Origin of the sequence: Streptomyces sp. R35 (genome assembly GCF_041053035.1) — a bacterium.
In the GTDB taxonomy this organism is placed as follows: Bacteria; Actinomycetota; Actinomycetes; order Streptomycetales; family Streptomycetaceae; genus Streptomyces; species Streptomyces lutosisoli.
Genome location: NZ_CP163440.1, coordinates 10676802 through 10903580, shown reverse-complemented (window position 1 = coordinate 10903580; position 226779 = coordinate 10676802). Strand labels below are relative to the sequence as shown.

Genomic DNA, 226779 nt, shown 5'->3' with positions numbered 1-226779 from the left:
GCTGCTGAGTTCAATTCCGCTCATGCGCGCCGCCATACCCGCAACGGCGGCACCGGCACCGGTCCGCACCCCCAAAACCCCCGTTCGGCCTAGCCCACCCGGGCCGCCCCCGGAAGCAGGGGTGAAGATGGCAGTGTGCCGACAAGGATCCTGATCGAGGGCCGCCCTGGCGCGGGCAAGACGACCGCCCTCCGTCGGCTGGCCGCACTGCTCCCCACCCACGCGGCCACCGGCTTCACCACGGAGGAGATCCGGCAATCCGGCGCCCGCGTCGGTTTCGCCCTGGAGACCCTGGCAGGCCGGCGGGAGGTGCTCGCCCATGTCGACCTGCCCGGTCCGCCACGGGTAGGGAAATACGGCGTCGATCTGGGCGTCTTGGAACGACTGGCGCTGCCGTCGCTTCGGCCGGCAGCAACCGAGGAGGCAACAGGGCGGCTGGTGCTCATCGACGAGCTGGGGCGGATGGAACTGGCGTGCACGGCGTTCCGGCACGCGGTCGACGCGCTGTTCGTCGCAGAGGTCGACGTCGTCGCCACGGTCCACACACACCGCGATCCGTTCACCGACGCCCTCAAACGGCGCGCCGACATCGAGGTCGTCCAGCTCACTCCGGCAAACCGGGACGTCCTGCCGGGGAAGCTCGCGGACCGGCTGCAGCAACCCCGGACGCACGGAAGGCCTCCCTCTCCCGGATGAGAGACCGGCGTCCGACCTGCTGAAAGCGGAGTCGGGGCGACAGGATGTGAAGTCGCCCGGTCGGTGCGACCGGCAGCGCCCATAGCCAAGGGTCAATGCCTGCCCACCGAGTACGCGGCCGGCATCGCCTTCACCACCTGATTCCTCGTCAGCCCCTCCCCGGCCGCCCTGCTGTGCCGCCCGGCACCCCCGGAGGGCATAGGGGCCGTGAAACGGCTGCTCAGCCAAGGGCGTGGGGTCCTGGACGCCATCCTCCTGATTCGACGCGGACGCGCAGACCGCCCGGGCGTAGGCTTCGCTCAGCATGGACGCGACGGGGGCGGAGCACATGACGGCTGAGTCAACACAGAGGTGGGGGTCGACCCTCGATTCGGTCGTGGTGTACGCGCAGGGCGCGGTCTGCCGACGCCTGGCCCGGGGCAGCGTGTCGCCTGACGGCCGGGTGCGGGTGACGGGACTGCCCCGCTCGCTGGACCCGGGCTCGCTGCGGGCCCAGGTCCTGGGCGCCTCCGGGGTGCGAGTCACCGAGGCCCGGGTGGAAGTCGAGGCCGCGCCGCTCGACACCAGCACGCCCGACGAGTTGCGGCGCGAGGTCGAGCGGCTGAGCGACGAGTACGCGGCGGCGCAGGGACGCCGGGACCGACAGCTGAGCCTGATCGAGGAGGTCAGGGCTCTCCACCCGGTCCCACCCGCCCGCAGGCGCGAGGACCCGCACCGCCGCACCCCGGTCGACGCGTGGCTGGAGCTCGCCGACTTCGTCGACGAGCGGCTGGCGGGACTGCACAACCGCCTCGTCGAGCTGGAGGAGGCACTGCGCAACGCCGAGCACGAGCTCACCGTCGCCGCCGACAGGCTCGCCCGCGCCTCCACCGACGCGCCGTCAGCGCACGTGGAGACCACGGTCTGTGCGGTCCTGACCCTCGACGGCACCGGTGATGCGGAGGTGGAGCTGGAGCTGGAATACGGGGTGCCGGGCGCCGTCTGGGTGCCGGCCTACCGTCTCACTCACCGTCACGGCGACGGCAGCGGCCGTCTGGTGCTGCGCGCCTCGGTCGCCCAGCGGACCGGCGAGGACTGGACCGGCGTGCGCATCGCTCTGGCCACCGCCGATCTCCGGCGCCGCACCGACCTGCCGAGGCTCCGCTCGATCCGGATCGGACGCAGTCAGACCGCCCCCGCGCCTTCTGGCTGGCGCGAGCCCCCGGCCGGGCTCGTCGACCTGTTCTCCGGTTACGACGCGGCAGGCCCCGGCCCAGCCACGACCGCCGCACCCGCGGCTGTCGGTGCCGGCTCCACGCCCACGGGTGCCGCGGGCGGCTCCGCGTCCGGTCCCGTTCCACCGCCGCCTCCCCCGCCGCCGCAGAGCTACGGCGGTCCGCCGGCCGCAGTCCCGGTGCCCGGCGGCGCAGACGGCGCGCCCCCGGAAGTCTTCGGCGGCGGGATGCCCGCCCTCCCGCAGCCGGCCGGATCGCGACCGGGCGACAGGCCGCGTACCGGCCGCAGGCCCTCCCTCGCTGGTGCCCCCGCAGCCATGGCGCCCGCGGCTCCTGGCCAGGCTGCGCCGCCACCCCCTCCGGCACCGGTAGCCGGTCCGCCGCAGCCGAGCGGTGCCGAGCTCGACTATGCCGCCCTTGTTCTGTGCGGCCCCGACGAGCAGGGCGGTCGCAGAGGCCGGCTGTTTCCCGACTCCCCCTTCGACCCGGTGGCGGCCGAGTACCGTCGCCGCGCCGAAGCGGTGGCCGCTCTGCCGCTGCCCGGACAGGCCGTACGGCCCCGCGAGTCGGCGGGTTCCTTCGACCACCGCTTCGATGCCACCGCCCGCGCCGACATTCCGTCAGACGGCACCTGGCACACCGTCACCGTCGGCGAGATCCCGGTCGGCCTGCGTACCGAGTACCTCTGCGTGCCGTCCGTCGAGCAGACCGTGTACGCGACGTTGGTGCTCTCCAACGCCACCGACCAGGCACTGCTGGCCGGCCCGGTGGAGGTCACCGTCGACGACGACTTCCTGCTGACCGCCGCACTGCCCACGCTTGCCCCCGGCGGTGTCCGCCGGGTGGGCCTAGGGCCGGCCGAGGGCATCCGGGTCACCCGCCGTGCGAATCTGCACGAGTCGACCTCGGGCCTGCGCAACAACACCACCGTGCTCGACCACCGCGTCCACGTGGAGCTGGCCAACCGGCTCGCGAGGCCCGTCACCGTGGAAGTCCGCGAGCGGGTGCCGGTCACCTCCGAACCGGACGTCCGGATCGAGGAACGGGCCGACTGGACGGCACCCCAGGAAGGCACGGGGCCCGATCGACATGCGCCGGGCACCCGCGTCTGGCGACTGGCCCTGCCCGCAGGCGCCACTGCTGCCCTCGACGGCGGCTACGAGATCCGCATCCCGACCGGCAAGGCCCTGGTCGGCGGCAACCGCAGGAGCTGACACACGCCATGTCCACGGCCCCGAAGCCGATCGCTCTCCCCGTCACCGCCGTCACGTGCCTCGAGGATCGCGCCCACATCGAGCGCACCGTCATGCTCGACCTGGAGGCCGGGGTCCAGCGGCTGCGTCTCGGGCCGGTCAGTGCGCTGGCCGTCGACCGGACCCTCCATGCCGAGCTGACCGCCGATCACCCCGCGACCGTGCTCGACGTGCGGATCGTCCGCAGCTGGACGCCGCGCGGGCCGCTGCCGTCCACCGACGACGACTCCGCCCTGCGCCACCGCGTACACACCCTCGAAGAGGAGCAGCTGGCCCTGGGGCAGCGACGCGACCGGCTGCATGCCCGCCTTGACCTGCTCAGCCGCCTCGCCGCCGATCTGCTGCGGGAGATCGGCGGAGGCGCCGGCTCCGGAGAGACGGAACGGCCCCGCTGGGCCCGCGAACTGGACAGGGTGGACGACGAGCGCGACGCGCACGGCGAGCAACTCCGCACCGTGGAGGCCCGGCTGGCTGCCCTCGCTGTCGAACTCGGGGAAGCCCAGCGGGCCATGTATCTCTCCGAGGAGGAGCCCGCCGCGCTGGTCGGCCATATCGAGTTGACCGTGGAGGCTGCGGTAGCCGGGCCGGTCGGGCTGCGCCTGAGCCACCTCACCCCATGTGCACTGTGGCGGCCCGCCTACCGGGCCGTGCTCGACGGGGACTCCCTGACGCTGGAGACCGACGCGATGGTCTGGCAGCGCACCGGTGAGGACTGGTCGGACGTACGGCTGACATTGTCGACGGCCCGCTCGGCGCTGGCCACCGATCCGCCACAGCTGGGCGAGGACCGGCTGACGCTCAAGGACCGATCCGCAGCGGAGCGCCGCACGGTCGACGTCGAACTGCGCGAGGAGGAGATCGGGGCCCTCGGCCCGGCCCCGGTGCTCGGCCTGCCAGGGGTGGACGACGGCGGCGAGGCGCGGGTGTTGAGATCTCCCGCGCCGGTCTCGGTGCCTGGTGACGGCCGCGCCCACCGAGTGCCGCTCTCCGCGTTCACCACGGCCGCGCGCAGTGAGTACGCCTGCTCACCGGAGTTGTCCCCCCTGGTCACCCAGGTGGTGCGGTTCGACAACCTGTCCGGCCACGCGCTGCTCGCCGGGCCCGTGGACCTGGTCCGCGGCAGCGGCTTCAGCGGCTGCGGCACGCTGGACTTCACTGCCCCCGGCGCCCCCGTCGAGCTGGCCTTCGGCAGCTGCGACGACTACAGAGTGGTCCGGCATGCCAAGGAGTCCCGCGACTCCGCCGGTATCACCCAGCGGACCGTGGTCACCCGCACGGTCCGACTGCACCTGTCCCGGTTCTCCGCCCCCGGGGAGCACAGCGAGCGGGTGGTCGTCCTTCGGGAGCGGATCCCGGTCTCCGAAGTCTCGGCGGTGGAGATACGCCTGCACAAGGATTCGTGCTCCCCGGCGCCCGACGTGGTCGACGCCGAGGGCATCGCCCGCTGGGACATCACCCTCCCACCCGGCAGCCGCCGCACGGTCACCCTGGTCTACGAGCTGTCGGCGAGTACCAAAGTCACCGGGCTCTGAGCACGGCGGGCCGCTGCACGCCTGCTGATGCAGGCCTGATCTGGGCTCCCGCCCCCCGCCGGGGGCCATCTCGCACACCCGAAGGACATGAGGGCCGGTCACCACTGGCGGCGGTACGCGGCCTGTCGGCCGGTCGCGACCGGCCGCTGCGAGGGTGGGCCTCCCGCCTGCCGACAGCACGTACGCCGTCGCGGTAGTGGCACAGGCCGGCCGTCGTGAAGGGTTCGCCGAGCTCGGCGGCGTAGTGCATGGAGAGTGCCTGCCGCGCCTCGTCGAGGACGGGGGTGGGGCAGCGGTTCGCCGGCATGGTAGAAGGCGAGCAGGCGCGGGACGTCCACGACCCGCTCGCACATCTGCCGCCGCTCGGCCTTCCCGGGAACGTCCGTGGCCAGCTGTTCGAACAGGGCGTCGGCGCCGCTCAGCCAGCCCGGCAGGAGGTCGATCCAGGCGCCGTCGCCCAGCGCGGTTCTACGGAGCCCGTCCCGTGGGAGTAGAAACACGTCGTCGCCCTGATCGGACAGAGAGCCCTGGAGCTGGTGCGTCGCCATGACTACAGGCCAGCCGCATTCGGACGCGTGCGCCATTAGGAACGTATCCCGGACCTCTGCCGCCCCTGGGCACCGGCCGGCACCGGTGGGTACCGCGGTACGGCCCGGCCCCCTGGGGGTCCACCCCGGCAGGCGCCGGCCATCCCGCGCGCCAGGATCCGCGGATCGATGCGCGCTACATACCCCCGCTTCCCGCCAGCCCTTGTTCCCGTCCACCGGCACACGGCGCCCATATCGTCTAAATTAGGGCAAGTGGGGTTGCGGCTGTCTGTGGTCACGCCGGACTTGCGGGACCGCGTCCGAAACGGCTGCACGTGCACCGAGAGAGCGTGGCCCGGTCCGGCCGGGCCACGGGGACGGATAGCCATGACCGACGGCCAGCGGGGTCCCGAGGACCACGGTCCGGACCCCCTCGGAGACTTCCTCTCGCACTTTCTCGGGACCGGACAGGCTGGAGAGCCACCCGACCCGCGGCGCATCGACTTCAGTCGTCTGTTGAGCGGTCCCGCACGGCAACTCGTTTCCGTCGCAGCGTCCTATGCCGCCCAGCACGGGAGTACCGACCTCGACACGGAACACCTCTTGCGGGCCGCGCTCTCCACCGAGCCGACTCGTCGTATGGTCACGCGAGCGGGCGCCGATCCCGACGCGCTCGCCGCCGAAATCGACCGGCAGGTCGGGGAGGGGCCGCCACGCCAGTTCATCGCCGTCACCCCGGCGGTCAAGCGCGCTCTGCTCGACGCACATGAAATCGCGCGCTCCACCGGCGCCTCCTACATCGGCCCGGAACACGTGTTGGTGGCACTCGCCGCCAACCGCGACTCCGCAGCGGGGCAGATGCTCAACGCCGCGCACTTCTCGCCGCCCGCCGGCGCCCGGGACGGCCTCGCGCCCGCGCCCGGGAGCGCCGGCCAGCGTACCGGCCCCGGCGAGCGGAACACCCCCAACCTGGACAAGTTCGGGCGCGACCTCACCGACCTGGCTGGGGAGGGCCGTATCGACCCGGTCATCGGCCGCGACGAGGAGATCGAACAGACCATTGAGGTACTCGCCCGCCGAAGCAAGAACAATCCCGTCATGATCGGCGAAGCCGGAGTGGGCAAGACCGCCATCGTCGAGGGACTGGCCCAGCGCATCGCGGACGGCGACGTGCCGGACATCCTGCTGGGTCGGCGTGTCGTCCAGCTCGACCTCTCAGGAGTCGTCGCCGGTACCCGCTTCCGTGGGGATTTCGAGGAACGGCTCACCGGCCTCATCGACGAAATTCGCGCCCACTCGGACGAGCTGATCATCTTCATTGACGAACTTCATACCGTCGTCGGTGCGGGCGGCGGCTCCGAGGGCGGACCGATGGACGCGAGCAATATGCTCAAGCCCGCTCTGGCCCGCGGCGAACTCCATGTCGTGGGGGCCAGCACGCTCGAGGAGTACCGCCGCTACATCGAGAAGGACGCCGCGCTCGCCCGCCGGTTCCAGCCGGTTCTGATCCCCGAGCCCAGTCCGGCGGACGCCGTCGAGATCCTGCGGGGTCTCCAGGACCGCTACGAAGCCCATCACCAGGTCCGCTACACCGACGAGGCACTGCTCGCCGCCGTCGAGCTGTCCGACCGCTATCTCACCGACCGCTACCTGCCCGACAAAGCGATCGACCTCATGGACCAGGCCGGCGCACGGGTCCGGCTGCGCTCCTCCACCCGCGGCACAAACGTCCGCGCCCTGGAACGCGAAGTGGAGCAGCTCACCCGGGACAAGGACCAGGCCGTCGCCACCGAGCAGTACGAGCGGGCGACCGAGCTGCGCGACCGACTCGCCGACCTCGAGCAGCGGATCGCCGAGGGGAACCACGCACAGCAGCCCCGCAGCCATGTCGCCGAGGTCACCGTCGAAGACATAGCCGACATCGTGTCCCGTCAGACCGGAATTCCCGTCAGCAGCCTCACCCAGGAGGAGCGGGACCGGCTGCTGGGCCTGGAGGAACATCTGCACAAGCGCGTCATCGGCCAGGACGAAGCGGTGACCGCCGTCGCCGACGCCGTCATGCGGTCGCGGGCCGGTCTGGCCGACCCCAGCCGCCCGATCGGGAGCTTCCTCTTCCTCGGCCCCACCGGCGTCGGCAAGACCGAACTCGCCCGCGCGCTCTCGGAGGCGCTCTTCGGGAGCGAGGACCGGATGATCCGTCTCGACATGAGCGAGTACCAGGAACGGCACACCGTCAGCCGCCTGGTCGGCGCTCCCCCCGGCTACGTCGGCTTCGAGGAGGCCGGGCAGTTCACCGAAGCGGTGCGAAGGAACCCGTACTCGCTGCTGCTCCTGGACGAGATCGAGAAGGCGCACCCCGACGTCTTCAACATCCTGCTGCAGGTACTCGACGACGGACGGCTCACCGACTCCCAGGGCCGCACGATCGATTTCAAGAACACCGTCATCGTCATGACCAGCAACCTCGGTTCGCAGGCCATCACCGGTCGCGGCGGCGCGATGGGCTTCGGTGCCGGCGACGCGGACGCCGACGAGCAGGCCCGCCGCGAGCGGGTGCTGCGCCCCCTGCGCGAACACTTCCGGCCGGAGTTCCTCAATCGCATCGACGAGATCGTGATCTTCCGCCAACTCGCCGACCAGCAGCTACGGCAGATCACCAACATGCTGCTTGACGACTCCAGGCGCCGGCTCCGCGCCCAGGACGTCACCGTCGATGTCACCCTGGCTGCTGTCGAATGGCTCGCCCAACGCGGCTACCAGCCCGAATACGGCGCCCGCCCGTTGCGCCGTACGATCCAGCGCGAGGTCGACAACCGGCTCTCCCGCATGCTGCTCGACGGCAACCTGCAGCCACACAGCCGCCTCCGGATCGACGTCGCCGACGGTGAGCTGACCATCCACAAGGAGGAAGAAGCACGGGGCCCCGCGAGCTGACCGCGAGCGGCGCGTCCCGGAGAGCTCCCCCTGACCCACACATCGGGCCATGTTCCGCGCCAGCTCTTCCTGATCGATGCTGACGTGATCGTGGTGGGGGCGGGGATCGCCTGCTGGGCCCGCACCTGGGGCCAGGAGGTGGTGCTCAACGCCAACACCATCGAGACGACCGCGGAACAGTACAACTCGCTGATCGTCGAGAAGACCCTGGTCGACCGCTCCCAGGCCGACCCCCGCTTCCTCCAGTTCTTCCCTTCCAGCGAGCTGACCGCCTCCTGGGCCAACCCGGGGACGTCGCCCACGTTCACCCACAAGGCGATCGCACACTCGTGATCACCATGATCACGGTGTGAGCTACCCCTACGCGGTGCGGTCACCCAGGATGTTCAGGACCCGGTCGTTCGTCGCCGGGGTCAGCGCGGACGAGGATGCCGGTGTTCGTGAACACGTACAGGAGGCTGTCGTGAAGGGAGTTGAGGGTGTTGAGGTAGCTGTCGGTGCGCGGCAGATGAAGTTCGCCTGACTGTCGGGCAGTGCGTACCGGCCTGGGGTTCCGAGGGCGGCGAGCAGCCGCCCTCGCTCCGCGAAGACCCCGTTCACGTGCTCCAGCTGTTCCCTCAGCCCGTCCCGAAGCCAATGCCAGGAAGCTGGGATGGGTGACGAGGTTGTACAGATCGCCGCGGCTTGCGCCACGGTGTCGGCACCGTTGATATCGCCGCGTCCAGGCCGGGGCTAAGGCCCGGCAATGCGTGTGGTGAGGTCTTCGTCCGTGATGGGGCGGAGCACACGGCAAGGGGTTCCGACCGCGACGGTCATGGGGGGAATACTGCGGCTGACGACGCTGCCGGCGCCGATGACCGATCCATATCCGATACGGACGCCTGGGAGGACGACCACGTTGCTGCCGATCCACACCTTGTCCTCGATCACGATCGGTTCCGAGAACCGCCCGTAGTCCACGCGTCGCGAGGGGTGCACCGGGTGTCCCGTCGTGGTCAGTGTCACGCTGGGTGCGATCATGACACCGTTGCCTATGCGGATGTCCACGTCATCGACGAACGTGAGATTCACGTTTCCGAAGAAGTCGTCACCGATATAGACGTTGCTTCCGAACCCGGCGTGAAACGGCGGCAACAGCACCGTGCGTTCTCCGACTGATCCGAAGATCGCAACGAGCAGCGATCGACGCTTTTCCGTTTCGCTCGGTGGTGTGTGGTTGTACTCGAAGATCTGCTCGGTGCGGCGTTGAGGAGCCTGGAAGGCTGCTTCCGACTCGGTATAGACAAGCCCCTTACCGATCCGGGCCAGGACTTCCTCCTCATGACCTTGCGGCACAGCAGACCCCTCCGTCATCAAACCCCTCAAGCACAGGCCCGACGCGCCCCCATCCACCGGGCACAGCCAGAGCCTACGTGCACCGCAAAGACACCATGAGCCCTTTTCCGACCTCTGGTTGTCGTCTACATGTGCATCGTCTCCGGCACCGCTCCCCCACCACACCCATGCCGGGGGCACTTGGGCGGTGGTGCCGGCACGCAGGTCAGGCGCATGCCGTCGGCGCCGGTGAACCGCAGTTGGGCGCCGAGTGCGGACGAGCACCCGCATGCCCATCGGGCCAGCCAGCCACTCGACGTGTGCGGCCCGGTTCGAGGGCGGAGGTCGTCCCGAAGCATGATGTGAACGTTCGCGCTGTTCCCCAGGGGCAAGTTCACGCAATTCCGCAGGTTCTGGCCTCGCGAGGGCATTACGTTGGCCAACGTGAACTTGCTGGGGTGGAGCTATCGGTATGTGGGACCGCCTGGTCTGCGGGCCCTTGTTCGGCCGGAGGCTGAGGGCCGAAGCATCCACTCGGCGGCGGACTTCGACGACTGGGCATCGAATCTGGCAGCGGTGGAGCTGGCCGAGCCTTTCACGTTCGTCATCGACTCGGCGGGCGTGTTGCGGCTGGCGCCGCGCCGGAGCGAGCACGTGGTGTGTGCTGGCGGTGGTCCCGTTCTGGGTGCCGGGGAGATGAACTTTCGCAAGGAGTCCGGGCAGTGGGTCGTCGGTGAGGTGAGTAACCAGTCGACCGGATACTGCCCGGACATCAGCTCGTGGCCGGCCGTCGCGAAAGCTCTGGACGCAGCCGGGATCGATCACCCTTCCGGCTTCACCCACGAGGTGGTGTTCCGGCGCTGTCTCACCTGCAGTCAGCTGAACATCGTTCGGGAGGAGGACTTCGTCTGCGTCTTCTGTGACGAGGAACTGCCGCGGGAATGGAACGTGGAAGGGCCCGGACGTTAGCGGACCGGTGGCTCTACGGGGCCCGGCCCCTGGCCCGACCAGTAATGAGGACAACACATGGGTCTGGAACAGGACTTGTGGAGCGCCCGGCGCTCGGAAACAGACACGCCGCGTGCGGGAAGCGGTCCAGGGAAACGGACTCGTCGACGAGACCAGAACCGCACCCCGGATCGACTTCACCGTCCACCCCGCTCAGAAGGGCCGATCGGCGGCGATCCCGTCGATCGGCAGGAGTGCGCCGTCCAGCAGGACGTACGCCTTCGTCGAAGCCGCCCGCGTCACCTCGGCCAGGGTGGGAGCAAGCGAGGCCAGGAGATCGATGGTTTCGGTGGTGTAGCGGTAGGCGGTGGTGGTGCCGATGCCGAACCCGGCCGCGAGCTGGGCGTAGGGGTGGCCGTTGCGGAGGTATGCGAGAGCGAGCAGGGCGGGCGTGAACCCGTCTACCAGGGGCTTCACCACGTTGTCAGGCCAACGACCAAGCCTGCACCGCAGGTTGGAAAAGGTCAGTGTGGCGGTTGCTCGCATCTTCCGAACCCGTTGTCTCCCGGTGGAGTGCGCCGGACTGCGGCCGGAGTGCCGAGCGGCAGCAGATGTCGGCGCGCTGCCGATGGCCGGTGGTCTCTGGTAGGTCGTAGCCGCCGTGGTGGCCGCCGATGGGAACCGGACCGCCGCAGTTGTCGTTTTTGAGGCAAAGGCTCTTTCTGTGCAAGCGCCGGTGCTGCGTTCAGATCTGAGACCGGCCGGCGTGGAAACAGGGGAAGACAAGGTGAGTCGGGCCTTGGCGGCGTCCCCACAGCGGATTGCTGCCGGGAGACAGGCGGTGGGAACCGATGTGCAAGACAAGTACTGCCGCCGGTCCCGGCGGTGCCGCGGCTGCGGACTCCCAAGGGCGACAGCCGCCGGAAGTCGTGAAGGGGCCTGGCTGGGTGAGTGCACCGGGCAGTACCGGTGTCCCAAATGCGCCGATCAGTGTGCGCGGGCACAGCCGGTGCTGCCTTCACACGGCAGCACCGGCTGTGAGTTTGGATGCGCAAGCGGACCTTCAGCCGAAGATCTGGTTCAGCAGCCAGGCGGTCAGACTGCGGACGGCGCCGCTTACGACCGCTCCCAGCGCGGCTGTCGCCAGGGCCATCTGTTCACTGCGGGTCGGACGGATGCGGGACATGACGATCTCTCCCCTCCACAGGGCCAATGGTGCGGTGGCGTCGGCCGACACGAACGATCCTCAAAGCAATGGCAGGTGGGTCGCCCCGAACCAGGACGAGACAGGAATCCGCCCCTGTCCGCCCTGGTCAGCGCTGCCGCGACATGGGCTGGCCCGGGACAATCACGGACGGCGCACGAAGCTGGGGCGACGTAAATGACTGCAGCGCAGAAAGCGCGGGAGGCATTCGCCGACCAGCTGAAGGAGGTGCTCCGGGATGCCGGAAACCCCTCCTACACGGCCCTGGAACGGCACAGCGACAGCAAACTGAGTACCAGTCGGATCGGCGCCGTGCTGAACGCCGAGTTCATAAAGCCGGTCACATGGGAGTTCGTCGACACCTTCCTGACCGCCTGCCAGCTGTTCGCCAAGAGCAACGGCGTTGCCCCAGCCAGGGCGCTGTATGACCGGGAGCTCTGGAAAAGGCGTCATACGATCCTGACCGGCGTGCTGGAACTCCTCGAAAACGAACAAGGGTCGGCGGAGTCTGCGGCTTTCACCGTCGAGCCGTTCCCTCGCCGCAGCGGTCAGGCGTTACCCGTGTGGCGGGACCAGCCCAGCCAACTGCTGGCGGCCCAGCACCAGGTAGTGCCCTTTACGGGACGTGAAGGCGATCTGGCCCGGCTGGAAGAGTGGCGGGACGGCGACGGGCCGGTGGCCGCCGTGACCCTGCTGCATGGCCCGGGCGGTCGGGGTAAGACCCGCCTGGCCGCCCGCCTGGCCGACAGCGCGGGAAGCCGCTGGAAGGTCTGGCAGGCCGTACGCAGGAGCACGAGCCCGATGGGTGCCACCGCGCCGGTGCTTCCCGCGCTCGGCAACCGAAATCTACTGGTGATCGACTACGCGGAACGCTGGCCCCGGCAGGATCTGCAAACGCTGCTGCAGAGGCTGGCAGCCCGCCCTGGTGACAGGCTGCGTGTCCTGCTGGTTGCCCGCTCCGCGGGCACCTGGTGGACCAGTTGGCAGCACGACCTGCGCAAGTTGAACTGGCTGACCGGCACGGTCGAGTTGCCTCCCCTGTCCGGCCGGCGCACGGATGCGCGGGAGGAAGCTTTTACCGCCGCCCGGGACTGCTTCGCCGCCGCGCTGGGACTGTCTGGCCCCGAGACTGTTGGGCGCCCGCCCAACCTTGCGGATGACGCCTTCGGCCTCACCCTGACCATCCATATGGCCGCCCTGGTCGCCGTCGACGCCCGCCTGCATGGCACCACAGCTCCCAGCGACCCGGTGAGCCTGTCGCAGTACCTGCTGGAGCGCGAGTACGACTACTGGGCCAAACTCCACGAGGAAAGCCCCGACGTCGCCATCAGGCCGGAGATCATGGCCCAGGCCGTCTACACCGCGACCCTGACCCGCGCCCTGAACTACGACACCGCCTTGGAAGCCCTCACCTACGCCAGAGTCGACACTCCAGCCAACCTCACCACCGGACGTGTCCTGAGCGATCACGCCGTGTGCTATCCACCGCCCACCCCGAACACCTACCTGGAACCGCTGTACCCCGACCGGCTCGGCGAAGACTTCCTCGCCTTGGCCACCCCTGGTTACCCGCCCCGCCCGCACCTGTCCACCGGGTGGGCCGAAGGGACCCCTGCTCACCTCCTCGGCGCCGCCACACCCGACCCCGCCCCGCCTCGGCCCTGGACCCGCGACACCCTCACCATCCTGATCAATACCGCAGAACGCTGGCCCCACATCGCCAAGACCCAGCTCTACCCCCTGCTCAAAAAGCACCCCGAACTCGCCTTGTACGCGGGCAGCACCGCCCTTGCCACTCTGGCAGGCTTCGATACGGTCGACCTCACCGTCCTGGAAGCCGTAGAAGCCCGCTTCCCCGACGAACGGCACACTGACCTCGACGTCGGCATCGCCGCCATCACTCACCGTCTGGCCCGTCACCGCCTGGCCACCATCCACGACCCCGTCATTCGCGCCCTCATCCAAAACCAGCTCGAGGTACGCCAGGCCGACGCCGGACTTCACCGCGAAGCCCTCGCCACAAACCAGGAAGCCCTTCAAGCCTGGCGCGACCTCGCGCGCACCAACCCCGCACACCAATTCCGCGTCGCCGGCACGCTGCACAACCTCGGAATCCGGCTGTTGGCGTTGGGGCGGCGGGAGGACGCCGTGACCGCCACTGAGGAGGCGGTCAGGATCCGACGTCAGCTGGCGAAGGACAACCCGGCCGCCCACGCCCGCGACCTCGGCGACTCGTTGAACGCGCTCGGCGAGGTTCTGGCGGCGGTGGGGCGGCGGCAAAGCGCCCTGGCTGCGACCGAGGAGGCGATCGCCGTCTACCGATCGCTGGCGGAGAACAACGCCGCTCACCAATTCCGCATCGCCGGCACGCTGCACAACCTCGGAATCCGGCTATCGGCGGTGGGGCGGCGGGAGGACGCCGTGACCGCCGCCGAGGAGGCGCTCAGGATCCGACGCCGGCTGGCGACGGACAACCCAGCCGCTCACGCCCCCGACCTCGCCGCCTCGCTGGCTTCGTAGGTGACGGTTGACGCCACCTGTAGGTCAGTTCTGACTCCACCCGGTGCCTGGGGGACCCGATTTTGTAGATGAGAAATGACTCCACCTGGCGGGCCCGCTGCGACGGATTGAGCCCGTGCCGGGGCAGAGCCTGTTTCTGAACTCTGGGACTCGCGAGCGCATCCCGTCCGCAGGTGATGCGTTGGACAAGCCATGGGATGAAATCAGCGGGGTCGGCTGAGGTGCGGGCGCGTGTGCGGCTGTCGGCGAGGTTGACCACAGCGGGCGGCGGTCCGGAACGGCGTGGTGGGGCTGAGCCGGTCGCGGCGCGAACAATGCACCGAAGGCGACGGTCCGGCCGCTGGGCAGTGCAGCCGGATCCCCCCTCGGGTGTCCGGGCTGTGCAGCACAATGAGTCGCATGACAAGACTTCGCATCGCGCTCGCCAACCTCGAAATTCCCCAGAATCCAGAAGACTCCGTGGTGCGAGCCGAGCGCGCGGTCAGAGCCGCTGCTGCTGCCGACGCGCGTATCGTGTGCTTCCCGGAAGCGTACGTGCCGGGCTACCCATGGCCGCCGCAATCGCGTAAGGCCGTGAGCGCCGACTTCTTAGAAGCTGCGCACGAGCGCATCGCCCAGGCCGCGCGGGAGAGCCACATCTATGTGGTGCTCGGTACAGAGCGGTATGTTTCCGACAAGCCACGTCTGACCGCGCTCGTACTTCGACCCGACGGCGATCGAGCGGGTTATCAGGACAAGGTGCAGCTCGACCCTGCAGAAGATTCCACATACGAGGCGGGCAGCGATCGCCGAATATTCGAAGTCGACGGCTTCCGCTTCGGCATCGTGATTTGCCACGAGGGCTTTCGCTATCCGGAGACGGTACGCTGGGCCGTTTGCAACGGCGCCCAGTTGGTGTTCCACCCGCACTATAGCGAAGCAGAGCCCGGCGCGTTTCAGCCAACTGAGTTCGCCGACCCGAGAAACTCCTTCCACGAGAAGGCATTTCTATGTCGCGCCGCCGAGAACAATTGCTACGTCGCCGCCGTCAACTGCGCGAGCCCGGGATCGCCCACGACATCCGCCGTAGTGCGGCCGGACGGCATGCTGCTTAGCCATCAGCCTTACGGAAAGCCCGGGTTGTTGGTCTGCGACATCGATCCCGCCGAAGCCACGCCACTGCTCGCGCAACGCCTGAAAACTTGCTCTTGAGTTGTCGAGCAGTGTTCGAGTCGTTCGGCCTTGCTGTTTGACTGGGGTCAGTGCCGCACAGCACAGATACGGACACCTCGATGACGGGGGCCTCCGAGGCAGCTGACCCAGCCTGACGGGGAACGACCTACAAAGCGCCGAGACGTCCCTGATCAGAGGCACTCGTGAACACCCGGGCGGGCGCGTCAACGCCTCGGCCGGGCAAAGGGCGCCGACGTGCCCGGCCCCGTAGGACGGCGCCGTCTTCGTCAGCCCGCGTCGACAGCGCCGGCCCGGGCGGCCTGCTGTTCGGCGCGGGCGCGGGTGGCGGCCAGGCGGTAGGAGTCGGTGCCGGTTTCGATGATGTTGCCGCCGAACGTCAATCGGTCCACTATGGCCGCGCAGAGCCTTGGATCCGTGAAGGTTTTAGTCCAGCCTCCGAAGGATTCATTGGAGGCGATCGCCACAGAATTCTTTTCCTCACGCTCCGTCAATACCTGGAACAGCAGCTCCGCCCCGCGACGGTCAAGCTCCATATAGCCGAGTTCATCAATGCACAAAAGATCGACGCGGCCGTAGCGGGCGATGGTCTTGGCCAGCAGCTTCTCGTCCGCGGCCTCCACGAGCTCGTTGACGAGCTTGGTGGCCAGCACGTACTTCACCCGGTACTCGTGCATCGCCGCCTCGGTGCCCAGCGCGATGAGCAGGTGCGACTTGCCGGTTCCGCTGTCGCCGATCAAACACAGCGGCAAGCCCTTCTTGACCCAGTCGCACTTGGCGAGGGTGTGGATGGCCGCCGGATCGATAACCGGGTTGGCGTCGAAGTCGAACTGCCGGATCGACTTCTCGCGCGGAAAACCGGCCGCCTTGATCCGGCGCTCCGAGCGGCGACGGGCCCGGTCATCGCATTCCGACAGCAGCAGTTCGGCCAGGAACCCGCGATAGGTCATCTGGTCGCGGGCGGCGGCTTCGGCCAGCTCGGGGTACTGGGTGCGGATGGTGGGCAGCCGGAGCATCCGGCACGCCTGGTCCACGGCGGTGTCGGCGGCCTGTTCGGTCAGTCCGCGGTTGCGCTTGGCGGTCACGGTGCCTCTTCCTGGTATGCCTGGCCGTCGGCGGGACGCCGACGGAATCGCAGCAGCTGGTCGTAGGCGGCCACCGACGGCAGCGGCCTGGGGTCGGGCGGCAGCGCGGCCAGGCGCCGCTCGGTCAGCGAGGTCACCGTCGCCCCGCCGTCCACCCGGCGCGGCGGAATCTCCTGGTCGTCGGCCGACTGTTCGGCGCCTTGGTCGGCCTCGCCCCACTTGCGGGCCTCCAGGGCGACCGCGTCGGCGGTCAGCGCGCCGGCCCGCAGCGCGGTCGCGATCCCGGCCACCACATGCTCGTGGACCATGTGCCGGTGCAGCAGCAGGACGGAGATGAGCGCCCGGGTGCCCTCCGCGTCGCCGTGGGCGGTGCAGGCCGCCTGCCACCAGGCGTCGTGGACCGGGGTGAACTTGCCCGCCGACCGCGCCTGGTCCAGCGCGGTCGCCCCCGGCAGCGCGCCAGGCTTGCGGACCAGCGCCTCGAGGTAGTGGTCCAGCTCCAGCCGGGCACCGCCCTTGGCGATCAGCCGCTCGTGGCGGGCGACTTCCCTGTGCGCGTCGTAGACCACCAGCTCGGAGGCGTGCAGCATGACCCGCACCATCCGGCCGATCAGCCGCACCGGCACCGAGTAGTGGTTGGTGCGCACGCTGACCTGGCTGTAACGGTTCACCCGCAGCGAGGACACCAGCCCGGTCTCGAACGTCTCCTCCGGCAGCGCCACCAGCAGCGGGCACTCGACGGCGAACATCTCACCGATGGTCAGCGCCCGCTGCATGATCCGGCGGGCGTCGTCCTCCTCGTCCCAACGCTCCACCATCGCGTTCAGCTCCGCCAGCGAGGCGACCTTCGGCACCGGGACCAGGTGGTTCCTGCGGAACCAGCCGATCTGCCCCTCGACACCACCCTTCTCATGAGCGCCCTCGATGCCGGGATTGCAGTAGAAGCTATTGATCGAGAAATGGGACCGGAACGCCGTCCAGCGGTCACTTTCCACCCGGCCCCGGGTGCGGCCCAAAACCTGGCTGACCGCGGCCCGCAGATTGTCGTAGCGGACCTTGCCGCGCGGCACGCCGCCCAGCACTTCCAGCGCGTGGACGTGGCCTTCCAGAAACGCTTCTTGCCCGCACGAAGCGAAGATTTTGTGCACGGCTTTCCCGCTGAACGACAGCCGCAGCGAGAACAGGAACACCTTGGTAGGCACGCCGTTCAGGTGGATCCACACGTCCCCGAAGTCGACCTCCGCCTCGTCGCCGGGGCGGTGGGTCTGCGGCACGAACGCCTGCGGTGGGCCGCGGCCCTCCTCGACGCGGATCTCCGGGCGCCGCTGGAAGATGTAAGCGCGGACCATTGAATACGTCACGCCCTGCGCGTCGTGCTCGTCGATCAGCCGGTCGAAGATCCGCTTGACGGTGTGCCGCTGCTTGCGCGGCGCGTCCAGATCCACCCGCAGGATCTCATCGATCGTCGCCTTGAACGGATCCAGGCGCGAGATCCGGGGCGGAAGCTGCTTGCGCGGCACCGGCCACACCGACTCAAGCGCCATCGCAACGGTCCTGCGGCCCACCCCGTACTTGGCCGACAAAGCCCTGCTGGACAGCCCTTCGACCCGAGCGTCATGGCGGATCGCCGCGTACAACTCGACCTTCGAAAGGGGCACTTGAGCCACCCAGGGCTAGCTGATGCACTCCGATACTCCCACCGCAAGGCCCCCAGTGGAGTCAAAACTCGCCGACACCAACTGTCCGCCGACAGCACTGGAGTCGGAACCCACCAACATCTGGCCTCAACTCTCACCTACAAAGCCACCGCCTCGCTGAACAACCTCAGCAAGTTCCTGGCGGATGTCGGGGAGTGGCAGAAGGCCCTGACATCCGCCGAGGACGCAGTCGCCGCCTTCCGTCCGCTGGCGGAGGACAACCCAGCCGCGCACGAACCTGACCTGGCCAGCTCGCTGAACACCTGGGCCATGGTGCGCTGTGAAGCACAGCAGGATCTATCCGCGGCGCTACGAGCGACAGGTGAAGCCATTGAAATCTACCGCAGGCTCGTGGTGGATCTCCCGGAGCAGTTTATTTTCCCACTTCGCCTTGTGCTGGGAGTGCAGATGATTCTGCTCCTGGGACTCGGGCGTGCGCGAGAGGCTGAGGACATCCGGATCTGGCTCGCTGAGACCGATGCCATTGATACGTACGCCCGCGGCATGCGGGAGCCAGAACGCCGCGGACTGAGGCGCTGGATGCGACGGCGGAGCCGAAAGGACTGATCGTGCCGGCCCCGGTCTGCCGCCAGCACCCGCCCCGAGGACGGTCGATGCGCTACTGCCCCGGTGACCAACCCGCGCAGAGGGTGAAGCTTTTCTCCGGTCTGTTGGTGTTCGCGACCGATTTCGACGAGCCCGATCTGGCTACCACAAGGCACAGAGCTCGTAACAGGATCTTGCTGAGTGGCCCTGGTCGGGCGTGATCGGTCTGATTTTCGGTCGTTCGTGAGGTGTGGGTACTCGACCGTGGACCGTGGACGACGACTTGTGGGTGCTGATCGAGCCATTGCTGCCGCCCTGGCCGCAGAAGGGGCCCGGGCCGTGCCCGGTCGCGGACCGGCTGTGCCTGCAGGGCATCCTGTACGTCCTCTACAACGACATTGCCTGGCAACTCCTTCCTCCGGAGCTGGGGTTCGGCTCCGGGCAGACCTGCTGGCGGCGCCAGGGCCGCTGGCAGCAGACCGGCGTCTTCGACCAGCTTCACCGGGTACTGCTTGCCGAACTGCACGCGGCCGGCGAACTCAACTGGTCACGGACGTGCGTGGACGGTTCTCACGTCCGCGCAAAAAAAGGGGGCGCCCATACCGGGCCGCACTCCGCACGCGCAGGATCCTGCCGGTCATCTCCCGCAAGGACGCCCCGAACATCAAGGGCATGGGCAAACTCCGCTACGTCGTCGAGCAGACCTTCGCCCTGCTCCACCACTTCAAACGCCTCCCCGTCCGTTGGGAACGCAGACCCGAACTCCACGACGCCTTCATCTCGTTGGCCTGCAGCCTCATGAGCAGTGGGAAACCACTGTGGCGCCGGACCGGCATGCCCGAAACCGGCGGGCGCCCCAGGGGCGAGGCATGAGAAGGTGCGGTTCGATCCGGCAGAGGGGGAAGTATGGGGCTGATCTACGGCTACGACATCTATCTGCGTCCCCGGAACGTCGCCAGGGCGTTGGCCAATCTGGCCGAGCTGGCCCCACCGACCCATGCTGTGCCGCCGCTTGAGATCACGCTTCCCGGCGGTGAGCGGCTCGTCCTCCCGTTCACGTCCCACTTCACGAGCGAGCCGGTCGACTGCTCCACGAGCAGCACACTCGTGCTCGACACGTCCCTCATGTTCGACGTCGATGACGCGCTGCGCGAGTACGCGAGGACGGACGGCCCTGAGCCCGGGGCGGACGGGCGCATCCAGATCGGATACATCTACGCGACGATCCGGTTCGAATCCTTCCTGCACCCTGGCTACACGTCGGTGGAATGCTGGGCAGCGACGTCGAGGATGAGCCGCTTGTTCGCGCGGTCGCCCAACATCAGGAAGGTATTCACCGACCTCGCCGCCGCCAGCGGCGGAGTGTGCTGCCTGTTCGACACCGGCGACGGCGGCCCCGAGCAGGTGTGCTGGCTCAACGGTGAAACCACCCAGGAGATGGTCTCCGGTCCCCGCTTTCCAGATCGGCGAGCACTTGTGGCGACTTGGTCCGCCCCCGAGAGGTGAGCACCGGTGCCCCATCTCCGAGGTCACAAAATCGTGTTACGAGTTCATAGGTATCCCGGCCGGCTTCCCCTCGTGAATGCCGACGGCGGCCTGGAAATCCACCCATCAGGGACGTCCCTCAAGGAGAGCTGGGCTCAAGGCAGTGCCCGGTAGCTGATGACTCGTCCCGAGATCTTCGGCGAGGACCGTCGCACCACGCTCAAGCAGCCGCTGGCCCGCTGACAGCTACGCCGTCGGCCTGCTCGGCGACCTCGACGCCGTACGAGCCGGTGTGACCCTGCCTGACAGCTCGGGTGTGGCCGAAGACCGAGTCACCGACCTGAAACTGACCAAGAGCGTCAGACGGCAGACCGGCCGGCATCGCGCTGCTGCGCAAGCGCGTCATCCTCGTCGCCCACTCCCACCGAGCGCCTCAGCACCGGACCGACGACGGCCTATGGCCGATCACCAGCTACGAAATCTTGTACGAGCCAAGAGCTACACCCTTCTCAGCTTCGACCTGGCGGTCCGTGGCGCCGAGAGCGATGACTGCGAGTTGCCGGGCGCGGGCGAGGCGCCGGCGGTGCGCAGCTCGTCTCGCGCTACCCAGTACGGCCAGGCAGGGCCGCGGCAGGTCTCCTCCTGCCATCGGTCCAGCCATGCCAGGCTCACACGGAGGGCTTCGCGGTGGCCGCCGACGGCAATGCCGCTCCGGGCGGCGAGGGCCAGCAGCGCGAGCACACCGCCGAAGCCATGCCTTGCCGCTGTGGGCGTGCCCGCCGGGATAACGGTCGTCGGGGCGACCGGCGGGTCCGGTTGACGTCCACCAGCCCGGCAGGGCTCACCTTCGTGGGCAGCCGGTTCGGTGAGGCGTTCGCAGTGGTCGAGGATGGCGCGCACCACCGCACCGGTGGGTTCGTAGCGCAGGAAATAGGCGCCATAGCCCGCCACGCCACGGATTGTGTCGAACCCGGCGAGTTCCGGCAGGTGCCCAGCGGCGGTGCGCGGCTGCGACGCGGCGGTGGACGTCTGCGGCCATGTGCCGGTCCAGGGTGTCCCGGGCGCGCAGATAGGGGCCGGGCAGGTGGTCGGCGGCGGCGTCCGCCACCTTGGGCGCGAGAGGCGGCACCAGCCGTCACCGGGACCGGTCGGCCCCCGGCTTCCAGGCCTTCCGGCGCTCCGAACCCGAGAGCCGCAGGGCGCCGCCGGGCGGGGCCGACGCCGGGGTGCGGCACTGCGGGACGGCCTCGGACCTCATGTGGTCCACGTCGGCCGGTCCTCGGCCCCGGGAACGGCCCGGGAGCCCGCCGGGCCGGGGCATCGAGTGAGTCACATGATGGTCAGTCCGTCTCGTATTCCGGTCGATGATCCGATGGCGGGCGCACACTGGATGCAGATGGCCATGTGTCGTGAGCCGAACATGGAGGTGGACCATGAGCACCCTCGAAGAACACATCGACGTCGGAGTTCCGATCGACACGGTCTGGGAGAGTCTCCACCGGGTGGAGGACTATCCGCGCTTTGTGGAAGGAGTGCGTGAGGGCCGCACGGAGAAGGACGGCCGAGCGCATCTGGACGTCGAGACCGGCGGCCGGGTCCGGGAGCTCGAGGCCGAGGTCTCCGACCGCAAGGGGGAAGGCGTGATGGAGTGGCGTACCACGGGCGCCCCCGAGCTGGTGGGTTCCTTCTCGCTGCAGCCGATCAACGAGAACCGCACCCGCGTCCAGGCACGGCTCGAGTACGACCCCAGCACGGTCAGGGAGACACTCGGCGGGCCGAAGGGATTCGCCCAGGCGACCGCGATCGAACGGCTCGTCCGCAGCGATCTGGAGCATTTCAGGGAGTGCGTGGAGCAAGGACGGTGAGCAGGAGAAAAGGCGGGCGCTGTCAGGCAGTCGATGACGGCAGCCTCCGGTAGGAGCCGCCGCGGCGCAGCGAGCTGGGGTGCTGCAGCTCGTGCTCGCGGCGGTGTGTCGACGGAATGCTCTCCCGCGGAGCAGCGACATCAGGCGGGCGGTACGCCGGTCAGGTCTCGATCACAGCATCGCAGTCCGGGCAGACCACAGATGCGTACCCCGCGGGGTACCAGGGCGCCCCGAGGCGCTCGGAAGGCTTCCAGTCGGCCGTCTCCATGGCGAAGGTGTCCTTGCCGCAGAGGGTCCGCGGTCCCGCGGCGGCGGGTGCCCCTGGGGTGGAGGGCGCCGCGTGCACCCTGCGTACGGGCCGTTCCGCACCAGCCGGCATCCCCGGGGCAGAGCTCGTGGCCATCGGCCTGTCGAGCTCGTACACGACGACGATCCCGCTCATTCCTCCGAACTCGCTCACTCCTCCACAGTAGGCGGCCGCGCGGCCGCCGCGCCCGCAACCTCGAGCCGGGTGGTCATCCAGCCCCGTCCACCTGGCTGCCCCCGTATGCCGGCTACCAGGATTCATTCGCAGTGCTCCGGCCTTCAGGCCGGGGGTGAAGAGAATCTGATGGTGGCGACGCGGAGCGTCGCGGATTCTGGTCCGGCGGAGCCGGATGCCACGTGTTCACCACCGTGGCATCTCACCACCGGTGCCAAAGTGACCCTTCGATCTCGGCGACGGCGACCTGCTCTGTTGCCGCCCTCCTGGAACCCGTACTGACCGGCAGGCCCGCGCAGCCGCATCAAGCGGCAGTCGTTGGGAGCGATCCCGATGGACCCGCGCTGCATTGCCGTGGCCGAGGCCCTGCTGCCGGCGCCGCGCCTGACTGGGTTCCGCGGGGTCTGGCCAGTGTGAGGGACCCTCGCAGAATTTCACGCGTCTCGACGATCAAGTTTCGCCGTGCACGGCTCACATCCGCACAAGACGGCTCTGGTGGTGCCAGTCAGGTGCGGGGTGCGGGTGCTGTGCTCTCACTTGACATAGTTGACCCCGCCAAAGTGGCAGGGAAGGAAGGGTCATGGACGAGGAACCGGAGCGCTACCGGGTCGAGTTCGCGAGTGGTAGTGCCGCCTCGGTGGAGAATCGGCGCTCCTTCCGCGACCGCGAGCGCAACGACATAGAACCCGACCTGCCCGGCTGGCCCCCTGGACAGGCCTTCGCGGTGCGGGGGTTCTTCGGCAAGCTCGGCCGACACGTCCGTACTTTCATCACCGGGCTCCTGATGTTGCCGCTGTACATCATCGCCAGCGCCCTCGGCAGTCCCGCGTCGCCCGACAAGCGGGGGAGGCTGGAGGAGCGTGAGAACGAAGTCGACGACTTCCCCGTCATGTGGGCGGGCGTGGGCGAGACGGCTCGTACGCTGCCCTGGCAGCTCGATCCCTCCCGGCGGTCCTGGCGCATGGTGACCGAGATCGAACTGGTCGAGTCTGATGGGCTCGTGCGCATTACGTCGTACGAGGACACGGCGCGGGGCAGCTGGTTCGTCTCCTGGGGCGGTGGCGAGAAGGTTCCGGGATCCGAAGCCGTCCTCTGGTCGTTGCCGCGGAAGGAAATCGCCGGCGCGGAGATCAAGCGTTTCAGCATGGCCGAGTCCGACTTCAAGATCTCCTTCCGGGATGGGTCGTGGGCCCGGCTGACGACGACTTCCTCGGACGGTGCGCGGAGGATCGTGGCTCTCCTTTGTTCAGCCTGACCAGCTGCACAGCGCCGATACCGGGCGTTGCCGTGACCAAAGGAGGCGCTGGTGACACCGCCGGTCCCCGAGTACTTCACCCGGCAGATCCACGAGCGCGCGGCCGGGCCAACGGGCGGCTCGTTGGCGGGTGATGGTGAAACCTGCCAGGTCAGCCGGTGACGGGCCATGCGCGCAGCAGGGCGGCGATCCTCGCGGCCGTGCAGGTGGGGTCGCGCAGTATCTCGCGCAGGCCGAGCGCGTCCTCGCGCGTGGGTTTGACCGGGATCCCGGAGGCTTCCAGGTACATCACGCCCGTCGCCGCGGCAACGGCCATGTTGGACCGCTCCAGCCAGCGGCAGCGGCCGAGGACGTGCATCAAGGCTGCAGCACGGGCGTAGGGACCGTCGTAGACGGGCTCATCCAGCAGTTCAGCCTTGTGGCAGGCGACCGCGGCCACCGGCACGCCGTAGTCGTCCGGGGACGGGTCTGCCGAGCCTGCGATCTCCGCGACCTGCAGGATCCAGGGGACGTCGATGTGCAGTTCCATTACGCGGCGTGTGCCCCCGGCGCGTTCCGGTCGGCGTCCTCGGCCTCGTCGAAGAGCTGCTGGTGCTCGTCCAGGAAGCGGCGCGCGGCGTCCAGGCCGCGCCGGCGCAGGCCGTCGGCGTCCTCGCGGACGAGACGGGCGATGTAGTCGCCCAGGTCCAGGCCGCGGTCCTTGGCCCGGGCCTGTGCGAGCTTCTTGACCTCGGGGTCGACGCGCACGCCTAGCTGAGTCTTCGCCATATCGGCATGGTAACAGCTGTTACCAGCCGTGCGGCCTGGTGGTCTCCCTGGCGTCTCCGGTGGTGCGCCCACCGTCGACATCGACGGTCGGGCAGCGGGTGTGGAGAACGGCTGCGTGTCGGCCGTCGGAGGGCCCGAGGGCGGGTCGGATGCACCGGCCCGCCCACTCCCGCCGGCCTTCCTTCTGAGTCGCCCGTGGTCAGGGGAGCTTGATCAGGGTGTAGTCGTCGCAGTAGCCGGCCGCCGAGCCGGAGTTCTTGTAGCAGTACACGGCGGCCGAGGTGGTGGAGGCGCCCGTGGTGAAGAAGATGGGCTGCTGGGCGTAGGAGGTCGTCGAGGCCCGCAGATAGGTCTCGGTGCCGCCGAAGCTCTTCACGCCGACCGCGACCTCCTCACCGGCGGTGCCCACCTTGGCCCAGGCGGCCAGCAGGTAACTGCCGCCGGAGGTGAGGCCACTGACCGTCTGGATGCCGCCGCTGGCGCTGGCTCCGGTCTGCAGGGCGTACGTGCCGGTGCGGGCGTTAGACGCGACCACACTCGACGCCGTGCCGGTGCTCTGGATCCACGGGGTCAGGGTGCCGGTCTCGAAGCCGGGGTTGGTGACCGCGTTGGTGGCGGAGGAGAGGGGCTCGACCGCGAGGTCGTCGCAGTAGCCCGCGCCGCTGCCGCCGGCGTTCTTCCAGCAGTAGACGGTGGCGGTGGTGCTGGAGGAGCCGGTGGTGAACTGGACCGCGGCCTGGGAGTACGACGTGGTGGCGATGTTGGTGTACGTTTCCGTGCCGCCGAAGCCCTTGACGCCGATGGCGAGGGTCTCACCGGCGGTGGCCACCTTGCCCCAGCCGGTCAGCAGGTAGGTGGTCGACGGGCTCAGGCCGGTCAGCGCCTGGTTGGAACCGCTGCCGCTCGCCGCGGTGGTCAGGGCGTCGCTGCCGGTGTGCGCGTTGGCGGCGGTCACGGACGACGCGCTGCCGCTCGCCTGGGTCCAGGGGGACAACGCCCCCGTCTCGAAGCCCGCGTTGGTCAGCAGGTTGCCGCCGGTGCCGTTGTAGGCGCCGATGTTGGGGGCGGCCGTCGCGGAGACGGCGTTGCCGAAGGCGTCGTAGCCGCCGTTGGAACTGATCACGGTCCCGGCCCGGATCACCGGGGAGGACGGGTGCACCTGGTAGGCGTTCTTGCCGGTGTACGAGGACGAGGTGTTGGCGTTGCCCGCGTTGCGGAACTCGGGGTCCGCGGTCACCTTCGCGGCGTCGGTGGGCTCGCGGGACGGGTGGTTGCCGTAGAAGAGGTTGTTGGAGTAGGTCGAAGTGCCGGTGGTGGTGAAGTAGTTGCCGGAGCCGTAGTTGAAGACCGCGTTGTTCTGGAAGGACAGGGCGCCGCTGATGGACGTGCCGGAACGGGAGTACAGGATCGGGGTGCTCAGGCCGTCCCGGACCGAGAAGGTGTTGTTGTAGAACAGCGGGATCGCGGATGAACTGCCGCTCTGGTTCGGGACTCCGCCCACGAAGTGCAGGACTCCGCCGCCGTGGGTCTGGGTGCCGGAGGCCGGGCAGCCGGAGTTGCTGCCGTCGTTCTCGCTGATGTTGTAGCGGACCACCGTTCCGTCGCTGGGCACGGTCGAGGTGGGTTCGTTGGCGATGGTGAAGGGCGGCATCACCAGCAGGAAGCCGCCGAGGTTCTGGTGGCTGTAGTTGTACTGGAACGTGGTGTTGTGGTTGCCCCAGTCGACGTCGAACCCGGTGCCGTCGGCGCCGTTGATGTGGCAGTAGACCTCGTTGTTCTGGACCACGGTGTTGCTGCTGCCGGACATCCAGATGCCGGCCGAGGCTCCGTTGCAGTACTGGCCGGACGGCGGGCAGGTCGCCTTCGCGCCGCCGTAGCCCGCCTTGTTGCCGTCGATGAGGGCGCCGTCGTTCTTCACGACGAGAATGTCGTCGGCGCCGTCGTAGGTCATCGTGTTGCCCCGGATGACGGTGCCCGTGGTCAGGCCGGTGCCCTGGCCGTCGGCGTCGGGGGTCACGGCCACCGCGATGCGGTCGACGTGGTCGAAGGTGTTGTTCTCGACCACGACGTCGTCCCAGGTGGAGACCGGGGTGGTGTGGTCGGTCTGGACGCCCACGCCCGCGTTGGTGGAGTACCAACCACCGCCGTAGCCGGTGATGTTGTGGATGTACATGTCGTGCACGCGTATGTGGTGCAGGATGCCGCCGGAGCTGTTCTCGGCCAGGACGCCCGAGCGGTAGGCGGGTGAGGAGGCGCTGTCGACGAGTTCCAGGCCGCCGATGTCCCAGTACTGCTGGTTGAGCAGGTGGATGACCGCGCCCGTGGCGCCGGCCGCGTCGATGATCGGCTTGGCGCCGGAGCCGTAGGAGCTCATCGAGATGTTGCTGCCCGAGGCTCCCGAGCCGCCCGGGGAGAGCTGGCCGGTGCAGGTGGTGCCGGTGGCGAAGAGGATGCTGTCGCCGGCGGCGAAGGTGGTGCTGTTGACGCTGCTGACCGAGTTCCAGGGGCTGGACTGGGTGCCGGTGCCGTTGGTCGTGGCGGAGCAGTTCACGTAGTAGGAGGTACCGGCGGCCAGGGCGGCTGGGGCCGGGAGGAGGAGGACGCCCGCCAGGGTGGCGAGCAGGGTGAGGATCCGGGATGCCCGGCGGTCCGGGCGGTCCGTTCTGCGACGCTTCATTGCGGCGCTCCTTGGTGGGTGAGGTGTCCTCCGCGCTGCGGGGCGCGACGCGGGTCTTCCAGCACCGGGCGGGCCGGCCGAAGCTGTTTACGCCCGGGGTCTGTGGCGGGGCCGTCGCGGTGGTCCGACGAGCGGCCGCCCTACCGCGACGGCAGTGATGTCGGGAGGGGCGTTTCGAGGACGGAGGCGTGTCGCATGCCCTGCGGCAGCGCCAGGGAAGCGGGCTCCCAGTCCACGCCGTCCTTGCTGCGGGCCGCCCCGTACCGACCTTCGAGGTAGTGGTCGAAGATCATGACCATCTCGTCTCCGCGGTGGAAGATCGACGGTCCTTCCACCACCGAGGGCGTGACCGGTCCGGCGGAGTCGGTGTACGGACCGCCGGGGGTCTTGAAGGTGGTCAGGTGGATGTCCTTGTGAGCGGTGGCGAGGTCATTGGTGCCGCGTTCGTCCTTGTAGGCCATGAGGAAGCCGCCGCCGTCCAGCTCCCGCACAGTGGCGTCGATGACCGAGTGACCGGGGTCGAAGAAGAGACCGGGGGCCGAGAACGTGCTGAAGTCCCCGGTGGTGCAGTGCCAGATGCGGTGGTTCTGGCCGACGTGCTCGAAGTCGCGGCCCTCGGCCGTGCCCCCGGCCTCGACGACGGAGGACCAGATGAGGTGGTACAGCCCGGTCCCGCGGTCGAGGAAGAACTCCGGCGCCCAGGCGTTGAGGGCGCCCTCCACGTCGGCCATGGCGGGGAGGAGTTCCTGAGCCGACCACGTGACAAGGTCGGCCGAGGTGGCATGGACGATGCGGGGGCTCGTCCAGCCGTCGGTGGCCAGCAGATGGAACAGGCCGTCGGGGCCCACCCCGATGAATGGATCCCGCAGTCTGCCGGTGCCGACCGTGCCTCGCAGCACGGGCCGGCCGCCGTTCACCGTCGCGAACTCCTCGCCGTCGTGGCTGTAGGCCAGGTGGAGCGCTTCGTCGGCGTCGGTGAAGTATGAGACCACGTACATCGGTGGTGGGGTCCTTCCGGGACATCGGGGCAGGGGGCGCCCCTGGACGGTGAGGTCGTCGTGTGGCTTGGAGCCCGCGGATCGACAGGCAGGTCTGGACGGCCGGGGAACGGGTGCGGTCGGCAGGCCGGGTGCGGGGACGCCGGACCGTGAGCGGGACCGCTCTGCTCAAGGGCTGGTCCTGTGGATCGCCCGCGAGTGGTTGGGCCGGGTGGCCGCCCTGGCAGGCGCGTTCTGTTGCCACCGAGTGCGGCGGACCGACGGGGCGGGCTCCCGGTCCGGTCGTCCGTGGGGAGAACGCAGGGCACAGGGCACAGGCACCACGGTGCTGGGTCCGATCCCGGCACAGCCCGGTTCCGGGCCGACGTCGCCCGGACTCGGAGCGGGTTGGCCGTTCATCCGGCTCCGGAGCCGACACCAGGGCACCGACGTGCAGCGCAAGAGCGTCCCGGCCTGCGGCACCGGCTCTGGGCCGCGCCTCGGGGCAGGGCTCCGGACGGGCGCCGGTCCGGGGCGGTGGCCGGCCCGAGGACCGCCATGGCCCGGTTGCGTCCCGGCCGGGGGGCGAGGGACTTGGCCGTGCCCGGGTTCCTCACTTGACCGCCCCGGCGGACATGCCGGCGACCACCTGGCGCTGGAAGAAGACGAAGATGATCAGCAGCGGTACGACACCGAGCAGGGCGGCCGGGAACAGCGTGGTCGGCTGCACCGTGTGCGGGTCGATGAAGGAGTACGCGTTCACCATGACGGTCCGCTTGCCCGGGTCCTGCAGGAAGACCAGGGGAACCAGCAGGTCGTTCCAGATCTGCAGGGAGATGAACGTCAGGAGCGTGCTGGTGACCGGTCGCAGCAGCGGCAGGATGATGGTGAAGAACGTACGGAAGGCGCCGCAGCCGTCGAGTGCCGCAGCCTCCTCCAGATCCGCCGGGATCGAGCGGATGAAGCTGGTGTAGAAGAACACGGCGACCGGGAGGTTCAGGGCCGTGTAGATGAGGACGACTCCCGCATAGCTGTCCAGCAGGTTCAGGTCGCGCATCAGCAGGTACAGCGGCGCGACCACGACGAACACGGGGACGGACGTGCCCAGGATGAACAGCCGGTACACCGCGGTGGACCAGTGCTGGGTGATCCGGGCCAGCGGATAGGCGGCGAGGGAGCCGATCACCGTGACGGCCACGCACGAAAGGCCGGTGATGAGCAGCGTGTTGAGTGTGCTGGACCCGTAGTGGATCTGGCTGAAGGCGTCGGAGAAGTTCTTCAGGGTCAGCGAGTGCGGGACGCCCAGCGGGGAGCGGGCCACGTCCGCCGCGGTGCGCAGCGAGGTGACGACCGTGAACAGGAACGGCAGGACGAACAGCAGCGTGCCCAGGCACAGCAGGACGGTGCCCAGGCCGGTGGTCAGCCGGCGCAGCGGGGTGCGGGACGTCCCGGATGTCGTACGACTGCCGGGGAGGCGGGTGGCGGGCCGGGTCCCGGAGACGGACGGGACGTCCGGCGCGGTGGTGTCTGAAGTCATGGTGGCGATCCGTCAGCTTCCGTCGGATTTCAGATGCGTCGCTCGCGGAGCCGGAGCAGGGAGGAGGTGGCGCTGGACAGGACGACCACGGTCACGAGAAGGACGACCGACAGCGCGACGCCGTAGGCGAACTTCCCGCCGCCGAAGACGTTCCGGTAGACCAGCAGGGTCAGCGTGTCCGTGGCTCCGGCGGGGCCTCCGTTGGTCAGGACGAGGGGGAACTCGAAGACCTTCAGCGAACCGATGAGGCTGAGCGTCACATTGACCGTGAGCGCCGGGGCCAGCAGCGGCCATTCGATGCTGACGAAGCGCCGCCAGCCGCTCGCGCCGTCCAGCGCGGCCGCCTCCAGCAGTTCGGTCGGCATGCTCATGTAGCTGGCGAGGAAGATCGCGCAGGAGTAGCCGGTGAACATCCAGATGTTGACGGCGGCCACCGAGTACAGGGCGGTCGAAGTGTCGCCCAGCCAGACATGGTTGAGGCTGTGCAGGCCGACCAGGTCGAGCAGCGCGTTGATGCCGCCGGTCGGGGCGAACAGGTACGACCAGATGAAGGCCGCCATCACCGGTGAGATCAGCGTCGGCGTCAGCAGCACGACGCTGAGCACCTTGCGGACCCCGGGGCGGCGGAACAGCATGCCCGCGAAGAGCAGCCCGAGGCCGTTCTGTACGACCACGACGACCGCCGCGTAGAGCACGGTGTGCCACAGGGCGTCGGTGACGGCCGGGTCGTCGGCCATGGCACGGTACTGCTGGGTGCCGACGAAGTTCGCGATCGGGCCGCCGAGGCTGTCGGTCATGCTCAGATAGACGCCTCTGGCCAGCGGATACAGCATGAACACGCCGTACACGACGATCGCCGGAAGCAGGAAGGCGGCCATGGTGGCGCGCCGTCGGTGGAACACGGGATCCTCCTCTTGCCCGGAAGGGCCGTGGTGGGGCGGGGCGTGAGCCGTCGACCGCGCCCGCACCACGGCTGACCGGGGGTGGCCGGGTTACTTGGCGTTCGCCGCGGTCTGGATGTCCTTGAGGGTCTGCGCGGCGGACGCGTTGCCCAGCAGATAGGCCTGGATCTTGGAGCCGGTCGTGGTCTCGGCGGCCGTGCCGTACCAGGAGTTGGACGGGAGGATCCGGTAACGGCCGTCCTTGAACGCCGTGGTGAAGGCCGTCGTCTCGGTGCTCTCCGGCGTCGTGCCGTCCGAGAACGGTGACTCCGCGTGCTCGGCTTCGAGGTACTTGGCGAGGTTCTCGCTCTGCGACCAGAACTTGAGGTACTCGCGCGCCGCGTCACCCTGCTGGGACTGGGAGTTGACGGCCCACATGGTGCCGGAGAAGAGCATCCCGTTGGGCTTGGTTCTCGCGGCACCGCCCGGCCAGGGCGCGAAGGAGACCGGGAAGCCGGCCTTCTTGACGTTGGAGACCTGCCACGCGCCCTGGTACCAGAAGGCGCTCTTGCCCGCGCTGAAGTCCTGCGGGCCCTGCGCCCACTCGTCGATGCCGAGTTGGTTCTTCCAGTTGACGTAACCCTTGTCCTCCAGGGTCTTCAACTGCTCCAGCGACCCCTTCCAGTCCGGGTCGAAGGACGTCTTGCCGTCCAGGAAGCCGGCGTCCCACGTCTTGTTCTTCTGGTAGACGAGGGTCGATCCGGCGGCCTGGAACACCGAGCTGCCGGTCCAGGCGCTCTTGTCGGGGAGCGCGATGGGGGTGATGCCGGCCTTCTTGACCTTGGCGAGGTCGGCGAGGAACGTCGGCCAGTCGGCGGGTACTTCGGTGATGCCCGCCTTCTTCAGCAGATCCATGTTGGCGTACAGGCCGATGCCGATCAGTTCCATCGGCATCGCGAGGGTCTTGCCGCCGGACTGCGCGAAGGGCTTCGCCTCCGAGGCTATTTTGCTCGCCCACGACTCCCCGGACAGGTCGGCGAGGTAGCCGGAGGCGCCCCACTTCTTCATCTTGTCCGCGTCGACCATGATGACGTCGCCGGCCTTGCCGCCCAGCAGCTCCGGCTGAAGCTTCTGCGTATAGGTGGGGTCCGCGGTGGTGTACTCGAAGTCGACCTTGATCTTCGGGTGAGCCTTCTCGAACGCCTTGTTGATCTCCGCGACGTTGGCGGGCTCCGCACCGCCGCCCTTCCACGCCTGCACATGGAGGGTCACCGTGCCGTCGCTGGAGGCACCGGACGACCCGCCGCCACACGCGGCCAGCGACATCGCCATGGCGATGACCGTGGTGGCGACCGCGAGACGTCTCCCAGAACGCTTCATTGCACACCTCACTCGTCGGTACGGACCGACTTGTCATGTCTCAAGGGGTTTTGGATCGATCAGCCTGCACCGTGTGGGCACAGCACTGATACGTGTGGAAAAGGGCCGGTCGACCCGAGTTGCGGCGAACGTTACGTGCCGATGGCCGGGACTGTAACGCAAAACTTAGGCGACATCTATACGTAACTTTCCGTGGCCGACTCACCCGTTGAGCTTGCCGCGCCCCAGCCCGCACGCCTCCCCTGCTGGTAGGGCCAGAGCCTGGCTCCCGGCGGAGGGCATCATTGACTCCCCCTCGCGTTATCGTTAAAGTTTCCCTAGGTATGCAAGCGAGTGGAACGGCCCCTCGCCCGGTGATTCGACGAGCGGCCTTAAGCTGGACCGAGGCCGACAGGCAGAAGGAGTTCGGGTGGCACGGCGCGTGACCATCGCACAGGTGGCCGAGGAGGCCGGCGTCTCCGCGATGACCGTGTCCAATGTCATCAACGGCAAGCCGGGAGCCTCCGAGGAGACCCGACGCCGTGTCATGGAAGTGGCCGGGAAACTCGGCTACCGGCCGAACGTCTCGGCCCGCAACCTCAAAGCCGGCCGCAGCGGCCTCATCGGCCTCATCGCCCTGGACCTGACCAGTCAGTACGGCCTGGAGATCCTTCGCGGAGTCGCCGACGAACTGGCCAGCGCCGAACAGGAGCTGCTCGTCAACGCCTCGTACCACGACGCGGTGCGGGAGAAGGACCGGATCGAGTTCCTGGCACGCGGCCTCGTCGACGGCGTACTCCTGATCGCACCCGTCCTGGAGGACGAGACGATCGAGCTGCTGCGCCGCCAGAAACTCCCCTGTGTCATCATCGATCCCCGACGCCTGGACGTACCGCTGCCCCGGCTGAGCGTGGACAACTACCACGGGATGCGCCAGGGCACGCAGCACCTGATCGACCTGGGACACACCCGGATCGCCTACCTCCGCGGCGAGGAGGACCTCGAAAGCACCTCGATCCGCTTTCAGGGCTTCGAGGACGCGATGCGGCTCGCCGGACTGAAAGTCGACGAGCAACTGGTCGCCACGTGCGACTTCTCCTACGCCAGCGGTTTCCGCACCGCCACCCGGCTGATCACCGAACACCGCCCTACGGCCATCGTCGCCGGAGCCGATCTGATGGCACTCGGCGCCGTCGACGCCGCTCGGGCGTGCGGCCTCAACGTACCCACCGACTTCTCGGTCGTCGGCTTCGACGACCTTCCGCAGGCGGCGCAGAGTTTTCCCGGCCTGACCACTGTGCGCCAGCCGCTGCACGACATGGGCCAGAAGGCGGCCCGCGCGCTGCTGTCCGTCATCGAAGGACAGCAGCTACTCATGGAGCACATGGAGGTCGGCACCGAACTCGTGGTGCGCAACTCGACCGCCGCGCCACCCGGCGGCGGAGCGGCGTGACCTACGCGATGCCACAGCAGCCCTCACGGCAGACCACGGGCCGGCGCTACGCGAAGACCGGCGGTGCACTACATCGGTCCGGCACCTGATCTCCGCGCCCCAGAACCCGATCCCCGCAGACAAGGGCGGGACTACTACCGCAGTCGCGATCCGGCGGACAACCCCATCGCCACCGGAGGCAACGGCGTTCACGCCCGCCCTGACACGCAGTTCCGCACTCGGCCCCGACCGGGGTCGTTCACCGGGTCCGGTGATCAGGCTGTGGCCTTGGTGAGCCGCTGACCCCACCGGATCGACTCGAGACTCCTGCTTGCGGGAGACCCGGCCAACAGGCCTGTCGCGGCCCGGAGAGCCGATACGCTGGAAGGCAGCCATGAACCGGGGGCGGGGCTGGGGGCGGGGGCATGGATCCGCGAATGCAGTTGTCGGTGGGCGGATACGTCTGCGAGCGCGAGCTCGGCCGGGGCGGGCAAGGTGTGGTGTGGCTCGCCCGGGACCGGACGGGGCGGCAGGTCGTGGTGAAATTCCTGCTGCCGGGCAAGGAGTACGACGAGGTCGCGCTCGCCCGCGTACGCCGGGAGTTCGGCGCGGCGAGCCGAGTCGGTGAGCTGGCCACGGCGCGGGTCCTCGACGCCGATCTGTCCGGGCGAAACCCGTACATCGTCAGTGAGTTCGTCCCGGGGCCCACGATCCACCAGCATGTGGCCGCCAACGGCCCGCTGCCCTCCGGGCGGCTCCAGTCCCTGGCGCTTGCCGTCGCGCACGCGTTGGCGCAGGTGCACCGGGTGAGTGTCGTGCACCGGGACATCAAACCGTCCAACATCCTGCTCTCCCCGGACGGACCGCGGATCATCGACTTCGGAATCGCCCGCGACGACCGGTTACTCGAGTCGGCGCTCACTACACCGGGCAGTGTGCTCGGCTCGCCCGCGTACATGTCGCCCGAGCAGGTCAAGTCGCTCCGGGTCACCAGCGCCTCCGATGTGTTCTCGCTCGGTGGCACGCTGTACTTCGCCGCCACGGGGCGGCATCCCTTCGACGGGGAGAGCGACTACGAAGTGCTCGTCGCCGTGTGCGAGCGCGACGCGGATCTCGCGGCGGTGCCGGAGCCGGTCCGTTCGATCATCGCCGACTGTCTGCGCAAGGACCCGGCGGAACGCCCCACGGCTGCCCAGCTCGTGACTCGGCTCGCGGGGGCGGCGGAGGCGACGGAGGGCGGGCAGACAGAGTCGGGTACGCCACCGCAACCGCAATCGCCACCGCCCGGACGCGGGAGCGGCGGCGCCGGCCCCGGCACGAGCGCCAAGCAGCTGCGGCTGTGGGGGTTGGCGGCGGGTAGCGCCGCGGCGGCAGTGCTGCTTGCCATCGTGCTCAGCACCACCTCGGGGGGATCACCGACGGAGGGCGGCCCGCAGGCCCACGGCTCGTCCTCCGCGTCTTCGTCCGCGTCGTCCGGGAGATCCGCCGGCTCCCAACCCCGCTCGTACACCGATGATTTGACCGACTCGGGCGACTGGTCGTACAAGGACCCGGCCCTGGGGAAGATCACCCACGAGGGCGGGACCATGCTGGTGGATCCCAGGACCGAGCTGGAGGTGTGGCCACAAGCGCCCTTCGAGCCGTCCTCGTTCGCGGTACGGCTGAGCACCCAGACGGCCTGGTACGGGGGCGAGGGCGGGGTCGGGCTGTGGTGCAACGGCTCGGGGGACTACCAAAAGGGTTCCCGCTGGGCGACCTACCTGACCACCGGTCAGGAGGCCCTGATCGTACGCGAGTTCCGGTTCAAGGGAACTTTCCAGCACGACCGCGTCGTCGAGGTCGACCTCGCGGACGTGGGCCTGAAGGTGGAGAGTCAGCAGCAGGTCGACATGTCGATGACCTGTTCCTCGGCCGGCGAGGGCCGAATCAAGGTGGAGCTCGCCCTCAACGGCACCCGGGTCGCCTCGTACACCGGCACCGCCTTCGACGAGCGGGGCTGCGGTGTGGCCGCCTTCCACTACAGCGCGACCGACCCGCAGGGCACGGCCTTCCACGCGGGTTTCGAGCGCTTCACCGCGTCCGAGCCGTCGGCGCGCTGACGGCGCGAGCCGCTCACCCGGACGGATCCTCAGCTGTTCTTCAACCTCCGGGCCGGGAGCGCTCCATGAGCGTGTCGGGCCGTTGACGGGGTTCTTGGCGCCGGGTGGCCATCCGGGACCGGCGCCGCGGAGTTGGGGAACACGGGCCGGGCAGAGCAGGTGAGCGCGGATGTCCATGAACCCCCGGCGGACCCGGGCCGGGGTGAGCCCTGCGGGTTCGGCCGGTTTCTCCCAGGACCGGCGGAGGTCGGCGGCCAGCGGCCGGGCGAGCCCCCTGCCACCAGCGGTCCACATCCGCCGCGATGGCTCCGGTCTTCGAGGACCACAGCCAGACCGGTGGCACCTCCCGCTCCTTGGAGAGGTCCTCGACCTTCAGCCGGACCCCAGTGCCCTCGACGACGGGGAGTTCACCGTCGTGCTCCAGCCAGGCCGGGCGGTGGGTCAGCCTCGGGTGGGCCCGGTCCCACGTCTGGGCTTCGGCCTTGCCGTAGTTGGCGGTGTCGGTGGCCATTGTCATGAAGGATTCGGGCCGCGTCTCGGGCTTGCCGAAGCGACACTGCGGCCCGTGCTTGGGCGGGCGCCCGCCCTTCGGGTCGTAGAGGCGGGGCGGCTTCGGCAGGCGCATCACCCCGTCGCCGCGGATCCGGCCGACCAGTTCGACGGGCAGATCCCGCAACACCCAGGCCAGGCGGGTGACCTCGTAGCCGGCGTCCCTGACGATCGCGATGTCCGGGTCGCCGGGCTGCCACTGGCCGACCGCGACGAGCCGCTCCACCACGGCCCTCAACAGGCGGAAGCGGGACGCTTCCGCGAACGCTTCCAGGCGGACATCATCAGACAGCAGACTCGCCATCACGGCCTTCGTCTCGGTCACGTGCACCCTGGTCGGAGCACATGATCAGACGGAGGTAGCCCGCATGTCCGGCGAATCCCACGCGAGCAAAACCCGTTCGAGACGCCGTTCGAGATCGTGGCACCATCTACGGCATGACGACGAACCGAAAGGTCCATGCCGCGTAGACGGCCAGGACACGTCCGGGCCGGCCTCCCCCGCCTGCACCGGACACCACGTGCAAGACCAGTCATCGACGGCCTGTCCTCGTGTGCACTGTCCGAGATCATCCGCCTTGAGCGCACTCGCAACTATCTGCAGCCAGGCGACGTCAGTGCGGCAGTGCGCCTGTGGAAGGACTACGTCCACCAGCCCGAGCGCGATCTGTGGCACGACTACGAGTGGGGCAACGTACACTGGTACTGCTGCGGCAACCCCCTCGAAGCCCGCGCTCTCCTCGACACCGTGATGCAGGCCATATCGCCTCGAAGCGCCCGCGAACTCCGTAAGATCATCAGTCGGTTTGACGCCATCTGGAACCTACCTGCTCCGCCTTACGACGCGGACAGAAGATGAAGCACAAGCTCAGAGCCCCGCGGCACGACAACCTTCGGACCCCTTGGTCCCTGATGGGGCGGCGCCACGCTGGACGTGCGGCGTGCAAGCGCCCGTAGTGCGCCGCCCCCATGGAACATCGAGACCGGTCCAGGTCGCCGCGGGAGCCCAGTTCGTCGAGGACGAGGCGGTGGGGCTTCGCCCACACCCTGGCCTTCGTCCATTCGGCACAGCGGCGGTGAGGGGTCGCGCCGGACGACCCGAACGATGCGGCAGGCAGCTGCTGCCAGGTACAGCCGGACGCCGCCACGAACACGATGGCGGCCAGCACTTCACGGTCACCGGACATCAGCCGCTCAACGATCCGCACCACAGCCAACAGCCCACCGAGACAGCCAAATGAGGGGGCTTCTCAGACGTCTGGGCGGGCGCCGCGTGTAGCGCCCGCCGATGCGGCCACCACGCACAGCACCGCGATCCACTGCGACCAGTGCAGCGACTCCTGGAGCACGATGAGACCGATGAGGGCCGCCATCGCTGGTTCGAGGCTCATCAGGATGCCGAACACGCGCGGTGGGATCTTGCGTAGTGCTTCCAGGTCCAGCGAGTACGGGATCACCGACGACATCAGTGCCACGCCGAGCCCCGCAATCAGAACCCAGGGCTTAATCAGCGCTGTTCCGCTGTCGGCCACGCCGAATGGCACAGCCACCAGTGCCGCGACGGCCATTCCGAGAGCCAGACCATTGCCTTCCGTGGTGTGGCGGCCCAGCGCCGCGCCGACCAGGATGTACAGGCCCCAACACGTTCCTGCGGCGAGGGCGAACAGAAGACCGACAAGGTTGAGGTCGCCGCGTCCCTCCATCAGCAAGACCACACCGCCTGCCGCGAGCACCGCCCAGAAAGCGTCCGGCCATCGTCTCGACCCGGCCAGGGCCACCGCCAGCGGCCCGAGGAACTCGACGGTTACCGCGATCCCCAACGGGAGCCGGGCCAGCGCCAGGTAGAAGCACAGATTCATCAAGCCGAGAATCACGCCGTAGCTGAGCACGACTGTCCACGTGCGACGATTCATGCGCAATGACGGCCGCCACAACAGCATCAGCACCGCCGCCGCGAAGGACAGTCGCAACGCGACTGTCCCGAAGCTGCCCACCGCGCTGAACAGATGCTTGGCCAATGCCGAGCCCACCTGAACGCTGACGATACCGACCAGTACCAGTGCCGTTGGCGGGATCGCGCCGAAGGCACGTCCGGCCAGCGCGGTCAGGGAGAAGCGGGGGGACGGGTCGCGTTTGGTCCTGTCGACGTTCGTGGTGGCCACGCGTGGACTATCGACGATCGGGTGCCGCGCGTCACGTGATTTTCCAAGACCAGGCCTTTGTCGGACACGCCCTGGTTCAGGTAACTGGCGGAGGGCGGTTACTCCCGACGCGCGCTAATCCTCGCTGGATGGTGCAGGGTCACCAAAGGCCCGCAGCCCCAAGTCGGATGCCGTCGCGGCAAGCCAGACAATCTCACGGTCGTCGGCCACCAGGGCACTTCTTGCCGTCTCGCACCAGTCTTCCTGATCAAGGAGTGCCAGGTAGCCATCCCGATAGGTCTGCCACCGACGGATGGGGGCGACTGAGCCCTCGTCTCCACTCTCGCCGAGATTCCTCGCGAGCAGGGCAGCGATGTAGTACCGGCTGGGGGAAGGCCCCAGTTGCTCAAGGTGACGCAGGTGTGCAGCCAGTACTTCCTCGGCGTGCGGATAGCGCGCGAGCGTCATGCCCATGCCCTGGCAGTAGGTGAGCACATGGACGAGTCTGCCTGCGTGGTCCACGGTCTCGGCATCCACAGCCGATCCGGTGAGGGCCTCATGGAGGCCCGCCGCCTCGGCTACTTTGCCGGCGAAATATCCGTTGAGGAAGTCCCCGTCAACGGCTCTCCGCAGCAGCCAGTGCTGAACGTCCGGATCACCGTCGCCCAGCCGGCAGAGCGCCTCGACCACATATACGCGCCCCCAGCCGGCCACTCGATCCGCCAGCCATAGGAGTGGCCCCGCTCCATCTGGCAGCCGCTCGATTGCGTTCGCCGCGAGTGGGCCGAAGGTGCAGGAGAGGAGCCCAATGGTCTGGACGTACGGAATATCGTGGACAGCGCCCACCGCGGAGAGCAGGGCCAGACCTACGACGACGTCGTCCGTGTCGGTTCCGTACCTGACGAGCCAGCGCCCGGCCTCCCTGGCCCGTGCTCCTGCTCGCAAGGCAGCTTCTGTGATGCGTGCGTTGGGATGAATGGGCACGTGGACGTCTTGGAAACGGCCGGCCAGTTGACTGGGCACGGACCGTGGGTCGGTGAAGTGCTCATCAAGGACCGCCGCGACCTCGGCCCCGACCTGCTCACGATCACGTGGACAGCCTGGTTGCGGACTACGGCGGCGGCGCTCCTCGTCGGGGTACGGCTCGCCGTCACGTGGCAGTGGGACGTCGGGAGTCAGCTCATGAAGCCGGAGGGCGTGCTCGAACAGCGGGGTCCTGGTTCCGGAAAGCTCAGTCCCGGGCATCTCGGTCACCGGCGGACGGAGGACTCGATTCTCTTGATCATGTCCCTGAGCATGCCATCACGTCACTCACCACGACAAGGCTCTATCGCTGGGCATCCTGTTGCGTCCAATGCAACCATCAGGCGCCACAGACACCGTAAGCGGCGGAGCCGAAAATCGACTCCAGCGCCCTGACCAGCTAGGTCACTTCAAGCAGTGCGGGTAGGTGGGGTGGCGCCGTGGCGGGCGGCGATGTACTGCTCGGGCATGCCACTGGCGACCGGGCCGGGCCTGAAGAGGCTGATGTCGCCGCTGACGTCGCCGACATTGCGCGGCTGCAGACGGGACAGGAGGTCTTGCTGGCCCGGTGACTCAAGTGGGAACAAACCCAGGATCCGTGCGCCCTGGAAGACCTTGAAAGCGAAGTGGTCATCCAGCGCGACCTGTTGGGGGTCGTCGAGGTCGATGTGCCGACCGGTGGCGCGTTCGATCTTCGTGACGGCGTGGGCCATCGCGGACGGCATCCGTACGCCGAGCACGTCGAGCTTGATCGGTCCCAGATCCTCGACCCCCTTCCTCGACACCTGGACCACGGGGTAGCCGCAGGGGGTGAGCCCGGGCGGTGGCGGGGGTCACCTCCACCGAGCCCGACCACCGCAACTCACCCCCGGGGCCGGGCTGGACCGGGCTGTGCGGTGACCGGCCGTGGGCCCGGCCGTAATTCGATTGACCTGGCCACGCGTCAACGCTGCACTGTGGCGGGACACCACGAGTCGTGGTGCCGGTATAGCAAGGAGGCAGCGGCAGCAATGGAGATCCGTCCCACGACCGAGCAGGATCGCGACGTCTTCGTCGACACTGTCCATGCCGCGTTCGGGCGCTTCCCGGAAACCCCGACCGAGGGCGGCGGCGGGGTCTTTTGGGCGGCGTACGAAATGGACCGCAGCCTGCTCGCCATGACGGCGGACGGGCAGCCCGTCGGCACCGCCGCTGCGTACTCCTTCGAGCTCACCCTGCCCGGCGAGATCCTGGCTCCGGCCCCCGGGGTGACCGCCGTCGGCGTCCTGCCGTCGCACCGACGCCAGGGCGTACTCAGCGCGATGATGCGGCATCAGCTCACCGATCTGCGGGCCCGAGGGGAGTTCCTCTCCGTACTGCTGGCCTCTGAAGCCACGATCTACGGCAGGTTCGGCTACGGACCGGCGACCTACACGGCGCGGCTGACGGTGCCGCGCCACCAGGCCACCCTCGCCCTCCCCCGGGCGCGCGGAACGGCCGACGCCCCAGCGACCGGCTCGGACACCGGCTCGGTCGAACTGCTGCGGCGCGCCGAGTGCGGCGAGATCCTGGAAGAGGTCTACGACCGGTACCGCCGCGCGCAGCCCGGCGCGCTGTCCCGGCCGCACCGCTGGTGGGCCTTGGGTGCGGGGCAGCCCCCGATCTCTCCGGCGCCGCGCTACGTCGCCGTCCACCGGGACGCCGACGGCGTCCCGGACGGGTACGCCAGCTACTCGATCGGCGAGTCCGACACCCTGACGGTCGACGAGACCATCGCCACCGACGACGCCGTCTCCACGGCCCTGGCCCGGTTCGTACTCGGACACGACCTGGTCACTCAGGTCGTGTTCAAGCACTTCCCGCCCGAGCACCCGCTGCGCTGGCAGCTTGCGGACTTTCGCGCCGGCCAGATGAGCAACGACACCGACTGGCTCTGGGTGCGGCTCCTCGACGTCCCGCGCGCGCTGACCGCGCGCGGCTGGTTCATGGACGGTGAACTCGTCCTCGACGTCGACGACCCGTTCCTCGGCGAGCACGACCGCTACCTGCTGACCGTCCAGGACGGCAAGGCCGACTGCGTACCGACGGACCGGGAGCCCGACCTGTCCCTGGACGTCCGCGACCTGGGCTCGGTCTACCTCGGCGGCACCGCCCCGAGCACGCTCGTGCGTGCCGGACACATCCGGGCCCACCGCCCGGGCGCGGCCACCCTCGCCGACGCCCTCTTCCGCGCCGAACGCTCCCCGCACTGCCTGCACTGGTTCTGACCGCGCACCCGCCGACCTTGCACAAGTCTCGTCAGGGGTGAGTCTGCGGACCTTCACCGGCTCTGCCACTGCGCCTCCACGGGCCCGACGGGACGTGTCCCCTGTCCAATCGGGCGCTGAAGAGGCCGGGAAGCCAACGCTCAGGCCGCCGCGACTGCTTCGATCTCCAGCAGCCAGGCTTCGTCGTAGATGCCCGTGATGATGACGGTCAGAGCGGGACTGTGGTCGCCGAGGATTTCATGGCGGATCCGGGCGTTGGCCTCCCGGTAGCGTCGGTCGGAAAGGAAGACGGTGACCTTCGCCAGATTGCGCACGCTCATGTCTGCTGCTGCCAGCACGGACAGTACGTTATGCCAGGCCAGCCGACACTGGTCGTCGAAGTCATCCGGGACGCGTCCGTCGTTGTCCTCCGGGACCTGGCCGCTGATGAACACCAGCCTCGCGACATCGGTGACCAACGCGCCTTGGCCATAGGACCGCGGCTGCGGATCCAGTGTGGTGATCTGCACGGCAGGCACGATAGGCGGTTCGGCTGCATGGGGCGACCGGTTTCCATGCCGCCGCGGGCGGTCGGCCAACCTGTCGGTGATGCACCGGCCCGAGGTTCCCCGTGCCGCCCCGGACCCCGGCTTCGACGGCCGCCCGGTGTATCGCTTCCCGCTGGAGAAACACCGGCTCGGCACCAGCCACCAGCTACAGCAGCGGCGACAGCGCCGGATGGATCAGGCAAACGCCCTCGGGAGGACCTGCAGGCCCGTCGCCGATCTCATCCACGGCCCCTGCCCGGCCATCGTGCTCGGAGCGGGCTCGCAGGACCCGTGCCCCGAAACGCGCCGACTGCACCGCATCATGGCCGCCGACATCTACGGCAGCGAGCTGTGTATCGCCCTGACTCACCGCGGCGTCACCTGGGGCGCGTTGGTGCTGCTGCGTGAGCGGGGATCCAGGCCGTTCTCTCCGGCGGAGATCGTGCGTGCCGCCGAACTGGCGCAGCCGCTCGCCTCGGCCGTGACGCGGTACGTGACGGACAAGCCGCTGCGCCCCGGCAGGCGCGGTTCCCATCTGCCGTCGTTGTCGTCGGTGAGAACGACGAGATCGCGGGGGCGACTTCGGCGGGACGCGACGCGCTGCGCGGGATCCCGCCCGGCGTTTACCCCGCCCGTGACCAGGAGCTGTTCAGCTTCATCTGGCACATCACCTACACCGTTCGGCGCACGGGCCTGCCTGCGATCACGCGGGCCCCCACTCCGCTGGGATGGTTCTCGCTGCAGGCGCAACTGCTCGACGGCGCGATGGCGGGCGCTGTCGTGGTCACCCTCCAGCCCGCCCCGGCCACTGAGCTGTTGCCCGCGCTCGCCCAGTGGTACGGCATCTCCGCCAGGGAACGGACGGTCATCGAGGAGGCTCTGCAGGGGCAGGCCGCCAAACAGATCGCCCGTCGGCTCAGCTTGTCACCGCACACGGTGAACGACCACTTCAAGGCGGTCTACCGCAGGACCGGCGTGACCAGCCAGGAGGAGCTCATCGCCTGCTTGTTCTGACACGGGGGCTGAGTTCGTGACAGCGGTTCCAGCCGCGCCCACTGCTCAACGGTCAGGTCGCGCCGCCTCGTCACCGTCACCGTCACCGTCACCGTCACCGTCAGGATGGCCACGAGGTCTCCGGCGTTCAGGTCCTTCTTGGCCGATGAACCCTCTCCCGGAGACCTCACCTACTTCACGATCACGACACGCCCGTCACACCGGACTTCGCGGCAGACCCCAGTCCCTGGTGCCGAGGCGTGACCGATGAGCATCAGAGTGGGGCGAGGCGGGCCTTGAGCAGACAGAACTCATTGCCTTCGGGGTCGGCCAGGACGTGCCACTGCTCCTCCCCTGTCTGGCCGATGTCGGCCGGGCGAGCACCGAGCTTGAGAAGGCGTTCGAGCTCGGCGTCCTGATCGCGGTCGGTGGCGTTGACGTCGATGTGCAGCCGGGATTTCCCCTTCTCCGGCTCATCCCTGCGACTGAGGAAGAGCGTCGGCTGCAGACCGCCGAACCCTTCGCGCGGCCCGATCTCCATCGAGCCGTCGTCCTCGCGACCGAGCACGACGAAGTCCAGGACCTCGCACCAGAACCGCGCCAGCGCCTCAGGGTCGCGGCAACCGAGCACGAGCTCACTGATACGACATGCCATTGACGAAACCTACTCTCAGCCTGGGGACTGCAGGGGAGGCCACAAGCGAACCTCATGGCGCCCAGCAGCGAAAACAATCCCGCGACCGTACCGGACGAGGCGAGCATGGGCGAAGTGATTTCAGGGCTGCCTCTGTCCGGGCAGCCGGGCAGCCGGGCAAGGCCATTGGCCAAGCAGTCGGGAAGCCGACTTTGCGACACGACCTAAGCGTGTTGGTCAAAGGAGGCTCCGTCAGGCGACCCGGAAGAGCGTGCCCCCGGGCGGTCACGGGGTCTGGAGCTGCTGGTGCTGGATTGCGAGGTCTCGGCCCCACCCCCGAATCGGTGATGCCGCACCTGTGGCACGTGCTGATGTGGCAGTTGAAGAACGACCGCTGGGCGGAGGCCACTGCCACGCCCCCGGCCGCCCCCGCCGAGATCAAGCAATCCACTCCCAGGGCGCCAAAGCGCTCCCGCTTCTCCCGCATCTCCCGCCGCTCACCGCGGATGCATCCGACGCTCCGAGTGCATCCGCCATCCCCAGCGACTCTTCCGATACGTCGGACACATGACCACCACCCCAACCCCCTCATGCACCCGCACCGAACTGCCCCCGGCGTTCCGCCTCTTCTGGGCCGCCGACGCGGTGTCGCTCGTGGGCGACGCCCTGCGCGGCATCACCGTCATCCTCTGGCTGTACTCCGCCTCCGGCGGTTCCGCGCGGGCCGTGTCCGTCGGCGTCCTGAGCGAACACCTCCCGGCCCTGCTGGCCGCTCCCGCCAGGGGGTGCTCGCCGACCGCTACGACCGCAAGAAGATCATCGTCAGCAGCTGCGCCGTCCGCGCGGCGGGCTGCTGCCCCAACTCGTGCCCCGTGAACAGCTCGTACGCGCCAACAGCATCATGACCACGACCACCCAAGTCTCGTACGTCGTCGGACCGTTCATCGGCGCCGCACTCTTCGAGCGGCACGGTCCGGCCGTCGCTGTCACCGTGGACGCGGCCAGCTTCCTCTTGTCGGCACTGCTGCAGGGGCAGCTCTCCCTTCCGCGTACGGGACAGAAGTCGGCGCTGCGCGCAGCCGATGGCTCCCCGGACGGCATCCGGGCCGGACTGCGCGCCCTGTTCAACCACCACGAGCCCGCCCTCTCCCTCGGCTGCTACCTGTGTGTGGCTCTGCAGGCAGGCATCAACAACACCGTGCTCGTCGCCTTTCTCCACACCGCACTACGCCGCCCCTCGTCCGACATCGCCCTCTTCAGCCTCGCCAACGGCATCGCCCAAATCCTCATCGCGGGCCTGCTGATCGGCCTCGCCAAGAGACTCGCCCCGGCCTCAGCGGTGTCCTGGTCGGCCGGTGTGGCCATGGCCGGCGGGCTGCTGCTCGCCACGTCCAGCGGCCTCGGCACCGCGCTGGCCGGTGTCGTGATCGTCGCGCTCGCGACGGCGCCCCTCGGCATCGGCTTCACCACCCTGCGGCAGACCAGGGTCCCCGAGTCGGTGCAGGGTCGGGCCACCGGCATCATCGGCACACTCACCGGCGCCGTCTTCCTGCTTGCCTCCCTGACGGGCGCCTGGCTGGCCGACGCGACCAGCCCGCGCACCAGCCTCGCGTGCGCGGCGGGAGCGCTGACTCTGGGCGCCCTGCTTGGCGCCCTCACTGCCCCGGTGCGGGCCATCCGCTAGGGGCGCATTGCCCCATCGCTCGCACCTTCGGCTCCCCCGGCTTCGATGTCGCCCTGATCTCCCGGAACCGCGCCAAGCTCGACGATCTCGTCGTCGGCAAGCTGACCACGGAGCGCATCACCGCCGCCGCAATCCCCGCGGACGTGCTGAACCGTGACGCGCTCACCCAGGCCCTCAAGGATGTCGCCACGCAGTCCGGCTGGATCGACGTCCTGGAGTACTCCCCGGTGGGGACCTTCGGCGTCACCACTCTGACCGCTCCAGCCGAGACCGAACCGTCCCATGTGGAGTTCGAGATCCGTACGGGGCCATGGCCGCCACGAAGGCGGTGCTGCCGGCGATGCGCGAGACCGCCGCCGGCACCCCGCTCTACGCAACTGGGCGTTCAACCTGCACAACGAGCTGGCCGGTACCGGCGTCCAAGCCGCCCACGTCGGCATCGGCGTGTCGATCGGTACCGGAGCTTGTTGTAGACCTCCAGGCGGTAGGCGGACTCCACGTCCAGGTCGATCTCCGGCAGCAAGGTCCGCCACTCGGGGAGGTTCTGTTCTGTTCTTGAAGCCTGGCAGCTCAGCGAACAAGTAATCGGTTGCCTGTTGGCATGGCGGTGGATGCAATGTCCGGCATGATCACCCAGGTGCGCCCGCCACGGCGAGATGAGATGTACGCGTACCGCCGGGCCTTGCCACTCTGCGATCCGGGCAAACGGCAACCGAATCGTCACGCGGGAGACGCCCACGCATGAATACGCCACCATCGCCACCTGGAGCGGAGCGGACTGACGGATCATCCGTCCAGATCGGCGCTCTCGTTCCGCTGACTCGGCCTGGCTGGGTCGAGGCCGGCCGACACTTGCTCGCCGGACTCGAGCTGGCCGTTCGCGAAGTCAATGACGCCGGCGGGATCGTCGGGAGGCCACTCGAGCTGGTGGTCCGAGACACCGCGGCTGATCCGCAGAAGGCCGCGGCGGCCGTAGATGAATTGGCTCGCCTGGGCGTGGCTGCCTTGGCAGGGGAGTATCACAGCGTCGTCGCTCGCGCCGCTGCCGCCAGGGCCGACGCCCTCGGCCTGCCGTTCCTCTGCTCGTCAGCGGTTCTCGACGCGCTCACCGAACAGCCAACGGAATGGGTCGCGCGCCTCGCCCCGGCACAGTCCCACGGCTGGCAGATCTACGCAGACTTCCTCCTCGGCGCGGGCCACAGTCGAATCGCCGTAGCAACCCAGCCGAGTGTCTACTGGGCATCTGGGGCCCGCATTCTGCGGGACTACCTCGCTCCACGCGGCGGCACCGTCACCGAACTCGACATGAGCGCGCTCACCCCCACGGCCGTGTGCGACGAACTCGTCGACCACCGCGCGACAGCTCTCCTTCTTCTGGTCGGCCACCCGGAGCCGGCAGTGTCGATCGTCAAGTCTGTCCGCCGCGACCCGCGCCTCGCCGAGATCATGATTGGTGCTCCGGCCGGGCAACCGGAGTTCGCCGAGTGGGCGACGTTGCTGGGCGACGGCAGCGCCGGGATCCCGTTCTTGCGCTACCTGCCCGAGCGCCTCACCCCACTCGGTGCACAAGTCGAGACGGCCCTCCGCGAACGGCTGGCCGAAGCCCCCTCCTTCGTCGCCTTCGAGGGCTACGACACGGTCGCCGTCCTCGCCGATGTGCTGCGTTCTCACGGCGCGGACCGGGCGCGTACTGCCGAATCCTGGCCGCGCGTTGCGGTCGAAGGCACCCGCGGGCAGATCCAGTTCTCCCGTACGCCAGGCATCAGCGTTTGGCAATGGGCTTGGCCGCCAGTCCAAGTCGTTGATCGAGATCCGGCGGAACCTGATCGCTTTCGGATCCTTCACGCCAGCTGAGAGAGCACGGAGATCTAAACTGTCCAGATCTGTCAGAACTTAAGGCTAGCTACCTGTCTGCCTGTCTACGGTTAGTCCGACGGGTCCTCAACGACGACTCTCTGCCTCTGCGGAGCCGCATCGTTGCCGCACTCGTTCTCGTCTATGCCCAGCCTGCCAACCGCATCGTTCGCCTCACCATCGACGACATCACCGACGACGGCACCACTATCTCCGTCTGCCTGGGAGATCCACTGTCTCCCCTCCCGGAGCCCATCGCCGAACTGATGCGGGCCTACGTCCACTCCCGCCAGCGCCTGCCCTACGCCAGCAAACGAAGCGCCCGGTGGCTCTTCCCCGGTCGCCAGCCCGGGCGGTCACCTAAGCAGGCGGAACCTGGAGCCGATACGTCCCTGGCGACCATGAAAGGCGCCGGTGACTGACAATGCCGGGATGACCCGACCCAGAATCCGTGTCGCCGCATACGTTATCCGGCATCACGCCGTCCCCGAAGTTCTGGTGTTCGACCACATCGGTATGCCGGAGGCCGGCACCCAAGTCCCTGCGGGAGGAGTCAAATCAGGCGAAGAACTGGAGGAAGCGGTCCTTCGAGAGGTCGCAGAGGAGACCGGTCTGCTGACAGCCACGGTGGTCCGGCAGATCGCTGCGGAGGACAAGCCCCATCCCGACACAGGTCAGCCACGACGAACCAGCTTCTACTTCCTCCATGCTCCAGCAGACACCCCCGATGCGTGGGACCACCACGTCAACGGCGAAGGAGACGACGCCGACCTCACCTTCGCCTGCCGGTTCCTCCCCCTTCCCCTGAAGCAACCATTGGCCGACGATCAAGACACATGGCTGGGCCACATCGATCCGCGCTGGACCACCGTGACCGTCGACAGTCAGTGATCAGTAGCCGGGCTCATCCGCCACCACTGCAGTGTCGTCGCGGTCAACGGCCCCAGCTACCTGCTCAAGAACCGCCTCAAGGCCATCGAATGCGACTCCAAGGTCGCCTGAACGAGAAACGCGGCCGAGTTCTCAACGGGCGGGAAGCCCGGCCCGGTTCCGCCAGTAGTCCGGATCGCGCGGGTCTGCAAGCCAGTCCACCAGCCGGTCGGCGCCTGCCTGAAACGCCTGACTCAGCGATGTCTCACCGCCGATGACCACATACAGAGCATCGGCGTCATGAGTCGCGTGGTCGACGTCACACCAACAGGCCACGTTCACCGCCGCGCTGACCGACAGCTCTCCCTGGTCCGTCCACGAGACATCGAGCAGGAACTCAAGTTGATCGCCGGGTCCAGCAGGCCCGACGATGTCCGCGAGCAAGATCACCGCGGCGCCTGGCCCCGGGCCGGGGAACGCGGCGTGATGTGATGCCCACAGCCATGCCGGCTCAGGCTCTCCTACGCGTGCCTCATCAATCGCGCGAGCCGCACGCCGCAGGACCTCTACCTCACTGGCCGAGAGCTGCGGGAAAAGCGCGGACAGCGGGACAGCATCCAAGGGGCCACTAGCCATGACCATGAACCCGATCATCCGGTCCTCGGGCAGGAGCCACAAGAAGCCCGAGCCTTCGGCCGGCCATTCAACCCGTCGCCAAGCCGGGCACGTTCACTCGTACCGTGCTGGCCCATCCCCTCCCGGAGTACGCGGACAGCAGACCCTGGCGGCCGCCGTCGACGTGGCCGCCCAGGGACCATCCCCGCGTGCGCGGGGATGGTCCCGCCAGCGAGTTGGTCTGCGTACGCAGGTATCTGTCGGCGACACGTGAAATCGTGGTTGCGGATCACTTTTGGGGCTGGCTCGGCTGCCAGCGGCCACTTGAATCTCCGCAGAATCAGCCAACTCTGATGTCCCATTCAATAACGAACGTGAGGGCTGATCGGAGTACCGGTTACCCTCGGCGTCCAGCCACCCGGTCTACGCGCCCCCACCTTCGCCAATGCGTTGAAGCAGGTCGAGCAGGGTCGCGCGGTCAGCTGGGGAGAGCGCGGAGTAGCACGCGGCGAGGACCTCGTCGGCGATCTGATGCCCTGCTTTGAGGACCCGTTCACCGGCGGGGGTCAGATAGTGCTCGATGCGTCGTCCGTTGCCCGGCCTGCGCTCGATGAGGCCCTGGGCCGCACAGCGGCCGGCGAGCGTTCCGAATGCTTGCTCGCTCTGGAACGTCGCCGCAGCCAGTGCGCGGGCCGACGCCCCGGGTGAGCGGCTGATCGCACGGAGGGCATCCCACTGGGCCAGCGTCGTGCCGGCGGTTGCGAGCCGACTGTCGAGGGCGCGGTGCTGCTGGTACTGGGCGTACTTGACGGCTCTTCCAAGGGCTTGCAGTTCATCGGGCATGGATCCAGTCTAGATGACGACTAAGCTAGCTTATATAAACATCCTTAGTTATGGTGGGGGCATGTTCACAGACCACACGGTTGCGCAGTACCCAGACCTGTCCCTCAACCTGTCCGAGGCCGGCACCGGCAGGCCCGCCCTGATCCTGCACGGCGGCGGAGGGCCTGCCACCGTCGCCGGGCTCGCAGGCCATCTCGCCAAGACCATGCACACCATCACGCCCATACACCCCGGCTGGGAGGGCACCCCCCGCCCGGCATGGCTGACCGGCATCGACGATCTCGCGCTCGCCTACCTGCATTTCCTCCAAGACCTCGGACTACGCGATGTGCTCGTCGTCGGCTCCTCGCTCGGCGGCTGGACCGCCGCCGAGATGGCCGTGCGCGACACCGCGGGAATCATCACGGGACTCGTCCTGATCGACGCTGTCGGAGTGCACGTCGAGGCCGAACCGATCACCGACTTCTTCGCCCTCGACGCCCACGGCGTAGCCGAGTACGCCTGGCACGACTCGGCCCGCTTCTACCGTGACCCCGCCGGTATACCCGCCGATCAACTCGCCATTCAGCAGGGCAACATGGCCACCATGCGCGTCCTCGCGGGCGACCCCTCCATGCATGACCCCAAACTGCTCCGCCGGCTGCGGCGTATCGACCTCCCCGCTCTCCTGCTCTGGGGAGAGAGCGATCGCATCGTCACCCCCGCCTACGGCGCGGCATACGCCGACGCCTTCGGCAACGGTCGGCTCCAGGTCATCCCTGAAGCAGGCCACCTGCCGCAGATAGAACAACCGGAAGCCACCTTCGCCCACATCGACACCTACCTTGGCCACCTGAGCGCCAACTCCATCAACTCGAAGTGACCGTTGGCGGCGGTCGATCCGACCGGCCAGCGCCTGATCGCGAGTCATCACCGCGCGCTGGCATTCGTACAGGCCAGGTCGCGGCGCCAGGGCCTCCAGCACCCACGACGAAGGGCCGCGCGCCCGCTACGCCGGCTGCGCCCCCTTCCGCCGTGGCGCCGAAGCAGTCACCATGCGCGACCTGGCCGGCGAACTGCACCAAAGACGGCACGAACCGCCGCGTCATCGTGCTGGGCGACTTCAACGACGACTGGCAAGTCGCCACCACCCAGATCCCGTACGGCCCGCCCGGCTCACTTGCCGACATCCGCGACAACCTGATCGCCCGCATCGCCGAGGCCGAACGTGAAGGCCGGCTCGGCGAGGTCGAAGGGCTGCGGGTCAGCCTCGCTGAGGCAGAAGAGAAGATCGCCCAGCTCGATGCACGCCAGGGGTGCAGGTCATCGAAGAAGTTCCTCGGAGTCCCCTCGTTCGACCAAATCGGAGATCGAACGGGCGGTGAGCCCTGACCATGAGTCGACGCCTGGAGTCTGACGGCGCCCCGTCCGGCAGGTTGGATGCCGTCATGCGTTCGGCCAGGCAGCCCCTGCCTAGGCTTTGCGGGCGAGCAGTTGAATCTCCTGGAACTGGCGTCGGTCGGTGGGCTGAGGCTCGCGAACCATCCGCGCCACCTCGGCCAACCCGGACTCGCGCAGCATCGCGGCGAGGTGATCAGGCGACCACCGATAGGCCGGCGCGACAGCGTGATCGAAGACCTGCGTCGGGTGAGACGGATCATCGCTTGCCGAAAAGCCGACCAGAAGGTGGCCGCCAGGTGCCAGCACACGGTGGAACTCCCCCATGATGGCGGGGAGTTCTTGCGGCGGAGTGTGGATGATGGACCAGCGTGAGAGTGCGCCGTCCAGCACGCCGTCAGCGATGTTCAGCGTGGCCATCGAGCCCACGTCGAACCGTAGGCCGGGATAGGCCTGTCGAGCCAACTTGATCATCGCAGGAGAGGCATCAACACCAAACGCCGCCAGCCCCAACTCGCCCAGGTAAGCGGTGATATGGCCAGGGCCACACCCCAGGTCCGCAACCGGACGGTCCCCACTCGCACGTACGACCTCGGCGAAGGCACTCAAGATCGCGCGGTCCAGGGGCCTGTCACGCAGCTCGTCGCGGAACAGCTGCGCATAGGTGGGGGCAGCAGCGTCGTAGGCCTCGCGGGTGGCACTGAGGGCATCGTGTTCGACCATGCTCGCGACAGTAGTTCCTGGCGCTGAGACGAGCCGACAGAATCACGAGCCCGCTAGTTCACAGAAGCGTGTGTCAGATGGCCCCAACTCCGGCCCGATCCCGGCCAGATGCCCCGGCCAGAGGAGATCCACGACGACCTCCTCGACCGTCTGAAGGATGCAAAGGACCAGGGGTGGCTCGGCAAGGTCGCCGCCATCGAGACGAGCGTGGCCGCCGCCGAAGACAAGCTCTCATCGATGCGTGAGATGACCGACCTGCACACCACCACCAGCCTCGGCATGCCCGGCTTCCCGCCCCCCATCCGTCGGCCGACGCACATCCGGCAGCTGACACACGTAGGCGAGGCCAAACCACCCAGGCACGGGCCGAGCAGCCGCCACAGCCTGGCTGGCGTCAGCCGCCGCATCTTCGCCGCCCGGCTCAGGATGCCGGCGCGGTTGCGGGTTCTTGGCCTGGGATGGTCGGCGGTTCTGCAATGCCGATGAAGTTCCCGCCCATGGGCCGGATGCCGACCGACCACCCCAGCGCTGTGAGGTCGTCCGTGAGGGTCTGAGCATCATGAAATACCTTCACGATGCGGTACTGGCTGCCGTCATCGAGCCGGCGCAGCGCCGCCGGGGCCGGCTGGTTCGCGAGGACCTCCTCGTATGCGGCTGCGGCGGGGCCGTCGTCGATGAAGATCGCTTTGCCGCCTGGCACGAGTGCGCCGGCGACGGTGTTCCAGAAGTCGGGCAACCGCGTCGGCGGGACATGGGAGAGCCAGAAGGCGAAGAACACGGTGTCGTAGCGTCGTGGCGGCTGCCACTCGAACAGGTCGGCCTCAAGGAACTGGACGGAGAGGGATGCGGTGCGCGCCCGAGCGAGGGCCACCACTTCGGTTGCCGCGTCGACGGCCGTCACCGAATCCGCCCGCGCGGCGAGCAGAGGGGTCCACTGGCCCGTTCCGCAGGCCAACTCCAGCACATCCCCGGCAATCGGGAGGTCATCGACGACAGCCAGCAACCTCTGCAGGTCTTCGTACTCTGCATAGGGCCGGTCGTATTCGGCCGCACCGGCCCTGTAGTAGGCCATCTGTTCCGCCAGGAGAGCATCGTCGCCCATGCAGGTTCCTCTCATCCGGGGTCGGTCAGAGACAAGCGCTCAGGTCGCCGGCTTGGTCGCCACCGACAGCGTCTGCCTTCACCTTCGGGCAAGGTCAAGAGTCATGAGGGCCGGGGACCGCCCTCGCCGACTGACCCCGCACCCGCCGTCGCCAGAAGGACCACGCCAAGGGACAGCGAGTGGTGCCAGCTGACGTTCCTGCGGCCAGCCCGGCAAACGCTCGGTTACTGACGCCGCTGGCCAAGGACACAGAACTCGTCACCTTCGGGGTCTGCCAGTACAACCCACGATTGGTCACCCTGACCAATATCAACACGCTGTGCGCGCCATGAGCCACCAGCCTAGCCACCTCGGCGTCCTGGTCATCCCTGTTCCCCTTCCAAGGTCATCCGCCGAGCTCAGAAACCATCCGCTTTCCGAACGTGATTGCTTGATTCGGGCTGCGTGGACATGAACTCTGCTCGGCCGCGGGAGAGATGGGGTCGTTCGACTGCTCGCATCGTGCTTGTGGAGGTGACCGGTGCCGCCGGTGCCGCCGGTGCTCGGTCCGTTGGAGGCTCGGGAGAAGCAGGCCCGGGAATAGGTAGCACGGTTGCGGGAGGGGGCCGAGCGGGTGCAGGCCGCGCTCGCCGTGGCGGAGAGGGTGCTGACGGCAGCGGGCGAAGGCTTCGCGGGGGCGGTCGGGGGTGCCGGTCCTGGGCTGGTGCTGGGGGTGGGATCGGGGGCGGGGGCGGGTGACTGACACCGGGGTCGGCGAGCGGCTTGTCCGAGGGCGGTGCGAGGATGGCGGTGTGTTCCGGGAGGCGACCGGGGCGCGAGGACGTGGGCAGGTTTCGAGCGGTCGGAGGCGGCATGGCCAAGGAATTCCAGGTGACTTACGACTGCGCCGATCCGGGCGCGCAGGCGGCGTTCTGGGCTCAGGCGCTGGGCTACCGCATCCAGCCGCCGCCCGAGGGCTTCGCCGACTGGACGGCTGCGCTGACGGCGTGGGGCGTGCCGCCTGAGCACCACAACGACCGGTCGGCCATCACGGATCCGGACGGCAAGGGGCCGCGGGTGTTCTTCCAGAAGGTCCCGGAGGGAAAGACGGCGAAGAACCGCTTGCACCTGGATGTGCGCGCAGCACCCGGCCTGACCGGGGACGAGCGGATGGCCACGCTGGAGGAGGAGGCCACCAGGCTGGAGGGGTTGGGAGCGAAGCGGCTGTACCGGCTCGAGCCCAATGGCCTGGACGAGGGGATCATCGTGATGACCGACCCGGAGGGAAACGAATTCTGCCTGGATTGAGGGCAGGGTGCCGGCTTCAAGAAGGCTTGCGCTTGCCGGTCGGCGGGCTCGATCAGTCGAACTGGGTCCTGGATCGGGTGATCGCTGCGGTGTCAGCGCATGAAGGAGGGGCCTCCCGGTAGCTCGGAGTTGCGAAGCTCAAGAGCACCGAGGAGGCCCCGTTGTCGCCGTGTTGCGTGACCACGCCCGTCGCGTCCAACTCCCGCGTGTCGCAGTGCGATTGCCTCGCTCACCGGTTCGGTGACGCGGGCGATCATCCGGACCGGGCCCGGTGTTACACCTCCGACAAGACCGAGGCCGAATGGCAGGAAGTCCGACGGTCGCTGCGCGTTCCCTCGTGGCTTCGGGGCGGGGCGGCCGGCCAAAGGCTACTGCCACACCACGCGATGCTCGATGCGGTCCGTCATGCCGTCGACAACGGCGTGAAGTGGGCCAACCTACCCGCGGACTTCCCGCCGTTTCGGCGGGTGCATGCCTTCGCCCGGCGCTGGCAGCAGGAAGGGTTGCTCGTCGAGCTGCACGACCGGCTGCGCGAGCGGGTGCGGATGCGGGTGAAGGAAGGGCGCGCGGTGGATCCGACAGCCGCGATTGTGGACTCGCAGTCGGTGCGGGTCGCGGCGAACGTTCCGCGCTCGACGTCGGGTTGGGACGGCGGGAAGAAGGTGGCCGGCCACAAAAAGGCACCTGGTGGTGGACTGTCTCGGCCTGTCTCGGCCTGTCTTGGCCGTGGCTGTGACCGCGGCGGGCGTGCAGGACCGCGACGCCACGGTGCCGGCGCTGGCGAGGCTGCGCGAGCAGTACTTCTCCATCAGGCTCGTCCGGGCGGACCGGCACCTATGTCGGGAGACTGGTCCAACACGCCGCTCCAGTCGGCGCCCGTCCGGAACAATCCAACACCGCATACCCCGAATGCCGAGATCAAGGTGGCGAGGGCGGTGAGAGTTTTCCGGTGACGTGGAGCGCGTCGGCTCCCTCGTCGAGGGCGGGTTGGTGTCCGTTTCCCGGTGAGGTGGGGGCAGAGCTGCCGGTCGGGGGGTTTCGGGCGGCTACTGCTTCCTGGTGAAGCTGCCGGTGTCGACCTCATTGAGGTCTTCTCGGCAACGTGATAGTTGCGGTGTGTGACGGGTGCCGGTGCCCGCTCTCGGCCTAGTTCTGCGGTGCCAGGGTGCGTAGGACGTCGAACTCGTTGCCCTCGGGGTCTGCCATGACCACCCAGTTTCGGTCTGAGCCCTGGCCCACATCCGTCTTGGTGGCGCCGAGGCCGAGCAATCTGGTCACTTCGTCCTCGGTGCTGCCGTCGATCGGGCTGACGTCGAGGTGAAGCCGGTTCTTCACGGTCTTACCCTCGGGCACCTGAATGAACAGCAGGGTGGGCGGCATCTGGCGGGCCCGAACATCCTCGACGGTCGGCACCCAGGAGCCGATCTCGACTTTGCCCTCGCTCCGGTCGATCACCTTGAAGTCCAGGACCTCGCACCAGAAGGCCGCGAGCCTCTCCGGATCGTGACAGTCAACGGCCAACTCGGTGAACCTACTTGTCATGACTCTCCCAGATAGTGCCGACGGGGCTCAGAGTATGCCGCCCGTCCGACGCTGCGTCGCGGTTCAAGCTATGAGCAGGCGGAGGCCGAGATCTGCCGCGTCGAGGTCGGCGAGGTCGCTGTTGCGCTCGACCCACCGGCCGGAGTCGAGGTCGTCGCTGAGGCTTCGCACCGCCCGCTGCTCGGCCTCCGGCCCGACCCTCGTCCACACCGACATCGCACGGCGCACGTGATCCTCCAGATACGCCCCCGGTCGGCGCCAGTACGCCTCGAACAGGCCGTCAGCGCAGTCCCACGGGATGGGCACCGGCTCAGCGCGGGCGCCGATCGCGTCGGCCATCCCAGCAAGCGAGGGAAATTCTGCAAGGACGGCGGCGAATTCGGGCAGGTAGTCGCGGGTAAGCCAGAACCGGTCCTGCCATCCGGGCTCGTCGGTGTCGAAGGTGAGCACCACGACGCGGCGGGCCACGCGCCGCATCTCGCGCAGCCCCGCTATCGGGTCCCCCCAGTGGTGAACGGTGGAGACGGCCATCGCGACGTCGAAGGAGTGGTCCTCGAACGGCAGGCTCTCCGCGGCGGCGGCCACGCACGGCGCCGAGCCGGGAGGCCGCTGCCCCCGCATGACCGCCGATGGCTCCACCGCTGTCACGTGGCGATCAGCAGGCTCGTAGGAGCCGGTGCCGGCCCCGACGTTCAGCACCGTCCGCGCGTCCCCGAGCGCGTCCCAGATCTGCGCGGCGATCCGCGGCTCGGTACGCCGTGTCGCGGTGTAGGCACCGCCGATCGCGTCGTACAGGCGTGCACCGAGCATCTCCAGTTGCTCCTCCGGTGTCACCTTCAGTCCCTTCGCCCGTGCCCCAAGTTCCCTGTCGATGGCCGCCACCATGGCGTCAGCGCGATCACGCCGCTCCAGCAGCAGGCCGCGCAGTCGGCGCAGATGCGCGACCGCGTCGGTGGACGGGTCGCCGACCAGTTCCGCAACCTCCCGCAGCCCGAAGCCCAACCGCCGATAGGCCAGCACCTCCCGCAGCCGCTCCACGTCGCCCGCCGAATAGGCCCGGTACCCGGCCCCGGTCCGCGCCGACGGCCGAACGAGCCTGATCTCGTCATAGTGATGCAGCGTGCGGACGCTCACGCCTGCCAGCTCGGCCACGCGTCCCACGGTCCAGTGATCCTCCACGGCACTGACTATGCAGCCTGACGTCACGTGAGGGTCAAGAGCCTCACTCACGGCAGCAAGAGCCGAACGCGAAGCAGCGGTCCGAGGCGACTCGTGCAAGCCAGAACGATGGTCTGGTTGAGAGAAGCAGGGATGTTGGTGCACACAGGAAGTGCCACATGCGCGGGCGCAGTTGCCGTTGGAGAGTTTGCGGCGTTCGAAGTGGCCGAGGAAGGCGTCCCATTCGTCCGAGGTGGGCATGCGGTATTCCTCGCTGGCGCGCAGCGCCCGGCGGCGGACGATGAACGCGCGGTGGGCTTCGATGGCGTCGGTGATGAAGAAGTGGCTTGTGTCGGCAGAGGCTTGTGCGGGTGACCCCGTGCGGCGATTGAGCAGGCGTGTAGCTGCGGACCGCTTTCGCGACGCAGGCAGCCGGAGGTGTTGCATTCCGATCCCGTCGACGTGATGTGGATCACTTTCCGGGTGCTTCGGGTCAGGCATGCGCGATCGTGATCGGAATGGACGCTTGTTTCCTTGGCATCGCTGAGCTGGTCGAAGCCCCGTCCGTGGCGGTCGTGGTCGACGTCATGCGTGCTTTCACCGTGGCTGCCTGGGCCTTTGCCCAGGGGGCGGAAAAGATCGTTCTTGCTGAGTCGCTGGACGAAGCCCTGGCGCTCAAGGCCCGCCACCCGGATTGGGTGGCGCTCAAGGACGGTCCGCCCGCGCCCGGGTTCGACATGGTCAACTCGCCGGGCCTGCTGCGGTCTGTTGACCTTGGCGGACGGACCGTTGTGCAGAAGACCACGGCAGGGACGGTTGGCGCCCTCGCGGTCAAGGAGGCGCCGCTGGTGCTGTGCGCCAGCTTCGTGGTGGCGGAGGCAACGGCTCAGCTTTTGCGGACGCGCAAGAGTGACAGCGTCACGTTCGTGGTCACTGGCGACGATGGGCAGGCCGATGAAGATCTGGCGTGTGCTCAATACATCGCTCGGAGGGCCACGGAGGCTGGGGCGGATGCTGCTGAGTTCGTCCGCCGCGCTGCCGAGTCGCGCGCCGCCGCCGAGTTGGCGGAGGGTGTGCGCCAAGGAGTCCATCCTGATGACGTGGCACTCTGTCTTGAGGTCGACCGGTTCCCCTTTGCCATGGCGGCGGCCTTGGAAGGTTCGCTCATGGTCCTCCGTCCGTGCGCCACGCTTTCGCTGACCGACGATGCCCCGATCTGATCGCTGATACTCGTCGAGCAGGTAGCGGCGGTGGGCCAGGGAAGCCTCGCAGAACCGGGTGTCGATCTGTTCCGGGCCGGACACTCCCGAGCCACGAGACCTTGTCGCAGAGCAGAGCCAGGCGTGAGGAGCCGCACCTCTCCACCCGGCCCTGCGCAAGCACGATCAGAGACGTCAGGTGCTCGCCCCTTGCCGTACTACTGCTCTGAGGGATCTTCACGTGAGGCGGATCGGCTGCGGAGTGTGACGAGGGCCAGCAGGGCGGAGAACAGTGCGGCCGAACCGCAGACCACGAAGCCGATCGAGTAGCCGTGGCCGAGGGCGTCCATGGCGAGTGGGTGCAGGTCGGCCAGTTTCGGTGACGCCTCCGAGGCGCCGTTCACCGCGAGGGGGCCGCCCTCTTCCAGTACGGCCGTGCCCGCGCCCTTCAGTGCTTGCGGGAGGGCGGAGCCGTGCAGGGAGTCGGAGAAGCTGCTTGCCGCACGGCTCAGGGCCACCGCGCCGATGACGGCGGGGCCGAGGGTGAAGCCGAAGTCGCGCAGCAGGTTGGTGGTGGCGCTCGCCATGCCGGCCAGGTGCACCGGCACGGTGTTGACTGCCGTTGCCGTGATCGAGGAGACGGTGATCGCGAAGCCCAGGCCGACCAGGCCGAGCGGCACGATCAGCGAGGTGAAGGCGGTGTCGGTGATCGGCAGTGTGGCCGCCAGGTAGTCGCCCGCCGCGATCAGCAACAGTCCGCCGCCCAGCAACAGTCCCGGTGCCACCGTCCGCAGCAGCCGCTCCGTCAGCGGCAGCATCGCGAGCGTGATGCCGTTGAGCAGGACGAATGCCAGGCCCGTCCGCATCGGTGCCTGATCCTGCACCGGGCCCAGGCGGATGCTGACGGAGTAGGCGGTGCCCAGGAAGGCGAACATGCCGACCACGGCCACGATCGAGGCGACCGCGAAGGCGCGGTTGCGGAACAGGTCCAGACGCAGCAGTGGGGACTTGGCGCGTTTCTCGGCCAGGACGAACGCGGCGAGGAAGAGCGCGGCCAGCACGAAGGCGATGACGATCGAGGGCGAGGCCCAGCCGTCCGTCGGGCCCTGGATGATGGCGTAGAGCAGGGAGAAGAGGCCCAGGCCGATGGTCAGTTGCCCTGCGATGTCGAGTGAACGACCCTCGGGGGCACTGGAGTTGACGGCGAACCGGGCACTGATGGCGGCGCTCGCCGCGGCGACGGCGGTGACGACGACGAAGGACCAGCGCCACGAGCCGTAGGTGGCAGTGACACCGCCGAGCAGCGGGGCGAGGAACCCGCCGGTGGACAGCAGGGCCGCCCACATCGCGATGACCCGGGCCCGCTGTGCGGGCGAGGTGGTGCCGGCGGCCAGGATGGCCAGCGAGGTCGGGAAAAGGGCAGCCGCGCCCAGGCCGGCCAGGGCCTGTCCGGCCCACAGTTGGTGGACGCCGGAGGCGGTGGCGCTGACCAACTCGCCCACGGCCAGCAGCGATGCACCGCCGACCAGCAGCCGCTTGCGGCCGAAGAGGTCGCCGAGCAGGCCGAAGGTCAGCTCCAGTACGGCGACCGGGAGCAGGAAGGCGTCGGAGATCCAGGTGAGCTGCGAGCCGACCGGGTGCAGGTCGGACTGGAACAGCCCGTTGAGGGTGGCCGGTATGGCCAGGCCGATCTGGGCGAGGCAGACGGCGAGGAGACCGGCGACCAAAGTGCCGGTGGTCAGGCCGGGGCCGGTGGCGGTGACGGTTTTGGCGGAGGGTTCGGTCGTCGTTGACACGGAGGGCTCCTGAGGGGCGGGTAGCTCGGGGTACGGAGGGGACGCTTCGCGATCAGCGGGTGCCCGTCAGGCGACTGGGCCGGTAGTCGGTGAAGGCGGCGCCGTCGAGGCCCGACTCGTCGGCGCCGTGCTGGAGTTCGCCCGCGGTGGCGGCGTCGTCCCAGTGCCCGGTGTCCAGCCGGTGCTCCACGGCGTGCAAGGCGGCGACCACTTCGGCGGTGGTGAAGTTGCAGTGGCTCTGGCGGGCGACGTAGGCCTGGCGCAGCAGCGCGGAGTCACCGGCTCTGCGCACCCGCTGGGCGAGGGCCGATTCCTGCTCGACGGGCACCAGTTGGTCGGCGGTGGTGTGGATGTCCAGCAGCGGCACGGCCAGGCCCTGTCCGGCGGTGGAGGTCCGCTTCAGATGAGCCACGGCGGCCGGGTCGGCTGTGATGTCCGCACCGTGGGTGAGCTGGTTCAGGTCGGCGCGGAGGTTGAGCCCGGCGTCGCGGTAGAGGGCTGCGACCTGCTTGGCGTGGGCGGACTTGTGCAGGAGCCCTGCGTAGTCGACGCCCTTGTTCCAGGAGGTGTTGCCGCCGGCGGACTGCTCCACCGACCAGCGCGCCGGGACGATGAAGCTGAGCAGGCCCTGGGCGAGCCAGGCGTACTGCTGCTGCTCCTGGCCCGCGAAGTCGTCGCGCGCGGGCGGCTGCTGGCCGGGAGCCCAGTCGGCCAGGTTGAGGTAGGCGGCGGCCAGGGCGATCCGGGCGCGTCCCGCCGGGGTCTGCTGCGCCGCCTCGACGGCCTTCGTGAGGCGGTCGGCGAGCGCGGTCGCATCGGCCTGGCTTTCCAGGTTCACCAGGGCGTCGGCGTCGGCCGGGTCGAAGAACGTGGCCAGGGTGTACTCGGCGTCCAGTTGGTAGTTGTCCAGGTCGACACCGCCCGCGACCAGGCCGCACAGGCCGAGCGCACCGTCGATGCGTCCCGCGCCGTCCCGGGCTATCTGGGCGTTGATCAGGCCGCCCATGGACTGGCCCACCGAGATGACCCGGGTCGGGGTGCCGATCTGCTGGCGGAAGGCGGTGAGTGCGGCGAACTGGTCCCGCTCGGCCGAGTCGAGCGCCCACATCGAACCGTGCGGGTCGTAGGAGGAGCCGACGAGGGCGTAGCCGGCGTCCAGCAGTGCCTGGTGCGCCGCGGCCGACGGGGCGTCGGCGGCGGTGGTCGGTCCGAAGCCGTGGCTGAACAGCAGCAGGGTGCCGTTCCACTGCTCGGGTTTGTCCGCGATCCAGGCGGCGCCGTCGGACAGAGCGCCGGAGTAGTGCTCGGCGGTGGTGGCGTGGGCGCCTGTCGCGGGCCCGAGCAGGGCAGTCGCGAGGGCGGTCGCGCAGACGGCTGCGAGGGTCGAAAGACGGGGTCGGGGCATGGCGGCGGCTCCGCGGGTCGAGTGGGGACCGAGTGGAGGAGCTAGCTGGAGGAGCTAGCTGGAAGAGCGCTGCGAATGTAGGGCTCTTTTTTCATTGCCGTCAATAGACTGACCAATAATGAGCCAGGCGGGTCCGCATGCGGATGTGCGGGGCCCGGGAGCGGCGGTCAGTCCAGCGTCAGGGTGTCCAACAGGCGTGCGGCCGCGCGCGCCGCCGGGCGTTCCCAGCGGCTGGCCAGGCCGCGGAAGACGGTCTCCGCCTGGGCGGCGGGCCAGTCCGCCGGCAGGTGTTCTGCGGGCAGATGCGGGTCCCTTCGCACCAGGTCCAGCCAGTCGGTGTGCAGCAGGAGCTGACCTGCGAGTTCGTCGCCGGAGGCCGCGGCGGGCAGCGGGTCGGTGCGGTCCCAGCGCTCCAGGAACGCCCGGTACCGTGCACCGATGGCCGGCACGTCGAACGCCTGCTCCAGCACCTCACGGACGTCGGTCGGCGACTCCACCTCGGCCCGGAACACCCTCAGATACGCCTCCAGGCCGAGACCCGCCACCATCGCGCGGACGTCGACGCGCGCCGGGGCCACCCACAAGCCGTTCTGCAGCGGACCGAAGCCCGCCCAGATCAGGCGGGAACGCAGATCGTGCCGTTCACGGCTCCACGCCTCGGGCAGCGAGAAGCCCACCATCGTCCAGCGGCCGTCCCAGTCCCGGTTGACCGCGCCGGTGCGCCAGATGCGGTCCCTGCCGTCGGTCAGCACCTGCACGGCGTGCGGCGTCAGCCCGAAGTAGGTCTTCCGGCCCTGGCGGCGACGCTCCAGCAGACCTCGCTTGACCATCCGGTTCAGCGTGGTCCGCACCGCGTCCTCAGTGCTGCCCACCCGCCCGAGAGCGGCGATCACGCTGCCCGACGACACGGCGATGGGCCGCCCCAGCACGTGAGCGCCGAAGAAGGTCAGCATCAGGGACTGGGTGCGCGGCTCGGGACCGCTCTCGGCGGTGGCTCCGGCTGCGACATCGACACTGGTCACCGCCACAGCGTAGGCCCGGAGCGGGCGCACGCTGTCTCAACCCCAGAAAGCGTGTCATTTCCGTGACGGAAATCGATGAATAGACCAAGATTGCTGGTCTGGGCACGAGGCGGAGGGCGAGAGGAAGAGCCCCATTCCGGCAGAGCGTCACTCGACGCGCGCACGTCCTCCTTCGAGAAGGCCGAGATCCCCCCACTTCTTCGCGCTGGGGAAGTCGTCCTCCGTCAACGACTGGAGGAGACGGCGAGGGCGACCCAAGAGGTCGGCACAGTAGCCGGCAGCAGCGCTTGGGCATCGGCATCGCCGCGCCCGTAGGGTTGCCACGGCCACCGCCTGATAGCCGTGGCACTCGCTCCCCCGCGTCCCGACGCCCGGGATGCGAGTCCATCCCCACGACGGCGAGATCGTCGCCGCAACGGTCACGGTCGGCCCAAGCACGCCCCCCGTCTGGATCGAGGTCGGCCTCGGCGCCGACACCGACCTCGACGCCGTACGCCCCTTCCGCCGCACCGACACCGCCGCAGCCGGTGGGGGCGGGCCGCGGTCAGGGCAGGATCTTGATCGCGCTGCCCCAGTTGGTGCCGAGCGCCTGCTGCATGGCCATGTGCAGGAACTGGAGTGCCTCCAACTCGCGGGCGCGCCGGAGCGGGCCGGCGTCGAGCGGCCGCAGGCCACCGGAGGTGACCAGGTCGGACACTTTCTTCTTCGCCATCTCGTCGTCGCCGGCGATGAACACGTCCAACGGCGCGCCGCCGACCTCACCCGCGACGAGCAAGCCGGCGAAGGTGGTGTTGAACGCCTTGACGACGGTGACGCCGTCAGCGGCGGCGGCAGCGATCTCCTCGGCGGCCGAAGTGCCGGGCGGGGTCGCCAGCGAGTCGAACGTGGCGAAGTCGACGGGGTTGGAGATGTCGACGACGACCTTGCCGGCGAGCTCGTCGCCCCGGGCGGCGACGACATCCCTGCCCGCCGGATACGGCAGCGCGAGGACGACGATGTCGGCACCGTCGACGCCGTCCGCGGCCTCCACGTCGGCGCCAGGGACCCGTTCGCGCAGCACGTCGACGAGCGCCTCGGTTTTGGTCGCGTCATTGCCGACGAGTCGGACACCATGCCCGCCGGTGAGCGCGCGGGTCGCGATACCGCCGGCCATGCTGCCGGGACCGATGAGGGTGATCTGCATGTCAGGGCTCCTTCGGGGACGGCCGCTCAGGCGTGTAGCCCGATGCGGAGGCGCGGCCGCAGCAAACGAAATATCTGCTTCCTCAGATAACCCTGCGTCATGTGCGATCGCCGCGCCTACAAGGTCAGCCAAACAGAGCGCAGACGTTGAAGCATCTTTACGGTGCGCTCAGGACAGCGGTTCTCCGTGCGCCCCCGCCGCGCGGAGCAATCGTCAAGACCTGTGGACGGGAGCCGCACCGACCCAGCGGTGATAGGCGTCTACGTCGACGTTGCTGCCGCACACGATGGTGACTACGTGCCGGCCGGCGAAGCGGTCACGGTCTTCGAGGATCGCCGCGATGCCGAGCGCGGCCGACGGTTCGACGACGAGGCCGGCGTGGTCGAGGAGCATCCGCATACCGGCGATGATCGACGCCTCCTGGACCAGCACGGCGTCGTCAGCGACCAGGAGGAGGTCGTCCAGGACCGCCGGGATGGGACACCGGCCGGCGACGCCGTCAGCGATGGTGTCGGTCGAATCCGTGGTGACGACGCGCCGCCTGCGCCACGAGTGGGTCATCGCCGGTGCGCCCAGCGGCTGAACGCAGATCACCTCGGCTTCGGGCGCCAAGGCCTTCACCACATGACCCACACCGGTGGCCAGCGCCCCGCCGCCGAGAGCGATCAGAACGGCGTCGAACGACGGCACGGTGTCCACCAGTTCCAGGCCGATGGTCGCCGCGCCCTCGCAGGTCTCGATGTCCAGGCTGTCTTCGACCAGCCGGATGCCGTCGTACCGCGCTATGGCCGCCGCCCGCTCGCGAGCCATCTCGTGGTCGCCGTCAACCAGCTCCAGCCTGGCGTCCAATGCGCGGATGCGATCAAGCTTGGCCACCGTCGCAAAGCGGGATGCCACCACGGTCACGTCGAGCCCCCGGCCACGACCGGACCAAGCGAGGGCCTGGCCAAGATTGCCCGCGCTGGCGCACACCACGGCTCGCGAGTCATGCTCGGCGAGCAGGCTCGCGACGACCTCGGTGCCGCGGGCCTTGAAGCTGCGGACCGGGTTCGCCGTTTCGAGCTTGATGCTCACCGTGCACCCGAGGTCGGGCTCCAGCGCCTCGCAGCGGTACAGCGGAGTGTCGAGAAACATCGGGTCGATGACCCGGCGAGCCGCCCGAATCCGAGCAGTGTCGAGGCGCGTCTCCAGCACGACACGGCAGCCTAGTGCCGCCGGCGCTGTTGCATCGAGTAATTGTCAATTCTGCGGGTCGGTCGAGGTTGATCAGGCTGCGTGAGCCTCGGGGCGTTCGACGAAGTGGCCGCATTCGAAGCGGGCTCCGGCGCGGACGAGGTCGACGAGGTCAGTGTCGTCCGTCCGCGCGCCCTGGCAGGGACCGACCGCTACGCCCCCGACCTGACCCAGCTCGCCGGTGAACTCCTGCTCAAGAGACCGGAGTTCGCCCGTCTGCGGAAGCGCTACGACGCCAGAGGCCACAGCCACGGCCGCAAGACCTCCACCATCCCGAGGTCGGCGACCTCGCCCCTCGACTCCCAGCCGACGCCGCGCGAACCCTCCCCCGACTCGGACGACGCCACGTCGTCCTCCTCCTGCCCCTGGCTCCGACTGCGGGCAGGCAGCGTTCTGGTCAGGACTGAGTGCGCCTCAGGACTGTGTGCGCCGTTCTTGTTCGACCTTGGCACCTGAATGCCCGGCGGCCTGCGGGGCGGTCAGGTCGAGCAGGAGCATGGCGTCGTGGTCCGGCGTGCCGGGATCGGCGGTGTAGACGCCGAGGCGTTGGCCCGGGGTGTCGTCGAGGTGCATGCTCTGCCCGCTGATGGTGAGGGTGCCGACCTCGGGGTGGTGGAAGGTCTTCCGAGTCTTCTTGCGCCCGACGACGTCGTAGCGCTCCCACAACTTGGCGAACTCCGGGCTCTTGAGCAGGAGTTCACCCACGAGGCTGGTGAGGTCGGGGGCGTCCGGGTCGAGGCCGGCCTGGGCGCGCAGCCGGGCGACGCAGCCGCGAACCTGATACTCCCAGTCGTCACGGAAGAGCGTGCGCGCGGCGGGGTGGAGGAAGAGGTAGCGGGCCAGGTTGCGCTGCGTGGCGGGCCAGTCGGCGAGGCCCGCGTACAGGGCGAGGCCGCCGGGGTTCCAGGCGAGCAGGTCCATGCTGCGGCTGATGATGTAGGCGGGGCTCGGCCGTAGCGTCTCCAGGACCAGCTTCAGGTGCGGGCGCACGGTCCGGCTGGGCGGCGGCGGGGGCTCGGGGGCGTACCGTGCGGCCTGGGTGGCCAGCTCGCGCAGGTGCCGGTGCTCGGCGTCGTCGAGACGCAGGGCACGCGCCAGGGCATCGAGGACAGAGGGGCTGGGGCGGGTCTCCTTACCACGCTCCAGACGGACGTAGTAGTCGATGCTGATGCCGGCGAGCGTGGCCAGCTCCTCGCGGCGCAGACCGGGGGTTCGGCGCAGGCCGGTGCCCACAGTGAGGCCGACCTGGTCGGGGCGGGTCTGGGTGCGGCGCGCGTACAGGAACCTGCCCAGCTCCATGCCGCCGCTACTGCTGGTGCTCTGCTCGGATGCCATTTCGACAGTGTCACACCGCGCTGACCTGCATGACAGGCGCGTGGGGGGCACTGTCATGCCCCCCGAACACCACACCCCGGCACAGCCCGGCCTGCCACCGGGCCTGAAAGAGCGACAGGCTCGGTGTCTGTCAGCATCCTGTCCTTCCAGCACTGGAGATCGTCCCGTGTCCGTGTCCGCCTCGCCCACACCCCTCCACGCAGGAACGGCCGGACTGCCGCCGCAGAGCCGGCCGGGTGGGCGTATGGCGCTGGCCGCCGTACTGCTCGGCTTCTTCACGATCATGGTCGACGCGATGATCGTGAACGTGGCCCTGCCCTCGATCGGGCGCGGTTTCGGCAGCGGGATGACCGGGCTGCAGCGGGTGGTCGACGGCTACACGCTCGCCTTCGCCGCGTTCCTCCTGTCCGCCGGCGCGATCAGTGACCGTATCGGGGCGCGCCAGGCGTTCGCCGTCGGCCTGGGCCTGTTCGTGGCAGCATCCGCGGTGTGCGGGACAGCCCCGAACCTGGGCGTTCTGGTGGCGGCGCGACTGGTGCAGGGAGCCGGCGCCGCGATGGTCGTACCGTCCTCCCTCTCCTTGCTGCGGGAGGTCTTCCCCGACCCGGCGGCCCGCGCGAAGGCGATCGCCCTGTGGGGCGTGAGCGGTTCCGTCGGCGCCGCCGCCGGACCCGTGGCCGGTGGGCTGCTCACCGTCGTCGACTGGCGGATGATCTTCTTCGTCGATGTGCCCGTCGGCGCGGTGGCCCTGCTGCTCCTCAGGCGCGCCCAGCCCTCTCCCCGGCAGCAGGCGCCCTTCGACTGGACCGGCCAGGTGGCCGCGGTCTCCGCCCTGGGCGGGCTGACGTACGCGGTCATCGAGGCCGGTGCGGACGGGTTCGGCGCCGCGCGGGTCCTGGCCGCCTTCGCCGTGGCGGTCGTCGCGGCCGTCGTCTACGTCGTCGCACAGGCCCGTGGACGGCACCCGATGACACCGCTGCCGCTGCTGCGCTCCCGCACGATGTCCCTGTCGGCCGCCATCGGGTTCGCCCTGAACGTGGGCTTCTACGGGATGATCTTCCTGCTCGGGCTGTACCTCCAGCAGGTGCACGGGCTGACCGCGCTCGCCACCGGTGTCGCGTTCCTGCCGATGACCGTACTCACGTCCTTCATGGGCCCGGTCGCCGCCCGCATGTCGACGCGGTTCGGTGCGCGGATGCCGGTGATCAGCGGACAGCTGCTGATGGCCACGGGGCTGCTGGCGATGGTGACCGTGCCCGCCGCCGCGCCGGTATGGCTGTCGGTGGTGCTGATGGTGCCGGTCGGTGCCGGCGGCGCGATGGCCGTGACCGCGCTGGTGGCGCTCCTGCTGGAGAACGTGCCCGCCGAGCGGGCCGGTGTCGCCAGTGGTGTGCTGAACGCGGCGCGCCAGCTCGGCGGCGCCCTGGCCGTCGCCGCCTTCGGCGCACTCGTCGCCGACCGGGCCGGGTTCGTCTCCGGCCTGCACACCAGTCTACTGATCGCCGCGGCGACCGTGGCAGTGAGCGTCGTGGCCGCCGTGCTGCTCCGACCCGCCCGGAAGGCGTGATGACCACGGCGACACGGCCCGGACTCTGAACGACCACCTGCCCCAATCCGCTCCTCCCGTGCAAAAGGAAAATCCCATGCAGACCGTCACCCTCAACAACGGCGTAGAGATGCCGATCCTCGGCTTCGGCGTCTTCCAGATCGCCCCGGAGCAGACCGAGCAGGCCGTCACCGATGCCCTGGCCGCCGGCTACCGGCTCCTCGACACCGCCGCCGCCTATGGCAATGAGGAGGCCGTCGGCCGTGCCATCAAGGCCAGCGGCATCCCGCGCGAGGAACTGTTCGTCACCACCAAGCTGTGGGTGCAGGACACCGGCGAGGAGAACACCCGGCGCGCCTTCGACACATCGCTGCGCAAGCTCGGCCTGGACTACCTCGACCTGTATCTCATCCACCAGCCCTACGGTGACGTCCACGGCTCCTGGCGTGCCATGGAGGGCCTGAACCGCGAAGGCCGGGCCAAGGCGATCGGCGTCTCCAACTTCTACGCCGACCGGCTCGTCGACCTCATCGACCGCAACGAGATCACGCCCGCGGTCAACCAGATCGAGACCCACCCGTTCTTCCAGCGCACCGCCGACCAGGAGCTGATGCGCGAGCGCGGCGTGCAGATCATGTCGTGGGGCGGGTTCGCCGAGGGCAAGAACAACCTCTTCACGCACCCGGTGCTCAGCGGTATCGCAGACCAGCACGGCAGGTCCGTGGCGCAGGTCGTCCTTCGCTGGCTCATCCAGCGTGAAGTCGTCGCCATCCCCAAGTCGGTCCGCGCCGACCGGATGAAGGAGAACATCGACGTCTTCGACTTCGAGCTCACCGACGACCAGATGACGTCCATCGCCACCCTGGACACCGGCGGCTCGCTGTTCTTCGACCACCGCGACCCGGCCGCCGTCAGCCGGATCGGCAACCTCCGCATCCACGACTGACCCGGCAGGCGCGACAGCGAGGGCTTCACGGTGTCCCAGAAGCAGAACATCACCGACGTACTCAGGGTCGGCGCGACCGGCAGCATCGGACGTCTCGCAACCTCCCCCCAGGCGCTCGACGGCGCCCGGCCGTGGTGGGCGTAGATGACCTCGATCTACGCCACCTGCGATGACATCCCGGGCAACTCCCCCTGGAAGCGCCGCTCCGAGCGGCTACTGCCTGCCGGCGGACTGCCGTACACGATCTTCCGGCCCGGCTGGTGCGACCACACAGGCCCCACCCGGCGGCACCTCGTCCTGGAACAGGGCGGCACGGTCGACGGCGGGATCGCCCCTTCGCGGAACCGACGTATGACAGCGAGCGAACTCGCCGCCGGGGAACCGAAACCCTCCACGCTGGGGCGACGCACACTCCTCCGTGGCGTACTTCTGGGAGGAGTCACCGTCATGACCGGTATCCAGATCGCCGGCTGTTCCACGTCCTCGCCGAGCGGGGCAGCGCGGGAGTCCGCCAAGCGACCTGCCTCGGCGGCCTCGGCCGGGAAGCGGGTTCTGCTGGCCTACTTCTCCCGGCCGGGCGAGAACTACTCCTACGGCGGGCGCACGAAACTCAAGATCGGGAACACCGAAGTCCTCGCCGGAATGATCAGTGACCGCATCGAGTGCGACGTACACCGCATCGAAGCCGTCGACCCCTACCCCGACGACTACGACGAGACGGTCGCACGCAATGTCCGCGAACAGAATGCCGAAGCACGGCCTGCCATCGCCAACCTCCCGTCCTCGATGGAGCGTTACGACACCGTGCTGCTCGGCAACCCCATCTGGAACGTCCGAGCACCCATGATCATGACGACCTTCGCGGAGACGTTCGACTTCCGTGGCAAGACGGTCTTCCCGTTCACCACATACGCCATGAGCGGACTGGGCACGACCGAACGTGACTACAGGGCGTCCTGCCCGGGCGCGACCATCGGCGAAGGGCTCGCGGTACGTGGCGAGGAGGTCCGGGACGCCGGTGCCGACGTCCAATCGTGGCTACGACACATCGGCGTCCTCCCGGGCTGAACCAACCCCTCACCCCTTGACGGCCCCGGTCAGCATGTCCTTGGCGAAGTGCGGCTGCGGGAACGGGAAGACCAGCGTGATGGGCAGAAGGGTGCGGTGACAAGCGCGCCATGAAGCTCCCCCACCTTCGGGTCAGAGCCAGCACGTCTTGCGCACCCTCGCCACATGGGCCGACGGCCACGCCGACACGATCTGGACAGCCCACACTCGCTACGCCGAGCTGACGAAGGTCTGAAACACAGGCGTGCGCCGCCGAAGCGTGCGTCCGCAGTACCAGATGGCACCGCGGACGCCTCGCCCGTCCTCTCAGCAGCCGCCCCTCACCGGAGCTTGGCGGTGATGCCGTATCGACCGGACGTCAACCGGCAGACGTAGACACCATCGGCGTAACCGATGAAGCTCACGCCCTCCGCTCCTGCCAGTGGAGTTCGTCCTTCGCGGACAGAATCGGCCGACGCCGCCGGAAGTCGCAGTACCGCCTCGCTGTTCGGGGGCACCGCCACGTCGTACACCAGGTGACGGCCGCTGTCTTCCAGCTTCCACTCGCTGCTGATCAGGCCGTACGGCGACTCGTACGAGCCCGACACCTGCGTGATCCTGCCCGTCGGGTCGATGTGGGGCTGGAGCAGGAAGCGCTTGAAACCGGGGCTGTCCGGGTCGCGGGCGATGCCGACCATGTATGCGTACATCCACTCCATGATCGCGCCGTAGGCGTAGTGGTTGAAGGAGTTCATGCTGACCGGGCCGAAGCCCGCGTCCTTGGAGTAGGAGTTCCAGCGCTCCCAGACGGTGGTGGCGCCGTTCTTCACGGAGAAGAGCCAGGACGGCAGTGCGTTCTGGTGCAGCAGCTTGTACGCGAGGTCGGCGCGGCCCTCGTCGGTGAGGACGGGAGCGAGGAGGTTGACGCCGAGGAAGCCGACGGACAGCGTGTTCTCGGCGTACTTGACCCGGCTGCTGTTCGGGTGCGCCGCCTTGTAGGCGGCGTCATTGCCGATGTTGTCCGCCAACAGCCCGACGAGCGTACGGCGTTGGGCCTCCGTCTCGTAGAAGCCGAGCTTGAGGACCCACAGCAGCGCTGTCTGGCTGTTGTCCTCCGTCTTCTGGTTGGGGTCGGAGCCCGGTTCGATCGGGGAGGCGTCGCCCAGGCTGGACTTGACCGTGACCGTGCCGCCCTCGGTGCTCAGGTACTTGGTGAGGAACGCCTGCTTGATGCGTCCGAAGAGCCTGTCGTACGTCTCTCCCTCCGTCGGCCGGCCGATCGCGCGGGCCAACTGCGCCATCAGCCGCGCGACATAGCCGTAGTAGACGTCGCTCATGAGCTGGGCGCTGGTCTTCTGCGGCGCCAGCCAGTCGCCGGTGAGGGATCCCTGTCCGGCGTAGGTGTCGCCGGTCTGCTGCTGGATCCAGTCCAGGTAGCGGGTCAGCGCGGGCCAGCTGCGCTCGACGACGGTCGCGTCGCCGGTCATCTGCCATATGGTCCAGGGCAGGATGACGCCGCAGTCCGCCCAACCGCTACCGCCGCCCGGGAAGTTGTAGCGTCCGCCGGGGGCGACCCCGGTGAACTGGGCTTTGTCCTCGCCGTAGATGGTCTGGGAGTCGACGACCGTGTCCTGGAAGTGGCTGAGGAAGGCGGCGGCGTCCGCGTTGTAGAGGCCGGTCGTGGAGAAGACCTGGGTGTCGCCGGTCCAGCCGAGGCGTTCGTCGCGTTGCGGGCAGTCGGTGGGGACCCAGAGGTAGTTGCCGCGCTGGCCCCACCGTATGTTGCTCGCCAGCTGGTTGATGTCGGGGTCGTTGGTGGTGACGGTGCCGGTCTCGTGGATCGCGGAAGTGGCGACCTTTCCGGTCAGGCCGGTGATCGTGACGGTGTCTGTCGCGGTGACGGACACATAGCGGAAGCCGTAGAAGGTCAGGGAGTCCTGGTGGGTCTCGCCCTGCCGGTCGCCCTTCAGGATGTATGTGCTGGTGGCCTTGGCGCTGCGGAGGTTGGCCCGGTAGACGGAGCCCTCGGGGCCGTCCGCGCCGGCGCTGTCGTCGTTGAGCATCTCGCCGAATCTGAACTCGACTTGGGCCCCGGCCGGTCCGCGCAGGCTGTAGCGGGCCACGCCGACCATGTTCTGGCCGAGGTCGAAGACGGCGGTCTCGCCACTGCCGATCGTGACCGAGGCGGCGGCGCTTTCGCGGGGTCCGTCACCGTCCGGGCCGGGTCCACGACGATGCGTCCCCTGCCGTTCGGGCTGCCGTCCTGGCCGGTCACCCCGGTGGCGACGGTGATCGACTGCGGCCGGCGGTCCCAGCGGTGCATGAAGCGCGCGGTCTCGCCCGGGTAGGCGAGGAGCTGCACGTCCGGGTACTTGTCCTGGAAGGCGACCCGTGCCACGTCCGACCAGGCGGAGTCGTCGAACCCGGGCGCCGTCCAGCCCGGCAGCTCCTTCCGGGCGTCGTAGGTCTGGCCGTCGTAGATGTCGTCGGCCCGGTAAGGGCCGGTGTCCGTGGCCTTCCAGCCGCCGTCCGCACTGGTGACGACCGTCTGCGACGTGCCGTCGGTGTACCGGATCAGCAGCTTGGCCTTCACCGCCAGGGCGTTGCCGTCCTTGGAGTAGTACGGGCTGCCGTCGGAGATGCGGGCGTTGTACCAGCCGTTGCCCAGGACGACGGCGAGGGTGACGGCCGGCTGCGATGTCACGAGGTCCGTGATGTCGTAGGTCAGGTAGTTGATCCGCGCGTCGTAGTTGGTCCAGCCCGGCGGCAGCAGTTCGGTCGTGGCGCCGCCGTCCTGCGGGACGGTGACATGGCGTCCGTTGACGTAGGCGTCGTACACGCCGAGGGCCGAGACGTACAGCCGTGCCTCGCGGACCTGGGGCCCGCTCTTCAGGGCTGTTTGCTTGCGCAGCATCGGTGCGCCGGCCGAGGCGGGGGCCTTCCCCTTCATCCCGATCCACTGCGCGCCGTCCCAACCGGTGGCGCCGTCGGTGCTCATGAGGCCGGTCTCGAAGAAGGCCGCGGGGGCGGTACCCACCGTACGGCCGTCCGCGTCCCACACGCTGACGGTCCAGTGATAGCGGGTCGAGGGCCGGAGGGCCTTGCCCGCGTAGCGGACGGCCACCGAGTCGCGCGAGGTGACACGGCCGCTGTTCCAGACGTCGGCACGGGCGCCGGTCAGCTTGTCCGGAGAACTCGCGACGAGGATCTGATACGCGCCCTGGCCCCGCCCACGGGCGGCGGACCGCATGCGCCACCCCAGGCGCGGCCGGGCGACGTCCACGCCCAGGGGATCGGTGCGGTGCTCCACGGTCAGCCCTGATACCGCGTCCTCCTCCGCACCATGCGACGGTTGCGCCACCGCGCTCGTTCCGCCTCCCAAGGCACCATCCCCTAGAGCCACGGCGCCGACCGTCGCGGCGAGCACGGTACGGCGGCGGAACCCCGTTCTGTCCCCGTGGGGAGGGATTCCCTGCTCGTCATCGCGGTCGGTGCCATCTGCACTGTGTGCTTCATCGTTCACACCAGCTTCCTTTCGCTTTCCCGTCATCGGTCAAGAGCCGGCTCGGGCATGGACTTGTCCGCTGAAGATCTCCTGGAGCCGGAGATCTACGGCGTCTCGCGGGTGGTGAACGTGTGCCTCCCCGAGGCCACGACGTAGGTGGCACGGTCGCCCTGCACACCCTGGAACACCGCGCCGTCTCCGGCCACTTGGGCTGCGTGTCCGTCGCTGGGAACCCGGACCTCTGCCGTGGTGTCGGGCGGGATCTCGACGTCGAGCCGGAACTTGCCGTCCTCACGGGTCCACCGCGTGGACACCAGCCCGTGCGGGGTGCGGTAGCTGCCCTCGACATGGGTGAGTCCGCCGACCGGACGAGGGTCGATCACCAGCTCGCGATAGCCGGCCTTGCCTCGCGGCTGACGGATGCCGGCCAGGCCGCTGTGGAACCACTCCTCGATCTGGAGCAGGATCATGTGGTTCTTGGAGTTGCCCATGTCCCACTGCTCGGGAACGGTCGTCAGGCCGTCGGGATTGGCTGTCGTGGGCGCCATCAGGTAGCCGTAGCTGGGACGGGTGTCCTCCTGGAGGACGTCCCAGAGGATGTCGTCGCGGCCGCCCTCGTGCAGAGCCCTGACGATCGGCGCGAGGCCTATGGTGCCGCCGCTGAGATGCGGTCCGCCGCCGAACGGCTGGTGGGCGCGGACGAGTTCGACCAGTGCGTCGAGCACCTTCCCGCGTTCGCCGTCCGGTACGAGTCCCTCGTCCAGCGCGAGCGCCTGCGCGGCCTGGGTCGCCCCGGTACTGCCCAGCTCGCCTTCGGCGGTGTAGCGGCCAAGGCTTGCGTTGTAGAAGGCGTCGTTGAAGGCGTCCTTGATGTTGGAAGCCAGGTTGCGGTACTCGGAGGCGTCGGCATCGCGGCCGATGAGTGCCGCCATCCGGGCCATGCGGTCGGCGATCTGGTAGTAGCCCCAGGTTCCCGTGATGCGGCCCGAGGTGTTCTCGCTGGCGATCCAGTCGGCCAGCGCGGCGTTCACGATGTAGGCGTCCGCGCCTGTGCCGACCTTCCTGGTCCTGATGTAGTTCAGGAAGGCCTGCATCTGCGGGTAGTAGCGGCTCATCGTCTGCGTGTCGCCGTACGTCTCGTACGCCAGCCACGGCACCAGGACGATGCCGTCACCCCAGTTGATCTCGTCGCCGAACCGGCCGGTGTACCCCCAGTCGTAGACCGGGGCCTTGAGCGCCACGTTGCCGATGTTGTCGCCGGCCCTGGACTGGCCCTCCGCCAAGTGCCGTTGCATGGTGCGCAGGTAGGCCGAGTATCCGAAGGTGCGGTGCAGGGAGCCGAAGGGCTGTACGTAGTCGGCGGGGTAGGGGAGCTTCTCGCGACCAGGACAGTCCGTGAAGGTGGACATGGTGTTGCTCATGATCGAGTAACGGGACATGCGGTGAATCCGGTTGATCCGGTCGTCGGAGGTCCGCACGGAGCCGGCGTCCGGAACGTCCGCGTGGATCTGCAGGCCGGTGACCGTGTCCAGGGTCGGTACGTAGCCCTCGGGCAGGCCGGTCACCTGGAGCCACTGCATGCCGAAGTAGTGGAACTGCGGGTGCCAGCTCTCGCCGTGCTCGTCGCCGTACGTCGTGTAGGCGGCGAACACGTTGGTACCGCGGGCTGCACCGCCGCCCATGATGGACGCCTGGTTGACGGTGCCGTCGGCGTTGAGCGACTCGGCGGGATACAGCTTGACCGTGGTTCCGGCCGGGAGCGGGCCGTCGAGCCTGAGCAGCGGCCAGCCGGCGAAGTTCTGCCCGAAGTCGAAGACCCACACGCCGGGTTGGGGCTGTGTGACGCCGACCGGGCGGAGCCTGTCGGCGACCTTGACCGGTTCGGCCACGCGCCAGACCAGTTCGGTGGTCAGGTTGGGCGGTGGGGCGATTCCGGCGTCGGTCCAGCCCATGGCCGTGCCGCCGCGCCGCTTCGCCGACGCGCCGAGGTCCGCGCCGGGGGCGGTCCAGGCGGGCTGCTCGCGGCGGGCGTCGTAGTCGGAGCCGGAGTACCAGTTGGCCGTGGTGGTCGGGCCGAGGGCCGTCTTCCACGAGCCGTCGCTGACGACGGTCTGGACCGTCCCGTCGGCCTTGGTGAGTTCCAGGCGGGCGATCAGACGTGGCGTGACGGCGGCGCCCGCGCTCGGGTCGGTGCTCGCAAGGGAGTTGCCGGAGGCGGTGACGGTGGCCCCGCTCTCGTGCCCTGAGGTGAGACCGGGCTGGAAGCTGATTTCGGTGCTGCCGATCGCGGTGATGGTGCGCGACTCCAGGCGTGCGCCGCCGTCGCCGGTGTCGATGTTGACGGTGCCGCCGACGTGGTAGTTGGCCACACTGCTCACGTTGATGGTGGTGGCGCCTTGGGCGGCGGGCGCGAGAAGGGTGCCGCTGCCCTTGAACTGGCTCTGCCACCAGCTGTACGGGGCGGTGCGGCCGGTGGTGGGATTCGTGATGGAGCGGGTCACCAACGCCGTGCCGTGGCCCAGTTCGACGCCCAGGGTGTTGTCGCCATGGCGGATGAGGCCAGTGACGTCGTAGACCCGGTACTCGGTGGAGAGTTGGTAATTGGAATAGCCCGGGGCGAGCACCTCGCTGGTGACGGGCCTGTCGTTCAGCCGGGCCACGTGCAGTCCGACGCCGGAGAGGTACAGCCTCGCTCTGACGACCTTTCCCGCTGTCCGGAAGGCGCGGGCGAACACGGGCAGCGGCTGGTCGACGGTGCGGCCCGGGTACTCGATCCACCGGGCTTCGCCCCAGTCGGAGCGCTTGAGAAGCCCCGTCTCCCATGCGGCGCAGCGGCTCCACGGTGTCGCCGTGCCGTCGGTGCTCCACACACGAACCCGCCAGACGACCCGGTCGCGCGAGGCCGGCGCGGGACCGCGCCACGCGACGTCGGTCTGGGCCGAGGAGCTGACCTTGCCGCTGTCCCACAGCAGTGGGCCCGTGTCGAGATCCTCTTCGGAGCGCGCCGCGTGCACCTGGTAGGCGGACTGTGTCCATCCCGCGCCGACGCCCGTCACCCGCCAGCTCAGTCGCGGGGCGGGGTCGTCGACGCCGAGCGGAGCGTCCTCGCGGCCGTCGACGGCGAGACCGGTGACCCTCGTCCCCCGACCGTCACCCTCCTCGTCGGCGTAGGCGGCCTGCGCGGGGAGCCAAGGGACCGCGGGCAGGGCCAGCCCGGCCGCAGTGACGGCCATGGTGCCGACCACTTGTCTACGGCTCAGGGGTCCGTTGGGGATAGTAGGCATGCCAAACCTCCGATGGTGCGATGCAGCTTCTGGTTGCTTTGTCGGAAAGGGATTCCGCGGGATACGGCACGTGACCATTTGAACGTTTCAATCACGCGCCGGAAGACGCCGTCGGCCACCGCGGGCGGCCGACGGCGCGATGGTCAGCTCCCGGCCGCGTAGTCGGCGTCCATGTCCTTGAGAAGCTTGTCGGGCGTGGACTGACCGCTGAAGATCTCCTGGAGCCCGCTGAGCATGGTCTGCTGGACCTTCGCATTGGGCCACAGCTGGTCCATGAACGGCACCGTGCGGTCCGCCTTGATGAAGGTGGAGAGTTCCGTCAGGGACGGGTCGACCGCGAAGCCCGTGTCCGGGAGTGAGGGAAGACCACCCTGCTTCTTGACGAACAGGTTCATGCCCTCGGGCGACATCACGAAGTTCACGAACTTGAGGGCCAGGTCCTTGTTCTTGGCCTTCGCGTTGACTCCGTAGCCGGCGCCCGCCGCAGCCGGTATGAGGGTCTCGGACGGGCCGTCGGTCGCCGGCAACGCCTTGAAGGTGAACGTGCCCTTCGGGTTCTTCCCCTTCAGGAGGGCGATCACCCAGTTGCCCTGGACGATGCCGAGCGTCTTGCCGGTGGCGGCGAGACCTTGGCTGGCTTCGTAGTTGGTGCCCAGCGGGTTCTTCTGGAAGCAGCCGGTCCTCTCCATCGTCCGGTACTTGTCCAGGGCGGTGGTCCACGGGGACTTCGCGAAGGTGGCCTGCCCGGCCTGCATCTTCTTGTCGAAGTCGCGGTCGGGGCCGTAGACGGTCGTGGCGACCAGCGCGTACTGGACGAGCTGGGTCACCCAGTTGTCCTGGTTCCCCAGCGCGAAGGCGGGGGTCCCCTTGGCCTTCGCGGCCCGGCAGAAGGCCAGCAGCTTCGTCCAGGTGTCCGGCGGAGTGAGCCCGGCCTTCGCCATGGCCTGCTGGTTGTAGACCGCGCCGATGCCGTTCTGCCCGAAGACCGCGTTGTAGGTCTTCCCCTTGTACTGGGCGACGCTCTTCATGGCGTCCGGCAGCTTGGCGGCCCACGGCTGATCCGAGAGATCGCGCAAGTAGCCCGGTTTGGCCAGTACGTAGGTGGCAGCCGGGTTGCCGTTGCCCGGCCAGACCGACATCACGTCGGGTGCGGTGCCCGAGGACAACTGGGTCCGGATCTGCTGCTGGTACTGGTCGGCGCCGCTGGTGGTGTAGCGGACCTTGACGCCAGGGTTGGCCTTCTCGAACGCCTTGACGACGTCCGCGATCGAGCCCTGGTCCACGGAAGCCAAGGTCAAGGTCTTGGAACCACCACCGCCAGAGCCTGCCGTGGTGCCGCCACTACAGGCGGCCAGCACGGCGCCGGCCGTCAACGCGGCGATCAGGACCGGCAGTTTACGTGTCTTCATTTTGTCCCCCTCGGGGAAGATCCACCGGACATCGGTGACGGGTGGGCGTCGCGTCTCATCCGCGCAGCCCTCCCGCGAAGCCGTTGATGATGCTGCGCTGCAGCGCGAAGTAGACGAGCAGGACGGGCAGGATGCTGATCACCAGCGCGGCGAAGATGAGGTTCCAGTCGGTGACGTACTGACCGACGAAGCCGGCGATCGCGACGGGCATGGTCTGCTGAGCGCTGCCGCTGAGGTACAGCAGCGGGGTGAAGAAGTCGTTCCAGACGGCGACGGCGTTGAGCACCAGGGCCGTCACCGTGACCGGTTTGAGCATCGGCAGGACCACGTACCTGAAGCCCTGCAGATATGTGCAGCCGTCGATCAGGGCCGCGTCCTCGAAGTCGCGGGGCAGTGCGCGCAGGAAGCCGACGTAGAGGAAGACGGTGAACGGCACCTGCAGACCGGAGTAGAAGAGGATCAACGCCCACGGGGTACCGAGCAGCCCCATGTCGCGCATGGTCTGGTACAGCGGCAGCGAGGCGAGCTGGAAGGGCAGTACGAGGCCCAGGAGGAAGGTCAGGTACGTACCCCGGGACCAGCGGGCCGTGACTCGGGCCAGCGGGTACGCCGCCAGCGACGAGACGGCCAGCACGATGACGACGCTGCAGACCGTCACCATCACGCTGTTGGCCAACGCCCCGCCCAGCGCGCCCTGCTGCCAGGCCTGCGTGAAGTTGTGCAGGGTCGGCGAGGTGGTCGGGCTGATCGGCGACGACGTGTCCGACGCCGGCCGCAGGGCCAGGTTGACCAGGACGTACACCGGGAAGCCCACGACCAGGGCGATGGCGATCATCGCCAGTTCCAGGGCGAGGGTGCGTCGCCGGTATCGGTTCACGACGCGGCCCTCTCGTTGCGGGACAGTACGAGGTACTGGCTCGTGGAGGCGACAGCGACGATGATCGTGAGGACCACCGCGAGGGCGATGCTGTAGCCGAACTCGCCGAGCGTGAAGGCGTCCTTGTAGATCAGCGTCGACAGGGTGTCGGTGGCGTGCCCCGGGCCGCCGCCCGTCAACGCGTAGACCTGGTCGAAGAGTTTGATCCCGCCGATGATCGACAGCATCAGATTGATGGTGAGGGCCGGGCCCAGCAGCGGCCTGGTGACCGACCAGAAGCGCCGTACGGGGCCGGCCCCGTCGATGGCCGCAGCCTCATGGACCTCCTTGGGCACCGACTGGAGCCCGGCCAGGAAGATGACCATCGAGTAGCCCGCGAACTGCCAGACGATCACTCCGACCACCGCCCACAGAGCGAGTCGCGGACTGCCCAGCCAGTCCTGCCGCAAGCCGTCGAGACCGACCGCGCCCAGCAGGCTGTTGACCGCGCCGTCGGGGCCCAGCAGGTTGCGCCAGAGGTAAGCGGTGACGATCGGGGTGATCACGGCCGGAGCGAACAGAAGGACCCTGAGCACGTTTCGGGACTTGATGGCCGAGTTGACCCCGAGGGCCAGCAGCAGCCCCAGCGCGTTCTGGACGACCGTGATCGAGACCGCGATCAGCAGCGTGTGCCCGATCGCCTGCGTCGCGTCGGGATCGCGGAGCATGTCGGAGAAGTTGGCCAGGCCCACGAAGGAGAAGTGGGGATCCAGGCCGTCCCAGTCGGTGAAGGCGTAGTAGACACCGCGCACGCTCGGCACCAGGACGACGAAGGCGAACAGCAGCAGGGCGGGCAGTGCGAACCACCAGGGCGGGGCGGGGCGCGCCCTCCGGACGCGTGGAACCGGTTCCGCGTCCGGAGGCCGGTCGTGGTCCGGAAGTTGCTCGTTCGGGGCGAGGGTCACCGACGCACCTCCTGTGTTGAAACGTTTCAAATCGATTGCCGGGCCGAGGCTGCGGTCAGCGGTACGTAGGGAGAAGCGACTGTCTCTTCTTCGTCGCGGATGATTGGTCCGACGCCGGGTCAGTTGGCCGTAGCGCCTGTGGGTAACGTTGCCCACAAGGTGTGGCCAGACCTTAGAGAGCCTCCCGCGTGACGTCAAGATGCCGCGCACGCTGCGCGCTTGTTACGAGAGAGACACCAAGCAGCCGCGCCGAGGGACTTACTGGGGCGAAGATCCTCTCCGTACACTCGGCGGCAACGTTTCCCAAAGGGAAAGGAACCGGATGAAGCCGCCGGCACCGCGTCGCCGCGTCACCATCGTCGATGTCGCACGCCACGCCCAGGTGTCCACGACCGCGGTGTCCAAGGTGCTGCGCAACGCGTACGGGGCCAGCCCCGAGATGCGGGCGAAGGTGCGCCGCGCGATCGACGAGCTCGGCTACCGGCCGCACGCGGGCGCCAGAGGCCTGCGCGGGCAGACCTACACCATCGGCGTGATGCTGCCCGACATCCGCAACCCCTTCTTCCCCGAGGTCCTCGACGGCATCACCCATGCGTTGGAGGACACGGAGTACCAAGTGCTCCTGGGACCCGGCTGCAACGGCGAGAAGGCGGAGGCCCGAGTCACCGAGGCGATGATCGACCGCGGGATGGACGGCCTGATCCTGGTCGCACCCGTGTCCTCGCGCACCCACCTCGAACACGTGGCATCCGCCGTACCGACCGTCGTCGTGGGCCGGCACGGGTCCTCTCCCGGGTACGACACGGTGGTGAACGACGACATCGAAGGTGCCTCCTTGATCGTCGGCCACCTCGCCGGTCTCGGGCATCGGCGGATCGCCCACATCGAGCACCACGAAACCGACCCGACGCGCCTCGCCGAGATGCCCAACGCCCGGCGCGCCGACGGATACAGGCAGGCCATGCGCGCCCACGGCCTGGCGGAGTGGATCGACGTCGTCTCCACCAGCTACACCCAGGAAGGCGGCTATCGGGGCGCCAAGGAACTGCTGGAACGCCCTCAGCGTCCGACAGCCGTATTCGCCGGAGCGGACGTCGTGGCGATGGGTGCGCTGGAGGCAGTCGCCGAAGCGGGGCTTTCCGTCCCCGACGACGTCTCGGTGGCCGGCTATGACAACACCACGTTCGCCGCGTTCGGCCTGATCTCGCTGACCAGCGTCGACCAGGCAGGGCACGAGATCGGCAGAAACGCCGCCCGTCTCGTCCTGGAACGGATCGCCGACCGGCACACCCCCTCGGTCCAGGTGAGCCTGGCCCCCACGCTGGTGCCGCGTCGGACCACGGCCCGGCCACCGGAGTAGGCCGCTCGACACCCCCGCCTCCCAGGCCCAGTGCCCTCCCCCACCGCCTCCCGATCCACCGGCCGAGACGAGGAGACGAGGACGCTCGACGAGCCGTACAGGGCCGCCCTCGCGGAAGGCGGGAAGCTCGTCGTCCACGCCGGCGGTGACACCCCGACCCAGCGGGACGGCACCAAGGCAGCCTTCAAGGTGGGTTCGTATGCGCCGCGCACTTCGCTCGACCTGGTCGACATGGTCGTCCCGGAGCGGTACTCGGCGAGCGACAACAGAGCCACAGCCGTCCGGAGCCCGCCCGCAGAGAGCTTCCCGACCTCACCCCGCAGCTCCGGGCGGCCCATATCCGCTGTCATCCCCGCAGCCCCAGGCATGATCGGTACGGTGATACCCGGGGCAACGAAAGAGGCGGCGAGGCTGTGAGCGAGCACGCGGGGATCAAGACCGCGAAGGAGGCTGCGGACCACGAGCTGATCCTCGCCTTCGGGCGGCTGCAAGGGGCCGCCAACCGGCTGGAGTACATCCTCGGGCGGGCGCTCGAGGAGGAGTGCGGGATCAGCCATCTGATGTTCGAGGTACTGCTGATCCTCGGGCGGGCGGGCGTGCCGGGCCTTTCCATGCGAGCCATCGCCCAGGAACAGGTCCTGACCACGGGCGGCGCCACCAGACTGGTGGACCGCATGGAGGCGGCGGGGCTCGTGGTGCGGACGGAAGCCCCCGACGACCGGCGCGCGAAGCTGGTGCGGCTCACTCCGCTGGGCGAGGAGACGACAGTCCGCGCTTCGCAGGCCCATGTGGAGAACCTCAAGCGATACTTCCAGGAGCCGCTCCCCTCCGAGGACCGCGAGCGGTTCGCGGAGGACCTGCGCATCCTCAGCCACACGGCTCGGGACGTGTTGCCCCGACTGCCCTGACCTGCGCCGAGGGCTCAGCACCGGTTTCACGAGATCGGCCGCACAGGTGTGGTGTGGTTCACAAGCAGAGGGAAATATCTGACACGTCAGTTACTGTTTCATCAGGTAATTCGCCTGCATCCGGTGGGCGTCACACCCCTGTCGAGGTCGTCGATGAAGCTGGTCTACGTTTTCGATGCCTACTGCGGTTGGTCGCACGGCTTCTCCGGAACGTTGCGCGAGGTCGTCTCCCGCCACCCCGAACTGCCGGTGAACGTCGTCTCCGGCGGCCTCTTCACCGGAGAACGCCGGGTGCCGATGACGAGGTTCGGCCACATCCAGGAGGCCAACGACGCGATCAGCCGGCTGACCGGTGCCCGTTTCGGAGAGAGCTACCGGCGGCTCGCCGTCGAAGGCTCGTTCGTGATGGACTCCGAGGCCGCCGCCCGCGGCGTCGCCGCCCTGCGACAGACCGCCCCCTCCCGCGCGGTGGAACTCGCCGTGGCACTGCAGCACGCCTTCTACGTCGACGGGCTCGACCTGTCCGCCTCGGCCACCTATCGGCAGGTCGCCAGGGAGGCAGGCCTGGACGCCGACGCCGTGGTGGCCGCGTTCGAAGCACCGCAGGCTCAGAAGGCGGCAGAGGCCGACTTCCGCCGCACCTCCGAGCTGGGCGTCACCTCCTTCCCCACCCTGATCGCCGTCGACGGCTCACGCACCGTCGCCCTTGCCCGCGGCCACGCCACCGCCGACGAGGTGGACCACCGCCTCGCTGCCGTCGGCGTCGACCACACGTCCTGACTCTCTCTCCCCCCGTAGTCCACCCTCCCAGGAGCACTCATGAGCACGCTCTCCTTCAAGGTCCTCGACCTCGACTTCCCTGCCGGTATCAAGAACAAGACCGCCACCCTCGTCACCGGTGAGAGCGAGGCGCTGCTCGTCGACGCCGGTTTCACCCGGGCCGACGGCCACCGGCTGGCCGCCGAGGTACTCGACTCCGGCAAGACGCTGACCACGGTCCTCATCAGCCACGGTGACCCCGACTTCTACTTCGGCGCCGAAGTCCTCGCCAACGCCTTCCCCGACGCCAGGTTCCTCGCCACCGAGCACGTCATCGAGCACATCCAGCACTCGTACGAGGACAAGCTCAAGGCATGGGAGGCGCTCGGGGCGAACCTGCCCACCCGCCTGGTCGACCTCGAGCCGCTGACCGGCGACATCACCTTCGAGGGCCACCGCTTCGAACTTCGGGGCGGGGGCGAGGAGTTGCCCGACCGCCACTACCTGTGGCAGGCCGAGCACCGCGCGATCGTAGGCGGCGTTCTGCTGTTCCAGAAGGAGCATGTCTGGGTCGCCGACACCGCCAAGGCCGAACAGCGCGCCGCCTGGATCGACCTGCTGGACGAGATGGCCGCTCTCGACCCACAGCTGGTCGTCCCCGGCCACCGCCTCCCGGACACCCCGGCCGACGCCTCCGCCATCACGGCGACGCGGGACTACCTGACCGCCTTCGAAGAGGAACTCGGCAAGGCCACCGACGGAACCGCGCTGACCGAGGCACTGGTCCGCCGCTACCCCGACCACGGCATGCTGATCGCCGCACAGATCGGTGCGAAGGTCGCCAAGGGCGAAATGACCTGGGGCTGACGACCATGACCGCACCGAGCACCGACTTCGCACACTCCGACGCCCCGGCCGACGTCGTCCGCCGGCAGTACCTGGCCTCGGCGGCAGGCGACCTGGAGGCCCTGCGCGCCACGTTGGCCCCCGACGTGGAGTGGACCGAGATGGCCGGCTTTCCCCTGGCCGGTACGTACCGCACCCCCGCGGGTGTCACCTCCAACGTCATGGAGAAGCTCGCGCAGGACTGGGACGAGTGGACCGCGCACGACGACACATACGTGGTCGACGGCGAGAACGTCGTCGTCCTCGCCCGCTACACCGCCGCCAACAAGGCGACCGGAAAGCGACTCGCCGTCCGCGTCGCCCACCACTTCGCCGTGCGCGGAGGAAGGATCGTCCGCTTCGAGCAGTTCGTGGATACCGCACTCGTCCGTGAGGCCATGACGAACTGAGCGCGGCTCTGGCGGCGGAGCCCTTGAAGGCCGTGACCGCGGTTTGGTTGTTGTGCTGCTCCGGCTGGGTTGGGGCGGTAGACAGGTGGGATGACTCGGGGTGATCTCACGGACGACGAGAAGGTCGCCGCCGAGCATCCCACCATCCGCGAGACCTTGGTCGACGGCGGCTACCGCCAGCACTCGTCGAACACGCCGCCACCCTCGGCTTCGACGTGCCCATCGTCCGCCGCAACCCCACCACCAGGGGGTTCACCGTCCTGCCACGTCGCTGGACCATAGAACGCACCCTGGGCCGGCCGGGAGCTCCTCCAGCGGCTGCACTTGGCGGCGGCTTCCTCCTTCGATCGGACCGATCGGACCGATCGGGCCGTCGGGCCCCGCTGCTCACCGCCGAGTGGCGTGCCGGTGGAAATTCCCTACCGTGGTGGCCGGGAAGGGCGCAGACTCGTCTCGTGGCTGACATGGGGTCGTTCCGGGAGGCGGTCATCGCGTGGGCGGCCGGTGGCCCCGGTGACCCCGCGCACGAGCTGGCCGCGCGGCTGTCCGTCCGGGCAGCTGTCCTGCTCGAAGGGCCGAGCGACGTCGCAGCGGTCAGCGCGCTGGCCGCGAGCCGCGGCCGGAACCTGGCGGACGAAGGAGTCTGCGTCCTGCCGATGGGCGGTGCGATGAGCGTCGGACGCTTCGCCCGCCTCCTCGGGCCACCCGGCCTGGGCCTCCGCCTCACCGGGCTGTGCGACGAGGCGGAGCATCGCTACTACGCCCGCGCCTTGGAGCAGGCAGGTGCAGCACAGCAAGGGTTCTTCGTCTGCGCGGCGGATCTGGAGGACGAACTCATTCGCGCACTGGGCGTGACACGGGTGGAGGAGCTCGTCCGGGCAGAGGGCGATCTGCGCGCCCTGCAGACCTTCCTGCGCCAGCCCGCGCAGCAGGGCCGCACCTCGCAGCAGCAGTTGCGGCGCTTCCTCGGCACGAAGAAGGGGCGCAAGATCCGCTACGGCCGCGTTCTCGTCGAGGCCCTCCACCCCGACCGCGTACCCGCCCCACTCGACGGCTTGCTCACCAGCCTCTGACCGCTGGGCGACGTCAACCTCGGCAGAAGACCTCGGGCGAGCGCGGGGATCTTCTTGAACACGCGGGGCAGCCGGGAGGCGTGTGAGGCGGCGTACAGGTCGTCCCGATTGGATAGCCGGCTGGAGCAGATGAAGGTGCAGGCAATGCCTGCGGAACACCACCGATGCCGGCGACCTCCGACCACGGCCAGAACCCGCCCGTGATCCGACCTGCACCATGGGGCAGCGGCGGAGAGCCAGTGCGGCCCTCCGGCAGTGGCGTGGCCGGCGCGAAGCCCCTGCGCCCGCAAGGCGAGGCGGCAGCACTCCAGTTCGCATCCGCCAGCTGATTCCCTCCGAAACGGCCCACATGGCCCCCTGCCCGACGGAACCGGCGCGGCGGACCGGGCAGGCCGGTTCGGAGGGCAGCGGGACGCCGCTCCCGTCGAGCTGCGCCGCCGTGCGGTGCGGATGGCCGGTGAGGTGCGGCCCGAGTACGTCACCGAGTGGGCCGCGATGAAGGCGGTCGCTGTGAAAGTCGGGGTCGACCGTTTGCTCGCGTGCGGTCGTGCGGAGCGCGAGGTGGACGGAGAGTGTGTGGCCGACACCGGCGTCGCTGACGGCGCTCAGCAATTTCGGCCGTGGCCGCAGTTTCGTGAACGATCTTGGAGCGCGAGGTCGAACCGATGCTGTGGACTCACTGCAGAGCCGCGCGGGCCAGCCCACTGAGGTCGAGCAGCCCGTGAAGGCGCTCGGTGGACACGCTCGGGTTGGCTGCCGCCCCTTCTGCCGTCTCGGGGCTCTCCAGAAGTGTCCGGGTCAGATCGGGAGGCAGGAGGGGGTTGGCGGCGGCGGCGCGGCGTACACGTGCCTCGGGGTCGGTGAGCAGGTGGATGGGCGGCTGGGCCAGTGTGGTGTCGGCGGCGGCCAGTGCGCGCACGTCGGGATCCTCGTGGTCGAGGAAGCGTTGCAGTCCGGTGCGGGGCAGACGAGGCAGCGTCAGCAGATACGGGCGCCGGCGGGGAGCGGTGAGGAAGGCGTCGAGGACGATGTCGGGCGGCGCGAGCGGGTGGTTGTAGGCGAGCAGATGCCGCACATGCGGGTCGGGGTCGCCGGCCAGGCGCTTCACCAGTTCCTCCGGGAGGCTGGGCCAGGTTGCGGCGACTCGGCGGAGCAGGGGATGCACGGAGACGGCGCACGCTTCGTACCAGCTCGTGTCCGGCTCTGCGAGCATCTCGGCGACCGGCCCGATCTCCTCGGCAGTGCGGCCGACTATCCCGTCAATGGCACCGCGTTGCGCCCAGGTGCGCGGCAGCGGCTGCAGCAGTGCCCGCGTGCGCACCGCGCCGTGGGGATCAGCGGCCAGTTCCGCGAGCAGTGAAGGATCGAGGTCGGCCCTGCTGGCTACGCGTGCGCGCACGCTGGGATCGGGATGGCGCGCAAGACGCGCGACGGCGTCGGCGGGTGTGTGACGGTTGCGCGCCAGACTCAGCAGGTCGCGTCCGGCGGCGAGGCACGCCTCGACCACAGCGCGGGAGACGGCGTATTCGCCGAGCAGGAGACCCCGGTGGTGGCAGTCAGGTTCAGGCAGCTCGGCCTCCATGCTTGCGGCATCCAGGACCCGGCTTTTCAGTCGCGCGGCGTCGCGCACTCCGGGGTCGGGGTCGGCCAGCAGGGCATCGCGTTGACCGGGGGTGAGCCAGAGCCACAACCTGGCCGCGCGGACCCGCAGTTCGGGGTTCGCGTGATCCGCCATCTTGCGCTGGAAGGAAGGCGGTATCTGCCCTGAGAACTCCAGTTCCTGTCTGATCTCGTCCGCGGTGAGGATCCGGTCGTGACCGATGTCGCCCTGCGCGGTCAGCAGGGTTTCCAGGACATCTTCGGGAAGCGCTTCAACCCTGCCCAGCCGCGGGTAGGGGCCTGAGGCGAGAGCACCGCGCACGCGAGGGTCGGGGTCGTTGACCAGCCGACCGCGCTGCACGGGACCAACATGGTGATTGCGGGCGAGTCCTCGGCGGACGGCCCGCTCCGGATGTGCGATCACCGCGTCGACGACGTCCGCGGGAAGATCGCGCTCCTCGCAAAGGACCTTCCAGGCTGCGCACGCAGCCGGATCCAACAGGCGTAGCAGGACCTCGGACGGCGCGGCTGGGTTGGCCGCGACGCCCCGCAACCACAGTTCCGCAAAGGGGGAGGGCATCGGGACATCGTGCCAGCGATCACCGGACCAAGTCGACACTCCCAGCGGCCGCCGCCGACCTCCGGAAACTCATGGGAGCGCATGGCAGGCCTGGCGACCGTCAGGTCGCCAGGCCCTGGTGACCGGTGACGTCAACCGGTGAGCCGGCCGGTCACTGGCTTCTCCGCAGTGAGACGACGTCGGGATGAGAGGGGACGGCCGGTCGGGCGGCTTCCAGGGTGGCCGGCAACCCGGAGTGCAGCGTGGGCGGCCGGCCCGCTACTGGCTCAGTTCAAGGGAAATGTGCGGGGCCAACGCGCGGAGGAAGTCGGGCGCGTCGAAGATCTCGCCGGCGGAGGCGACACCGACCGTCCTGGTCCGTCCCGTGAGGATGCGCTCAACTGCTTCCACCGCGAGCGGTGCGGTGACGGCGTAGATGTCCCGGCCCCTCGCCACTGCGCGCCGTTCAGTACCGCCGGAGCGCACGACGACGTCGACGAGGAAGGTCTGCTCGGACCGCCCACGCTCGTCGACCGCACTCGGCGCCGGTGTGTCCGGGGCCGACAGGTCCTTGGCCGCCTCGACGGTCATGTAGCTGCGCACCTCGGGGACGGCGAGGTGGCTGGGCACGGTGACCACGTCAGCCATCGAGAACTCCCCGATGACGGCCCGCGGGCCCATCGGGTCGGGGAACGGCCACGTGAGGGCCGGCGGGGCGTCCTGGACGTACTCCAACTGCCCCTTCGTATAACGGATGCGCCGACCACCCCGCCGCTCCCGGGAGACCGCGCCTGCCTCGCGCGTCCCGGCGGTGGGGTGCCAACTGCTGAGCCCGTACGCGACATGCACCTCGTCGGCCGCCGTCCAGTCGCCCATCGCCGCGGTGGCCAACAGGTCACCGAGGCCGCCGTAGAAGGCCATCGCGGGGACGACCACCGCTCCCGCGGCGCGAGCTCGGTCCGCAAAGAGCGCGAACGTGTCGACGTTGGCCTCTATCTCGGCTGCCACATCCACATACGGGATTCCGGCGCGCAGTGCCGCCTCGATCACGGGAGCGGCGGTCGTGGCGAAGGGCCCAGCACAGTTGATCACAGCCGCCGCGCCGGCCAATGCGTCGTCGAGTGAAGCCGGATCGTCGACCGACGCCGGGCGGACGTCCAAACCGGGCTCGGATGCCGCGAGTTCCTTCAGCTTGTCGGCGTCCCGGCCGGAAAGAACCGGGACGAACCCGCGCTCCCGCAGCTGCGCCACCACGAAACGTCCGGTGTGCCCGTACGCGCCGAACACCGCCACTGCCTGCCCCGACCCCATGAGTTCTCCTCCGTGCTCAAATGATCCGCCGCGATCCGTCACGGACATCCTGGCAAGGGCGAGCATCCCACACTAGTGTCCGGAACGACATGACCCATACAATTCCGGACATGGACACAGTCGCGCTGGCCGTCACCGACGGCATGCTGCACTTTGAACTGGCCCTGGCCTACGAGGTCTTCGGCCCCGCCCCGGCCGCCGTGACGGGCCCCTGGTACGACATCGCCCTCTGCGGGCCGGACCCCGTACGGGTCGGCCGCTTCCGGCTGGAGCCCGACCACGGCCTCGACCAGCTCTCGCGCGCCGACACCGTGATCGTCCCGGGCTGGGCCGACGTCGACCAGGACCCACCCGCCGACCTGGTCGACGCGGTGCGCGCGGCCCACGATGCCGGCGCACGCGTGGCCTCCCTCTGCACCGGCGCGTTCGTACTGGCCGCCGCCGGCCTGCTGGACGGGAAACGCGCGACCACGCACTGGGCGCACACCCAAGTCCTCGCCGCCCGCTACCCCCAGGTGACGGTGGACCCGGACGTCCTCTACGTGGACAACGGCAGCGTGCTCACCTCCGCAGGCAAAGCCGCCGCCATGGACCTGTGCCTGCACCTGGTCCGTCTCGACCACGGCTCGTCGATCGCCAACACCCTTGCCCGCCGCCTGGTCGTGCCGCCGCACCGGGACGGCGGCCAAGCCCAGTTCGTCACCACCCCGGTGCCCGCCCCGGACAACCACCCGCTCGCCGAACTGTTCCCGTGGGTGATCGAACGGCTGGACCGTCCGCTGACCGTGGAGGACCTGGCCCGCCAGGCGCGGATGAGCTCGCGTCACCTGGGCCGCCACTTCAGATCGGTGACCGGCACCACCCCACTGCAATGGCTGCTGACCCAGCGGATCCGCCACGCCCAGGAGTTGCTGGAGACCACCGACGACAGCGTCGACACCATCGCGGCGGCCACCGGCATGGGCACCGCCACGACGTTGCGCCGGCACTTCAACCGCACAGTCGGCGTGCCGCCGGACAGCTACCGCCGCACCTTCCGCTTGCGGACCCGCCCGGCCTGAACGACAGCGGGCAACCCCGTCCGTTCCCCTGGGCCATGAGCAGCAGCACTGCGGCGGCACGCTCCGCCGCTACCGGTTCGGCGCCGAGGCCGCGGGCGCGGGCGGCAGCCGCCCCAGAGGACCTCTCAAAGGTCGCGTACCGCGCGTCCCATCCTCGTCAGTGCTTCACGCAGGACGGCCGGTGTCGTCGCGAAGTTGAGGCGTACGCATCCCTCGCCGCCGGAGCCGAAGACATGCCCGGAGCTGAGGGCGACCCTGGCTTCGTCGAGGAACAACCTCGCGGGTCCGGACAGTTCGCTCACCACGCCGGGGCCACCTGTGCCGTAGTCGCTGTGCAGTCCCAGCCAGGTGCAGTCCAGCCAGGCCAGATAGGTTCCCTGGGGCCGGTGATACCGCACGTCAGGGAGGTGTTCTTCGAGCAACTGCCCCAGCAGACGCCGGTTGGCGTCGAGCCCGAGCAGTAGTGCGTCGAGCCAGTCCCCGCCCTCGCGGAACGCCGTGGTGTGAGCGATGACCCCGAGGTGGCTGGGGCCGTGGCTGACTTCTTCCGGCAGGAGCCGGAGTTCGTCGGCGGCTTCGCGGCCCGCGATGGCCAGGGCGGCCTTCAGGCCGGCGAGGTTCCACGCCTTGGACGCGGAGGTCAGCGCGAACGCGTTCTCGGCCCCGGGAACGCTGAGGAAGGGGGTGAAGGTGGCCCCCGGCAGCACCAGCGGGGCGTGGATCTCGTCGGACACCACCCGCACGCCGTGCTTGCGGGCGAGGGCCGCGATGGCCTCCAGTTCCTGTCGGGTGTGGACGACGCCGGTCGGGTTGTGCGGGTTGCTCATCAGGAACGCGGCGCGGCGGCCCTGACATCGGGCCCGCACGAAGGCGTCCTCCAGAGCGTCCAGGTCGACGCGTAGGTCCGGACCGAGGCGTGCCTCGATGACCTCGCGGGCATCGTGGGCGACGAACGCGTAGAAGGGCGGGTACACCGGGGAGCACACGACCACCGCGTCACCGGGACCGGTGATCAGCCGGAGCACTTCGACGATGCCCATCATCACGTCGGGCACGATCGCCGTGTGCTCGACGCGCAGCCCGTCCCACTTCCAACGCTCCACAGCGAACGCGGCGAGGGCCTCGGCGTAGCCGCTCCCGTACGCGTATCCGGTGTCGCCGAGGTCGGTCGCGGTGCGCAATGCCTCGGCAATGGGCGGAGCCAGCGGCACATCCATCTCCGCCACCCAGAGCGGAAGTACGTCCTCGGGGTGGGCGCGCCACTTCATGCTGGTGCGCTGTCGCAACTGTTCCAGAGACAGTTGGACGAGAGGATCCGTCCGGCCGACTTCGGCGACATCGGGGGCCGCTCTCTTCGTGGCGTCTGCCATTCCGCGCTCCAATCCCCGGGCCCGCCGGGTCTGTAGGTGGGTCACTGCGACTCTGGTCAGCATCCCGGCGGCGCCGACTGCCGCACAGAAGACGTCCGGGGTCGCACCGCTGCCCCGTGCCTGCTCCAGAGCCTCCTACGTCCCTACCCCCCTACCCCAGGCCCGCATGGCGGATGACGGCGTCGGACCGCAGAAGATCGGGTGTCGGCGCCTTCTGTCAGCTGGCTAGAAGTGGCCGGCGCGCATGTGCTGCGTGAGGTTCTCGAGGATCTCGCGCAGCCACGGGCTGCGGACGGCCGGCAGTCGGACCAGGGTGTGCTGGAACGCTCCCGAGTCAGCCCGGAAGCGGTGACGCGGGCGCGGCGCGGGCAGGTCGTCGCGGAGGACGCCGTCGGGCATGCCGCCCGACGCGGGGACGGTCAGGTACGGCTCGGGGAGGACCAACCACAGCCACACCCCGAACGGCAGTGGCACCGAGTATGCCGAGGCGGCCGGGTTGGCCGGGGTCCAGGTCTCCCCCGTCTGCGGATGGTCCGGCACGAGGAGGATGTCGGCGTCCGCGTCGTGGGCGGGCCGTCCCGGTCCGGCCAGAACGGCGCGCCGCGCCGGCGGACCCGCGGGCAGCAGGGCGTCGAGGGCGCGTTGGAACACTTCCTCGATCAGGCCGCCCGGGACGGTCACCGGCCGGCCTTCCGAAGCCGCCAGCAGGTGGGCGAGCGCCCGGCCGACCGCCGCCTCCCATTGCGGACTCCACGACCACCAGCGGTTCGACCCCACCCGCGATCCCCACGTGGCGATCGGCTCGAACGGTGGCGTGCCCTTCCCCCCTGCCATCAACTCCGCCCAGGAAAGCGGTGCGGCGTCGGTGTCGTCGACGGGGCGGCGACGCACGGCGTTTGGGGCAAGCCACACCGCCTGCCAGAGCGAACAGTCGTCGATCCTGCTCGCCACGGGCAGGCCGCACGCCTCGCAGGCCATGTTGGGGCCGTCGGCCCCGTCGAGGCCACAGCAGTAACCGCCGCCCTTCTCCGGGATCAGCAGGGTGCCGCGTGTATCTCCGGGTGCGATGACGATCGCACCGGGCGCGCCGTCGGACAGGGCGTGGACCGGTGCGTAGATGCCGCGAGCCGCCGCCTCGTCCGGGTCGATCTCCTCCCATGTCCGCCACGGCGGCCCCCAGGGCTCCGGGTCCACGGCGAACGTGCCCGACTCCATGAGCACCGGGAGCTGAATCCCGTTCCCATACTTCTGATGGGCGTGGACCGGCAGGGCGACCTGGGACAGCGGGGCGGTCAGCCTGGCGCCGCACCCCGCACACACGAAAACGAACAAATGTCCTCCACTGGGGAAACAGGGGCATCGTCGCAGCTCGGCGGCGGCCGGCCAACGTGTTTTCCGTCCGCTGCGGGGCTGGAGCGCCGCCACGGCGTGGAGCGTGATGACCGCCGTGGACACCGAGATACTCGTAGACGTCTGGCAGCGGCTTCTCACCGACCCTCGCAAGTCGTGGGTCCTGTTCGAGCAGTCGGAGATCGCTGTCGGGCTGTTCGGACGTTCCAAGCGCCATCGGGACGGCACCGAACTTCACGTCGTCCACGTTGAGGACAAGCGAGGCTCAGCAGACCGAGCGTGAGTGTCTGCGCACAGCACAAGCACCGGGGCGACCCGGTTCGAGACGCCGTTCGACGCCCCGGGTCAAGAACAAGCGCAGGTCGGTGCCGGGCAAGGACGCCGTCGCCTCGCCGTCGCTGTCAGTGGCTGTCAGTACCGTTGGCCGCTGGTGAGCAGACGGGCAAGTGTGGGGCGGTAGTGAAAGATTTCGCGGGCGAGTTCGAGACTCATCTCACGGTGGTGGGCACCTCCATGGCCGGTGATGAGGGCCGCATACGCCGCTGGGCGGAGCGCCACCGTGTGAAGTACACGCGGATCGTGCTCGACCGGGGCGCGACCCCTGACCAGCCGATGCTGACGGTGCGCGGCCACGGTGTCCTGTCGGCACAGCGGGAGGCCGCGCTGACATGGATCGAGCGGCTGGGTGCCGAGGGGTTCGGCGTCGCCCGTGTGAAGATCGAGGCAGCACCGTGGAACGAGGACGTGCCGCGGACGGCCGCCGAGGCCCAGGAACTCCCTCCCGGCTGCTACTTCGAGCACCACGTCAAGCTCGCCCTCCCCGACGAGACCGAGATGACGGCGGTGCGCGCACTCGCCGAGCGGCACACCGCCCATGTGTCGCGCAACGCCCGCCGCGGTCTGGGCGGGCGCGGTCACGAACGCTTCGTCACCCAGCGCTGCCGTGGCGTCGGCCGCACCGAGGCCCGCCGCCGTCTCGACGCCCTCCTCGATGCCCTCGCGGCGGCGGGATTCAAGGCCGTCGAGGTCGAGGAAGAGTTCGTCGTGCACGACGACCACCTGGCCCTGGACAGCGGGTGGATCGACGAGAAGACGGACGTCCGGTGAACTGGTCCGTGGACGGCGAACGATGGCGCATCGCGCACCGGGCTGTGCTCGATCATCTGCTCGGCCTCGTCGTCGGGTCCCCGTTGGGTGACGCCCTGGTGCTGCGGGGCAGCATGGTGATGCCGGCGTGGGTGGGGGCAGACGCGCGGGAGCCGGCGGACCTCGACTGGATCATTCCCCGGCCCCTACTGGTCCCGGTCGATCCCGAGCACCCGTATCCGTACGTGGAGGACGTGGAGGTCGTACAGCAGTGGCCGGAGGCGGCCGACGGCGCCGACCGGTACGAGATCTGGAAGTTCGAGGAGTTCGACGCCGGGGGCCTTCGGCCCGTGGTACCGCCGGAAGGGCTGCGCTGGATCATCGAAGCGGAGCCGGAGGACTGCCCGCCACATGAAGCTTTGCTCGGCCTTGTGCGTGAGCGGCCGGTGGCCGCGCCGGGGGTGGTGCTCGACGCGGACGCCGCCAGGAACGACGGCACCTGGACCTACTCGGAGTACGACACCCCGGGCATACGCCTGATCGTCCCCTGGGAAGCGGAAGGCCTCCCGCCCGGCGAGGCGCGGCTGGACTTCGCCCGCGACGAGTGGCTCCCCGAGCCCCCCGTCCTGACGGCGATACCCCGTGGTGACGGCACCGGGCCGACCGTCGTACGCACCGCGGGCCGCGAACTGTCGCTCGCGTGGAAGCTGCTGTGGCTGCACGCCGATTGCGCCACGGAGGGCCGGGCGCAGGCCAAGGACCTCTACGACGCCGTACTCCTCGCGGAGGCGGAAGCCACGAAGCTCTCCCCACGGCTGCTGCGCAAGGTGTTCCGCCACGAGCCGGGCAACACGGCGGCCGCAGACGCCCTGCGCCTGGACTCGGTGGCGCTGTGGTCCGTGGACTGGGAGGACTTCCGGGCGGACCACCCACAGGTGCGGGGTACGGCCGAGGAGTGGCTGGAGCGCCTGAGCCGGGCGCTGGAACCGGTGTTGGGGCGGTAGAGACCATGGAACGGCTGTTGGCGCTGAGCGGTTGATCTCGCCGCTAGGGGGTGTCCGGCGGACAGTCGCTAGGGCCGGAGCACGATCTTGCCGTGGGCGTGCCCCCGTTCCAGTTCGTGGAACGCGTCTCGCACCCGCTCCAGCGGGTAGGTACGGGCGATCGGCACCTCCAGCTCCCCGCGCGCGGCAAGCCGGGCCAGCTCGCCGAGCACGACCGCGCACGCCGCCGCGCCCTCTCCGTAGGTGCGGGCACCGACCCTGGCCGCGGCCTGCCAATCGCGGATCGTGTTGATCCGCTCGGGCCGCACGCCCAACTCCACTGCCAGCTCCACGTAGCCGTCGCCGAACGTGTCGATGAACGCGTCGACGTTCCCGCCGGAAGCCTGCCGGATCCGTTCGGCCACGCCCTCGCCGTACTCGACCGGGACGACACCGCGATCCTTCAACCAGGCGTGGTTCCGCTCGCTCGCCAGCCCGATCACCGTGGCGCCGCGCCGCCGCGCGAGCTGCACGGCAAGGGACCCGACGCCGCCCGCCGCACCGGACACGACGACCGTGTCGGCCGGTCCGGGGTCCACCGCGAACACGGTGGCGTATGCGGTCGTGCCGGCCACGTACAACGACCCGGCCACGTCCCAGGACAGCCCTTCCGGACGCGAGGTCAGCTGTACGTCGTCGGCCACGACGAACTCCGCATGGCTCGCCCTGCTGTGAGTGAAGCCCAGGACTTCATCGCCCACCGCGAAGCCGCGTACCTCCGGGCCGGCCTCCACCACGACGCCGGCCAGATCGCTGCCCTGCCCGGAGGGGAACGTCGCCGGCCAGCGTCCGTGCCGCGCGCCCTTTCGGATCATTGCCTCGCCGGGCTGGATCCCGGCCGCGCGGACCTCGACCAGCACCTGTCCGGGGCCGGGCGTCGGCCGTTCCACCTCCTCCACCCGCAGCACATCGATCCCGCCGTACTCGTGGAACCGCACCGCCTGCATCGCGTGATCACCGCTCTTCCTCGTTCGGACAAGCCTTGGACGGCCACGCCCCGAATGGCCACACATCGAACGTGGCATCGCAGTCAACGGCTCAGGAACAGAGCTTTCTTCCCAGGATCAACGGTCCGAGGATGCGGAAACGAACGGTGGTGTCACAACCGGTGCGGACTGCGGCCGTGCTCGGGGTTGCTCCGGTGTCGTAAGGCGGCTCGTCGCGAGGGTGGAGCCGAGGCCCCTTGCGCGTTGTGGTCGTGTCCCTTCAGCAACCCCCTTCACAGGAAGCTCACATGTCATGCGAGGATGCGGCTCCCGGTAGCGAGTACCGGCGTAGAGGGGAACATCATTGAGATCAAGGAAACTGAGCCGTAAGCGGCGACGCGCGACCATAGTCGCGGCGGCGGCAGCCTCGGTTGTCGCCGGCGCGGCGCTGCTGCCCAACTGGACTGCGGGGGCGGCGAGTGTCGCCGGCGACGTCACGGTGGATCCGTCGACCAGGGCCACCTTCCAGCAGCTGGCGGACGCGGTCTTCACCGACCGTACGGACACGTTGGTGGACAACGGAAAGACCAGGCAGAACACGTCACTTGCGTCGCGGTTCTCGGGCGACGTGCGGCTGTCCTCCGCGCTGTCGCGCGAGGAGAACTCCGCGTTGTCGCAGCTACAGGGCCGCAGGTCCCGCCTGGCGTCGCTCGGCGAGAAGTACAGCTCGGCCAACACGAGCGTCGCGCTGGACCGTACGCGGGTGAAGGGCCGTCACGCCACAGTCGACGTCACCGAGACCACGACGCTGACGTACGAGAAGGCCCGGGGCAACGAGCCGAAGACCACCGGCTTCCAGGCGCACCACAAGCTGACGTTCAAGGCCGACCGCAAGGGCGACTGGCAGTTGACCGGGATCCGCGACACCGACGCCGGCGTCGCGGTCAATCAGGTCGCCGCCACCACGTTCGTCGCCGCGCCGAACACCGCTGACGACAACAACCCGCCCGCGGCGGCCCGTTCGGCCACCACATGGCCCGCGCAGGCCAAGCCGAAGAACTTCTCCGCCACCGGCTACGACTACAAGGCCATGGCGGCGTACGCGGCGAAGTACTGGAAGAACTACAACCCGGCCTACCCGGATTTCAACGGGCATGGTGCGGGCGGCGACTGCACGAACTTCGTCAGCCAGTCCCTGAAGGCGGGCGGCTGGAAGCATGTGCCCGGCTACACGTACGACTTCCACAAGTGGTTCGGCAACTCTGATATCCAGTCGGACTCGTTCGTCGGTGTCAACGAGTTCTCGTGGTTCGCCCTGTCCTCCAAGCGGGTCGCCGGCCTCGCCAACGTCTACCAGCTGGACGTGGGTGACGTGCTGCAAATGGACTTCAACAAGGACGGGTCCAAGGACCACACCATGATCGTCACCTACCGCAGTCCGCAGGGCGTGCCGTACGTGACGTACCACTCCACCAACACCTACAACAGGTCGGTGGCGAGCATCGTCGCGTCGTACCCGAACGCGGCGTACTACGCCTACCGCACCTGAGCGGTCTCCTTGTGGGGCGGGAACCGGCCCGACGGCAGGAACACACCGCAGGCACGGCACCCGTGAGAAAAAGCCAGCCCCGCCCCCGGTACACCGGGGGCGGGGCTGTGTGGAGCGCTGGGCAGGCCTTGCACCTGCATTTCCCCGCAGGAAGCGGGACGTCTTTCCTTGGACCACCAACGCCGGACTCACCGCCGCGTGTTCCGGCGGGAAGCTCAAGATCAATCATAGCGCAGCCGCCACCGGGCATGCAGCACGATCCTAGGCACAGGCACAGGCACGGGCCGCAGAGCGCAGGCACCGGACCGGGGCGCCGGGCAGCACGGGCCTGCACCGGCGGTCCGGGCGGACGTGACGCATCCTCAAAGAGCCGTCCCGGCATGCCCTGCCAGCGCCATCGGGCAGAGCATGCCGGCGGCCCAGCCCCAGCCCGGCCATAGCCGGGCTGGGGTGGCACAAGTCAGTCCCAGTGGATGTCGCTCAGGTCGGCCAGGGGTGCCCGGTCGGCTGCGACTTCGGGGACGAGTAGCTGGTCGCCCTTGTGGAGAGCGGCCGGGAAGCGGATGTGGGCGCGTTCCTCGATTTCGTCGAGGCCGACCTGGAAGACGCGGAACTCGTCGAGGTCCAGGGCTTCGAGCTGGTCAAGGTTCTGCGTGAGCAGGAACGCTTTGGTCTTCAGCTCGCCCTGCTCGACGAAGGTGATGACCTTCCAGAACTCCCGGGGAATCTTCACACCCCGGTAGGTGTGATCGTCGTCCTGGAAGACGGGCCCGCCGAAGACACTGACCCTGAGGTCGTCGACCTCGACGTCGGCGAAGACGGCGTCCTCCAACTGACCCCACAGTCCGTTCTTGGCGCTCTGGTTGAAGTCGTCCATCTGCGGGGTGATGTTGGGGTAGAAGAACGAGTCGGTGTTGGCCTTCTTGGCTTCCGGCAGGCTGCCCCACAGCAGATCGGCGCGGCGTGCGATGTGGCCGCGGTCGAGCCGGTTGCCCTCATACAGCTCGTTGCCCACCTGCGTGTCCGCGGCGAGCCGCGGGTCCTTGGTGAAAGGGATACCGGACCGGCTGAGCTTCTTGAGGCTGCCGCCGTCGATGTTCCACGCCACCCAGAACGGGAAACGCCGCTTCTTGCTGAGAGTCAGCGAGAAATGCGTGTAGGGGATGACCTCCTTGCCATCCAGCCGCACCGCGTCATTGCTGATGTCCGCGGTGAGCTGCGGGACGTCTATCTGCGCGCCGAGGAACTCCGCGTCGTAGCCCTGCAGCGGCTGCACCTCCTCGGCAGAGGGCGGCTGCAGGCTGATCTCGAGTTTCTCGAAGACCGAGCTGGCCAGGCAGGCCAGCGCGTGCTCGTCGGGATCGCCTGTGCTCTCCCCGCCGAAGTGAACCCCCGCGATGACCTTGCTCGGCTTGCCGTTCTGCTTGAACAGCCACACCGCGCCCGAGTCGCCGCCGCTGCTGATCTCGCCGTCCGTCGGCGGATGGTCGTCGTCGGGGCCTATCTCGAAACAGCCGATGGTCTTCTCGCCGACATCGCCCTCATAGTCGATCTTGACCAGGGTGTCGATACGGCGGACCACACCGTGGGTGACCCCGGTGGTCCGTCCGCTCTTGATCACCTTGTCGCCGAGATCCGGATCGCCCAACTCTTGTGGCGCCACACCGAGTTCGCAGATCTTCTGCTCGAAGGTCCGTCCCTCGTCGATGCTCGCGACCGCGCAGTCACCGGCCGGGCCCAGGTGAGACCTCTTCAGCGCGCCGAGGTGGTTGCGGTCGATCCGGTTGTCGTCGAAACGGCCGGGCTGCACGACCTCCTCGCCCAGCCTGCCGTCCGGGCCCTGCAGCACATGCCAGTTGCTCAGCACATACGGAGTGCCGTCGGCCCTGTCGAAGACAATGCAGCCGACCGTCCCGGCCGTGACCGTCACACCGCCCACGCTCGCCCCGGGAAACACCGGGTTCAGACGGGTCTTGCGCTCAGGCTTCTCAACCTCGGCCACCCTGCGGAAATGCGCCTTGTAACTGCGCTCGATGACATCGGTGGGCACCTGGACACCGTCCACCATGACGGTCTCGGGTATACGGGCCGTACCCAGCGCCTCCAGCGCCTCCGGCTCGGCCTTGCTCTTCACCGTGAACTGCAGCACGACCTGCTTGCCCCGCGTGCCATTCTTCACTTTGTGCCCGATGCCTACCGACGACACATTCGGATCCTTCAGCAGATCCGGCCCTCGCGAACGGATGTACTGCCGAAGCGAAGAAATCAGCTTGTCCTGCGCCAGAGCCGACTTCCCGGATGACGACGCCGCCTTCTTACCGGTGCTCGTGACCATTGACGAGGATGTCCCTTCACGAAGAGGAAAAGAGGACGGCACAGACCACACGCACCGCCCCCCAGCGACCCCCCCAGCGACAACAGGCGCGGCAGCCACCCGGATGACCACCAGCCCACACCCAGCGAAACGCATAGATGCGTCATATGCCGCAAGATAATGACCCACTCGGGTGAACACACGCACAGGACCGTCACGCCACGCCTCGGACAACCACGCACGGGACGTCACACCACACCCCGGACACCCACCACCGGAACCGACCGCGACACCGCCACAACCAGCCACCCCTCCCCACCCCGGCCCCGGCCCGCCCCGCTGCTGACGGCCGGAGCCGTCGCACAGCGGCCCTCGCACCCCCCACATACAGGCGATCAGCACCCGCCACGCCCCCGACCGACCGGGACCAACCTGGTCAGGGATGGTGCGCGAAACGGCAGAACCGGCCGGCACGCAACTCCGCAGCCGGCCACGACAACCACCGCAGCCGCCGGCGTCCCCAACTCCCGCCGCACTACCAGGGCATTCGGGGGCGTGTTACTGTCGCGCGATGTCCAAGACCGACATTGACTTGGTGACCGCCGAGTTCTTCGGCGCCTTCGACAACCGGGGCGGCAAGACACCCGACGTGACACGAATCCGCCGGCTCGTGCTTCCCTCCGGCATCATCGTCAAAACCGGCCCGGAATTCACCGTGTACACCCTGGACGAGTTCATCGAACCCCGCCAACAGCTCCTGACCGACGGCCGGCTGATCGAGTTCTCCGAATGGGAGACCGCCGAACGCACCGAGATCGCAGGCGACATCGCCTCACGATTCAGTGACTACCAAAAATCCGGAACCATGGACGGCAAACCGTTCAAAGGCGGCGGAACCAAAACCATCCAATTGGTCCGCACCCCCGAAGGCTGGCGCATCACAGCGCTCTCCTGGCATGACCAGCCCTGACCACCCCCGGCCTCCACGCCATCCGGCCCCAGCCATGCCGGCCCGAGCTGACGCAGCGCGCCAAACCGGACCCCGACATCCCCGGCCCGGCCCAGAACACCGAGCACCCCAGCACCAGACTCTTGCAGCCAAGCGCCAGCTGCCGTCGCCGTCCACGTGGCGTGTCCTTGGTTCATGACGGCCGCCCGCCGAACTGCCAGTCGTGGACCTCGATGTCGGCATACCGGTCCGAGGTCAGGACGGCGCGCGCCGTATCCGGGTCCGCGGCCCGGACCAGCACCGCCGTACCCAGCCAAGTGGCGCCGTCGTCGGACAGCAGTGGCCCGTACGCGATCAGCTCGTCACGGTCGGGCGGCACGACGAGGTCGACGGCCTGCCCCGAGCCGAGGCCGAGCACCAGATACCGGTTGCCACCCATCCGGCCTCCAGGGAAATCCCACATGGTGCGCCCCAGCATGTTGCGCCACCGCCGCAGCAGCACGTCCCGGTACACGCCGGCCTGATAGTTGGGCTCGTCGAAGGCGAACGCGCGGGCGGCAGCGGGATCCGGCAGATCGACGATGTGCACACTGCCGGTCGGCGTTTCGCCATCGCCGCCGAACGTAGGGCCGCGAGCAATCATCTCCGCCGCGTACCCGTCCATGTACGACCAGTGCTCTTCCAGCGGTTTGTCGCGCAACGCGACCGAGCCGGGCCTATCGCGGTGGTAGCAGAGGAACTCCATGCCCACGGACTCTCCCCAACACGGCAGCACCTCAACGGGATTTGGCAACGCTGGACCCATGCTGCTGACACGGAAGCGTTCCATCAGGCCGCTCAGCCGTCCCGAAGAGCGCGGCCACAACGCACCGGCGCCCTCAGCCACAGCAGAGATAGGTGGCCGTGCTCAGCGACAGTTGGCCACCCGTCGTCGCGAAATCGTCGCCGCAGAGTCAGAACCCAACATCTTCATGGGCCTTCTAGGGACGGACGTATCGATGGTTAAGCCGGAACCGAACTGATGCAGCACATGTCTCTCGCACCATGACTTCTGACGAGCAGCAAACGCACGCGCGCTCCACCGGGCTCACCTCGCCGTCCGCTGTGACTGTGGATCCGCCGAAGGTCAACGACTACAACAGCTTCGCCGAGGCGTACACGGCCGAAAGTGAATCCAACCTCATCAATGGCTACTACCAGCGGCCCGCGATGCTGGCCCTCGCCGGAGACGTGGCCGGCCGGCGGATCCTCGACGCCGGCTGCGGCTCCGGGCCCCTGTTCGCGGCGCTGCGCGACCGTGGCGCCATCGTGAGCGGCTTCGACGCGAGTGCCGGGATGCTGGAGCTGGCCCGGCGGCGGCTCGGCGACGGTGCGGATCTGCAGGTGGCCGACCTGGGCAGCCCGCTTCCCTACCCTGACGACACGTTCGACGATGTCGTCGCGGCCCTGGTGCTGCACTACCTGGAGGACTGGGGGCCGGCGCTGGCCGAGCTACGACGCATACTCAAGCCCGGCGGTCGGCTGATCGCGTCCGTCGACCATCCCTTTGCCATCAACCTCATGCACCGCCAGGCCGGCCGCGAGGCCGAGTACAACTATTTCAACACCACCAACTGGACCGAAGAGTGGACCATGGGCGGCCAGACCGCCCTGATGAGCCTCTGGCACAGGCCGCTGCACGCGATGATCGAAGCCTTCACCGCGGCAGGCTTCCGGCTAACAGTTATCAGCGAGCCAGAGCCTGATCCAGCCGCCCGCGAGCTGTTCCCCGAAGCCATCGCGGCCACGCCGCGCTTCCTGTGCTTCCTGTTCTTCGTCCTGCAAGTCGACTAGTAGAAGGCCGTTGAAGATCTTGCTGGGGGCTTGCCTGCGGCGGGGCCACAAGGGCGGGCGCCCGCCAGGCTTCGACGCCGATGCGTACAAGCAGCCCATCACCGTCGAGCGCTGCATCACCCGACCCAAGCAGTGGCGGCGGCCTGGCTATACAGTGCGACAAAATCGGCATCGCTTACCAGGCCGCACTCCACCTCGCGGCCATCGTCATCTGGGCACGACGCTGACCAAAGAGATAGAACCTTGCCATGCCAAGCTTCGAGATCACACCGATAGGCATAGTCCGGAACAACCGGACGGACGTCCAGCACACGGACAACTGGGGTGCCGTCCGCAGCACGATCACCGTCGACGAGCGCTTCGGCGAGGCGTGCCTCCAGGGTCTGGAGGGCTTCTCCCACGTGGAGATCCTCTTCATCTTCGACCAGTTCCCGGAACACGACGACTACCGCGAACCCCGCCCCTACCGCGGCCGCTCCGACCTCCCGCCCGTCGGCGTCTTCGCCGGCCGCGGCCCCCGCAGACCGAACCGCATCGGGGTAACGAGCTGCGCCATCGAATCCGTCCACGGCCGCGAACTGACGGTGGTGGGCCTCGACGCGGTCTCGGGCACCCCGGTCATTGACCTGAAGCCGACGATGGCGGAGTTCCGCGCGGTGAACATCAAGCAGCCGGAATGGGTCAGCCGCCTGATGTCGGAGTACTTCCAGCCGTGAGCGGTCCCCCGTCAACCCGCCCGCGGCTCACCGCCTCCCCCTATGGTTTCTAGTCGCCGTCGTCGCTGCTCCGGTTCAGGCTCCGGCGCCGATTCTTCTCGGAGCTACGCAGCAGTTCCCCCGCGGTGAGCGTCACGGTCGCCACAACGCGGACCCAGCGGGGCCCGCCGCGCCCAGCCCACACCACACATACGCACCCGCCGACGGCGAGCGCCAGGACGCCGAGCAGCACCAGAACGGTCATGTTCCCCACCCCTGATTCGTACGGTCCCATTGATCATCTCAGGCTCGGAAGGGGTGCCCCAAGGGATGTCCTGCCGAATCCCTGCCGTCGGCCGCAGATCAGCGCCCATGGAACGTTGGCGTGGCGGCGGGAGGGGGTGAGGACGGCTTGGACGTGTCGTTTGCCCTCACGGCGTTTCCGGTAGGCGGCGAGGACCGAGGTTGCTTCATGGATCAGCAAGAGGTTCTGGCACAGGTTTTGCGGGACGTCGCGAAGTGCCACGAGACGGGCGATAGGAATGCGGTTGGTGACGTGATCGAGTAGGCCCAAACCGTGCGATCGAAGCGCAGGGTACCGTCACGGACATGCCCGATGATCACCCTGCCTGCCGATGTGTCATCTGCCATGACTATGGCGATCGAGACGAGGCCGACCGCATGGACCTGCGGACAGTCGGCCAGGTCCAGGAGCACGGCTGGAGCGTCGTGATGGTGCCGGCGGACGACGAGGGGCCCGGCTTCGCTTACACGATCGGGCTTTGGCATACACACGGGGTGCCCGAGCTGGCGATGTTCGGGCTGGACATCCAGACGATGCACATCATGCTCAACTCCCTTGGCCATCAGGCGGCAGCCGGGGCTGTACTGGAGAACGGGCGTACATGTCACGACGTCATCGAGGGGCGGCCGGTTGTCCTGAAGTCGGCCGATCTCCGCTGGTACCGGGAGTTCTTCGGGCGCGCGATCTCCTTCTACCGACGCCCCCCGTTCCCGGTCCTGCAGGTGGTGTGGCCCGACGCAAAGGGGCGCTTCCTCTGGCAGCCAGGGGCCGACGAGCACTATCTGCAGTCCCAGCCCCAGTTGTGGCTGAAGCCCACCGAGCACCCTGACGGGGTATGGGCCACACTCGCGACCGGCTGAAGGCCGCTGAGACTCGGCGGACGGCAGTTCAGACGAGCAGGACTCGGTTGCGACGAAGATCATGCGGCCGCGATCACCCGTCGGGTGTCACGTCCACGGTGACCTGCACGGTCGCGGAGAACCGGTGGTGACGGCTGGACGCTGCCGTTCCCGCACGGCACCCCGCCGAGCTCGGCCCCGGAGCAGTGCGCCCACCCGCTCCCCCGCCACCTTCAAAAGGCGTGCAGGCCACGTCACTTGCAGCCGGAGAACGTCTCCACCCGCACGCGGTCAGCCCTTAACGCACCGGCCGTGCCGGGGATACGCCGAGCTCAGGGGCTGTGCAACCTGCTTAGCGCTCCTTGACGGCGTGCAGCATTGTGATGCCGAGCCACGGGCCGCCGTACCAGTACCCGGGGCCGAGTCCGCGCAGCGTGCCCTGGCCGATGTGCGCGGCGTACCTGCTGGCCATGTTCCAGAAGTCGGCGACGAGCAACTGCCCGCCCGGGCGCAGCACCCGCATGGCCTCGTCCACCGCGCGGTATCGCCCCTCGGCCGACGGGATGTTGTGGATCGCCAGCGCGCTCGTCACGACGTCGAAGGAGCCGTCCGCAAACGGCAACGCGGTCATGTCGGCCGTATGCACTTCCACCCGGTCGGCGACCCCTGCCGCGGCGGCGTTGGCGAGCGTGACTTCGGGCCGGTTGCCGCTCTGGTCCTTTCCGGACCACAGGTCCACGCCCACGGCATGCCCCGTCGGCAGTCGCCTGGCCGCCTCGATCAGCACCGCGCCGCGACCGCAGCCCAGGTCCAGCAGCTGCTCGTTGCCCTTCAAGTCGGCCTGGTCCAGCTCCCGCCTCCAGATGCGCAGCTTGCCGTGCAGTGTGGTGTGCAGGTAAATGCCGGCGTGGGCAAGCAGTACCGTCCCGGCAGTCACCATCGCCTTCCGTCCCGGCCGCCACCGGCCGGCGGCCAGGCAGCAGGCAGTCCCGGCGGCGCCGAGTACCGCCGGGAACGCTGGAGCGTCGACGCCGTATCGCGGCCGCTGAAGGCGCGGCAGTGGGGAGTCATCCCGATTCTTGGACATACGCGCACTGTCACAAGCTCAACTGCCGGGCGTCTTGGAGAAATGTTCCCCCGTGACCAGCGCCACCGGCCTCGCGCCGGCCAGGTGCAGACCGCCGTATCAAGCCTTGGACAGGTATTCGGGGGCGGCCCACGCGACGTCGTCGACCGCAAGCCACGGCGCGACCGCAACGCCCGTGGGCGTCACACCGGCGAAGGCCTTGACATCCCGATGGAGGTGGGACTGGTCGACGTAGCCGATCTCCGCCGCCACCTGTGCGGCGCTGTGACCCGCGGCGAGACGGTGGGCCGCGTGGTCGAAACGGACAAGCTGGGCGGCGCGCTTGGGGCTGAGACCGATCTGGGCCCGGAACCGGGACCACAGCCGCTTACGGCTCCAGCCGACCTCGGCTGCCAGCCGCTCGACCCGAACCCCTCCCAGACTCGTCACCATCTGTCCCCACACGAAGGCGACTTCAGGCTCGACCGCGCGGCCTGCCTCGTGTCGTCGAACGAGCGCGGCCTCCGCGATCGCGAACCGGTCGTCCCATGACCCGGCAGCGCGCAGTTGCTCTTGGGTCCGCGCGGCATCGCGGCCCCAGAGGTCATCGAGGGAGACCACCATCCCGCCCAACTCCGAAGAGACGCCCAGCACCGCGTGCGCGACCACCGGCGACAGCCGCACCTGGAGGCACTCGATGTCACGCCCGCGCCCTCGAACGCCGCTCGCCGCGAGTCCGACGACGACACTGCCGTTCTGCCGGCCGCTGCTGTTGTCGTCGACGGCAATCGGGCCATCGCTCAGGTCGACGGCCACCGTGACAGCCGGGTACGGGACAACGTCCAGGTCGAAGAGTTCCCTGGTACGAGCGCCGAACCCGGCCATGCTGACCCCCGGCAGCCGACCGGGCCTCGACGGGGTGGCGATGTCCCACACCGCCGCAAAGTCATGAGCCGACTCAGCGCATCGCATGTCGCCAGGCTAAGCGACATTCATCCAAGACACGACGTCCGAGTCGCGACGACGCTGACGGCCTCCGTAAGTACCCCGGACCGGACCGGAAAGGACCACTCGTGACGCGCTCTCCGATTGACCCGTTCACATCGGCCGTCGAACTCGCTGCGGCCATACGCCGAAAGGAGGTGAGCCCGGTCGAGGTGGCCGATTGCTATCTCGAGCGGATGGACGAGCTCGACCCCCAGCTGAACGCCTTCTGTCACCGGGCCGACGACGACGTCCGCAAAGCCGCGTCTGTCGCGGCCGATGTAGTGGCGCGGACCCCGTCGGCCGAAGACCTCCCCCCGTTCCATGGCGTCCCGCTGCCGGTCAAGGACCTCCTTGACGTGGTGGGATGGCCCACCACCCATGGGTCCGCCGGCGCCAGGCAGGAGCCGGCCGCAGCATCGGATCCGGTCGTGCAACGGTTCGTGGACGCGGGATTCGTCCTGCTCGGCAAGACCACCACCTCCGAATTCGGCGCCCTGCCCTTCACCGAGAGCGAGGCCCTGGGCATCTCGCGCAGCCCGTGGGACCCGGATCGCACGCCGGGCGGGTCGTCGAGCGGAGCGGGCGCTGCCGTCGCCGCCGGGATGGCGCCCATCGCCCACGCCGAAGACGGCGGCGGGTCGATCCGCATCCCCGCGTCGTGCAACGGCCTCGTCGGGCTCAAACCCACCCGCGGCCTGGTCACCAACGGGACCGTCAGCGTGGAAGGTCTCGGCACCAGCGGCGTGCTCACCCGCACGGTGGCAGACACCGCGGCCGCCCTCGACGTGCTTGCGCGCCATGATCCGGGCGCATGGTGGTCACCCCCGACCCCGCACAGGTCCTTTGCCGCCGCGATGAAGACGGACATGCCGACCGGGCTGCGGATCGGTGCGCTCCACGACTCTCCGATCGACGGGATACGCGTGCACCCGGCGTGTACCGAAGCCGTCACCGTCACTCTTCGGACGCTCGAATCGGCCGGTCACCATGTCGTCGACACGCGTCTTCCGCTCCCCTCGACCGACGAGTTGGTGGCGGCGTTCACGACCATCTGGAACGTCGGCGGCAGCGGGATCGCGCTCGCGGACCCCGACCGCGTCGAGCCCCACAATCGTGCCCTGCGCGCCGCGGCACGATCGATCGACTCGTGGTCCTACGCAGAAGGGGTGCAAAAGACCGAACAGTTGTCGCGGCGCATCGTCGAAGGCTTCCTCGCCGGCTTCGACCTCCTCGTCACGCCCACGATGGCATGCCTCCCGCCGCTCGTCGGTGCCTGGCGGGCAGGCTCCGACGACGATCCCCTGAGGCCACTGCTGAACAGCTACCCGATGGGGGTGTTCACGTCAGTCTTCAACGTGACAGGCCAACCGGCCATCTCCATCCCCATCCACCACGACGCCGGCACCGGCCTGCCCGTCGGCATCCAGATCGTCGCCGCACCGTGGCGGGAAGACCTCCTCCTCCAGGTGGCTCGCACCCTCGAACTCGCACATCCCTGGACCGATCGCCGCCCGCCCGTCAGGTGAGGACGGCGGCTCTTCCCTAGCGGAGTCCGTATCGTCGGGCGTACATCCGCGTGTTGCCAGTCCGGCACGGCCCGAGGCGAAGGTGGTTCCGGCTCGCGCGAGGCAGCCCTGCGTCGACGCTGCCCGCACTGATCGGCGTACTTGTGTACGGCATCGCCCTCATGTACGGCATCGCTCTCACGCCTGCCCGGCCAGATATGCAGGAGGTAGTCCTCCAGCGGCCTGGCAGGCGGGTTAGGTGTCAGCGGCAGAGAACAGCACCCCCTCACTCGGGCTCGCGATGGGCGCCGGACTCCGACATCTCGGCGATCAGCGGACCGAACGCCTTCACCAGCCGGGTCCTGTGCGGGAGTTGTCCGGCCACTTGCTGACAGACCCGCACATCACCGACAGACCGGCCAGGCTTTCCGTGTCACCGGTGACTCGCCCGCACCCGGAACTCGTCTTCCGCAGCACGGTCCCCTGCTGGACAGGATCGACGAGGACGGAACCAACCAACGGTGTCCGCAACGGAAGGGGTGCTCGAAGCGAGGTGGGGAAACGGCCTCGACGGCATGCGGAACACCGGGTACAGCCGAACCGCTATCTGGCCCCCGGAGTGGGGGACTTCCCCGATTTCCTGGCCCCGCCGCAGGCAGCTCCGGACCTGATAGCGGCAGCTCCGGCTGATCCCTCCAGCCGGGCGAAGGCGAGGATGTCGGGGACCGCTTGGCGCAGGCTCGCGAAGTGACGGTGCACGCCGGCCACCGCAACCGCGGCGTTGACCCCCCACACCGTCATGCCGGCCCGCAGTCCTGCCTCGACTCCGGACGGGGCATCCTCAATGACCAGGCAGTTCTCGGGCCGGGCACCGAGCTGCTCGGCGGCCAACAGGTAGGGCACGGGCGAGGGCTTGCCTTCCGCCACTGCGGCGGCGTCCACAAGGACGCGCGGGACCGGCAGACCCGTCCGAGCAAATCGCCCCCGCACCCGGTGCTCATAGTTCGAGGTCACCAGCGCCCACGCCTCCAGCGGCAGGGTGCTCAGCAGCTCCGACGCACCGTCGAAGGCCGCATAGACGCCGGACCGGACGTCGTCGTCCTCCAGTTCGTGCAGCGCTGCCAGGCACTCCTTTGGATCCTGGTCCGGGGCCACCTTCGCGAAGGTCTCCATCGGCCGCGTCCGCAGCGCCACCCGATAGACCTCATCTGCGTCCAGTCCGTATCGCCCCGCCCATGTTGCCCAGACCCGGCGTTGGTTGTCCACGGCGTCGATCAACGTGCCGTCGACATCGAAGAGGACGTACTTCCTGGGGCCGGGCTGCTCAAGCTCACTGGTCACGCCATGATCATGCCAGGAGATCCTGGAGATCACTTACGGGACGGGCCGGACATCCCTTAGCGGAAGCCTCGCCAAGCCCTCCGGAAAATGGACCAGCGCCCGCCGCAGTCCCGGTCTCGTGATGTCGCACCACGACGGTCAGCCGTGGCCGCGGCCGTGGCCCCCGCTCCCCCGTCAACTGCGGACCCGGCATGGTCCTCGGACCGAGGCGTTGTCAGTGGTGGCGTGCAGGATGGCGGGCATGACAACACCTGCTGCAGTGATCGTGGATGCCGCCGCCTACGCGCGGGCGGTCGAGGACGCGGTGAAGGCGTCCGCCGCCTACTACACGGGCGGCACGTCGGCGTTGGACGACGACGCCTACGACCGGCTGGTGCGCGGCATCGCGGCGTGGGAGGCCCAGCATCCCGGGCAGGTGCTGCCCGATTCGCCGACCGGAAAGGTCGCCGGCGGTGCCGTGGAGGGGGATGTCCCGCACACGGTGGCGATGCTGAGCCTGGACAACGTGTTCTCGCCCGAGGAGTTCACCGCGTGGAGTGCGTCGCTGGCCCGGCGGATCGGTCACGACGTGGAGCGGTTCAGCGTCGAGCCGAAGCTGGACGGCCTCGCGATCGCCGCCCGCTACAGCCACGGCCGCCTCACCAGACTGATCACCCGCGGCGACGGGACGGCCGGGGAGGACGTCTCCCACGCGATCGGCACCATCGAGGGTCTGCCGAATGAGCTGGCCGAGCCGGTCACGGTGGAGGTGCGCGGCGAAGTCCTCATGACCACAGCCCAGTTCGAGCACGCCAACGAGGTACGTACCGCGCACGGCGGGCAGCCGTTCGCGAACCCGCGCAACGCCGCGGCGGGCACACTGCGCGCCAAGGACCGCGCCTACACCGTACCCATGACGTTCTTCGGCTACGGCCTGCTCCCGCTGGCCGACACCGAGGCCGGGCCGGCCGGGCGGCTGGGAGAGGCCGCGCACAGCGACCTCATGATCCAGGCCGCCGCGTACGGGGTGAACACCACCGCAACCACCGCCGTGCCCGGCATCACCGCCGACACCGCGGAGCGGGTTCTGGCCCGGGTGAAGGAGATTGCCGCGCTGCGTGCGGACTTGCCGTTCGGGATCGACGGGATCGTCATCAAGGCCGACCTGGCCGCCGACCAGCAGACCGCCGGATCCGGTTCGCGTGCCCCGCGCTGGGCGATCGCCTACAAGCTGCCCGCGGTGGAGAAGATCACCCGGCTGCTGGAGGTGGAGTGGAACGTGGGCCGCACCGGCATCATCGCCCCGCGGGGCGTGCTGGAACCCGTCGAGATAGACGGCTCCACCATCACCTACGCCACCCTGCACAATCCGGCCGACATCACCCGCCGCGACCTGCGTCTGGGCGACCATGTCATGGTCCACCGGGCCGGCGACGTCATCCCCCGCATCGAAGCCCCCGTCGCCCACCTGCGCACTGGCGACGAGCAGCCCATCGTCTTCCCCGAGGTGTGCCCTCGGTGCGGCTCCGGCATCGACACCAGCGAGCAGCGCTGGCGCTGCGAGAACGGTCGCAACTGCCACCTGGTCGCCGCCCTCTCCTACGCCTGCGGCCGCAACCAGCTCGACATCGAAGGCCTCGGCCACACCCGCGTCGTCCAGCTCGTCGAAGCGGGCCTGGCCGCCGACCTGGCCGACCTGTTCACCCTCACCCGCGACCAGCTCCTGAGCCTGGAACGGATGGGCGAGACCAGCACCGACAACCTCCTCGCCGCGATCGCCGCGGCCAAGGGGCAGCCGCTGTCGCGGGTGCTGTGCGCGCTCGGTGTGCGCGGCACCGGCCGCTCCATGTCCCGCCGCATCGCCCGGTACTTCGCCACCATGGACCACATCCGCGCCGCTGACGCAGAAACGATGCAGCAGGTCGAGGGCATCGGCACCGAGAAGGCGCCGTCCATCGTCGCCGAACTCGCCGAACTCGCCCCGCTCATCGACAAACTCGCCGCGGCCGGGGTCAACATGACCGAGCCCGGCGCCACCCCGCCCTCCCCTGCCACCGGTGACGCCGACAGCGATTCGGAGAGCATGGAGTCGACGGGAGGGCCGCTGGCCGGGATGACGGTCGTCGTCACCGGCGCGATGACCGGGGCGCTGGAGAAGCTCAGCCGCAACCAGATGAACGAACTCATCGAACGCGCCGGCGGCCGCTCCTCCTCCAGCGTCTCGAAGAAGACCACCCTGGTCGTCGCCGGCGAAGGCGCGGGCTCCAAGCGCGCCAAGGCCGAAACCCTCGGCATCCGCCTGGCCACCCCCGACGCATTCGCCACCCTCATCGCCGACTACCTCGACTGACCCCGATCCACGAGGGCGGGGGTGCCGCAGTTCACGGGACGCTCGGTGCCAAGGGCGGTACAGGCAGGGGTGGTTGACCGTACATCCGTATGCGGCTGCGGAAGGGACTGTACCCCCGGACCGACACGCTCTGTGCGCACATGCCCTTGCCCAGCAGACGTGGCTGGCGGTGGGGTAGATGGCCACGTCCCATCCACATCGCACCGACACTCCCCCTCCCCCCGACCAGCCAGGGGGCTCCGCGTTGTCGCCCTGCAGCCTCCTTCTCCGCCGAACGGCCGGCCCTATGAGCGAACGTGACGGTGACGGGCTCGTTCGGGCAGCGGCCGAGAGTCTCGGCCGGCAGGGCTTCCTCGCTGGGGTACACGGCCAGGTGGCAGGGGGCCTGTCGGCCACCCAGTCGGTGACGTACTGGCAGCGGTAGCCCTCGTACGGGGGCAGCACCGCTGGACGAACTCGGCGGCCCCGGCCGGCGTGTCGAGGAAGGCGACGAAGTCCCGTACGCCGCCCGGGAACTGGAACCGCAGCGGCCGGGACCCGCCCGGGGGACGTTCGTCGGTCAGAGAGATACTCAGGCCCTGGTTCAGGAAGGCCAGTTGCCTGAAGTGCTCCGCCAGCACGGCGAACGAGCACTCCGCCGTCCCGAAGATGTCGGTGTCGGGCCAGAAGGCGATGGTGGTCCCGCTTCCGGTCGCCGGTCCTACGGCGGTGGGCGGGGTGAGCGCGACGCCGCGCGCGTACTCCTGGACCCAGCGCACCCCTTCACGGCACACCTCGGCCGTCAGGCGGCTCGACAGGGCGTTGGTGACGCAGGGCCCCGTGCCGAAGAGGCTCATTTCCGCGGCCTGGCGGCCGCCAGGCCCGGCCCCGGCGTGCATGCGGGTCAGCAGGGCTTCGAGGCCGGGACCGCCGGTGTCCCCGGCGGTGGCCTCGACGGGTACACCCGGCCCGTCGTCGGCGACACGCAGACCGCCGTCGGGCGTGAGGGCGACGTCAACGGAGCTGGCGCGGCCGGCCAGGACCTCGTTCACCGCCCGGCAGGCGACCTCGAACACCAGCTGATGCAGGCCGCGTTCGCCGGTCGAGCCGACGTACATCCCCGGCCGCTTCCGAATGGCTTCCCACCCCTCCAGCACCTTGATGTGGCTGGCGTCGTACCTGATGGCTTCCTCACTCACGAAGTCCCCCTCCGATGCTGTCCGGCAGAGGTCCCCCACCCTAGGCGGATCCCTGGAAAACACCAGGTCAGAGCCGATTCGACGAGGGCAGGGTCAGGCGGGTCAGCGGCTACCCGGAGGCGGTCGACCCAACGGTCGCGAACCGTGGCGAGAGTGCGGCCGGGGGCCTGCCGAGGCCGCGTACGACCCCATTGCAGGCGGCCCTGGGGCCACCAATTTCGGTGCGTCGCCCGCCCGCCTGGAACGCCGCGTCCGCCTGCTTCACCGCCGCACTTTTCTCAGAATGCCCCGTGCTCGGCGGTGAAGGTGCCCTCGGCGCGGGCCTGGTGCAGGGCCTCGGAGCGGTCCAATGCCCGGGACTTGCGCAGCAGCACCTCCAGGTAGCGGTCCAGGACCAGGTGTTCCAGGACCAGGTGTTCCAGACCGCAGTCGGCGAGCCGGGCATGGCGGGCAATCTCACATCTGTTGTCGAACGCGACGAGCATGTCGCCGGTCAGGTGGACAGTGACCTTGCGTTCGATGAAGCGGACTTCTGCTGCCCGCAGGAGCGGGAGATCCGATGGACCGCCCGGCCCGAGTAAGCCAGGCGGAAGGCCAACAGACAGCATCTCAGCCGCTGTCCGGCCAGGTCGGCCCAGACCTTTCCGAAGTCGACCTCGGCATCCGAGCCGGGAGCATTAATGCGGATCAGCCCCCGCCATCGCGAAGGCGCTCGGCTACCACGACAAGACCGCCACCCGGCTGGTCACGGCAGCGGGCGGAACCTGGAGCCGACACGCCCCGGTGTGACCTCGGACGAACCTAGTCCGGCTGGAGATCCGCTGATCATCCCTCCCACCACGGCTCCAGTCCCTCCACGACGACGAATTCGTGGAAGTCCATGTTGCCGATCTCCAAGTTGCACGCCATCGACCCGACCTCGCGGCACGGAAGGACGGCGGACTGCCCCGGGGTGTCGTACAGGTCGACGACGGTCAGCGGTCGGCTGGGCTCGGCAAAGGTCCTGGCATCGGCGAGCGCGACCAGCGTGGTGTGTTCCTCGGGCGGGACCAGCGCGGGGACCTGGCCCGGCTGGAGGCCCTCGAAGGCCCGGTCGTCGACGACCAGCGCCCCCAACGGGTAGTGCTCCACGTCGATTTCATCCGGGTCCAGGTCCGAGCCGACCCAGCCGTCTTCGTCGGCCCCGCCCAGCTCGTCGAGCAGAGCGCGCCAGCCCCCCTCGTCGTCGAAGGAGGTTCGGACCAGCAGGGCCGCGCCGGTGGAGGGCAGTGCCGGGAAGGACCGACGCGACGGCACCGTCGGCGCGGGGAAGGCCGGTCGGCCACCGTCCCCCTGGTACATGCCGCACCTGTCCATGTCGCGCACCAGGTCGTCGAACGCGAGCGTGCCGCCCAGCAGAGCGTCCAGGATCTCGCCGAGGCGGGTTGGCGGGACCCGGACACCGCGCCCGGGCATCGCCGCCAGGTCCACCAGCAACGGCCCATCCCCGCCGTACACCACAGGGATGTCCGCCAAGACGGCGACCGGCGGCACGAGGCCGCCGCCCGGGACAAGCGCCGGTACGTTACCGCCGTGCAGGTAGTCCCATCCGGGGCCTTCGACCAGATGGAGCCGCACCCCGCTGCCCCCGATCTCGTCGAGCAGCCCGCCCCACAGAGCCTTGCCGTCCTCGTAGCACGTGCAGACCAACAGCACTTCACCAGGCGCAGGTTGGGGAAGCTCGGGAAAGGACATGACTCTCCTTCGAAAGGACCGGCGCGAACACCCTGTCGGCCGAACCGGCTCCGCGATCCCGCGGCGCGTCAGCCGGCCGTCGCACATTGGGGCCGTGCACCCGGCGGGGCACGGTCCCGCAGCGAGTACACCGCACCGGCAACACACCACAACACACCTGAGTGTTGAGCACGTTGGCACACCGCTCGGCCGCCTCCACCACCACGCCCGACAGTTGCGGCAACAGTCACCTCAAATCCCCTGAACCGAACCGCACACCCGAAGGATGCCCAGCCCAAGCCGACACCGTCACAAGACCAGCGCCAGATCCATTGGCGTGTACGCCGACACTCGTTCGCGTGAGTGGCTCGTCAGCGGGGCCAACTCTCACGCTCAGCGGCAGTTGGCCAGTTGGCCAGGGCATCAGCATTCCGGGTCATGGCACCGGCGTAGACGTAACTCTCGAAGATCGCTTGCGGCGTGCGGGGCACGGAGGGCTCCCTGGACACGGACACGGAAGACCACATCATCACAGCGATGCTCACGGGAACGTGGTTTCCGTGAACGATCACGTTCCGCCGGTTCGGCCCCGGAGAAAGTCCAGAGCGGGCAGCAGCCGCTGTTCCTCCAGCAACTCGAAGGCATGATGCCGTCCGGTGGAGATCATGGCGCCGGGTCAGTTCTGTCCGTTCTCGATCCACGGACGGAGTTTCTCCGGATTGCGGACCGCCCAGATGTGAGTGATACGGCCGCCAGTGAGGCTGAACGCTGCCACGGTCACGGTGACGCCGGCATGCTGGGCGACCAGGCCGGGCCGGCCGTTGACCGTCCGCTCCAGGAGCGTCAGCCCAGGGGCCTTGCCGGCGATGTGGATCAGGTACTGGGCGATGCGTTCGCTGCCCTCGACCGGGCGGAGGACGGTGCCGACCAGGCCGCCGCCGTCGGCGGTCATCGTGGCGTCGGGGTCGAGGAGGTCGACGAGGGCCTCGATGTCGCTGGCCTCCCACGCCTCCTTGAAATGCCGCACCAGACCGGCCTGCCCTGCCGTCGGAACCGCCGGAGCCTGTGCGGCCCGAATACGTCGACGGGCCGAGGAGGCCAGTTGCCTGCAGGCCGCGGGTGTCCGGCCGACGATCTCGGCGACCTCGGCGAAGGGGTACCGGAAGACGTCGTGCAGGATGAACGCCACGCGTTCGGCCGGCGTCATCGACTCCAGTACGACGAGGAAGGCCATGTTCACCGACTCGTCCAGGGTGACCTGGTCGGCGGGGTCGTCGGACTCGGCCCTGCCGCCGCCCGCCCGCCCGCTGAACCACTCCGTACGGTCGGGCAGCGGCTCCGGTATCCATGCGCCGACGTAGCGCTCGCGCCGGGCCCGCGCCGAGCCGAGCATGTCCAGGCAGATCCGGCCGGCCACCGTCGTCAGCCAGGCGCCGGGCGACTCGATGGCCTCCTGCTGTTGCCGCGACATCGCGTACCAGCGGGCGTAGGCCTCCTGCACGGCATCCTCGGCCTCGACCAGCGAACCGAGCAGCCGGTAGGCGAGATTGATCAGCTGGCGCCGCTCGCCGACGATCACGCTCAGCCCCGGCTCGGACCGGTCATGCCCTGACTCCGACGGGGTGCTCATCGCCGCGACTGCTCCCTGGTTCTTCGCATCGGTTCTTCGCATCGGTTCTTCGCATCGGTTCTTCTCGTCCGCTTCCGCTTCCGCTCTCGGCACTTCGGCGAAACACGGCACCGGACTGCGAGGGCGGCGCTTCGCCTCACATTTCGCGGGCCCACGTCGTCGGACCACCGAGACACTACTGATCCACCGCCGCGAGGCAGAAGAGGGGACCACGTCATGGCCACACAGACGACGGCAGTACGGGGCAGAGTCACGTTCCTGCAGGTCGCGATCGCCCTGCAGACTCTGGCCATCTTCTTCCAGGCGGTCACCGCCGGACTGGTGCTCTCCTCGTCCCACGGCGAGGTACTGCACAGCGCCGGAGCGCGCGTGATGTACGGCGCATCGATGCTGTACGTGCTCGCCGCGATCCTGGCGTGGCGACCGGGCGGCGGGGCGCCCCGCCCCATCCTGTACGCGTCCGGCTTCCTCGTACTCGCATCGGTGCAGGTGGTGCTGGGCATCGCGCACATACCGTCGCTCCATGTCCCCCTGGGCGTCCTGATGTTCGGCCTGAGCGTGCTGGCGCTGGGCCAGGTGCTCTCCACCCGCTTGTCGCACCGCTCCGGCACCCGGTAGATCGATCGAGGAAGGCCAGGCAGCGGCAATGACCGACCGCCGTCAGCTCAAAAAGGGCTAAGAGGGTGTCTCACGTGGCAAGTTTCGCGAGCTTCTTGTAGCAGGTCAGGGCGGCGGCCAGGCCGAGGAAGGCGAGGAAGTGCGAGCCCTTTCGTTCGTATCGGACGGTGAGGCGGCGGTAGCCGAAGAGCCAAGCGATCGACCGTTCGATCTTCCAGCGGTGCCGACCGAGGCGTTCGCCGGACTCGATGCCGGGCCGCGCGATGCGCGCGACGAGCCCGCGCTCGCGCAGCCAGGCCAGGTGTTCGGCGGAGAAGTACGCCTTGTCCGCGCGGAGTTTGACGGGTCGGCGCCGCCGTGGTCCCCGGCGGGACCGGACGGCGGGGTATGCCGCGGATGAGCGGCTTGAGGGCGAGGCTGTCGTGCATGTTCGCGCCGGACACGGCGACGGCGAGCGGGATGCCCTGGGCATCGGACAGCACGTGCAGCTTGCTGCCCTTCTTGCCGCGATCGACCGGGTTCGGCCCCGTCAGCGATCCCCCTTTTGGCGCGAACGGAGGCCGCGTCGACGATCGCCGAGGTCCAGTCCACCTCGCCCCGGGCCCCGAGTTCGTCCAGCACCGCCCGGTGCAGCCGACGCCACAGGCCGGCCTCGGTCCATACCGTGAGGCGGCGATGCGCGGTGCTCCGCCTTCCGCGACCAGTAAGCAGGGCACGCCCCATCTCCCGTCATCGCGAAGGGAGTAGAGGGAGTTGGAGTGCGCTTCAACGACACCAGGCCGGCACCACGCCCGCCGCTTCGGCACCCGATTCCGAAGCTTTGACTGTCCCGTTCACAGTGCTGACCGCTCCGCATGCTTGCATGCTGGAAACGGGAGTTCGCCCGCGATCTGGGAAGGGGACGTTCGTGAGGATCGGGTCCGTGAATCGGCCTGAACGTGTTGCTGTCATCGGAGTGGGCATCCTCGGAGCCAGCGTGGGCTGGAACCTGTCCCGGCATGGCGCCAAGGTGGTCTTCATCGACGCAGGCCAGCCGGGCGAAGGCGTCACCAACTGGTCTTTCTCGTGGGTCAACGCCAGCAACAAGACCGCGCGCAAGTCCTACTTCGACCTGAACGTCGCGGGCATGGCAGCGTACCGAGAGCTTGCCAGGACCATCGGGTCAGACTCATGGTGGTATCCCAACGGCCACCTGCGTTGGGCAGACGATCCCGCAGCGGAGTCGAAGCTCCTGAAAACAGCCGGACTGCTGGAAAGCTGGGACTACCGGGTCGAGTTGTGCACGGGGACAGAGGTGCGCCGCCGCCTCGAACCCGCTCTCACGATGCCCGGCGAGGTTCCAGTCCTGTTCTACCCCGACGAAGCCTGGGTGCACGGACGTCATCTCGTCGGCCGCCTGGTCGGCCAGGCCGTTGCATCCGGCGCCGAGCACCGGTCCGGCACCGCTGTCTGTGACATCGGCACCGGTGCCGACGGGAGCATCCGGAGTGTTGCTCTGTCCGATGGGAGCTGTCTCGACGTCGATATCGTCGTGAACGCAGCAGGCCCCAGCGCGTCCCACGTCGCCGGGCTCATCGCACGGCACTTGCCGATGCGCCGGGAACCCGGCGCCGTCACCCGGATCGGCTGTGCTCAGGTCCCGGTTCACCGGGCCATGCACGCGCCCCACATCGAGATCCGTCCTGACGGAGACGCTTCGGTGGTCCTCCACAGCCGCGAGATCGACACACTCATCGACACAGGCGAAGAGCCGGCGGAACTCGCACGGCTGCTCCACGAATCGGCGCGGCACGTCGTTCCCGAGCTCGGCAACTCCCGCATCACGCAGACACGGGTGGCCAACCGGCCCATCCCAGCCGACGGATTCCCCTCGGTGGGAGCGGTGCCGTCTGTGCCGGGCTACTACGAGGCCGTTTCCCACAGCGGCATCACGCTCGGGCCGGTAATCGGCCGGCTGCTTGCTTCGGAGATCCTCAGCGGGAAGAGAGATGAGCTGCTCGCGGACTTCCGCCCGGAGCGCTTCCCCCCGTGACAGCCCGGGCAAGGGCCACCAGCCGCTACGACGAGACCCACAGCCAGCCGTCCTTCCTGTCCGTGAGGCTCCGTCGCCCGTGATGGAGCAGTATTCGCGCACCTGAGTGACATCGAAACTCGCCGACATTCACGGGCACACAGGCCCTCGGGTGGCATCCGAACTCATCGACAAACGACGTTCATTGAGGGGCTCTGGTCCACTTCCTGTGGATGCATACGCAAGGTGACTGTTGATCTCCGTGTGATGGAGGGTGAGTTCGCCCGAAAATCGCCCGGCTGGTTGGTGGCGTGGTCGACAGTCCTTCGCCGTGAACGAAGTGCTGCCGGAGTTGAACGAGCTGCTGTTTTCCTCGGTCGAGGGCGTGTTGGTGGAGTCGGTCGAGGTGACCGACGCGGTCGTGCGAGTCGGGGCCCGTACGACCGCAGGGAAGGCGGCCTGTCCGGGATGTGGATGTCGGTCAGGGCGAATACACGGCTCCTACCTGCGATTCCCTCGTGATCTGCCGACGGCGGGCAAGTTCGTGGTGGTGTCGTTGCGGGTGCGGCGGTTCGTCTGCGAGGAAGAATCCTGCGAGCGCAAGACCTTCGCTGAGCAAGTACCGGGCCTCACTCGCAGGTTCGGGCGACGGACCGAGCGGCTACGGTCGACGCTGGTGTCGGTCGGTCTTGCGCTCGCGGGCCGAGCCGGCGCCCGGATGACGGACGCCTTCAGGGTTTCGGTCAGCCGGAACACCCTGCTGAGGCTGATCGCCTCGCTTCCGGACCCCGCCACCGCAGCACCCCGTGTGGTCGGCGTGGACGAGTACGCCCAGCGCAAGGGCCGTGTCTACGGAACCGTGCTCGTCGACGTCGAGACACGTCGACCGGTCGACCTTCTTCCGGACCGGGAGGCGGACACGCTCGCGGCCTGGCTCGCCGAGCGGCCCGGCATCGAGATCGTCTGCCGTGACCGGGCTCCCTTCTTTGCCGAGGGCGCGACCCGCGGAGCCCCGCAGGCTCTCCAGGTCGCCGACCGGTGGCATCTCTGGCACAACCTGGGCGAAGCCGCCGAGAAGTGCGTCTACCGGCACCGCAGCTGCTTACGTCCCGCGCCGGAACAGCCGGAGGAACCCCAGGAGGAACCAGAGCCAACCACGTCATCGCCCTGGCCGACAGGGCACCGGTTCGCCGAGCGCACCCGCACCAAGCACGCCACCATCCACGCTCTCCTCGCCGCCGGCCACAGTAAGCGGTCCGTCGCCCGGCAGCTCGGGATGACCCTCAACACGATCCTGCGCTTCTCCCGCGCCACCAGCCCGGAGGAGATGTTCACCGGTCAGTGGCAAAACCGTGCGACCAGGCTCGATGCCTACAAGCCCTACCTCGATCAGCGCTGGCAGGAAGGCTGCACCAACGCCTGGAAACTATGGGAGGAGATCAAGGAACAGGGCTATCCCCGCGGCTACGCCAGCGTCCGCGACTACGTCAGCAGGACGCTTCGCGGCAAGCCCCAACCGGTCGGCCCCCGCCCGCCGTCGGCCCGCGCCGTCACGCGCTGGATCCTCACCCACCCCGACGCCCTGCCCGAAGTCGACCGCCTCCAGCTCAAAGCCGTCCTGGCCAACTGCCCCGAACTGACAGCACTCTCCGAGCACGTGCGTTCCTTCGGCCACATGGTCGCCCACCTCCAAGGCGACCAGTTGCCGACCTGGATCGAAGCGGCCACCTCCACTACCGAACTGCCCAGCCTCCGGCACTTCGCCCAGCACCTCGAACGCGACCTCGACGCCGTCATCGCCGGCCTCACACTCCCCTGGAACTCAGGCGTCGTCGAAGGCCACGTCAACCGGATCAAGATGCTCAAGCGTCAGATGTTCGGCCGCGCTGGTTTCGAACTCCTCCGCAAGCGAGTTCTCCTCGCTCCGTAATTTGATTGCTGGACCTGGCCCGGACTCTACGATCGAGGAGTGACGATCGAGTACGAGTGGCGGGGCGACTTCGACAACACCGCCCTCAACGCGCTGCATGCTGGCGGCTTCGGCCACCCGGTCACTCAGACTGCCTGGCGAGAACGACTTGAACGCCACAGCCTCGGCTGGGTCTGCGCTTGGGAAGACGGCTCGCTGATCGGCTTCGTCAACGTGGTCTGGGACGGCGGAGTTCACGCCTTCGTCCTGGACACGGTGGTCGCCCAGCATCGCAAGCGGAGCGGTGTTGGAGGCGCGCTGGTCGCAGCTGCTGCTCACGAAGCTCGTGCCGCGAAGTGCGAGTGGCTCCACGTTGACTTCGAGGAGCACCTTCGTTCGTTCTACTTCGATGCCTGCGGCTTCAAGGAGACGACAGCCGGACTGATCGCCCTGTAGCAGGGTGGACCAGGCTCTGGGCCAGGATGCACAGGGTCAGAAGCAGTATCAGCAAGCCCTCGCCAGACCCCTGACCCAATCTCAGACGTCACCGGGAGTAACTGCACCACAGGAAGTGGACCAGAGCCCATTGAGGGCCACACAGCCAGATCGTCATACTACGATCACTAAGTGTGAGCAGCGAGAGAAGAGCTCAGGCGGCCCGCCAGAAAAGACTTGCCGCGGTGCGCGCTCGACTGCAACGGGTGGCAGAGACGGGCGACTTGTCGCTGGCGGTAGAACCGAAGGCACTCACTGAGGCGCGACGGCTTGGCGCAACGTTCCGGCACGATGAGCAAGACCTCGAAGCTTGCCATGTGCTCGGCTGGCTGTACTGGTTCCGGTACCAGGCGCTGCCCGAAGGCGAAGATCAGGCGGACTTGAGCATCGCAGTGGGGATGCTCGCACCGTGTTTCATGGCCGGTGCCGATGATCTGCCCGAACCGTTGATGCCGCTACTGGCCGAAGCCGCGGTGCCCGTCGCCGTAGACCTCCGCCGGCAGATAGCGACATCCACTGACCCGGACCTGATCTCCACAACCGTCTATTTGTGGCAGCGGATTCTGGACGTCACCCCCGCCGACCACCCTGACCGTGCGGTCAATATGTTCAATCTGGGAGGAGTGCTGCGGGCGAGATTTGAGCGCACTGGGCAGTTGGCAGATATGAGTGCGGCGATCGAGGCGTTCCGGGCTGCGGCCGAGGCCACCCCTATGGACAACCCGCGCTGGGTGGCATCCATCTTCCTCGGGGGCGTGTTGCACGTCTCGCGCTTTGAGCGCACTGGGGATACCTCGGTCTTGGATACAGCGATCGACATGTTCCGGACGGCGGCCGAAGCCGCCCCGGGTTGCGTCCATGGAGATGGTGTACGGGTTCGACCTGATCCGGGGGTTTGCTCCGGCATCGGGATGGTGCCCGCATAGATGAACGGCCACCGGCTGATCTTCGAAGTGTCGAAGCCTCGAAGGAGATCAGCACGATGACCGCACCGGACAGTCTGCCCCTGCACGCCCTCGCCGAAGACAACCTCGCTTCGGCGAGTCCCGATCTGTTGCGCGCGATGGTCAAGACGTTCGCCGACGCACTCATGTCCGCGGAGGCCGACGCCCTCTGCAATGCCGAATACGGGCAGGTCAGCGACGAACGAGTCAACCACCGCAACGGATATCGCCCGCGCGAGTGGGACACGAGGGCAGGCACCGTCGAACTGGCCATCCCCAAGCTCAGGTCCGGGAGTTACTTCCCGCACTGGCTGCTGGAGAGGCGCCGCCGGGCCGAGCAGGCCCTCATCTCGGTGGTCGCCACCGCCTACCTGCTCGGCGTCTCCACCCGCAGAGTCGAGAAGCTCGCCGAGTCTCTCGGCGTCACCCAACTGTCGAAGTCCCAGGTCTCTGCGATGGCCAAGCACCTGGACGAACAGGTCGCCGCATTCCGCAACCGGCCCCTGGACCAGGGCCCGTACACGTTCGTCTGGGTCGACGCACTGACCCAGAAGGTCCGCGAAGGCGGCCGCATCATCAACGTCCATGCGCTGATTGCGGTCGGCGTGAATGCCGATGGACACAGGGAGATTCTCGGCATCGACGTCGCCACCGCCGAGGACGGCGCCGGCTGGCTCGCTTTCCTGCGCTCGCTGATCGCCCGCGGCCTGTCCGGCGTCCAACTCGTCATCTCCGACGCCCACACCGGCCTCGTTGCAGCGATCGGCGCGGTCCTGCCCGGCGCTTCGTGGCAGCGCTGCCGCACGCACTACGCCCGCAACCTGCTCAGCCAGGTCCCCAAGTCCGCCCAGCCGTGGGTGGCCACGCTGCTGCGGACTGTCTTCGAACAACCCGACACCGACGCCGTCCAGGCCCAGATGCGGCACGTGCTGGACGCCCTGGAGGCCAAGTTTCCCAAGGCCGCAGCCCACTTGGACACCGCACAGCACGAGCTGCTGGCGTTCACCGCGTTTCCGCGCGAGAGCTGGCGGCAGATCTGGTCGAACAATCCGCAAGAACGCCTGAACAAGGAGATCAGGCGTCGCACCGACGTGGTCGGCATCTTCCCCGACCGTGCTGCCCTGATCCGCCTGGTCGGCGCGGTGCTGGCCGAGCAGAACGACGAATGGACCGAGGCCCGCCGCTACATGGGACTCGATCTGCTGGCCAAGGCCCGCCTCCGCCCGATCGAGTCAGAAACCGACGAGACCGCCCCGCCCACCGAACTCACCGCATAGCCTCAAAACGAGATCACCGAGTGGCCGTTAATACACCACTCCCGCGGACGTGACCCCGCCCCGGCAAACAGCCGCGACCACGCAGGCATGCTGGCCTACTTGGGAAACGCACTGCGGGTCCGGTTCGACAGCACGGGATCCATAGCGGACTTGAATGCGGCGATCAGCGCTCTCCGGGCCGCGGTCAAGGGCACGCCCGGCAACGACCCTCACCGAGCGGGGCACTTGGACTTTCTGGGGCGGGCCCTTCTGGTCCGGTTTCAACGCACCGGGACCCAGGCAGACTTGGACGCGGCCATCACGGTCGGCCGGGAGGCCGTCACCGCCACCCCCGCAGGTCACCCCGACCGGGCGTCGCATCTGAACGACTTGGGGAACACGCTCCAGGTCCGATTCCAGAGGACGGGGTCGGCAGCGGATCTGGACGCGGCGGTCGGTATGTTCCGGGAGGCGGTTGATGCGACTCCCGCCGACCTCCCTTACCGGGCCATCTATCTGACCAGTCTGGGGAACGCGCTGAAGGCCACATATGAGCGCACACAGCATGCGGTGGATTTGGATGCGGCAATCGACAGTCTCCGGGCCGCGGTCGAGCTCGTCCCCGCCGACCACCACGACCGGCTGAAATATCTGCACAACCTGGGCCGTGCCTTGGAGGCTCGGTTCGCGCATACGGGGGAAGAGGCGGACCGCGGCGCAGCCGTATCCGTGTATGTGAGGGCGTGGGAGTCCGACTCGGCGACGCCGTCGAATCGCATCTCGGCGGCTGGGGCGGTGGCTGCCCTGCTCGCAGAGCCCGATCCTGGGCGGGCGGCAGGTCTCCTGGAGGCCGCAGTGCGGCTGCTACCCGAGGTGGCCCCGCGCCAACTGGACCGCGACGACCAACAGTTTGAGCTCGGCGGGTACGCAGGCCTGGCCGGTGACGCCGCCGCGCTGGCCCTGGCCGATCCCCGAAGGAGCGAAAGGGAACGCGCGGCCCGGGCGTTGAGCCTGCTGGAGACGGGCCGAGCGGTCCTGTTGAGCCAGGCTCTGGACACCCGCAGCGACCTCACCGACCTCCAGCAGCAACACCCCTCGTTGGCTGCGCGGTTTGTCGAGCTACGCAACCGGCTCGACCACCCTGCGGAGGCCAACGCTCCTACTGGCCTGTCGAACGGGAGCGTCGACACCTTGCTAAGCGGTCAGGACCGCATCGGACAGGACCGGCTCCGGCTGGCTCGCGAGTTTGCCGCCACCTTGAACGAAATCCGAGCCGACGAGGAATTCAGCTCGTTCGGGCTCCCGCCCAGCACCGACGAACTCCTCACACAGACAGACCAGGGCCCCGTAGTGGTGTTCAACGTCAGTCCCTACCACAGCGACGCCCTGCTGCTCACCTCGGATGGCATCAACGCCGTCCCGCTGCCCGAACTAAGACACGCCGCCCTGATCGACCGTATCAACGCTTTCCATCAAGCCCTGCACTCCGCGGCGGCCTCAGGTACAAGCGCAGTTCAACGACGCGAGGCCCAAGCCACGCTGACCCAGATCCTCCAATGGCTGTGGGACGTGGCCACCGGACCGGTATTGACCGTGCTGGGTCACCATCACTCGCACCCGGGGAGCGGCACCTGGCCCCGGGTGTGGTGGGCACCGGGCGGCCTGCTGGGCCTTCTGCCTGTCCACGCCGCCGGCTACCACGCCGACCCGGCCGACGACCCGGAACGGCGCACCGTCCTGGACCGGGTCGTCTCGTCCTACACCCCCACCGTGCGTGCCCTGCGCTACTCCCGCCAACAGGCGACCTCCGCACCCCCGGAGTCGGCCCGGGCACTCGTCGTGGCAATGCCCACCACGCCTCACCTCGCCCACCACGGCCGCCTGCGTTACGTACCCGCCGAAGTCAGCATGCTGCACAAGCACCTGCCCGAGGTGGTGCTGCTGCGCGAACCCGACCCGGACAGCGATCCCGCAGAGCCCTCGGTGCCTCTTCCGACCAAGTCCAACGTCCTGGCGCAGCTGCCTGGCTGCCCCATCGCACACTTCGCTTGCCACGGCGCCAGCCACCCCGCCGACCCGTCAAAGAGCCTGCTGCTGCTCCACGATCACGACAACGATCCATTCACTGTCGCGAGCCTCGCTCCGATCCGTCTCGGCCGGGCGCAGCTGGCTTATCTGTCAGCCTGCCGCACCGCAACCATCGAGGCGACCAGGTTGCTCGACGAGTCCATTCACCTGGCCTCGGCCTTCCAGCTTGCCGGCTTCCCTCATGTCATCGGGACCTTGTGGGAAATCAATGACCAGATCGCCGCCACCGTCGCCGACGCCTTCTACGCCCATCTCAAGAACGACCAGGGCATCCTCGACACCGGGCGGGCCGCCTACGCTCTGCATCACGCCATTCGGGCTGTCCGAGACGGCCTCGGCCTACCCGACGGCCTCAACAGGATCCGCACCCCGTCCCTATGGGCGGCTTACCTTCACGCCGGCGCCTGACCACCCCCGCCAGGCCACCGCATCGCCGCCGGCACCGCACCCTCACATCAACAACTCCGCACCCAGAACCTTCTTCGGGCGGCTGCTGCGAGAGGGGGCAGGAAAAGCACATGCTCGGCGCCGGCCCCTGTTGCTAGCATCGGCCTCATGATCACGCTTTCGCCTCAGCACCGGATGATGCCCCGCCAACGGGGCTGCTGAGCACGGACGCGTACCGAATCCGAGGCCCCGGGACGGGGCCTCGACGTGTTGTGCGGACCGGGCCTCGGTACCCGGTTGGAGGACCGATGAGCGCACCACGTCACTACATCACCACGACCATCCCATACGTCAACGCGCGCCCGCACCTGGGCTTCGCCCTGGAGCTCGTTCAGGCAGACACGCTGGCCCGCCACCGGCGCCACCGAGGCGATCACGTCCGGCTGCTCAGCGGAACCGACGACAACTCCCTGAAGAACGTCCTGGCCGCCGAAGCCGAGGGTGTCGACGTGCAGTCGCTGGTCGACCGCAACGCGAATGCGTTCGCTGCCCTGCGCGGCCCGCTGGCTCTGTCGCTCGACGACTTCATACGCACCAGCAGCGACCCCCGCCACCGCGTCGGGGTGGAACGGCTGTGGCGCCAGTGCGCCGCGGCGGGCGACCTGTACCGCAAGGAGTACGAGGGCCTGTACTGCGTCGGCTGTGAGCAGTTCTACACCCTGGACGAACTGGTCGACGGGCGGTGCGCCGAGCACGGCACCGAGCCTCAGCACGTGGCGGAGGAGAACTGGTTCTTCCGGCTGTCCCGCTACGCCGACCGGCTTCACGAGCTGATCTCGGACGGCAGCCTGCGCATCGAGCCTGCGGCCCGCCGCAACGAGGTCCTCGCCCTGATCGCCGGCGGCCTGCACGACTTCTCCATCTCCCGCTCCCACAGCCGCGCCCGGGGCTGGGGCATCCCCGTGCCCGACGACCCCAGCCAGGTCGTCTATGTGTGGTGGGACGCGCTGGGCAATTACGTGACCAGCCTCGGCTACGGCAGTGGCGACGTCGCGTACGACGAGTGGTGGGTGGCCAGCGAGCGCCGCGTCCACCTGGTCGGTAAGGGAGTGGTGCGCTTCCACGCCGTGTACTGGCCGGCCATGCTGCTGTCGGCCGGACTGCCGCTGCCCACCGACATCCTGGTACACGACTACCTCACCGTCGGCGGCCGCAAGATCAGTAAGTCCGGCGGGACCACCTTCGACCCGGTCTCCCTGGCCGCGGTCTATGGCACCGACGCGGTGCGCTGGTGGCTGCTGCGCGACGTTCCTCGGGTCGGGGACGCCGACTTCACCCCGGACCGGCTGATCGCGCGTGCCGACGCGGACTTCGCCGGAGGGCTCGGCAACCTGGTCCACCGCATCGTGACGATGGTCCACCGCTACCGAAGCGGTGCGGTTCCCTCTCCCGATGCCGGTCAGCCTGCTGTGGCGGCGCTGGTGGACGTGTGCCAGAAGGCTCCCGGCCTGATCGATGCCGCTCTGGCCGACTTCGACTTCCGCAGGGCCATCAGTGCGGCCTGGGGCATTGTGGAGGAGGCCAACCGCTGTATCGACACCGCGCGGCCCTGGGAGTTGGCCCGAGCGGAGCGGCAGGGCGAGGACGTGGCAACCAGTCAACTCGACGCGGTGCTCGCCACGCTGGTCACCGCGTGCCGCGTCCTCGCCGACGAACTACGGCCCTTCATCCCCGATGCCGCCGCACGGATCGCACAGCAGGTGACGCCGGTCGACGGGAGTCTGCCGACCGCCCACCCGCTCTTCCCCCGCCTCCAGGAACACACGCAGCACGCGTGACACCTGCACCAGTTCCGCCGACTGGCTACGCATCCGTCCTGCTTCAGGGGCTGCCCCGAAAGGGGCGTCCGCTGCTGCGGCCGGCGGTAAGGCCGGGCCAGACGGCGGAACATGAGGGCGGGCAAGGCCAGTAAGGTCGAACATCCACCCGCAGGGGAGGTCACCTATGACGGCCCAAACCGTGGTCCGGCGGGGTATGCGCCTGGGTGCGTGGATCGGGGCATGGCCCGCGGGAATCATCGGCTCTGGGTGTCTTGTGGGTGCGTTCGTCTTCATGGTCGGGAGCCAATGGGGAACCGCGCGGGCTCTGGTCACTGTGGGCGCCCTCGCCGTACTCGGCAGCATGGCGGTAGGCCTCGTGCTGGGCACCGCCACCGGGTTCATGCTGGCGATCGTGCCCCGTCGGCTGCTCACACGCCCGTTGCTGCGGGGGCTGCTCGCGGCGCTCACCGCGGGCCTGCCGCTTGTGGTGCTGTCCGTCGCTTTCCTGGTCGGAGACGGCTACTCCCTTGCGAGCTACCCTCCTTCGGTTCACCTCCTCATGTGGTCCGTGTCGCTGGCGGTTGCTCTGGTGGTGGCCGCGCGCAGTGGAGACATCGCCGACTGCAGCACCGGGGCCTCCCGGGCGAACCACCGCTGACCAATTTCGGATCGATAAGGGTCAGCGCCGCAGGCGAGGACGAGTCGTCCAGCACCTGCAGTAGCTGGGCTGTCGCGATTACCAGCGGCGGGACCAACTCACCCCCGGCTTGCGCCAGTTCCTCGATGTCGGGGATTCCGTGTATCGCGGGCGTATCGAAAATCGCATACGCCACCGCAACGACCCTCCGTCTCCAATGGGGGCATGAACCACAACGCATCCCTGCCTGCATCGCCCCGCCGCACGCGCAGGATCGTGTTCCTCAGCCTGGCGATCCTCTGCATGGCGAGCGCCGCTTTCGTCCCGCGGCGGATGCTCATGATGTCCGCTCCGAGGTGCATGGCCGGGCGGTGGCACGGCTGCTTCGATACGTTCAACGGTGTGGTGCTCATGACGTTGGTCGCGCTGCCGTTGGCCGCGCTGGTGGTGTGGGCTCTGGCGCTCCGTCGGCGTGCCGCCGGCGTCACGTGGGCGTGGCGGATGTCGCTGGCCGAGGTGGGCATGGTCCACGGGACGGTGCCGTTCCTATGGCTGACCATGATGCCGGGTGCCGGGGCCGGCATCGTCCCCGCCCGGGTGAGCCTGGTACCGCTGCGGGACCTGGTCACGATGGGGCCGCTCGGGATCGTCGGCAACCTGCTGGTCTTCGCGTCGCTGGGGTTCTTCGCCCCGATGCGGTTCGCGGCGCTGGCGTCCGTGCCGCGGATCCTGGCCCTCGGGACGGGCTGCTCGGTCCTGGTCGAAACCGCACAGTACGTCCTGCAGCTGGACCGGGTGTCCTCCGTGGACGACGTACTGGTCAACGCCGCCGGTGCCGTGCTGGCCGCGCTGGCGTCGCGCCGCTGGTGGCGCACTACGGCGGAGGCGCCGTCGGACCAGCCTCGCCCCGCGCCGGCACCGGCAGGCTGAGTCGCGTGTCCCGTGTGCACACGTCTTTGCATACGTCGGCGATAAGTTGTGCCGCTTAGGCTTCTGACATGCGCGTACTGATCGTGGAGGACGAGCCCTACCTGGCCGAAGCCGTCCGTGACGGTCTGCGGCTGGAGGCGATCGCCGCCGACATCGCCGGCGACGGCGAGTCCGCCCTGGAACTGCTCAGCGTCAACTCCTACGACCTCGCGGTCCTCGACCGCGACATCCCCGGCCCCTCCGGCGACGAGATCGCCCGGCGCATCGTCGCCTCCGGCAGCGGCGTCCCGATCCTCATGCTCACCGCTGCCGACCGGATCGACGACAAGGCTTCCGGGTTCGAACTCGGCGCCGACGACTACCTCACCAAACCGTTCGACCTTCGAGAGCTCGTCATGCGGCTGAGGGCACTCGACCGCAGACGCGCGTACGCCCGGCCCCCGGTCCGCGAGATCGCGGGCCTGCGACTGGACCCCTTCCGCCGGGAGGTCTTCCGCGACGGACGCTACGTCGCGCTCACCCGCAAACAGTTCGCCGTGCTGGAAGTCCTCGTCGCCGCCGAGGGCGGTGTCGTCAGCGCCGAAGAGCTGCTGGAACGGGCCTGGGACGAGAATGCCGACCCGCTCACCAACGCCGTGCGCATCACCGTCTCCGCCCTGCGCAAACGGCTCGGCGAACCAAGGCTCATCGCCACGGTGCCCGGCGTCGGCTACCGGATCGACACCGGTACGGACACCATCGCCCCCGGCAGGGACACCACCGACCCCGGCAGTACGCATGCATAGACGCCCAGGGCTCAGCGCCCGACTGAAACTCGCCCTCAGCTACGCCGGGTTCCTTGCCGTTGCCGGCGCTCTCCTGCTGGCCGTCGTGTGGGTGTTCCTGCTGCGCTACGTACCCGACAACCCCCAAGGCCTTCTCGGGATCTCGCCCAACCGCTACCTCCTTGTGCACACCTTCGCCCCCGCCGCGGCCGTGGCGATGGTCTTCCTGCTCGTGTTCGGCCTCGTCGGGGGATGGATCCTCGCCGGCCGGATGCTCGCACCACTCACACAGATCACGGATGCGGCACGGATGGCCGGGAACGGGTCGCTGTCCCACCGGATCCGCATGAAGGGCCGCCAGGACGAATTCCGTGAACTCTCCGACGCGTTCGACTCGATGCTCGAACAACTCGAGTCCCACGTCGCCGAGCAGCAGAGGTTCGCCGCGAACGCCTCCCACGAACTGCGCACCCCGCTAGCGATCTCGCGGACGCTCCTCGACGTCGCCCGCAAGGACCCCACGCGGGACCGGGCCGAACTCATCGAACGCCTGCACGCTGTCAATACCCGGGCGATCGACCTCACCGAGGCCCTCCTGCTGCTCAGCCGCGGCGACCGCGGAAACTTCACCCGCGAGAGCGTCGACCTCTCCCTCATCGCCGAAGAAGCCGCCGAAACGCTGCTTCCCCTCGCCGAACAGCGCCGGATCACGCTCGACGTCACGGGCGGGGCGGCCCAGACCAGCGGCTCCGCGGAGCTCCTGCTGCGGATGGTGACGAACCTCGTCCAGAACGCGATCGTCCACAACCTCCCCGCCGACAAGAACGGCGGCACCGTGACGGTCCACACCGAGGCGCACGGCGACACAAGCGTGCTGCGGGTCGAGAACACGGGCCGTCGGCTCCCACCGGAACTGGTACCGACCCTCACCGAACCCTTCCAGCGCGGAACGGAACGCGTACGCACCGACGAGCACGCCGGCGTCGGCCTCGGCCTGGCCATCGTGCACAGCATCGTCCGCGCCCACGACGGGACCCTCGACCTCGTCCCCCGCCCCGCCGGCGGTCTCGTCGTCACGGTCCGGCTTCCCGGCACGCCGTAGGCATCGTCCCCGAGCGGGGCCCCCTAGATCGTTGACTGGAAGTTCGGTGCAGGCCAGGGCGACCCCTGGCAGCGATTGGTCAGCGGAGCTTCGAGAGGCTTGTGGGTTCGTTCCGCAGTTACGGAACACTCAACGATCTCGTCCATGGTCGGCGGTCGGGCACCGCGTCGAGCACGCCCTGTCCCGACGGAACAACGGGAAGATCCTGCGGGACTGCCGGCCCAAGGACATCGGCGTCCACCAGGCCACGCTCGGCATCGTCCGACTTCACAACCTCGCCCTCACGGGACAACTCTCGCCCGCATCAGCGCCCCGCCGCAGCGCCGCCAGGTGTTCCGGAGCGTAGACCAGCTCACCGGCGGTGTGAGTGCCGGTGCCGTAGGTGTGGTGGTCGGTCATGGTGCCCCAGAACCTGTCCCGCGGCTGGGCAGGCTCGACGAGCTTGAGGACCATCGCAACGGGGTCCTTCCGCGTGCACAGCGCATTGATCGTTTATCGGCGGCAGGCTGTCCCGGGCCGGGACGACCCACTTCGGCGGATCTGCTGCCCCGCATGGAGCCCGGCGCCGAGTACCGGGCCGTCGCCCCGGGCGGCGGTGGGCCGGACCTATGACCGCCCGGTCCGGCTCACTGCGGTTATGCGGTCCTCGTGTCATCCACTCGCTCGCCCTCCGCCTGGGACGGCTCGGTCCTGGGGACGTCCGGGTGCTGCTCCATGGCCGAACGCTCGGCCGGTTCGTCGCGCTCTCCCTCAGCCTGGGAGGGTGTGTGCGAATACAGCCCCTCGTCGAAATCCGAGGCTCCGGTCTTCATTGTGGGCCTCCCTTGGTCGCTCACCTCCCATGTTCCACCCTCGACCGCAGCAAGGGCGAGGGCAGCCGGCGACGAAAACGACCTTTGAGGCTGCGCGACGCGTGAGTCGCCAGGCAGACGGCAGGGCCGCCTGACGCCTGCCCGCCGTCCCGGCAACCGTGCGATGCAAGGGGAGCAAGGACGCAACGGCGAACAGGGTGAACAGGCCGACCAGAGTGATGGGCAACAGACGCCGCAGCCTCGCAGGATCATCCTGCAGCCAGTGCCGGTTGCCCCACCAGTCCGCGCAGACGTCCATCACCAGCACGGCATTTGCCAGCCAGCCCCCTTCGCTCCGCACGAGTGCCACCAGCACTGCAAGCAGCAGACCGAGGATCGCCAAGCTGACGAAGAACACGTGCAGGGGGGCCTGAGAATCCGATCAAGTGCACCGCGAGAACTTTCACGCCGACGCTGTCCCAAAGCCGATGGCGACGCCTGCTTGACGTCCTCCCCATCGACTCCGGGCCGGCGACACCGGCTCGTCGAGTTACGGGATCTCCTGCTCGGACCAGATGACCTTTCCTCCAGCCGTGTACCGAGCACCCCAACGGTGGGAGAGCTGGGCCACCAGGAAGAGGCCGCGGCCGCCTTCGTCCATGCTCCGGGCATGCCTCAGCCGAGGTGCGGTGCTGCTGGCGTCGGCGACCTCGCAGGTCAACCGGGCGTCGCGAAGCAGTCGTAGCCGTATAGGCGGTGCGGCGTAGCGAATCGCGTTCGTGACCAGCTCGCTCACGATGAGCTCGGTCGTCATGGCCAGTTCCCCAAGACCCCAGGCTTCCACCTGGCGAGTCGCCTGGGCTCGGAGTTCACCGACGGCGGCCGGGACCAACGGCACGTCCCACGAGACGACGTGGTCGGCGCCCAGGGCGTGCGTGCGGGTCAGGAGCAGGGCGATGTCGTCGGGTTGAGGCGTGGGCACCAGCTGCTGCACCGCTGACGTACACAGTGTTCCGAGGTCGGATTCGGACTGGGACAGCACGTCGCCCAGCCGGGACATGCCCAGCTCCATGTCGTAATCGGTTCCCTGGATGAGACCGTCGGTGTAGAGACCGAACAGGCTGTTCTCGGCGAGCTCGATCTCGGTGGCTTCGAACGCCATCCCTCCCAGCCCGAGCGGAGGTCCGGCGGGGGGCTCCGGGAAGTGGACGTGCCCGTCGGGGTCGACGACGACAGGGGGCGGATGTCCGGCCCGGGCCATCGTGCAACGCCTCGTGACCGGATCGTAGACGGCGTACAGGCAGGTTGCTCCGAGGAAGGTGGCCGTACTCTTGCCGGCCGCCTCGCCACCGGCCTCCTCCTCGCTCAGCCGAAGCACGAGGTCGTCGAGGTGAGCCAGCAATTCGTCGGGAGGCATCTCCATGTCGGCGAGGGTCTGGACCGCCGTACGCAGTCGGCCCATGGTCGCCGCCGCGGTGATGCCGTGGCCGACCACATCACCGACGACGAGGCCCACCCGGGCGCCGGACAGAGGGATCACGTCGAACCAGTCGCCGCCGACCCCGCCTGTCGCGTCCGCCGGCAGATAGGAGGAAGCCACCTCCAGTGCTGTTCCGCCTGTCAGGGCCTGGGGCAGCAGACTTCGCTGAAGGGTGACTGCTGCCGTGTGTTCCCGGGTGTAGCGGCGAGCGTTGTCGACGCACAGCGCTGCTCGCGCCACGAGCTCGCGGGCCAACAGGACATCGTCCGGCTGAAACGAGATGGGATTGAGCGACCGTGCGAACGTAGTGAGGCCGAGGGCGGTGTTGCGCGCCCGCATCGGCACGGAGATGAGGGAGTGCATTCCGAACTCGCGGATGCTTGCCACCCTGGCGGGCTGTTCCGCAACCCACAGGACGTCGTCCGGGTCGAGGACCGGGATGAGGATCGGTTCGCCGTTGATGAGCAGGTCCACGCCGTGCGGCGGAGGAAGGAAGTACACCCTGTCCCCGATCCGTGCCACTGCCTCTGGGCAGCCCTTTCGCACTGAGCTCAATCCGGCGCGGCGCATCACCGGCTTGGCGGGCGCCGGTCCCGCGTCGGTCAGCCACGTTCCGTGTCCCTCGGTGCTGAGGACAGCCTCCAGGAGATCAACGATGACGAAGTCCGCGAAGCGGGGAACAGCGAAGTCGGCGAGCTCCTGAGCAGTCCGCATCACATCGAGCGACCTGCCGATGCTGGCCCCGGCTTCGTTGACCAGTGTCAGGAGCTGGCGGGCGTTCCACCGCTCGGTGACGTCCTGGACCATGTAGCAGACCCCGGTGATGGAGTTGGCGGCGTCCACCAGGGGGAAGAAGGAAGTGGAGTAGGCGTGTTGGCGGTGCGGATCGGCCCAACTCCATCCCGCGTACTCGTAGTCGGTCACCGGGACTCCGGTCTCCACGACCTTGTGCATCAGTCCCTCGATGGTGTCCGCCCGCAGCCCTGGCAACAGCTCGCTCAGACGACGCCCCAGCCGCTGCTCGCGGGGCACTCCGCCGAAGCGTTCCAGGGTGTCGTTCAGCCATACGTAGCGCAGCTGCAGGTCCATGACCGCCATGCCGACCGGCGAGCGAGTCAGGAAGCCGTCGAGGACGGACTGGCCCACGGTCCATTGTGGCCTCAGCTCCCGTGCCGAGATCAGAAAACACTCGTCTCCGCCGAGGCGGAAGGACGCGGACACCCGCAGGTCGACTTCGATACGGTCGCCGTCGCGGTGCCGTACGGGGATGAGACCGCTCCACCCCATTCCGGCGCGGCAGCGTTCCGCGACGCCGGCCACGCGTGCCGGATCCCCGGGCATCGCCAGCAGACCGGCGGCGGAGCTGCCCACCACCTCGGGCGCGGGGTAGCCAAGAAGTGCTTCGGCGCCCCTTGTCCAGCCGACCACGATGCCGTCTGCGGACACCACCGCTGCCGCGTCGGTGGACGCGTCGAGGAAGTCGCCCGGTCCTGCGGGCGTGGGCGCATCGAAGCCTTTTCGCACAGAATCCATCGATCCCATCCTCTACACGACCATGTTCCTGCTTGTCCGGCCGATGTGCACGGCCCCGGCGGGCTGCGGGTGACCGGCTGGCCTTGGCCGATGCCCGCACACGTCCGCGCATACGCATCCGCATGCACTCAAGGGACCCTCGACCGGCCCGAGACAAACCAGGCAGAGCCCGAGCCGTAGCGGATCACAGGCGAAGGGCCCTCACCGGCGAGCAGCAGCGGTTCGGCCACGCGGGAGTCGCCGGGCAGCGTCGCGCCCACTTACGTCAGCTTGGACATGCCAGCGCGCTGCCGTTACGCAAGGCAAGAGGCAGCATGGAAGCACGGGTATTCAGAACCCGAGCGTGCGGCTTTGCCGACGGAGGCCGGCATGACCTGCCGGCTGGTGGAGGAGGATCTGGGATGACAGCCGAATCCTTCCCGTCCAGCGCTGACGAGTCGGGCAACGAGCCGCCCCGGCGGATCGGTCTGCTGGATGTGCTGAGCGTTGCCGCGGTGGTCCTGGACACCAGGGGGCGCATCGTGTTCTGGACCCCGCAGGCCGAGGAGCTCTTCGGCTACACCGCGGAAGAGGCCCTGGGCGAGTACGCAGCGCGACTGTTCATACACCCGGAGCACCTGCAGGCCGTCCAGAGTCTGTTCGCGGAGGTGATGGCGACCGGCCGGAGCTGGGCCGGCGCCTTCCCCATCCGGCACAAGGACGGCAGCACCCGCCTGATGGAGTTCCGCAACATGCGGCTGCTGGACGATCTCGGGGATGTCTACGCCCTCGGCATCGCGGCCGACCACAACCTGCTCCAGCGCGTCGAGACCGACCTGGCCCTGTCCGAGCGGCTGATCAACCAATCCCCGATCGGCCTCGCCCTCATGGACCCCAACCTGCGCTATCTCCTGGTCAATCCCGCACTGGAGCGCATCGACGGCATACCCGCCGAAGACCACATCGGCCGCCACCTGAGAGAGACCCTGCCCTTCACTGACGTCGACACCATCGAGTCCGCCCTGCGCCAGGTACTCACCACCGGCACCCCCCTGCTCGACCAGTACCACGTGGGCCGCCCCCCGGCCGACCCCGACCACGACCACGCCTGGTCCCTCTCCTTCTACCGGCTGGAGGACCCGGGCGGACGAGTCCTGGGCGCCGCCACCTCGGTCGTCGACGTCACCGAACGGCACCGCGCAGCCATCGAGGCCGACCGGGCCCGGCGCCGCCTGGCCCTCATCGCCGACGCCTCCACCCGCGTCGGTACCACACTGGAAGTGGAGCAGACCGCCCACGAACTGGCCGAGATCGCCACCCCCGAACTCGCCGACGTGGTCGCCGTGGACATTCTCGACTCCGCCCTCGCTTGCCGCCGCTCGCGCAAACCTGACAACGGCCCGGAACTCTTCCGTGCGATCGCCCTCAAAGCGGCCCATCCCACCGTGGCCCTGAACGCCGCCGACGCTCCCGGTGACCTCGCCGCCTACGACGGCGACCGCCTGGTCACCCTGTGCGTCCACACCGGCCGACCGGTCCTGGTACGCCACGTCGGCGACCACGACCTGCGGCGCATCGCCCGCGATGACGAGGCCACCACGCTCCTGGCCCGCGCCGGCGTCCACTCCTATCTCGCCGTGCCGCTCATCGCCCACGGCGAGGTGCTCGGCGCCCTCGACCTCAAGCGCACCCGCAACCCGATCCCGTTCGACGACGACGATGTCGTCCTGGCCACTGAGCTCGCCAGCCGCGCCGCCGTGGCCATCGACAACGCCCGCTGGTTCCAGAGCGTGCGCAACACCGCCCTCACCCTCCAGCGCAGCCTGCTGCCCGACCACCCGCCGCACCAGACAGGCCTGGAACTCGCCTCCCGCTACCAGCCTGCCCAGGCCACCAGCGAGGTCGGCGGCGACTGGTACGACGTCATCCCGCTGACCGACGACAAGACCGCGCTGGTCGTCGGCGACGTCATGGGCAACGGCATCGACGCCGCCGCCACCATGGGCCGGCTGCGCACCGCCACCTGCGCGTACGCAGACCTCGACCTAGCCCCGGACGCAGTGCTCCAGCACCTCGACAAGATCACCTGCGACCTGGAGCACTACATCGTCACCTGCCTCTACGCCGTGTACGACCCCCGCACAAGGCAGTGCCGCATCGCCAACGCAGGACACATGCCACCCGCCCTGGCCCGCCCCGGCCAGGCCCCCGCACTGCTCGACCTGCCCGCCGGAGCCCCGCTCGGCGTCGGCGGCATCACCTTCGAGACCACGACGCTGGACCTCGGCCCCGGCGACCTGCTGGTCCTCTACACCGACGGCCTTGTCGAGACGCGGCAACACCCCATCGACGACCGCCTGAACGTGCTCCTCAGCTTCCTCGACGAACCCCAACGGCCACTCGAAGAAACCTGCGACCTCCTGCTGTACGGCCTGCGCCACCCCGACGACCACGACGACGTCGCCCTCCTCGTGGCCCGGACCCTCTAGGTCCCCCTCCCCTGCTGCGCATGGAACCGCCACGTTCTGCACAACGCCGCCAACACGCCTCAGGCCTAGGCCCGTTCACCGCTCGTGGCTCCACCGATTCGAGCACCTCCAGCCTGGCTGACGACACGTCAATCCAGTCTGTTCCGTGCCGCGCCCCGTGGCCGCCGTACGGAGTGACGGCGCCCCCGACAGTGATCTGTCCTCCGCTGTCGGGGAGTTCCTCACCGCGCATCTGTCCGGGACTGCTACCCGGCGCCGGGGTGAAGCTGTCGCCGTCTCTCCCACCCGCCGCACCACGCTCTTCCTACAGCAACTGGACGCCGTCGACAGGCGGATGTCACTGCAGGCGGCCGGCGAGCGTGAGGGCGAGCGGGCCGGTAGGGAGTATGAACTCGCCGTCGGCCGCTGCGCTCATGACGTCGGCCCTCGCGTGTCAGGCGCCGGTCTCAACGAAAGCAGCGCTGATGCCCGATGGGCTGGGTCCTCGTGCCGTTCCCGCCGCCACGCGAGGTGCCCTCATGGCCTGGCCCCTTCCACGTTGGCCCATACGAATGATTCACCGGCGCCGCCGGGTGAACGATGAGACTTGCGCCCCGCGCCGACGGCAGCCGGCCGCTCGCGACCATTAGCGTCGCCTCTTGTGTCGATGAGTCATGCCTTTGTGAACCTGAAACCCGGAGTGGGAAAAACGACCAGCGCGGTCTGGTTGGCTCACGCGCTTCACGAATCGGGCTTCTCACCGCTGCTCGTGGACAGCGACCCCGCGTCCTCCGCGCTGCGTTGGAGCGAGCTGGCAGGTGGCTTCCCGTTTCCTGTGATCGCCCTCCCGGTGGGCGACGTGCACCGGCGCGTCAACGACTTCCTCGGCAACAGACAGGCCGTCGTGTTCGACGCCCCGCAGCTGGAGGACCACGCCCACATCGCCCGGAGCATCATGCGGTACGCGAGCGAGTGGATCGTGCCGGTGACCCCGGCCCCCATCGAGCTGGATCGCATGGCACCCATCGGGCGCGAGATGGGCGACGTGCAGTCCCTGCGTGCCCAGCCGGCCCGCGCCGCTGTCCTGCTGAACCGCACAAATCGCCCCGAGGCCACGCGCACCGGTCCCGATTCCGACGCCCGCGACGCTCTCACCGAGCGAGGCTTCGACGTGTTGTCCACCCATATCCCACGGCTCGACTTGTACTCCCAGTCGTTCGGCAGCCCGGTCGAGGTCAAAGGCTCGGCGTACATGGACCTCGCAGACGAACTCATCAAGCGTCAGGACACGATGTGAATCAGCGCAAGGACACCTACCGAGCCGCGTTGCAGCGCGAACCGGACGTCGCCGCACCCCGCCACACCAAGGTCACTCAGCTGCACACCCGATACGTCCGAGTGACCATCGAGCTCGACCCCGCCTGGCCACGCGACCTCACCCGGTGGGTGAGACCACCTGTGTCCGCGCTCCTCCGCGCCGCCGCCGCTGCACTGCGCCCCTGAGAGGACACAAACAGCCCGGCTCAACGCCGCCGTACAGCGCACCGGACATGACCCGCACCAAGAGCACGGTCACCTCCGGCGGGTCCGCGAGCAGCACCGTCGGCCTCTCGGGGACTACTCCCGGAGCAGCAAGATCCTGCACCTGCATACGGGGCTCGCAGGAATCGGACTCCCGGATGGTGATTTCGTGGTGGGCAGAAGTCAGTCCTCGGGGCAGCACGAAAACCGTTGGGGCAGCGTTCCTCCGGGCAGCCTCAGGGGCGTCGCGGGGATTTCTTGGTCCACGACGTCCGTACTCGCCGAACGACCGCATCCATGGGCTCGATCATCCGGCATGACACCGCGTCGGAGCCATGAAGTCATGCCGGGCAGGGCGCGCACCGGCAGGCCCAACTCGCCTCGGATCCTGCTGTCACCGCGAGGTTAGGCTGCTCCCATTCGTTCGAGGAGAGCACATGCCCGACAGGCCACACGCGGATGAGGCCCTTGGCCTTCTGCGTGGAGGGCTGGAGGCCAGGCGATCGCCGATCAGTGAGTCGACCGCCCAGGACGTCTGGCTGGGCTTTCTGCGCTTCGGGCGTCAGCGTTTCGACACGGCACTCACGCCTGAGTCGGACGGGTTGCTGTTTCAGTACGGCACGTACGCCTTCGGCGGACCGCCCATGTTCACCCTCGACTTCACCCGGCAGTTCGACATCAACGATGACGACGCCGAGCACGACCACTACCTACAAGTCCACTGTGAGCTCACCTACCCGCCAGACCCGGCCCTTCACGAACTCGGCAGCTTCAACTCCTGGTTCTTCCATGACGCCGGTGAGGACCTCGATCAATGGGCGGAGAGTCTGGGCTGCCGCGTAGAACGTCTCCGTGGCCGTAAGCCCGCCGCCATCCGCCTCTACGAAGAGCCGGTTTAGGCCGACAAGGCAACACACCGGTGCCGGCATCGTCCGCATCCGAGGTCTCGGGCACTGATGGTCATCCTGGTCGACGACATCACCCACCGGAGACAAGCTCGGCCAGGTGGTGCAGCGAGTTGGTGAGATGTTCAGGGCCGAACGGCGGGAACTGGATGCCGCGCTCGCGGATGAACTGTGGCACCGCCGACCAGTCGTAGGTGAGCGTGACCTCAGTCTCGGACGGACCGAGCGGCGCAAGGTCGTAGCGCCAGATCCAGCCGCCGAACTCCAGGTGACCGTCGCCCTTCTCCTGTCCCGTCAGCCAGCCGATGGCGCGCGGCGGGTCGAGTACCTGGACCTTGTTGACCACCTGGTAGTCACCGTTGGGATGGTTGGCGTGATACATGTCCATCCGGAAAATCTGCCCCACCTCGGTCAGCGGCGCCCTGTCGACAGATTCCTGAACCCAGCCGGTGCCATCGATCGCGGAATGGGCCGTCGGGTCCGCCAGCACCGCAAACACCTTCTCGGCGGGCGCGGCGACCGTCAGGGTGGCGCTCACGTTCTCCTGGTCCACGGTGTGCACGCTCCTTGTCATCTCGTCTCGGGCCTCCCGCAGGCGCGGAGGGGGACGTTCCCAACATGCAGACGACGTGGCGAGGCGGAACTCATCGGTCGTGTGGGCGGAACCCGCACCCGTGCCACCCATGGTGGGGTTGTAGGGGTCAAGTTTTGAGGGCTGGAGAGGGCCACGGGGTTCTCGGCCGCGCCCACGAAGGCTCGAATCCATTCCTGTGGGGGACGAGGGCTGCTACCGGAACCAGCCCTCGTCGGCCCACTCAGGAAAGGCGCTGACGCCGCGCACCGAGCGCGCTGGGCGCCGCGTTGCCGATCACACGCGTATGTCAGCCGCCCAATGCCACCGAGACCACGGCTTTCGCCTCCTCCTGTACCTGGCGGAGGTGATCGGTTCCGAGGAAGGACTCGGCGTAGATCTTGTAGACGTCCTCGGTGCCCGACGGGCGGGCCGCGAACCAGGCGTTGGCGGTGGTCACCTTGATGCCGCCGATGGGCGCGCCGTTGCCGGGAGCCTCGGTGAGGACCGCGGTGACCGCTTCTCCGGCAAGGGTGTCCGTGGTGACCTGTGCGGGCGAGAGCTTCGCGAGGAGGGCTTTCTCCTCGCGGGAGGCCGGGGCGTCGATGCGCTCGTACGCGGGCTCACCGAAACGAGCGGTCAGCGTGGCGTAGTGCTCCGACGGTGTCTTCCCGGTCACCGCGGTGATCTCGGAGGCGAGCAGGGCCAGGATGATGCCGTCCTTGTCGGTGGTCCACACCGAGCCGTCGCGGCGCAGGAACGACGCGCCGGCCGACTCCTCGCCACCGAAACCGAGTGAGCCGCTGACCAGCCCGTCCACGAACCACTTGAATCCCACGGGCACTTCGACCAGTCGACGGCCCAGGTCGGCGGCGACCCGGTCGATCATCCCGGACGACACGAGCGTCTTGCCGATCCCCGTGTCCGCGGGCCACTGCTCACGGTGGGAGTACAGGTAGGAGATGGCGGCGGCGAGGTAGTGGTTGGGGTTCATGAGCCCGGCGTCCGGTGTGACGATCCCGTGGCGGTCGGCGTCGGCGTCGTTGCCCGTGGCGATCCGGAAGCGGTCGCGCTGCTCGATGAGCGAGGCCATGGCATAGGGCGACGAGCAGTCCATACGGATCTTGCCGTCCCAGTCCAGCGTCATGAATCGCCAGGTGGGGTCGGTGAGTGGGTTGACCACGGTCAGGTCGAGCGCGTGCTGTTCGGCGATGCGTCCCCAGTAGGCGACCGAGGCCCCGCCCAGAGGGTCCGCGCCGATGCGTACGCCTGCCGCGCGGATCGCGTCCAGGTCCAGCACGTGCGGCAGGTCGGCCACGTAGGTGCCGAGGAAGTCGTAGCGGCCGGTGCCGGGGGCGGTCAGCGCCCTGGCGTAGGGAATGCGCCGTACGTCCTTGAGTCCGGCCGCGATGAGTTCGTTGGCCCGGTCCTGGATCCAGGACGTCGCCTCGGAGCCTGCCGGGCCGCCGTTCGGCGGGTTGTACTTGAAGCCACCGTCGGCGGGCGGGTTGTGGGACGGGGTGACCACGACCCCGTCCGCGAGGCCCGAGGACCGTCCGCGGTTGTGGGCGAGAATGGCGTGCGAGACCGCCGGAGTGGGCGTGTAGCCGTCCGCGCTGTCGAGAAGCACCGACACCTCGTTGGCCGCGAACACCTCCAGGGCAGTGACCTTCGCGGGCTCCGACAGCGCATGGGTGTCGGCACCCAGGAAGAGGGGGCCGTCGATGCCCTGGCTGTCGCGGTACTCGCAGATGGCCTGGCTCGTCGCAGCGATGTGATCCTCGTTGAACGCGGTCGCCAGTGACGACCCGCGGTGTCCGGACGTGCCGAAGGCGACGCGCTGGCCGGGCTCTGCCGGGTCGGGGTGGAGCGCGTAGTACGCGGTGACCAACCGGGCGACGTCGACGAGATCCTCGGGGCCTGCCGGACTGCCCGCTCGCTCGTGCTGCATGTGCCCGCACCTCCACATCGGTTTTTCTTCGTTTGTGGTCTCATCTTTCCTCAGCGAACGCCGCGGCCGTGTGCGGGAAGGATGACTCCAGGTGGCCGGGAGGCGCTCTCGGCACAATCGAACCCTCCGCGGGACAGCCGCGGAGACTGCTGTGTGACGACTGGAGCAACTCACTGCGCTCCGTCCTGCCGCCGTCGGCCGTCGTCGGCCGCACGCGGCGGCGTGGCCGATGGATTCCCGAGGTGTTCCAGGACTTCCACCAGCTCTTGGCAGGCCAGTTCCACGGAGCGTCTTGTATTGCGCTGCTCAGTGATCACGGCGGAGAGGAGCAGCGCGGTCAGGGCCATGGATCCGTTGAAGGCCTGGAGTTTCATCATCAGCTCGACGTCACTCAACCGTGCGAACGGGCCGACCCCGTCCGTGGCCGCGACGGTGGCCATGACGGAGGCGAAGAGGGCGCACAGCAGGCTGCCCGCAAGCTGGAAACGCAGTGCCGCCCAGATCAGCAGCGGATAGACGAGGAACAGCAGACTGATCGGACTGTGCGTGGCCAGCGGCACGAGGAAGCAGGCCACCAGAGTTATCGCCGTCGCCTCCTTCCATCGCGACAGGTGCAGAGGCCGGCGTGCCCCGTACAGCAGGAGAAGCACGGGGGTGACGATCAGGACACCCATCGCGTCGCCCACCCACCAGCCCAACCAGACCGTCGAGAAGCCGTCCGCGGCGAGCTTGCCCGTGAGGACCAGGAGGCCGACGCCAACGGTCGCGCTGATCAGCATGCTGGCCAGGGCACCCAGGAACACCAGTGCGACGCCATCGCGCAAGCGGTCGAGCTCCATACGGAACCCCACCTTGCGCAGCATGAGATACGCGCAGACCGGGGCGACGGTATTACCCGCAACGATGCCGATCGCGGAGGGCTCGAACGAGGTGAGGGACAGGATGACGAGGAGGGCACCGAGTGCGATCCCGGGCCAGCAACGGATTCCGAAGATCAACAAGCTGGCCACCGCCACGCCCGTGGGCGGCCAGATGGGCGTGAACACCGCGCCCTCGACAACGAGCTGCCGCAGGAGTCCCAGCCGCCCTGCCGCGTAATAGCAGGCCGCGACCGCCAGCGTCTGGAGAGCGACGACGACCGGTCGGCGCAGCTCAGGTGTAGCCACCACAGCAGCCATCAGACACCTACGCCACCACGTCGGCGAGGCGAGAGTGGCGCCCGGCCTACGGTTGACGGCCGGCCGCGTCGTGGCCGACCACCAGTACGGCCGCGTCGTCCTCGTGTCCCACGCGCTCGGCACCCTTGATCACCGCGGCGGCGAGCGAGCTTGCCGACATACCCGCCACGGCGGCGATGCCCGCGAGCCGTACCACCTGGTCGAGCCCCTCGTCGACGCTCACCGAAGGCCCCTCCACCACACCGTCGGTCAGCAGGACGAACACTCCGCCCGTGGTGAGCCGGTACCGGGTGACCGGGTACTCCATGCCCACCTGGATGCCGAGCGGCGGCCCTCCTTCGTCCTCGGCGATGCCGGATTTTCCGTCCGCCGTCGCCCATACGCAAGGGATGTGTCCGGCCCGCGCGCTCTCCAGCACTCCGGTGGACGGGTCGAGCCGCATGAACGTGCAGGTGGCGAAGAGGCCGGCGCCGATCGACAGCAGGAGGTCGTTCGTCCGGGCGAGGAGTTCTCCCGGCTCGCTCGTGACGGAGGCGAGCGCGCGCAGGCCGACCCGGACCTGCCCCATGAACGCGGCCGCCTCGATGTTGTGCCCCTGAACGTCGCCGATGGAGAGACCGATGCGTTCATCGGGCAGCTTGAAGGCGTCGTACCAGTCTCCGCCCACATTGAGGCCGTAGCAGGCCGGCGCGTACTGGACGGCCACGTCGAACCCGGGTGCGGTCGGCATGTCTCCCGGGAGCATGCCGCGTTGCAGCTCGATGGCCAGCTCGACCTGTGAGCGCTGGAACTCCGCGCGTTCACGCGCCTGAGCGGTCAGCCACCCGAGTCTGGCCAGCAGCTCGTCACCGTCGCCCGTTGGGCGCTTGCGGGACATCGACCACCCCGGGAGGAAAGCTGCACTATCAAGGCAAAAATGCTGATTGCCTCTCTATCGGATGATAACGACATAGGCGGCGAGTGACCCGACATCGGTGTGTCCCGGCCCGGGCGGCGGGCTGTCTGTCAGTCAGTCCGTCCGTCCGTCCGTCCGTAACAGGGTGCGGGCGGTCAGCCGTGGGGTGCTCACATAGGCCGAGCACCGCTCGTCCGCGCTTACGTGCACCGGTCTCAGACATCTCGCAGAAAGGTGGCGAGCGGGTGGGCTGTGGCGTCGTTCGTGGGCCGTGACAGGTGTACCGCTGTGTGGAAGTAGCCGGCGGTCTCCTTTCCGCAAGGATCCTCGCCGAGGGCGGTCACCGCGTTAATGGCGTGCCGCTGCTCGTGCGCGCTCGTGAAGCGGCGTTGCGGGTACGTCGGGGCAGCCGCCTTCTCGGTGATCAGACCGTAGGGCTTCAGCCCGTCGGCGATGGGCTGGTAGGAGCCCGTACGCAGCACGAACGCCGCGACCCACACCTGTCGGTGGGCGGCGGCAAGGAGCGGCTGGAAGGTGCGGGGGGACAGGAAGCTGGCTCCGCCCGTGATGGTGATCAGCCGTGTGGGCTGCGCGGCGCGCCGGAAGGCAGCGGTGGGAGGAGCCACTTCCAGGTTCTCGGCGAAGCCTTCGTCCAGCAGACCGACGGCGAGCGCGTAGTCGATGGCGTTCGCAGCGATGTCGAGTCCGATCACTCTGACCGCGTCGGAACACCGATGTGCTGCGTAGTAGGCCCGGTCCCACTCGATCAGCTCAGCCGTGGTGAGCGCTGCTGCCTGCGGGGACGTGTAGTGGGCATACAGGTCTTCCAGCGTCAGATCGTGGTTGAGGAGGGCCGCGTTGATGCCGTACGAGCAGCAGATGTCCAGCACTGTGACCGGGTCGGTGGCGCGGACGGTTCGCGCGCGGGCGGCGGCCATGCGCCGGAACACCCCCTGGGCGTGCCGAGGCGTCTGGTAGTCCCAGTGGCCCAGGACGCGGAAGAAGTCTCTGGGGTCCGGCTGGTCGTAGATCTCGTCGAACGAAGTCATTCCCTCCTGGCTGGAGGCGGCCCGCTCCTCGGATTTCGCGATCCTCAGGTTGCTCTCGCCGGTGCTCCCCGTATGAGTCATCGCATGTGTTCCCTCTCGATCGATCTGGACGGCGCCTTGTACATCGTCAAGCAGTAGTGCTTGACCCGCAGGTGAGGAAGGGGGCGTCGGCGAAACCAGCCATGCCGTGCACGGTCACTTCTTGAGAGCTCGAAGAGGTCCCCAGAGCCCTGACCGGCATGGCCCCGGCCCGGCCCCGGCTGGGGGGTGGAGCGAGTTGGCCCGTATGCCCGCCGCGGCTTGACTTCGAGCGTTCTCCAAGTCCTAGCGTCGCGGTCATGAGTGCTTCAACGCGGCCGACGACCACGGTCGGCGAGTGCGAGGGGGCCATTCGTGGGACTGGGGTAGCCGATGAAGGTGCTGGTGACCGGCGGGACGAGCGGACTGGGGCTCGCGATGGCCTCCGCCCTGGCCACGGTGGGAGCGACGGTCGCGCTGACCGGCCGATCCGGCCGGCGCGCGAGCTCGGTCGCCGCCGAACTGCCGGGGGTGGTCGGCATCGAGATGGACGTGCGAGACGAGTCATCAGTGGCCAGGGCCGTCGACCAGGCGTGGTCGCGGCTCGGCGGCATCGACATGCTGGTGAACAACGCCGGGATCGGCATGCGCACCGTCAACCCTCGTTTCATGACGCACCCGCAGGGCTTCTGGGAGGTGCCGGTCGACGGCTTCCGTGCGGTGATCGAGACCAATCTGACCGGCTACTTCCTGGTGGCCCGCGAGGTCACGCCGCGCATGCTGGCTGCCGGCGGCGGCCGCATCGTCAATGTCTCGGTGAGTGATTCGACCATGCACCGGGCCGGGTTCGTCCCCTACGGGCCGTCGCGTGCCGGCAGCGAGTCGCTGTCCCGGATCATGGCCGCCGACCTGCGCGACACGGGCGTCACTGTCAACCTGCTTCTGCCCGGGGGCCCGACCGTAACGGGGATGCTCCCCCTCGACACCGTGCCCGAGGGCCGGGAGTTCCTGGAGCCCACGGTGATGGGCCCGCCCATCGTCTGGCTGGCGTCCGACGACGCGGTCGGCGTGCATGACGAGCGCATCGTCGCCGTTGAATTCGAGGGCTGGCTGCGTGACAGGAACGGCAGACAGTGAAGCGTCCTGTGCCCAAGACCTCGTAGATGGGGGCGCCGTCCGGGCGAGCCGTACGGTTCGGCCTGAGCGCGGCGAGGGTGTTGCCGGCTCCCGAACCCTCACGGCCGACAGTCAGGCTTCCGATCACTTGACTTGGGCGGCGATAGCCTGCGCGCAGTCCAGGGACTCCGTGTGCGTGGTGTCCACCTCCAGGTCGTAGACCACGCCCCGGTGAACCATCTCCGCCTGCGATGCGGCCATTCCCTGGCCCCGATCCCCGCGGGCGATCTCGCGGCCTGCGGCGACCGTACTCTCGCACCTGACGCCAACCCACAGCACGTCCAGTCCGCCCAAAGCCTTCTGCCACCGCTCCTGGGACGTGGCTCCGCCGAGGAAGACGTCATCGACGATGACCCGGGCCCCTGCACGGGCCATCGCGGCAACCCCCTCCATCCATGCTGCTTCCAGCGCCCGGAACTCCGAACCGACATTCACACCGCCATCCGCGGCGAATTCGATTCCTGCGTCCGATGTCTGCATGGAAGCGGGCATCGCCTCAATCAGCGAGTCGACCCCGGCGGCAAGCCACGGATCCCGCAGTACCGCCTGCAGACACCGGACGATCCCGGACTTGCCGGAGCTGGAGCCGCCGTTCAACACGATCACCTGAGTCGTCATCAGGCCACGCTAGAGGCAACCGCCACGGCGTTCGAAGCGATTTTCGGCAAGCCCGCCCTGCTGCGACACCCCGGCGCACCCTCCGCCCTGACGCCTTAGAGGGCGCGCTCGCCGAGCGGTGGCCGGTTCTTCGTAGTGCTTGAGGGCGGGTTGTCCGGCTCCAGGTCTCGTGGTCCGCTGCGGGGCCGGCGCTCCTCGCAGCCGTCGAGCAGCAGGGTCTTCCCGTCCGTCACATTCTCCCGTCGAGGTTCGTCAGTGAAGTGACGAAGCAACACGACCCCCTAGACGGACAGGACAACACCGATGCTGACAAACATCATGTACGTGACGCTGCATGTCACCGATCAAGACCGCGCGCTGACGTTCTATACGGATCAGCTCGGCCTGGAGAAGCGCGTCGACTATCCGGGTCCTGAAGGACGCTTCCTGACTGTGGGCGTCCCTGGCAGTTCACTCGAGATCATCCTCTGGCCGCGCGCTGCTGCCTCGGGGCAGCCGGCCGAGGTGCAACCGGGCGCCGGGCTTGGTGCGGTCTTCCTCGAATCGGACGATCTGAGGAAGGACTTCACGGTGCTTCGCGACCGCGGTGTGACATTCGACCGGTCCGAACCGGAGGACTACGCGTTCGGCGTCCGCATCGAGGCAGTGGATCCGGACGGCAACCAGATCTCGCTGCGCCAGCGCAGCCGGGCAAGCAAGTAGCGATGGCTGACCGTCCGTAGGTCCCGCGTGGCCGGCGCCGCACGGCGCCGGCCACGCCACGATCCGGGGCCCCGTTCGTGGGGCGCGCGTGGGTGTTCATGTGGCCCGGAGGGTGTTCCACGAGGCTTCGCCGGATTTTAGGGAATCGTCAGTGCATGGGCGACCCAACCGATCCCCACCGCGACGACTCAAGTCCACGCCCCACCAAGGCTCTTCAGCCGTATCCCTGAGGGCATCGGCGGCGGCCTCTCTCTGCTGCCGCTCCCGCGCACTCCGCTCCGTGCCCTGAGCTCGGATCCACGTACCCCGTCAAACGGCTGACCCTGGAGCGGGCGCCGGTCCAGCAACAGTGGCCGGTCAGCCCTGTCAGTGCCCACTGCCATGGTGATCAGCAGCAACGACAAGACGGGGGCATTACATGGTTGAGCGGGCCGCGCGGCGGATCGTAGAGGAGCTCGTCGCGAGGGCGCCGGCAGGCTGGACGCGGGCGATACTGACCAGCACGGCGGGCCGGGGCGGAGTCTCGGTGGCCGGCGGCTACACCGTCCCCGGCACACCCCTGTGGCGCAGCCCGGTGCCCAGTCCCTTCACGGAACTGGGCGAGCTGGCGGAGGCGTTGAGGAAGGTCCGGGGCTGGGAGCGGACCAGCCTGGAGATCGAGTGCAAGCCGTCCGGCGAGTACGGACTGGTCGCGACCACGGACGCGATCACCAGCCTGCGCGGACGGGACGGCGGTTTCCAGGCCGTCCTGGACGCCGGCTACCGGCTCCCCCAGCCCGGTTGTGAGCAGGAGGGAGGTACGGCCGCCCCGGAGGGCGATCCTGAGCCGGCGGTGGCGCGGTTCCGGGAGTACATGCGCCGGCGCGCCGCAATCCTGGGGCGGCCCGAGCAACTGCCGCCGCCCGCGTCCGCCGCGGCACTCGACGAGGCCGAACGGCGCATCGGTCGGCCCCTGCCCGCCGACCTGCGGGCGCTGTACATGATCGCCGACGGCGACGGCATCGACTACGAACAGCGGTACCTGTTCGGGCGCCACGCCTGGCTGGCGCTGGAGGACATGGTCGCCATCCACACCGCCCAGCGCGAACCGGCGTGGTACGGCTGGGAGTTGGCCTGGAACTCGATCGTCTTCGACCCCGACCCGCCCGGCACCGTCCGGCGCTGCGGCGGACACCCTGCCTGGCTGCCTTTCGCCACCGGCGAGGACGGCAACTATCTGGCGGTGGACCTGTCCCCTGCCCGGAACGGCCGCCCCGGGCAGGTCATCTGCATCGGCCGCGACTACGACGACGGTCCGGCCCACGTCGCCGACTCCGTGACCTCACTGCTCGGCCACTACCTGGAGTTGCTGGAGCAGGGAGCCCACGAGGAGCACGGCGACCACATCTCCCTGCTGGAGCCCGCCCGCAGCTTTGGCCCCCACAGGATCATCGGCGAGATCCCCGACGAGATCCCGCCCACCCTTCAGGCCATCCACATCAACGACGCCGTCGGCCTCGTCGATCTCACCCCCACTCATCGCCGGACCGAACCTGCGACTACTGCACCTCAACCGCTGTGCCACCGCCGACCTGGCTCCGATTCGCACACTGCCCGTCGAGTCGCTGCGCGTGACGCTGGACGGCGGTGACCTCACCCCGCTCGAAGGCCACCGCGATCTCACCTCTCTGGACCTGGGGACCACCGGCCCTATCGACATCGCCCCGCTGCGCACCGTCCCGAACCTGCGCGGCCTGGACCTCTCCCGGGCCGACGTCCGCGACGTGACCGTCCTCGCCGACCTGCCCGACCTGCGCTACCTGTCCCTCACCTCACGGCAGTGGACCGTCCTGCTGGACGAGGGCAAGGCGCCGCTCACCCTCGCCGCCGCCCGACTGGCCGACGACGACGCCCCGCTCGACGAGGCCCTGGCCTGGTCGGCCCGCCTCGGCCTCGACACCAGGGACGCGCTCCGCACGACCGGCACCCTCGAATCCGACGGCAGGTGATTCCGGCATGTGACCGGCGTCAGCACGCGGATGACCGCCGCCGACACCGAGAACGTGCGTCGCCTGTTCATCTCCGATCCGAGTTGGCTGCCCGAAGCGGACGTACATGCACGGCCAGTCCTGGGGCGGAAACGTCGCGGCGAAGGTCGTGGGACTCTACGGCAGAAGGAACGGCCCCTACGACGGAGCGCTGCTCACCAACGGAGTCCTGGCCGGCGGCTCACGCGGCTACGACTACCGCGTCGACCTGCGGGTGGTCTACGCCTCCCCTGTCGCCCGCACGCCAGGGCGGACTCGACTGGCGGGTAAGCGTGCGATCGGGTGCTCGTGGTGGAGGCTGATAGTCAGGGGCGGTTCCGGCCCCACGTCTGCAGGGCGTAGGGCCGCCCCTTCTCCTCCCCCGTGATCAGCGGCACGTCGAGCAGGTGGAAGCCCGCCTTGGTGGCCACGGCGACGCTGGCGGCGTTCTCGGCTTCCAGTTCCAGGATCACCTCCCGCGCGCCCAGTTGCTCGAAGGCGTACGCGGCCATCACCCGCACCGCCCGAGCCGCCAGCCCCTGGCCGCGGTGCGCCGGGCCGACCGCGTAGCCGAGCTCCGTGCCCTCGGGGGCACGCCGCAGCATCACCTCGCCGAGCGGTGCGCCGCCGTCGACGGTGATGGCGAGCAGGATGGTCGTGCCCTCCGCCCGCAGCTGCCGGTCCCGGTCCAGCCGTGCGCGGGCGGCCGCGTCGTCGAAGGGGGAGACGATCGGCGTCCAGTACGCGATGTCGGGATGGTCGAACAGCTCCGGCATCGCGGCCAGGTCCGCCTCCGTCCAGTCGCGGAGGACGAGACCCTCCCCCGAGAGCTCGATCCGCTCGGGAAAGGACGATGTGGTGCTGCTCATGGTGGGGGACCTCCCTGGCTTGTTCAGGACGAGGCAGGATAACCGGGGGCAGGCAAAGGCTCACCAGTACCTCAATTGGCGGGGAGTTATCCGGCCGCGAAGGTCACCGAGAGCGATCTGTGCGGCGGGCGTACTGCGGGCGTACTGGGGGGGCTGACCTTCAGTGGTGGCCTGGGACATGATGATGGTCATGACGTTGTCGACGGCGTTTACGAAACTGTTCGGTGTGCGGCATCCGATCGCGCTGGCGCCGATGGGCGGTTCGGCCGGTGGTGAACTGGCGGCGGCCGTGTCACGCGGCGGCGGGCTCGGGTTGCTGGGCTCCGGGAACGGGGACGCGGACTGGCTGGCCCGTGAGGTGCCCATCGTGGCGAAGGGCACCACGGGCCCCTGGGGTGTCGGCTTGTGGACCTGGGCGATCGACGTCGGCGCGGTCGAGCGGGTACTGGAGCACGGCCCCAGGGCGGTGATGTTGTCCTTCGGGGACCCGAGCCCTTTCGCCGAGCGCATCCGCCGGGCGGGCGCGGCACTGATCCTTCAGGTCACCGACTTGGAGGAGGCCAGGCAGGCGGTGGACCTGGGCGCCGACTTCATCGTGGCGCAAGGCACGGAGAGCGGTGGACACGGCTCCCGGCGCGGACGGTCCACCTTGCCGTTCGTGCCGTTGGTGGTGGACCTGGCGGCACCTGTGCCGGTGCTGGCGGTCGGCGGTATCGCCGACGGCCGCGGCGTGGCCGCGGCCCTGGCCCTGGGTGCGGCGGGGGCGGTCATCGGCACCCGCTTCCAGGCCACGGCCGAAGCCGTGGTCCACCCGTCGATCACCACCGCGATCGTCGAGGGACGCGGGCAGGACACGGAGCGCAACCGTGTCCTCGACATCGCCCGCGGCTCCCAGTGGCCCTCGCGGTACACCGCTCGCACCCTGGGCCATCGCTACCTTGACCAATGGCGGGGCCGGGAAGCGGAACTCGCCGCGGATCCCCAGGCGCAACGGGCCTACCAGGACGACGTGGCACGAGGAGAGGTTCCCCCGCTGCCCGTATGGGCCGGCGAGGCGGTCGACCTCATCACCGACCTCCCGCATGCAGCGGACCTCGTCGCCACCCTGGGCGCGCAGGCCGAGGACGCCCTGACCCGAGCCGGGAGGCACTGACCGAGCGCGCCCGCCAGACGCGGCCCCGACCGGTGCACACCGGCCACGGGCAACCGGCGTAGAAGTACCTGCCGGTGCTCGCTCGTGGTCACCGCCACAACCGGCCGTGCGTGGGGAATCTGGGACGCCGCCGCGGCGACGAAGCGGTTCACGCACCCGCTGCGCAGACCGTGTCTGGACGGCGTGGGCCCGAGCGCCGCGATCCTCGACTACGGCTACGGCTACGGCTACGGCTACGGCTACGGCTACGGCTACGGCTACGGACGAACCCTCGAAGAGCTGGAACAGCAGGGCTTCGACAATCTCTCCGGCGTCGATACATCGCCAGGAATGAACACCCGGGCCCGCAGCCTGCACCCCGCGATGCGCTTCGCGGTGCTGGACCTACCGCCGACACCGGCCTGGGCGGACGCGAGCATCGACGTGGTCCTGCTCTTCGCGGTGCTGACCTGCATACCCAGCAACGAAGCCCAGCGGCGCCTGATCGGCGAGCTGTACCGTGAATCGGCGGAGCTACAGATCCTGGCCCGCAAGGCGGCCTCAAGTCACCAGACTCCTCCCCGCCGAAAATGAGATGCGTGTGCCAACCGGCGCTGCCAGGCTGCGCCGGTGAATCATGAACAGATGTCCAAGGTCGCCCACGCCGACCACCCGATAAAGTCGCCCGTCGACGACGACTCCGTACGCCGGCTGCTCGAACGCGGCCTGCCGCCCGGCAGCAAGCGTGTACTCGACCTTGGTTGCGGCAGCGGGGAATGGCTTCTGCGCGCGCTCGCCACAGACCCTCAGCTGTACGCCGAAGGCGTCGACGTCTCCGAGGACTCCCTGGAGGACGCCCGCCATGCCGCGATCCGCCTCGGCGTCGAGGAGCGCCTCGTACTCCACCACCAGGAAGCCGAAAGCTTCTCCTCCCCGCACCCGTTCGACCTGGTGCTCAGCGTCGGTGCCACGCACGCCTTCGGCGGCCTGCTGCCCACTCTCGCAGCGGCACGCACTCATCTGGCGCCCGGGGGACGCGTACTGATCGGTGAGGGCTTCTGGGACCGCGAGCCCTCCCCCGAAGCCATCGAGATGCTCGGGGACTTCACCGACCTGGCGACCACGGTGGACCGTGTCGTCGCCGACGGGTGGACTCCTGTCCACGGCCATGTCAGCACACGCGGCGAACTGGACGACTACGAGTGGGCCTGCTGGGGCTCGCTCGCCGCATGGGCCCTGGATCACCCTGCCGACCCGGACAGCTCCCAGGTACTTGAGACAGCGACCACCCGGCGCTCGGAATGGCTACGCGTCTACCGTGACACCTGGGGCTTCGTCAGCCTGATCCTGCGTCAAACATCCCACTGACACGGGGACAGGCCTGTCCCCCGGCTCCCCTGTCACCACCCAGGGAGAGCGATGGGAGCGGCTTCGGGGTTCGATGACGAGCCGCTCGATGAGGTCTGCGCGGAGTGTGAACTGCTAGGTAGTTTCGTTTGGATCAGATGGTCGTTGGTCCGGGTGTGCCGTTGGCTGATGCGCAGTGCGCGCGGATTGAGCCGTTGCTCCCGGGCCGGACGCCGAAGCGGGGTGGCCGCTGGCGGGACCATCGTGAGGTGATCGACGCGATCGCCTTCAAGTTTCAGACTGGTACCCAGTGGGTTCATTTGCCGGAGAAGTATGGCAACTGGCGAGGTGTCTACAACCGGCCGCGGATGTGGGCCGTCGATGGCACCTGGGAGCGGGTGTTCACCGCTCTGGTGGCCCAGGCCGAAGCGGACGAGGACCTGAGCTGGGCCGTTTCGGTGGATTCCACGATCGTGCGGGCTCACCAGCACGCGGCCGGGGCCCGCAAAAGGGGGCCCCGGCCGGCGAGCCGGACGACCACGCCATCGGCCGGTCCCGCGGCGGACTGACCACGAAGATCCACCTTGCCGCCGACAACCGCTGTCGGCCCCTGGTCTTCCATATCACCGCCGGACAGGCAGGCGACGCGCCCGCCTTCATGGAAGTGATGGCACGCCTGCGCGTTCCCCGCCGCCGTGGACGGCCCCGCACCAGGCCGGACATGGTCCTGGCCGACAAGGCGTGTTCTTCCCACGCGATCCGCAGCCACTTGCGCAAGCGCGGTATCCGGACGGTGATCCCCGTCCCGGCCGACCAGCGACGTCACCGACTGCGGCGGGGAAGCCGGGGCGGCAGGCCACCGGCCTTCGACCGCAAGACCTACAAACAGCGCAACACCGTCGAGCGGTGCATCAACCGCCTGAAGCAATCGCGCGGCATCGCCACCCGTTACGAGAAGACCGCGACCATCTACCTGGCCGGACTCCACGTCGCGGGCATCTTTCTCTGGTCCGCTCGGTGATCCAAACGAAACCGCTCAGTAGCTGTCGTAGCTGGGCTTACCGTTCGGCCGGTAGACGCCGACGATGGTGCCGCCCTTCGTCGTCGAGACGCTGACCGGCTCCAGCGCAGTGGGGATCGCTCCGTCGGCGAACAGCCGCTTGCCGGTGCCGATGATCACCGGATGGATGGTCAGCCGGTACTCGTCGACGAGGCCGTGCTGCATGAGGGTCTGGGCGAGGTCGCCGCTGCCGACGACGTTGATGTTGCCGCCGTCGGACGCCTTCAGCTTGCGTACGGCATCGACGATGTCGCCCTCCAGCAGCGTGGAGTTCTGCCACTCGACGGACGTCAGGGTCCGAGACGCCACGTACTTGTGCATGCTGTTCATCCGATTGGTGAACGGGTTCTCGGGATCGGCGGTCGGCCAGTACGACGCGAAGATCTCGTACGTCTTGCGGCCGAGCAGCATCGCGTCGGAGTGTTCGTACCAACCGGCGATGGCCGTGCCGACCTCGTCGTCGGCCACCGGCTTCTGCCAGCCGCCGTGCTCGAAGCCGCTCTCAGCGTCCTCGTCCGGACCGCCCGGCGCCTGCATGACGCCGTCCAGCGTCAGGAACGTGCAAACGATGATCTCGCGCATGGTGCGCTCCCTTCGTCGACAGGTAGACCGCACAACCGCCGGAAACTCATCGGCGGAACTTCCGCGGCGCAGCACTAGCTACGGCCGTCGTCTGGATCAGCCCGGTTGTGAGGTGCGGTACCTCTTGGACGCCGGGATGATCCAAACGACAGGCCCTAGCGGAGATCGACGGTGCCGCCGGGGAGGTTGCCTTCGAGGTGGTGTGTGGCGATGTAGTGGGTCGCGTCGGTCGGCTGGGCGCCGGTGAGACGCGGGGCAGACCGGGAAAGCCCGCCCGGCGGGCGGAGTGGGGAACCAAGCGTCGGACGGGCCGAGTTCCCGGCGTCGCGTCGCTCAGTCGATGACGCGGTCGGCGCCGGCCGGCGGGCGCGGTGCCGGGTGGCGTCCCGTCCGCTCGGCGGCGAGCGCCGCGAGCAGGACCGTCAGAGCCGCCAGGGCGGCGGCCACCGCGGCGAGACCTGCCGCCCAGGACGGTGCGGCCCCGATTTCCAGCCCCTGGGACAGGGCCCGCGAGTGGAGTCGCCCTTCCAGCAGCTGAAGGGTGGCCAGTGCCGCGGGCACCAGCACGGCCACGACGAGCAACGGCACCGCGCCGCGCACGAGGACGGCCACGGCGAGCACGAGGCACAGCGCGGAGACTCCGACGGCGAAGCCGTAGACGCCGAGCGGCGCGCCGTCCCGGTGCAGCGGCAGATGCATCAGGCCGCACACGACGAGCGCCGCGGCCGTGAGCCACCCCGGCCACTTCGGGAGCGCCAAGATCCTCGCCGGGTCGCGCTCACCCCGTTCCCGGACCTGCCGTGCGGCACGGTCGTGAGGCGTACCGCGGTCCCGCCCTGCTGCCGGCCACGGCGTCGGAGCGGCCGCCTCCTCGGGCGGTGGCGCCCCAATGCGCGGGTTCCGAGAGGGAGTTCCCGCCCCCGGAGTACCAGTGGCGGCGCGCCCCTCGGACAACTGGCCGATGAGCTGCACGAGTTCCTCGACAGGCCGGCGTGAGGCGACCGTCCGGACAGCCTCCTCCGCGCAGTGCGATTCGACCGAAGGCCGGTGCAGCAGCGCCATCAGCCGGGTGACGTCCTCGACGGGGCGTGACTCCGCCGCCGAGCGGATCGCCTCGTCCGCGCTGTCGGCGCTGCGGGGCGGACTCGCCAGCCGCACGACCAGCCGGCCGACGTCCTCGACGGAGCGGTCCACGCCGACTGCTCTGAGCGCGTCGACGGTGGTCCGGGCGTAGGCGGGGGACTGCTCCAGCAGCGTGATGAGCTGGATGACCTCTTCCAGTGGCCGATCAGCGACGGCTGCGTGCACGAGACCATCGATCGGGTCGGCGTGCCACGGTGCGGGCGGGGTGTCGTGGGCGTCCGGAGATATGCCGGAACGGTCCGGGCCGGAAGGGGGAAGGGTGGTGCTCATCTTCTTTTGCTCCAAATACAGGCTGCGGCCGCGCAGGCGACGCACGGTGCGGCCGCTCTCCGGTCCCCGATTCCGTTCGCGGCCCGCTGCCCATTACTAGAGGGCTTCGTGGCACCCCGCCACTCGGACGGGGCATCGGTGTGAAGCCACCTCGCTCGCTCAGGAGCCCACAGCGAGCGGTGCCCGGGCCGTGAGCGAACGGCGGGAGGGTGCCGAGCTTTCTTGTACGGCAGGGCAGAGCACCGGCACCCTCGCGCCTGTCAGGCGACGCCGCCTCCGGTCACGGGAACTGAGTGACCTTCGACGGAACGGTGTCCGTCCCTGACGTGGGGGCGCCGGTGTCATTGATGACGTGGGCGTACTGGCCCTTGCCGCCCAGGGAGATCACCAGGATGTCGTGCATCTTGATCCCCGTTTTGACGGGCACCTGGAAGCCGTGGGCCTGCACGATCGTCGGGTCCGACGTGTAGTTGCAGTAGCTTCCCAGGCCCCATGCCTCGTGTACGGCGACGGAATCGGCGACCTTGTAGGCCGCGTAGCCGACGATGCCGTCATGGGTGATGGCGGCCGCGTTGGGCGCGTCGTACGCCTTCTCGTTCTGGAAGAAGATCGTCCGTCCGCGCTCGCCGTTCCACAGCACGTCGTACTTGTTGAAGTGTTCGACGAACAGGCCGGTTGCGAGGACGTCGTCGCCATTGACGCGCAGGCCGTAGTCCGCCCGGTTGGTGTCCCAGCCGACCCCGTCCCCGTGGTCGGCGCGCCAGAGCCAGGTGTGGTCGATGACGACGTCGTCGCTGTTGACGACAACGGAGTTGGTGGCGAGGCCGGGGCCCGCGCCGCCGATGCGTACGAACACGTCCTGCACGGTGGTGGGGTTGGCGGAGTGGTCGGCGGAGGCGTCGGACGGGCCGATCTGCAGCAGGGTGTCCGAGTTGGCGCTTCCGGCGTCGATGAGGAATCCGGCGAGCTTGACGCCGTCCACGTCCGCCACGTGCAGGGCGTCGATGCCGTTGTCCGGCACGATCGTGGCCAGGCCGAGGCCGAGGACGACGGTGTTGGCGCGGGTCACGTTGATCGTCTGGTCGAGGTGGTAGACGCCCGGGGTGAAGAGGAGGTTGAGGCCCTGGGCGAGGGCCGTGTTGATGGTCGTCGCGGTCGCGCCGGGCTTGACGACGTAGAACTGGTCCAGCGGTATCGACGTACCGGCGGTGTTGGGCCAGGAAACGCCGCGGGCGCTCGTGCGCTTGGCCGGTACGAACACCTTGTACGCGCTGCCGTCCAGGTAGAGGAAGGGCTTCTCGCGGGAGACCGGGGTGGTGTCCAGGGTCGTGTAAGGGCCGTTGTCGAAGTTGGTCGCGGGGGCTCCCTGCACACCGGTGAACGTCATGTTCCACACGCCGTTGGTCCAGCCGCCGACCGAGCTGTCACGCGTGTACCACTGCTGCTGGGAGTACGGGCCGACCGTACCGTCGATCTTGGAGTCGGCGATGTAGCCGCCCGACGCCCATCCGTAGCCGGCCGGGGCGAGGTTGAGCCCGCCCTGTACGTGGATACGGCGGAAGGGCGCGGCCTGGGCCACCGCCCAGCGGTCGGTGCCGTTGGAGGGCGTGAGCGAGAGGTTCTCCGCCGAACGCCAGAAGTTCTGGGTGGCGTTGCCGTTGAACCAGCCCGCGTCCACGGTGATGTCACCGTTGATGTGGGTGTCGTCGGGGTTGAGGCCTAGCCCGGAGATCGAGGTGTAGAACCCGAGTTGGGCGTTGATGCCGTTGTAGGTGCCGGGCTTCAGCAGGAACTGGTAGCGGCCCGAGCCGAACTGGCTCGATTCCTGCTGGGCGAAGACCTGGTCGAACTTCTGTTGCAGATTGGGCGTCGACGGGTCGACGACGATGACGTTGTTGCCGAGGTCGCCGCCCCCTTGCACGGGCGGAGTGCCTCCTGAACCGGTGTGGACGGCGACCTCCCACAGCGAGTACCCGTAGCCGGTGGCCCGGGCCGTCCCGTAGATCCGTACGTAGCGGCCCTGCCCGGAGACATCGTAGGAAGCTGTGCCCCCGGTGCCGTCGGTGACGGTCTTGAGGGTGGTCCAGTTCTGGCCGTCCGTGGAGGCCTGGATCTGGAACGCCTTGCCGTACGCCGTCTCCCAGTTGAGGTCGATTTTGCAGAGGTCCTGGGCTGTTCCCAGGTCGGCCTGGACCCACTGCGGGTCGGAGGCCTGGCTGGACCAGCGTGTGCCGGTGTTGCCGTCGAAGGCCGCGGACGCCGGGGTTCCGGCGTTCTCGGTGGAGGAGGCGGTGGCCGGCCGGCCCTGCGCCGCGTTGGCCGAGTCGCAGGTGGTGGGCGGTGTCGTGCCGGTGTCGCCGTAGACCTGGAACTCCCACAGGGAGTAGCCCCACTGGGTGGCGCGGTGGACGCCGTACATCCGTACGTAGCGGCCCTGGCCGGAGACGTCGAGGGTGTCCACTCCCCCGTCGCCGCCGGTCACGGTCTTGATGTCGGTCCAGGTGCTCCCGTCCGGGGAGATCTGGATGCGGTAGTCGCTGCCGTACGCCGCTTCCCAGTTGAGGACGACCTTGGTGACCGAGGCCGTGGTGCCGAGGTCGACCTGCAACCACTGGGTGTCGGTCGCGGCCGACGACCACCGGGTCGCGGTGTTGCCGTCGACGGCGTAGGGGGCGGGGGTGCCCGCGTTCTCGTCGGACGAGGACGTGGCCGTCTTGCCCTGGGACAGCGGTAGGTCGGCGGCGGCGGCCGGTCTTTGCAGGGGCAGGGTGATGAGCGCGGCCATGGCGGCGAGCGCGACACCCAAGGATCTAAGTCTCATGTCGTGGCTCCATGCGGGTGGGGTGACGAGCAGAGCGAACACAACGAGTTCGGAACAGAGCGGTCAGCTCGGTTCCTCTTGACGCCTGGGGGTGAACCGGCTTCCCATGGCGCTTAGTTCACGATTTGATTTAAGTAATGAGCCATCAAGGGGGCAAGCCCTCTGACGCGAATTTCTTCACCTCGTACGCGCGGCGGCGCCGCGCTGATATCGGAGTGCGAAGTGGCTCGGGAGAGTGTCACAGTCACTGTCGTGACCTTGATGGACGTGCTCGTCGACTTCGCCCTCACTGGCCGGATCGGCCCCCTGAACTGCGGGATGTCCCTGGCTGAGGCTGAAGCCCTGCTCGGCCCGGGGCGCCCGCACCCCGCCCACATCCTTAAAGGGCCCGATATCGACGGCTACCCGTACTCCTGGGCCGGGCTGCGGCTAGTGGTCGCTCAGCGGGCCGTCAGCGGAATCTGGATCGACCTCTGGCCCGGTTCGACCGCCGGACTTCCGCCGCTCGTCCTGCCCGATTCCGAGTCATTCGACGCCACCGTCCTCCGCGAGGAGCTGATCGCCGCCCTGGACACCGCAGGCTGCCGGCATGCGGTCAACAGCACCCTCACTTTCGGCCAGCAGTCAAGCCTGATCACCCAACCCGCTGACGTCTGCGCGGTCTTCAGCCTGCCGGGACGGGACAACCACGTGCCGCACCGTGATCGGCACTACCTCGACGTGATGCACAAGCACACGGTTGGTGCATAAGCTCGGTACGTGGGTCGCCGTGGGCATGGATGTGCTCCTGTGGTGCACAGGTCGATTCCTTGGGGGTTGCCTTGACCGACTCCAGCCGTCGACACCGCCCGTACATCGCAGTGGCCGGGCCGGGCGAGGCGACCGCCCGGGAGACAGAGCTGGCCCGGGAGGTCGGCGGACTGCTGGCGCAGCGTGGCGCGGTCGTCGTGTGCGGGGGGCTCGGCGGTGTCATGGAGGCCTGTGCCGAGGGCGCCGGCGCGGCGGGCGGCACCGTGGTCGGCGTACTGCCCGGCGGAGACCGAACCGCTGCCAACCCGTACCTGACTGTCGCCCTGGCGACCGGTCTGGGCGAACTGCGCAACGGCGTCCTGGTGAATACCTGCGATGCCCTCATCGCGGTGGGAGGCAGTTGGGGAACGCTCAGTGAGGTGGCGCTGGCACTGCACGCCGGCAAGCCGGTTGCCGCGCTGCGCAGTTGGACTCCGCCGGCTGAGGCCGCTTCTTCTGGGCAGGCCCGGCTGCTGGTCGAGGTCTCGACGCCCGCAGAGGCCGTCGACAACGTACTGTCGCGTCGTTGACGGATTGCGACGCACGGACCGCGTGAACCTCTTCCAGCAGACAGGGCTCAGCAACAGCCGGTCTCGGCACTGCCCGAGGCGGTGCCTGAGTCAGTGCCTGAGGCGGTGCCTGCGCCGGTGACGGCTTCGAGGCGGCAGAAGCAGGAGGCCTCGATCGGTACATCCGCGAGAGCGAGCGCGATCTTCAGCTGTTGGGCCACGATCTGCGCCTCCCCCACCTTGCCCAGACGGACCAGGCACTCGTGGAAGCCGTGCAGGGCCCAGACGTTGCCGGGGTGTTGCGAGGCCCGGGGCAGGGTGCCGTCGAGTCCCAGGTCGGCCCGGTAGACCGCTTCCGCCTCCGCTACGCGCCCCTGTTCGAGGAGCAGCGCTCCGTACGCGTGTCGAGTGGGCTGCATCCAGCCCCACGGCTCGTCGTAGGGAAGGCTGTCGTCCAGCGCGATCGACCGCTCCAGCATGGCGAAGGCGACGTCGTGGTTGCCCTTGCGGTACTCCAGTTCTCCGTCGAGCATCGCCGACGCGATCGCGAGGATGTCGGCACAGGTGTTGTTGAACAGCATGCGTGTCTGCGGGACACGGGAGACCGCCGCACGGAACCTCTCGCGCTCGTCCTCGGCCTCGGCGATCCTGCCGGTGGCCGAGAGAGCGACGCCGCGGGCGTAGTGAAGCATCGCCGTCGTCACGCAGTACAGCCGCGGTTCCGCGGGCATCGGGAGCCGCAGGATGTCGGACCAGCGGCCGAAGCGGATCAGCACATGGACCCGCATCGCGAGGAAGCCCTCCAGCCAGTCCGCCATGGGCGGACTCTGCACCCGCAGCAGTTCTGCCGGGATGGACGCCTCGAGTTGCGCGGCAGTCTCCAGTGCGGTCTTCGACTGGCCGAGGAACATCGCCCCGTAGATCTTGAAGTGATAGTCGTGCGACCGGTAGAGCGTGTAGAAGTTCATCGCACCGGCCCGCGCGTGGAACTTCTCGTCGGCGACGATCGCGCGGCTGTTGTCCGCCACCACGCGCCGGTAGTCGCCGCACAGCACGTCCAGATGCGTGGGCATGTGCTGAAGATGGCCGGCGTCGGGCACCAGGCCGCGCAGCCGGTCCGCGACGGGCAAGGCGGTCTCGGGGGTGGACGACATCTCCATGAGGTGGATGTACAGGTGCAGGACCCCGGGGTGCTCCTTGCCCGCCTCGGTGGCGAACGCCCGCTCCAGGACGGCCTTGGCCTCCACCGTGCGGGCGCCCTCGGCCGGTTCGCCGGTCCGCAGATTCCACAGTTGCCAGGGCGTGAGGTTCATCAGCGCGTCGGCATGGAGCGTGGCGACATCGAGGTCGTCGGGGGCGAGTTCGTACACGCCGCGCATGCTGTCCGCGTAGGGCTCGTTCCACACCGAGCAGTCCTCGACGGGTTCCGCCCGCGGGTAGCGAGCCCGCAGCGCGCGGATCAAGGCCTGTTCGACGGGGGTGGCGCCGTCCGCCTTCTCCTGGGCGAGCCGCACGGCGGCGTGGGTACGGTCGACGGTACGGGCCAGGTCCGCGCCGTCGAAGAACTCCCAGGGCTTGTTGTAGTTCGGGCCCAGGGCGTAGGCGATGCCCCAGTAAGCCATGGCGCAGTCGGGATCCGCCGCTGCGGCGGCCTCGAAGCAGGAGACGGCTTCCTCGTGGTGGAAGGCGTACGCCCAGATCAATCCGCGGTCGAACCACGTCTGGGCAGCGGGGGAGGACGTCGTCACGGGGCGGTGGTGGGTGCCGAGATCGTAGTAGTCCATCCTGCTCTCCCTGAAGGTACGGTCGACCAGGCGGCGGATACGAGTCCATCCTCCACGAGGGACATGTGGACACGCCACGCTCGGCACGTGCCGCCCCCTCCAGGGTCAAGGATCCGAGGACCATCTGCCGCCGGGACTGGAAACGATCTCGGTCGCACGGTGGTAACGGCCGGCCCCGTCCCGTGATCGAGTAGCGGCTCCCGCCGCGCCCGGGCCACGATGGAAGCTGATCGACTCGTCGGGGGCCGCGTGCAGGGAGGCACCCGTGGCGCACACGTACGGGACCGACGTGGTGATCGCGGGCGCGGGCCCGGTGGGGCTCACCGCAGCGGCGGAACTGCGCAGGCGCGGGGTGCGCTGCCGCATCGTCGACCGGCTTCCGGTGCGGCTCCCCTTTGCCAAGGCGGTGGGGATCCAGCCGCGCACCCTGGAAATCTGGGACCGCATGGGGCTTGCTCGCACGGCCCTGGACGCGGCCGTGCCGATGCGGGGGCAGCTGACGTACGTCAACGGCGTCGAGCAGCCCCGCGTCGAACTCGTCCTGCCGCCCGAGGTGCCGTACGGCTTCGCGGCGCTGCCGCAGTACGAAACGGAGCGCATCCTCACCGAGTTCCTCGCCCGGTACGGGACCTGGATCGAACGGAGCACGGAACTGGTGTCGTTCAGCCAGGACGCCGAGGGGGTGACGGTCGGGCTGCGGTCGGCCGACGGCACCGAGGAGGAGGTCCGTACCCGCTACCTGGTGGGCTGCGACGGCGCGCACAGTCTCGTCCGCAAGAGGCTCGGTCTGACCTTCGAAGGCAGCGCGTTTCCGGAGGAGTACATGCTCGCCGATGTGCAGGTCGACTGGGACCTGCCGGAAGGCTACGGCGTACGCGCCACGCACCGGGACACCGACGGCGCGGTGGACGACCTGCTGGTGTGCATCCCCCTGCCCGGCCGGGGCCGGTACCGGATGTCGATGCTGGTCCCGCCCGAGCTCTCCACGGAGCGGCAGGCCGGGTCGGCCGACGGTGTCGCGCACGGCATCGAAGGCGGCCAGGCCCCCGCACTCGGCGACATCCAGGCCGTCGTGGACCGGATGTCGCCGCGGCCGACGACCGCTTCGGCCATGCGCTGGTCCTCGGTGTTCCGTATCAGCCATCGCATCGTGGACCGGTACGGTGACGGCCGGGTCTTCGTCGCCGGGGACGCGGCGCACATCCACCCGCCGACGGGCGCGCAGGGGATGAACACCGGGATCCAGGACGCCTGGAACCTGGCCTGGAAGCTCGCCCTGGCCATCGAGGGCGCCGCCGGCCCCGGCCTGCTGGCGAGCTACGACGCCGAACGGCGGCCGGTCGGTGAGGAGGTCGTGGGCCGTACGGTCCGGCACGCCGCTCAGGGCATCGAGGCCGATCCGACCGACCCCCAGACGTTGCTGCTGCAGCTGGCGCAACTACTCGTTTCCTACCGGGGCAGCCCGATCGTGGACCCGCCCGACGACAGCCCCGGCCCCCAGCCGGGCGACCGGGCGCCGGACTGCGGCGGCCTCATGGGGACCATCGCCACCTATCCGCTGCGGCTGTACGACCTCCTGCGCGACCAAGGACATGTGCTGCTCCTGTACGGCGACGGTTTGGACGAACTCGCGCGGACCGCCCGGAAGTTCTCGGAAGGCCACGTCGACACCTACGTCATACGTCGCCCCGACGCACCCGCCCTTGCGTCCACCGCGCCGGTGTACCGCGACGCTCGCGGTGAGTTCGCCCGTCTCTACGATGTGGCGGATCAGCCCACGGCCTTCCTGATCCGTCCCGACGGACATATCGGCGCCCGCCTCTCCCCACCGACCGCGCCACCCCTGGCCACCCACCTCGCGCTCACCTTCGCCGCAGCCGCCCAGGGGTAGGACGCCCCGTCCTTCGCCGGTGCGCCCACCGAGGTCGGTGAACTGCCGCTCGGATCAGCCCATCAGCTGGGCGGCGAGAGTCGCTCCCAGTTCCCAGCACGCCTCGACATCGGTCCTGCCGGGCTCACCGGTCACCGTCACCGCCTCGGCCTTGCGCCGCCAGCCGAGGCCTGTCGTGATCGACTCGATGCCGCGCACCGCCCCCGTGACGTCGTTCCCGCCGTGCACGTAGTAGCCGAAGGGCCGACCGCGCGTCTCATCCAGGCAGGGGTAGTAGACCTGGTCGAAGAAGTGCTTGAGGGCGCCTGACATATAGCCGAGGTTCGCCGGTGTGCCGAGCAGATAGCCATCGGCGCCGAGCACGTCCGAGGCGGTGGCCGACAGTGCCGCCCTCCGCACGACCCGGACGTTCTCGATCTCCGGCGCCGTCGCACCGGAGACGACGGCTTCGAACATCGCCTGGCAGTTGGGCGAGGGCGTGTGATGCACGATCAGCAAAGTGGGCACACCCCGAACCCTGCCGCCACACCCCTTCGTGCCGCAAGCGGCGCCGGTTTGCGGCGGCCGCCAGGTCAGCCCGCTGTTACGTCGACGTAGTCGCCGGCGGCGTTGGTCGCTCCGGTCGTGCCGGTCCCGGCGAAGCTCCAGCGCCAATAGCCGTCCACGGAGGCGGTCGCGGTGGCCTTGAGAGCGCCTCCGGTACCGCTGGTCACCGTCGTCACGGTGTTGTAGGTAGTGGTGCCGGCCTTCCGGAACTGCAGCTTCGCCGACTGCCCCGCGTAGCCGCCGTAGGTGAGGTTGTCCCAGTTGGCGCGGCTCAGGGTGCCCTTGATGGTGATGACCTTGCCCGCGGTCACCGGCTCGGGGGAGGCATCGGCGGTGAGCTTGGCGGCACGCTTCATCAGGAAGGTGCTTGCGCTGTCCTTGTTGATGTAGTCGAAGTCGTTGGCGTCCACCGAGGTCCAGACGTGCCAAGTACCGGCGTTGGCGTTGATGAGGCCCGCATTGGGGTCGATCGTGATGCTGGCCGTGCAGGTGGAGTCGGTGACGCTTCCGGGAACAGGGGTGCAGGTCAGCGGAGTGTCGGAGCCGGGCCCCGCGGAGCCGTCAGGATTGTCGAACGAGCCGTGGTAGAGCCATCCGTAGGCTTCTTTGATCCCCGAGTTGTCCCTGGCGGTAATGCTGAGCGTGATCGTCTTCTTCGTGGTGGCGCCGACCACGACCGACTTGCCGTTGTTGACGAGGACCTGGACGACCTGGGTGTCCCCTTGGCCGGCGTCGGCGGTCGTAACGGCCAGGGCGGACAGGGCCAGCGCGCCCGACAGCGTGGCAACGGCAGAACGTATGAACATATGTCCTCGTAGAGAAGAGTTGTCCGCCCGAAAACAGGGCAGGAGTCGAAACTGAACGAATAGTAGTGATCCGCCGCTCTCTCAACTGCCGTTTCAGCCACTTGGCAGGAACAGGACGATTGAGCGCGTACGTCGATCACGCGTGTCAGCAACCGACTCGGACAGGTTCTGAGCGCGGACATGCAGGAACTGTGTACGTCGTACGTGTGCCTCGTAGGTGTACACCGATCACACGGTCGCTCCCGATCGGCCTCAGCGATCGGCGCTCGCGACGGCACCGGCACCCGTTGCCGCCATCCGTTGCCGCTGCTGGAGAGCCGTAAGGCAGAACTGCGCGAGCCCGGCGTCGGTGTCCAGGATGATGCGCTGCATCTCCGGCCACGGCGGGTGGAAGCTCTTGCCCCACTCGACGGTGAAGGCCAGGATCTTGCCCTTCTGGGGGTCGACGAGGTGGCGGGAGTACGCGTAGTCGTCGCTGGTTCCACTGGTCGGGTACAGATGGAAGGCGGACATCGGGGTGTAGGCGCGGCCGCGTACGCCCCGCAGTCCCGCGCAGAACTGCTCGGCGAGCACGGCGGCGGCGTCGGCGTCGCCCGGCGGGATGAACTCCGCGTAGGCCGGGTCGCCGGCCACTCCGCGCGTGCCGTCGAAGGCGCGGTTGAGGAAGTTCTTGGCCTCGTCGAGGGACTGGTTCTCGTCGTCGCCCCAGACGAAGAGCATGTCCTCGGAGTAGCTGTGCACGTCGACGAACCAGCGGGTCCGCGGGAACTCGTCCAGCAGCCAGCGGACGTTACGGGTCTCGGGCTCCGAGAAGGGGCTGGGGCCCTGGTACACCTCGACATCTCCCGGATCCGCCGAGACCCGGGGCCCGGCGGTCGGGTCGAAGGCGGTGGCGAAGTCGAAGAGGAAGTCGAAGTTGCGGTTGATGTCGACGCCGATGCGGGCGGGATCGCCGCCGGAGTTGGCCGGGTTGCGGTTCTTTCGCCACATCGGGTCGACGTTCTGGCTGTAGTTCCGGCCGTCCGGGTTGACCAGCGGGAAGACGACGAGATCCAGGTCGTCCAGGAGGCTCCGCACCTGGTCGGAGGTGAAGCTCGTACCGCCGTAGACGAGGCCCGTACCGCCGCTGTAGGCCTCCAGCAGGTCGGCGGCGAGGTGGATGAGGACCTCGCAGCTGCCCCACTCGCGGGCGTGCACACCCCCGATCAGTACGACGCAGTCGTTGGAACCGGCGGGGCCCGTGCCGATCCGCAGGGCATGGCCGCTGCGGCCTTCGAACGAGGAGTTGGGCAGGTCGATGATGTCGCATGCGGACGGGAACGCGGTGGCCAGGCTGGTCACGGCGGACTCGACCTCGACGGTGTTCAAGTACGTCATGGTGTCCCTCCTAGGCGTCCTTCACCTTGAGGGCCAGCCCGCGCGGGACCGCGTCCTCGGGGGCGAACCGGTCTCCCTCGCCGACCTCGGCCTGGCGGGCACGTCCGGTGGCCGCGGCGTCCTCGATCGTCGTGACGGACACGCCCTCGCGTTCGAGGGCGGCGGCCTGCTCGGGGGAGACGTAGGCGTCGATGCTGAAGCTGCCGTCGTCGCCCTCACGGGCGCGGCCCCCGACGTCGGGACGGGCCTCGCGCAGGAGAGTGCGCAGGGTTTCGGCGTCCTTGGCTGTGACGCGTACACGGAGAATCTCGTAACGAGAGGTGGACATGGCGGCCTTCTTCCGGGCGCCGTGGGCTCACATCAGCGACACCGGCGACGCCGATACTGACGTATAGATATGTCCGATGTGTACCTCGTATCCTCAGGGTGCGCTTCCGCCGTAGAACGAGTCAAGGGGCGCCTCGGGCATCCGGCTCAGCAGGCTGTCGAGGCCTGCGATCAGTTCTTGCTCGTCGTCGTACTCGGCCAGTCGCGGGACGAGTGCGCGCAGGCGCGGGTACTCGGCGGCGGGCAGCCGGTGCAGGCCCAGGCGCAGCATGAGGTCCGGCTCCTCGGGGTTGTCGACCACCTGGCGCTTGTCCACCAGGAGACAGCCGAGGTTCCACGCCACGAAGGCGCGGTAGATCGACAGCACGGTGGCGTCGTCGAAGCCGGCCCGGCCCAGCACGGCGAGGATGTGTTCCGTGAGCTGGAGCAGCGGTGCCGGGCGCCGGGCCACCGGCAGGCTGAGCGGGCGGGTGGCCACCACGGGCAGGATCTCGGGGTGGGCATGCACCACGAAGGCGAAGGCACGTGCGATCCGGCGCAGTTCGGCGCGCCAGAGCAGACCGGCGGATTCGGCGTCCCGGTCGGAGTGGATCTCCCCGGCCGAGGTGCGCAGCCGGTCGTTGACCTCGGCGAAGAAGGCCTCGACCAGGCCGTCGACCAGCGCCTCCTTGCCGGCGGTGTACCGGTAGATGGCCATCGGCTCCACGCCCAGGTCGGTGGCCAGCCGCCGCATGGTCAGCGCGGCCAGCCCGTCCCTGTCGACCAGGGCGACGGCCGCGGCGAGCACCAGCGGGCGACTCAGGCGCCCCCGTTTCTCCGGGCTGCCCCGCTCAACCATGTCCGTACTCCCGCGTAGGGATACAAAGTAAATATCATCGATAATTGTACTAAATATCCTGCCTCTGCTCGCCGGGCGTCCACGGACGCGCGGCTGAGGGTGTCGCTGTGCAAGGTCTTGTCGCTGCCCTCCTTACCTGCTCTTCTGTACGCCGGATGATCCGAAAGAGGATGGGAGCGGCGTGGAAGCGGTGGCTGGGCGGGTGGCGATACGCGGTACCGCTGAGGAGATTGCCGCGCTGTTGCGCGGGGGCGCCGACATGGAACGTCGGGTACCCGGGGCGGAGTGGAACGTCGGCGAGGCGGCGGCGCATCTGGCGCTGGCCAACGAGCTGATGGCCGACATCGCGGCGGGACGCGCACGCAGTTACGGGGACGGCACGCCGCAGAGCCTCGCCGCCGCCAATGAACAGGCGCTCGCCGAGTTCGCCGAGCGTGGGGCTGAGCCGTTGGCGGCGATGATCGTGGCGCAGGCCGATGCTTGCCTCAAGGCGTTGGAGGAAGGTGCCGCGGAGGGAGGTGTTGTCTCTCCGCTGGGCCCGATGAACCTGGATGTGCTGGGCTCGTACCTGCTCACGCACATGCTGGGCCACGGTTACGACCTCGCCCGCGCCCTGGGGCGTGCCCACATGATCGACCGTGCCCGGGTGAGGCTGACCCTGCCGTTCCTGATCACGGTCATGCCACGGGTGACCAACACCGCGCGGACGGCCGGGCTGACCGCCTGCTACTCGGTCCGCCTGTGGGGCGGTGGCCAATTCGGTGTGACGGTCAGCGATGGCGCGGTATCCGTCGACTCACAGCCGCCGGCGCGCCCGGACTGCACCATCCTCATCGAGCCGGTCACCTTCCTCCTGATGGCACTCGGCCGCCGCGACCAGTGGAGCGCCATCGCCCGGGGCCGGATCCTCGTCTGGGGGCGCAAGCCCTGGCTCGCTCCCCGCTTCCCGGCTCTCTTCACGGCGCCCTGAGCGCCCTTGCTAGCCGAGCATGCGGTCAAGGTTGAAGGCGGCGCTGATCAGGGCGAGGTGGGTGAATGCCTGGGGGAAGTTTCCGTGCTGTTCGCCGGTGTGGCCGATCTCTTCCGCGTACAGGCCGAGGTGGTTGGCGTAGGTGAGCATCTTCTCGAACGCGAGGCGGGCTTCGTCGAGTCGGCCCGCGCGGGTCAGTGCCTCGACGTACCAGAAGGAGCAGATCGAGAAGGTGCCTTCCTCGCCTTGGAGGCCGTCGGGGCTGGCTTGCGGGTCGTAGCGGTAGACCAGTGAGTCGGACACCAGGTCCTCACCCAGCGCGTCCAGTGTGGCGAGCCATTTCGGGTCGGTCGGGGAGATGAACTTCGCCAGCGGCATCATCAGCAGCGATGCGTCGAGGATGCCGCTGTCCTCGTACTGGACGAAGGCGTGCCGCTCGTCGGACCAGCCGTGGCGCATGATCCTGCGGTAGATGGTGTCCCGGGTGCTCCCCCAGCGCACCATGTCGGCGGGGAGGCCGCGGTGCCGGGCCAGTCGCATCGCGCGTTCGATCGCCACCCAGCACATCAGCCGTGAGTAGAGGAACGGCTTTCGTCCTCCGCGGGTCTCCCACACTCCCTCGTCGGGCTGGTCCCAGTGGTCGCAGACCCAGTCGACGAGCTCACTGATGCTGTCCCAGTGCGCGCTGGAGATGGGTTTGCCCCACTTGTCGTACAGGTAGAGGGAGTCGACGAGCGCCCCGTAGATGTCCAGTTGCAGCTGGCCGACGGCGGCGTTGCCGACGCGTACGGGTGCCGAGCACCGGTAGCCCTCCAGGTGGGGCAGTTCGCGTTCGGGCAGGTCACGGCTTCCGTCGATGCCGTACATGATCTGTAGGGCGCCGCTGGGTTGGGACGTCTCGGTCGCTGTGAGCCGGACGTGCTCGGACAGGAAGCCCATGAAGGCTTCCGCCTCGTCGGTGAACCCGAGTCTGAGCATCGCGTACACGCAGAACGCGGCGTCGCGGATCCACACGTAGCGGTAGTCCCAGTTGCGCTCGCCGCCGATCTGTTCGGGCAGGCTGGTGGTCGGTGCGGCGATGATGGCACCGGTCGGGGCGTAGGTGAGCAGCTTCAGGGTGAGGGCGGAGCGGTGCACCATCTCCCGCCAGCGGCCGCGGTAGCGCGACTGGGACAGCCACCGCCGCCAGTAGCAGACGGTCGCGTTGAACTGCCTTTCGGCCTCTGCCACGGCGCAGAAGCGGGGGGCCACGTCGCCGCCGACCCGGTCGATGGTGAAGACGGCGGACTCGCCCTCGTGCAGCTTGAACAGCGACCATACGTCCTGGCCCGAGACCTCGATGGGCACGGTGGATGTCAGCGCGAGCCGGAGCGAGGACGACGTGAAGACCGCCTGGCCGGCTTGCGCGTGCACGGTGTGCGGGGCGGCCCCGTACTCGAAGCGGGGGGCGACGCGCGCGCGGAAGGGCAGCGTTCCGCGGACGCACACCACGCGGCGGATCAGGCGGTGCCGGTCGGCCTCGCGTGAGTCGTCGACGACCGGCATGAAGTCCTGGATCTCGCCGACTCCGTCGTCCGCGAAGAAGCGGGTGATCAGCACATTGGTGTCGGGGAAGTAGAACTGCTTCGTGCGTGCCGGTACGTCGGCGGCGAGTTCGAACGATCCGCCTCGGTCGGCGTCGAGGATCGAGGCGAAGACGCTGGGTGCGTCGAAGCGTGGGCAGCAGTACCAGTCGATGGTGCCGTTCGTACCGACCAGGGCCGCGCTGCGCAGATCGCCGATCAGGCCGTGCTCGGCGATGGGCAGGTAGCGAAGTGTGTCGGCGCCCCAGGGCTCGCCGGGACTGCGGCGCGCCCCGTCCCTCGCTCCGGCCTCAGGAGTCATGTCAGCCACGTCGGCCTCCTTGAGCTGTCGCCCGAGCCGCCCCCTGTTCCACCACTCGACGTTACTCCGTACGAGTGGTGGATCCCCTGACACGGCCGTAGCGTCAATACAGTGACGATCGGGCCGACGATCGAGCGGCGTCGCAACGGCACGGAGCAGACATGCGCAGACACACAGCAAGAACGACGGTGGGGCTCTGCGCGGCTGCGTCGCTGACCGCGGTCATGGGAACGGCCTCCGCCGCCCCTCCCGGCGCGCAGGCCGTGAAACAGCAGCCCACCGCCTCCGTGCTCGTCGACTGCTTCTGGCATCCGGACGTACGCCCAGCCGACTTCATCCTCGCCTGCGGTGACGGCAACAGCCGCCTCGTCTCGCTGCACTGGTCGCAGTGGCTGCCGCACGCGGCGACGGCCGAGGGCGTCAACGTCGTGAACGACTGCGAGCCCTACTGCGCGGCGGGCAGGTTCCACCCGTACCCGGTCACCGTGCGGCTCGACCACCCGCAGCCCTGGAAGAAGCACCCGGCACTGCAGCACTACACCCGGATGACCCTGGTCTACACCGACGCCAGGCCTGAGGGATACGAGCACGTGGTCAGCTATCCCCTGTGGAACTGACCCCGCCGAGGGCCGTCGCGGCGCGTTGTGCCTGTGTCCAGCAGGAAAAGTCGCCCGGAGAGCAGGCGCAAAATGGGGTACGTGGATATACGGCGCGTGTCAGTGGACCGGCTCGTGGAGGAGCCGTCGGGCCGCGGTCTGGTGGCGATCCCGCTCGCGCTGATCGTCGTGATCACTGTGGTGGACATCCGCTCCCCCACCGACATCCATCTGGGCCCGTTGCTGGTCATCGCGCCCGCGCTCACCGCTTCTCTCGCCGGGGCGTCGCTGACAGCTCTGGTCGGGGTACTGACTGTGACCGCCCAGGTGGTCATCGCGGCGCTCCACGGCGGACTGACCACGGCCAACCACATCGCGCAGATCATCGCCTTGACCGTGCTCTCCGCACTGGTGGTGTTCGTCTGCCATGTACGGGAGCGGCGCGCTCGGGAGCTGAGCCGGGCCCGATCGGTGGCCGAGACGGCGCAGCGGGTTCTGCTGCGGCCTCCGCCCCGCCGGATCGGTCCGCTGCGCGTGGCCTGGCTGTATCTGGCCGCCGAGGACGAGACCCACATCGGGGGCGACCTGTTCGCGGTCGCCCGCGCCGCCCACTCCTCGACCCGGGTGATCATCGGCGATGTCCGGGGCAAGGGTCTGGCCTCCATCGGCGAGGCGTCTGTGGTGCTGGGTGCGTTCCGTGAGGGCTCCCATCGGTACGCCACCCTGCCGGCGCTCACGGCGGCCCTCGAGGTGAGCGTGTGCCGGGACCTGGACGAGGTGGCCGATACCGAGCACGATCCCGGCGAACACTTCATCACCGCGCTCGTACTCGACATCCCCGACCAGGGCCCGCAGGCCGAGATGATCAACTGCGGTCATCCCCCACCCCTGCTGCTGCACGATCATGAGGTCACGGTCCTGTACGCGCGCCACCCCGTACCCCCGCTGGGGATGTGCGCGCTGCCCGCCGCCAGCCACCGCCCCGACCCGTTCACCTTCGAAACCGGCGACATCCTGCTGCTCTACACCGATGGCGTCATCGAGGCCCGCTCACCCACGGGCGCCTTCTACCCACTGGCCGAGCGCGTCGCCTCCTTTCCCCCCTCCCATCCCGACACCCTGCTCCGCCACATCTACGACGACCTGCTCGCCCACGTCGGCGGCCAACCCGCCGACGACGCCGCGATCCTGGTCATCGAACGCACCACCTCCCACCATCTCCACCGACCGCACTTCACCCACCCCGTCGACGGCCACCACCGGCTGCGCTCCAGCGGATCGTCTTCACCCGTGGAACACTGACCGGCGCTCAGGGGGTCGGGATGCCACCCGGCCGGGCCGGACGGCCGAGCCGCACCGGGACACCCGGCGAGTACAGGACGCTCACCGGCTCACCGAGGGGCACGGGCACTCCGGCCGCCGCGAGGACGTTCTCCTCGCACGCGACCAGCCGCGCACGGTGCAGCGGCCAGCGCGGATGCTCGTTCGGCAGATACCCGGTGTCGCCGAAGAAGGTGTTGTGCATGCCCCACCGGGCGGTCAGGAAGTGCTCCAGCTCGGTGGGCTCCACCACCGGTTCGCCCCGCCGCACGACGATCCGGCTGTACGCGCCGCGCGGCCCGGGCCAACGCCGTGAGCTGGTGTAGGTGACGACGTCGTCGTCGGCACGGACGGCCATACGGGACCACAGATACGGAAGCCGGAAGACGGTCCGTCCCATCAGTACGGGCACGAGCCGGGCCGCGTCCATCGACCGGAACACCACGCCGCGCCGCCCGTGCGCGTCCACCGAGTACAGACGCACGTTCGTCTCCGGGAAGGTCCCCAGGTACGGCACTCCCGGCGAGCGGAGCCAGCCGACCCGGTGCATCCGGAAGGCGACCAGGCCGACATAGGTGACCCCGTCGACCACGTCCGGGACCGTCCCGCCCGGCAGGAGCCCCGCGACGCTGTCCGGGTCGACAGCCCAGTGGACGAAGGTGAGATCGAGCCACTGCTGGGTCAGCAACGGCCGCTTCAGCCCCGTGGGCGCGTCCGGGGTGACAGGCTCGGGTATCCGCGGTGTGGTCGGCACCGCGTCAGGATCCCAGACCGACGCCCGCCGGCCTCCGTCCGGGGCGCGAGCCTCATGGAGGTCCCTGTCGATACCCGTGGCGAGCCCGGAACGGCTCCTGTCAGCCGAACCGCTCCGTACGTGTTGCCCTCCGGTGCGCGCTGTGACGTAATCGGAGGACCCGCAGGGTGGATCTTGGCGGTGCAGGTGCCGCGCCAGAAGGAGCGGCTGGTATGGACGGGTATACGACCGGGGAAGACGAAGGGGTCGCCGCGGCGCCGGGAGGGCTGCTGGACCTGTTGAAGGTCGCGGCCGTGGTGCTCGACGGCGACGGACACATCGTGCTGTGGAGCCCGGAGGCCGAACAGCTGCTCGGATTCCGGGCGGAGGAGGCTCTGGACCACAGGGCCGACGACCTGCTGGTGTCGCCCGACCACCGTCAGCAGGCCCGCGACCTGTTCGCGCAGGTGCGGTCGGGAGCCCGATGGGCGGGAGTCTTTCCCCTCCAGCACAAGGACGGCACGGAACGCTCGGTGGAGTTCCGCACCATGCGGCTGCGCGCCCGGGACGGGCGGGCCCATCTGCTGGGCCTGGCGGCGGACGCCACGACCGTACGCCGTGTGGAGCGGGATCTGGCCCTGTCCCACAGCCTGGTCCATCAGACGCCGCTGGGCATCGCGGTCTTCGACAACGATCTGCGGTGGGTGAGCGTCAATCCGGCGCTGGAGCGGATCAACGGTCTGCCCGAGGAGGCGGTGCTGGGGCGCCGTGTCGGGGAGGTGCTGCCGCATCTGGACGTGGAGGCCATCGAGTCGCGGATGCGCCTCGTCCTGGCCAGCGGCAAACCCCTGCTGGACCAGCAGACCGCCGGCCGGACGGAGGCGGACACCGAGGAGCGTGCGTACTCGGAGTCGTACCACCGCATCGAGGACGCCGACGGCCGGGTGCTCGGGCTGGCCATGGCAGTCATCGACGTCTCCGAGCGGCAGCACGAGGCGGCCGAGGTCTCCGAGGCGCGTGAGCGGCTGTCCGTGATCGCGGACGCCGGTGTGCGGATCGGCACCACGCTGGATCTTCAGCAGACCGCGCGGGAACTGGCCGACGTGGCGGTACCGCAGCTGGCCGACCTGGCGGCCGTCGACGTACTGGAGGCGGTGGTCGCCCACGGCACCACCGCCGCGATCACCGGTGAGGCTCATGCCGAGTTCAGGGCACTGGCCGTGGCGGCCGGATACCTGACGGACGCCATTCACGCCGCGGACCCGGTCGGCGAACTGGCCACCTACAGCTCGACGCGGATCATCACCCAGTGTGTCCGGGAAGCCAGGCCGATCCTGGTCGATCGGGTGGACTCGGCCATGATGCGGCGCATCGCCCGGGACTCCCACGCGGCGCAGACCCTGCGGCTGGCAGGCGTCCACTCCTACCTGGCCGTCCCGCTCATGGCCCGGGGCGAAGTGCTCGGCACCCTCAGTCTCTACCGCACCATCAACTCCCGCTCGTTCGACGAACAGGACCGCATCCTCGCCTCGGAACTCGCCGCACGCGCGGCGATCTGCGTCGACAACGCCCGCCTCTACGGACGCGAACGCTCCGCGGCCCTGACCCTCCAGCGCAGCCTGTTGCCCCCTGCCCCCGTCGACCACGAAGGCCTCGACCTCGCCGCCCGATACCTTCCGGCCCTGAGCGAGGTCGGCGGGGACTGGTACGACGTACTGCCCCTGAGCCGGGGGCGCACCGGTCTGATCGTGGGTGACGTGATGGGCAAGGGTGTCCAAGCCGCCGCGATCATGGGGCAGTTGAGCACGGCCACCCGTGCTCTGGCCCGTCTCGATCCGCCTCCTGCCGAGCTGTTGGGCCACCTCGACGACATCGCGAGGTCGCTCGGTGACGCGATCGCCACGTGCGTCTACGCCGTGTGCGACCCTCGACACGGCAGCTGCGAGCTGTCCAGCGCCGGTCACCTCCCGCCCGTCATGATCCGCCCCGACGGCCGCGCGGACCTCCTCGACATCCCCGGCGGTGTGCCCCTCGGTGTCGGCGGCGTGGACTTCGGGACCATGGAGCAGGAGCTCCCCGCGGGTTCCCTGCTCGCCCTGTACACGGACGGGCTGGTCGAGAGCCGTACCGAGCCCATCGACACGGGGCTGGAGACCATGATGCGGCTGCTGCAGAGCACGCACTACTCCCTGGAGAGGACCAGCGACATGCTGCTCGGCGCACTGCGCCCCGAGCCCGACGACGACGTCGCCCTCCTGCTGGTGCGCACGCATACCTGAGGGGCCACCGGGGCCAGGGCCGACCTGACCTACTTCTCGCCCGCGACACCGGGCGGGGCGACCCCCAGCCCTGGTGGCATGTTGTACGGCGTCACCACCTGGATCGCCGACGGGAGGAACGGCCCTTCGTCCGGCAGGGCCTTGTGGGCGCGCATGATGGTCTGGCAGGCGCGGCGCATGTCCTGCCGCAGGTCGTGGTGGAGCACCGCGGACAGCCGCCCCTCCCTCAGCAGCCGGGTGTTGTCGTGGTCCAGGTCGTGCGCGACGAAGGCCAGGACCTCCCGGCCCAGCGCGTCGAAGGCGTCGATGGTCGCGGTGTTGCCCCCGCCGATGGAGTAGACGGCGTTGATCTCGGGATCGCGCTTGAGGGCTTCCAGGACGAGGTCGCGCTGGGTGGCGTCGAGTCCGTCGCTGTCGGTGACCTCGACCAGAGGGCGCGCGGGCCGAACAGTGCGCATGGCACTTCGGAAACCCATTTCGCGTTCCTCCTCGCCGCGGAAGGAGCCCCGGCTGATGGTGACGAGCACATGGCCGGGCCGGTCGCCGAGCCACTGCCGGACCAGGTACGCCGCCGTGGCTCCGGCGGCCCGGTTGTCGATGCCCACGTACGCCGCACGCGGGCTGCTGGGCAGGTCGGTGACGAGGGTGACGACCGGGATGCCGGCCGCCGTCAGCCGTCCGACCGCGGCGGTGACCTCGGGGACGTCGGGGGCCTTGAGGATCACTCCCTGCGAGCCCCGTCTGGCGATCTTGTCCAGGTCCTTCACCAGCTCCGGCACGGGGGCCGTCTCGCGGAAGTGGAAGCGTGAACGCACGACCGCCGGGTGCAGGGACGGCAGTTCGGCCTCCAGCGCGTCGCGCACCGCGGACGAGAACCGTTGCGGTGTCTGCATGACGATGTCGATCATGAAGGTACGGCCGCCGATGCGCACCTGGGCGCGCTGCCGGTCCAGGTCCTTGATCGCCTGGTGCACTTCCAGGACGGTGCTCTCGCGCACACCGCCGCGGCTGTTGAGGACCCGGTCGACCGTCGCCTCGCTCAAGCCGGCCTGACGGGCGATCTCCCGGATCGTATAGGGGTGTCCCATGGCTGTTCCGATGACTTTCCGGTGACTGTTCCCGAAGATCAATGAAGATCAATGATGGCTTTTTGATGGATCACTGCGGATTGAATGACGGGGCTCGGTTCACAAGACTGGCAGAAGGACAGGCACTTCGAAAGGACCCACCATGGCGCTCACAGCCCGCGGACCGCGGACTTGGCTGACCGAGGAGGACTGCCGTCTCGACGAGCTCCGCTCCCTGGTCGAGCAGGACACCGAGTCCCGCGACCACCCCTTCGCCGAGGCGGTCGAACAGGGCGTTCTCGTCTACGACAGCGATCGACTCCGGGCGGTGGCCGACCGCCGGGCGGTGCAGGCCGAGTTCGTGCACGCCCTCCTGGACGGGCCGGGCATCGTGGTCCTCAAGCGGGCGTTCCCGGACCTCGACGTCGTGGACCGGGCCACCGCCGCCTTCAACGCGCTGATCGAGGAGGAACGGGCCACCGGAGCCGCCCGAGGCGACCACTTCGCCAAGCCGGGCGCCAACGACCGGGTGTGGAGCGCGCTGGACAAGACCGCCCGCCGCGCCCCGGAGGTCTTCGCCGACTACTACGCCAACGACATGCTGGCTCTCGTCTCGGAGGCCTGGCTGGGCCCCGGCTACCAGGTCACCTCACAGATCAACGTGGTCAACCCCGGAGGTGCGGCACAGAGCGTGCACCGGGACTACCACCTCGGGTTCCTGTCCCAGGAACAGGCCGCCGCGTATCCGGCGCACGTCCACCGGCTCTCACCCGTACTGACCCTGCAGGGTGCGGTGGCGCACTGCGACATGCCAGTCGAGTCCGGCCCGACGCTCTATCTGCCGCACTCCCAGAAGTACGAGCCGGGCTATCTCGCCTGGCGGCGCCCGGAATTCGTCGACTACTTCGAGAAGCACCACATCCAGCTCCCCCTGGACAAGGGCGACGCGGTTTTCTTCAACCCCGCGCTCTTCCACGCGGCCGGCCACAACCGCTCGGCCGGCATCAAGCGCATGGCGAACCTGCTGCAGATCTCCTCCGCCTTCGGCCGCGCCATGGAGACGGTCGACAGGGACGCGATGGTCAACGCGCTCTTCCCCGTGCTGCTGCGCCGCAAGTCCGAGGGCGTCGACGAGGAATGGCTGCGCCGGGTGATCGCCGCGAGCGCCGAGGGCTACCCCTTCCCGACCAACCTGGACTTCGATCCGCCCGTCGACGGCTTGGCCCCGCCCTCGCAGGCCGACACGGTGTGGCGGGCGGTGGCAGAGGCGTGGAGCCCGGAGCGGCTCGCCCAGGAACTGACGGACGGCGCCCAGCGCCGCCGAAGCTGAGAGAGACGGCATCCCCACCATGAGACCACTGCTTGAGAACAAGGTCGTCCTCGTCAACGGCGGCAGCCAGGGCGTCGGCGCGGGCATCGTACGGGCGGCCGTACGAGAAGGAGCGCACGTCGTCTTCACGGGGCGCCGTACCGACGTGGGCGAGAAGCTCGCGGCGGAAACCGGCGCGCTGTTCGTACGAGCCGATCTCAGCGATCCAGCACAGGCGCGGGGCAGCGTGGAACAGGCCGTCGCCGCCCATGGGCGGATCGACTGCCTGGTCAACGCGGCCGGGCTGACCTCACGCGGCTCGCTCCTGGACACCACGCCGGAACTGTTCGACGCACACATCGCCATCAACCTGAAGGCCCCGTTCTTCGCGATGCAGGCAGCCGTACGGCATCTGCTGGACCGCGAGGCACCGGGCACCGTCGTCAACATCATCACCTCCTCCGCGCACGGCGGGCAGCCGTTCCTCGCTCCGTACGTCGCCGCCAAGGCCGGACTCGTGGGGCTGACCCGCAACGCCGCGCACGCGCACCGCTGGGACCGGATCCGCATCAACGGCCTCAACATCGGCTGGACGGACACCGAGGGCGAGGAAGCGACTCAGCGCGAGTTCCACGGCGCGGGCGACGACTGGCGGGAGCAAGCCGCGCGAAGCGTCCCCATGGGCAAGCTCGGCCAGGTCAACGAGATCGCCGACTTCGTGGTCTTCCTGCTCTCCGACCGCAGTGGTGTGGTCACCGGCTCGGTCATCGACTGGGACCAGAACGTCATCGGCGGACTCGACTGATGCCCCCGACCGGGCTTTAAGGAGCGACTTCTCATGCGTATAGGCATCTTGGGACTCGGCCGCATCGGCGCCTTCCACGCCGCGACTCTCGCCGGGCTGGAGGCAGTGGACTCCCTGGTGGTCACGGACCCCGTGCCCGCGGCGACCGTGTCCGCCGTGGAACGCTTCGGGGCCACCGCCGTCGACTCCCCCGAGGCAGTGATCGCCGCCGGCGTCGACGGCATCGTGATCGCCGCCGCCACCGACGCCCACCCCGCGCTGATCCTCGCCGCGGTGCGAGCGGGCATCCCGGTGTTCTGCGAGAAGCCGGTGGCCCGGACCGTCGAGGAGAGCCTCGACGTTCTGCGCGCGGTCGAGGGCAGCGGCGTCGAGGTGCACATCGGGTACAACCGGCGCTTCGACGCGGGCTGCGTGGCCGCCCGCGAGGCGGTGCTGAGCGGCGAGCTCGGCAAGCTGCACACCGTACGGTCCACCACACTCGACCCGGCGCCGCCGCCCGCCGCCTATGTGGCCGTCTCCGGCGGCATCTTCCGCGACTGCGCCGTGCACGACTTCGACATCGTCCGCTGGGTCACCGGCCGCGAGGTCACCGAGGTGTACGCGACCGGAGGCAACCGGGGTGCCGAGTACATCGCGGCCGCGGGCGACGTCGACACCGCGTCCGCGATCCTCACCCTCGACGACGGAACCCTCGCCGTGGTCTCCAACTCCCGGCACAACGCCCGCGGTCACGACGTACGCCTGGAGCTGCACGGCATGAAGGACAGCGTCGCCGTCGGCCTGGAGGACCGGCTGCCGCTGCGCTCCGTCGAACCCGGCGCCGTCTTCCCCGCCGGCACGCCCCACCACTTCTTCATGGACCGCTTCGCGGACGCCTACCGCGCCGAACTCACCGCCTTCACCGAGGTCGTCGCGGGCCGCGCCACCTCGCCGTGCACGGTCGCCGACGCCGTCGAGGCGAGCTGGGTCGCCGAGGCCTGCACGCTGTCCCTGGCCGAGCACCGTCCCGTACGACTGGAAGAGGTCCGCACCATATGACCCCCTTGCGTATCGGCGTCCTGGGCGCGGCCCGCATCGCCGAACTGTCGATCGTCGGCCCCGCCCGTGCGGGCGGCCACCGTCTCGTCGCGGTGGCCGCCCGCGACCGGGCCCGCGCGGAGGCGTTCGCCGCCACGCACGGCGTCGAGCGGGTGGCCGGCTCCTACGCCGAACTGATCGCCGACCCCGAAGTGGAGGTCGTCTACAACCCGCTCGCCAACGGCCTGCACGGGCCGTGGAACCTGGCCGCCCTCGCGGCGGGCAAGCACGTACTGACCGAGAAGCCGTCGGCGAGCAACGCGCAGGAGGCGGCCGAAGTACGCGCCGCCGCCGCGTCGGGCACGGTCTTCATGGAGGGCTTCCACTACCTCTTCCACCCCGTCACCCTGCGTCTGCACGAACTCCTGGGCTCCGGGGAACTCGGTGAACTGCGGCATGTGGAAACGGTGGTGGCCATGCCCGCCCCGCAGGACGACGACGTGCGCTGGCACCTTCCGCTGGCGGGCGGGGCGTTGATGGATCTGGGCTGCTACAGCCTGCACGCCCAGCGCGTCCTCGCTCCCTGGGCCGGCGGTACGCCTCGACTGGTGTCGGCACGCGGCGGCGAGCGGAAGGGTGCGCCGGGCATCGACGAATGGCTGGACGCCGAGCTGGAGTTCCCGGGCGGTGTCACCGGTTCCGCCCGCTGCCACATGGCGTACGACACGTGGCAAATGAGCTGCCGGGTGGTCGGCACCCGGGGTGAGGCCACGGCGGTCAACTTCGTACAGCCGCACCTGGACGACCGTGTCCTGGTCCGCACCGCCGCGGGAGAACGCGTCGAGGAGCTGGGCCGTCGCTCCTCGTACACGTATCAACTCGACGCGTTCGCCGCCCACGTGCGCCACGGCGCGCCGCTGCCGCTCGACGCCGAGGACGCGCTGGCGACCATGCGTCTCATCGACGCGTGTTACGTCGCCGCCGGCTTCGCTCCCCGGCCGCGGACGGACATCTGAGCCACTGCGGGTGAAACGCGGGCCGCTCGGTCGGCTCGACCTCGACCTCGCCACGACCGAGTGCCTTCGGTCTGGATCACGCGATGGAATGATGTGGTCGCCGGGCAGGCTTGCGTTTCTCCGAAGGATGGTGGGTAGGTGGGTGTGATGGCCGGCTGGGAGTGGGACGACACTCTGTTCTCGGGAGCGGCCACCTACTATCGGCGCGGGAGGCTTCCGTACGCCCCCGGGCTGGCGGACGTACTCGCCGAGGTTCTACGGCTCGACGGTCAGGGGCGGCTTCTCGACGTGGGATGCGGACCGGGCATCCTTGGGCTGGGTCTGGCGCACCTGTTCGGTGAGATCGTCGGTGTGGACCCGGACAGCGGGATGATCGATGAAGCCAGGCGTGGGGCCGCCGAGGCGGGCGTGACCGGAAAGGCGCGGTGGTTGCGGCTCCGGGCCGAGGAACTGCCCGCGGCCCTGGGGACGTTCGACGCGGCGGTTTTCGCTCAGTCCTTTCACTGGATGGATCGCGACCTGGTGGCGGGAAGAGTCAGGGACATGCTCCGGCCCGGCGGGGCACTGGTGCACATCTCGGATCTGAAGACGGAGAACCTGACCGTCGACGATCTCCCGCATCCGGCAGTGCCCTATGCGGCGATCGACGAGTTGGTCAGGCACTACCTGGGACCGGTCCGTCGGGCCGGTCGCGGGGTGCTGCCGCAGGGAACACCCGGCGGTGAGGCCGCGGTGTTCACCCGAGCGGGATTCTCCGGCCCTCAGCGCCATGTCGTTCCTGGCGGGCAGGCGCTTGAACGCACCTGGGGCGACATCGTCGCCTGGGCGTTCTCGATGTCTTCCTCGGCTCCGCACCTCTTCGGCGCACGCCGGGGCGACTTCGAGACAGACCTGCGCCGCCTGTTGCGGGAGGCCTCCCCGTCGGGCCGGTTCTCCGAACGCCAGCCGAGCACCGAGGTCTTCGTCTGGTGGAAGAACCTCTCCCCCACGGCGGGATAGCGGAGCGGCCGCCTCGGCCAGAATGGCGTCATGACGATGATCTCGGCCGGCGCCGAGCGGCTCGTGGCCGCAATCGACGCCCGCGGCCACGCGGGGTTCACCCTGGTCGCCCTTGACGGCATGGGAGGCTCCGGCAAATCGACCCTGGCAGCGGCCCTTGCCGAGCTGCGCGGTGCCGTGGTCGTGCACGGCGACGACTTCTACCGTCCGATGGACGCGGAGGAGCGCGCCCGGCTGAGCCCTGCCCAGGGCTACGACCGCTACTTCGACTGGCAGCGGCTGCGCGAGGAGGTGCTGGCCCCTCTCGCCGCCGGTCGCGATGCCGCTTATCGGCGCTACGACTGGGAGTCCGGGGCCCTGGCGCCGGACGAGATCCACGCCGTCTCCCGTTCCGGCATCGTCGTTGTCGAGGGCGTGTACGCCGCCCGGCCCGAACTCGCCGACCACTACGGTCTGGTGGTCTTCGTCGACACGCCCCGCGAGGAATCCATGCGCCGGCTCCGCGAACGCGGCCACGACCACGGCCCGATCGACTGGGAGTCCCGCTGGCGCCTTGCCGAAGAGCACTACTTGGCTACGACCTTCCCCCAGGGACGGGCGCACTTGGTGGTCCCCGGGCACTGAACCGGCGTGTCAGTGGTGCGCTGTACGTTTCCGGCATGGGCGTTTACGTGGTCAGTGTTGATGCTGAGGAATGGTTCGATGAAGGCGAGGACGGATGGGGAGATGTCGCCTCGGCGCTGAACGCCGAGTTGGGGCGGCGTGGTCTGCCGTCGTATGACTCCGTACCTGAGGAGACAGAGTTCGTCCGAGGTTCCGGACAGGCTTTCGAGGAGAAGTTGATCCCCTCCATGGACGGGTTCGGCGTGCTGTGCCGTGCGCGTCTCTCCCAGGAGGAGACGGAGTTGGTGTGTGGCTGGACGGTCATGGTGCCGCCGTCGCTGGACGAGGAAATCTGGTTGCCGGTCGAATCCGCCTATACGGAGTCGACCATGGTCGCGGGTGCGCCTCAAGTGCTGGCCGTCGCGGAGAAGTTGGCGGCTGCCATCGACCTGCCGGCCGAGGTCCCGATGATGTGCGACAACCTCGATCTGACCATGTGGTTCATGGACGGGGCGGCGAAGGAACTGGCCGCGGTCCGGCCAGGGGCGTGGAGCGAGGACCTGGACACCGCCTTCTACGTCGCCCTGTACTTGCGTGCCGCGCAGCACTCGCTCCGGCGTGGCTGCCCCGTCGTCTACTCCTGAGCGTTGACGAGCGTCATCGGGGGAGCCGCACGACGCGTTGGCCCGAGGCGGTGGGGATGTGATCTCCGTGGCGAGGGAGGGCAGTTCGGTGAGGATCCCGGCGGCGCTGACCGAGCCCTGGCCGCTGCCCAGGATCTGCAGGTTCGCCACGCGCAGCAGGTAGGCGGGCAGGGCGATGTCCGCTCCGGCCATGGGGCCGCTCTGGATCCAGGCCACCGGCTTGCTGCGAGGCCGAGGCCAGCGGATTTCCCTTCCCGCGCATCCAGCCCGAGGCTGTCGATGACGAGTCGGGCCGACTACGGATCGGCGCCGGCGATCTGGCCCGTGCAGCGCAGTGGAAGCCGGGCGGTCACCCGAGTCTCGCCCTGCTCGGTGCGGGAGATGAGCGCCCCTTCGAGTGTGGTGATCCGATCGGCCAGGTCAGCGAGGTCCGGCAGCTCGCCTGTCACCGTGACGTGGGCGATGAGTTGTCCGTCGCAGGTGTCGACGGAGACCCTCGTCGGCCTGTTCTCGCTCATCCGGGCCACCACCAGGTACACCGTGGATTCCAGGACGTCGGAGTAGCGCACGCGCGGGACATCTTCGATACGAAGGTCCCGGGTTTGACCCAGTGCTGCGAGGGCGACGGCAAGGCCGGCCTCCTTCAGCAGGACAGGGTGGAGTCCGCGCGCCAGCCGTCTGAGCTCGGAGACGGCCTGTTCGAGCTCCGCCTCGGCCAGGTCCAGCCGGCGCGCAGGAGTCGTCGCCAGAGCAAGAGTCCCTCCAGCGGCCGCCTCTCCCCCGCGCAGAGCGGCTTCGAGGACCGGCCGATCCTCGGCACCGATGTCGGCCAGGGTCCTGTGCCACGGGTGAAGGAGTGCGTCGAGTCCGCTGAAGGCTAGACCGGCCTCCTCGGAGCGGCCGACGACCCAACGGGCCTGTCCGCCTTGGTCGTTGATGCGCTTCGCCGCAACATCCAGGAGCGAGGTCTTGCCGATGCCTGGCTCGCCCAGCATCAGCAGAGTGCGCTCGGCCGCCCCGGCTTCGGGCCCTGACGTATCGGTCGACAACTCGCCCCGCAGGCAGTCAAGAAGGGTGTCGATGGCGTTCAAGGTCTGATCCCGGCCGAGCAGCCTTGTCCGGACCGGCGGCATCGGACCCCCTACGCGTCGCTCTCCCCCGCGGCTCGCTCTCCCCCGCCGCCGACAAGGCCAACGCTAACGCGACTCGACCGGTCGGGGACCGATGCAGCGGCTGCCCGAACCGTCGGGGCTCTCCGTCAACTCCCGTGACGCACGGGTCAGCACGACCGTAACCTCAGCCGCTCAGAGGCACTCGGCCCATCTCGTCGTTCGTCATGGATGGTGCGACTTCGCGAGGGAGGTCGCCGAACTCATCAAGGAGATGCCAGGCCGGCATCGGCTGGGACAGAAGACCGCCGTCATCGACACCGTCCTGGCCATCGCCGAAGAGACCGGCGCGACGCCTGCCCAGGTGTCGGTGGCCTGGGTCCGTGAGCGCGCCGCCCAGGCGTCCACCTCGTTCGTCCCGATCATCGGCCCGCGCAACCTCGCCCAACTCGACGACTACCTGGGCGCCCTGGACGTCCAACTCACCCCGAAGCAGTTCGCACGCCTGTCCGACGTCAGCGCAGTCCCGCGCGGAGTGCCCCACGAGGCGACCGCCGGCGCCCGTGACGCCGTCCAGGGCGGTGACGCCTCCCTCGTCACCCAGCACGCCGTGCCCACGGCCTGAGTTGCGGATCCCTCCGCCGACGACACCCTGCCGTCGGCGCTGCTTTCCATCCCGCCCCCGTCCGACGCACGGTGTCGGCGACCGTGGCACCGGCCTGCCGGTGACCCACCGGGCGAAGAGGAGAGACCACGGTGCCGCGTTCCCCATCCGTGTCGGTGGCACCCCCGACTGCACGGCCGCAGGAGGGAAGCCATGAATGGGCGTGACGGCTCGAGCGAGCGGCACGAACACGGTGGGGGCCGTCAGGTGGAGGCGGTGACAACACGCGTCTTCGACCTGCTGGGCAGGCGCTGGAGCGGTCCGATCATCGCCGTACTCCTCGCCGGTCCCGCGCACTTCACCGAGTTGCGCCGTGCTGTTCCCGGCATCAGCGAGCGTATGCTCTCCGATCGGCTGGCCCATCTGGCGGCAGCGGGCCTCGTCGCGCGTGAGGTGAATCCAGGGCCGCCACTGCGCGTGCGCTATCGCTTGACGCAGGCCGGAGCGGCGATCCGGCCGGCCCTGGAGGAGCTCCAGGACTGGGCACTGGCCCACCTCGGCGATCCTGCCCGGGGCGATCCTCCCTGACCACGTGAGGAGGGGCGACGAACCTGGTGGGCCGCTCGGCCTGTGGTGGTCAGTCCTGGCCCGCCAGGCGGAGGAGAGTGGTCGCGAGAACGCCGACAGCAGTGGGGTGGAGCGGACTCCGTGATCCGAACCCACGCAGCGATCATCGGCGGCGGACCGACGCCCCTTCGACTTCGTGCACTCCGGCCTCGGCGGCACCGAGCCTGAGGGTGTCAAGCCCCAGAGCCGCGACCGGGCCGTGCACGCCGGATTTGAGTACGACATCCGGCGCCGCCGCGTGGACGGCGCCCCAGGCCAGAAGGGATCCCGTCATCTCGTACGGATCCGGCCCGGTGAGGACCGTCGTGGCCAGGGACCGTCCGCGGCCGTCGCTGGCGACGGCGATCACCAGGGAACGGCCGTCGGAGTCCGGTTCACGGTGGGATCCCGGGAGCCGCTCGGACCACCGCGTCAACGCGGCCCGCACCTTCGCCGACCGCAGCAGCGGTGCTTGGAGCGTGGCGGCCATCTGTACCGGACGGGTCCACCGCCCGAGCCATCCCAGACCCACCTCGACACTCTCCAACTGGGGGAAGACCTGCGGCAGTCCGAGGTGTTCCGTACCCGGGACCGTCATGGCCGCGCGTTTCACACCGGCGTAGCGGAATGTGCGGACACGCTTGGCGGCACGCTCGTCGACCAGACGGGAAGGACCCCCTGGACGAGAGGGGCGGTAGGCGAACCCGTCCTCGGCCGCCGTGGCGACCAGCGTCTGCCGTGTGCCTCCCGTGGTCAGGGTGTAAGCGTCGCGCAGGGTACTCCGGTAACGCAGTTCGTCCCCGTCTCCCGAACGGGTGATGAAGTAGCCGATCTCGACATGGCGTGCGCGCTCGCCCGCCTTGTCCACAGCCAGCGCACCGGCGAGGTTGCCCGGCACATAGTCGTAGCCGAACGCGGGGACGACGGTGGCTCCCCGGGCGGCTGCGACGGAGTCCAGCTCACCGAGGACGCGGCGGGCGAAGGGTCCCTCCCCCGTGGAGTCGAAGTAGTGCGCCCCTGCCCGCGCAGCAGCCGTGACCGTGGCCATGCCGAGCTGCATGAAGGGCCCGACCGTGGAGAGGACCACGTCGCTGGGCCCCAGGAGCCGCGCGAGGTCGGCCGCGGAGGTGACGTCGATCTCGATCACCGGCAGCTCCGTCTCGAAGCGGTCGGCCAGAGTCAGCATCTTGGCCCGGTTCCGCCCGACCAGGGTCGGCTTCTCTCCCCGGGCGAGCAGTTCCCGGAGTGCTCGCTGCCCGGTGTACCCCGTTGCGCCCAGCAACACGATCCTGCGCTTTTCCACGGCTCCGCCTGCCTTCCGGAGGGCATTGTCATGACGACCATCGATTGACCGTGAGTCATTCACTGACTTCAGGTAATTGAAAAACGAGCTCCGCAGGAGCTGATCCAACAAGTCGGAGTACGGGGAGACGCGACGGCCCCTGCACCGAGCGCTGATGGCCCAGGCGCCCTCGGTCCTGGGAGAGCAGTTCCGGCACATCAACGACGCCGCCGCCCGGCCGCCGGCCGAACGGCTGCTGACCGTTCTGGCCGAACGCGGTGACCTGCAACCGGACGTTCCCGTCGCCACTGTCGCCCGGCTGCTCTTGGCAGGCCCGTGCGAGGGCAGCCACATCATCGCCGCCGCGGCGGACCGGGAGTCCGCCCTGACCAGGACGTTCCGTGCGATCACCCTGCTGATGTCGGGCTTGGCGGACGGCACCGGCACATGGCGGCCCTCCTCGGCCGCCATGACCTGTCGCTACCGTGCGGCCTTGTCCTCGATGTCGCGGACCAGGTCGATGGCCCGGCCCAGGGTGGCGAGTCGGACGTCGAGGGTCTCGCCGGCGGGATAGAAGCGAACGGTGTCGACACCGGCGTCGCGCCACACGCGCAGTCGCTCGCGCACCATGTCCTCGGTTCCGATCAGCGTGGTCGCCAGCACCATCTCGTCGGTGACCAGGCCGGCCGCGCCGTCCCGGTCCCCGGCCTGCCAACGTGTCCGGACCTCGGCCGCCGCCTCGGCCCATCCCTGGCGGCTGTAGGCGTTGTTGTAGAAGTTCGTGGTCGCGGAGCCCATGCCGCCGAGGCTGAAGGCCAGCTCCTTCTTGCGTCCGGCCACCATCGCGCGCAGCGCGTCCTCGTCATCCGCGAAGGCGACCTCGGCGCCCTGGCAGATGTCGAGGTCGGCGCGCGTACGACCGGCGGTGGCCAAGCCCCGGTCCAGGTGGTCGAAGTACGCCTCCTTGGCGCCTTCGGGTACGAAACTGGTGCCCAGCCAGCCGTCGGCGATCTCACCGGTCAGGTGCAGCATCTTCGGCGAGAGGGTCGCCAGGTAGACGGGAATGTCGTACTCGGCGCGCATCGACAAACGCATGGGTTTCGCCTCGCCGGGCAGCGGGATCTGGAACTCCCGCCCGGAATAGGAGACCTTGTCGCCCGAGGCGGTCTGTCGCACGATCTCGACGGTCTCGCGCATCCGTGACAGCGGCCGGTCGAAGGGCACACCGTGCAGTCCTTCGATCACCTGCGGTCCGGAGGGGCCCAGTCCGAGGAGGAAGCGCCCCTGGGAAATCTGGGACAGTGTGATCGCGGCGCGGGCGATGGCCATCGGCGTGCGGGTACCGAGCTGGATGATTCCCGATCCGAGAAGCAGGCGCTCCGTCTTCGCGGCGAGGTAGCCCAACGGCGAGGGCGCCTCGGAGCCCCACGCCTCCGCCACCCAACAGATGTCCAGACCGAGTTTCTCCGCCTCGGTGACGTAGTCGACGATCTCCCGCCAGTCGCCCCCGGAGGCTTCGATCGTGGTGGAGGTGCGCATCAGAGACTCGCCTCGCCCGGGGTCTGGGTGCCCTCGGCGAGTTTCTTGATCGCTTCGAGGGTGACGGTCATGTTGGCCTCGAACTCCCGCATGCGTACGAACACGATCTTCTGCTCCTTCTCCGGTAGGCGATCGATGGCGAAGGAGAGACCCGAGCGAGCCGGCCCCATCTGCATCCACTCCCTGAGCAGAGTGCCGCCGTCCTGCGGCGCCAACGCGAATCGCCAGATCGCCGTCGGGTGCTGCGGATCCTCGACCGCCCAGGCGAGCGTCCTCGACGGCTCGTACTCGATGATGTGGGACGTGGTGGCCCACTCCCCCAACGCCTCATGCTTGCTCCGGCCGATGAACCGGGCTCCCAGAGCAGGGCCGCTCCTGCCGTCCAGCCATTCAACGGACTGCAGCTCGGAGCTCATGCGCGGCATCAGCTCGATGTCGGACACCAGCGTCCACACCTGTGGCGGCGGGGCGGCGATCCAGGTGTGGACCTCAACCGTCGGCTTGTCCGCATAGCGTGCGCCCGTCCACTCCATGATCCCGTGGCCTCCCTGCCTCGACCGAGAACCCTCATGCAAGTAACTGACCAGTAAAGTTGCGTAGATAGACTCACTTGTCAAGGGCGGGCACAGGCATCACAGAACCACCGAGTCAGTCGGCGAAACGCTCCCGCACATCCGGCCGCTCGGCCAGATGTGGTGGATAGCCGGGGCCCATCCGAGGGCGGGTGTTGTCCGCGGTCATCGGCTCGCCGCAGGCGGCACACACCACCTCGGCATGGGTCTCCTGCCCGCACACATCGTGCTGCATGACCACCGGCGGGCCCTCTTCACCGGCCAGCCAGCGGTCTCCCCACCGGTTCATCACCAGCAGCACGCCGTAGAAGTCGCGCCCCTTCTCGGTGAGCACGTAGTCGTACCGAACCGGCTCCGTCTGGTACGGCCGCTTCTCCAGCAGCCCCTCCCCCACCAGACGGCGCAGCCGGTCCGTCAGCGTGTTGCGGGCGATCCCCAGCGACTCCTGGAACGCGTCGAACCGCCGGATCCCGTAGAACGCCTCACGCAGCACCAAGGGCGTCCACCAGTCCCCGAGCAAATCCATGGTCCGCGCGATCGAACAGGGCCACCGCGCAAAGGATGTCCGTCTCATGGCAGCCAGCATAGGTTCGTCCAGTTGTGAGACCCAGCAGGTAAAGCGAGATGCAGCCGGTGCGCGACCTCTTGTGTTCCGTCAATAACGAAGTTATGTTGCCGCCATGAAACGTGACTTGCTGGGCAGAAAGCTGGTTGTCACCGGAGCGGCACGCGGCATCGGCGAGAAGGTGGCCCGCCTGGCCGCCGCCCGAGGGGCTCGTGTGACCGTGATCGGCCTGGAGCCCGACCGGCTGCGCGCCGTCGCCGATGACCTGGGCCCCGCCGCTTCCTGGCGTGAGGCCGATGTGCGCGACGGCGCCGCGCTGCGGTCGGCGATCGACGAGGCCGCGGAGCTCATGGGCGGCATCGACCTCGTCGTCGCCAACGCCGGCGTGGTGGCGTACGGGACGGTGCGACAGACGGACGAGGCCTCGTTCGAGCGGGTCCTGGACATCAATCTGAACGGCGTGTTCCGCACCCTCAAGTACGCGACGCCCCATCTGGAGCGCAGCCGGGGCCACGTGCTGGTCGTGGCATCCGCGCTGTCCTTCATGCCGCTGGCCGCGATGGCCTCGTACGGCGCGAGCAAGGCCGCGGCTGAACTGCTCGCCTTGACCTATCGCCAGGAGGTGGCGCATCTCGGGGTCACGGTCGGCCTGGTGCACCCCTCCTGGATCGACACGGACCTCGTTCGGGGCGCCGAGGTGGACCTCCCCTCATTCCAGGGCCTGCGTCAACGGCTGCCCTATCCGGGCAACGTCACCACGAGTGCCGACCGTGCGGCTGCCGCGATCGTCGACGGGCTCGTGCGCCGACGCAGCCGCGTGTACGTCCCGCGCTCGGTCGTCGTGGCCAACTGGGCGAAGGCGGCGCTCAACTCGCCGCTGGCCTGGCCCTGGACGAGGCGCTTCGCGGCCCGGGCGGTTCCGTCCCTCGAACGGGAGGTCGCGGCTCTGGGCAGGCATGACCAACTCACGCCGGGTACTGGTACCCCCGCTGCGGAGACCAAGTCTTCCTAGCCGTGCACGGGGCAGCAGCCGACCGCGCGGCTTTCACCCGCCTCGAACGATCGAGCCGTACAGGCGCACTGCGGCCTCGTGCGAGGCCTCGGCACGTTCCCGCGTGTCACCCAACCCGACAGAGAAATTCACGCCCATCGGCAGCAGCACCTGCACCACCGCGTCCTCGAACTCGACGAAGTGCTCAGCCAGCTCGAGGGTGATGTAGCCATGGACAAAACTCCACAACTGAGCGGCTATGACCTCGGGTTCCTGCTGCTCGACCCTGCCGGAGCCCACGAGCCGTTCACACGCTGCGGTGACGTGGGCGTGCGCGGCCCGGAAGGCCGGCGAATGCCCGCTCAGACGATGGTCCGCATCCGACAGCGGCCGGTACGTCGCGCGCGTGGACAGTCCGAACATCAGGTCGTACAAGTGAGGGTTTTCGCGGGCCATTCGACGGCAGGTCAAGGCCATGGCGAAGAGATCCGCGATCGGGTCCTCCGTCACGGGCACCTGGGCGAACGCCCCGCCAAGTTCCTTGAACCCGTGGTCGACGACGGCCCGCATCAGTTCGGGGATGCCCCCGAAGTGGCTGTAGAGCACCATCGTCGACAGTCCGCTCGCGGACGCCACCGTACGCGCCTTGACGGCCGACGGCCCTTGCTCGGCCAGCAGACCGATGGCGGCCTGCACCAGCCGTTCGGGCGCGTTCTCGAGCCTCGCCCGTCCTGACATCTCTCTCAGCCTCCACCGTTGACACCGCTGAAATAACTTGGTTATCTAACTCGTCACGGCAATAGTACACATCACGAGTGGTGTGCCGTCTCGGACACGGGCGCTCGTCCCCGGACACCCCATCACGCGCCGTCCACGTTTCCTGCCGCCTGTACGGACACAGCCCATCGGGGCGATCCGCACCCCATGGGTGCGACACACACCCGTCGCTGTCCCCCACGCGCTTCCCACTCCCCCATGAACTCAGCACGGGAGCAGAATTCATGCCATACAAAGACAAGGGCCATCTGGACATCGAGGACCGCGGGGCCGTCCTGGTCGTCCGCGTCGACGGCGGCCCACACCAGGAGTTCGGCCTCGATATCGCCCATCAGCTGGACAGGCTGGTGGACCGGACCGAGCGCGATCCGAACATCCGTGCCGTCGTCTTCACCGGGGCACATCCCGAGCGGTTCGTCAGCCATGCCGCGGTCCGGTGGCTTCAGGAAGAGGGTGCAGCGAGCCCTACGGTCGGCCGACGCGGTGCGGCCGCCGTCGTACGCATGGCGAAGCACGTGGACCGGTCCCGTCTCCTCAGGCCCGTGATGCGCAGGACCCCGATGCGTGGAGCCCTCCAACTGGAGCGCCTGCACACGACCTTCCTCCGGATGAACGGCAGCGGTGTCCTCTTCGTCGCCGCCCTCAACGGTTCGGCTCTCGGCCTCGGCGCGGAGTTCGCCTGGGCGTGCGATCTGCGGGTCATGGCCGACGGGGACTTCTTCATCGGCCAGCCGGAAATCCTCCTGGGCATCATCCCGGGTGGCGGCGGCACCCAGCGGCTGACCCGCCTGATCGGCACCCACCGGTCCTTGGCCGCGATCCTCGAAGGCAAGCCGTTCACGCCTGCGCAGGCTCTCGCCAATGGGGCGGTCGACAAGGTCGTTCCGCAGGACAAGGTGGTCGCACAGGCGGTCGAACTCGCCGAACACTTCGGCGCGCGATCGAAGGGGTCGGTCGCGGCCGCCAAGCGGTCCGTGTACTTCGGCGGCTCAATGTCACTGGAGGACGGCCTGCACGTCGAACGCGCCGAGTTCTTCACCAGAGTCATGTCCAAGGATGGTCAGGAACTGATGCTCGACTACATGGAGACGACGGACGCCACCGGCGAACTCCCGCTCTACAGGCCGGACATCTACGCGCAGGCGCTCGCATCGGGCAGCGTGCCCGGGCTCCGCTCGACGAACGGACGGTGAGCCGACATGACCGCTTCGCACTCCTTCACCCGTCACGACATCACGTTCCCCTCCGGCGACAGCAACTGTGCCGGATGGCTCTACCTCCCCACGGGCGTCACCTCCCCACCCGTCGTCGTCCTCGGGCACGGCCTGGGCGCCACCCGCGAGATGCGCCTGGACGCCTTCGCCGAGCGATTCGCACAGGCCGGCATCGCCGCCCTGGCCTTCACCTACCGGCACTTCGGGGACAGCGGCGGCCACCCTCGCCAGCTCCTGTCGATCAAGCGTCAGCTCGCCGACTGGGACTCCGCCCTCGCCTACGTCAAGGCCCGCCGTGACGTCGACCGCGCACGCGTCGCGGTGTGGGGCAGCTCCTTCGGCGGCGGCCACGCCATCACCGTCGCCTCACGCCATCCCGAACTGCGCGCGGCCGTGGCCCAGTGCCCGTTCACCGACGGTCTCGCCTCCGCGCTCGCGCTCGGCCCGGTCGCCTCACTCAGGATGACCCCCGTGCTCGCCCGGGATCTGGCGGCCAGAGTACGCGGCAGGGCACCCGCGATGGTTCCCATCGCCGCCGCCCCCGGTTCGCCGGCCCTCATGAACGCTCCGGACGCCCTCCCCGGATACCAGGCGCTGCAGCCTGCCGGGACGACGTTCCGCAACGAGGTGGCGGCACGGGTGATTCCGACCATCGCCGGCTACCGGCCCGGGCGTGCGGCGAAGAAGGTCACCATGCCGATCCTCTTCTGCGTCAGCAACACCGACTCGGTCACGCCTCCCGCCGAGACCCTCCGGTACGCGGGCACCGCGCCCCGGGGAGAGATCAAGAGGTACGACGCCGGTCACTTCGACTTCTACACCGGCGAGACCTTCGAGGCACTGGTACACGACCAGATCGAGTTCCTCACCCGCCAGCTGGACCCGGCACCCGCCGCGTCGACTCCTTGACCGGATCGCATCGCACCGAGACAGGTAACGCTCGCCATGAATTTCGCTTCTCTGCCCGACCGCCGCGCCGAGTTCGACCCCCATGGGGCCGCGGTATCCGACGGGCACCAGTCCCTGACCAACACACAGTTGCTGAGCCGGGTTCGAACGGCAGCGCGTCAGCTCCAGGACCTCGGAATCGGTCCCGGTGACGTCGTCGCCCTCAAGTTGACGAACCGCGTCGAGTTCGTCCTCCTGCTGTTCGCGGCCTGGCGGCTCGGCGCCACCATCACACCGGTCAACCCGAGCATGACCGGCGTGGAGGTGGTTCGACAGCTCCAGGACTCGGCTGCGCGTCTGCTGGTGGTCGAGGACGGTGCGGCCGTAGTGGCGGACGGCGTTGCCGTACTCGCCGTCGGCGAACTGTACGAAGGAGCGGTGGAGCCGGATCAAGCGCCGCTTCTGGACCCCTCCACGCTGGCCCTGCTCATCTACACCAGCGGTACGACCGGTGTTCCCAAGGGTGTGATGCTCGACCACGCCAACATCGACGCCATGGTGGAGATGGGGCACCGGGCGTTGGAGGTCGGGCCGGCCGACCGGTGCCTGCTGATCCTGCCGCTCTTCCACGTCAACGGCATCGTGGTCAGCGTCCTGATGCCTCTGCTCGTGGGCGCGAGCGTCGTCATCGCGGGCCGCCGGTTCGATCCCCGCACCTTCTTCGACCTCGTCGAGCAGGAGCGCCCCACCTTCTTCAGCGCCGTGCCGACGATCTACAGCATGCTCGCGGCGCTCCCGGACGACGTGCGGCCCGACACATCGTCGCTGCGGTTCGGAGTCTGCGGCGCCGCCCCCGCCTCCGCCGAGCTGCTGACCCGGTTCGAGACCCGGTACGGCTTTCCACTCGTCGAGGGGTACGGGCTGTCCGAAGGGACCTGCGGCTCCACCATCAACCCCGTCGCGGGCCCTCGACGCGCAGGAACCGTGGGGCTTCCCTTCCCCGGCCAGGAGATCCGGATCATCGACGCCCACGGTATCGAGGTGGCGCCGGGCATCGACGGTGAGGTCGTCGTGAGGGGTGCCAACGTCATGCGGGGCTATCTCGGCCGTCCGGACGAAACGGCCAAGGTCATCATCGGCGGCTGGTTGCATACGGGCGACGTGGGCCACCTCGACGCCGAGGGCTATCTGACCCTGGTCGGGCGCTCGAAGGACATGATCATCCGCGGCGGCGAGAACATCTACCCCAAGGAGATCGAGGACGTCCTCACAGGCGACCCGTCGGTGCTCGAGGCCGCCGTGATCGGCGTGCCCGACGAAAAGTGGGGGGAGGTGGTCGTTGCCTACGTCCAGCCTCGCCCGGGTCTGACCGTTGATCCGGGGGCGCTGAAAGCGCTCTGCACGCGCAGTCTCACCGGCTACAAGCGCCCGACCTCGTTCGTCGTGGTGGAAGCCATCCCGAAGAACGCGGTCGGCAAGATCGACAAACCCTCGTTGCGGACTGCCCACGCCGCGGTCTCTGCCAGGTCCTGATCAATACGGTCACTCGGCAACGGCGGACGGAATCAGCTGTTCCGCCCAGATGACCTTCCCCTCGCGGTTGCGCCGCGTGCCCCAGCGTTCGGTGAGCTGGGCGACCAGGAGCAGGCCGCGGCCTCTCTCGTCGAACGCCCGGGCGCGGCGCAGATGCGGGGCGGTGCCACTGGCGTCGGAAACCTCGCACGTCACGGTGGACTGGAGGATCATCCGCAACTGGAAGGGGCTCTTGCCGCAGCGGATGGCATTCGTCACCAGTTCGCTGACCACGAGCTCCGTGGTGAAGGCCATCTCTTCCAGCCCCCAGGCGGCCAGCCGGCCCGAGGCGAAAGCGCGCGCCTCGGAGACGACGGCCGGATCCGAGGGGAGATCCAGTGTGGCGACGTGATCGGCGTCCAGCGCTCGGGTGCGTGCCACAAGCAGGGCGACGCCGTCGGCGGGGCGGCTGGGCAACAACAGCGCGCGGAGCATCCCGTCGCAGGTCTCCTCCAGGGACGCCGGCGCCTGAGCGAGCACGTCGGACACGACCGCGAGGGCGGCGTCCACGGCGCGAGCGCGGCTTTGGATGAGGCCGTCGGTATACAGCACCAGCAGACTGCCTGGGGCAGTTCGAGCTGGAACGCCCGGCGTTACCCCCAGGAGCGGTCCACCGCCCTCACTCTCCAGCGCAGCTTGCTGCCGCAGCACGTAACAGCACCGCAAGCAACCGGCTCGGGGCGGCAGCGCCGTATGGGCCGTGGTCATCACCAGCATGGCCGGGTTCATCACCGCGCTCGACAACCTGATCGTCACCACCGCCCTCCCCTCCATCCGCGAGGACCTAGGCGGCGGCCTCGAAGACCTCGAGTGGACGGTGAGCGCCTACACCCTCACCTTCGCGGTGCTGCTCATGTTCGGCGCCTCCCTGGGTGACCGCTTCGGCCGCCGAAGACTGTTCGCCATCGGGCTCGCGATCTTCACCGCCGCCTCCGCCGCGGCCGCGCTCGCCCCCGGGATGGGTGAACTGATCGCCGCCCGCGCGGCGCAGGGTGTCGGGGCCGCGATCGTCACTCCTCTCACCCTGACCCTGCTGGCGGCGGCCGTCCCCGCCGAACGGCGCGGCGCGGCCTTCGGCATCTGGGGCGCGGCCAGCGGCATAGCCGTCGCCACCGGACCGCTCATCGGCGGCACTCTCACCGAACACCTCTCCTGGCAGTGGATCTTCTGGGTGAACGTCCCGCTCGGCCTGGCACTGATCCCGCTGGCCCTGCTGCGGCTGGGCGAGAGCCACGGCCCGAACCCCAGCCTCGACCTTGTCGGCACAGTGCTGGCCAGCGGCGGTCTGTTCGGCATCGTCTACGCCCTGGTACGCGGCAACGCCGACGGCTGGACCAGCACCCCGGTCCTGGGCGGTTTCATCGCGGGCACGGCGCTGCTCGTCGGCTTCGTCCTCTACGAACTGCGCGCCACACACCCGATGCTGCCGATGCGCCTCTTCCGCCACCGCTCCTTCAGCGCCATCAACGCCGCCAGCCTGCTCATGTTCCTGGGCATGTTCGGAGCGATCTTCCTGCTCAGCCAGTACCTCCAGACCGTCGGCGGCTACTCCCCGATGGAAGCCGGCGTACGGATGCTGCCCTGGACCGCCATGCCCATGATCGCCGGGCCGCTGGCCGGGGCACTGTCCGACCGCATCGGCGGCGCTCCCGTCGTGACGGCGGGCATGGCCCTGAACGCGGTGGGCCTCGGGCTCTGGGCGCTGGCCGTCGAGCCCCAGGTGTCGTACACCGCACTGCTGCCTGCGCTGATCGTCTGTGGAATCGGCATGGGCATGTTCTTCGCTCCCAGCGCGAACCTCGTCATGAGCACGGTCCGCCCGGAGGAGCAGGGCATCGCCTCCGGCGCCAACAACGCGATCCGCGAGGTCGGCGGCGCCATCGGCGTCGCGTCGCTGGCGGCGGTCTTCTCCGCCCAGGGCGGCTACGGGTCCACATCGTTGTTCGTGGACGGGCTGGTGCCGGCGCTCTGGCTCGGGGCCGGTGCGGTCGCCCTGGCGGCGGCCCTGGCACTCCTGATGCCCAGGCAGCGCAATGCCGGCAGCCCGGCCGCGGGGGACGTCCTGGCCGATGCCCCGGTCTCGATCTGAGGCTCTTACCGAGGGGGCGGCCCAGCCAGTTGTGGCTGGACCGCCCCCTCGGCCTGCTTCCCTCACGGTCGCAGGGTCACCGGTTGGTCCCGTCGGCCAGGAAGGTCCGTAGATGCGCCATCAGCGCCGCCGGCTGCTCCTCCGGGATGAAGTGGCCGCATTCCGGGATCTCGGCACCGGTCACGTCGTCCGCGTAGGCGCGCCAGATCTCCAGCGTGGGCAGGCGGGCCGGGAGTCCCTCGGAACCCCACACAGCCAGCACCGGCATGGTGAGGCGGCGGCCTTCGGCGGCGTCGATGTCGTCGAGCGCGATGTCCTGCTCCATGGCCCGGTAGTCGTCGAAGCTCGCGCGCAGGGCACCCGGGCGGGAGAACGCGCGGACGTACCCGTCGACCGCTTCGGGTGTCAGCCCATGACGGTTGTAGGTCCACCGCTCGAAGAAGTACTCGAGATACCAGCGGATGTCCTGTCCCACGAGGCGCTCGGGCAGATCGGGCTGCATCTGGAACAGCCAGTGCCAGTACCCGGAGGCGAGTGAGGCGTCCATGCGGCGGAACATCTCCCGGGTGGGCACCACGTCGAGCACGGCCAGCCGCTCCACCTGCTCCGGACGGTCCAGCGCCCAGCGGTGCGCCACGCGGGCACCGCGGTCGTGACCCACGACCGCGGCCTTCTTGAAGCCGAGCGCTTCGACGAGGCCGGCCATGTCGGCAGCCATCCGCCGCTTGTCGTAACCGGTCGGCGGCTTGTCGCTCAGGCCGTAGCCACGCAGGTCGGGCGCCACAACGGTGTGGTCGGCGGCGAGATCCGCCAGCACCGGCCGCCAGCAGTCGGAGGTCTGCGGCCAGCCGTGGAGCAGAACGAGCAGAGGGCCGGATCCCGCTCGGACGTAGTGCAGGCGGACCCCGTCCACCTGCGCCACACCAGTGGTCGCTGTGGGCTGTCCCATGGATGCGCCTCCTCGGCACGAACTAACCCTCTTAGAGGGTTAAACCTAACGTGCAGAATGAAGGCGTGGCAACGGACGACATGTGGATCTGGGACGGCGGGCGGCTCTGCCTGGACTTCACCAACACCCTCCGCCATCGGTGGCGGCCCACGCCGGGGGAGACGCTCCGGAACCCGGGCGACCTGGCCCGCTGGCTTCAGAAGGCCGGCCTGCTCGCACCGGGCGCACCGGCCCCCGCGGATGCCGCCGTCCTGGCGTCGGGCCGACGACTGCGCGAGACGGTCGACCGGGCCGTACTCGCGGTCGCCGACGGCCGGCTGCCCTCGTCCGGCGACGTCACTCTGCTCAACCGCGCGGCAGCGGAGGCCCCCCGACCCGCCCTGCAGATCGCCGTTACGGACGGACGCCTGGAGCCCGCCGGCACCACGAGCACCGCCACCGATCCCGCAGCCGCGCTGGCACTGATCGCCCAGGACGCCGTCGATCTGCTCCTGTCCGCCGAGATCCGTCGCGTACGTGTCTGCGGCGCCGAGATGTGCGCCCTGCGCTTCCTGGACCGCTCCCCCGCCCACAACCGCCGCTGGTGCTCCATGTCCCGCTGCGGCAACCGCACCAAGGTCCGCCTCCACCAGGCCCGGGCCAGACGGAGTGAGCACACCCCGGCAGACTGAACCCGCAACGAACTCCCGGCACAACCACGCTCAGTTCACTCGGCGGGCCTCATACGAAAGGCGGGGCCGGGGACGCTCTCGACGTCTTCCGCCTGCACGGCGTGGCCTCGTTCGCAGCGGATCTGGGCGTCGACGTGCGCGCCGCATCCACGGTGTCGCGTCAGTACGGCCGGACCCTCCGGGTCGGCTCGGTAACGGTCACCCCACTGCAGGAGCCCCATCACGGCCGGAACCAGATCCATGCCCTTGGGCGTGATCACGTACTTCGGCCGACTCCGTGAGCCCGGCTCTTTGTAGGTCTCCGTGGCCAGGATCCCTTCCTCCACGAGCATCCGGAGCCGCGCCGCGAGGAGGTTGCGAGGACAGCCGAGGACACGTTCGAAGTCTCCGAAGCGGGACGAGCCGTACCAGACCTCGCGCAGGATCAGAATCGTCCACTTCTCACCCACGACCTCAAGGGTTCGGGCAATCGAGCAGTTCGACATGTCCCGGTCGAGACGGGGGTCCATGCCGGCGTCCTGAAGAGCTTCGGTCCTCGCATCCATGGGGGCGATTCTAACCTCACCTGAGTTTACTTTCCTATACTCAGTTAGTAGCGTCATGACCAGCACATCGAGCACCGAGAAACCCACCGCGAAGATCACGCAGAAAGGCGGCCGACATGAAGGCATTCGTCGTCGAGAAGTACGGCAAGGACGGCGCACGCGCCGCACAGGTACCTGAGCCCACCGTCGGGGACCGCGACGTCCTGGTCAGAGTGAGCGCCGCCAGCATCAACCCGCTGGACAAAATGGTCCGCAACGGGGAGTTCAAGCAGCTCCTGAAGTACAAACTCCCGTTCACGCTCGGCCACGACGTGGCCGGCGTCGTGACGCGGGTCGGCTCCGCCGTACGCAGCTTCAAAGTCGGCGACGAGGTCTACGCCCGCCCGCGCGACCTGCGGATCGGAGGCTTCGCGGAGTTCATCGCCATCGACGTGGACGATGTCGCGCCCAAGCCGGCCTCGCTCACCCCCCAAGAGGCAGCCGCCGTGCCGCTGGTGGCCCTGGCCGCCTGGCAGATTCTCGTCGACCGTGCCCATGTGAAGCCGGGCCAGAAGGTGCTCGTCCACGCCGGTGCCGGCGGCCTCGGGTCGACGGTCATCCAGCTCGCCAAGCACCTCGGCGCCACAGTGGCGACGACGACGGACACCGACACCGAGAAGCTGGTCAGGAGCCTCGGCGCCGACGTCGTCATCGACTACACCAAGGAAGACTTCTCGGAAGTACTGTCCGGCTACGACCTGGTGCTGGACTCCCTGGGCGGGGCGAACCTCGAGAAGTCGCTGACAGTACTGAAGCCCCGCGGCCTGGCCATCGGTGTCGTCGGCCCGCCGGACGCCGGGTTCGCCAAGCAGCTCGGCGCCCCCTCGTTCATGGGTGCGGTCATGAACACGCTCAGCCGCAAGATCCGCAAGCAGGCCAGGGCGCTGGGCGTGCGATACCAGTTCTTCTTCATGCAGGCCAACGGCTCCCAGCTGCGCAAGCTCGGTGCCCTCTACGACAGCGGGCAACTCCGCCCCGTCATCGACAGGACGTTCCCGTTCGACCAGACGCTCGAGGCGATGGCGTACGTCGAGCAGGGCCGCACCAAGGCCGGCAAGGTCGTGGTCTCCATGGTGCCCGAGAACGACTGAGGCAAGGCCGGCCACACAGCGGTCCATGGGCAACCGCTTCGCGGGGAGGCGCCCTTGTCGGCATCTCGGGGCCATTCCGCAGCGCCATACGCTCGTGGCGCAGCGCGCCACTCGGCTCTACGGCAGGCTTGCACCGGCGGCGTACCGGCTGTCGTGGACGGCATGGCTGACAGCATGGCTCCTGAGGATCCGCGCGCCGTAAGCGCGAGAGCGGCGGACATGCTCAGGCCGGCAGCGTCCGTCCGCCGAGCGACGCACGTTGCCAGTGGGGAGTGCGGTCCTTGTCGACCAGGGCCGCACGGACGCCCTCCAGGAAGTCCGGCGTGCGGATGGTCGTGCGCGTGAGGGCGAGTTCGGCGCCGAGGCACTCGCGCAACGTGCGCTGCCTCCCCCGGGCGAGCAGGGCGTGAGTGATCTCCAGGCTCTGCGGCGAGGCGGACTCCAAGGCGACCAACGCCGCTGCCGCCCAGGGGGTGTCGAGGCGGCGCAGGCGCTTCTCGATCTCGCCGAGGGCCGGCGCGCCGAACGCCCAGTCCACGTCCCCGCGTACCTCCGCCAGCCTGCTCTCCGCCACCGGGGAACGGCCGGCGAGGCGGTTCAGGACGACGTCGACCGGGTCGTCGAGGTTGTCGGCCAGGGCATCACTGACCGCGTCGAGCCCGTCCGCGGGGACGAAGTGCGTGGCCAGCCCCGTGTACAGGGCGTCGGCCGCGTCGAGCCGCTGCCCGGTCAGACCCAGGTACATGCCGATCGCGCCGGGCAGCCGCGGCAGAAAGTAGCTGGCCCCGATATCCGGGAAGAAGCCGATCCCGGTCTCGGGCATCGCCAGCACCGCGCGCTCGGTGACGACGCGGAAGCTGCCGTGGACGGACAGACCGAGACCGCCGCCCATGCACACGCCGTCGATGAGCGACACGACCGGCACGGGATACTCGGCGATCCGGGCGTTGAGCCGGTATTCGGAGGCGAAGAACCGCTCGCTGGCCTCGGCATCCCCGGCGAGGCTGTGCTCGCGGATCGTGCGGATGTCTCCACCGGCACAGAACGCCTTCGTGCTGGTACTGGCGATCAGCACAGCGGACAGCGGTGTGTCCTCCCACGCGGCGAGCACACGGGCGATGGCGGCGACCATGCCTGTCGTCAGGGCGTTGAGCGCCTTGGGCCGGTTCAGCAGGATGCGGCCGACGCCCCGATGGACATCGGCGAGAATCTCGACCGCTGCGGTATCAGTCACCGTCGTCACCTCGCCATCCGTGCGGACCTGCTGTCGTGGCCATCACGTTCCTCACTCGCCAGGTGTCAGGCGTAGATCTGCGCGTAGAGATCCTGGATCTCGTTCACGGTGGGTACGACGGGGTTGTTGGCCGGGGATCCGGACGCGAGCGCCTGCTCTGCCATGAGGGGCGACAGGCGGAACCACTCGTCCTTGTCGATGCCGTGGGCTCTTGGGGTGGGCACCTCAAGATCCTTGCACAGGGCTCGGAGCGCCTCCACGAACCTCTCGGCGGCCACGGCGTCGCTGTCGCCCTCGGTGGCGGCTCCGAGGGCGCGGGCGCAGTCGGCGTACCGGCTCTCGGCGGCGGGCACGGAGAACGCCGTCACCGCGGGGAAGAGCATCGCGTTCGACAGACCGTGGGCAACGTGGAAGTGAGCGCCGATCGGACGGCTCATGCCATGCACGAGCGCCACGCTGGAGTTGGAGAAGGCGATGCCGGCCTGGGTCGCTGCGAGCATCATCGCCTCGCGCGCCTCGATGTCTCCGCCGTCGGCGTAGACGCGGCGGAGGTGGCGGCCGATGGTCCGGATCGCGTTCAGGGCGAGGCCGTCGGAGAACGGGTTGGCCTTGCGGCTCACGTACGCCTCGACGGCATGGGTGAGCGCGTCGACACCGGTGTCGGCGGTCAGCCGGGACGGCATCGACAGGGTCAGTTCGAAGTCGACGACGGCGGCGACCGGCAGGAACGCCGACCCCGGGCAGAGCATCTTCTCGTCCGTCGCGCTGTCGGTGATGATGGTGAACTGGGTGGCCTCCGAGCCGCTGCCCGCGGTGGTCGGGACCGCGATCACCGGAAGCGCCGGGCCGAGGCTGGTGTGCGGGGCCTTGTAGTCCCGCATCCTGCCGCCCTGGACGCCCAGCAGCCCGAGGGCCTTGGCGGTGTCCATCGGGCTGCCACCGCCGAACCCGATCACCGAGTCCGCCCCGTGTTCCCGCAGCACGGCCAGGCCCGCCTCGAGCGAGTCGGTCGTCGGATCCGGGACGGTGCCGGCGAACAGGCACGGCTGTAGCCCGGCATCCCTCAGCGTCGACATCAGGCGTTCCGCCACACCCGTCCCGGCAAGGAACGCGTCCGTCACCAGCAAGGGGCGGTGCAGGCCCAACCCTTCGACGACGTCACCCAGCTCGCCGACGGCACCGCCGCCGACGCGCAGGATCCGCGGGAGGGAGAGGCTGGCAACCATGGTGGCCCTTTCGGCAAGAACAGCGGAGCATGTCGCGCCCGCTGCCCCGACTGTGCGGCCCCGCACCGTGTGCAAACAACCACCAATGGCGCACACCGACTGTGCAGAAACGCAGATACGGTGGGACTGTGCATCCCCACTCCCCGGACGAGAGCCCCGCTCCACGGCCGGCCGGCTCGCCTCGCTCCATCGACCCGCGCAGACTCCGCGCGGACGACCTGCGCTACCTGCTCGCGGTCTCCCGTACCGGACGCCTGGTGACAGCCGCCGACGCACTCGGGGTGGACCACACCACCGTGTCACGCCGTGTCGCCGCGCTGGAGAAGAGCATCGGCCTGCGCCTCATCGAGCGCGGCCCGGACGGATGGACGCTGACGGAGATCGGAAGAGCCATCTCGGACAGCGCGCGCGTGATCGAGGAGGCCATCGACCGCGTCGTCGACACCGTGGAGGGCCAGGACTCGCCGTCCCTGCACGGCACGGTGCGCGTCAGCGCGCCCGACGGCTTCGGCACCGCCTTCGCCACGCCCGCCCTCGTACGGGTGCGCCGCCAACACCCCAGGCTCCAGGTCGAACTCATCACCGCGACACGGCAGCTAGCCCTGCGCCCGTCCGGTTTCGATCTCGCCGTAGTCATCGGCGTTCCCTCCAGCAGCCGCCTGGTGACCGAGCACCTCACCGACTACACGCTGGGGCTCTACGCCTGCGACGACTACCTGGCCCAGTACGGCCGGCCGAAGTCGCTGGCGGAGCTGCGCGAGCACCCGCTCATCTTCTACATCGAGTCCATGCTGCAGGTCGGCGACCTCGACATCGAGCGCCACCTTCCCGGCATGACCCCCGCCTTCTCCTCGACGAACGTCTTCGCCCAACTCGAAGCCACCCGGCAGGGAGCCGGCATCGGCGTCCTTCCGGCCTTCCTGACCCAGCGGACGCAACTGCGCCGGCTGCTCCCCGACGAGATCGACATCCGGCTCCCCATCACCCTGGCCGTCCGCCGGGAGGCGGTGACACACGCCGCCGTGCGCGCCCTGTGGGCCGCGCTACGGCAAGAGGTCGCCGAACGGGCCGATGAACTGCTTCCGGAGTGAACGCCGGCGAGATGCAGGTGCGGTGGAATCCCGCCGATCGAACCACAGCCGACGCCTGGTCGCGGCGGTCAGGATCAGAGCCATGGCGTAGCCGAAAACCATCCTGATGATCGCCTGGGACGGAGGCCGGCCGCGCTTCAGCGAGGCAGCAGGGCCTCAACCTGCCCCCGGATGTCCTGCACGATCTCCTCGACGCTCAAGGCGATGTTCACGCTCGCCGCCGTGCTGAGGAACATCACGGCGGACACGATGTGTGCCAGCGTCGCGGCGTCGCCCTCTGCGACCCGCTCGTCTCGGCGCAGCACGGCGGCGACGGCCTCCTCGGTCTGCGCGACGATGGCGAGTGCCGCGCCGTGCCGGGGCTCCTCGGGGTCGCCGAAGACCATCTCTCGCAGGTAGGTACGTCCGTTGTCGATCTGGGTGCGGTTGCACTCCACGATCGGCCGGACGATCGCCAGCACCGCGTCCAGCACGCCCGGGACGCTCTCGGCGTCCGCCCGGCCCTGCTCAAGCGCTTCGGCGTACTTGGCGTTCTGCACGAGCAGGAGGAGTTCGCCCTTGGTCTTGGCGTAGAGGAACAGGGTCCCCGTGCCGATGTCGGCCTTGTCGGCGATCTGCTGGGTCGTGACGTCATCGATGCCGTGCTCGGCGAACAGCTCAGTGGCGGCCGCGACGATGCGGTCGAATTTCTCCTGCTTGTTCCGCTCGCGCCGTCCGACCGGCCGGGGGGCGACAGACATGGCGGTATCCTCCAGGAATAAGATTCTGACCGCAGTCAGTTATGATTACACTCGCTACCGCGTGGGCTCGAATATGGCTGTGCTCATTCTCCCATGACAGGGCGAGCAGTCATTGCTCCATCCGTGCAGAGCCACGCACTTCACATCCCCCCTGGAACGAAGGAACACCCATGCCCTCCCTCGATGGAGCAGTCGTCCTCGTCACCGGCGCCAATGGCGGCATCGGCACCCACTTCGTCCACGACGCCCTGGCACGCGGCGCCGCCAAGGTCTACGCCACCGCCCGTTCCCCCCGCGCCTGGGACGACGAACGCATCGTCCCCCTGACCCTTGACGTCACCGACCGCGCGTCGATCGACGCGGCCGTCGCCGCCGCGGCGGACGTCACCGTGCTCGTCAACAACGCGGGCGCCACCCCGCCGAGCGCGAGCCTGCTGGACGTCACCGAGGCGGACATCCGGGCGAACATGGAGACGAACTTCTTCGGACCAGTCCTCCTTGCCCGCGCCTTCGCACCGATCCTCGCCGCCAAGCAGGGGTCGGCCCTCGTCGACGTGCACTCCGTTGCCAGCTGGTACGCCTTCGGCGGCGTCTACAGCGCGTCCAAGGCCGCACTGTGGTCGGCCACCAACTCGCTGCGCATCGAGCTCGCACCCATGGGCATCCACGTGACGGGTGTGCACATGGGCTACGTCGACACCGACATGGCCGCGCACGCCGAGGGACCCAAGATGCTGCCGACGCAGCTGGTGACGACGGTCTACGACGCGGTCGAGGCCGGCGAGTACGAGGTCCTGGCCGACGAATTGACCCAGGGGGTCAAGGCGGCTCTGAGCGGCCCGGTCGAGGCGCTCTACCCGGACCTGCGCGGCACGAACGCCTGAACCTGTCCTTCGGTCCCGATGTGATCTCCTGACGTCGGGACCGCGTGATCCATGGGGTTCGACCAGGGCACTTCCCCGACACCACCCGCGGCCTGGTCGGCGTACGGGCCGCGCCACTCGGTGGTGAGCCCTCGTCAGTCGGCCTGTGCCCCGACGCGGGCGCCGACGCTCTCGAATTCGCCGGCGATACCGGGGCGCCGGTCGGCCACGGTACGGACGACGTCGAACACCACCGCGTCCGCGGCAGCGCCGATCCGTCGGTCGTCCTCGATGGTGACCGGGCTTCGCGCCATCGTTCCCCTCCCCCATCGGGCAGGCGTACGACGACCCAGATGGGACTCGCGACAAAGCGAGCACGGCCGCGGCATCTGCTGCGTACGTGCTCGCTTCCTGCCGGGTGTCAGCGTTGCTGGTTGGCGACGCCGATGTGGTGCCCGAGACGGTATTCGAAGTCGATGCCGGCCTGTTCGGCGACGGCCTGCGTGCCTGCGGCCCGGGTGAGGAAACCGGGAAGGGTGAGGGAGTGGGCGAACTCGCCGTACGCGGCGACCAGGTCCGCGTCCGGGGGCAGGGATGCCCGGTTGATCTGGGCTTTGGCCGAGGCGAGTGAGGTGCGGTCGAAGGAGGCGAGCCGGGCGGCGACGGTGCCGACGAAAGCGTCGAGTTCGCTGTCGGGGAGGGCGCGGGTGACCCAGCCCCAGCGCTCGGCGGTGTCGGCGTCGTAGTCGTCGCTGGTGAGGATGGCTTCCAGGGCGCGGTCGCGTCCGATGGCCCGGGGGAGGCGTTCGGTGCCGCCACCGCCGGGCAGCAGTCCGCTGCCTACCTCGGGCTGTCCGAAGATCGCCTTCTCACGACTGGCATAGCGCAGATCGAGGGCGAGGGCGAGCTCGTTCCCGCCGCCGCGGGTGCGTCCCCGGATGGCCGCGATGGTGATGTAGGGCGCTTTGGAGAGTTCCAGGACCAGATTCGTCCATGCCGGCGCCGCTTCCGGGTCCTCGGGGGCGGGGAAGTCGGCGGCGGCAGCCAGGTCGAAGTGGTTGTAGAAGAAGTCGGGGGTGGCGCTGTCGAACAGCACGACCTGGATGTCCGGGTCGGTGGCCAGTTCTTCGACGATCTCGATGAGGCGCAGGACGGTCTCGCCGGTGATGAGGTTGACGGGCGGGTTGGCGAAGGTGATCTTCGCGATCTGCGGTGAGGTGCGCTCGTAGTGGATGGTGCTGTGCTCGCTCATGGCTGGCTCCGGATACGGATTCGGATACGTGACGGGTGTCAGACGGCGACGGGGGCGCGAGGAGGGCGGGGAAGCGTGGCGCGGATGCATTGCTGAGCAGAGCCCGCGCCGCTCACTCCTCGTAGTGCGGGAGGATGTCGCCGTTCTTGACGTAGGTGAGGGCGGCGGTGACGTCGTAGGCGTGGATCGCGGAGACCTGCGATGCCAGCCGGTCGGACAGGTCCTCGACCAGGTTGCCGGTGAAGAAGGCGTCCCGTGCTGCGGTGTCGGCGAACCCGAGGCTGACCGAGGCGTGGAAGTGCTGGTCGTGGGGGTTGTCGTGGGCGACGTCCGGGGTGTCCCAGAGCTTTTTCGTCCAGGGCAGGAACGTCTGCGTGCGCAGTTCCGTCGGCGCTCCGGTGCCGGCGAGCGCGGGGGCGAGCTGCTCGTTGACGAACTTCCGGAAGGCGCCGGCGCCGACGCCGTCCCTGCGGCGAAGGTAGATCAGCGCGCGGGCACCGACCGTCTGTCCGGGGCCTGCGACGTCGTACCAGCGGGATGAGTTCGGCGGGCCGGCGTAGAGCAGGGTGCGGCGGAACACGTTGATCTCGTCGGCATAGGCCAGCTTCGTCTGCTTGCGCCCTTTCAGGGGTGCAAGCGCCGATTGGAAGGTGACTTCCGCGACGCCGTCGATCTTCCGGTCGGCGGGGATCGCGGTCTGGACCCCGTCGATAGCCGGCCACCGGCCCGGGTTGTGCTCGGCGAGGTGGATCTGCCGGTACTCCTCCAGGCCCGGGGTGGCGGAGATGATCCCTGAGTGCGGGCCCTTCCAGTGGTCCATGCCGGTCTGGCGGGGCTGGTCGGTGCGCACCCACAGCAGGATCGAGGAGGTGAGAGGCTTCTTCACTTCCGGGGGCGCGGCGGCCGGTGACGTGCTCATGAGGGCCTTTTTCCTGGTCAAGTGGTGGTCATCGGGCCAGGAACTCGACCGCTACGGGGGCGAACTCCTGGTGGTACTGGAAGATGCCGCCGTGCCCGGAGTCGGGGTAGATGATCAGCTCACTGCCCTTGATGCGCCGGTGCAGGTCCTCCGACAGGACCGACGGCACCATGCGGTCGTTGTCGCCGTTGGCGATCAGGGTGGGCTGCGTGATCGACGACAGGTCGTCGGGGGTGGAGCGCCCCCACTTCTTGATCGCCTTCAGCTGCGTCTGGAACGCCTTGGTCTTGATGTCCGCGTCGCGGTCGACGGTGCGCTCCTTGAGCCGGTTGACGAACGCGCGCGCGGCGGGCTTGCCGGTGGCGTTGCGGTTGAAGAACAGGAACTCCTTGGGGTCCGAACGGGTCAAGGTGGCGCGCAGGATGTCCCAGTAGGTGATTCTGGCGACCTTGTCCATGTCCTTGCCGCCCTTGGGCCCGGTGCCGGTGAGGACCAGCTTGCGGACGAGCTCGGGGTGCTTGACCACCAGGGCCTGGGCGACCATGCCGCCGAGGGAGAAGGAGAAGACGTCGATCTTGTCGTACCCGAGCACCCTGATGAAGGTGTAGGCGTCGTCGGCCATCGCCTCGACACTGTCCGGCACCTGGCCGGTGGATGCCCCGACGCCGCGGTTGTCGAAGGCGATGACGTGACGGCCCTTCGCGATGGGATCGATGATGCGGGGGTCCCAGTTGTCCAGGGTCGCGGCGAGGTGGACGAAGAAGACGACGGGGATGCCGCCCTTCGGTCCCAGCTCGCGGTAGGCGTAGGTGACGCCGCCAGCGGTGACGGTGCGGGCCGGGGCCTTCGCGTAGGAGGTGATGACGGCTTCGTTCGGGGTGTCGGTGCTGCTCATGGCGGATTCTCCTGGTCTGTTTCGTGTCGCCCGTCGCGGTTGCGGCGGGTCAGCTGCTGCCGATGACGGCCTTGCCGCGGATGCCGCCCTGGGACAGGGACTGCAGCGCCTGCGGGGTCTGGTCGAAGCCAGCCACCTTTCCCACGACCGGGCGCACCACGCCCTGGTCGATGAGGGTGGTGATCTGGCGGAGCTGGTCGCCGCTGGCGCGCATGAGCAGGAACTCGTACGTCACGCCGAGCTTCTTCGCCTGCTTACGGATCTTGCGGCTCAGGGCGGCGACCGCCAGGCGCAGCAGCGGGTTGAGGCCGGCCTCGCGCGCGAAAGTGGGCTCCGGGGGACCGGCGATCCCGATGGCTTTGCCGCCGGGCTTGAGCACCCGCAGGGACTTCTCGAGAGTCTCCCCACCGATGCTGTCCAACACCAGGTCGTAGCCGGTCAGGAGCTGCTCGAAGTCCTGGGTGCGGTAATCGATCACCGTGTCCGCGCCGAGCGCGCGCACGAAGTGCTCGTTGGAAGCGCTGGCGGTCGTGGCGACGTGCGCACCGAGGTGCGCGGCGAGCTGGATCGCGATCGAACCGACCCCGCCGGCGCCGGCGTGGATGAGAACCTTCTGCCCGGGCCGTACCTTCCCGCGCTCCACCAGCGCCTGCCACGCCGTGAGCGCCACCAGCGGCAGCGAGCCGGCCTCATTCATGCTGATCGAGGCGGGCTTGAGCGCCAGGTCGCCCTCCGCGACGGCGATGCGTTCGGCGAAGGTGCCGATGCGGTCCTGGTCGGGCCGACCGTAGACCTCGTCTCCGGGCTTGAAGCCGCGAACCGCTGTCCCGACGCCTATGACGGTGCCCGCGACGTCGTTGCCCAGGATCAGCGGCAGCTTGTAGGGCAGGATCTGCTTGAACTCACCGGCGCGGATCTTCTCATCCAGCGGGTTCAGCCCGGCGGCCTCCACCCGGACGAGCACGTCGTGCTCCCCCACGGTGGGCTCGGGGACCTCCACCTCCTGCAGCGGCTCCTTGTACTTGGTGACGACGAACGCTCTCATGGGGCGCCACTCCTAGTCTTCGTCCTATTTGTCCAGGTTTGAGATTGGATCGGCAAACTCGGTGCGACATCCGGGACCTCGCCCCACCCGACCAATCCGAGTACACTCAACTATGAGTCCACTCAGAAATTTTGTCAAGGGAGGTCCCCATGGGAAGCGGTCACATGCCGATCGGGCGCCGCGAGAGGGCCAAACAGGACAAGCGCGAGCGCATCATGACCGCAGCCCGCGAGCTGTTCGTCGAACACGGCGTCGACAAGGTCACGACGCAGCAGGTCGCCCGCCGGGCCGATGTCGCGATCGGGACGCTCTACCTGTACGCGTCCACCAAGGCCGAGTTGCTGATCATGGTGCAGAACGAGAAGTTCGCCGCCGCCGTCGATTCCGGCCTCGCCGCCGCGAACACCGCCGTCGGACAGGGCGCGCTGGAGCGGGTCATCGCTCTCATCCGTCCCGTCGTGGAGTGCGTGAGGGAGCACATCGAGAACGGCCGCACATACCTGCACGAACTCGTCTTCGGCGACCCGGCCGAGCCCTACCGGCAAGCGGGCCTGGCCCTTGCCGGCCGCCTCGAGGACGGCATCACCGGCCTGCTCACCCGCGACGAGCACATCGGTGCCGCCGACGCGGCAACGCTGGCGCGGGTGATCACCGCGATCATCCACATCAGCACCACCGCCACCGTGTACCTGCACCGCAGCGACGATGCCGTCCTCGCCGACATCCGCGACCAGATCCACGCCACCCTGGCACCCCACCACCGCGCCGCATGACCGCTCGCTCCACGCGCCACCCATCAAACCCCCGGAAAGGGGGCACCTCATGAGCACGCACTACGGCGTCGTCGCCCTCGGCGCCGGAACAGCGGGTACGTCACCGCGATCCGCGCCGCGCAACTCGGCAAGACCACTCGGCTGCGGTCAGGCTTCCGGGCCCCCCGCCTCCGACCCGTCGACGTTGCCGTGTGCCAGTGACGCAAGAATCCCCGCGCGGCAGACATCGAGGATTTCGTCCGCCAGCGGAGAACCGTCCGGGCATGCGCGCGACAACATGACCGCGCCCACCGAGTGGGCGAGCATGTCGATCACCATGGTGCGGGTCGCGCGCTGGTCCGCATCCCCCGGCGTATCACTCTGAGCCTGAAGAGCCGTCAGCAGGTTCTCGATCCCGGCTGCGAACTCTGTTTTGATGTCCGCCGGCTGGCGTGCGGCGTCGCCACTCAGGGCCGCGATGGTGCAGCCGTCACCGCACCCGTCGCGATGCTCCCGCGAGACGTAGCGCTCGACGAACTCGGCGGGGTCCAGGCCTTCCGCCCGTGCCGCGGTCTGCGCGAGCCCGCTTACGGACGCTTCGGCCATCAGGTCGGCCTTGGAGCGGAAGTGCTTGTAGAACCCGCCATGCGTGAACCCGGCGGCCGCCATCAGTTCCGCCACACCGACACCGTCATATCCGCGCTCACGGAACAGCCTGGCGGCTGTCGCGACGATGTGGGCACGGTTGCGCTCTGCCTGCGCCTTGGTGACCCGCACGATCGGCCGCCCCTTCCTCAATTGACGCTCTGCGGTCAAGCGTACATAGATGTCGATCGACATCAAAGGTCTTGACTTATTGAATTACGATCGTCATTCTATTGCTTACCTGCTCCAGAAAGGCCCAGACCATGAGTGACACCCATGTGACCGCACCGACCCAGTACATCGATGTCGACGGCGACCGATTCGCCTACCGCCGCTGGGGCAAGCCCTCCGGAGTCCCGATCTTCCTGGTCCAGCACTTCCGCGGGGGAATGGACAACTGGGACCCGCTGCTCACCGACGGCCTGGCCGAAGGCCGTGAGGTCATCCTGTTCAACGGCCGCGGCATCGCCTCGTCATCGGGCACGCCGCGTAACCGGATGGAGGACATGGCCGACGACATCGCCGCGGTCATCCGGGCACTGGGACTGGAGCAGGTCGACCTGCTCGGCTTCTCGCTCGGCGGCTACCAGGCTCAGGAGGTCACGCTGCGCCACCCCCAGCTGGTACGCAAGCTCCTCCTGCTCGGCACCGGCCTCCGAGGCGGGGACCCGACAAGTGACCCCCAGGTGCCTCAGTACGCCCTGAACCCGGTCCCCACCCTGGAGGACTTCCTCTTCCTGTTCTTCGGCCGCTCGGAAGCCGCGAAGCAAGCGGGCAAGGCCTTCTGGGAGCGACGTCACCAGCGGGCCGACCAGGACCCGCCGAGCTCGCCCGCAGTCGCACAGGCGCAGTTCGAAGCGACCATCGCCTACGCGGAACCGCTGCCGGGCGAGAACCCCTACGCCCACCTGAACGCGATCACCCAGCCGACGCTGGTCCTCAACGGCGAGAACGACGTGATGATCGCCTCGATCAACTCCTGGCACCTCGCCCAGAACATCCCCAACGCGCAACTGCTGATCTACCCCGATGCCGGGCATGGAGCGCAGTTCCAGTATCCCGAGCGGTTCCTGAAGCACGCCATTCAGTTCCTCGAGGAGTAGCACCCGTGCAGTCGCTGATGCCCGGTGTGCAATGACGGCCCAGCCCAACGGGTCCCAGGACTGCGACAAGCACGCCTTCTCATCCATGAAGTCATGTGCGCCTCCACGGTCGCGGACACAGGACAGTCCGGCGGCCGGATCGCCGCCGATCCCGTCGGCCTGACCAGTTGCTCGGCAAGCCGACAGGCCTACCGGTACGGCCGGCCGAGGCAGGCAAGCCCGCGCGATGCAGGCAGGGCGCACTGGTGCCCTGCTGTCGCGCCCGCACCCACCGCCACGCGACCGCACCGAAGCCACGCTGGACGCGGCGGCAGAATCCCCGGATCGCCGCGCGGACGCCGCCCACTGGCGCGTCCGCACGCACTCGCCCCACCGGCCCCGGGCGGTCCGGTCCACAGATCGCGACCCGCCCGGCAGGCGCCCTGAAGGATCCATGCCCGATGCCCCGTCATGGGCCTCCGCGCATCCATCAGCCGACTCCGACTCATCTGAGTTTACTTTCATATACTCAGCCACTAGCGTCATGACCAGTACATCGACCCGCCCGCCGCGGGGGAACGCGGCACGGCACCCGCCCGACAAGGAGCAGCACCATGGCAGTAAGCCAAGAGGCACACGAGTTCGCGGAGTTCCTCGCGAGCGTGAGCGCGAAGTCGTCGACACCCGGTCTCGACCTGGCCGTCATCCGCGACATCGTGGACTCGAACCACAAGGCGTCGACCGAGCCGGAAGGCGTCACGTACGCCGAGGTGGACGCGGGCGGCGTCCCCGCCCTGTGGGCCATCCCCGAGGGCGCCGACCCCGACAAGGCACTGCTCCACTTCCACTTCGGCGGATCCGTCACCGCCTCCATGCACTCCGACCGCAAGGCCGCCGGCCACATCGCCAAGGCAGCCGGAGCCCGCTCCCTCGTCGTGGACTTCCGCCTGGCGCCCGAACACCCCTACCCCGCGCAGCTCGACGACGCCGAGACCGCCTACCGCTGGCTGCTCTCGCAGGGCTACGAGCCGCGGAACATCGGCAGCACGGGCCACTCGATCGGCGGCACCCTCGCGGTGCTGCTCCCGCTGCGCCTGCTCGCGCAGGGCGAGGCGACCCCGGGCGCGATCGTCAGCGTCTCACCCTGGACCGACCTCACCATCCAGAACGCGTCGGTGGACGAGAACGAGGACAACGACAAGATGCTCAGCAGGAACACCCTCGAACTCTTCCGAGCAGCCTGGCTCCAGGATCCCGGAGTGGACTTCGCCGACCCCGCGATCAGCCTCGTGAACGCCGATCTGACCGGCCTGCCGCCCACGGTCGTCCACTACGGCGAGTACGAGACCCTCGCCGACGACGGCGCCGAACTCGGCCGCCGCCTCGCGGACTTCAAGGTCACTTCCGAGGTCCACCCGCTGCCTGAGGGACAGCACTCGTTCGTCCTGGGCGCGGGGCGCGTACCCGAGGTGGACGAGGCGATCCAGCAGATGGGTCAGTGGCTCCGCAAGCACCTCGGCGCGTGAGCTCAAGCCGCACCTGGCGGAGAGGCCTGTCGGCCGGACCGCCGCACCACCGCGATGCCGGTGACCGGACCGCCGGTCGCCGGCATCCTGCTCGACCAGATCGGCCGGCATGCGGTACTTGTGTCCGACACGGTTCCGCACACAGCCACACCACCGTCCCTTGATGCCACAAAGGAGTGCGCGATGGGAACGTACGAGGATGTCTTCCGCGCCAGTACCGAGGACCCGGAGAGCTTCTGGCTGAAGGCGGCGGAGGGCATCGACTGGGATGTCACCCCACGACGCGCCCTGGACTCCTCTGGCGCCCCCTTCTACCGCTGGTTCCCCGACGGTCGGCTCAACGTCTGTTTCAACGCGCTCGACCGGCACGTCGAAGCCGGCCGCGGCGAACAGGCTGCCCTCATCTATGACTCACCGGTGACCGACACCCGGCGCACCTACACCTACGTGCAGTTGAGGGACGAGGTGGCGGCGTTCGCCGGGGCGCTCTCGCGGCTCGGTGTCGAGCACGGCGACCGTGTGGTGATCTACATGCCGATGGTCCCCGAGGCCGTTGTCGCGATGCTGGCCTGCGCACGTATCGGCGCGGTGCACTCGGTCGTCTTCGGCGGGTTCGCCCCGCGCGAACTCGCCCTGCGCATCGACGACGCGGCTCCGAAGGTGGTCGTCTCCGCCTCCTGCGGCATCGAGGGCAAGCGTGTCATCGCGTACAAACCCCTGCTCGACCGGGCGATCGAACTCGCGGCCCACAAGCCGGAGAAGAGCGTGATCCTGCAACGCCCGCAGGAGACGGCCGAATTGGGTCCCGACGATCTCGACTGGGGCGAGCTGGTCGCCGCCGCACCTCCGGCCGACTGCGTTCCCGTCCCCGCCACCGATCCCCTCTACATCCTCTACACGTCCGGAACGACCGGAAAGCCCAAGGGAGTCGTGCGTGACTGCGGCGGCTACGCGGTCGCCCTCCACTGGTCCATGGGCGCCGTCTACGACGTGGGCCCGGGCGAGACGATGTTCACCGGCTCCGACGTCGGCTGGGTCGTCGGACACTCGTACATCGTCTACGGGCCCCTGCTGGCCGGTGCCACGACGGTCCTGTACGAAGGCAAGCCGGTCGGCACCCCGGACGCGGGCCAGTTCTGGCGCGTCGCCGCGGAGTACCGGGTCAAGACGATGTTCACGGCTCCCACCGCCTTCCGGGCCATCCGCAAGGAGGACCCGAAGGGAACGCTCACCGCGGGCTACGACTTGACCGGCCTGCGCTACCTCTTCCTCGCCGGTGAGCGCCTCGACCCCGAGACCTATCACTGGGCGAGCGAGCTTCTGGGCATCCCGGTGATCGACCACTGGTGGCAGACCGAGACCGGCTGGCCCATTGTCGCCAACCCCGTGGGCATCGAAACCGCTCCGCTCAAGCCCGGCTCACCCACCCGCCCGCTGCCCGGCTGGGACGTCCGCGTCCTCGACCCCTCGGGCGAGCCGGTGCCCCCGGGCGTCGACGGCGCGATCGTTGTGAAGCTCCCCCTGCCGCCCGGCGCGCTCCCCACGCTCTGGCAGGACGACGACCGCTATGTCGCCTCCTATCTCTCCGCCTACGACGGCTACTACCTCACCGGCGACAGCGGCCACATCGACGACGACGGCTACGTCTTCGTCATGGGCCGCACCGACGACGTCATCAACGTCGCCGGGCACCGGCTGTCCACCGGCAGCATGGAAGAGGCCCTGGCCGCCCATCCCGACGTCGCCGAGTGCGCCGTCATCGGCGTCGCCGACGCTCTGAAGGGACAGGTACCGCGCGGCTTCGTCGTCCTGAAAGCCGGCATCGACCGCGAACCGGGCGAGGTCGAGGCCGAACTCGTCCAGCTCGTACGCGAGCGCATCGGCGCCGTCGCCTCCCTCAAGGACGTCGCGGTCGTGTCCGCGCTGCCCAAGACCCGTTCGGGAAAGATCCTGCGCAAGACGATGCGCGGCATCGCCGACGGCCGCGAAGAACCCATTCCCTCCACGGTGGACGACCCCGACGTCATCGAGGTCCTGCGCCCTGTGCTCCGCCCCGCCGGGGACACCCCGTGAACAACTGACGCAGAGCAGCGGGTGAGGCCGTCCCCCATGCGCGGGGCACGGCCCGCCGATGCACTTCGTTTGAGATGAGACCCGAAGCCGCGCCGATCGTCACCCCGTTCGGTGTCCCAGCAGTCGGCTGCCCCCCTTGCGGCCGCCTGCACGGCGACATAGTATTATGTTCGTAATTCTATGGATCGCGCCGACGCCGGCTCAGCCGACACGGGTCCTGACGGGTACGCCATCAGGCTCGGAAGCAGGAAAGCCGGGCGCCCCCGATCGGGTCGACCACGCCCACACGGCGCCGCCCTCGCCCCCCAGCGATCCACCGCCCATCATCTGAGGAATCACTCATGCTCAACGCCCTGTGGAACCCGACCACCGCCGGAGAGATCGCCCTGCCGCACCGGCTGGCCATGGCTCCCCTGACCCGCAGCCGGGCCACTCCGGACGGCGTGCCGACCGAGCTGAACGCCGAGTACTACGCCCAGCGCGCCTCGCACGCGCTCATCATCACCGAGGGCACCCAGCCCTCCGCCGACGGCCAGGGCTACCCGGTGACCCCGGGCATCTACACCGACGAACACATCGCCGGCTGGCGCAAGGTCACCGACGCCGTGCACGGGGCCGACGGGCGCATCGTCATCCAGCTGATGCACGCCGGGCGCATCGCCCACCCGGACAACACCCCCCACCACCGGCAGCCGGTGGCTCCCTCCGCGATCAAGCCGACGGGCCAGACGTTCACCCCGTCCGGGCTCCAGGAGATGCCGGTGCCGCGTGAGCTGTCCACCGAGGAAGTCGCCGCGACGGTCGACGACTTCCGGCGCGCCGCCGCGGCCGCCATCGCGGCCGGCGCAGACGGCGTCGAGATCCACGGGGCCAACGGCTACCTGGTCAACCAGTTCCTCTTCCCGAGCACCAACCAGCGCACCGACCAGTACGGGGGCTCCCTCGACAACCGCATCCGTTTCGCGGTGGAGGTCGCCATGGCCGTGGCCGACGAGATCGGCGCCGACCGCACCGGCATCCGGATCTCCCCCGGCAACCCCTTCCAGATCAACGACCTCGTGGAGAGCGACCCCCACGAGCTCTACCCCCACCTCCTGCGCGCCCTCGCCCCCCTCAACCTCGCCTACCTGCACATCGGCCACGGTGGCGACGAGGAACTCCTCTTCACCCTCCGCAAGTTGTGGCCGACCACCCTGCTCCTCAACCGGGCCGGAGCCGACATCGCCACCCGCGCGAAGGACATCGAAGACGGCCTGGCCGACGTCGTCACCGTCGGCACCATGGCCCTCGCCAACCCCGACCTCGTCGAGCGCGTACGCTCCGGCGCACCCCTGAACACCCCCGACCCCAACACCTTCTACGGCGGCGGCGCGGCCGGCTACACCGACTACCCCAACTACGCCGCCTGACGGAGGACTTGGCGCCCGAGGGAATCACCTGCTTCGGGCGCCTCGACGCTGCTGCGGCGCACGGCGCCCCGGCGATCCGAGGAGTCTCAGATCGCCACCGCCGCGCGCCGCAACCGTGTCGCCATCGCTGCCAGGAATTCACGGCGCAGCAACTCGCACATGCCGACAGCCGGTCCGGGACATGAACCGATCGGCGCGCGATGACTATATATTTTATATAGCACTTGCTAGTGTCCGCTTCATGACAACGGCGTAGCTGGGCGGTCAACGCGTGCTCACAACGGGAGTGACGCGCCGACGGTGAACGCGAAGTCCCGCCACTCGGCCCCGAATTCGGACTCGCCGCACTGAATGTGGACGCGGACGAACCCCATGACTGGAGACGAGGCATCCGCATGACTGCATACGAACTCGCCGGCAAGGTCGTACTCATCACCGGCGGCACCGGCGGGCTCGGCAGCGCGACGGCTCGGGCTCTCCTCTCCCGGGGCGCACGGGTCGGCATCGTGGATCTGCAGGTGAATACACCGGAGATCGCAGCCCGCATGTCACCGTCCGACGTCGTCGGCTTCACCGCGGACGTCTGCGACCGCGACGCGCTCGACGATGCCGTAGCCCACATATGTGAGCGGTTCGGGCGGGTCGATGTCGTGATCGCGAACGCCGGCATCATGGGGCGTGGCTCCACACTGCGTACCCTGCCCGCACCCGCGATCGACAAGGTGCTGGCCGTGAACGTCAACGGTGCCATCAACACCGTGAACGCGGCGATGAAGCAGATCGTCGACAACCAGGGTCAGGTCGTACTGATCAGTTCGGTATTCGCCTTCCTCAATGGCATGGGGGCGATTCCCTACGCGATGAGCAAGGCCGCGATTGAGCAGCTCGGACGCGGACTCCGGGTGGAACTCGCCCAGCACGGCGCTTCTGCCACCACCGCCTACTTCTCGCTGATCCAGACGGACATGATCAGAAACGGCGTCGACGAGGACCCGACGATCGGCAGGCTCCTGTCCCGGACGACGCCGCGAGCGCTGCTCAAGCGCCTTGAGCCGGACGAGGCTGCCCATGCCATCACGCATGCCATCGAGCACCGTTCACCCCGCGTGATCCGGCCGGCTCGCTGGACACCGCTGTCCGTCTTGCGAGGGGTGCTCAACCCGGCGATCGACGCGCGTCTGGCACGTGACCTCACCACACGCGCGCTCCTCGGCAAGCTCGAAGGACGCTGAGTCCGGTAGCAGCGCTCGCACGAGGGCCGGGCTGAAGGGAAAGCCCTGGCCCTCGCGTCGGCCCAGCAGGTCAGTAGGGTGGAACACATGGGAGCGGTACGCAGATACGGGCAGGCCTGTCCACTCGCCACGGCGATGGACGTGCTTGGCGAGCGTTGGACCGTACTCATCCTCCGCGAGCTGTTGCTGGGCCCGAAGCGGTTCACCGGGATCCTCGGTCGCATGCCGTCGATCGGACCCAATCGCCTCACCGACCGGCTTCGCACTCTGCACGCGATCGGCGTCATCTCCAAGACCGGGCCGGCGTCGGAGTACGCCCTGACCGACTTCGGTGAAGAGCTGAGGGTCCCGGTCATCGGACTCGGACTGTGGGGCCTGGGCCTGATGAGCAACGGTGTCGATCTGCCGGCTGCTCGGACGGACATGGTGGCGCTGTGCATGACCGTGGCGATCGCCCCCGGTCGGCTGGCCGGCCTTGCTCTTGAGTGCGACGTCGATGCCGGCGAACGGTTCTCCATGACCGTCGGCGACGGGGCGCTCCGGGTCCGGTCCGCACCGTCACCCGCATCGTCGCCCACCACCGTGGCCTGTGACGCGGGAACGTTCATCGCGCTGTCGCTCGGGAACGAGAAGCCGTCCGCTGCCACCGCGTCGGGCCGCCTCGCGGTAAACGGCGACATCGAGGCGGTCAATCACCTCTTCGAGGCCTTCGCCGAGGCGGCCCGACGGCTCACCACTGACCGGTCGGCCTGATCGGGCATCGGAGAGCGGGCTGGTGCTGCCCGCGGCGATTCGTCAGGTCATCACGTGAGCCCAAGCGTGCCTGAGCGGGCCTCAGGCCCCGCGCTTGCGGCGGAAGGACGTCCTGCCGTTGCGCCGCACCATCGAGACAGTGGTGGCCAGACGCCCGCGGCGCAGGTCGGGTTCGAGTCCGGCGCCCAGTCGGTGCAGCTGGTCGGCATGCCAGCTGAGGTCGAGCACGCCGTCGAGTGCCTTGAGGTCGGCGACCTTGCCGAGCACACGGCGCATCCCGTAGCGCCTCTGGTGTGCGACGACTGCCTCGGCGCGCCCCGTGAGGATCACATCGGCGGCATCGGGCGTCGTGGCGGTGGGCCGCCCGATGCCGACGACGTCGCACTCTCTGCCGGCGACGGCGCCCGCCATCGCGTCACGGGAGCGAAAGCCGCCCGTGACCGCCAGCGGGATGTCGCCCACCAGGCCGCGCACCGTGCGGGCGTACTCCAGGAAGTAGGCCTCGCGGGCGCGGGTCGACGCCGCTGCGGCGCCCATCATCGCCGGCGATTCATAGCTGCCGCCGCTGACCTCGATCAGGTCGAGTCCTTCCTTCGCCAGAGCCGCGACGACTCCGCGGGACTCCGTCTCTGTGAAGCCACCGCGCTGGAAGTCGGCCGAGTTGAGCTTGACGGAGACGGCGAAGCCGGGTGACACCCGTGACCGTATGCGGCGCACGACCTCGACGACGAAGCGCATCCGGCGCTCGGGGTCGCCGCCCCATTCGTCGTCGCGCTGGTTCGACAGCGGGGAGAGGAACTGGGCGACCAGGTAGCCGTGAGCCCCGTGTACCTGCACCCCGGCGAAGCCGGCGGCCTCACACACCGCGGCTGCGGTCGCGAACCGCTCGATGATGTCCTCGATCTGCGGGGACGTCAGCTCGCGGGGCTTGGCCGCACCGGGCAGGTTGAGCGGGATCGGGCTGGGCGCGACCGGCGTGTGCCCGAGTGCGAGCATGTTGGACTGGCGGCCCGGATGGTTGAGCTGCACCCAGGTCGGAATGCCGGCGTCCTTGGTCGTCGCGGCCCATCGGGTGAGCGCGGCGAGGTCGCGGTCGTCCTCGATGACGACGTTGCCCGGCTCGCCGAGTTGGGTGCGGTCGACCATGACGTTTCCGGTGATGATCAGTCCGTACCCGCCCCTGCTCCAGGTCCGGTAGAGCTGTTCGAGGCGATGGTCCGGGGCGTTGCGCTTGTCGGCCAGTGCCTCGCTCAACGCGGACTTCATGATCCGGTTCGGCAGCACCTGGCCGTTGGGCAGGGTCAGGTGGTCGTGAAGGGACGTCATGCGTGGGTTTCCTCCGGTCGGGGTGGGTGCGTGGGCAGGGTGTGCGGATGCCCTTTGGGCAGGCGGGCGCCGGCCGGCTCGATCCGCGGCCTCGGCCGAGTCGTCCGACCGCCGATGAGCGCCGACGCTGTTCGGCCGGGCCGATCAGGCGAGTTGGCGCTTGAGGATCTTGCCGGTGGAGGTCAAGGGCAGTTCGTCGACGAACTGGACGACACGCGGGTACTTGTAGGCGGCGAGCCGCTCCTTCGCCCAGGCGGCGAGCTCGTCCTCGGTCGTGCCGCTCCCGGCCTTCTTCACCACGACGGCCTTGATCTCCTCGCCGTGGGATTCGTGCGGTACGCCGATGACAGCGACGAGCGAGACCGCGGGGTGCTCCATGAGCACCTCCTCGAGCTCGCGCGGGTAGACGTTGAAGCCACCTCGGATGATCATGTCCTTGGACCGGTCGACGATGTAGTAGAAGCCGTCCTCGTCCTTGCGGGCGAGGTCTCCGGAACGGAACCAGCCCTCCTTGATCACCTCGGCCGTCGCCTCGGGCCGCTTGTAGTAGCCCTTCATGACGTTGTGTCCCTTGATCGCGATCTCCCCGATCTCGTCGGGGCCGCCCTTGACCTCGGACCAGTCGTCCTGGATGAGTTTCATCTCCACACCCGGAACGGGCACCCCGATCGACCCGACGCGGGGTGCCTCGCCGAACCGGGAGAAGGACGCGATCGGGGAGGTCTCGGACAGTCCGTATCCCTCGAGGATCGTGACCCCGAAGCGGTTCTCGAACTGCTTGTGGATCTCAGCGGGCAGGGCTGAGCCACCGGCCACCGCCACGCGAAGGTTCGCGGCCAGGCGGGCTACGTCGACCGTCTCGTCGAGTGCCGCGAGAAGACCCCAGTACATCGTCGGGACCCCGGCGAAGAACGTCACGTCGTGGGCGAGCATGAGACGCAGGGCGGCCTGCGCCTCGAACCTCGGCTGCATCACGATCGTGCCGCCGAAGGCGAAGGCACCGTTCTGGATCACGGTCTGGCCGAAGGCATGGAACAGCGGCAGCACACACAGGTAGGTGTCGGGGCGCTCGGGATCGGCCGCGAAAAGGTCGATGCCCATGAGCGCGTTCGCGTACACGTTGCGGTGCCGCAGTTCCGCGCCCTTGGGGTGACCGGTCGTGCCGGAGGTGTAGAGGACCACCGCAGTGTCGTCCTCGTCGCGTTCGACCGTCCGGAACGTCACGGGCTGCTCGGCGACGACCGAGGCATAGGACTCCGGTGCCCCGTCCCCGTTCGCCGGCGCGCCACCGCTCTCGATCAGGAAGAACTCGGTACAGCCCGCGCTCGCCTGGAACCCCTCCCACGCGGCCTCCCCGATCGGCAGCTCCGACGTGCCCTCGAACGCGAAGTACGCCTTCGCGTCAGAGTCGGCGAGGTGGTAGGCGACCTCGCGGGCCTTCAGCAGCACGTTCAGCGGCACGACCGCAGCACCCGCCTTGAGGATGCCGAAGTAGATGCTGGAGAAGTGGGGCAGATTGGGGCAGGACACTGCGACCTTGTCACCCGGCTGGATCCCGCGCGAGACGAGCAGGTTCGCTACGCGGTTGGCAGCGGAGTCGAGGGCGTCGTACGTGATCCGGTCGTCACCGAAGATGATCGCGGTGCGCTCCGGATGTCGGGACGCGGAATCCGTCAGCAGTCGTGACACGTTGCGGCTCGGGCTGAGCATCATCGCTCTCCTGGTTCTCGGGGTGTGCGCGGTCGGTCTAGGCGAACTCCGGAGGCGGCACGAAGCCCTCCACTTCCCGACCCAGCAGAGCGGCGAACTCGATGGTGGTGAGATCGCCTCCGCTCGGGCCCATGGCCTGCAGCCCGATGGGCAGTCCGCTCCTGCCCTTGCGTACCGGGATGGTCGTGGCCGGACCGCCGGAGACGTTGGCGATGGCGTTCCACTTGACCTGGTCCCAGTAAGGGCGCCGTACACCGTCGACTTCGAAGGGCCGACCGAACCGGTCGATCAGCTTGTTGTGGTGGACGGGGGCGGCCGTCGGGGTGACCGGCATGAGGACGATGTCGAAGTCCCGGAAGAACTCGAACCATCGCTGGCGGATCTCGTTGCGCACCGTGTGGGCCTGCAGCCACTGGTAGTGGGACTGGAAGGTGCCCTTCAGGGCGGGACCGGCGTCGCCGCGCGGGTGCTGGACGAGCCGCGCCAACAGGGCGGCGTTGGGGGCGGGTGTGAGACCGGTGCGGTCGTAGGACAGCGCGCCGAAGAGCAGGGGCAGGAAGGCTTTCCGGTGATTCGTCGCGATGTCGACGGGGAGGCGCGCGGGCTGGACCGTGACCTTCGCGCCGGCCGCCCGCAGCACAGTGACCGCGTCGTTCACGGCGTCCGCGACGTCGCTGTCGACCGGACACGAGGGATCCTCGCCCCAGACGGCGACCCGGAAGTCGGCGAGCTTGGTCGCGCGCGGCGGCGCGAGCGTGTAGCTGAAACCCCCGTCGTAGTCGGCCGACCCGACCGTCGCCCGCAGGATCGGGACGAGGTCACGGGCGTCGCGGACCTGCGCGCCGCCGCAGGCCATGTCGGCCTCCGACCACCGTCCCGCGCCCGGCCCGTAGGGCACATGCCCGATGAGGGGGATCGACCGCCAGGTCGACTTGTGGCCATAGAGGCCGTTGAAGTGGGACGGGATCCTGGTCGAACCTCCGATCTCCGAGCCGAAGTCGAACGCCGCAAGACCCGCGGCGGTGCCGACGGCGCCGCCCCCGGCGGACCCGCCCGAGGTACGGGTCGTGTCCCACGGGTTCGACGAAGGACCGAACACCGGATTGTCGGCCTGGACATCCTGGTTGCCCGGCGGCATATTGCTCTTCCCCATGATCACGGCACCGGCCGAACGCAACCGCCTGACCGCCTCGGCATCCTGGTCGGGCACATGGTCCTTCAGGTCCGCGCGCCCGCAGACCGTGCGCATCCCCGCTGTCTCGAAGCTGTCCTTGACCGTGATCGGCACACCGTGCAGCGGACCGAGGTCGTGTCCCGCCGCCCGCGCCGCGTCGGCTTCCGCGGCCTCGCGGCGGGCGCGCTCGGGGTCGAGCGTCACCACCGCGTTCAGCGTGGGGTTGTGGGTGGCGATCCGCCCGAGGTAGAGCTCGACGAGTTCCCGGCTCGAGACCTCACCCGCGGCCAGCGCGCGTGACTGATCCACGGCAGATCGGAAGGGAACGTCAGTCACGGCATGCCTCATCTCTGGCGGTGGCGGATCGACTGCAGCATTGTATGCCGATCATAATATTACGCATGTCAGACCATAGATTAGGATGGGGTGCGAGGCAATGGCCTTGCGGAGCGAATGGAGGAGCCCTGTGGTGCGCTACACCAAGGAGCACAAGCAGGTGACGCGGCAACGGATCATCGAGAAGGCCGGCCATCGGTTCAAGCAGGACGGCATCGACGGCTCGGGCATCTCCACACTGATGTCGGATGCCGGGCTCACCAACGGAGCCTTCTACGCCCACTTCGCGTCCAAGGACGACCTCGTCGCCCATGTCGTGGGCGAGCAACTGCGCGCACAGGTCGCGGGGTACAGCACTCTGCGGCCCGGCCGCCCGGGACTCGAGGACCTCATTCGCGAATATCTGTCACCCGAGCACCGGGACCACCCCGGTCTCGGATGCCCGTCCGCCGCCCTCCTCGACGAGATCGGCCGCTGCGAGGACGGGACCAAGCAGGCCTACACCGACGGTGCGCGGGACATCCTGGAGGAGATCGCCGCCCGCCTTGCACCTGAGAACCCGCAGTCCGCTCGCGGTAAGGCCATCGGGCTCTTCACCATGTTGGTGGGGACACTGCAACTGTCCCGCGCCCTCTCCGACCCGAAGTTCGCTGACGAGATCCTTGAGCAGGGAATCGAGAACGCCCTCACCTTCATGCGCTGAGGGGTACCGGTTCACGGCTCTCCACGAGGTCGCCGGGAGGCGCCTCCAGCCCTTCCTCGCGAAGGTGACCGTCAGCAGAACCACAACCATCGCGGATAACGGCCACACGGGCACCGGCTTGGTCGTCGCGCGCCGTCGCGAGCACGGCCAGGTCGAACCGCCGGCAAGTGCGGACGGGGGGCTCGCGCCGCCCGCCCAAAGGGTGTCGCGGCCCCGAGGCAACCTCCTCGGCCCGAACGACAACCGTGCTTCGCGCCCACTACCGTTCGAGGAACTCGAGAGCTGTCGCCACGAACTCCCTGTGGAACTGGAAGATGCCGCCGTGGCCGGCATCGGGATAGATCACCAACTCACCGTTCGGCACGCGCCGCGCCAGATCGGCCGAGTTCTTCGTCGGCACCATCCTGTCGCTCTCTCCATTCGCGACGAGCACCGGCTGGTGGATGACGGAGAGATCGTGAGGCTGTTCCAGCCCCCAGCAGCGAATGGCCTTGAGCTGGGCACCGTACGACGTGAGGGAGATCGCCTTGTCGCGGTCGTGCGTGCGCTCCTTCAGACGGGCCAGGAACTCCTTCCCCGCCCGGCGCCCGCCCGCGGTGCGGGTGAAGAAGAGGAACTGCTTCGGGTCCTGAAGGGTGAACAGCCCTCGGACGGTGTCGAGATGGGACAGCCGCGCCACGTTCTTGATGCCCTCGCCGCCCGCAGGACCGGTACCCGTGAGGATCAGCTTGCGAACGAGGCCCGGTTCGGTCTGCGCGATCACCTGGGCAACCATGCCGCCCATCGAGAAGCCATGGAGATCGACGTACTCGAACCCGAGCGCCCGGATGAAAGTGACGGCATCCTTCGCCATCGCCTCGATGGTGCGCGGCGTCGAACCGCTGGAAGCGCCGACGCCCCTGTTGTCGAACGTGATGACCCGCCGCTTGGCGGCGATGCCGTCGACGACCCGGGGGTCCCAGTTGTCGAGGACTGCGGCGAGGTGGGTGAGAAAGACCACCGGGACACCGGACTGGGGACCGAGCTCACGGTAGGCGAAGGTCACTCCCCCTGCGGTGATGGTGCGGGTCGGTGCGTTCTTGTACGACGTCACCACGCCGCCTCGTACTTCCTGTGAATCAGTCATGGCCGTGCCCTTCGGTGCGGGGCTTCTGCGAGCGCGCCACTCCTCCTTCACAGAGGGAAGGGCACGAAGCAGTCACCTGCGTCTCCCGGCTGCGGCTACAGTCTGCGGGGTCGACGGTCAGAAGCGGCGGGATCGAAACCCTGAGCGGTCGAGCCTTTCAGCATCACGTCGACGATTGAAGTATGACCGTAATTCTATGAGGCAAGTCTGCGGCCGAACGCGATGACGGGTCGGCCCTGTCGGCAGCCCCGACTCTTCACGTCGTGGAGCAGACCCTCAGGCCTCGATGGCGTGGGCCGGAGCCGGCCCCGGCCGACGGCAGCGGCCGAAGGTCTCCGTGGCACTGGGGACGATGCCGCAGACGACATGCGGCGGTCCCCGACACAGCGAGCACCCGTTCAGAGAGACACCGCCGACGGCTCGGAGCTGCCGGCGCACACAGGCCGAGCAGGACAACCACGTTGAGCAGGGAGCGTTTCCGCGAGCTCACGTCGCCGAAAGGACCGGCTGCCGACCAAAGTCTCGTGGTCGTGACGTTCGGCAATCGCACAAGCGCCGCCCCACATGGCTGTGAGGCGGCGCTTGCAGGATGGGCCGACGGCCGCCGCCCCTGCGTCGTTCGGGGGCGGCGGCGTGGTCAGGCGGCGAGGAAGTCGGCCACCTGCTTGGTGAAGGCCTTGGCGTACTGGAAGAGGAAGGCGTGGCCGGCGCCGGTGTAGAGCACGAGGGTGGCGTCGGCGAGGTGCTGGACCGCGACATAGGAGTTGTGGGCGGGGATCATCACGTCGTTCAGGCCATTGGCGTAGAGGACGGGATGCTTGATGGCCTCCAGTTCGGCTACCACCTGGTCGAAGGGGGCCGCCAGGAGAGTGGCCGCCGCGTTGAGCATGCCCTGCGCCGCGGCCTCGGAGACCGCGGGGCCGCCGGCGGCGAGCCGGGTCGAGACGTGGTCGAAGTGCTCGCGCCCAGCGGCACGGGCCGTCTCCGTCTCGGGGTAGAACAGGTACTGCATGTCCTCCAGGTCGGCGTCGGGCTTGGCCATGATGCCGAGGACCCTCTCGCTGAAGGGCGGTGCGTCGGGCACCCAGCCGGCCGGGCCACTGCCCGCCACGATGAGCTTGCGCACCAGCTCGGGGCGTCGCACGGCCACGCGCTGGGCCACGATGCCGCCCAGGGACCATCCGAGCAGGTCGGCCTGCGCGAGACCGAGTGCGTCGATGAACTCGATGGCCCCCTCGGCGAATCCTTCGAGGGAGTCGCGCGGCTCACCGTCGGTGTAGCCGACGCCGACGTTGTCGAACACGATCACGTCGTGGTCGGCGGCCAGGTAGTCCAGGAACTCCGGGTCCCACCAGTCGATGGTCCCGCGGAAGCGGTTCAGCAGGACCAGTGGAACGCCGCCCTGCGGACCCATCCGCCGGTAGGTGAACCGTGCGGAGGGACCCTCGACGGTGAGGTCCTCGGCTTTGTCTGCCAGATACGTGCTCATGATGTCCTTCTCTTGTTGGCGGGTGCGTCGGCCGGTGTGCGTGACATCTCCCGGGCCCGCTCGCGAAGCAGTCCACCGACGTGCCGGGACTGCGGTCCGGAGCCCTCCTCGCCGGCGCCCGAAGCGCCGAGCCGGCGTGGTCGACCAGGTCGCGGATCCACCCGAATCGGTCGATCACCTGCTCGGCCGCGTCGTCGACCTGGGGGTCACCGGCTGTACCGAGCTCAAGGAAGATCAGCCGCCGCGACAGGCAGCCCACGTCTTCCGGTCCGTTGCGACCACCTCGGAATCCGCCTCGCGGAGCGCGAGAACGGCACCTTCCGGGGTGGGCATTGAAATTATGATCGTAATACTATGCAGGCAAGGCCGCGAGGGCAAGCGCCCCCTCGCGACGGACGACAGCCCGCGAGGTGCGACGGGGCGACCTCAAGCCGACAAGCGAGACGGCCACCCGCACCCTGAGATCATTAAATTACGTTCGCAATACAATACAGCGAGGGAGCCGGCGGAGAGTGAACGACCCTCAGGCGAGCGAAGGAGCATGCAGTGCGGTACGGGAATGAGCACAAGCAGAGGACCAGGCAGCGGATCATCGAGACAGCCGGCCGCCGGTTCAAGCGGGACGGTATCGACGGCTCGGGCGTCTCGGCACT

201 protein-coding genes and 20 pseudogenes (2 of these 221 running past the window's edge) are annotated in these 226779 nt (G+C 68.9%); 116 read left to right on the top strand and 105 right to left on the bottom strand.

Translation table 11 applies throughout. From position 1 onward, the window contains the following. A protein-coding gene (locus AB5J50_RS49130) for a YbhB/YbcL family Raf kinase inhibitor-like protein (RefSeq protein ID WP_369265002.1) crosses the window boundary here: on the bottom strand, positions 1–24 show its start. 429 nt of this gene lie to the left of the window's left edge; the window shows 24 of its 453 coding nt (coding positions 1–24); it begins with the start codon at positions 22–24; its stop codon lies beyond the left edge, outside the window. Positions 25–135: 111 nt separating this feature from the next. On the opposite strand from AB5J50_RS49130, the gene AB5J50_RS49125 reads away from it, so the two are divergent. From AB5J50_RS49125 to AB5J50_RS49115, 3 genes are all read left to right on the top strand, one after another. After that, positions 136–696: a nucleoside-triphosphatase gene (locus AB5J50_RS49125; protein ID WP_369265001.1), complete on the top strand. Its 561-nt coding sequence runs from the start codon at positions 136–138 to the stop codon at positions 694–696. 328 nt (positions 697–1024) lie between these two features. Continuing rightward, a complete protein-coding gene (locus AB5J50_RS49120; protein ID WP_369265000.1) occupies positions 1025–3124 on the top strand; it encodes a DUF4139 domain-containing protein in 2100 nt (699 codons plus the stop codon). 8 nt (positions 3125–3132) lie between these two features. Then, positions 3133–4695, top strand: a complete 1563-nt coding sequence (locus AB5J50_RS49115; RefSeq protein WP_369264999.1) for a DUF4139 domain-containing protein — start codon at positions 3133–3135, stop codon at positions 4693–4695. A 172-nt stretch (positions 4696–4867) separates the two neighbouring features. Here the strand turns inward: AB5J50_RS49115 and AB5J50_RS49110 are convergent. Further along, positions 4868–5243 (bottom strand): annotated as a pseudogene (locus AB5J50_RS49110) (alpha-ketoglutarate-dependent dioxygenase AlkB); the annotation flags it as partial. Positions 5244–5609: 366 nt separating this feature from the next. On the opposite strand from AB5J50_RS49110, the gene AB5J50_RS49105 reads away from it, so the two are divergent. The 3 genes from AB5J50_RS49105 to AB5J50_RS49095 all read left to right on the top strand — a co-directional run bounded on the left by AB5J50_RS49105 (position 5610) and on the right by AB5J50_RS49095 (position 8679). Continuing rightward, positions 5610–8156, top strand: coding sequence for an ATP-dependent Clp protease ATP-binding subunit (locus AB5J50_RS49105; protein ID WP_369264998.1), 2547 nt, complete (start codon positions 5610–5612; stop codon positions 8154–8156). Positions 8157–8240: 84 nt separating this feature from the next. Beyond that, on the top strand, positions 8241–8489 hold the full coding sequence (locus AB5J50_RS49100) for a hypothetical protein (protein ID WP_369264997.1): 249 nt from the start codon (positions 8241–8243) through the stop codon (positions 8487–8489). 16 nt (positions 8490–8505) lie between these two features. After that, entirely contained in the window at positions 8506–8679 is a 174-nt protein-coding gene (locus AB5J50_RS49095; protein WP_369264996.1) for a hypothetical protein, read from the top strand. Between the two features lie 209 nt (positions 8680–8888). Here AB5J50_RS49095 and AB5J50_RS49090 read toward each other — a convergent pair whose 3' ends face one another. Next, entirely contained in the window at positions 8889–9509 is a 621-nt protein-coding gene (locus AB5J50_RS49090; protein WP_369264995.1) for a sugar O-acetyltransferase, read from the bottom strand. A 396-nt stretch (positions 9510–9905) separates the two neighbouring features. Between AB5J50_RS49090 and AB5J50_RS49085 the strand changes: the two genes are divergently transcribed. Beyond that, the gene (locus AB5J50_RS49085; RefSeq protein ID WP_369264994.1) at positions 9906–10439 is read left to right on the top strand and encodes a hypothetical protein; all 534 of its coding nucleotides are present in this window, start codon (positions 9906–9908) and stop codon (positions 10437–10439) included. A gap of 195 nt (positions 10440–10634) precedes the next feature. Here AB5J50_RS49085 and AB5J50_RS49080 read toward each other — a convergent pair. Then, positions 10635–10865, bottom strand: a pseudogene (locus AB5J50_RS49080) (transposase family protein); the annotation flags it as partial. Positions 10866–11481: 616 nt separating this feature from the next. Further along, positions 11482–11604, bottom strand: coding sequence for a hypothetical protein (locus AB5J50_RS49075; protein ID WP_369264993.1), 123 nt, complete (start codon positions 11602–11604; stop codon positions 11482–11484). 195 nt (positions 11605–11799) lie between these two features. On the opposite strand from AB5J50_RS49075, the gene AB5J50_RS49070 reads away from it, so the two are divergent. Then, a complete protein-coding gene (locus AB5J50_RS49070) occupies positions 11800–14142 on the top strand; it encodes a tetratricopeptide repeat protein (RefSeq protein ID WP_369264992.1) in 2343 nt (780 codons plus the stop codon). A gap of 399 nt (positions 14143–14541) precedes the next feature. Beyond that, entirely contained in the window at positions 14542–15333 is a 792-nt protein-coding gene (locus AB5J50_RS49065; RefSeq protein ID WP_369264991.1) for a carbon-nitrogen hydrolase family protein, read from the top strand. Positions 15334–15581: 248 nt separating this feature from the next. Here AB5J50_RS49065 and istB read toward each other — a convergent pair whose 3' ends face one another. Together istB and istA are read right to left on the bottom strand one after the other, a co-directional pair. Continuing rightward, positions 15582–16397, bottom strand: a complete 816-nt coding sequence (gene istB / locus AB5J50_RS49060) for an IS21-like element helper ATPase IstB (protein ID WP_369264990.1) — start codon at positions 16395–16397, stop codon at positions 15582–15584. Next, positions 16394–18055, bottom strand: a complete 1662-nt coding sequence (gene istA, locus AB5J50_RS49055; RefSeq protein WP_369264989.1) for an IS21 family transposase — start codon at positions 18053–18055, stop codon at positions 16394–16396. Before istA ends, istB begins: the two co-directional genes overlap by 4 nt. On the opposite strand from istA, the gene AB5J50_RS49050 reads away from it, so the two are divergent. The 3 genes and pseudogenes from AB5J50_RS49050 to AB5J50_RS49040 all read left to right on the top strand — a co-directional run bounded on the left by AB5J50_RS49050 (position 18056) and on the right by AB5J50_RS49040 (position 20146). Then, positions 18056–18661 (top strand): hypothetical protein, encoded by a 606-nt coding sequence (locus AB5J50_RS49050; RefSeq protein ID WP_369264988.1) that lies wholly within the window; start codon positions 18056–18058, stop codon positions 18659–18661. A 229-nt stretch (positions 18662–18890) separates the two neighbouring features. After that, positions 18891–19513: pseudogene (locus AB5J50_RS49045) on the top strand (transposase). A gap of 33 nt (positions 19514–19546) precedes the next feature. Continuing rightward, positions 19547–20146: a hypothetical protein gene (locus AB5J50_RS49040; RefSeq protein WP_369264987.1), complete on the top strand. Its 600-nt coding sequence runs from the start codon at positions 19547–19549 to the stop codon at positions 20144–20146. Between the two features lie 487 nt (positions 20147–20633). Here the strand turns inward: AB5J50_RS49040 and AB5J50_RS49035 are convergent. Both AB5J50_RS49035 and AB5J50_RS49030 read right to left on the bottom strand, forming a co-directional pair. Next, a pseudogene (locus tag AB5J50_RS49035) lies at positions 20634–21254 on the bottom strand (lanthionine synthetase LanC family protein); the annotation flags it as partial. A 6-nt stretch (positions 21255–21260) separates the two neighbouring features. After that, the gene (locus AB5J50_RS49030) at positions 21261–21392 is read right to left on the bottom strand and encodes a hypothetical protein (protein WP_369264986.1); all 132 of its coding nucleotides are present in this window, start codon (positions 21390–21392) and stop codon (positions 21261–21263) included. Between the two features lie 166 nt (positions 21393–21558). Here AB5J50_RS49030 and AB5J50_RS49025 point away from each other — a divergent pair, with 166 nt between their 5' ends. Beyond that, complete coding sequence (locus tag AB5J50_RS49025; RefSeq protein WP_369264985.1) at positions 21559–21990, top strand: SRPBCC family protein; 432 nt, start codon at positions 21559–21561, stop codon at positions 21988–21990. A 160-nt stretch (positions 21991–22150) separates the two neighbouring features. On the opposite strand, the gene AB5J50_RS49020 is transcribed toward AB5J50_RS49025, so the two are convergent. Beyond that, entirely contained in the window at positions 22151–22450 is a 300-nt protein-coding gene (locus AB5J50_RS49020) for a hypothetical protein (RefSeq protein WP_369264984.1), read from the bottom strand. A 601-nt stretch (positions 22451–23051) separates the two neighbouring features. Here AB5J50_RS49020 and AB5J50_RS49015 point away from each other — a divergent pair. After that, complete coding sequence (locus AB5J50_RS49015; protein WP_369264983.1) at positions 23052–23726, top strand: hypothetical protein; 675 nt, start codon at positions 23052–23054, stop codon at positions 23724–23726. A 151-nt stretch (positions 23727–23877) separates the two neighbouring features. Here AB5J50_RS49015 and AB5J50_RS49010 read toward each other — a convergent pair whose 3' ends face one another. The 7 genes from AB5J50_RS49010 to AB5J50_RS48980 form a co-directional block, all read right to left on the bottom strand. Then, a complete protein-coding gene (locus tag AB5J50_RS49010; protein ID WP_369264982.1) occupies positions 23878–24255 on the bottom strand; it encodes a fic family toxin-antitoxin system, toxin component in 378 nt (125 codons plus the stop codon). Continuing rightward, positions 24255–24494, bottom strand: coding sequence for a hypothetical protein (locus AB5J50_RS49005; RefSeq protein ID WP_327434526.1), 240 nt, complete (start codon positions 24492–24494; stop codon positions 24255–24257). Before AB5J50_RS49005 ends, AB5J50_RS49010 begins: the two co-directional genes overlap by 1 nt. A gap of 199 nt (positions 24495–24693) precedes the next feature. Continuing rightward, on the bottom strand, positions 24694–27171 hold the full coding sequence (locus AB5J50_RS49000; RefSeq protein ID WP_369264981.1) for a carbohydrate binding domain-containing protein: 2478 nt from the start codon (positions 27169–27171) through the stop codon (positions 24694–24696). Between the two features lie 140 nt (positions 27172–27311). Further along, positions 27312–28169, bottom strand: coding sequence for a glycoside hydrolase family 43 protein (locus AB5J50_RS48995; protein ID WP_369264980.1), 858 nt, complete (start codon positions 28167–28169; stop codon positions 27312–27314). A gap of 592 nt (positions 28170–28761) precedes the next feature. Beyond that, on the bottom strand, positions 28762–29685 hold the full coding sequence (locus AB5J50_RS48990) for a carbohydrate ABC transporter permease (protein ID WP_369264979.1): 924 nt from the start codon (positions 29683–29685) through the stop codon (positions 28762–28764). Between the two features lie 29 nt (positions 29686–29714). Next, positions 29715–30587: a sugar ABC transporter permease gene (locus AB5J50_RS48985; RefSeq protein ID WP_327434522.1), complete on the bottom strand. Its 873-nt coding sequence runs from the start codon at positions 30585–30587 to the stop codon at positions 29715–29717. Positions 30588–30677: 90 nt separating this feature from the next. After that, entirely contained in the window at positions 30678–31946 is a 1269-nt protein-coding gene (locus AB5J50_RS48980; RefSeq protein ID WP_369264978.1) for an ABC transporter substrate-binding protein, read from the bottom strand. A gap of 409 nt (positions 31947–32355) precedes the next feature. On the opposite strand from AB5J50_RS48980, the gene AB5J50_RS48975 reads away from it, so the two are divergent. Next, positions 32356–33378: a LacI family DNA-binding transcriptional regulator gene (locus tag AB5J50_RS48975; RefSeq protein ID WP_369264977.1), complete on the top strand. Its 1023-nt coding sequence runs from the start codon at positions 32356–32358 to the stop codon at positions 33376–33378. A gap of 416 nt (positions 33379–33794) precedes the next feature. After that, positions 33795–35456 (top strand): protein kinase, encoded by a 1662-nt coding sequence (locus AB5J50_RS48970; RefSeq protein ID WP_369264976.1) that lies wholly within the window; start codon positions 33795–33797, stop codon positions 35454–35456. Positions 35457–35546: 90 nt separating this feature from the next. On the opposite strand, the pseudogene AB5J50_RS48965 reads toward AB5J50_RS48970, so the two are convergent. From AB5J50_RS48965 to AB5J50_RS48945, 5 genes and pseudogenes are all read right to left on the bottom strand, one after another. Further along, positions 35547–36243 (bottom strand): annotated as a pseudogene (locus AB5J50_RS48965) (transposase); the annotation flags it as partial. Between the two features lie 707 nt (positions 36244–36950). Next, a pseudogene (locus AB5J50_RS48960) lies at positions 36951–37186 on the bottom strand (transposase); the annotation flags it as partial. 69 nt (positions 37187–37255) lie between these two features. Then, positions 37256–38167: a DMT family transporter gene (locus tag AB5J50_RS48955; RefSeq protein ID WP_369264975.1), complete on the bottom strand. Its 912-nt coding sequence runs from the start codon at positions 38165–38167 to the stop codon at positions 37256–37258. Positions 38168–38281: 114 nt separating this feature from the next. Beyond that, positions 38282–39391 carry a hypothetical protein gene (locus AB5J50_RS48950; RefSeq protein WP_369265728.1) on the bottom strand — a complete coding sequence of 370 codons (1110 nt, stop codon included), beginning with the start codon at positions 39389–39391 and terminating at the stop codon, positions 38282–38284. 206 nt (positions 39392–39597) lie between these two features. After that, positions 39598–39981: pseudogene (locus AB5J50_RS48945) on the bottom strand (DNA polymerase III subunit alpha); the annotation flags it as partial. Positions 39982–40179: 198 nt separating this feature from the next. Between AB5J50_RS48945 and AB5J50_RS48940 the strand changes: the two are divergent. Then, the gene (locus tag AB5J50_RS48940; protein ID WP_369264974.1) at positions 40180–41415 is read left to right on the top strand and encodes a GNAT family N-acetyltransferase; all 1236 of its coding nucleotides are present in this window, start codon (positions 40180–40182) and stop codon (positions 41413–41415) included. Positions 41416–41555: 140 nt separating this feature from the next. Here AB5J50_RS48940 and AB5J50_RS48935 read toward each other — a convergent pair whose 3' ends face one another. Both AB5J50_RS48935 and AB5J50_RS48930 read right to left on the bottom strand, forming a co-directional pair. Beyond that, positions 41556–41924: a RidA family protein gene (locus tag AB5J50_RS48935; protein WP_369264973.1), complete on the bottom strand. Its 369-nt coding sequence runs from the start codon at positions 41922–41924 to the stop codon at positions 41556–41558. 384 nt (positions 41925–42308) lie between these two features. Continuing rightward, on the bottom strand, positions 42309–42608 hold the full coding sequence (locus AB5J50_RS48930; RefSeq protein ID WP_369264972.1) for a hypothetical protein: 300 nt from the start codon (positions 42606–42608) through the stop codon (positions 42309–42311). Between the two features lie 99 nt (positions 42609–42707). On the opposite strand from AB5J50_RS48930, the gene AB5J50_RS48925 reads away from it, so the two are divergent. Next, a complete protein-coding gene (locus AB5J50_RS48925) occupies positions 42708–42956 on the top strand; it encodes a helix-turn-helix transcriptional regulator (protein WP_369264971.1) in 249 nt (82 codons plus the stop codon). 253 nt (positions 42957–43209) lie between these two features. Here AB5J50_RS48925 and AB5J50_RS48920 read toward each other — a convergent pair whose 3' ends face one another. Then, positions 43210–43590 (bottom strand): VOC family protein, encoded by a 381-nt coding sequence (locus AB5J50_RS48920; protein ID WP_327434514.1) that lies wholly within the window; start codon positions 43588–43590, stop codon positions 43210–43212. A 546-nt stretch (positions 43591–44136) separates the two neighbouring features. On the opposite strand from AB5J50_RS48920, the gene AB5J50_RS48915 reads away from it, so the two are divergent. The 5 genes and pseudogenes from AB5J50_RS48915 to AB5J50_RS48895 form a co-directional block, all read left to right on the top strand. Further along, the gene (locus tag AB5J50_RS48915) at positions 44137–44445 is read left to right on the top strand and encodes a hypothetical protein (RefSeq protein WP_369264970.1); all 309 of its coding nucleotides are present in this window, start codon (positions 44137–44139) and stop codon (positions 44443–44445) included. A 25-nt stretch (positions 44446–44470) separates the two neighbouring features. Then, on the top strand, positions 44471–45253 hold the full coding sequence (locus AB5J50_RS48910; RefSeq protein ID WP_369264969.1) for an MFS transporter: 783 nt from the start codon (positions 44471–44473) through the stop codon (positions 45251–45253). A gap of 741 nt (positions 45254–45994) precedes the next feature. Next, positions 45995–47107 (top strand): ABC transporter substrate-binding protein, encoded by a 1113-nt coding sequence (locus AB5J50_RS48905; protein ID WP_369264968.1) that lies wholly within the window; start codon positions 45995–45997, stop codon positions 47105–47107. A gap of 432 nt (positions 47108–47539) precedes the next feature. Then, positions 47540–47998, top strand: coding sequence for an NUDIX domain-containing protein (locus tag AB5J50_RS48900; RefSeq protein ID WP_369264967.1), 459 nt, complete (start codon positions 47540–47542; stop codon positions 47996–47998). Between the two features lie 21 nt (positions 47999–48019). Further along, a pseudogene (locus tag AB5J50_RS48895) lies at positions 48020–48109 on the top strand (AAA family ATPase); the annotation flags it as partial. Positions 48110–48130: 21 nt separating this feature from the next. Here the strand turns inward: AB5J50_RS48895 and AB5J50_RS48890 are convergent. Further along, a complete protein-coding gene (locus AB5J50_RS48890; RefSeq protein ID WP_369264966.1) occupies positions 48131–48631 on the bottom strand; it encodes a hypothetical protein in 501 nt (166 codons plus the stop codon). Between the two features lie 384 nt (positions 48632–49015). Next, positions 49016–49435 carry a MarR family winged helix-turn-helix transcriptional regulator gene (locus AB5J50_RS48885; protein WP_369264965.1) on the bottom strand — a complete coding sequence of 140 codons (420 nt, stop codon included), beginning with the start codon at positions 49433–49435 and terminating at the stop codon, positions 49016–49018. 61 nt (positions 49436–49496) lie between these two features. Here AB5J50_RS48885 and AB5J50_RS48880 point away from each other — a divergent pair, with 61 nt between their 5' ends. Both AB5J50_RS48880 and AB5J50_RS48875 read left to right on the top strand, forming a co-directional pair. Beyond that, the gene (locus AB5J50_RS48880) at positions 49497–50297 is read left to right on the top strand and encodes an alpha/beta fold hydrolase (RefSeq protein ID WP_369264964.1); all 801 of its coding nucleotides are present in this window, start codon (positions 49497–49499) and stop codon (positions 50295–50297) included. 152 nt (positions 50298–50449) lie between these two features. Next, entirely contained in the window at positions 50450–50806 is a 357-nt protein-coding gene (locus tag AB5J50_RS48875; RefSeq protein WP_369264963.1) for a hypothetical protein, read from the top strand. An 81-nt stretch (positions 50807–50887) separates the two neighbouring features. Here AB5J50_RS48875 and AB5J50_RS48870 read toward each other — a convergent pair whose 3' ends face one another. Then, the gene (locus tag AB5J50_RS48870; RefSeq protein WP_369264962.1) at positions 50888–51535 is read right to left on the bottom strand and encodes a class I SAM-dependent methyltransferase; all 648 of its coding nucleotides are present in this window, start codon (positions 51533–51535) and stop codon (positions 50888–50890) included. Between the two features lie 108 nt (positions 51536–51643). Between AB5J50_RS48870 and AB5J50_RS48865 the strand changes: the two genes are divergently transcribed. Next, positions 51644–52021 carry a hypothetical protein gene (locus tag AB5J50_RS48865; RefSeq protein ID WP_369264961.1) on the top strand — a complete coding sequence of 126 codons (378 nt, stop codon included), beginning with the start codon at positions 51644–51646 and terminating at the stop codon, positions 52019–52021. On the opposite strand, the gene AB5J50_RS48860 is transcribed toward AB5J50_RS48865, so the two are convergent. Both AB5J50_RS48860 and AB5J50_RS48855 read right to left on the bottom strand, forming a co-directional pair. Continuing rightward, a complete protein-coding gene (locus tag AB5J50_RS48860; protein ID WP_369264960.1) occupies positions 51957–52637 on the bottom strand; it encodes a trans-aconitate 2-methyltransferase in 681 nt (226 codons plus the stop codon). The two genes, AB5J50_RS48865 and AB5J50_RS48860, sit on opposite strands and share 65 nt — an antisense overlap. Before the next feature lie 224 nt (positions 52638–52861). Beyond that, positions 52862–53004 (bottom strand): annotated as a pseudogene (locus tag AB5J50_RS48855) (VOC family protein); the annotation flags it as partial. 485 nt (positions 53005–53489) lie between these two features. On the opposite strand from AB5J50_RS48855, the gene AB5J50_RS48850 reads away from it, so the two are divergent. The 3 genes and pseudogenes from AB5J50_RS48850 (at position 53490) to AB5J50_RS48840 (ending at position 54863) form a co-directional block, all read left to right on the top strand. Then, the gene (locus AB5J50_RS48850; RefSeq protein ID WP_327434504.1) at positions 53490–53924 is read left to right on the top strand and encodes a VOC family protein; all 435 of its coding nucleotides are present in this window, start codon (positions 53490–53492) and stop codon (positions 53922–53924) included. A 176-nt stretch (positions 53925–54100) separates the two neighbouring features. Beyond that, a pseudogene (locus tag AB5J50_RS48845) lies at positions 54101–54385 on the top strand (IS5/IS1182 family transposase); the annotation flags it as partial. 226 nt (positions 54386–54611) lie between these two features. Further along, positions 54612–54863 carry a hypothetical protein gene (locus tag AB5J50_RS48840; protein WP_369265727.1) on the top strand — a complete coding sequence of 84 codons (252 nt, stop codon included), beginning with the start codon at positions 54612–54614 and terminating at the stop codon, positions 54861–54863. Positions 54864–55070: 207 nt separating this feature from the next. Here the strand turns inward: AB5J50_RS48840 and AB5J50_RS48835 are convergent, their stop codons facing one another. Beyond that, complete coding sequence (locus tag AB5J50_RS48835; RefSeq protein ID WP_266360597.1) at positions 55071–55466, bottom strand: VOC family protein; 396 nt, start codon at positions 55464–55466, stop codon at positions 55071–55073. Positions 55467–55529: 63 nt separating this feature from the next. Then, positions 55530–56627 carry a methyltransferase domain-containing protein gene (locus AB5J50_RS48830; protein WP_369265726.1) on the bottom strand — a complete coding sequence of 366 codons (1098 nt, stop codon included), beginning with the start codon at positions 56625–56627 and terminating at the stop codon, positions 55530–55532. A gap of 515 nt (positions 56628–57142) precedes the next feature. On the opposite strand from AB5J50_RS48830, the gene AB5J50_RS48825 reads away from it, so the two are divergent. Continuing rightward, positions 57143–57844, top strand: coding sequence for a 2-phosphosulfolactate phosphatase (locus AB5J50_RS48825; protein WP_369265725.1), 702 nt, complete (start codon positions 57143–57145; stop codon positions 57842–57844). A gap of 197 nt (positions 57845–58041) precedes the next feature. On the opposite strand, the gene AB5J50_RS48820 is transcribed toward AB5J50_RS48825, so the two are convergent. From AB5J50_RS48820 to AB5J50_RS48800, 5 genes are all read right to left on the bottom strand, one after another. Beyond that, entirely contained in the window at positions 58042–59619 is a 1578-nt protein-coding gene (locus AB5J50_RS48820; protein ID WP_369264959.1) for an MFS transporter, read from the bottom strand. 52 nt (positions 59620–59671) lie between these two features. Further along, a complete protein-coding gene (locus tag AB5J50_RS48815) occupies positions 59672–61024 on the bottom strand; it encodes an alpha/beta hydrolase (protein ID WP_369264958.1) in 1353 nt (450 codons plus the stop codon). A 167-nt stretch (positions 61025–61191) separates the two neighbouring features. After that, entirely contained in the window at positions 61192–62052 is an 861-nt protein-coding gene (locus AB5J50_RS48810; protein WP_369265724.1) for a PaaX family transcriptional regulator C-terminal domain-containing protein, read from the bottom strand. A gap of 538 nt (positions 62053–62590) precedes the next feature. Beyond that, a complete protein-coding gene (locus AB5J50_RS48805; RefSeq protein ID WP_369264957.1) occupies positions 62591–63229 on the bottom strand; it encodes an NADPH-dependent F420 reductase in 639 nt (212 codons plus the stop codon). Positions 63230–63442: 213 nt separating this feature from the next. Next, a complete protein-coding gene (locus tag AB5J50_RS48800) occupies positions 63443–64423 on the bottom strand; it encodes a threonine/serine dehydratase (protein ID WP_369264956.1) in 981 nt (326 codons plus the stop codon). A gap of 156 nt (positions 64424–64579) precedes the next feature. Between AB5J50_RS48800 and AB5J50_RS48795 the strand changes: the two are divergent. Then, a pseudogene (locus AB5J50_RS48795) lies at positions 64580–64696 on the top strand (transcriptional regulator); the annotation flags it as partial. A gap of 180 nt (positions 64697–64876) precedes the next feature. On the opposite strand, the gene AB5J50_RS48790 reads toward AB5J50_RS48795, so the two are convergent. Continuing rightward, positions 64877–65797, bottom strand: coding sequence for a helix-turn-helix transcriptional regulator (locus tag AB5J50_RS48790; RefSeq protein ID WP_369264955.1), 921 nt, complete (start codon positions 65795–65797; stop codon positions 64877–64879). A 166-nt stretch (positions 65798–65963) separates the two neighbouring features. Here AB5J50_RS48790 and AB5J50_RS48785 point away from each other — a divergent pair, with 166 nt between their 5' ends. The 3 genes from AB5J50_RS48785 (at position 65964) to AB5J50_RS48775 (ending at position 69357) form a co-directional block, all read left to right on the top strand. Beyond that, entirely contained in the window at positions 65964–67364 is a 1401-nt protein-coding gene (locus tag AB5J50_RS48785) for an MFS transporter (protein ID WP_369264954.1), read from the top strand. Positions 67365–67440: 76 nt separating this feature from the next. Next, on the top strand, positions 67441–68289 hold the full coding sequence (locus tag AB5J50_RS48780) for an aldo/keto reductase (protein ID WP_369264953.1): 849 nt from the start codon (positions 67441–67443) through the stop codon (positions 68287–68289). 144 nt (positions 68290–68433) lie between these two features. After that, a complete protein-coding gene (locus tag AB5J50_RS48775; protein WP_369264952.1) occupies positions 68434–69357 on the top strand; it encodes a flavodoxin in 924 nt (307 codons plus the stop codon). Positions 69358–69677: 320 nt separating this feature from the next. Here AB5J50_RS48775 and AB5J50_RS48770 read toward each other — a convergent pair. The 5 genes and pseudogenes from AB5J50_RS48770 to AB5J50_RS48750 all read right to left on the bottom strand — a co-directional run bounded on the left by AB5J50_RS48770 (position 69678) and on the right by AB5J50_RS48750 (position 79355). Further along, positions 69678–72718 (bottom strand): annotated as a pseudogene (locus AB5J50_RS48770) (family 78 glycoside hydrolase catalytic domain). A gap of 227 nt (positions 72719–72945) precedes the next feature. Next, positions 72946–76125, bottom strand: coding sequence for a family 78 glycoside hydrolase catalytic domain (locus AB5J50_RS48765; RefSeq protein ID WP_369264951.1), 3180 nt, complete (start codon positions 76123–76125; stop codon positions 72946–72948). 143 nt (positions 76126–76268) lie between these two features. After that, complete coding sequence (locus AB5J50_RS48760; RefSeq protein WP_369264950.1) at positions 76269–77534, bottom strand: ABC transporter substrate-binding protein; 1266 nt, start codon at positions 77532–77534, stop codon at positions 76269–76271. A 55-nt stretch (positions 77535–77589) separates the two neighbouring features. Next, positions 77590–78411, bottom strand: coding sequence for a carbohydrate ABC transporter permease (locus tag AB5J50_RS48755; protein ID WP_369264949.1), 822 nt, complete (start codon positions 78409–78411; stop codon positions 77590–77592). After that, positions 78408–79355, bottom strand: a complete 948-nt coding sequence (locus AB5J50_RS48750) for a carbohydrate ABC transporter permease (protein ID WP_369264948.1) — start codon at positions 79353–79355, stop codon at positions 78408–78410. The genes AB5J50_RS48755 and AB5J50_RS48750 overlap by 4 nt, the downstream gene beginning before the upstream one ends. A gap of 322 nt (positions 79356–79677) precedes the next feature. On the opposite strand from AB5J50_RS48750, the gene AB5J50_RS48745 reads away from it, so the two are divergent. The 8 genes and pseudogenes from AB5J50_RS48745 to AB5J50_RS48710 all read left to right on the top strand — a co-directional run bounded on the left by AB5J50_RS48745 (position 79678) and on the right by AB5J50_RS48710 (position 84750). Next, the gene (locus AB5J50_RS48745; protein ID WP_369264947.1) at positions 79678–80715 is read left to right on the top strand and encodes a LacI family DNA-binding transcriptional regulator; all 1038 of its coding nucleotides are present in this window, start codon (positions 79678–79680) and stop codon (positions 80713–80715) included. Positions 80716–80745: 30 nt separating this feature from the next. After that, positions 80746–80904, top strand: a pseudogene (locus tag AB5J50_RS48740) (ABC transporter substrate-binding protein); the annotation flags it as partial. Between the two features lie 224 nt (positions 80905–81128). Further along, complete coding sequence (locus AB5J50_RS48735; protein WP_369264946.1) at positions 81129–81623, top strand: MarR family winged helix-turn-helix transcriptional regulator; 495 nt, start codon at positions 81129–81131, stop codon at positions 81621–81623. 153 nt (positions 81624–81776) lie between these two features. After that, entirely contained in the window at positions 81777–82403 is a 627-nt protein-coding gene (locus tag AB5J50_RS48730; protein WP_369265723.1) for a DsbA family protein, read from the top strand. A gap of 39 nt (positions 82404–82442) precedes the next feature. Next, complete coding sequence (locus AB5J50_RS48725; RefSeq protein ID WP_369264945.1) at positions 82443–83249, top strand: MBL fold metallo-hydrolase; 807 nt, start codon at positions 82443–82445, stop codon at positions 83247–83249. Positions 83250–83254: 5 nt separating this feature from the next. Then, positions 83255–83677 (top strand): nuclear transport factor 2 family protein, encoded by a 423-nt coding sequence (locus tag AB5J50_RS48720; RefSeq protein WP_327434480.1) that lies wholly within the window; start codon positions 83255–83257, stop codon positions 83675–83677. Positions 83678–83794: 117 nt separating this feature from the next. Beyond that, positions 83795–83970 (top strand): annotated as a pseudogene (locus AB5J50_RS48715) (IS5/IS1182 family transposase); the annotation flags it as partial. A 162-nt stretch (positions 83971–84132) separates the two neighbouring features. After that, positions 84133–84750 carry a TOPRIM nucleotidyl transferase/hydrolase domain-containing protein gene (locus AB5J50_RS48710; RefSeq protein ID WP_369265722.1) on the top strand — a complete coding sequence of 206 codons (618 nt, stop codon included), beginning with the start codon at positions 84133–84135 and terminating at the stop codon, positions 84748–84750. Between the two features lie 676 nt (positions 84751–85426). Here the strand turns inward: AB5J50_RS48710 and AB5J50_RS48705 are convergent. Both AB5J50_RS48705 and AB5J50_RS48700 read right to left on the bottom strand, forming a co-directional pair. After that, complete coding sequence (locus AB5J50_RS48705) at positions 85427–86929, bottom strand: hypothetical protein (RefSeq protein WP_369264944.1); 1503 nt, start codon at positions 86927–86929, stop codon at positions 85427–85429. Between the two features lie 258 nt (positions 86930–87187). Beyond that, positions 87188–88219, bottom strand: coding sequence for a trans-acting enoyl reductase family protein (locus AB5J50_RS48700; protein ID WP_369264943.1), 1032 nt, complete (start codon positions 88217–88219; stop codon positions 87188–87190). Between the two features lie 110 nt (positions 88220–88329). Between AB5J50_RS48700 and AB5J50_RS48695 the strand changes: the two genes are divergently transcribed. After that, positions 88330–89280 (top strand): helix-turn-helix domain-containing protein, encoded by a 951-nt coding sequence (locus AB5J50_RS48695; protein WP_369264942.1) that lies wholly within the window; start codon positions 88330–88332, stop codon positions 89278–89280. A 125-nt stretch (positions 89281–89405) separates the two neighbouring features. Here the strand turns inward: AB5J50_RS48695 and AB5J50_RS48690 are convergent, their stop codons facing one another. Together AB5J50_RS48690 and AB5J50_RS48685 are read right to left on the bottom strand one after the other, a co-directional pair. Beyond that, on the bottom strand, positions 89406–90650 hold the full coding sequence (locus AB5J50_RS48690; RefSeq protein ID WP_369264941.1) for a MalY/PatB family protein: 1245 nt from the start codon (positions 90648–90650) through the stop codon (positions 89406–89408). 225 nt (positions 90651–90875) lie between these two features. Continuing rightward, positions 90876–91982: a hypothetical protein gene (locus tag AB5J50_RS48685; RefSeq protein WP_369264940.1), complete on the bottom strand. Its 1107-nt coding sequence runs from the start codon at positions 91980–91982 to the stop codon at positions 90876–90878. A gap of 106 nt (positions 91983–92088) precedes the next feature. Between AB5J50_RS48685 and AB5J50_RS48680 the strand changes: the two genes are divergently transcribed. The 3 genes from AB5J50_RS48680 (at position 92089) to AB5J50_RS48670 (ending at position 94090) form a co-directional block, all read left to right on the top strand. Beyond that, the gene (locus AB5J50_RS48680; protein ID WP_369264939.1) at positions 92089–92283 is read left to right on the top strand and encodes a hypothetical protein; all 195 of its coding nucleotides are present in this window, start codon (positions 92089–92091) and stop codon (positions 92281–92283) included. A gap of 176 nt (positions 92284–92459) precedes the next feature. Beyond that, positions 92460–93107, top strand: coding sequence for a hypothetical protein (locus AB5J50_RS48675; protein WP_369264938.1), 648 nt, complete (start codon positions 92460–92462; stop codon positions 93105–93107). Continuing rightward, the gene (locus AB5J50_RS48670; RefSeq protein ID WP_369264937.1) at positions 93104–94090 is read left to right on the top strand and encodes a nucleotidyl transferase AbiEii/AbiGii toxin family protein; all 987 of its coding nucleotides are present in this window, start codon (positions 93104–93106) and stop codon (positions 94088–94090) included. The genes AB5J50_RS48675 and AB5J50_RS48670 overlap by 4 nt, the downstream gene beginning before the upstream one ends. 68 nt (positions 94091–94158) lie before the next feature. Here the strand turns inward: AB5J50_RS48670 and AB5J50_RS48665 are convergent, their stop codons facing one another. After that, entirely contained in the window at positions 94159–95076 is a 918-nt protein-coding gene (locus AB5J50_RS48665) for an NADP-dependent oxidoreductase (protein ID WP_369264936.1), read from the bottom strand. A gap of 343 nt (positions 95077–95419) precedes the next feature. Between AB5J50_RS48665 and AB5J50_RS48660 the strand changes: the two genes are divergently transcribed. Then, positions 95420–96604: an amidase domain-containing protein gene (locus AB5J50_RS48660; RefSeq protein WP_369264935.1), complete on the top strand. Its 1185-nt coding sequence runs from the start codon at positions 95420–95422 to the stop codon at positions 96602–96604. 460 nt (positions 96605–97064) lie between these two features. On the opposite strand, the gene AB5J50_RS48655 is transcribed toward AB5J50_RS48660, so the two are convergent. Further along, positions 97065–98783 (bottom strand): DNA/RNA non-specific endonuclease, encoded by a 1719-nt coding sequence (locus AB5J50_RS48655; RefSeq protein ID WP_369264934.1) that lies wholly within the window; start codon positions 98781–98783, stop codon positions 97065–97067. A gap of 706 nt (positions 98784–99489) precedes the next feature. Between AB5J50_RS48655 and AB5J50_RS48650 the strand changes: the two genes are divergently transcribed. Further along, positions 99490–99888 (top strand): nuclear transport factor 2 family protein, encoded by a 399-nt coding sequence (locus tag AB5J50_RS48650; RefSeq protein WP_369264933.1) that lies wholly within the window; start codon positions 99490–99492, stop codon positions 99886–99888. 172 nt (positions 99889–100060) lie between these two features. On the opposite strand, the gene AB5J50_RS48645 is transcribed toward AB5J50_RS48650, so the two are convergent. Continuing rightward, the gene (locus AB5J50_RS48645) at positions 100061–100612 is read right to left on the bottom strand and encodes a YciI family protein (RefSeq protein ID WP_369265721.1); all 552 of its coding nucleotides are present in this window, start codon (positions 100610–100612) and stop codon (positions 100061–100063) included. Positions 100613–100911: 299 nt separating this feature from the next. Here AB5J50_RS48645 and AB5J50_RS48640 point away from each other — a divergent pair, with 299 nt between their 5' ends. The 3 genes and pseudogenes from AB5J50_RS48640 to AB5J50_RS48630 all read left to right on the top strand — a co-directional run bounded on the left by AB5J50_RS48640 (position 100912) and on the right by AB5J50_RS48630 (position 102416). Beyond that, complete coding sequence (locus tag AB5J50_RS48640) at positions 100912–101700, top strand: class I SAM-dependent methyltransferase (RefSeq protein ID WP_369264932.1); 789 nt, start codon at positions 100912–100914, stop codon at positions 101698–101700. Positions 101701–101734: 34 nt separating this feature from the next. Further along, positions 101735–101927: pseudogene (locus AB5J50_RS48635) on the top strand (IS5/IS1182 family transposase); the annotation flags it as partial. 21 nt (positions 101928–101948) lie between these two features. Continuing rightward, positions 101949–102416, top strand: a complete 468-nt coding sequence (locus tag AB5J50_RS48630) for an SAM-dependent methyltransferase (protein ID WP_369264931.1) — start codon at positions 101949–101951, stop codon at positions 102414–102416. Positions 102417–102465: 49 nt separating this feature from the next. On the opposite strand, the gene AB5J50_RS48625 is transcribed toward AB5J50_RS48630, so the two are convergent. Then, positions 102466–102660 carry a hypothetical protein gene (locus tag AB5J50_RS48625; protein WP_369264930.1) on the bottom strand — a complete coding sequence of 65 codons (195 nt, stop codon included), beginning with the start codon at positions 102658–102660 and terminating at the stop codon, positions 102466–102468. Positions 102661–103076: 416 nt separating this feature from the next. Here AB5J50_RS48625 and AB5J50_RS48620 point away from each other — a divergent pair, with 416 nt between their 5' ends. Then, the gene (locus tag AB5J50_RS48620) at positions 103077–103559 is read left to right on the top strand and encodes a DUF4262 domain-containing protein (protein WP_369264929.1); all 483 of its coding nucleotides are present in this window, start codon (positions 103077–103079) and stop codon (positions 103557–103559) included. Positions 103560–103890: 331 nt separating this feature from the next. Here the strand turns inward: AB5J50_RS48620 and AB5J50_RS48615 are convergent, their stop codons facing one another. Beyond that, the gene (locus tag AB5J50_RS48615; protein ID WP_369264928.1) at positions 103891–104625 is read right to left on the bottom strand and encodes a class I SAM-dependent methyltransferase; all 735 of its coding nucleotides are present in this window, start codon (positions 104623–104625) and stop codon (positions 103891–103893) included. A 99-nt stretch (positions 104626–104724) separates the two neighbouring features. After that, a complete protein-coding gene (locus AB5J50_RS48610) occupies positions 104725–105576 on the bottom strand; it encodes a helix-turn-helix domain-containing protein (RefSeq protein ID WP_369264927.1) in 852 nt (283 codons plus the stop codon). Between the two features lie 170 nt (positions 105577–105746). Between AB5J50_RS48610 and AB5J50_RS48605 the strand changes: the two genes are divergently transcribed. Continuing rightward, positions 105747–107117 carry an amidase gene (locus tag AB5J50_RS48605; protein WP_369264926.1) on the top strand — a complete coding sequence of 457 codons (1371 nt, stop codon included), beginning with the start codon at positions 105747–105749 and terminating at the stop codon, positions 107115–107117. 582 nt (positions 107118–107699) lie between these two features. Here the strand turns inward: AB5J50_RS48605 and AB5J50_RS48600 are convergent. After that, positions 107700–108437 (bottom strand): HAD-IA family hydrolase, encoded by a 738-nt coding sequence (locus tag AB5J50_RS48600; protein ID WP_369264925.1) that lies wholly within the window; start codon positions 108435–108437, stop codon positions 107700–107702. Positions 108438–108678: 241 nt separating this feature from the next. On the opposite strand from AB5J50_RS48600, the gene ligA reads away from it, so the two are divergent. After that, a complete protein-coding gene (gene ligA / locus AB5J50_RS48595; protein ID WP_369264924.1) occupies positions 108679–110766 on the top strand; it encodes an NAD-dependent DNA ligase LigA in 2088 nt (695 codons plus the stop codon). Between the two features lie 284 nt (positions 110767–111050). On the opposite strand, the gene AB5J50_RS48590 is transcribed toward ligA, so the two are convergent. The 4 genes from AB5J50_RS48590 to sigJ form a co-directional block, all read right to left on the bottom strand. Continuing rightward, on the bottom strand, positions 111051–111944 hold the full coding sequence (locus AB5J50_RS48590; protein ID WP_369264923.1) for a hypothetical protein: 894 nt from the start codon (positions 111942–111944) through the stop codon (positions 111051–111053). 278 nt (positions 111945–112222) lie between these two features. Further along, positions 112223–112552, bottom strand: coding sequence for a hypothetical protein (locus AB5J50_RS48585; RefSeq protein ID WP_369264922.1), 330 nt, complete (start codon positions 112550–112552; stop codon positions 112223–112225). A gap of 217 nt (positions 112553–112769) precedes the next feature. Further along, positions 112770–113678: a hypothetical protein gene (locus tag AB5J50_RS48580; RefSeq protein WP_369264921.1), complete on the bottom strand. Its 909-nt coding sequence runs from the start codon at positions 113676–113678 to the stop codon at positions 112770–112772. Between the two features lie 655 nt (positions 113679–114333). Beyond that, entirely contained in the window at positions 114334–115287 is a 954-nt protein-coding gene (sigJ, locus tag AB5J50_RS48575; protein WP_369264920.1) for an RNA polymerase sigma factor SigJ, read from the bottom strand. A 216-nt stretch (positions 115288–115503) separates the two neighbouring features. Here sigJ and AB5J50_RS48570 point away from each other — a divergent pair, with 216 nt between their 5' ends. Further along, complete coding sequence (locus tag AB5J50_RS48570; RefSeq protein ID WP_369264919.1) at positions 115504–115905, top strand: hypothetical protein; 402 nt, start codon at positions 115504–115506, stop codon at positions 115903–115905. Positions 115906–115975: 70 nt separating this feature from the next. Here the strand turns inward: AB5J50_RS48570 and AB5J50_RS48565 are convergent, their stop codons facing one another. Together AB5J50_RS48565 and AB5J50_RS48560 are read right to left on the bottom strand one after the other, a co-directional pair. Then, positions 115976–116377 carry a transposase gene (locus AB5J50_RS48565; RefSeq protein ID WP_369264918.1) on the bottom strand — a complete coding sequence of 134 codons (402 nt, stop codon included), beginning with the start codon at positions 116375–116377 and terminating at the stop codon, positions 115976–115978. Further along, a pseudogene (locus tag AB5J50_RS48560) lies at positions 116346–116621 on the bottom strand (hypothetical protein); the annotation flags it as partial. The pseudogene AB5J50_RS48560 and the gene AB5J50_RS48565, both read right to left, overlap by 32 nt. 206 nt (positions 116622–116827) lie before the next feature. Between AB5J50_RS48560 and AB5J50_RS48555 the strand changes: the two are divergent. The 12 genes and pseudogenes from AB5J50_RS48555 to AB5J50_RS48500 all read left to right on the top strand — a co-directional run. Further along, entirely contained in the window at positions 116828–117937 is a 1110-nt protein-coding gene (locus AB5J50_RS48555; RefSeq protein WP_369264917.1) for an NAD(P)/FAD-dependent oxidoreductase, read from the top strand. Positions 117938–118247: 310 nt separating this feature from the next. Beyond that, positions 118248–119846: an ISL3 family transposase gene (locus AB5J50_RS48550; RefSeq protein ID WP_369264916.1), complete on the top strand. Its 1599-nt coding sequence runs from the start codon at positions 118248–118250 to the stop codon at positions 119844–119846. A 39-nt stretch (positions 119847–119885) separates the two neighbouring features. Next, a complete protein-coding gene (locus AB5J50_RS48545; protein WP_369264915.1) occupies positions 119886–120281 on the top strand; it encodes a GNAT family N-acetyltransferase in 396 nt (131 codons plus the stop codon). A 173-nt stretch (positions 120282–120454) separates the two neighbouring features. After that, on the top strand, positions 120455–121246 hold the full coding sequence (locus AB5J50_RS48540) for a hypothetical protein (protein WP_369264914.1): 792 nt from the start codon (positions 120455–120457) through the stop codon (positions 121244–121246). Between the two features lie 56 nt (positions 121247–121302). Further along, positions 121303–122541 carry an IS256 family transposase gene (locus AB5J50_RS48535; RefSeq protein WP_369253814.1) on the top strand — a complete coding sequence of 413 codons (1239 nt, stop codon included), beginning with the start codon at positions 121303–121305 and terminating at the stop codon, positions 122539–122541. An 87-nt stretch (positions 122542–122628) separates the two neighbouring features. Beyond that, on the top strand, positions 122629–125016 hold the full coding sequence (locus tag AB5J50_RS48530) for a CHAT domain-containing protein (protein ID WP_369264913.1): 2388 nt from the start codon (positions 122629–122631) through the stop codon (positions 125014–125016). A gap of 287 nt (positions 125017–125303) precedes the next feature. Further along, positions 125304–126833 (top strand): methionine--tRNA ligase, encoded by a 1530-nt coding sequence (gene metG / locus AB5J50_RS48525; RefSeq protein WP_369264912.1) that lies wholly within the window; start codon positions 125304–125306, stop codon positions 126831–126833. A 274-nt stretch (positions 126834–127107) separates the two neighbouring features. Beyond that, complete coding sequence (locus AB5J50_RS48520; protein ID WP_369264911.1) at positions 127108–127473, top strand: hypothetical protein; 366 nt, start codon at positions 127108–127110, stop codon at positions 127471–127473. Between the two features lie 204 nt (positions 127474–127677). Then, positions 127678–128382, top strand: coding sequence for a VanZ family protein (locus tag AB5J50_RS48515; protein ID WP_369264910.1), 705 nt, complete (start codon positions 127678–127680; stop codon positions 128380–128382). A 68-nt stretch (positions 128383–128450) separates the two neighbouring features. Then, positions 128451–129167, top strand: coding sequence for a response regulator transcription factor (locus AB5J50_RS48510; protein WP_369264909.1), 717 nt, complete (start codon positions 128451–128453; stop codon positions 129165–129167). Further along, complete coding sequence (locus tag AB5J50_RS48505; RefSeq protein ID WP_369264908.1) at positions 129160–130248, top strand: sensor histidine kinase; 1089 nt, start codon at positions 129160–129162, stop codon at positions 130246–130248. The genes AB5J50_RS48510 and AB5J50_RS48505 overlap by 8 nt, the downstream gene beginning before the upstream one ends. 163 nt (positions 130249–130411) lie before the next feature. Further along, a pseudogene (locus AB5J50_RS48500) lies at positions 130412–130594 on the top strand (hypothetical protein); the annotation flags it as partial. Here AB5J50_RS48500 and AB5J50_RS48495 read toward each other — a convergent pair. Beyond that, positions 130516–130701 carry a hypothetical protein gene (locus AB5J50_RS48495; protein WP_369265772.1) on the bottom strand — a complete coding sequence of 62 codons (186 nt, stop codon included), beginning with the start codon at positions 130699–130701 and terminating at the stop codon, positions 130516–130518. The pseudogene AB5J50_RS48500 and the gene AB5J50_RS48495 sit on opposite strands and share 79 nt — an antisense overlap. Positions 130702–131589: 888 nt before the next feature. Further along, the gene (locus AB5J50_RS48490; RefSeq protein ID WP_369264907.1) at positions 131590–134052 is read right to left on the bottom strand and encodes a SpoIIE family protein phosphatase; all 2463 of its coding nucleotides are present in this window, start codon (positions 134050–134052) and stop codon (positions 131590–131592) included. A 401-nt stretch (positions 134053–134453) separates the two neighbouring features. Between AB5J50_RS48490 and AB5J50_RS48485 the strand changes: the two genes are divergently transcribed. The 4 genes from AB5J50_RS48485 (at position 134454) to AB5J50_RS48470 (ending at position 138919) form a co-directional block, all read left to right on the top strand. Further along, positions 134454–136520, top strand: coding sequence for a SpoIIE family protein phosphatase (locus AB5J50_RS48485; protein WP_369264906.1), 2067 nt, complete (start codon positions 134454–134456; stop codon positions 136518–136520). Between the two features lie 646 nt (positions 136521–137166). After that, entirely contained in the window at positions 137167–137796 is a 630-nt protein-coding gene (locus tag AB5J50_RS48480; protein ID WP_369264905.1) for an AAA family ATPase, read from the top strand. Further along, positions 137793–138002: a hypothetical protein gene (locus AB5J50_RS48475; RefSeq protein WP_327434391.1), complete on the top strand. Its 210-nt coding sequence runs from the start codon at positions 137793–137795 to the stop codon at positions 138000–138002. Before AB5J50_RS48480 ends, AB5J50_RS48475 begins: the two co-directional genes overlap by 4 nt. Before the next feature lie 455 nt (positions 138003–138457). After that, positions 138458–138919 carry a hypothetical protein gene (locus AB5J50_RS48470; RefSeq protein WP_369264904.1) on the top strand — a complete coding sequence of 154 codons (462 nt, stop codon included), beginning with the start codon at positions 138458–138460 and terminating at the stop codon, positions 138917–138919. A 79-nt stretch (positions 138920–138998) separates the two neighbouring features. Here AB5J50_RS48470 and AB5J50_RS48465 read toward each other — a convergent pair whose 3' ends face one another. From AB5J50_RS48465 to AB5J50_RS48445, 5 genes are all read right to left on the bottom strand, one after another. Further along, on the bottom strand, positions 138999–139478 hold the full coding sequence (locus AB5J50_RS48465; protein ID WP_369264903.1) for an SRPBCC family protein: 480 nt from the start codon (positions 139476–139478) through the stop codon (positions 138999–139001). A gap of 328 nt (positions 139479–139806) precedes the next feature. After that, positions 139807–141447 (bottom strand): phosphoglucomutase (alpha-D-glucose-1,6-bisphosphate-dependent), encoded by a 1641-nt coding sequence (pgm, locus tag AB5J50_RS48460; protein WP_369264902.1) that lies wholly within the window; start codon positions 141445–141447, stop codon positions 139807–139809. 170 nt (positions 141448–141617) lie between these two features. Then, entirely contained in the window at positions 141618–142625 is a 1008-nt protein-coding gene (locus AB5J50_RS48455; RefSeq protein ID WP_369264901.1) for an MASE1 domain-containing protein, read from the bottom strand. A 46-nt stretch (positions 142626–142671) separates the two neighbouring features. Further along, positions 142672–143502: a PP2C family protein-serine/threonine phosphatase gene (locus tag AB5J50_RS48450; RefSeq protein WP_369264900.1), complete on the bottom strand. Its 831-nt coding sequence runs from the start codon at positions 143500–143502 to the stop codon at positions 142672–142674. A 233-nt stretch (positions 143503–143735) separates the two neighbouring features. After that, entirely contained in the window at positions 143736–144650 is a 915-nt protein-coding gene (locus AB5J50_RS48445) for a hypothetical protein (protein ID WP_369264899.1), read from the bottom strand. Between the two features lie 330 nt (positions 144651–144980). Between AB5J50_RS48445 and AB5J50_RS48440 the strand changes: the two genes are divergently transcribed. Next, positions 144981–145724, top strand: coding sequence for an SDR family NAD(P)-dependent oxidoreductase (locus AB5J50_RS48440; protein ID WP_369264898.1), 744 nt, complete (start codon positions 144981–144983; stop codon positions 145722–145724). A gap of 123 nt (positions 145725–145847) precedes the next feature. On the opposite strand, the gene cpt is transcribed toward AB5J50_RS48440, so the two are convergent. Both cpt and AB5J50_RS48430 read right to left on the bottom strand, forming a co-directional pair. Further along, positions 145848–146381, bottom strand: coding sequence for a chloramphenicol phosphotransferase CPT (gene cpt / locus AB5J50_RS48435; RefSeq protein ID WP_369264897.1), 534 nt, complete (start codon positions 146379–146381; stop codon positions 145848–145850). Positions 146382–146476: 95 nt separating this feature from the next. Next, positions 146477–146614 (bottom strand): hypothetical protein, encoded by a 138-nt coding sequence (locus AB5J50_RS48430; RefSeq protein WP_327434382.1) that lies wholly within the window; start codon positions 146612–146614, stop codon positions 146477–146479. A gap of 70 nt (positions 146615–146684) precedes the next feature. On the opposite strand from AB5J50_RS48430, the gene AB5J50_RS48425 reads away from it, so the two are divergent. The 4 genes and pseudogenes from AB5J50_RS48425 to AB5J50_RS48410 all read left to right on the top strand — a co-directional run. Then, the gene (locus tag AB5J50_RS48425; RefSeq protein WP_369264896.1) at positions 146685–147083 is read left to right on the top strand and encodes a VOC family protein; all 399 of its coding nucleotides are present in this window, start codon (positions 146685–146687) and stop codon (positions 147081–147083) included. Between the two features lie 418 nt (positions 147084–147501). Next, entirely contained in the window at positions 147502–148713 is a 1212-nt protein-coding gene (locus tag AB5J50_RS48420) for an SMI1/KNR4 family protein (protein ID WP_369264895.1), read from the top strand. Further along, entirely contained in the window at positions 148694–149071 is a 378-nt protein-coding gene (locus tag AB5J50_RS48415) for a leucine-rich repeat domain-containing protein (RefSeq protein ID WP_369264894.1), read from the top strand. The genes AB5J50_RS48420 and AB5J50_RS48415 overlap by 20 nt, the downstream gene beginning before the upstream one ends. A gap of 24 nt (positions 149072–149095) precedes the next feature. Next, positions 149096–149333: pseudogene (locus AB5J50_RS48410) on the top strand (hypothetical protein); the annotation flags it as partial. An 82-nt stretch (positions 149334–149415) separates the two neighbouring features. Here AB5J50_RS48410 and AB5J50_RS48405 read toward each other — a convergent pair. After that, entirely contained in the window at positions 149416–149958 is a 543-nt protein-coding gene (locus tag AB5J50_RS48405) for a GNAT family N-acetyltransferase (RefSeq protein WP_369264893.1), read from the bottom strand. Between the two features lie 190 nt (positions 149959–150148). Here AB5J50_RS48405 and AB5J50_RS48400 point away from each other — a divergent pair, with 190 nt between their 5' ends. From AB5J50_RS48400 to AB5J50_RS48385, 4 genes and pseudogenes are all read left to right on the top strand, one after another. Beyond that, positions 150149–151111 carry an NAD(P)H-dependent flavin oxidoreductase gene (locus AB5J50_RS48400; protein WP_369264892.1) on the top strand — a complete coding sequence of 321 codons (963 nt, stop codon included), beginning with the start codon at positions 150149–150151 and terminating at the stop codon, positions 151109–151111. A gap of 84 nt (positions 151112–151195) precedes the next feature. Next, the gene (locus AB5J50_RS48395; RefSeq protein ID WP_369264891.1) at positions 151196–151684 is read left to right on the top strand and encodes a class I SAM-dependent methyltransferase; all 489 of its coding nucleotides are present in this window, start codon (positions 151196–151198) and stop codon (positions 151682–151684) included. A 36-nt stretch (positions 151685–151720) separates the two neighbouring features. Then, complete coding sequence (locus AB5J50_RS48390; RefSeq protein ID WP_369264890.1) at positions 151721–152458, top strand: cyclopropane-fatty-acyl-phospholipid synthase family protein; 738 nt, start codon at positions 151721–151723, stop codon at positions 152456–152458. A gap of 137 nt (positions 152459–152595) precedes the next feature. Continuing rightward, positions 152596–153458, top strand: a pseudogene (locus tag AB5J50_RS48385) (IS5 family transposase). Between the two features lie 15 nt (positions 153459–153473). On the opposite strand, the gene AB5J50_RS48380 reads toward AB5J50_RS48385, so the two are convergent. The 3 genes from AB5J50_RS48380 to AB5J50_RS48370 all read right to left on the bottom strand — a co-directional run bounded on the left by AB5J50_RS48380 (position 153474) and on the right by AB5J50_RS48370 (position 158313). Further along, positions 153474–154079 (bottom strand): dihydrofolate reductase family protein, encoded by a 606-nt coding sequence (locus tag AB5J50_RS48380; RefSeq protein WP_369264889.1) that lies wholly within the window; start codon positions 154077–154079, stop codon positions 153474–153476. A 333-nt stretch (positions 154080–154412) separates the two neighbouring features. Then, positions 154413–155492: a hypothetical protein gene (locus AB5J50_RS48375; RefSeq protein WP_369264888.1), complete on the bottom strand. Its 1080-nt coding sequence runs from the start codon at positions 155490–155492 to the stop codon at positions 154413–154415. A 280-nt stretch (positions 155493–155772) separates the two neighbouring features. Beyond that, positions 155773–158313 (bottom strand): discoidin domain-containing protein, encoded by a 2541-nt coding sequence (locus AB5J50_RS48370; protein WP_369264887.1) that lies wholly within the window; start codon positions 158311–158313, stop codon positions 155773–155775. 252 nt (positions 158314–158565) lie between these two features. Here AB5J50_RS48370 and AB5J50_RS48365 point away from each other — a divergent pair, with 252 nt between their 5' ends. Both AB5J50_RS48365 and AB5J50_RS48360 read left to right on the top strand, forming a co-directional pair. Further along, complete coding sequence (locus tag AB5J50_RS48365; protein ID WP_369264886.1) at positions 158566–159063, top strand: hypothetical protein; 498 nt, start codon at positions 158566–158568, stop codon at positions 159061–159063. A gap of 71 nt (positions 159064–159134) precedes the next feature. Continuing rightward, positions 159135–159632: a TIGR00725 family protein gene (locus AB5J50_RS48360; protein WP_369264885.1), complete on the top strand. Its 498-nt coding sequence runs from the start codon at positions 159135–159137 to the stop codon at positions 159630–159632. Positions 159633–159679: 47 nt separating this feature from the next. On the opposite strand, the gene AB5J50_RS48355 is transcribed toward AB5J50_RS48360, so the two are convergent. After that, complete coding sequence (locus AB5J50_RS48355; protein ID WP_369264884.1) at positions 159680–161395, bottom strand: tetratricopeptide repeat protein; 1716 nt, start codon at positions 161393–161395, stop codon at positions 159680–159682. 265 nt (positions 161396–161660) lie between these two features. Between AB5J50_RS48355 and AB5J50_RS48350 the strand changes: the two genes are divergently transcribed. Beyond that, complete coding sequence (locus AB5J50_RS48350; protein WP_369264883.1) at positions 161661–163286, top strand: FAD-dependent monooxygenase; 1626 nt, start codon at positions 161661–161663, stop codon at positions 163284–163286. A 54-nt stretch (positions 163287–163340) separates the two neighbouring features. Here AB5J50_RS48350 and AB5J50_RS48345 read toward each other — a convergent pair whose 3' ends face one another. From AB5J50_RS48345 to AB5J50_RS48325, 5 genes are all read right to left on the bottom strand, one after another. After that, complete coding sequence (locus AB5J50_RS48345; RefSeq protein WP_327434339.1) at positions 163341–163793, bottom strand: flavodoxin family protein; 453 nt, start codon at positions 163791–163793, stop codon at positions 163341–163343. Between the two features lie 65 nt (positions 163794–163858). Continuing rightward, on the bottom strand, positions 163859–164638 hold the full coding sequence (locus tag AB5J50_RS48340; protein ID WP_369264882.1) for a calcium-binding protein: 780 nt from the start codon (positions 164636–164638) through the stop codon (positions 163859–163861). A 252-nt stretch (positions 164639–164890) separates the two neighbouring features. Then, on the bottom strand, positions 164891–166015 hold the full coding sequence (locus AB5J50_RS48335; protein WP_369264881.1) for a M14 family metallopeptidase: 1125 nt from the start codon (positions 166013–166015) through the stop codon (positions 164891–164893). Positions 166016–166025: 10 nt separating this feature from the next. Continuing rightward, complete coding sequence (locus tag AB5J50_RS48330; RefSeq protein ID WP_369264880.1) at positions 166026–166343, bottom strand: hypothetical protein; 318 nt, start codon at positions 166341–166343, stop codon at positions 166026–166028. A gap of 93 nt (positions 166344–166436) precedes the next feature. Next, positions 166437–167180 carry a TetR/AcrR family transcriptional regulator gene (locus tag AB5J50_RS48325; RefSeq protein ID WP_369264879.1) on the bottom strand — a complete coding sequence of 248 codons (744 nt, stop codon included), beginning with the start codon at positions 167178–167180 and terminating at the stop codon, positions 166437–166439. A gap of 181 nt (positions 167181–167361) precedes the next feature. Here AB5J50_RS48325 and AB5J50_RS48320 point away from each other — a divergent pair, with 181 nt between their 5' ends. Next, complete coding sequence (locus tag AB5J50_RS48320; RefSeq protein ID WP_369264878.1) at positions 167362–168150, top strand: maleylpyruvate isomerase family mycothiol-dependent enzyme; 789 nt, start codon at positions 167362–167364, stop codon at positions 168148–168150. A 9-nt stretch (positions 168151–168159) separates the two neighbouring features. Here the strand turns inward: AB5J50_RS48320 and AB5J50_RS48315 are convergent, their stop codons facing one another. Next, entirely contained in the window at positions 168160–170034 is a 1875-nt protein-coding gene (locus tag AB5J50_RS48315; RefSeq protein ID WP_369265720.1) for a glycoside hydrolase family 15 protein, read from the bottom strand. Between the two features lie 161 nt (positions 170035–170195). Here AB5J50_RS48315 and AB5J50_RS48310 point away from each other — a divergent pair, with 161 nt between their 5' ends. Further along, on the top strand, positions 170196–170651 hold the full coding sequence (locus AB5J50_RS48310) for a hypothetical protein (protein ID WP_369264877.1): 456 nt from the start codon (positions 170196–170198) through the stop codon (positions 170649–170651). Between the two features lie 72 nt (positions 170652–170723). After that, a complete protein-coding gene (locus AB5J50_RS48305; protein ID WP_369264876.1) occupies positions 170724–171932 on the top strand; it encodes a PP2C family protein-serine/threonine phosphatase in 1209 nt (402 codons plus the stop codon). A gap of 7 nt (positions 171933–171939) precedes the next feature. Here the strand turns inward: AB5J50_RS48305 and AB5J50_RS48300 are convergent, their stop codons facing one another. After that, complete coding sequence (locus AB5J50_RS48300; protein ID WP_369264875.1) at positions 171940–172704, bottom strand: YqjF family protein; 765 nt, start codon at positions 172702–172704, stop codon at positions 171940–171942. A 212-nt stretch (positions 172705–172916) separates the two neighbouring features. On the opposite strand from AB5J50_RS48300, the gene AB5J50_RS48295 reads away from it, so the two are divergent. Then, a complete protein-coding gene (locus tag AB5J50_RS48295) occupies positions 172917–174962 on the top strand; it encodes a SpoIIE family protein phosphatase (protein WP_369264874.1) in 2046 nt (681 codons plus the stop codon). A gap of 29 nt (positions 174963–174991) precedes the next feature. On the opposite strand, the gene AB5J50_RS48290 is transcribed toward AB5J50_RS48295, so the two are convergent. Continuing rightward, a complete protein-coding gene (locus tag AB5J50_RS48290; RefSeq protein WP_369264873.1) occupies positions 174992–176050 on the bottom strand; it encodes a LacI family DNA-binding transcriptional regulator in 1059 nt (352 codons plus the stop codon). A 142-nt stretch (positions 176051–176192) separates the two neighbouring features. Here AB5J50_RS48290 and AB5J50_RS48285 point away from each other — a divergent pair, with 142 nt between their 5' ends. From AB5J50_RS48285 to AB5J50_RS48255, 7 genes are all read left to right on the top strand, one after another. Continuing rightward, on the top strand, positions 176193–177359 hold the full coding sequence (locus AB5J50_RS48285) for a phytanoyl-CoA dioxygenase family protein (protein WP_369264872.1): 1167 nt from the start codon (positions 176193–176195) through the stop codon (positions 177357–177359). Between the two features lie 19 nt (positions 177360–177378). Next, a complete protein-coding gene (locus AB5J50_RS48280; protein WP_369264871.1) occupies positions 177379–178143 on the top strand; it encodes an SDR family oxidoreductase in 765 nt (254 codons plus the stop codon). A 33-nt stretch (positions 178144–178176) separates the two neighbouring features. Next, a complete protein-coding gene (locus tag AB5J50_RS48275) occupies positions 178177–179181 on the top strand; it encodes a Gfo/Idh/MocA family oxidoreductase (protein ID WP_369264870.1) in 1005 nt (334 codons plus the stop codon). Next, entirely contained in the window at positions 179178–180176 is a 999-nt protein-coding gene (locus AB5J50_RS48270; RefSeq protein ID WP_369264869.1) for a Gfo/Idh/MocA family protein, read from the top strand. The genes AB5J50_RS48275 and AB5J50_RS48270 overlap by 4 nt, the downstream gene beginning before the upstream one ends. A 147-nt stretch (positions 180177–180323) precedes the next feature. Then, complete coding sequence (locus AB5J50_RS48265; protein ID WP_369265719.1) at positions 180324–181175, top strand: class I SAM-dependent methyltransferase; 852 nt, start codon at positions 180324–180326, stop codon at positions 181173–181175. 30 nt (positions 181176–181205) lie between these two features. After that, on the top strand, positions 181206–181799 hold the full coding sequence (locus tag AB5J50_RS48260; RefSeq protein WP_369264868.1) for a uridine kinase: 594 nt from the start codon (positions 181206–181208) through the stop codon (positions 181797–181799). 35 nt (positions 181800–181834) lie between these two features. Next, positions 181835–182422 carry a hypothetical protein gene (locus tag AB5J50_RS48255; protein ID WP_369264867.1) on the top strand — a complete coding sequence of 196 codons (588 nt, stop codon included), beginning with the start codon at positions 181835–181837 and terminating at the stop codon, positions 182420–182422. Positions 182423–182718: 296 nt separating this feature from the next. On the opposite strand, the gene AB5J50_RS48250 is transcribed toward AB5J50_RS48255, so the two are convergent. After that, a complete protein-coding gene (locus AB5J50_RS48250) occupies positions 182719–183513 on the bottom strand; it encodes a hypothetical protein (RefSeq protein WP_369264866.1) in 795 nt (264 codons plus the stop codon). 292 nt (positions 183514–183805) lie between these two features. Between AB5J50_RS48250 and AB5J50_RS48245 the strand changes: the two genes are divergently transcribed. Further along, complete coding sequence (locus tag AB5J50_RS48245; RefSeq protein WP_369264865.1) at positions 183806–184156, top strand: aldo/keto reductase; 351 nt, start codon at positions 183806–183808, stop codon at positions 184154–184156. A 192-nt stretch (positions 184157–184348) separates the two neighbouring features. Next, positions 184349–184723: a winged helix-turn-helix transcriptional regulator gene (locus AB5J50_RS48240; RefSeq protein ID WP_369264864.1), complete on the top strand. Its 375-nt coding sequence runs from the start codon at positions 184349–184351 to the stop codon at positions 184721–184723. 142 nt (positions 184724–184865) lie between these two features. Here the strand turns inward: AB5J50_RS48240 and AB5J50_RS48235 are convergent, their stop codons facing one another. Then, positions 184866–186044, bottom strand: a complete 1179-nt coding sequence (locus tag AB5J50_RS48235) for a saccharopine dehydrogenase NADP-binding domain-containing protein (protein WP_369264863.1) — start codon at positions 186042–186044, stop codon at positions 184866–184868. A 154-nt stretch (positions 186045–186198) separates the two neighbouring features. On the opposite strand from AB5J50_RS48235, the gene AB5J50_RS48230 reads away from it, so the two are divergent. Beyond that, on the top strand, positions 186199–186597 hold the full coding sequence (locus AB5J50_RS48230) for a hypothetical protein (protein ID WP_369264862.1): 399 nt from the start codon (positions 186199–186201) through the stop codon (positions 186595–186597). Here AB5J50_RS48230 and AB5J50_RS48225 read toward each other — a convergent pair. The 3 genes from AB5J50_RS48225 to AB5J50_RS48215 form a co-directional block, all read right to left on the bottom strand. Further along, positions 186504–187562, bottom strand: a complete 1059-nt coding sequence (locus AB5J50_RS48225) for an LLM class flavin-dependent oxidoreductase (protein ID WP_369264861.1) — start codon at positions 187560–187562, stop codon at positions 186504–186506. The two genes, AB5J50_RS48230 and AB5J50_RS48225, sit on opposite strands and share 94 nt — an antisense overlap. Further along, positions 187562–188095 (bottom strand): SRPBCC family protein, encoded by a 534-nt coding sequence (locus tag AB5J50_RS48220; protein WP_369264860.1) that lies wholly within the window; start codon positions 188093–188095, stop codon positions 187562–187564. Before AB5J50_RS48220 ends, AB5J50_RS48225 begins: the two co-directional genes overlap by 1 nt. A 115-nt stretch (positions 188096–188210) precedes the next feature. Further along, complete coding sequence (locus tag AB5J50_RS48215) at positions 188211–188660, bottom strand: winged helix-turn-helix transcriptional regulator (RefSeq protein WP_369264859.1); 450 nt, start codon at positions 188658–188660, stop codon at positions 188211–188213. Positions 188661–188814: 154 nt separating this feature from the next. Between AB5J50_RS48215 and AB5J50_RS48210 the strand changes: the two genes are divergently transcribed. Beyond that, on the top strand, positions 188815–189711 hold the full coding sequence (locus AB5J50_RS48210; RefSeq protein WP_369264858.1) for a short-chain dehydrogenase/reductase: 897 nt from the start codon (positions 188815–188817) through the stop codon (positions 189709–189711). A gap of 33 nt (positions 189712–189744) precedes the next feature. On the opposite strand, the gene AB5J50_RS48205 is transcribed toward AB5J50_RS48210, so the two are convergent. Beyond that, positions 189745–190386 (bottom strand): TetR/AcrR family transcriptional regulator, encoded by a 642-nt coding sequence (locus AB5J50_RS48205; RefSeq protein ID WP_369264857.1) that lies wholly within the window; start codon positions 190384–190386, stop codon positions 189745–189747. Positions 190387–190691: 305 nt separating this feature from the next. On the opposite strand from AB5J50_RS48205, the gene AB5J50_RS48200 reads away from it, so the two are divergent. Genes AB5J50_RS48200 through AB5J50_RS48190 form a run of 3 tightly spaced genes read left to right on the top strand, consistent with a single transcriptional unit; the run spans position 190692 to position 194102 of the window. After that, positions 190692–191660: an enoyl-CoA hydratase/isomerase family protein gene (locus tag AB5J50_RS48200; RefSeq protein ID WP_369264856.1), complete on the top strand. Its 969-nt coding sequence runs from the start codon at positions 190692–190694 to the stop codon at positions 191658–191660. 6 nt (positions 191661–191666) lie between these two features. Then, positions 191667–192590 (top strand): alpha/beta hydrolase, encoded by a 924-nt coding sequence (locus AB5J50_RS48195; RefSeq protein ID WP_369264855.1) that lies wholly within the window; start codon positions 191667–191669, stop codon positions 192588–192590. 36 nt (positions 192591–192626) lie between these two features. Then, entirely contained in the window at positions 192627–194102 is a 1476-nt protein-coding gene (locus tag AB5J50_RS48190; protein WP_369264854.1) for a class I adenylate-forming enzyme family protein, read from the top strand. A gap of 9 nt (positions 194103–194111) precedes the next feature. Here AB5J50_RS48190 and AB5J50_RS48185 read toward each other — a convergent pair whose 3' ends face one another. Beyond that, positions 194112–194849, bottom strand: coding sequence for an ATP-binding protein (locus AB5J50_RS48185; RefSeq protein ID WP_369265718.1), 738 nt, complete (start codon positions 194847–194849; stop codon positions 194112–194114). On the opposite strand from AB5J50_RS48185, the gene AB5J50_RS48180 reads away from it, so the two are divergent. After that, entirely contained in the window at positions 194842–196230 is a 1389-nt protein-coding gene (locus AB5J50_RS48180) for a DHA2 family efflux MFS transporter permease subunit (protein ID WP_369264853.1), read from the top strand. The genes AB5J50_RS48185 and AB5J50_RS48180 overlap by 8 nt on opposite strands. A gap of 76 nt (positions 196231–196306) precedes the next feature. On the opposite strand, the gene AB5J50_RS48175 is transcribed toward AB5J50_RS48180, so the two are convergent. Then, positions 196307–197179: an alpha/beta fold hydrolase gene (locus AB5J50_RS48175; protein ID WP_369264852.1), complete on the bottom strand. Its 873-nt coding sequence runs from the start codon at positions 197177–197179 to the stop codon at positions 196307–196309. A gap of 65 nt (positions 197180–197244) precedes the next feature. Between AB5J50_RS48175 and AB5J50_RS48170 the strand changes: the two genes are divergently transcribed. Next, positions 197245–197850 (top strand): ABATE domain-containing protein, encoded by a 606-nt coding sequence (locus AB5J50_RS48170; RefSeq protein WP_369264851.1) that lies wholly within the window; start codon positions 197245–197247, stop codon positions 197848–197850. 35 nt (positions 197851–197885) lie between these two features. On the opposite strand, the gene AB5J50_RS48165 is transcribed toward AB5J50_RS48170, so the two are convergent. Beyond that, positions 197886–198494 carry a winged helix-turn-helix transcriptional regulator gene (locus tag AB5J50_RS48165; protein WP_369264850.1) on the bottom strand — a complete coding sequence of 203 codons (609 nt, stop codon included), beginning with the start codon at positions 198492–198494 and terminating at the stop codon, positions 197886–197888. A gap of 17 nt (positions 198495–198511) precedes the next feature. On the opposite strand from AB5J50_RS48165, the gene AB5J50_RS48160 reads away from it, so the two are divergent. Beyond that, a complete protein-coding gene (locus tag AB5J50_RS48160; RefSeq protein WP_369264849.1) occupies positions 198512–199525 on the top strand; it encodes an NADP-dependent oxidoreductase in 1014 nt (337 codons plus the stop codon). Positions 199526–199748: 223 nt separating this feature from the next. Here the strand turns inward: AB5J50_RS48160 and AB5J50_RS48155 are convergent, their stop codons facing one another. After that, on the bottom strand, positions 199749–200759 hold the full coding sequence (locus AB5J50_RS48155) for an enoyl-CoA hydratase/isomerase family protein (protein WP_369264848.1): 1011 nt from the start codon (positions 200757–200759) through the stop codon (positions 199749–199751). A 65-nt stretch (positions 200760–200824) separates the two neighbouring features. Continuing rightward, positions 200825–201985 carry an iron-containing alcohol dehydrogenase gene (locus AB5J50_RS48150; RefSeq protein WP_369264847.1) on the bottom strand — a complete coding sequence of 387 codons (1161 nt, stop codon included), beginning with the start codon at positions 201983–201985 and terminating at the stop codon, positions 200825–200827. A gap of 128 nt (positions 201986–202113) precedes the next feature. Between AB5J50_RS48150 and AB5J50_RS48145 the strand changes: the two genes are divergently transcribed. Then, positions 202114–203076, top strand: coding sequence for a LysR family transcriptional regulator (locus AB5J50_RS48145; protein WP_369264846.1), 963 nt, complete (start codon positions 202114–202116; stop codon positions 203074–203076). A gap of 137 nt (positions 203077–203213) precedes the next feature. On the opposite strand, the gene AB5J50_RS48140 is transcribed toward AB5J50_RS48145, so the two are convergent. Continuing rightward, a complete protein-coding gene (locus tag AB5J50_RS48140) occupies positions 203214–203816 on the bottom strand; it encodes a TetR/AcrR family transcriptional regulator (RefSeq protein ID WP_369264845.1) in 603 nt (200 codons plus the stop codon). 170 nt (positions 203817–203986) lie between these two features. Between AB5J50_RS48140 and AB5J50_RS48135 the strand changes: the two genes are divergently transcribed. Then, the gene (locus AB5J50_RS48135) at positions 203987–204700 is read left to right on the top strand and encodes an SDR family oxidoreductase (RefSeq protein WP_369264844.1); all 714 of its coding nucleotides are present in this window, start codon (positions 203987–203989) and stop codon (positions 204698–204700) included. Positions 204701–204834: 134 nt separating this feature from the next. On the opposite strand, the gene AB5J50_RS48130 is transcribed toward AB5J50_RS48135, so the two are convergent. The 5 genes from AB5J50_RS48130 to AB5J50_RS48110 form a co-directional block, all read right to left on the bottom strand. Next, positions 204835–204993, bottom strand: coding sequence for a hypothetical protein (locus AB5J50_RS48130; RefSeq protein ID WP_369264843.1), 159 nt, complete (start codon positions 204991–204993; stop codon positions 204835–204837). A 107-nt stretch (positions 204994–205100) separates the two neighbouring features. Next, positions 205101–205931: an enoyl-CoA hydratase/isomerase family protein gene (locus AB5J50_RS48125; RefSeq protein WP_369264842.1), complete on the bottom strand. Its 831-nt coding sequence runs from the start codon at positions 205929–205931 to the stop codon at positions 205101–205103. A 112-nt stretch (positions 205932–206043) separates the two neighbouring features. Continuing rightward, positions 206044–206850 carry a strictosidine synthase gene (locus AB5J50_RS48120; protein WP_369264841.1) on the bottom strand — a complete coding sequence of 269 codons (807 nt, stop codon included), beginning with the start codon at positions 206848–206850 and terminating at the stop codon, positions 206044–206046. A 28-nt stretch (positions 206851–206878) separates the two neighbouring features. Further along, positions 206879–207745, bottom strand: coding sequence for an alpha/beta fold hydrolase (locus AB5J50_RS48115; protein WP_369264840.1), 867 nt, complete (start codon positions 207743–207745; stop codon positions 206879–206881). A 49-nt stretch (positions 207746–207794) separates the two neighbouring features. Next, positions 207795–208790: an NADP-dependent oxidoreductase gene (locus AB5J50_RS48110; RefSeq protein WP_369264839.1), complete on the bottom strand. Its 996-nt coding sequence runs from the start codon at positions 208788–208790 to the stop codon at positions 207795–207797. 149 nt (positions 208791–208939) lie between these two features. On the opposite strand from AB5J50_RS48110, the gene AB5J50_RS48105 reads away from it, so the two are divergent. Next, complete coding sequence (locus AB5J50_RS48105; protein WP_369264838.1) at positions 208940–209563, top strand: TetR/AcrR family transcriptional regulator; 624 nt, start codon at positions 208940–208942, stop codon at positions 209561–209563. A gap of 147 nt (positions 209564–209710) precedes the next feature. On the opposite strand, the gene AB5J50_RS48100 is transcribed toward AB5J50_RS48105, so the two are convergent. Beyond that, entirely contained in the window at positions 209711–210382 is a 672-nt protein-coding gene (locus tag AB5J50_RS48100) for a TetR/AcrR family transcriptional regulator (RefSeq protein ID WP_369264837.1), read from the bottom strand. 68 nt (positions 210383–210450) lie between these two features. Between AB5J50_RS48100 and AB5J50_RS48095 the strand changes: the two genes are divergently transcribed. From AB5J50_RS48095 to AB5J50_RS48070, 6 genes are all read left to right on the top strand, one after another. After that, positions 210451–211290, top strand: a complete 840-nt coding sequence (locus AB5J50_RS48095; RefSeq protein ID WP_369264835.1) for an alpha/beta fold hydrolase — start codon at positions 210451–210453, stop codon at positions 211288–211290. 593 nt (positions 211291–211883) lie between these two features. Next, a complete protein-coding gene (locus AB5J50_RS48090; protein WP_369264834.1) occupies positions 211884–212795 on the top strand; it encodes an alpha/beta hydrolase fold domain-containing protein in 912 nt (303 codons plus the stop codon). Positions 212796–212978: 183 nt separating this feature from the next. Further along, complete coding sequence (locus AB5J50_RS48085) at positions 212979–214868, top strand: propionyl-CoA synthetase (protein WP_369264833.1); 1890 nt, start codon at positions 212979–212981, stop codon at positions 214866–214868. A 341-nt stretch (positions 214869–215209) separates the two neighbouring features. Next, entirely contained in the window at positions 215210–216277 is a 1068-nt protein-coding gene (locus tag AB5J50_RS48080; RefSeq protein WP_369264832.1) for an alkene reductase, read from the top strand. A 395-nt stretch (positions 216278–216672) separates the two neighbouring features. After that, positions 216673–217509: an SDR family NAD(P)-dependent oxidoreductase gene (locus AB5J50_RS48075; RefSeq protein WP_369264831.1), complete on the top strand. Its 837-nt coding sequence runs from the start codon at positions 216673–216675 to the stop codon at positions 217507–217509. Positions 217510–217596: 87 nt separating this feature from the next. Then, a complete protein-coding gene (locus AB5J50_RS48070) occupies positions 217597–218262 on the top strand; it encodes a winged helix-turn-helix transcriptional regulator (RefSeq protein ID WP_369264830.1) in 666 nt (221 codons plus the stop codon). 81 nt (positions 218263–218343) lie between these two features. On the opposite strand, the gene AB5J50_RS48065 is transcribed toward AB5J50_RS48070, so the two are convergent. The 3 genes from AB5J50_RS48065 to AB5J50_RS48055 form a co-directional block, all read right to left on the bottom strand. Further along, positions 218344–219588 carry an NADH:flavin oxidoreductase/NADH oxidase family protein gene (locus tag AB5J50_RS48065; protein WP_369264829.1) on the bottom strand — a complete coding sequence of 415 codons (1245 nt, stop codon included), beginning with the start codon at positions 219586–219588 and terminating at the stop codon, positions 218344–218346. 144 nt (positions 219589–219732) lie between these two features. Further along, positions 219733–221298, bottom strand: coding sequence for a long-chain fatty acid--CoA ligase (locus AB5J50_RS48060; RefSeq protein WP_369264828.1), 1566 nt, complete (start codon positions 221296–221298; stop codon positions 219733–219735). A 37-nt stretch (positions 221299–221335) separates the two neighbouring features. Further along, positions 221336–222820, bottom strand: coding sequence for an amidase (locus AB5J50_RS48055; protein WP_369264827.1), 1485 nt, complete (start codon positions 222818–222820; stop codon positions 221336–221338). Positions 222821–222938: 118 nt separating this feature from the next. On the opposite strand from AB5J50_RS48055, the gene AB5J50_RS48050 reads away from it, so the two are divergent. Both AB5J50_RS48050 and AB5J50_RS48045 read left to right on the top strand, forming a co-directional pair. After that, positions 222939–223511: a TetR/AcrR family transcriptional regulator gene (locus tag AB5J50_RS48050; protein WP_369264826.1), complete on the top strand. Its 573-nt coding sequence runs from the start codon at positions 222939–222941 to the stop codon at positions 223509–223511. A gap of 58 nt (positions 223512–223569) precedes the next feature. After that, a pseudogene (locus AB5J50_RS48045) lies at positions 223570–223674 on the top strand (IS5/IS1182 family transposase); the annotation flags it as partial. A gap of 96 nt (positions 223675–223770) precedes the next feature. Here AB5J50_RS48045 and AB5J50_RS48040 read toward each other — a convergent pair. Together AB5J50_RS48040 and AB5J50_RS48035 are read right to left on the bottom strand one after the other, a co-directional pair. Continuing rightward, positions 223771–224637 (bottom strand): alpha/beta fold hydrolase, encoded by an 867-nt coding sequence (locus AB5J50_RS48040; RefSeq protein ID WP_369264825.1) that lies wholly within the window; start codon positions 224635–224637, stop codon positions 223771–223773. 637 nt (positions 224638–225274) lie between these two features. Continuing rightward, complete coding sequence (locus tag AB5J50_RS48035) at positions 225275–226126, bottom strand: alpha/beta fold hydrolase (protein WP_369264824.1); 852 nt, start codon at positions 226124–226126, stop codon at positions 225275–225277. Positions 226127–226672: 546 nt separating this feature from the next. Between AB5J50_RS48035 and AB5J50_RS48030 the strand changes: the two genes are divergently transcribed. Continuing rightward, on the top strand, positions 226673–226779 hold the start of the coding sequence (locus AB5J50_RS48030; protein ID WP_369264823.1) for a TetR family transcriptional regulator. Its footprint extends 562 nt past the window's final position; only the first 107 of its 669 coding nucleotides appear in the window; its start codon is at positions 226673–226675; its stop codon lies beyond the right edge, outside the window.

What these genes read in the sequence shown, in the direction of transcription:
- AB5J50_RS48255 (WP_369264867.1), top strand. Translation starts at nt 181,835, where the DNA reads ATGGGCGTTTACGTGGTCAGTGTTGATGCTGAGGAATGGTTCGATGAA.
- AB5J50_RS48920 (WP_327434514.1), bottom strand. Translation starts at nt 43,590, where the DNA reads ATGGCATGTCGTATCAGTGAGCTCGTGCTCGGTTGCCGCGACCCTGAG.
- sigJ (WP_369264920.1), bottom strand. Translation starts at nt 115,287, where the DNA reads ATGAGCACCCCGTCGGAGTCAGGGCATGACCGGTCCGAGCCGGGGCTG.
- AB5J50_RS48900 (WP_369264967.1), top strand. Translation starts at nt 47,540, where the DNA reads ATGACCCGACCCAGAATCCGTGTCGCCGCATACGTTATCCGGCATCAC.
- AB5J50_RS48490 (WP_369264907.1), bottom strand. Translation starts at nt 134,052, where the DNA reads ATGGATTCTGTGCGAAAAGGCTTCGATGCGCCCACGCCCGCAGGACCG.
- AB5J50_RS48280 (WP_369264871.1), top strand. Translation starts at nt 177,379, where the DNA reads ATGAGACCACTGCTTGAGAACAAGGTCGTCCTCGTCAACGGCGGCAGC.
- AB5J50_RS48115 (WP_369264840.1), bottom strand. Translation starts at nt 207,745, where the DNA reads ATGAGCAGCACCGACACCCCGAACGAAGCCGTCATCACCTCCTACGCG.
- AB5J50_RS48630 (WP_369264931.1), top strand. Translation starts at nt 101,949, where the DNA reads ATGCCAAGCTTCGAGATCACACCGATAGGCATAGTCCGGAACAACCGG.
- AB5J50_RS48335 (WP_369264881.1), bottom strand. Translation starts at nt 166,015, where the DNA reads ATGACGTACTTGAACACCGTCGAGGTCGAGTCCGCCGTGACCAGCCTG.
- AB5J50_RS48615 (WP_369264928.1), bottom strand. Translation starts at nt 104,625, where the DNA reads ATGTCCAAGAATCGGGATGACTCCCCACTGCCGCGCCTTCAGCGGCCG.
- AB5J50_RS48470 (WP_369264904.1), top strand. Translation starts at nt 138,458, where the DNA reads ATGCCCGACAGGCCACACGCGGATGAGGCCCTTGGCCTTCTGCGTGGA.
- AB5J50_RS48485 (WP_369264906.1), top strand. Translation starts at nt 134,454, where the DNA reads ATGACAGCCGAATCCTTCCCGTCCAGCGCTGACGAGTCGGGCAACGAG.
- AB5J50_RS48580 (WP_369264921.1), bottom strand. Translation starts at nt 113,678, where the DNA reads ATGTCCTTTCCCGAGCTTCCCCAACCTGCGCCTGGTGAAGTGCTGTTG.
- AB5J50_RS48910 (WP_369264969.1), top strand. Translation starts at nt 44,471, where the DNA reads ATGACCACGACCACCCAAGTCTCGTACGTCGTCGGACCGTTCATCGGC.
- AB5J50_RS48325 (WP_369264879.1), bottom strand. Translation starts at nt 167,180, where the DNA reads ATGGTTGAGCGGGGCAGCCCGGAGAAACGGGGGCGCCTGAGTCGCCCG.
- AB5J50_RS48865 (WP_369264961.1), top strand. Translation starts at nt 51,644, where the DNA reads ATGCCCCGGCCAGAGGAGATCCACGACGACCTCCTCGACCGTCTGAAG.
- AB5J50_RS48870 (WP_369264962.1), bottom strand. Translation starts at nt 51,535, where the DNA reads ATGGTCGAACACGATGCCCTCAGTGCCACCCGCGAGGCCTACGACGCT.
- AB5J50_RS48075 (WP_369264831.1), top strand. Translation starts at nt 216,673, where the DNA reads ATGACTGCATACGAACTCGCCGGCAAGGTCGTACTCATCACCGGCGGC.
- AB5J50_RS48695 (WP_369264942.1), top strand. Translation starts at nt 88,330, where the DNA reads ATGGACACAGTCGCGCTGGCCGTCACCGACGGCATGCTGCACTTTGAA.
- AB5J50_RS48140 (WP_369264845.1), bottom strand. Translation starts at nt 203,816, where the DNA reads ATGTCTGTCGCCCCCCGGCCGGTCGGACGGCGCGAGCGGAACAAGCAG.
- AB5J50_RS48105 (WP_369264838.1), top strand. Translation starts at nt 208,940, where the DNA reads ATGGGAAGCGGTCACATGCCGATCGGGCGCCGCGAGAGGGCCAAACAG.
- AB5J50_RS48890 (WP_369264966.1), bottom strand. Translation starts at nt 48,631, where the DNA reads ATGATCGGGTTCATGGTCATGGCTAGTGGCCCCTTGGATGCTGTCCCG.
- AB5J50_RS48510 (WP_369264909.1), top strand. Translation starts at nt 128,451, where the DNA reads ATGCGCGTACTGATCGTGGAGGACGAGCCCTACCTGGCCGAAGCCGTC.
- AB5J50_RS48520 (WP_369264911.1), top strand. Translation starts at nt 127,108, where the DNA reads ATGGTCGGGAGCCAATGGGGAACCGCGCGGGCTCTGGTCACTGTGGGC.
- AB5J50_RS48425 (WP_369264896.1), top strand. Translation starts at nt 146,685, where the DNA reads ATGCTGACAAACATCATGTACGTGACGCTGCATGTCACCGATCAAGAC.
- AB5J50_RS48125 (WP_369264842.1), bottom strand. Translation starts at nt 205,931, where the DNA reads ATGAGCGAGCACAGCACCATCCACTACGAGCGCACCTCACCGCAGATC.
- AB5J50_RS49005 (WP_327434526.1), bottom strand. Translation starts at nt 24,494, where the DNA reads ATGGCGAAGACTCAGCTAGGCGTGCGCGTCGACCCCGAGGTCAAGAAG.
- AB5J50_RS49090 (WP_369264995.1), bottom strand. Translation starts at nt 9,509, where the DNA reads ATGACGGAGGGGTCTGCTGTGCCGCAAGGTCATGAGGAGGAAGTCCTG.
- AB5J50_RS48995 (WP_369264980.1), bottom strand. Translation starts at nt 28,169, where the DNA reads ATGTACGTGGTCTCATACTTCACCGACGCCGACGAAGCGCTCCACCTG.
- AB5J50_RS48340 (WP_369264882.1), bottom strand. Translation starts at nt 164,638, where the DNA reads ATGTTCATACGTTCTGCCGTTGCCACGCTGTCGGGCGCGCTGGCCCTG.
- AB5J50_RS48495 (WP_369265772.1), bottom strand. Translation starts at nt 130,701, where the DNA reads ATGGTCCTCAAGCTCGTCGAGCCTGCCCAGCCGCGGGACAGGTTCTGG.
- AB5J50_RS48940 (WP_369264974.1), top strand. Translation starts at nt 40,180, where the DNA reads ATGGAGATCCGTCCCACGACCGAGCAGGATCGCGACGTCTTCGTCGAC.
- pgm (WP_369264902.1), bottom strand. Translation starts at nt 141,447, where the DNA reads ATGCAGCACGAGCGAGCGGGCAGTCCGGCAGGCCCCGAGGATCTCGTC.
- AB5J50_RS48745 (WP_369264947.1), top strand. Translation starts at nt 79,678, where the DNA reads ATGAAGCCGCCGGCACCGCGTCGCCGCGTCACCATCGTCGATGTCGCA.
- AB5J50_RS48200 (WP_369264856.1), top strand. Translation starts at nt 190,692, where the DNA reads ATGCCATACAAAGACAAGGGCCATCTGGACATCGAGGACCGCGGGGCC.
- AB5J50_RS48240 (WP_369264864.1), top strand. Translation starts at nt 184,349, where the DNA reads ATGAATGGGCGTGACGGCTCGAGCGAGCGGCACGAACACGGTGGGGGC.
- AB5J50_RS48515 (WP_369264910.1), top strand. Translation starts at nt 127,678, where the DNA reads ATGAACCACAACGCATCCCTGCCTGCATCGCCCCGCCGCACGCGCAGG.
- AB5J50_RS48100 (WP_369264837.1), bottom strand. Translation starts at nt 210,382, where the DNA reads ATGTCGATCGACATCTATGTACGCTTGACCGCAGAGCGTCAATTGAGG.
- AB5J50_RS48860 (WP_369264960.1), bottom strand. Translation starts at nt 52,637, where the DNA reads ATGGGCGACGATGCTCTCCTGGCGGAACAGATGGCCTACTACAGGGCC.
- metG (WP_369264912.1), top strand. Translation starts at nt 125,304, where the DNA reads ATGAGCGCACCACGTCACTACATCACCACGACCATCCCATACGTCAAC.
- AB5J50_RS48070 (WP_369264830.1), top strand. Translation starts at nt 217,597, where the DNA reads ATGGGAGCGGTACGCAGATACGGGCAGGCCTGTCCACTCGCCACGGCG.
- AB5J50_RS48275 (WP_369264870.1), top strand. Translation starts at nt 178,177, where the DNA reads ATGCGTATAGGCATCTTGGGACTCGGCCGCATCGGCGCCTTCCACGCC.
- AB5J50_RS48650 (WP_369264933.1), top strand. Translation starts at nt 99,490, where the DNA reads ATGTCCAAGACCGACATTGACTTGGTGACCGCCGAGTTCTTCGGCGCC.
- AB5J50_RS48915 (WP_369264970.1), top strand. Translation starts at nt 44,137, where the DNA reads ATGACCACCACCCCAACCCCCTCATGCACCCGCACCGAACTGCCCCCG.
- AB5J50_RS49075 (WP_369264993.1), bottom strand. Translation starts at nt 11,604, where the DNA reads ATGTCCCGCATCCGTCCGACCCGCAGTGAACAGATGGCCCTGGCGACA.
- AB5J50_RS48700 (WP_369264943.1), bottom strand. Translation starts at nt 88,219, where the DNA reads ATGGGGTCGGGGCAGGCAGTGGCGGTGTTCGGCGCGTACGGGCACACC.
- AB5J50_RS48880 (WP_369264964.1), top strand. Translation starts at nt 49,497, where the DNA reads ATGTTCACAGACCACACGGTTGCGCAGTACCCAGACCTGTCCCTCAAC.
- AB5J50_RS48085 (WP_369264833.1), top strand. Translation starts at nt 212,979, where the DNA reads ATGGGAACGTACGAGGATGTCTTCCGCGCCAGTACCGAGGACCCGGAG.
- AB5J50_RS48380 (WP_369264889.1), bottom strand. Translation starts at nt 154,079, where the DNA reads ATGCGCGAGATCATCGTTTGCACGTTCCTGACGCTGGACGGCGTCATG.
- AB5J50_RS48330 (WP_369264880.1), bottom strand. Translation starts at nt 166,343, where the DNA reads ATGTCCACCTCTCGTTACGAGATTCTCCGTGTACGCGTCACAGCCAAG.
- AB5J50_RS48065 (WP_369264829.1), bottom strand. Translation starts at nt 219,588, where the DNA reads ATGACGTCCCTTCACGACCACCTGACCCTGCCCAACGGCCAGGTGCTG.
- AB5J50_RS48310 (WP_369264877.1), top strand. Translation starts at nt 170,196, where the DNA reads ATGCGCAGACACACAGCAAGAACGACGGTGGGGCTCTGCGCGGCTGCG.
- AB5J50_RS49040 (WP_369264987.1), top strand. Translation starts at nt 19,547, where the DNA reads ATGGGGCTGATCTACGGCTACGACATCTATCTGCGTCCCCGGAACGTC.
- AB5J50_RS48210 (WP_369264858.1), top strand. Translation starts at nt 188,815, where the DNA reads ATGAAACGTGACTTGCTGGGCAGAAAGCTGGTTGTCACCGGAGCGGCA.
- AB5J50_RS48850 (WP_327434504.1), top strand. Translation starts at nt 53,490, where the DNA reads ATGGCCAAGGAATTCCAGGTGACTTACGACTGCGCCGATCCGGGCGCG.
- AB5J50_RS48730 (WP_369265723.1), top strand. Translation starts at nt 81,777, where the DNA reads ATGAAGCTGGTCTACGTTTTCGATGCCTACTGCGGTTGGTCGCACGGC.
- AB5J50_RS48370 (WP_369264887.1), bottom strand. Translation starts at nt 158,313, where the DNA reads ATGAGACTTAGATCCTTGGGTGTCGCGCTCGCCGCCATGGCCGCGCTC.
- AB5J50_RS48835 (WP_266360597.1), bottom strand. Translation starts at nt 55,466, where the DNA reads ATGACAAGTAGGTTCACCGAGTTGGCCGTTGACTGTCACGATCCGGAG.
- AB5J50_RS48815 (WP_369264958.1), bottom strand. Translation starts at nt 61,024, where the DNA reads ATGCCCCGACCCCGTCTTTCGACCCTCGCAGCCGTCTGCGCGACCGCC.
- AB5J50_RS48665 (WP_369264936.1), bottom strand. Translation starts at nt 95,076, where the DNA reads ATGCAGGCGGTGCGGTTCCACGAGTACGGCGGGATCGATGTGCTGCGG.
- AB5J50_RS48455 (WP_369264901.1), bottom strand. Translation starts at nt 142,625, where the DNA reads ATGGCTGCTGTGGTGGCTACACCTGAGCTGCGCCGACCGGTCGTCGTC.
- AB5J50_RS48185 (WP_369265718.1), bottom strand. Translation starts at nt 194,849, where the DNA reads ATGACCACGGCCCATACGGCGCTGCCGCCCCGAGCCGGTTGCTTGCGG.
- AB5J50_RS48160 (WP_369264849.1), top strand. Translation starts at nt 198,512, where the DNA reads ATGAAGGCATTCGTCGTCGAGAAGTACGGCAAGGACGGCGCACGCGCC.
- AB5J50_RS49065 (WP_369264991.1), top strand. Translation starts at nt 14,542, where the DNA reads ATGACAAGACTTCGCATCGCGCTCGCCAACCTCGAAATTCCCCAGAAT.
- AB5J50_RS48215 (WP_369264859.1), bottom strand. Translation starts at nt 188,660, where the DNA reads ATGGATTTGCTCGGGGACTGGTGGACGCCCTTGGTGCTGCGTGAGGCG.
- AB5J50_RS48445 (WP_369264899.1), bottom strand. Translation starts at nt 144,650, where the DNA reads ATGACTCATACGGGGAGCACCGGCGAGAGCAACCTGAGGATCGCGAAA.
- AB5J50_RS49120 (WP_369265000.1), top strand. Translation starts at nt 1,025, where the DNA reads ATGACGGCTGAGTCAACACAGAGGTGGGGGTCGACCCTCGATTCGGTC.
- AB5J50_RS48690 (WP_369264941.1), bottom strand. Translation starts at nt 90,650, where the DNA reads ATGGCAGACGCCACGAAGAGAGCGGCCCCCGATGTCGCCGAAGTCGGC.
- AB5J50_RS48135 (WP_369264844.1), top strand. Translation starts at nt 203,987, where the DNA reads ATGCCCTCCCTCGATGGAGCAGTCGTCCTCGTCACCGGCGCCAATGGC.
- AB5J50_RS48290 (WP_369264873.1), bottom strand. Translation starts at nt 176,050, where the DNA reads ATGGGACACCCCTATACGATCCGGGAGATCGCCCGTCAGGCCGGCTTG.
- AB5J50_RS48405 (WP_369264893.1), bottom strand. Translation starts at nt 149,958, where the DNA reads ATGAGCAGCACCACATCGTCCTTTCCCGAGCGGATCGAGCTCTCGGGG.
- AB5J50_RS48680 (WP_369264939.1), top strand. Translation starts at nt 92,089, where the DNA reads ATGACCGCCGTGGACACCGAGATACTCGTAGACGTCTGGCAGCGGCTT.
- AB5J50_RS49115 (WP_369264999.1), top strand. Translation starts at nt 3,133, where the DNA reads ATGTCCACGGCCCCGAAGCCGATCGCTCTCCCCGTCACCGCCGTCACG.
- AB5J50_RS48285 (WP_369264872.1), top strand. Translation starts at nt 176,193, where the DNA reads ATGGCGCTCACAGCCCGCGGACCGCGGACTTGGCTGACCGAGGAGGAC.
- AB5J50_RS48570 (WP_369264919.1), top strand. Translation starts at nt 115,504, where the DNA reads ATGGCCACACAGACGACGGCAGTACGGGGCAGAGTCACGTTCCTGCAG.
- AB5J50_RS48195 (WP_369264855.1), top strand. Translation starts at nt 191,667, where the DNA reads ATGACCGCTTCGCACTCCTTCACCCGTCACGACATCACGTTCCCCTCC.
- AB5J50_RS48420 (WP_369264895.1), top strand. Translation starts at nt 147,502, where the DNA reads ATGGTTGAGCGGGCCGCGCGGCGGATCGTAGAGGAGCTCGTCGCGAGG.
- AB5J50_RS48625 (WP_369264930.1), bottom strand. Translation starts at nt 102,660, where the DNA reads ATGACCGTTCTGGTGCTGCTCGGCGTCCTGGCGCTCGCCGTCGGCGGG.
- AB5J50_RS48980 (WP_369264978.1), bottom strand. Translation starts at nt 31,946, where the DNA reads ATGAAGCGTTCTGGGAGACGTCTCGCGGTCGCCACCACGGTCATCGCC.
- AB5J50_RS48480 (WP_369264905.1), top strand. Translation starts at nt 137,167, where the DNA reads ATGAGTCATGCCTTTGTGAACCTGAAACCCGGAGTGGGAAAAACGACC.
- AB5J50_RS48725 (WP_369264945.1), top strand. Translation starts at nt 82,443, where the DNA reads ATGAGCACGCTCTCCTTCAAGGTCCTCGACCTCGACTTCCCTGCCGGT.
- AB5J50_RS48760 (WP_369264950.1), bottom strand. Translation starts at nt 77,534, where the DNA reads ATGAAGACACGTAAACTGCCGGTCCTGATCGCCGCGTTGACGGCCGGC.
- AB5J50_RS49025 (WP_369264985.1), top strand. Translation starts at nt 21,559, where the DNA reads ATGAGCACCCTCGAAGAACACATCGACGTCGGAGTTCCGATCGACACG.
- AB5J50_RS48295 (WP_369264874.1), top strand. Translation starts at nt 172,917, where the DNA reads ATGGACGGGTATACGACCGGGGAAGACGAAGGGGTCGCCGCGGCGCCG.
- AB5J50_RS48080 (WP_369264832.1), top strand. Translation starts at nt 215,210, where the DNA reads ATGCTCAACGCCCTGTGGAACCCGACCACCGCCGGAGAGATCGCCCTG.
- AB5J50_RS48885 (WP_369264965.1), bottom strand. Translation starts at nt 49,435, where the DNA reads ATGCCCGATGAACTGCAAGCCCTTGGAAGAGCCGTCAAGTACGCCCAG.
- AB5J50_RS48705 (WP_369264944.1), bottom strand. Translation starts at nt 86,929, where the DNA reads ATGCCCTCCCCCTTTGCGGAACTGTGGTTGCGGGGCGTCGCGGCCAAC.
- AB5J50_RS48175 (WP_369264852.1), bottom strand. Translation starts at nt 197,179, where the DNA reads ATGGGACAGCCCACAGCGACCACTGGTGTGGCGCAGGTGGACGGGGTC.
- AB5J50_RS49000 (WP_369264981.1), bottom strand. Translation starts at nt 27,171, where the DNA reads ATGAAGCGTCGCAGAACGGACCGCCCGGACCGCCGGGCATCCCGGATC.
- AB5J50_RS48265 (WP_369265719.1), top strand. Translation starts at nt 180,324, where the DNA reads ATGGCCGGCTGGGAGTGGGACGACACTCTGTTCTCGGGAGCGGCCACC.
- AB5J50_RS48060 (WP_369264828.1), bottom strand. Translation starts at nt 221,298, where the DNA reads ATGCTCAGCCCGAGCCGCAACGTGTCACGACTGCTGACGGATTCCGCG.
- AB5J50_RS48825 (WP_369265725.1), top strand. Translation starts at nt 57,143, where the DNA reads ATGGACGCTTGTTTCCTTGGCATCGCTGAGCTGGTCGAAGCCCCGTCC.
- AB5J50_RS48950 (WP_369265728.1), bottom strand. Translation starts at nt 39,391, where the DNA reads ATGCCCGGGACTGAGCTTTCCGGAACCAGGACCCCGCTGTTCGAGCAC.
- AB5J50_RS48260 (WP_369264868.1), top strand. Translation starts at nt 181,206, where the DNA reads ATGACGATGATCTCGGCCGGCGCCGAGCGGCTCGTGGCCGCAATCGAC.
- AB5J50_RS48225 (WP_369264861.1), bottom strand. Translation starts at nt 187,562, where the DNA reads ATGCGCACCTCCACCACGATCGAAGCCTCCGGGGGCGACTGGCGGGAG.
- AB5J50_RS48530 (WP_369264913.1), top strand. Translation starts at nt 122,629, where the DNA reads ATGCTGGCCTACTTGGGAAACGCACTGCGGGTCCGGTTCGACAGCACG.
- AB5J50_RS49105 (WP_369264998.1), top strand. Translation starts at nt 5,610, where the DNA reads ATGACCGACGGCCAGCGGGGTCCCGAGGACCACGGTCCGGACCCCCTC.
- AB5J50_RS48645 (WP_369265721.1), bottom strand. Translation starts at nt 100,612, where the DNA reads ATGGAGTTCCTCTGCTACCACCGCGATAGGCCCGGCTCGGTCGCGTTG.
- AB5J50_RS48400 (WP_369264892.1), top strand. Translation starts at nt 150,149, where the DNA reads ATGACGTTGTCGACGGCGTTTACGAAACTGTTCGGTGTGCGGCATCCG.
- AB5J50_RS48090 (WP_369264834.1), top strand. Translation starts at nt 211,884, where the DNA reads ATGGCAGTAAGCCAAGAGGCACACGAGTTCGCGGAGTTCCTCGCGAGC.
- AB5J50_RS49015 (WP_369264983.1), top strand. Translation starts at nt 23,052, where the DNA reads ATGGACGAGGAACCGGAGCGCTACCGGGTCGAGTTCGCGAGTGGTAGT.
- AB5J50_RS48765 (WP_369264951.1), bottom strand. Translation starts at nt 76,125, where the DNA reads ATGCCTACTATCCCCAACGGACCCCTGAGCCGTAGACAAGTGGTCGGC.
- AB5J50_RS48790 (WP_369264955.1), bottom strand. Translation starts at nt 65,797, where the DNA reads ATGGCATCCGAGCAGAGCACCAGCAGTAGCGGCGGCATGGAGCTGGGC.
- AB5J50_RS48620 (WP_369264929.1), top strand. Translation starts at nt 103,077, where the DNA reads ATGGACCTGCGGACAGTCGGCCAGGTCCAGGAGCACGGCTGGAGCGTC.
- AB5J50_RS48355 (WP_369264884.1), bottom strand. Translation starts at nt 161,395, where the DNA reads ATGGACTACTACGATCTCGGCACCCACCACCGCCCCGTGACGACGTCC.
- AB5J50_RS48095 (WP_369264835.1), top strand. Translation starts at nt 210,451, where the DNA reads ATGAGTGACACCCATGTGACCGCACCGACCCAGTACATCGATGTCGAC.
- AB5J50_RS48315 (WP_369265720.1), bottom strand. Translation starts at nt 170,034, where the DNA reads ATGACTCCTGAGGCCGGAGCGAGGGACGGGGCGCGCCGCAGTCCCGGC.
- AB5J50_RS48970 (WP_369264976.1), top strand. Translation starts at nt 33,795, where the DNA reads ATGCAGTTGTCGGTGGGCGGATACGTCTGCGAGCGCGAGCTCGGCCGG.
- AB5J50_RS48610 (WP_369264927.1), bottom strand. Translation starts at nt 105,576, where the DNA reads ATGCGATGCGCTGAGTCGGCTCATGACTTTGCGGCGGTGTGGGACATC.
- AB5J50_RS48375 (WP_369264888.1), bottom strand. Translation starts at nt 155,492, where the DNA reads ATGAGCACCACCCTTCCCCCTTCCGGCCCGGACCGTTCCGGCATATCT.
- AB5J50_RS48905 (WP_369264968.1), top strand. Translation starts at nt 45,995, where the DNA reads ATGAATACGCCACCATCGCCACCTGGAGCGGAGCGGACTGACGGATCA.
- AB5J50_RS48040 (WP_369264825.1), bottom strand. Translation starts at nt 224,637, where the DNA reads ATGACTGATTCACAGGAAGTACGAGGCGGCGTGGTGACGTCGTACAAG.
- AB5J50_RS48035 (WP_369264824.1), bottom strand. Translation starts at nt 226,126, where the DNA reads ATGAGCACGTATCTGGCAGACAAAGCCGAGGACCTCACCGTCGAGGGT.
- AB5J50_RS48245 (WP_369264865.1), top strand. Translation starts at nt 183,806, where the DNA reads ATGCCAGGCCGGCATCGGCTGGGACAGAAGACCGCCGTCATCGACACC.
- AB5J50_RS48780 (WP_369264953.1), top strand. Translation starts at nt 67,441, where the DNA reads ATGCAGACCGTCACCCTCAACAACGGCGTAGAGATGCCGATCCTCGGC.
- AB5J50_RS48585 (WP_369264922.1), bottom strand. Translation starts at nt 112,552, where the DNA reads ATGCTGTCTGTTGGCCTTCCGCCTGGCTTACTCGGGCCGGGCGGTCCA.
- AB5J50_RS48120 (WP_369264841.1), bottom strand. Translation starts at nt 206,850, where the DNA reads ATGAGCACGTCACCGGCCGCCGCGCCCCCGGAAGTGAAGAAGCCTCTC.
- AB5J50_RS48450 (WP_369264900.1), bottom strand. Translation starts at nt 143,502, where the DNA reads ATGTCCCGCAAGCGCCCAACGGGCGACGGTGACGAGCTGCTGGCCAGA.
- AB5J50_RS48990 (WP_369264979.1), bottom strand. Translation starts at nt 29,685, where the DNA reads ATGACTTCAGACACCACCGCGCCGGACGTCCCGTCCGTCTCCGGGACC.
- AB5J50_RS49010 (WP_369264982.1), bottom strand. Translation starts at nt 24,255, where the DNA reads ATGGAACTGCACATCGACGTCCCCTGGATCCTGCAGGTCGCGGAGATC.
- ligA (WP_369264924.1), top strand. Translation starts at nt 108,679, where the DNA reads ATGACAACACCTGCTGCAGTGATCGTGGATGCCGCCGCCTACGCGCGG.
- AB5J50_RS49070 (WP_369264992.1), top strand. Translation starts at nt 11,800, where the DNA reads ATGACTGCAGCGCAGAAAGCGCGGGAGGCATTCGCCGACCAGCTGAAG.
- AB5J50_RS48565 (WP_369264918.1), bottom strand. Translation starts at nt 116,377, where the DNA reads ATGCCCAGGGCATCCCGCTCGCCGTCGCCGTGTCCGGCGCGAACATGC.
- AB5J50_RS48270 (WP_369264869.1), top strand. Translation starts at nt 179,178, where the DNA reads ATGACCCCCTTGCGTATCGGCGTCCTGGGCGCGGCCCGCATCGCCGAA.
- AB5J50_RS48055 (WP_369264827.1), bottom strand. Translation starts at nt 222,820, where the DNA reads ATGAGGCATGCCGTGACTGACGTTCCCTTCCGATCTGCCGTGGATCAG.
- AB5J50_RS48505 (WP_369264908.1), top strand. Translation starts at nt 129,160, where the DNA reads ATGCATAGACGCCCAGGGCTCAGCGCCCGACTGAAACTCGCCCTCAGC.
- cpt (WP_369264897.1), bottom strand. Translation starts at nt 146,381, where the DNA reads ATGACGACTCAGGTGATCGTGTTGAACGGCGGCTCCAGCTCCGGCAAG.
- AB5J50_RS48720 (WP_327434480.1), top strand. Translation starts at nt 83,255, where the DNA reads ATGACCGCACCGAGCACCGACTTCGCACACTCCGACGCCCCGGCCGAC.
- AB5J50_RS48230 (WP_369264862.1), top strand. Translation starts at nt 186,199, where the DNA reads ATGGCCCAGGCGCCCTCGGTCCTGGGAGAGCAGTTCCGGCACATCAAC.
- AB5J50_RS48220 (WP_369264860.1), bottom strand. Translation starts at nt 188,095, where the DNA reads ATGGAGTGGACGGGCGCACGCTATGCGGACAAGCCGACGGTTGAGGTC.
- AB5J50_RS48640 (WP_369264932.1), top strand. Translation starts at nt 100,912, where the DNA reads ATGACTTCTGACGAGCAGCAAACGCACGCGCGCTCCACCGGGCTCACC.
- AB5J50_RS48305 (WP_369264876.1), top strand. Translation starts at nt 170,724, where the DNA reads ATGGGGTACGTGGATATACGGCGCGTGTCAGTGGACCGGCTCGTGGAG.
- AB5J50_RS48440 (WP_369264898.1), top strand. Translation starts at nt 144,981, where the DNA reads ATGAAGGTGCTGGTGACCGGCGGGACGAGCGGACTGGGGCTCGCGATG.
- AB5J50_RS48130 (WP_369264843.1), bottom strand. Translation starts at nt 204,993, where the DNA reads ATGGCGCGAAGCCCGGTCACCATCGAGGACGACCGACGGATCGGCGCT.
- AB5J50_RS48110 (WP_369264839.1), bottom strand. Translation starts at nt 208,790, where the DNA reads ATGAGAGCGTTCGTCGTCACCAAGTACAAGGAGCCGCTGCAGGAGGTG.
- AB5J50_RS48775 (WP_369264952.1), top strand. Translation starts at nt 68,434, where the DNA reads ATGACCTCGATCTACGCCACCTGCGATGACATCCCGGGCAACTCCCCC.
- AB5J50_RS48190 (WP_369264854.1), top strand. Translation starts at nt 192,627, where the DNA reads ATGAATTTCGCTTCTCTGCCCGACCGCCGCGCCGAGTTCGACCCCCAT.
- AB5J50_RS48535 (WP_369253814.1), top strand. Translation starts at nt 121,303, where the DNA reads ATGACCGCACCGGACAGTCTGCCCCTGCACGCCCTCGCCGAAGACAAC.
- AB5J50_RS48150 (WP_369264847.1), bottom strand. Translation starts at nt 201,985, where the DNA reads ATGGTTGCCAGCCTCTCCCTCCCGCGGATCCTGCGCGTCGGCGGCGGT.
- AB5J50_RS48805 (WP_369264957.1), bottom strand. Translation starts at nt 63,229, where the DNA reads ATGCAGATCACCCTCATCGGTCCCGGCAGCATGGCCGGCGGTATCGCG.
- AB5J50_RS48925 (WP_369264971.1), top strand. Translation starts at nt 42,708, where the DNA reads ATGGCGGGCGCTGTCGTGGTCACCCTCCAGCCCGCCCCGGCCACTGAG.